General features: G+C 69.0%; 210 protein-coding genes, 2 tRNA genes, 1 other RNA gene, 1 pseudogene and 1 riboswitch (2 of these 215 only partly in view). Of the genes and pseudogenes, 121 read left to right on the top strand and 93 right to left on the bottom strand.

Annotated features, from left to right (window positions below):
* Positions 1-2,538 carry the 3' portion of a tetratricopeptide repeat protein gene (locus AC0L6G_RS09280; protein WP_473251985.1) on the top strand. 276 nt of this gene lie to the left of the window's left edge, so only the last 2,538 of its 2,814 coding nucleotides appear in the window; the start codon falls outside the window, past its left edge; it ends in the stop codon at positions 2,536-2,538.
* Positions 2,539-2,612: 74 nt separating this feature from the next.
* On the opposite strand, the gene AC0L6G_RS09275 is transcribed toward AC0L6G_RS09280, so the two are convergent.
* From AC0L6G_RS09275 to AC0L6G_RS09265, 3 genes are all read right to left on the bottom strand, one after another.
* Positions 2,613-2,891 carry an HU family DNA-binding protein gene (locus AC0L6G_RS09275; RefSeq protein ID WP_291536696.1) on the bottom strand — a complete coding sequence of 93 codons (279 nt, stop codon included), beginning with the start codon at positions 2,889-2,891 and terminating at the stop codon, positions 2,613-2,615.
* Between the two features lie 113 nt (positions 2,892-3,004).
* Positions 3,005-3,817 carry a flagellar type III secretion system pore protein FliP gene (gene fliP / locus AC0L6G_RS09270; RefSeq protein WP_473251984.1) on the bottom strand — a complete coding sequence of 271 codons (813 nt, stop codon included), beginning with the start codon at positions 3,815-3,817 and terminating at the stop codon, positions 3,005-3,007.
* On the bottom strand, positions 3,814-4,089 hold the full coding sequence (locus tag AC0L6G_RS09265) for a FliO/MopB family protein (protein WP_291536692.1): 276 nt from the start codon (positions 4,087-4,089) through the stop codon (positions 3,814-3,816). Before AC0L6G_RS09265 ends, fliP begins: the two co-directional genes overlap by 4 nt.
* Before the next feature lie 145 nt (positions 4,090-4,234).
* Here AC0L6G_RS09265 and flgB point away from each other — a divergent pair, with 145 nt between their 5' ends.
* From flgB to fliE, 3 genes are read left to right on the top strand one after another with little or no spacing between them, the layout of a single operon-like run.
* Complete coding sequence (gene flgB, locus AC0L6G_RS09260) at positions 4,235-4,642, top strand: flagellar basal body rod protein FlgB (RefSeq protein ID WP_473251983.1); 408 nt, start codon at positions 4,235-4,237, stop codon at positions 4,640-4,642.
* Between the two features lie 52 nt (positions 4,643-4,694).
* Positions 4,695-5,081 carry a flagellar basal body rod protein FlgC gene (flgC, locus tag AC0L6G_RS09255; RefSeq protein ID WP_473253229.1) on the top strand — a complete coding sequence of 129 codons (387 nt, stop codon included), beginning with the start codon at positions 4,695-4,697 and terminating at the stop codon, positions 5,079-5,081.
* A gap of 11 nt (positions 5,082-5,092) precedes the next feature.
* A complete protein-coding gene (fliE, locus tag AC0L6G_RS09250) occupies positions 5,093-5,407 on the top strand; it encodes a flagellar hook-basal body complex protein FliE (protein ID WP_291536686.1) in 315 nt (104 codons plus the stop codon).
* A 277-nt stretch (positions 5,408-5,684) separates the two neighbouring features.
* Here fliE and AC0L6G_RS09245 read toward each other — a convergent pair whose 3' ends face one another.
* From AC0L6G_RS09245 to AC0L6G_RS09235, 3 genes are all read right to left on the bottom strand, one after another.
* The gene (locus tag AC0L6G_RS09245) at positions 5,685-6,215 is read right to left on the bottom strand and encodes a polysaccharide biosynthesis/export family protein (RefSeq protein ID WP_473251982.1); all 531 of its coding nucleotides are present in this window, start codon (positions 6,213-6,215) and stop codon (positions 5,685-5,687) included.
* A 76-nt stretch (positions 6,216-6,291) separates the two neighbouring features.
* Positions 6,292-7,623 carry an FAD/NAD(P)-binding protein gene (locus AC0L6G_RS09240; protein WP_473251981.1) on the bottom strand — a complete coding sequence of 444 codons (1,332 nt, stop codon included), beginning with the start codon at positions 7,621-7,623 and terminating at the stop codon, positions 6,292-6,294.
* Positions 7,624-7,720: 97 nt separating this feature from the next.
* Positions 7,721-8,563, bottom strand: a complete 843-nt coding sequence (locus AC0L6G_RS09235; protein ID WP_473251980.1) for a WecB/TagA/CpsF family glycosyltransferase — start codon at positions 8,561-8,563, stop codon at positions 7,721-7,723.
* Between the two features lie 213 nt (positions 8,564-8,776).
* Here AC0L6G_RS09235 and AC0L6G_RS09230 point away from each other — a divergent pair.
* The 3 genes from AC0L6G_RS09230 to AC0L6G_RS09220 all read left to right on the top strand — a co-directional run bounded on the left by AC0L6G_RS09230 (position 8,777) and on the right by AC0L6G_RS09220 (position 13,054).
* Positions 8,777-8,863 (top strand) — tRNA-Leu (locus AC0L6G_RS09230).
* Between the two features lie 479 nt (positions 8,864-9,342).
* Positions 9,343-11,715 (top strand): heavy metal translocating P-type ATPase, encoded by a 2,373-nt coding sequence (locus AC0L6G_RS09225; protein WP_473251979.1) that lies wholly within the window; start codon positions 9,343-9,345, stop codon positions 11,713-11,715.
* Positions 11,716-12,007: 292 nt separating this feature from the next.
* Positions 12,008-13,054 (top strand): PAS domain-containing protein, encoded by a 1,047-nt coding sequence (locus AC0L6G_RS09220; RefSeq protein ID WP_293825678.1) that lies wholly within the window; start codon positions 12,008-12,010, stop codon positions 13,052-13,054.
* 132 nt (positions 13,055-13,186) lie between these two features.
* On the opposite strand, the gene AC0L6G_RS09215 is transcribed toward AC0L6G_RS09220, so the two are convergent.
* On the bottom strand, positions 13,187-13,957 hold the full coding sequence (locus AC0L6G_RS09215; RefSeq protein WP_473251978.1) for an SDR family oxidoreductase: 771 nt from the start codon (positions 13,955-13,957) through the stop codon (positions 13,187-13,189).
* Between the two features lie 106 nt (positions 13,958-14,063).
* On the opposite strand from AC0L6G_RS09215, the gene AC0L6G_RS09210 reads away from it, so the two are divergent.
* A complete protein-coding gene (locus AC0L6G_RS09210) occupies positions 14,064-14,984 on the top strand; it encodes a LysR family transcriptional regulator (protein ID WP_473253228.1) in 921 nt (306 codons plus the stop codon).
* A 52-nt stretch (positions 14,985-15,036) separates the two neighbouring features.
* Here the strand turns inward: AC0L6G_RS09210 and AC0L6G_RS09205 are convergent, their stop codons facing one another.
* Positions 15,037-16,008: a cation diffusion facilitator family transporter gene (locus AC0L6G_RS09205; protein ID WP_473251977.1), complete on the bottom strand. Its 972-nt coding sequence runs from the start codon at positions 16,006-16,008 to the stop codon at positions 15,037-15,039.
* Positions 16,009-16,216: 208 nt separating this feature from the next.
* Between AC0L6G_RS09205 and AC0L6G_RS09200 the strand changes: the two genes are divergently transcribed.
* From AC0L6G_RS09200 to ptsN, 7 genes are all read left to right on the top strand, one after another.
* The gene (locus AC0L6G_RS09200; protein WP_291536671.1) at positions 16,217-16,831 is read left to right on the top strand and encodes a ribonuclease D; all 615 of its coding nucleotides are present in this window, start codon (positions 16,217-16,219) and stop codon (positions 16,829-16,831) included.
* A gap of 7 nt (positions 16,832-16,838) precedes the next feature.
* Entirely contained in the window at positions 16,839-17,498 is a 660-nt protein-coding gene (gene lptC, locus AC0L6G_RS09195) for an LPS export ABC transporter periplasmic protein LptC (RefSeq protein WP_291536670.1), read from the top strand.
* 5 nt (positions 17,499-17,503) lie between these two features.
* Positions 17,504-17,989: an LptA/OstA family protein gene (locus tag AC0L6G_RS09190; RefSeq protein ID WP_473251976.1), complete on the top strand. Its 486-nt coding sequence runs from the start codon at positions 17,504-17,506 to the stop codon at positions 17,987-17,989.
* A gap of 27 nt (positions 17,990-18,016) precedes the next feature.
* Positions 18,017-18,811 carry an LPS export ABC transporter ATP-binding protein gene (gene lptB, locus AC0L6G_RS09185; protein WP_473251975.1) on the top strand — a complete coding sequence of 265 codons (795 nt, stop codon included), beginning with the start codon at positions 18,017-18,019 and terminating at the stop codon, positions 18,809-18,811.
* Positions 18,812-19,087: 276 nt separating this feature from the next.
* Positions 19,088-20,584: an RNA polymerase factor sigma-54 gene (gene rpoN, locus AC0L6G_RS09180; protein ID WP_473251974.1), complete on the top strand. Its 1,497-nt coding sequence runs from the start codon at positions 19,088-19,090 to the stop codon at positions 20,582-20,584.
* A 63-nt stretch (positions 20,585-20,647) separates the two neighbouring features.
* On the top strand, positions 20,648-21,334 hold the full coding sequence (hpf, locus tag AC0L6G_RS09175) for a ribosome hibernation-promoting factor, HPF/YfiA family (RefSeq protein ID WP_473251973.1): 687 nt from the start codon (positions 20,648-20,650) through the stop codon (positions 21,332-21,334).
* 78 nt (positions 21,335-21,412) lie between these two features.
* Entirely contained in the window at positions 21,413-21,877 is a 465-nt protein-coding gene (gene ptsN, locus AC0L6G_RS09170; RefSeq protein ID WP_291536662.1) for a PTS IIA-like nitrogen regulatory protein PtsN, read from the top strand.
* Positions 21,878-21,889: 12 nt separating this feature from the next.
* Here ptsN and AC0L6G_RS09165 read toward each other — a convergent pair whose 3' ends face one another.
* The 5 genes and pseudogenes from AC0L6G_RS09165 to AC0L6G_RS09145 form a co-directional block, all read right to left on the bottom strand.
* Positions 21,890-22,141: a DUF1150 family protein gene (locus tag AC0L6G_RS09165; protein ID WP_291536660.1), complete on the bottom strand. Its 252-nt coding sequence runs from the start codon at positions 22,139-22,141 to the stop codon at positions 21,890-21,892.
* Positions 22,142-22,205: 64 nt separating this feature from the next.
* Positions 22,206-22,644 (bottom strand): annotated as a pseudogene (locus AC0L6G_RS09160) (Hsp20 family protein).
* A gap of 149 nt (positions 22,645-22,793) precedes the next feature.
* Entirely contained in the window at positions 22,794-24,122 is a 1,329-nt protein-coding gene (locus AC0L6G_RS09155; RefSeq protein ID WP_473251972.1) for an ammonium transporter, read from the bottom strand.
* A gap of 35 nt (positions 24,123-24,157) precedes the next feature.
* Entirely contained in the window at positions 24,158-28,669 is a 4,512-nt protein-coding gene (gene gltB / locus AC0L6G_RS09150) for a glutamate synthase large subunit (protein ID WP_473253227.1), read from the bottom strand.
* A 162-nt stretch (positions 28,670-28,831) separates the two neighbouring features.
* A complete protein-coding gene (locus tag AC0L6G_RS09145) occupies positions 28,832-30,259 on the bottom strand; it encodes an NAD(P)-dependent oxidoreductase (RefSeq protein WP_473251971.1) in 1,428 nt (475 codons plus the stop codon).
* A gap of 228 nt (positions 30,260-30,487) precedes the next feature.
* Between AC0L6G_RS09145 and AC0L6G_RS09140 the strand changes: the two genes are divergently transcribed.
* Positions 30,488-32,920 carry a membrane-bound PQQ-dependent dehydrogenase, glucose/quinate/shikimate family gene (locus tag AC0L6G_RS09140; protein ID WP_291536653.1) on the top strand — a complete coding sequence of 811 codons (2,433 nt, stop codon included), beginning with the start codon at positions 30,488-30,490 and terminating at the stop codon, positions 32,918-32,920.
* A 62-nt stretch (positions 32,921-32,982) separates the two neighbouring features.
* Here AC0L6G_RS09140 and AC0L6G_RS09135 read toward each other — a convergent pair whose 3' ends face one another.
* From AC0L6G_RS09135 to proB, 4 genes are read right to left on the bottom strand one after another with little or no spacing between them, the layout of a single operon-like run.
* Positions 32,983-33,318 carry a type II toxin-antitoxin system PemK/MazF family toxin gene (locus AC0L6G_RS09135; protein ID WP_473251970.1) on the bottom strand — a complete coding sequence of 112 codons (336 nt, stop codon included), beginning with the start codon at positions 33,316-33,318 and terminating at the stop codon, positions 32,983-32,985.
* Positions 33,305-33,520 (bottom strand): AbrB/MazE/SpoVT family DNA-binding domain-containing protein, encoded by a 216-nt coding sequence (locus AC0L6G_RS09130; RefSeq protein ID WP_473251969.1) that lies wholly within the window; start codon positions 33,518-33,520, stop codon positions 33,305-33,307. Before AC0L6G_RS09130 ends, AC0L6G_RS09135 begins: the two co-directional genes overlap by 14 nt.
* Before the next feature lie 43 nt (positions 33,521-33,563).
* Positions 33,564-34,826, bottom strand: coding sequence for a glutamate-5-semialdehyde dehydrogenase (locus AC0L6G_RS09125; RefSeq protein WP_473251968.1), 1,263 nt, complete (start codon positions 34,824-34,826; stop codon positions 33,564-33,566).
* The gene (gene proB / locus AC0L6G_RS09120) at positions 34,823-35,956 is read right to left on the bottom strand and encodes a glutamate 5-kinase (RefSeq protein ID WP_473253226.1); all 1,134 of its coding nucleotides are present in this window, start codon (positions 35,954-35,956) and stop codon (positions 34,823-34,825) included. The genes AC0L6G_RS09125 and proB overlap by 4 nt, the downstream gene beginning before the upstream one ends.
* A gap of 91 nt (positions 35,957-36,047) precedes the next feature.
* Between proB and AC0L6G_RS09115 the strand changes: the two genes are divergently transcribed.
* The 4 genes from AC0L6G_RS09115 (at position 36,048) to AC0L6G_RS09100 (ending at position 41,525) form a co-directional block, all read left to right on the top strand.
* Entirely contained in the window at positions 36,048-36,848 is an 801-nt protein-coding gene (locus tag AC0L6G_RS09115; RefSeq protein ID WP_473251967.1) for a ZIP family metal transporter, read from the top strand.
* A gap of 235 nt (positions 36,849-37,083) precedes the next feature.
* Positions 37,084-39,321 carry a glycoside hydrolase family 3 N-terminal domain-containing protein gene (locus AC0L6G_RS09110; RefSeq protein WP_473251966.1) on the top strand — a complete coding sequence of 746 codons (2,238 nt, stop codon included), beginning with the start codon at positions 37,084-37,086 and terminating at the stop codon, positions 39,319-39,321.
* A 94-nt stretch (positions 39,322-39,415) separates the two neighbouring features.
* Positions 39,416-40,576, top strand: a complete 1,161-nt coding sequence (gene carA / locus AC0L6G_RS09105; RefSeq protein ID WP_473251965.1) for a glutamine-hydrolyzing carbamoyl-phosphate synthase small subunit — start codon at positions 39,416-39,418, stop codon at positions 40,574-40,576.
* A gap of 4 nt (positions 40,577-40,580) precedes the next feature.
* A complete protein-coding gene (locus tag AC0L6G_RS09100) occupies positions 40,581-41,525 on the top strand; it encodes a hypothetical protein (protein WP_473251964.1) in 945 nt (314 codons plus the stop codon).
* Between the two features lie 60 nt (positions 41,526-41,585).
* On the opposite strand, the gene AC0L6G_RS09095 is transcribed toward AC0L6G_RS09100, so the two are convergent.
* From AC0L6G_RS09095 to metX, 4 genes are all read right to left on the bottom strand, one after another.
* Positions 41,586-41,852 carry a hypothetical protein gene (locus AC0L6G_RS09095; RefSeq protein ID WP_291536643.1) on the bottom strand — a complete coding sequence of 89 codons (267 nt, stop codon included), beginning with the start codon at positions 41,850-41,852 and terminating at the stop codon, positions 41,586-41,588.
* A 217-nt stretch (positions 41,853-42,069) separates the two neighbouring features.
* Positions 42,070-42,144, bottom strand: a tRNA-Glu gene (locus tag AC0L6G_RS09090).
* A gap of 52 nt (positions 42,145-42,196) precedes the next feature.
* Positions 42,197-43,378, bottom strand: a complete 1,182-nt coding sequence (gene metB / locus AC0L6G_RS09085) for a cystathionine gamma-synthase (protein WP_473251963.1) — start codon at positions 43,376-43,378, stop codon at positions 42,197-42,199.
* Positions 43,375-44,442, bottom strand: a complete 1,068-nt coding sequence (gene metX / locus AC0L6G_RS09080; RefSeq protein WP_473251962.1) for a homoserine O-succinyltransferase MetX — start codon at positions 44,440-44,442, stop codon at positions 43,375-43,377. Before metX ends, metB begins: the two co-directional genes overlap by 4 nt.
* Before the next feature lie 77 nt (positions 44,443-44,519).
* Positions 44,520-44,632, bottom strand: a riboswitch (SAM riboswitch).
* 170 nt (positions 44,633-44,802) lie between these two features.
* On the opposite strand from metX, the gene AC0L6G_RS09075 reads away from it, so the two are divergent.
* From AC0L6G_RS09075 to thrB, 3 genes are all read left to right on the top strand, one after another.
* Positions 44,803-44,967, top strand: coding sequence for a hypothetical protein (locus tag AC0L6G_RS09075; protein WP_473251961.1), 165 nt, complete (start codon positions 44,803-44,805; stop codon positions 44,965-44,967).
* Between the two features lie 99 nt (positions 44,968-45,066).
* Positions 45,067-46,803 carry an amino acid kinase family protein gene (locus AC0L6G_RS09070; protein ID WP_473251960.1) on the top strand — a complete coding sequence of 579 codons (1,737 nt, stop codon included), beginning with the start codon at positions 45,067-45,069 and terminating at the stop codon, positions 46,801-46,803.
* 4 nt (positions 46,804-46,807) lie between these two features.
* Positions 46,808-47,788, top strand: coding sequence for a homoserine kinase (thrB, locus tag AC0L6G_RS09065; RefSeq protein WP_473251959.1), 981 nt, complete (start codon positions 46,808-46,810; stop codon positions 47,786-47,788).
* Between the two features lie 905 nt (positions 47,789-48,693).
* On the opposite strand, the gene AC0L6G_RS09060 is transcribed toward thrB, so the two are convergent.
* The gene (locus AC0L6G_RS09060) at positions 48,694-49,158 is read right to left on the bottom strand and encodes a hypothetical protein (RefSeq protein ID WP_473251958.1); all 465 of its coding nucleotides are present in this window, start codon (positions 49,156-49,158) and stop codon (positions 48,694-48,696) included.
* 213 nt (positions 49,159-49,371) lie between these two features.
* On the opposite strand from AC0L6G_RS09060, the gene AC0L6G_RS09055 reads away from it, so the two are divergent.
* A complete protein-coding gene (locus tag AC0L6G_RS09055; RefSeq protein WP_291536631.1) occupies positions 49,372-49,686 on the top strand; it encodes a CsbD family protein in 315 nt (104 codons plus the stop codon).
* 8 nt (positions 49,687-49,694) lie between these two features.
* Here AC0L6G_RS09055 and thrC read toward each other — a convergent pair whose 3' ends face one another.
* Positions 49,695-51,089: a threonine synthase gene (gene thrC / locus AC0L6G_RS09050; RefSeq protein ID WP_473251957.1), complete on the bottom strand. Its 1,395-nt coding sequence runs from the start codon at positions 51,087-51,089 to the stop codon at positions 49,695-49,697.
* Between the two features lie 210 nt (positions 51,090-51,299).
* Here thrC and AC0L6G_RS09045 point away from each other — a divergent pair, with 210 nt between their 5' ends.
* Complete coding sequence (locus AC0L6G_RS09045) at positions 51,300-52,256, top strand: retropepsin-like aspartic protease (RefSeq protein ID WP_473251956.1); 957 nt, start codon at positions 51,300-51,302, stop codon at positions 52,254-52,256.
* Positions 52,257-52,259: 3 nt separating this feature from the next.
* Here the strand turns inward: AC0L6G_RS09045 and ypfJ are convergent, their stop codons facing one another.
* Positions 52,260-53,129, bottom strand: a complete 870-nt coding sequence (ypfJ, locus tag AC0L6G_RS09040; RefSeq protein ID WP_473251955.1) for a KPN_02809 family neutral zinc metallopeptidase — start codon at positions 53,127-53,129, stop codon at positions 52,260-52,262.
* A gap of 64 nt (positions 53,130-53,193) precedes the next feature.
* Positions 53,194-53,574: a hypothetical protein gene (locus AC0L6G_RS09035; protein WP_473251954.1), complete on the bottom strand. Its 381-nt coding sequence runs from the start codon at positions 53,572-53,574 to the stop codon at positions 53,194-53,196.
* A 106-nt stretch (positions 53,575-53,680) separates the two neighbouring features.
* On the opposite strand from AC0L6G_RS09035, the gene AC0L6G_RS09030 reads away from it, so the two are divergent.
* Entirely contained in the window at positions 53,681-54,244 is a 564-nt protein-coding gene (locus tag AC0L6G_RS09030; protein WP_473251953.1) for a type 1 glutamine amidotransferase domain-containing protein, read from the top strand.
* Positions 54,245-54,275: 31 nt separating this feature from the next.
* Here AC0L6G_RS09030 and AC0L6G_RS09025 read toward each other — a convergent pair whose 3' ends face one another.
* Positions 54,276-54,926 carry a class I SAM-dependent methyltransferase gene (locus AC0L6G_RS09025; RefSeq protein WP_473251952.1) on the bottom strand — a complete coding sequence of 217 codons (651 nt, stop codon included), beginning with the start codon at positions 54,924-54,926 and terminating at the stop codon, positions 54,276-54,278.
* On the bottom strand, positions 54,923-55,870 hold the full coding sequence (locus tag AC0L6G_RS09020; protein ID WP_473251951.1) for a fatty acid desaturase family protein: 948 nt from the start codon (positions 55,868-55,870) through the stop codon (positions 54,923-54,925). The genes AC0L6G_RS09025 and AC0L6G_RS09020 overlap by 4 nt, the downstream gene beginning before the upstream one ends.
* Before the next feature lie 126 nt (positions 55,871-55,996).
* On the opposite strand from AC0L6G_RS09020, the gene AC0L6G_RS09015 reads away from it, so the two are divergent.
* From AC0L6G_RS09015 to AC0L6G_RS09005, 3 genes are read left to right on the top strand one after another with little or no spacing between them, the layout of a single operon-like run.
* A complete protein-coding gene (locus tag AC0L6G_RS09015; RefSeq protein ID WP_473251950.1) occupies positions 55,997-56,404 on the top strand; it encodes a hypothetical protein in 408 nt (135 codons plus the stop codon).
* Positions 56,401-56,601: a helix-turn-helix transcriptional regulator gene (locus AC0L6G_RS09010; RefSeq protein WP_473251949.1), complete on the top strand. Its 201-nt coding sequence runs from the start codon at positions 56,401-56,403 to the stop codon at positions 56,599-56,601. Before AC0L6G_RS09015 ends, AC0L6G_RS09010 begins: the two co-directional genes overlap by 4 nt.
* A gap of 37 nt (positions 56,602-56,638) precedes the next feature.
* Positions 56,639-57,583, top strand: a complete 945-nt coding sequence (locus AC0L6G_RS09005) for an alpha/beta fold hydrolase (RefSeq protein ID WP_473251948.1) — start codon at positions 56,639-56,641, stop codon at positions 57,581-57,583.
* A 150-nt stretch (positions 57,584-57,733) separates the two neighbouring features.
* On the opposite strand, the gene AC0L6G_RS09000 is transcribed toward AC0L6G_RS09005, so the two are convergent.
* The 5 genes from AC0L6G_RS09000 to AC0L6G_RS08980 form a co-directional block, all read right to left on the bottom strand.
* A complete protein-coding gene (locus tag AC0L6G_RS09000) occupies positions 57,734-58,567 on the bottom strand; it encodes a DUF3298 and DUF4163 domain-containing protein (protein ID WP_473251947.1) in 834 nt (277 codons plus the stop codon).
* Between the two features lie 11 nt (positions 58,568-58,578).
* Positions 58,579-59,610 carry a UbiA family prenyltransferase gene (locus AC0L6G_RS08995; RefSeq protein WP_473251946.1) on the bottom strand — a complete coding sequence of 344 codons (1,032 nt, stop codon included), beginning with the start codon at positions 59,608-59,610 and terminating at the stop codon, positions 58,579-58,581.
* Positions 59,611-59,758: 148 nt separating this feature from the next.
* On the bottom strand, positions 59,759-60,538 hold the full coding sequence (locus AC0L6G_RS08990) for a GIN domain-containing protein (protein ID WP_473251945.1): 780 nt from the start codon (positions 60,536-60,538) through the stop codon (positions 59,759-59,761).
* Positions 60,535-61,143, bottom strand: a complete 609-nt coding sequence (locus tag AC0L6G_RS08985) for a DUF1700 domain-containing protein (RefSeq protein WP_291536607.1) — start codon at positions 61,141-61,143, stop codon at positions 60,535-60,537. Before AC0L6G_RS08985 ends, AC0L6G_RS08990 begins: the two co-directional genes overlap by 4 nt.
* Entirely contained in the window at positions 61,140-61,484 is a 345-nt protein-coding gene (locus tag AC0L6G_RS08980) for a PadR family transcriptional regulator (protein ID WP_087120506.1), read from the bottom strand. Before AC0L6G_RS08980 ends, AC0L6G_RS08985 begins: the two co-directional genes overlap by 4 nt.
* Positions 61,485-61,750: 266 nt before the next feature.
* Between AC0L6G_RS08980 and coxB the strand changes: the two genes are divergently transcribed.
* The 11 genes from coxB (at position 61,751) to AC0L6G_RS08925 (ending at position 71,002) form a co-directional block, all read left to right on the top strand.
* Positions 61,751-62,734, top strand: a complete 984-nt coding sequence (coxB, locus tag AC0L6G_RS08975) for a cytochrome c oxidase subunit II (RefSeq protein WP_291536604.1) — start codon at positions 61,751-61,753, stop codon at positions 62,732-62,734.
* 12 nt (positions 62,735-62,746) lie between these two features.
* Positions 62,747-64,429 carry a cytochrome c oxidase subunit I gene (gene ctaD / locus AC0L6G_RS08970; RefSeq protein WP_293828562.1) on the top strand — a complete coding sequence of 561 codons (1,683 nt, stop codon included), beginning with the start codon at positions 62,747-62,749 and terminating at the stop codon, positions 64,427-64,429.
* Between the two features lie 92 nt (positions 64,430-64,521).
* Positions 64,522-65,487, top strand: a complete 966-nt coding sequence (gene cyoE / locus AC0L6G_RS08965) for a heme o synthase (protein WP_291536600.1) — start codon at positions 64,522-64,524, stop codon at positions 65,485-65,487.
* 2 nt (positions 65,488-65,489) lie between these two features.
* Positions 65,490-65,660: a hypothetical protein gene (locus tag AC0L6G_RS08960; RefSeq protein WP_293828563.1), complete on the top strand. Its 171-nt coding sequence runs from the start codon at positions 65,490-65,492 to the stop codon at positions 65,658-65,660.
* Positions 65,657-66,193 (top strand): cytochrome c oxidase assembly protein, encoded by a 537-nt coding sequence (locus AC0L6G_RS08955; RefSeq protein ID WP_473251944.1) that lies wholly within the window; start codon positions 65,657-65,659, stop codon positions 66,191-66,193. The genes AC0L6G_RS08960 and AC0L6G_RS08955 overlap by 4 nt, the downstream gene beginning before the upstream one ends.
* Positions 66,194-66,205: 12 nt before the next feature.
* The gene (locus AC0L6G_RS08950; protein WP_473251943.1) at positions 66,206-66,901 is read left to right on the top strand and encodes a hypothetical protein; all 696 of its coding nucleotides are present in this window, start codon (positions 66,206-66,208) and stop codon (positions 66,899-66,901) included.
* 108 nt (positions 66,902-67,009) lie between these two features.
* Positions 67,010-67,918, top strand: a complete 909-nt coding sequence (locus AC0L6G_RS08945; protein ID WP_291536594.1) for a cytochrome c oxidase subunit 3 — start codon at positions 67,010-67,012, stop codon at positions 67,916-67,918.
* The gene (locus tag AC0L6G_RS08940; RefSeq protein WP_473251942.1) at positions 67,915-68,358 is read left to right on the top strand and encodes a DUF983 domain-containing protein; all 444 of its coding nucleotides are present in this window, start codon (positions 67,915-67,917) and stop codon (positions 68,356-68,358) included. Before AC0L6G_RS08945 ends, AC0L6G_RS08940 begins: the two co-directional genes overlap by 4 nt.
* A complete protein-coding gene (locus AC0L6G_RS08935) occupies positions 68,355-69,104 on the top strand; it encodes an SURF1 family protein (RefSeq protein WP_473251941.1) in 750 nt (249 codons plus the stop codon). Before AC0L6G_RS08940 ends, AC0L6G_RS08935 begins: the two co-directional genes overlap by 4 nt.
* A 50-nt stretch (positions 69,105-69,154) precedes the next feature.
* Positions 69,155-70,369 carry a M16 family metallopeptidase gene (locus AC0L6G_RS08930; protein ID WP_293827636.1) on the top strand — a complete coding sequence of 405 codons (1,215 nt, stop codon included), beginning with the start codon at positions 69,155-69,157 and terminating at the stop codon, positions 70,367-70,369.
* Between the two features lie 78 nt (positions 70,370-70,447).
* Positions 70,448-71,002, top strand: coding sequence for an NADPH-dependent FMN reductase (locus tag AC0L6G_RS08925; protein ID WP_291536589.1), 555 nt, complete (start codon positions 70,448-70,450; stop codon positions 71,000-71,002).
* Positions 71,003-71,096: 94 nt separating this feature from the next.
* On the opposite strand, the gene AC0L6G_RS08920 is transcribed toward AC0L6G_RS08925, so the two are convergent.
* A complete protein-coding gene (locus tag AC0L6G_RS08920) occupies positions 71,097-71,306 on the bottom strand; it encodes a cold-shock protein (protein ID WP_087120496.1) in 210 nt (69 codons plus the stop codon).
* 236 nt (positions 71,307-71,542) lie between these two features.
* On the opposite strand from AC0L6G_RS08920, the gene AC0L6G_RS08915 reads away from it, so the two are divergent.
* On the top strand, positions 71,543-71,746 hold the full coding sequence (locus AC0L6G_RS08915) for a hypothetical protein (RefSeq protein ID WP_291536585.1): 204 nt from the start codon (positions 71,543-71,545) through the stop codon (positions 71,744-71,746).
* 27 nt (positions 71,747-71,773) lie between these two features.
* Here the strand turns inward: AC0L6G_RS08915 and AC0L6G_RS08910 are convergent, their stop codons facing one another.
* Complete coding sequence (locus tag AC0L6G_RS08910; protein WP_473251940.1) at positions 71,774-72,610, bottom strand: metal-dependent hydrolase; 837 nt, start codon at positions 72,608-72,610, stop codon at positions 71,774-71,776.
* Positions 72,611-72,696: 86 nt separating this feature from the next.
* On the opposite strand from AC0L6G_RS08910, the gene AC0L6G_RS08905 reads away from it, so the two are divergent.
* The 3 genes from AC0L6G_RS08905 to AC0L6G_RS08895 are packed head-to-tail and all read left to right on the top strand — an operon-like array spanning position 72,697 to position 75,568.
* Positions 72,697-73,251, top strand: a complete 555-nt coding sequence (locus AC0L6G_RS08905) for a TetR/AcrR family transcriptional regulator (RefSeq protein WP_473251939.1) — start codon at positions 72,697-72,699, stop codon at positions 73,249-73,251.
* A gap of 39 nt (positions 73,252-73,290) precedes the next feature.
* A complete protein-coding gene (locus AC0L6G_RS08900) occupies positions 73,291-73,869 on the top strand; it encodes a GNAT family N-acetyltransferase (protein ID WP_291536581.1) in 579 nt (192 codons plus the stop codon).
* A gap of 31 nt (positions 73,870-73,900) precedes the next feature.
* On the top strand, positions 73,901-75,568 hold the full coding sequence (locus AC0L6G_RS08895; protein ID WP_473251938.1) for a putative bifunctional diguanylate cyclase/phosphodiesterase: 1,668 nt from the start codon (positions 73,901-73,903) through the stop codon (positions 75,566-75,568).
* Positions 75,569-75,589: 21 nt separating this feature from the next.
* On the opposite strand, the gene AC0L6G_RS08890 is transcribed toward AC0L6G_RS08895, so the two are convergent.
* A complete protein-coding gene (locus AC0L6G_RS08890; protein ID WP_291536577.1) occupies positions 75,590-75,898 on the bottom strand; it encodes a hypothetical protein in 309 nt (102 codons plus the stop codon).
* Positions 75,899-76,027: 129 nt separating this feature from the next.
* Between AC0L6G_RS08890 and AC0L6G_RS08885 the strand changes: the two genes are divergently transcribed.
* Positions 76,028-77,728, top strand: coding sequence for a bifunctional protein-serine/threonine kinase/phosphatase (locus tag AC0L6G_RS08885; RefSeq protein WP_473251937.1), 1,701 nt, complete (start codon positions 76,028-76,030; stop codon positions 77,726-77,728).
* A 7-nt stretch (positions 77,729-77,735) separates the two neighbouring features.
* Here the strand turns inward: AC0L6G_RS08885 and AC0L6G_RS08880 are convergent, their stop codons facing one another.
* Complete coding sequence (locus AC0L6G_RS08880) at positions 77,736-78,305, bottom strand: YqgE/AlgH family protein (protein ID WP_291536575.1); 570 nt, start codon at positions 78,303-78,305, stop codon at positions 77,736-77,738.
* 150 nt (positions 78,306-78,455) lie between these two features.
* On the opposite strand from AC0L6G_RS08880, the gene AC0L6G_RS08875 reads away from it, so the two are divergent.
* Together AC0L6G_RS08875 and AC0L6G_RS08870 are read left to right on the top strand one after the other, a co-directional pair.
* On the top strand, positions 78,456-78,941 hold the full coding sequence (locus AC0L6G_RS08875; protein ID WP_291536574.1) for a peroxiredoxin: 486 nt from the start codon (positions 78,456-78,458) through the stop codon (positions 78,939-78,941).
* A 52-nt stretch (positions 78,942-78,993) separates the two neighbouring features.
* Positions 78,994-79,404, top strand: a complete 411-nt coding sequence (locus tag AC0L6G_RS08870; RefSeq protein ID WP_293827646.1) for a very short patch repair endonuclease — start codon at positions 78,994-78,996, stop codon at positions 79,402-79,404.
* Here the strand turns inward: AC0L6G_RS08870 and AC0L6G_RS08865 are convergent.
* From AC0L6G_RS08865 to AC0L6G_RS08845, 5 genes are all read right to left on the bottom strand, one after another.
* Positions 79,401-81,281, bottom strand: coding sequence for an ATP-binding protein (locus AC0L6G_RS08865; RefSeq protein WP_473251936.1), 1,881 nt, complete (start codon positions 81,279-81,281; stop codon positions 79,401-79,403). The genes AC0L6G_RS08870 and AC0L6G_RS08865 overlap by 4 nt on opposite strands.
* Before the next feature lie 67 nt (positions 81,282-81,348).
* Positions 81,349-82,407 carry a quinone-dependent dihydroorotate dehydrogenase gene (locus AC0L6G_RS08860; protein WP_473251935.1) on the bottom strand — a complete coding sequence of 353 codons (1,059 nt, stop codon included), beginning with the start codon at positions 82,405-82,407 and terminating at the stop codon, positions 81,349-81,351.
* Positions 82,404-82,748 (bottom strand): DUF952 domain-containing protein, encoded by a 345-nt coding sequence (locus AC0L6G_RS08855; protein ID WP_473251934.1) that lies wholly within the window; start codon positions 82,746-82,748, stop codon positions 82,404-82,406. Before AC0L6G_RS08855 ends, AC0L6G_RS08860 begins: the two co-directional genes overlap by 4 nt.
* Positions 82,745-83,257 (bottom strand): SixA phosphatase family protein, encoded by a 513-nt coding sequence (locus AC0L6G_RS08850; protein WP_291536569.1) that lies wholly within the window; start codon positions 83,255-83,257, stop codon positions 82,745-82,747. Before AC0L6G_RS08850 ends, AC0L6G_RS08855 begins: the two co-directional genes overlap by 4 nt.
* 60 nt (positions 83,258-83,317) lie before the next feature.
* Positions 83,318-84,091 carry a methyltransferase domain-containing protein gene (locus tag AC0L6G_RS08845; protein ID WP_473251933.1) on the bottom strand — a complete coding sequence of 258 codons (774 nt, stop codon included), beginning with the start codon at positions 84,089-84,091 and terminating at the stop codon, positions 83,318-83,320.
* Positions 84,092-84,137: 46 nt separating this feature from the next.
* On the opposite strand from AC0L6G_RS08845, the gene gloB reads away from it, so the two are divergent.
* A complete protein-coding gene (gene gloB, locus AC0L6G_RS08840; protein ID WP_473251932.1) occupies positions 84,138-84,860 on the top strand; it encodes a hydroxyacylglutathione hydrolase in 723 nt (240 codons plus the stop codon).
* Between the two features lie 65 nt (positions 84,861-84,925).
* Here gloB and AC0L6G_RS08835 read toward each other — a convergent pair whose 3' ends face one another.
* The 14 genes from AC0L6G_RS08835 to AC0L6G_RS08770 all read right to left on the bottom strand — a co-directional run bounded on the left by AC0L6G_RS08835 (position 84,926) and on the right by AC0L6G_RS08770 (position 97,726).
* Positions 84,926-85,642, bottom strand: coding sequence for a DUF4908 domain-containing protein (locus AC0L6G_RS08835; RefSeq protein WP_291536714.1), 717 nt, complete (start codon positions 85,640-85,642; stop codon positions 84,926-84,928).
* A gap of 100 nt (positions 85,643-85,742) precedes the next feature.
* Entirely contained in the window at positions 85,743-86,468 is a 726-nt protein-coding gene (phbB, locus tag AC0L6G_RS08830; RefSeq protein ID WP_293827658.1) for an acetoacetyl-CoA reductase, read from the bottom strand.
* Positions 86,469-86,594: 126 nt separating this feature from the next.
* Positions 86,595-87,656: an NAD(P)-dependent alcohol dehydrogenase gene (locus AC0L6G_RS08825; protein ID WP_293827659.1), complete on the bottom strand. Its 1,062-nt coding sequence runs from the start codon at positions 87,654-87,656 to the stop codon at positions 86,595-86,597.
* A 74-nt stretch (positions 87,657-87,730) separates the two neighbouring features.
* On the bottom strand, positions 87,731-88,480 hold the full coding sequence (locus AC0L6G_RS08820; RefSeq protein ID WP_293827660.1) for a DUF72 domain-containing protein: 750 nt from the start codon (positions 88,478-88,480) through the stop codon (positions 87,731-87,733).
* Positions 88,477-88,791 carry a type II toxin-antitoxin system RelE/ParE family toxin gene (locus AC0L6G_RS08815; protein WP_293827661.1) on the bottom strand — a complete coding sequence of 105 codons (315 nt, stop codon included), beginning with the start codon at positions 88,789-88,791 and terminating at the stop codon, positions 88,477-88,479. The genes AC0L6G_RS08820 and AC0L6G_RS08815 overlap by 4 nt, the downstream gene beginning before the upstream one ends.
* 10 nt (positions 88,792-88,801) lie before the next feature.
* On the bottom strand, positions 88,802-89,062 hold the full coding sequence (locus AC0L6G_RS08810) for a type II toxin-antitoxin system ParD family antitoxin (RefSeq protein ID WP_291539254.1): 261 nt from the start codon (positions 89,060-89,062) through the stop codon (positions 88,802-88,804).
* Between the two features lie 168 nt (positions 89,063-89,230).
* Positions 89,231-90,592 carry a glutamate--cysteine ligase gene (locus AC0L6G_RS08805; RefSeq protein ID WP_293827663.1) on the bottom strand — a complete coding sequence of 454 codons (1,362 nt, stop codon included), beginning with the start codon at positions 90,590-90,592 and terminating at the stop codon, positions 89,231-89,233.
* Positions 90,593-90,692: 100 nt separating this feature from the next.
* Positions 90,693-91,424: a 16S rRNA (uracil(1498)-N(3))-methyltransferase gene (locus tag AC0L6G_RS08800; protein ID WP_293827665.1), complete on the bottom strand. Its 732-nt coding sequence runs from the start codon at positions 91,422-91,424 to the stop codon at positions 90,693-90,695.
* Positions 91,425-91,505: 81 nt separating this feature from the next.
* The gene (locus AC0L6G_RS08795) at positions 91,506-91,838 is read right to left on the bottom strand and encodes a GIY-YIG nuclease family protein (protein WP_293827666.1); all 333 of its coding nucleotides are present in this window, start codon (positions 91,836-91,838) and stop codon (positions 91,506-91,508) included.
* A gap of 125 nt (positions 91,839-91,963) precedes the next feature.
* Positions 91,964-93,127 carry an acyl-CoA dehydrogenase family protein gene (locus AC0L6G_RS08790; protein ID WP_293827670.1) on the bottom strand — a complete coding sequence of 388 codons (1,164 nt, stop codon included), beginning with the start codon at positions 93,125-93,127 and terminating at the stop codon, positions 91,964-91,966.
* A gap of 165 nt (positions 93,128-93,292) precedes the next feature.
* On the bottom strand, positions 93,293-95,077 hold the full coding sequence (locus tag AC0L6G_RS08785) for an acyl-CoA dehydrogenase C-terminal domain-containing protein (protein ID WP_293827672.1): 1,785 nt from the start codon (positions 95,075-95,077) through the stop codon (positions 93,293-93,295).
* 2 nt (positions 95,078-95,079) lie between these two features.
* Positions 95,080-95,559 (bottom strand): MerR family transcriptional regulator, encoded by a 480-nt coding sequence (locus AC0L6G_RS08780; RefSeq protein ID WP_291539239.1) that lies wholly within the window; start codon positions 95,557-95,559, stop codon positions 95,080-95,082.
* Positions 95,560-95,728: 169 nt separating this feature from the next.
* Positions 95,729-96,055: a DoxX family protein gene (locus AC0L6G_RS08775; RefSeq protein WP_473251931.1), complete on the bottom strand. Its 327-nt coding sequence runs from the start codon at positions 96,053-96,055 to the stop codon at positions 95,729-95,731.
* Between the two features lie 258 nt (positions 96,056-96,313).
* Complete coding sequence (locus AC0L6G_RS08770) at positions 96,314-97,726, bottom strand: protein adenylyltransferase SelO family protein (RefSeq protein ID WP_473251930.1); 1,413 nt, start codon at positions 97,724-97,726, stop codon at positions 96,314-96,316.
* Positions 97,727-98,098: 372 nt separating this feature from the next.
* Here AC0L6G_RS08770 and nhaA point away from each other — a divergent pair, with 372 nt between their 5' ends.
* A complete protein-coding gene (gene nhaA / locus AC0L6G_RS08765) occupies positions 98,099-99,331 on the top strand; it encodes a Na+/H+ antiporter NhaA (RefSeq protein ID WP_473251929.1) in 1,233 nt (410 codons plus the stop codon).
* A gap of 221 nt (positions 99,332-99,552) precedes the next feature.
* On the top strand, positions 99,553-102,207 hold the full coding sequence (locus AC0L6G_RS08760) for a TonB-dependent receptor (protein WP_473251928.1): 2,655 nt from the start codon (positions 99,553-99,555) through the stop codon (positions 102,205-102,207).
* Positions 102,208-102,890: 683 nt separating this feature from the next.
* Here the strand turns inward: AC0L6G_RS08760 and AC0L6G_RS08755 are convergent.
* Positions 102,891-105,983: an efflux RND transporter permease subunit gene (locus AC0L6G_RS08755; RefSeq protein ID WP_293827680.1), complete on the bottom strand. Its 3,093-nt coding sequence runs from the start codon at positions 105,981-105,983 to the stop codon at positions 102,891-102,893.
* 10 nt (positions 105,984-105,993) lie between these two features.
* Complete coding sequence (locus AC0L6G_RS08750) at positions 105,994-107,157, bottom strand: efflux RND transporter periplasmic adaptor subunit (RefSeq protein ID WP_473251927.1); 1,164 nt, start codon at positions 107,155-107,157, stop codon at positions 105,994-105,996.
* 190 nt (positions 107,158-107,347) lie between these two features.
* On the opposite strand from AC0L6G_RS08750, the gene lepA reads away from it, so the two are divergent.
* On the top strand, positions 107,348-109,156 hold the full coding sequence (gene lepA / locus AC0L6G_RS08745; RefSeq protein WP_293827683.1) for a translation elongation factor 4: 1,809 nt from the start codon (positions 107,348-107,350) through the stop codon (positions 109,154-109,156).
* Between the two features lie 58 nt (positions 109,157-109,214).
* On the opposite strand, the gene AC0L6G_RS08740 is transcribed toward lepA, so the two are convergent.
* The gene (locus AC0L6G_RS08740) at positions 109,215-109,967 is read right to left on the bottom strand and encodes an SDR family oxidoreductase (protein ID WP_473251926.1); all 753 of its coding nucleotides are present in this window, start codon (positions 109,965-109,967) and stop codon (positions 109,215-109,217) included.
* Positions 109,968-110,080: 113 nt separating this feature from the next.
* Between AC0L6G_RS08740 and AC0L6G_RS08735 the strand changes: the two genes are divergently transcribed.
* The 5 genes from AC0L6G_RS08735 (at position 110,081) to AC0L6G_RS08715 (ending at position 112,283) form a co-directional block, all read left to right on the top strand.
* Positions 110,081-110,485: a winged helix-turn-helix transcriptional regulator gene (locus AC0L6G_RS08735; protein WP_291539221.1), complete on the top strand. Its 405-nt coding sequence runs from the start codon at positions 110,081-110,083 to the stop codon at positions 110,483-110,485.
* A 138-nt stretch (positions 110,486-110,623) separates the two neighbouring features.
* On the top strand, positions 110,624-110,929 hold the full coding sequence (locus AC0L6G_RS08730) for a plasmid stabilization protein (RefSeq protein ID WP_473251925.1): 306 nt from the start codon (positions 110,624-110,626) through the stop codon (positions 110,927-110,929).
* Positions 110,930-110,940: 11 nt separating this feature from the next.
* On the top strand, positions 110,941-111,183 hold the full coding sequence (locus tag AC0L6G_RS08725) for a hypothetical protein (RefSeq protein ID WP_473251924.1): 243 nt from the start codon (positions 110,941-110,943) through the stop codon (positions 111,181-111,183).
* Complete coding sequence (locus AC0L6G_RS08720) at positions 111,176-111,676, top strand: YciE/YciF ferroxidase family protein (RefSeq protein ID WP_291539217.1); 501 nt, start codon at positions 111,176-111,178, stop codon at positions 111,674-111,676. The genes AC0L6G_RS08725 and AC0L6G_RS08720 overlap by 8 nt, the downstream gene beginning before the upstream one ends.
* Position 111,677: 1 nt before the next feature.
* On the top strand, positions 111,678-112,283 hold the full coding sequence (locus AC0L6G_RS08715; protein WP_293827690.1) for a cysteine hydrolase family protein: 606 nt from the start codon (positions 111,678-111,680) through the stop codon (positions 112,281-112,283).
* Positions 112,284-112,368: 85 nt separating this feature from the next.
* Here AC0L6G_RS08715 and AC0L6G_RS08710 read toward each other — a convergent pair whose 3' ends face one another.
* Entirely contained in the window at positions 112,369-112,698 is a 330-nt protein-coding gene (locus tag AC0L6G_RS08710) for a DUF1491 family protein (protein ID WP_473251923.1), read from the bottom strand.
* Between the two features lie 94 nt (positions 112,699-112,792).
* Between AC0L6G_RS08710 and AC0L6G_RS08705 the strand changes: the two genes are divergently transcribed.
* Entirely contained in the window at positions 112,793-113,626 is an 834-nt protein-coding gene (locus AC0L6G_RS08705; protein ID WP_473251922.1) for a hypothetical protein, read from the top strand.
* A gap of 14 nt (positions 113,627-113,640) precedes the next feature.
* On the opposite strand, the gene AC0L6G_RS08700 is transcribed toward AC0L6G_RS08705, so the two are convergent.
* Together AC0L6G_RS08700 and AC0L6G_RS08695 are read right to left on the bottom strand one after the other, a co-directional pair.
* The gene (locus AC0L6G_RS08700; RefSeq protein ID WP_293827693.1) at positions 113,641-114,405 is read right to left on the bottom strand and encodes a hypothetical protein; all 765 of its coding nucleotides are present in this window, start codon (positions 114,403-114,405) and stop codon (positions 113,641-113,643) included.
* 51 nt (positions 114,406-114,456) lie between these two features.
* The gene (locus AC0L6G_RS08695; protein WP_293827695.1) at positions 114,457-116,184 is read right to left on the bottom strand and encodes a sensor histidine kinase; all 1,728 of its coding nucleotides are present in this window, start codon (positions 116,182-116,184) and stop codon (positions 114,457-114,459) included.
* A gap of 163 nt (positions 116,185-116,347) precedes the next feature.
* On the opposite strand from AC0L6G_RS08695, the gene AC0L6G_RS08690 reads away from it, so the two are divergent.
* Complete coding sequence (locus AC0L6G_RS08690; protein WP_293827696.1) at positions 116,348-116,794, top strand: SufE family protein; 447 nt, start codon at positions 116,348-116,350, stop codon at positions 116,792-116,794.
* Between the two features lie 42 nt (positions 116,795-116,836).
* On the opposite strand, the gene AC0L6G_RS08685 is transcribed toward AC0L6G_RS08690, so the two are convergent.
* Positions 116,837-117,562 (bottom strand): DUF6456 domain-containing protein, encoded by a 726-nt coding sequence (locus AC0L6G_RS08685; protein ID WP_293827698.1) that lies wholly within the window; start codon positions 117,560-117,562, stop codon positions 116,837-116,839.
* Positions 117,559-117,912, bottom strand: coding sequence for a chromosomal replication initiator DnaA (locus AC0L6G_RS08680; protein WP_291539203.1), 354 nt, complete (start codon positions 117,910-117,912; stop codon positions 117,559-117,561). Before AC0L6G_RS08680 ends, AC0L6G_RS08685 begins: the two co-directional genes overlap by 4 nt.
* A gap of 363 nt (positions 117,913-118,275) precedes the next feature.
* Here AC0L6G_RS08680 and ctrA point away from each other — a divergent pair, with 363 nt between their 5' ends.
* Positions 118,276-118,977 carry a response regulator transcription factor CtrA gene (ctrA, locus tag AC0L6G_RS08675; RefSeq protein WP_293827699.1) on the top strand — a complete coding sequence of 234 codons (702 nt, stop codon included), beginning with the start codon at positions 118,276-118,278 and terminating at the stop codon, positions 118,975-118,977.
* 57 nt (positions 118,978-119,034) lie between these two features.
* Here the strand turns inward: ctrA and AC0L6G_RS08670 are convergent, their stop codons facing one another.
* From AC0L6G_RS08670 to fliI, 3 genes are read right to left on the bottom strand one after another with little or no spacing between them, the layout of a single operon-like run.
* Complete coding sequence (locus AC0L6G_RS08670) at positions 119,035-120,291, bottom strand: endo-1,4-beta-xylanase (protein WP_473251921.1); 1,257 nt, start codon at positions 120,289-120,291, stop codon at positions 119,035-119,037.
* Positions 120,281-120,691: a flagellar export protein FliJ gene (locus AC0L6G_RS08665; protein ID WP_293828539.1), complete on the bottom strand. Its 411-nt coding sequence runs from the start codon at positions 120,689-120,691 to the stop codon at positions 120,281-120,283. The genes AC0L6G_RS08670 and AC0L6G_RS08665 overlap by 11 nt, the downstream gene beginning before the upstream one ends.
* Positions 120,692-120,698: 7 nt before the next feature.
* Complete coding sequence (gene fliI, locus AC0L6G_RS08660; RefSeq protein ID WP_473251920.1) at positions 120,699-122,042, bottom strand: flagellar protein export ATPase FliI; 1,344 nt, start codon at positions 122,040-122,042, stop codon at positions 120,699-120,701.
* 175 nt (positions 122,043-122,217) lie between these two features.
* Between fliI and AC0L6G_RS08655 the strand changes: the two genes are divergently transcribed.
* Positions 122,218-123,705, top strand: a complete 1,488-nt coding sequence (locus AC0L6G_RS08655) for a methyl-accepting chemotaxis protein (protein ID WP_473251919.1) — start codon at positions 122,218-122,220, stop codon at positions 123,703-123,705.
* 148 nt (positions 123,706-123,853) lie between these two features.
* On the opposite strand, the gene AC0L6G_RS08650 is transcribed toward AC0L6G_RS08655, so the two are convergent.
* The gene (locus AC0L6G_RS08650) at positions 123,854-124,714 is read right to left on the bottom strand and encodes an EamA family transporter (protein WP_473251918.1); all 861 of its coding nucleotides are present in this window, start codon (positions 124,712-124,714) and stop codon (positions 123,854-123,856) included.
* 111 nt (positions 124,715-124,825) lie between these two features.
* On the opposite strand from AC0L6G_RS08650, the gene AC0L6G_RS08645 reads away from it, so the two are divergent.
* The 4 genes from AC0L6G_RS08645 (at position 124,826) to AC0L6G_RS08630 (ending at position 128,380) form a co-directional block, all read left to right on the top strand.
* Positions 124,826-125,323, top strand: a complete 498-nt coding sequence (locus AC0L6G_RS08645; protein WP_293828531.1) for an Lrp/AsnC family transcriptional regulator — start codon at positions 124,826-124,828, stop codon at positions 125,321-125,323.
* A 144-nt stretch (positions 125,324-125,467) separates the two neighbouring features.
* Positions 125,468-126,460, top strand: coding sequence for a cysteine synthase A (gene cysK, locus AC0L6G_RS08640; RefSeq protein ID WP_473251917.1), 993 nt, complete (start codon positions 125,468-125,470; stop codon positions 126,458-126,460).
* A gap of 119 nt (positions 126,461-126,579) precedes the next feature.
* Positions 126,580-127,800 (top strand): DUF2336 domain-containing protein, encoded by a 1,221-nt coding sequence (locus AC0L6G_RS08635; RefSeq protein ID WP_293828529.1) that lies wholly within the window; start codon positions 126,580-126,582, stop codon positions 127,798-127,800.
* Positions 127,801-127,951: 151 nt separating this feature from the next.
* Positions 127,952-128,380, top strand: coding sequence for a Ros/MucR family transcriptional regulator (locus AC0L6G_RS08630; protein ID WP_291538695.1), 429 nt, complete (start codon positions 127,952-127,954; stop codon positions 128,378-128,380).
* Positions 128,381-128,501: 121 nt separating this feature from the next.
* On the opposite strand, the gene AC0L6G_RS08625 is transcribed toward AC0L6G_RS08630, so the two are convergent.
* The 4 genes from AC0L6G_RS08625 to AC0L6G_RS08610 form a co-directional block, all read right to left on the bottom strand.
* Entirely contained in the window at positions 128,502-129,617 is a 1,116-nt protein-coding gene (locus tag AC0L6G_RS08625; RefSeq protein ID WP_293828527.1) for a DUF2336 domain-containing protein, read from the bottom strand.
* The gene (locus tag AC0L6G_RS08620; protein ID WP_473251916.1) at positions 129,614-130,501 is read right to left on the bottom strand and encodes a hypothetical protein; all 888 of its coding nucleotides are present in this window, start codon (positions 130,499-130,501) and stop codon (positions 129,614-129,616) included. The genes AC0L6G_RS08625 and AC0L6G_RS08620 overlap by 4 nt, the downstream gene beginning before the upstream one ends.
* Positions 130,502-130,597: 96 nt before the next feature.
* Positions 130,598-131,638 (bottom strand): ABC transporter substrate-binding protein, encoded by a 1,041-nt coding sequence (locus AC0L6G_RS08615; protein ID WP_293828632.1) that lies wholly within the window; start codon positions 131,636-131,638, stop codon positions 130,598-130,600.
* 44 nt (positions 131,639-131,682) lie between these two features.
* A complete protein-coding gene (locus tag AC0L6G_RS08610; RefSeq protein ID WP_293828634.1) occupies positions 131,683-132,861 on the bottom strand; it encodes a TonB family protein in 1,179 nt (392 codons plus the stop codon).
* Between the two features lie 722 nt (positions 132,862-133,583).
* Here AC0L6G_RS08610 and AC0L6G_RS08605 point away from each other — a divergent pair.
* Entirely contained in the window at positions 133,584-136,481 is a 2,898-nt protein-coding gene (locus AC0L6G_RS08605; RefSeq protein ID WP_293828636.1) for a PAS domain S-box protein, read from the top strand.
* An 18-nt stretch (positions 136,482-136,499) separates the two neighbouring features.
* Here AC0L6G_RS08605 and AC0L6G_RS08600 read toward each other — a convergent pair whose 3' ends face one another.
* The 3 genes from AC0L6G_RS08600 to AC0L6G_RS08590 all read right to left on the bottom strand — a co-directional run bounded on the left by AC0L6G_RS08600 (position 136,500) and on the right by AC0L6G_RS08590 (position 139,831).
* Positions 136,500-137,474 (bottom strand): alpha/beta hydrolase fold domain-containing protein, encoded by a 975-nt coding sequence (locus tag AC0L6G_RS08600; protein WP_293828638.1) that lies wholly within the window; start codon positions 137,472-137,474, stop codon positions 136,500-136,502.
* A 99-nt stretch (positions 137,475-137,573) separates the two neighbouring features.
* On the bottom strand, positions 137,574-137,981 hold the full coding sequence (locus AC0L6G_RS08595) for an ester cyclase (RefSeq protein WP_293828640.1): 408 nt from the start codon (positions 137,979-137,981) through the stop codon (positions 137,574-137,576).
* Positions 137,978-139,831, bottom strand: coding sequence for an ABC-F family ATP-binding cassette domain-containing protein (locus AC0L6G_RS08590; protein WP_473251915.1), 1,854 nt, complete (start codon positions 139,829-139,831; stop codon positions 137,978-137,980). The genes AC0L6G_RS08595 and AC0L6G_RS08590 overlap by 4 nt, the downstream gene beginning before the upstream one ends.
* A 98-nt stretch (positions 139,832-139,929) precedes the next feature.
* Between AC0L6G_RS08590 and AC0L6G_RS08585 the strand changes: the two genes are divergently transcribed.
* From AC0L6G_RS08585 to AC0L6G_RS08540, 10 genes are all read left to right on the top strand, one after another.
* Positions 139,930-140,268, top strand: a complete 339-nt coding sequence (locus AC0L6G_RS08585) for a DMT family transporter (protein WP_293828771.1) — start codon at positions 139,930-139,932, stop codon at positions 140,266-140,268.
* A gap of 40 nt (positions 140,269-140,308) precedes the next feature.
* Complete coding sequence (locus tag AC0L6G_RS08580; RefSeq protein WP_293828773.1) at positions 140,309-140,770, top strand: YcgN family cysteine cluster protein; 462 nt, start codon at positions 140,309-140,311, stop codon at positions 140,768-140,770.
* Between the two features lie 22 nt (positions 140,771-140,792).
* On the top strand, positions 140,793-141,344 hold the full coding sequence (locus AC0L6G_RS08575; RefSeq protein ID WP_293828775.1) for a hypothetical protein: 552 nt from the start codon (positions 140,793-140,795) through the stop codon (positions 141,342-141,344).
* Positions 141,232-142,482 (top strand): DNA-packaging protein, encoded by a 1,251-nt coding sequence (locus AC0L6G_RS08570; protein ID WP_473251914.1) that lies wholly within the window; start codon positions 141,232-141,234, stop codon positions 142,480-142,482. The genes AC0L6G_RS08575 and AC0L6G_RS08570 overlap by 113 nt, the downstream gene beginning before the upstream one ends.
* 55 nt (positions 142,483-142,537) lie before the next feature.
* Entirely contained in the window at positions 142,538-142,825 is a 288-nt protein-coding gene (locus AC0L6G_RS08565) for a spike base protein, RCAP_Rcc01079 family (protein WP_293828779.1), read from the top strand.
* Complete coding sequence (locus AC0L6G_RS08560; protein ID WP_473251913.1) at positions 142,825-143,952, top strand: SGNH/GDSL hydrolase family protein; 1,128 nt, start codon at positions 142,825-142,827, stop codon at positions 143,950-143,952. The genes AC0L6G_RS08565 and AC0L6G_RS08560 overlap by 1 nt, the downstream gene beginning before the upstream one ends.
* A 38-nt stretch (positions 143,953-143,990) precedes the next feature.
* Entirely contained in the window at positions 143,991-145,061 is a 1,071-nt protein-coding gene (locus AC0L6G_RS08555; protein WP_473251912.1) for an acyltransferase family protein, read from the top strand.
* 105 nt (positions 145,062-145,166) lie between these two features.
* On the top strand, positions 145,167-146,339 hold the full coding sequence (locus AC0L6G_RS08550) for a phage portal protein (RefSeq protein WP_293828849.1): 1,173 nt from the start codon (positions 145,167-145,169) through the stop codon (positions 146,337-146,339).
* Between the two features lie 103 nt (positions 146,340-146,442).
* Entirely contained in the window at positions 146,443-146,673 is a 231-nt protein-coding gene (locus tag AC0L6G_RS08545) for a hypothetical protein (RefSeq protein ID WP_153926101.1), read from the top strand.
* Between the two features lie 83 nt (positions 146,674-146,756).
* Positions 146,757-147,170: an HK97 family phage prohead protease gene (locus AC0L6G_RS08540; RefSeq protein ID WP_291535861.1), complete on the top strand. Its 414-nt coding sequence runs from the start codon at positions 146,757-146,759 to the stop codon at positions 147,168-147,170.
* A 199-nt stretch (positions 147,171-147,369) separates the two neighbouring features.
* On the opposite strand, the gene AC0L6G_RS08535 is transcribed toward AC0L6G_RS08540, so the two are convergent.
* Both AC0L6G_RS08535 and AC0L6G_RS08530 read right to left on the bottom strand, forming a co-directional pair.
* Positions 147,370-148,140: a hypothetical protein gene (locus AC0L6G_RS08535; RefSeq protein ID WP_293828843.1), complete on the bottom strand. Its 771-nt coding sequence runs from the start codon at positions 148,138-148,140 to the stop codon at positions 147,370-147,372.
* A complete protein-coding gene (locus AC0L6G_RS08530; protein ID WP_293828842.1) occupies positions 148,140-148,481 on the bottom strand; it encodes a hypothetical protein in 342 nt (113 codons plus the stop codon). The genes AC0L6G_RS08535 and AC0L6G_RS08530 overlap by 1 nt, the downstream gene beginning before the upstream one ends.
* A gap of 113 nt (positions 148,482-148,594) precedes the next feature.
* On the opposite strand from AC0L6G_RS08530, the gene AC0L6G_RS08525 reads away from it, so the two are divergent.
* From AC0L6G_RS08525 to AC0L6G_RS08490, 8 genes are all read left to right on the top strand, one after another.
* On the top strand, positions 148,595-149,821 hold the full coding sequence (locus AC0L6G_RS08525; RefSeq protein WP_473251911.1) for a phage major capsid protein: 1,227 nt from the start codon (positions 148,595-148,597) through the stop codon (positions 149,819-149,821).
* A 144-nt stretch (positions 149,822-149,965) separates the two neighbouring features.
* Entirely contained in the window at positions 149,966-150,232 is a 267-nt protein-coding gene (locus tag AC0L6G_RS08520; RefSeq protein ID WP_473251910.1) for a head-tail connector protein, read from the top strand.
* Positions 150,229-150,525, top strand: coding sequence for a phage head-tail adapter protein (locus AC0L6G_RS08515; RefSeq protein ID WP_473251909.1), 297 nt, complete (start codon positions 150,229-150,231; stop codon positions 150,523-150,525). Before AC0L6G_RS08520 ends, AC0L6G_RS08515 begins: the two co-directional genes overlap by 4 nt.
* Positions 150,522-150,932, top strand: a complete 411-nt coding sequence (locus AC0L6G_RS08510) for a DUF3168 domain-containing protein (protein WP_473251908.1) — start codon at positions 150,522-150,524, stop codon at positions 150,930-150,932. Before AC0L6G_RS08515 ends, AC0L6G_RS08510 begins: the two co-directional genes overlap by 4 nt.
* Positions 150,933-151,066: 134 nt before the next feature.
* Positions 151,067-151,477 carry a phage major tail protein, TP901-1 family gene (locus tag AC0L6G_RS08505; protein ID WP_473251907.1) on the top strand — a complete coding sequence of 137 codons (411 nt, stop codon included), beginning with the start codon at positions 151,067-151,069 and terminating at the stop codon, positions 151,475-151,477.
* Positions 151,478-151,642: 165 nt separating this feature from the next.
* Complete coding sequence (locus AC0L6G_RS08500) at positions 151,643-151,933, top strand: GTA-gp10 family protein (protein ID WP_473251906.1); 291 nt, start codon at positions 151,643-151,645, stop codon at positions 151,931-151,933.
* Positions 151,930-152,115, top strand: a complete 186-nt coding sequence (locus AC0L6G_RS08495) for a phage tail assembly chaperone (protein ID WP_293828845.1) — start codon at positions 151,930-151,932, stop codon at positions 152,113-152,115. Before AC0L6G_RS08500 ends, AC0L6G_RS08495 begins: the two co-directional genes overlap by 4 nt.
* Positions 152,105-152,641: a phage tail tape measure protein gene (locus AC0L6G_RS08490; RefSeq protein WP_473251905.1), complete on the top strand. Its 537-nt coding sequence runs from the start codon at positions 152,105-152,107 to the stop codon at positions 152,639-152,641. Before AC0L6G_RS08495 ends, AC0L6G_RS08490 begins: the two co-directional genes overlap by 11 nt.
* A gap of 95 nt (positions 152,642-152,736) precedes the next feature.
* On the opposite strand, the gene AC0L6G_RS08485 is transcribed toward AC0L6G_RS08490, so the two are convergent.
* Positions 152,737-153,438, bottom strand: coding sequence for a DUF805 domain-containing protein (locus tag AC0L6G_RS08485; RefSeq protein ID WP_473251904.1), 702 nt, complete (start codon positions 153,436-153,438; stop codon positions 152,737-152,739).
* Positions 153,439-153,533: 95 nt separating this feature from the next.
* On the opposite strand from AC0L6G_RS08485, the gene AC0L6G_RS08480 reads away from it, so the two are divergent.
* From AC0L6G_RS08480 to AC0L6G_RS08445, 8 genes are all read left to right on the top strand, one after another.
* A complete protein-coding gene (locus AC0L6G_RS08480) occupies positions 153,534-154,145 on the top strand; it encodes a phage distal tail protein, Rcc01695 family (RefSeq protein WP_473251903.1) in 612 nt (203 codons plus the stop codon).
* Between the two features lie 145 nt (positions 154,146-154,290).
* A complete protein-coding gene (locus AC0L6G_RS08475) occupies positions 154,291-154,950 on the top strand; it encodes a baseplate hub domain-containing protein (RefSeq protein WP_473251902.1) in 660 nt (219 codons plus the stop codon).
* Positions 154,947-155,381 carry an NlpC/P60 family protein gene (locus AC0L6G_RS08470; protein ID WP_473251901.1) on the top strand — a complete coding sequence of 145 codons (435 nt, stop codon included), beginning with the start codon at positions 154,947-154,949 and terminating at the stop codon, positions 155,379-155,381. Before AC0L6G_RS08475 ends, AC0L6G_RS08470 begins: the two co-directional genes overlap by 4 nt.
* Positions 155,382-159,068: a baseplate multidomain protein megatron gene (locus tag AC0L6G_RS08465; RefSeq protein ID WP_473251900.1), complete on the top strand. Its 3,687-nt coding sequence runs from the start codon at positions 155,382-155,384 to the stop codon at positions 159,066-159,068. It abuts the gene before it with no gap.
* 87 nt (positions 159,069-159,155) lie between these two features.
* Positions 159,156-160,100 carry a DnaJ C-terminal domain-containing protein gene (locus tag AC0L6G_RS08460; protein ID WP_473251899.1) on the top strand — a complete coding sequence of 315 codons (945 nt, stop codon included), beginning with the start codon at positions 159,156-159,158 and terminating at the stop codon, positions 160,098-160,100.
* A 23-nt stretch (positions 160,101-160,123) separates the two neighbouring features.
* A complete protein-coding gene (locus AC0L6G_RS08455; protein ID WP_473251898.1) occupies positions 160,124-161,284 on the top strand; it encodes a phosphoserine transaminase in 1,161 nt (386 codons plus the stop codon).
* Between the two features lie 75 nt (positions 161,285-161,359).
* Positions 161,360-162,655 carry an adenylosuccinate synthase gene (locus AC0L6G_RS08450; RefSeq protein ID WP_473251897.1) on the top strand — a complete coding sequence of 432 codons (1,296 nt, stop codon included), beginning with the start codon at positions 161,360-161,362 and terminating at the stop codon, positions 162,653-162,655.
* A 77-nt stretch (positions 162,656-162,732) separates the two neighbouring features.
* Positions 162,733-163,554 carry a response regulator gene (locus AC0L6G_RS08445; RefSeq protein WP_473251896.1) on the top strand — a complete coding sequence of 274 codons (822 nt, stop codon included), beginning with the start codon at positions 162,733-162,735 and terminating at the stop codon, positions 163,552-163,554.
* An 18-nt stretch (positions 163,555-163,572) separates the two neighbouring features.
* Here the strand turns inward: AC0L6G_RS08445 and rpoH are convergent, their stop codons facing one another.
* The 3 genes from rpoH to AC0L6G_RS08430 all read right to left on the bottom strand — a co-directional run bounded on the left by rpoH (position 163,573) and on the right by AC0L6G_RS08430 (position 166,017).
* Positions 163,573-164,460 carry an RNA polymerase sigma factor RpoH gene (rpoH, locus tag AC0L6G_RS08440; protein ID WP_291535843.1) on the bottom strand — a complete coding sequence of 296 codons (888 nt, stop codon included), beginning with the start codon at positions 164,458-164,460 and terminating at the stop codon, positions 163,573-163,575.
* 225 nt (positions 164,461-164,685) lie between these two features.
* A complete protein-coding gene (locus AC0L6G_RS08435) occupies positions 164,686-164,991 on the bottom strand; it encodes a GNAT family N-acetyltransferase (RefSeq protein ID WP_291535842.1) in 306 nt (101 codons plus the stop codon).
* A gap of 9 nt (positions 164,992-165,000) precedes the next feature.
* Complete coding sequence (locus AC0L6G_RS08430) at positions 165,001-166,017, bottom strand: RluA family pseudouridine synthase (RefSeq protein WP_473251895.1); 1,017 nt, start codon at positions 166,015-166,017, stop codon at positions 165,001-165,003.
* An 80-nt stretch (positions 166,018-166,097) separates the two neighbouring features.
* Here AC0L6G_RS08430 and AC0L6G_RS08425 point away from each other — a divergent pair, with 80 nt between their 5' ends.
* A complete protein-coding gene (locus tag AC0L6G_RS08425) occupies positions 166,098-166,721 on the top strand; it encodes a DUF2799 domain-containing protein (protein WP_473251894.1) in 624 nt (207 codons plus the stop codon).
* A 10-nt stretch (positions 166,722-166,731) separates the two neighbouring features.
* Here the strand turns inward: AC0L6G_RS08425 and fba are convergent, their stop codons facing one another.
* From fba to gap, 3 genes are all read right to left on the bottom strand, one after another.
* The gene (gene fba, locus AC0L6G_RS08420; RefSeq protein ID WP_293828116.1) at positions 166,732-167,817 is read right to left on the bottom strand and encodes a class II fructose-bisphosphate aldolase; all 1,086 of its coding nucleotides are present in this window, start codon (positions 167,815-167,817) and stop codon (positions 166,732-166,734) included.
* Positions 167,818-167,956: 139 nt separating this feature from the next.
* Positions 167,957-169,153, bottom strand: coding sequence for a phosphoglycerate kinase (locus tag AC0L6G_RS08415; protein ID WP_473251893.1), 1,197 nt, complete (start codon positions 169,151-169,153; stop codon positions 167,957-167,959).
* Between the two features lie 345 nt (positions 169,154-169,498).
* Entirely contained in the window at positions 169,499-170,506 is a 1,008-nt protein-coding gene (gap, locus tag AC0L6G_RS08410; RefSeq protein ID WP_293828118.1) for a type I glyceraldehyde-3-phosphate dehydrogenase, read from the bottom strand.
* Positions 170,507-170,764: 258 nt separating this feature from the next.
* Between gap and AC0L6G_RS08405 the strand changes: the two genes are divergently transcribed.
* From AC0L6G_RS08405 to AC0L6G_RS08355, 11 genes are all read left to right on the top strand, one after another.
* On the top strand, positions 170,765-170,917 hold the full coding sequence (locus AC0L6G_RS08405) for a hypothetical protein (protein ID WP_293828120.1): 153 nt from the start codon (positions 170,765-170,767) through the stop codon (positions 170,915-170,917).
* A 90-nt stretch (positions 170,918-171,007) separates the two neighbouring features.
* The gene (ilvD, locus tag AC0L6G_RS08400; RefSeq protein WP_473251892.1) at positions 171,008-172,759 is read left to right on the top strand and encodes a dihydroxy-acid dehydratase; all 1,752 of its coding nucleotides are present in this window, start codon (positions 171,008-171,010) and stop codon (positions 172,757-172,759) included.
* A gap of 3 nt (positions 172,760-172,762) precedes the next feature.
* Entirely contained in the window at positions 172,763-173,776 is a 1,014-nt protein-coding gene (ilvC, locus tag AC0L6G_RS08395) for a ketol-acid reductoisomerase (RefSeq protein WP_293828123.1), read from the top strand.
* A gap of 19 nt (positions 173,777-173,795) precedes the next feature.
* Positions 173,796-175,508 carry an acetolactate synthase 2 catalytic subunit gene (gene ilvG, locus AC0L6G_RS08390; protein WP_293828125.1) on the top strand — a complete coding sequence of 571 codons (1,713 nt, stop codon included), beginning with the start codon at positions 173,796-173,798 and terminating at the stop codon, positions 175,506-175,508.
* Position 175,509: 1 nt separating this feature from the next.
* Positions 175,510-175,761, top strand: coding sequence for an ACT domain-containing protein (locus AC0L6G_RS08385; RefSeq protein WP_293828127.1), 252 nt, complete (start codon positions 175,510-175,512; stop codon positions 175,759-175,761).
* The gene (locus AC0L6G_RS08380; protein WP_293828131.1) at positions 175,761-177,005 is read left to right on the top strand and encodes a 2-isopropylmalate synthase; all 1,245 of its coding nucleotides are present in this window, start codon (positions 175,761-175,763) and stop codon (positions 177,003-177,005) included. Before AC0L6G_RS08385 ends, AC0L6G_RS08380 begins: the two co-directional genes overlap by 1 nt.
* Positions 177,006-177,152: 147 nt before the next feature.
* Positions 177,153-178,559, top strand: a complete 1,407-nt coding sequence (leuC, locus tag AC0L6G_RS08375; protein ID WP_473251891.1) for a 3-isopropylmalate dehydratase large subunit — start codon at positions 177,153-177,155, stop codon at positions 178,557-178,559.
* A 149-nt stretch (positions 178,560-178,708) separates the two neighbouring features.
* Positions 178,709-179,296 carry a 3-isopropylmalate dehydratase small subunit gene (leuD, locus tag AC0L6G_RS08370; protein ID WP_291535831.1) on the top strand — a complete coding sequence of 196 codons (588 nt, stop codon included), beginning with the start codon at positions 178,709-178,711 and terminating at the stop codon, positions 179,294-179,296.
* Positions 179,293-180,396 (top strand): 3-isopropylmalate dehydrogenase, encoded by a 1,104-nt coding sequence (leuB, locus tag AC0L6G_RS08365; protein ID WP_473251890.1) that lies wholly within the window; start codon positions 179,293-179,295, stop codon positions 180,394-180,396. Before leuD ends, leuB begins: the two co-directional genes overlap by 4 nt.
* Positions 180,397-180,677: 281 nt before the next feature.
* On the top strand, positions 180,678-181,958 hold the full coding sequence (locus tag AC0L6G_RS08360; RefSeq protein WP_291535829.1) for an ammonium transporter: 1,281 nt from the start codon (positions 180,678-180,680) through the stop codon (positions 181,956-181,958).
* 79 nt (positions 181,959-182,037) lie between these two features.
* Positions 182,038-182,733 (top strand): TorF family putative porin, encoded by a 696-nt coding sequence (locus tag AC0L6G_RS08355; RefSeq protein ID WP_473251889.1) that lies wholly within the window; start codon positions 182,038-182,040, stop codon positions 182,731-182,733.
* A gap of 59 nt (positions 182,734-182,792) precedes the next feature.
* Here AC0L6G_RS08355 and AC0L6G_RS08350 read toward each other — a convergent pair whose 3' ends face one another.
* From AC0L6G_RS08350 to AC0L6G_RS08340, 3 genes are all read right to left on the bottom strand, one after another.
* A complete protein-coding gene (locus AC0L6G_RS08350) occupies positions 182,793-185,165 on the bottom strand; it encodes a glucan 1,4-alpha-glucosidase (protein WP_473251888.1) in 2,373 nt (790 codons plus the stop codon).
* 9 nt (positions 185,166-185,174) lie between these two features.
* Positions 185,175-186,701: an MFS transporter gene (locus AC0L6G_RS08345; protein WP_473251887.1), complete on the bottom strand. Its 1,527-nt coding sequence runs from the start codon at positions 186,699-186,701 to the stop codon at positions 185,175-185,177.
* Positions 186,702-186,819: 118 nt separating this feature from the next.
* Positions 186,820-188,880: a glycoside hydrolase family 97 protein gene (locus AC0L6G_RS08340; protein ID WP_473251886.1), complete on the bottom strand. Its 2,061-nt coding sequence runs from the start codon at positions 188,878-188,880 to the stop codon at positions 186,820-186,822.
* 82 nt (positions 188,881-188,962) lie between these two features.
* Here AC0L6G_RS08340 and AC0L6G_RS08335 point away from each other — a divergent pair, with 82 nt between their 5' ends.
* The gene (locus AC0L6G_RS08335) at positions 188,963-190,012 is read left to right on the top strand and encodes a LacI family DNA-binding transcriptional regulator (protein ID WP_293827515.1); all 1,050 of its coding nucleotides are present in this window, start codon (positions 188,963-188,965) and stop codon (positions 190,010-190,012) included.
* Between the two features lie 5 nt (positions 190,013-190,017).
* Here the strand turns inward: AC0L6G_RS08335 and AC0L6G_RS08330 are convergent, their stop codons facing one another.
* Together AC0L6G_RS08330 and AC0L6G_RS08325 are read right to left on the bottom strand one after the other, a co-directional pair.
* Positions 190,018-191,673, bottom strand: coding sequence for an alpha-amylase family glycosyl hydrolase (locus AC0L6G_RS08330; protein WP_473253197.1), 1,656 nt, complete (start codon positions 191,671-191,673; stop codon positions 190,018-190,020).
* Positions 191,670-193,481, bottom strand: coding sequence for an alpha-amylase family glycosyl hydrolase (locus AC0L6G_RS08325; protein ID WP_473253196.1), 1,812 nt, complete (start codon positions 193,479-193,481; stop codon positions 191,670-191,672). Before AC0L6G_RS08325 ends, AC0L6G_RS08330 begins: the two co-directional genes overlap by 4 nt.
* 287 nt (positions 193,482-193,768) lie before the next feature.
* On the opposite strand from AC0L6G_RS08325, the gene AC0L6G_RS08320 reads away from it, so the two are divergent.
* Positions 193,769-196,618, top strand: coding sequence for a TonB-dependent receptor (locus AC0L6G_RS08320; RefSeq protein ID WP_473253195.1), 2,850 nt, complete (start codon positions 193,769-193,771; stop codon positions 196,616-196,618).
* A 204-nt stretch (positions 196,619-196,822) separates the two neighbouring features.
* Positions 196,823-198,097, top strand: a complete 1,275-nt coding sequence (locus tag AC0L6G_RS08315) for a sugar MFS transporter (protein WP_473253194.1) — start codon at positions 196,823-196,825, stop codon at positions 198,095-198,097.
* 75 nt (positions 198,098-198,172) lie between these two features.
* On the opposite strand, the gene AC0L6G_RS08310 is transcribed toward AC0L6G_RS08315, so the two are convergent.
* Positions 198,173-198,742, bottom strand: a complete 570-nt coding sequence (locus tag AC0L6G_RS08310; RefSeq protein ID WP_473253193.1) for a TetR/AcrR family transcriptional regulator — start codon at positions 198,740-198,742, stop codon at positions 198,173-198,175.
* Positions 198,743-198,836: 94 nt separating this feature from the next.
* Here AC0L6G_RS08310 and AC0L6G_RS08305 point away from each other — a divergent pair, with 94 nt between their 5' ends.
* From AC0L6G_RS08305 to AC0L6G_RS08290, 4 genes are all read left to right on the top strand, one after another.
* Entirely contained in the window at positions 198,837-200,039 is a 1,203-nt protein-coding gene (locus tag AC0L6G_RS08305; protein WP_473253192.1) for an efflux RND transporter periplasmic adaptor subunit, read from the top strand.
* Positions 200,040-200,042: 3 nt separating this feature from the next.
* The gene (locus AC0L6G_RS08300) at positions 200,043-203,321 is read left to right on the top strand and encodes an efflux RND transporter permease subunit (protein WP_473253190.1); all 3,279 of its coding nucleotides are present in this window, start codon (positions 200,043-200,045) and stop codon (positions 203,319-203,321) included.
* Positions 203,321-204,754, top strand: coding sequence for an efflux transporter outer membrane subunit (locus tag AC0L6G_RS08295; RefSeq protein ID WP_291535818.1), 1,434 nt, complete (start codon positions 203,321-203,323; stop codon positions 204,752-204,754). Before AC0L6G_RS08300 ends, AC0L6G_RS08295 begins: the two co-directional genes overlap by 1 nt.
* Before the next feature lie 149 nt (positions 204,755-204,903).
* Positions 204,904-205,113, top strand: a complete 210-nt coding sequence (locus AC0L6G_RS08290; protein ID WP_291535817.1) for a hypothetical protein — start codon at positions 204,904-204,906, stop codon at positions 205,111-205,113.
* Between the two features lie 16 nt (positions 205,114-205,129).
* Here the strand turns inward: AC0L6G_RS08290 and AC0L6G_RS08285 are convergent, their stop codons facing one another.
* The 4 genes from AC0L6G_RS08285 to AC0L6G_RS08270 form a co-directional block, all read right to left on the bottom strand.
* Positions 205,130-205,306, bottom strand: a complete 177-nt coding sequence (locus AC0L6G_RS08285) for a hypothetical protein (RefSeq protein WP_291535816.1) — start codon at positions 205,304-205,306, stop codon at positions 205,130-205,132.
* Positions 205,307-205,370: 64 nt separating this feature from the next.
* Positions 205,371-206,465, bottom strand: a complete 1,095-nt coding sequence (locus tag AC0L6G_RS08280; protein WP_473253189.1) for an HlyD family secretion protein — start codon at positions 206,463-206,465, stop codon at positions 205,371-205,373.
* A gap of 21 nt (positions 206,466-206,486) precedes the next feature.
* Positions 206,487-208,190, bottom strand: coding sequence for an MFS transporter (locus tag AC0L6G_RS08275; protein WP_291535814.1), 1,704 nt, complete (start codon positions 208,188-208,190; stop codon positions 206,487-206,489).
* A complete protein-coding gene (locus tag AC0L6G_RS08270) occupies positions 208,190-208,765 on the bottom strand; it encodes a TetR/AcrR family transcriptional regulator (RefSeq protein WP_473253187.1) in 576 nt (191 codons plus the stop codon). Before AC0L6G_RS08270 ends, AC0L6G_RS08275 begins: the two co-directional genes overlap by 1 nt.
* Positions 208,766-208,887: 122 nt before the next feature.
* Between AC0L6G_RS08270 and rnpB the strand changes: the two genes are divergently transcribed.
* From rnpB to AC0L6G_RS08215, 11 genes are all read left to right on the top strand, one after another.
* Positions 208,888-209,287, top strand: an RNA gene (gene rnpB, locus AC0L6G_RS08265) — RNase P RNA component class A.
* Positions 209,288-209,694: 407 nt separating this feature from the next.
* Positions 209,695-210,171 (top strand): division/cell wall cluster transcriptional repressor MraZ, encoded by a 477-nt coding sequence (locus AC0L6G_RS08260; protein WP_291535812.1) that lies wholly within the window; start codon positions 209,695-209,697, stop codon positions 210,169-210,171.
* Positions 210,168-211,139 carry a 16S rRNA (cytosine(1402)-N(4))-methyltransferase RsmH gene (gene rsmH / locus AC0L6G_RS08255; protein WP_473253186.1) on the top strand — a complete coding sequence of 324 codons (972 nt, stop codon included), beginning with the start codon at positions 210,168-210,170 and terminating at the stop codon, positions 211,137-211,139. Before AC0L6G_RS08260 ends, rsmH begins: the two co-directional genes overlap by 4 nt.
* The gene (gene ftsL, locus AC0L6G_RS08250) at positions 211,136-211,582 is read left to right on the top strand and encodes a cell division protein FtsL (RefSeq protein ID WP_293825397.1); all 447 of its coding nucleotides are present in this window, start codon (positions 211,136-211,138) and stop codon (positions 211,580-211,582) included. The genes rsmH and ftsL overlap by 4 nt, the downstream gene beginning before the upstream one ends.
* Positions 211,579-213,363 (top strand): peptidoglycan D,D-transpeptidase FtsI family protein, encoded by a 1,785-nt coding sequence (locus tag AC0L6G_RS08245; RefSeq protein ID WP_293825398.1) that lies wholly within the window; start codon positions 211,579-211,581, stop codon positions 213,361-213,363. Before ftsL ends, AC0L6G_RS08245 begins: the two co-directional genes overlap by 4 nt.
* Entirely contained in the window at positions 213,360-214,817 is a 1,458-nt protein-coding gene (locus AC0L6G_RS08240) for a UDP-N-acetylmuramoyl-L-alanyl-D-glutamate--2,6-diaminopimelate ligase (protein ID WP_473253185.1), read from the top strand. Before AC0L6G_RS08245 ends, AC0L6G_RS08240 begins: the two co-directional genes overlap by 4 nt.
* Positions 214,810-216,228 (top strand): UDP-N-acetylmuramoyl-tripeptide--D-alanyl-D-alanine ligase, encoded by a 1,419-nt coding sequence (locus tag AC0L6G_RS08235; protein ID WP_473253184.1) that lies wholly within the window; start codon positions 214,810-214,812, stop codon positions 216,226-216,228. Before AC0L6G_RS08240 ends, AC0L6G_RS08235 begins: the two co-directional genes overlap by 8 nt.
* A gap of 9 nt (positions 216,229-216,237) precedes the next feature.
* The gene (gene mraY / locus AC0L6G_RS08230; RefSeq protein WP_291535806.1) at positions 216,238-217,347 is read left to right on the top strand and encodes a phospho-N-acetylmuramoyl-pentapeptide-transferase; all 1,110 of its coding nucleotides are present in this window, start codon (positions 216,238-216,240) and stop codon (positions 217,345-217,347) included.
* Between the two features lie 133 nt (positions 217,348-217,480).
* On the top strand, positions 217,481-218,944 hold the full coding sequence (gene murD, locus AC0L6G_RS08225) for a UDP-N-acetylmuramoyl-L-alanine--D-glutamate ligase (protein ID WP_473253183.1): 1,464 nt from the start codon (positions 217,481-217,483) through the stop codon (positions 218,942-218,944).
* Entirely contained in the window at positions 218,941-220,116 is a 1,176-nt protein-coding gene (locus AC0L6G_RS08220) for a peptidoglycan glycosyltransferase FtsW (RefSeq protein WP_473253181.1), read from the top strand. Before murD ends, AC0L6G_RS08220 begins: the two co-directional genes overlap by 4 nt.
* A 168-nt stretch (positions 220,117-220,284) precedes the next feature.
* A protein-coding gene (locus AC0L6G_RS08215) for a S8 family serine peptidase (RefSeq protein ID WP_473253180.1) crosses the window boundary here: on the top strand, positions 220,285-221,550 show its 5' portion. 2,031 nt of this gene lie beyond the right edge of the window; the window shows 1,266 of its 3,297 coding nt (coding positions 1-1,266); it begins with the start codon at positions 220,285-220,287; its stop codon lies beyond the right edge, outside the window.

Raw genomic sequence — 221,550 nt, 5'->3', positions numbered from 1 at the left:
GGCGGCGCGCGCGCTGGCGGCACGGACCTGGTCATCACCCTGCAGGACGGGGCCGACGCGCGCTCGGGCGTGGCGGACGGGGCGGTCTGGCTGAACCTCTATGCGCCGGGCAAGGCGCCCGAGGGCGGGGACGCGGCCAAGCCCGCGACGACCAACGCCGTCGTGCCCGTCAAGGCCGAGGCCGGCCCCGACAAGGCCGTGCTGACCTTCCAGTGGGGCGCGCCGGTCGGGGCGGCCGTGTTCCGGCGCGGCGACGCGATCTGGATCGTGTTCGACACCGCCGCCCGGTTGGACATGAGCGGCGCCAAACAGCTGGGCCCGGCCAAGGACGCGCGCTGGGCGGCGGGGCCGGGCTATACCGCCATGCGGGTTTCCGCGCCGGACGGCGTGGCCGTGGCGGCCCAGGGGCAGGGCGGGACCTGGACCGTGACCCTGGGTGGAACCGCGCCGGCGCCCTCCGGCGTCGAGGTGGGCCGATCCGACGACGGTTCGGCGACCCTGGTGGCGCGGATGGCCGGGGCGACCAAGGCGATCTGGCTGACCGACCCCCTGATGGGCGACCGTTTCGCGGCGGTGACGGCCCTGGCGCCCGGCAAGGGCTACGCCGGGGGGCGGCGCACCGTCGATCTGACCCTGATCCCGACGGCGCAGGGGATGGCGGTGGAGACCAGCGCCGACGATCTGAAGATCGAGGCGGCGGGCGATCTGGTGACGCTGAGCCGGCCCAAGGGGCTGACGCTGTCGGCGCCGTCGGCGGGTCTGGAGAGCGGCGATCATGCGGCCGACGCGCCCAAGCGGGCGGCCTATCCGTCCATGATCGACGAGACCTGGGCCGCGACCGGCCAGGCGGGCTTTTCCGACCGCTACCGGCGGCTTCAGGACGCGGCGGGGCTGGAGACCATCGCGGCGGGCGACGATCCGCGCGCGCCGATCGAGGCGCGGCTGGCGCTGGCGCGGTTCCTGGTCGGGTCGGAACTGAACTACGAAGCCATCGGCGTCCTGAACGCCCTGATCGCAAAGGCCCCCAATCTGCAGGGCGAGCCGGAGGTGCGGGGCCTGCGCGGGATCGCCCGCGTCGGGGTCGGGCGGCTGGAGGAGGCCCAGGTCGATTTCGCTGGCGCGGCCTTGGCGGGCGACCCGGCGACCAGGGTGTGGCAGGGCTATGTCGCCGCCCAACAGGGGGACTGGGAGGGGGCCCGGCGCAACTTCGCCGCCGGGGCCGCGACCATCGACGACTTCCCGCCGGCCTGGCGCGCCCGCTTTGGCGCCGCCCATGCGCTGGCGGCCATAGAGACTGGCGATCTGAACGCCGCCCAGCAACTGCTGGCGTACAGCTTCAGCCAGAAGGCGCCGGCGATCGATCAACTGACCGCGCGCCTGGTCCAGGCGCGTCTGTTCGACCTGCAGGGCGACAAGGGCCGGGCGCTGGCGGTCTACAAGGCCGTGTCGCGCGCGCCGCTGGACGGGATCGCCACGCCCGCCAAACTGGGCGCCATCGGCCTGGAGATGGACCAGGGGACGCTGAGCCCCGATCAGGCGGCGCAGAAGCTGGAACAGCTGAAATGGCGCTGGCGCGGGGACGGGACCGAACTGGCGGTGATCCGCAAACTGTCGGACATCTATCTTAATCAGGGGCGCTATCGCGAAGCGCTGGACGCGCTGCGCGGGGCGGGCAAACGGCTGGCGGGCATTCCCGGCGCGACCGAGATCCAGGCCGATCAATCCAACGCCTTCCGCGCCCTTTTCCTGGACGGGGCGGCCGACGGCCTGCAGCCGGTCCAGGCGCTGGCCCTGTTCTACGACTTCCGCGAACTGACGCCGATCGGGGCGGACGGGGACGAGATGGTGCGCCGCCTGTCGCGCCGCCTGATCGACGTGGACCTGCTGGACCAGGCCGCCGAACTGTTGCAGCACCAGGTGGACGAGCGGCTAGACGGGGTGGCCAAGGCCCAGGTCGCCACCAATCTGGCCACCGTCTATCTGATGGACCGCCAGCCCGAAAAGGCGTTGCAGGCCATTTGGGGGTCGCGCACCACCCTGCTGCCCGCCGCGATGAACAGCGAGCGGCGCGCGCTGGAGGCCCGCGCCCTGATGGACCTGGGCCGGTTCGACCATGCGCTGGAGGTGCTGGACCGCGACCAGTCCAACCCCGCGCGCGAAGTGCGGGCCGACATCTTCTGGAAGCAGCAGAAATGGGCCAACGCGGCGCCGATGTACGAGGCGCGGCTGGGCGACCGTTACAAGATCGCCGGAACGGTGCTGACCCCGGCCGAGGAAAGCTGGCTGATCCGGGCGGGCGTCGGCTATTCGCTGGCGGGCGACCGGGCGGCGCTGCAACGGCTAAGCGGCCGCTACGGGCCGTTCGTGCAGGGCGCGCGGTCGGCGGCGGCGATCCGGGTGGCGCTGGACGACAATCTGTCGGGCGTGGCCGGCGTGGGCGATTTCGCCAATCTGTCCAGCCAGGCGGACACCTTCGTCGGCTGGGTCAACAGCGCCAAACAGGCGTTCAGGAAAGAAGCCGACGCCAAGGCGGCCTGAAATTCAAACGGGCGGAGGCCGCATCGCGATCCCCGCCCGTCGAAGCATTCATGATCCGCAAGGGATCAAAAGGCTTAGCTGTTGACGGCGTCCTTCAGCGGCTTGGAGACGCGGAAGCGCACGGCCTTGGAGGCGGCGATCTTGATGGTCGCGCCGGTGGCCGGGTTGCGGCCTTCGCGCTCGGCGCGCTCGGCGGTGTCGAACACGCCCAGGTTCGAGATGCGGACGTCGCCGCCCGACTTCAGGGTCGAGTGGATGTTTTCGACGATCGCGGTCAGCACCTTGCCGGCGTCGGCCTGCGAGACACCAGCGTCCTTGGCGACGGCGGCGATCAGTTCGGCTTGAGTGGTCATAAGAAGCGTTTCCAGTGTTATTCGCCCGATTCAGGGCGAGGACCGGGCGATCAACACGGATTTCGGCGGGCTTTGCAAGCGCCGATGACGCGGAAAGCCAATCAGGACGGGGATTATCCGGCGCCCGACGCCCGCTGGAAGCTCTCGACCAGGCTGCCGGCGACCAGCCGCCAGCCGTCCACCAGCACGAAGAAGATCAGTTTGAACGGCAGCGAGACGACCACCGGCGGCAGCATCATCATGCCCATCGACATCAGCACGCTGGCCACCACCAAATCGATCACAAGAAACGGAACGAAAAGAAGAAATCCAATTTCGAAGGCCTTCTTCAGCTCGCTGATCATGAAGGCCGGGGTGACGACGCGGAGGGGCAATTCCTGCGCGTTCTGAGGGGGCTGGATATTGGAGAGGCGGGTGAACAGGGCCAGGTCGCCGCGGTCCACCTGGGCCAGCATAAACGTCTTCACCGGCTCGGACGCCTGATCGAAGGCTTGGGGCAGTTCGATCTGCTGATCCATCAGCGGACGGATGCCCGAATCATAGGCGTCCTGCCAGGTCGGGGCCATGACGACGGCGCTGAGGAACAGCGACAGGGACACCAGGACGGCGTTCGGCGGCGACTGTTGCAGCCCCAGCGCCGTGCGCAGCAGCGACAGGACCACCACGATCCGCACGAAGCTGGTGGTCATGATGACGATGGACGGCGCCAGGGACAGCACGGTCATCAGACCGACCAGTTGCACCACCCGCTGGGTCAGGCCGGCCCCCGATCCCAGATCGATGTTGAGCGCCGATCCCCCTTGGGCCGCCTGCTGGGCCAGGGCCGCCACGGGCCAGGCCAGACAGACCAGAGTGGTGAACAGCGACAGCAGGGCCGCGCGCTTCAGCTCGGCGGCGGCGGGTTTGGCGAAGACCGCGCGTCTCACTGAACGCCTCCCGGCTGGCGCGGCTCGATCAGTTCGCGGCCTTCGCCCAGCAGGATCAGCCGTTCCTCGTCGTCGACGCGGACCAGAACCAGGCGGCGGGCGGGGTCCAGGACCAGGGTCTCGACCACCTGGAGCCGGCGCGCGCCGCGCTCGGCGCCGAGCCTGGCCAGCAGCTGGGGCGCATAGCGGCGCGCGGCCCAGGCCGCGATCCCGATCAGGCCGAGGGTGAAGGCCAGGCCGAAGACGGCCCGGACAAGATCGAGGAAGTTCATGACGCTGTCGGACCCCGCGCAGTCGGCGCTGTCATGCGAGTCTTAACCGTCAGGGTTAACGAGGCGTTGAGATAAGGGGTTATTAACCATGCGGGCGGCATTTTCCGCCTAGTGGGCGCATTCCCGCGTCGCACGGGAGATCGCCATGGGCGTGGCCGACATACCGCTGCTGGGACAGATCAAGGGCCGTCTGGGCTGGCTGGACGAACGCCAGCGGGTGATCGCCGAAAACGTCGCCAACGCCGACACGCCGGGCTACGTCGGGCGCGATCTGAAGCAGCCGACCGACTTCGCCGCCGCCATGCGCGCGGGCAGGGGATTGCAGATGGCGCGCACCAACCCCGCACACCTGGCCCCGGCCGGGACGCCGGTGCGGTTCGATCCGACCAAGGCCCCGGATTCGGAGACCACGCTGGACGGCAACGCCGTCGTGGTCGAGGAGCAGATGCTGAAGATGGCCGAGAGCCGGATGGCCTATGACGCCGCCATCGGCTTCTACCAGAAATCCATGTCCATGATCCGCCTGGCCGCCAAGAAGCCGGGCGCGGGCTGAAGCCGAGAAGGACTGACCCATGCCCGATCCCGTCGCCCCCTCAAACAGCGCCATGGCCGTGGCCGCCTCCGCGCTGAAGGCGCAGCAGTCGCGGATGCGCGTCATCGCCGAGAACATCGCCAACGCCCAATCGACCGCCCGCACGCCGGGCGGGGAGCCCTATCGCCGCCAGGTTCCCGTCTTCCAGGCCCGCGAGGTCGACGGGGCGACGGGGGTGACGCTGGCCGAGGTGCGGCCCGACCAGAGCGACTTCAAGATGGACTACGACCCGTCGCATCCGGCCGCGAACGCGCAAGGCTATGTGATGCGGCCCAACGTCGACACCCTGGTCGAGGCGATGGACATGCGCGAGGCGCAGCGCGCCTACGAGGCCAATCTGAACGTCATCGAGACGGCGCGGTCGATGGACAGCCGCACCCTCGACATCATCAAGCGCTGAGGGACTAGGTCATGAATCCGATGATGGCCGCCAAGGCCTACGCCGCCGTCCAGGGCGGGGCCATGCCGACGGGCCTGTCCGGCGCCGCTGCGGCGCCGGGCGTCGGCGACGGCGGCTTCGCCGATCTGGTCAAGAGCGCCATGACCGACATGGCCCAGCAGTCGCGCGCCGCCGAGACCCAGATGACCCGCTCGGTCCAGGGCCAGGGCAATCTGATCGACGTGGTCACGGCCCTGAGTTCGGCCGAGGCGTCCCTGGAGACGGTGATCTCGGTGCGCGACCAGGTGATTTCCGCCTACAAGGAAATCATGGCCATGCCGATCTGAGGCCGGCGTGGTCGGCCCTTAGAAATAGGCTGTTTTCGCGTTGAGTGTTGGCGGCCAAGCCGGATGTCCCGCGTTAGCGGGCTTGGCGAGGGCGAAGGGTTCGTCACGGCGAACACAGCGAGGGCTCGGCGATCACAACGGGGCTCATGTCGCCGCGCCCGCTGTGACCTCGCTGTGTTCGCCGTGATGAACTGCCCCCCCACTCCGCATCCGGTCGCTCAGGTGTCCTATTCCGCTGACGCGGGATTGAGCCACCAACACTCAAAGTCAATTCAGCCTAGAAATACCGTTCCGCGACCCGCACGGTGTCGCCGGGCAGGATGCGGGCGTCGGGCGACAGCGGCTGTTCGGCCGCGGCGCCGGCGCGGCGCACGAACAGGCGGCGGCTGTTGGCGCGATAGGTGAAGCCCTGCGCTGTGGCGACCGCCTGCATCGCCGTCAGCTCCGCCACATAGGGGTATTCGCCCGGCCGATTGACTTCGCCCAGCATGTAGAACGGCCGATAGGTCAGGACCTGGGCGGCGACGCGCGGCTGGTTCAGATAGCCCTGGCCCAGGGCCTCTGCGACGGCGGCCTGGAGCTGGGCGGCGCTGAGTCCCTGGGCCGCGATCTCGCCGACCAGCGGCAGGGCGATGCGGCCCCGGCCGTCCAGAGTGAAGTCCCCGCCCAGCGCCGGCTCTCCGAACACCGCGATCCGCACTCTGTCGGCCGGCGCAAGCCGATAGTCGTCCAGCCCGGGGTCCGAGAAACCGGCCAGGCCGAACGCCAGGGCCAGACCGCCGGCCGCGACAAGGAAGGGGCGCGGCATGGTCGTCTCCCGGATGCACTCGCAAGGCGTGAAATCTATCCGTTCGGATTGTGTCGGTCCAGACGGGAACCGAAGGTCAGCCCTGCTCCGCCAATATCCGTGCAGCCAGGTCCCGCGCCTGGCCGCGCAGGTCGGGGACGGCGGTCATCTCCCAGAAAGCGCCGCGCGTCAGGGGGCCGATGGCGTGAAGGCCGTGGGCCGGTCGGCCGGCCCCGTCCAGCAGCCGGCCGTCGTCGTCGACCTGAAGCCCCAGGCCCAGCGGATCGGGGCGGCCGTGGCCCTTGTTCAGGATGTCGCGGATCATCGGTTCGGCGCTGGAGCCGATGGAGCCGAGCGGGCCGGTGCAGTTGACCACCAGGTCGAAGCGGTCGCGGATGGCGCGGCGGCGGCCGCGCGGACGCCAGGCGACCTCGATCGCCTCGCCGGCCCTCACTTCGGTCAGTTTGCCAGCCAGGACCGTCAGTTCGCCGCCCGCAAGCATGGAATGGATGTCGCGCGCCGCGCCGGGCGACAGGCGGTGGCGATGCACGTCCCACAGCGGCCGAAGGTGGCGCAGAAACCGCCGCCGCTCCGCAGGCGACCAGCCGCGCCACAGGTCGCGGGCCGAAAGCCTGAGCCGGTCGAAGGCGGCGCGCCAGTCCGTCTCTTCGCTCGCGGCGCGCATCTGGCGCAGGACCTGGGCCGGGCCGCCGGAGAAATCGCCCTCGAACGGCGGCGGCGGCACCGTGGCGTGGGCGCGGGGAAACAGGCCGTGACGCGACAGGGCGGTGAAGCGCCGTCCCGGCCGTCGCAGCGTCAGGGCCGCATCCACCATGGTCAGGCCCGAACCGATCAGAAGGATGTTGCGCGCCGTCTCGGCCGAGGCCGCTTCCAGCCGCCAGGGGTTCTCCACATAAAGCGGCGAGGCGCGCACCGCCTCGTCGACGCCGGGCGGAGAGGCCGGCTCAAGATTGCCCAGGGCCAGAACCGCCTGGTCCACCACGATCCCTCCCTCGGTGGTGTCGATGCGCCAGCCGTCGCCCTGGCGGTCCAGGCCGCGCGCCTCGGCCCCGACCAGGGTCAGCCGCTCGGGCGCGTCCCTCAGCGCGGCCTCCAGCAGGGACCGCAGATAGTCGCCATAGACGCCGCGGGTGATGAAGCCGTCCTGCGCGCGCCACGACGGCTGTTCCGCCAGCCAGTCGGCCAGATGCCCCGGCCGGTCGGGAAAGGCGCTCATATTGTCCAGGCGCACGTTCAACAGGTGCTGGGGATTGCCGGTGTCATAGGCCGTGCCGGGACCGAAGACGCCGCGTCGCTCGATCAACGTCACCCGCGCCTGGGCCGAAGCTTCGAGCAGATTGACCGCGGTCAGCAGGCCGCTGAAGCCCGCCCCCACGATCGCGATATGCGGTCCCTCTCGCGCGGCCATGGGGCCCCCGTCCTGGTTTCGACGCCGCCTGGATAGCACGGCGTCCGGGGTCGATCATGGCGATAAATATCTATCTGACTAGTAGGAAATATATTCGTCAGCGGCTGCGACACGCCGCCCGAATGTCGGCCAGAACCAGCGGGATCAAGCTCCACGGCTCGATGCAATAGCGGACGAACAGCCGCCGGGGGTCGCGGAACAGGCGATAGGTCCATTCGATACCGGCCCTGCCCATCCATCGCGGCGCCGCGCTCTGGACCCCCGCCTCGTAGTCGAAGGCGGCGCCGACCGACAGGACGACGCACGGCGGCAGGCGGTCGTAGTTGTCGGCGATCCACAACTCCTGGCGCGGCATGCCCATGCCCACGAACAGGACGTCCGGTCGGAAATCCGCGATCCGGGCCAGGACGGCCGCGTTCTCGGCCGAATCGGGCCGCGCATCGAAGAAGCCGTGATGCACGGCGATCTCGGCGCAGGGATAGGCGGCCTTCAAGCGCAAGGCCGCCGCCTCGCCCACGCCGGGCGCGCCGCCGACCGAAAGGACGCGCCAGCCCTTGCGGTCCGCCACGCTCCAGAAATGGTCGCGCCAGTCCAGATAGGTGCAGCGGTGGAAACCCCGGCTGTTCAGGCCCATGAGGCGCGAAAAGGCGATCAGGGGCGTGGAATCGACCTCCACCATGTCGGCCCGATCGTAGAATGCGGCCAGGCCGGGGGTGCGGTCCAGCAGATAGAGGCTGTGCAGATTGTGGTTGGCGATCAGGCTCTTGCGGCCCTCGGCCACGGCCTGCTGGATGTGATGCTGGACCTCCTCGGGCCGGACCAGATCGACGGCCTGGCCCAGCAGCCGCACCCGTTCGCTGGAACGCCGCGCCGTGCGGAAGGGGGCGCGGGGCCGGGCGCGCCGCTCGGTCTCGGCCAGGGTCAGGGACGGCTCCGTCATGCGACATCCTTAGACGGCCGCGCCTCAAGACGCGGTTAGAAAACAGGCTTAGCGGGCGTTAAATCGCCGTCGCCGCGCTCTTGCGGCCACGCTTCAAACGTCGTTCGCGGAAGAAATCGCGCAAAGGCGGAAAATCCTTGTTGACCCCGCCCGGAGCCTCCCTTAGAGGTCCGCGCCTTCCCGATGGAAACGCCGCAAGGCGCTGCCGACGGGGCCCAGATGGCGGAATTGGTAGACGCGCTGGCTTCAGGTGCCAGTGGCTTAACGGCCGTGGAGGTTCGAGTCCTCTTCTGGGCACCAGTCAAGTGATTTATCGCGTCGTATTCGCACGATGAATCACTTGACTGGCCCTTCGGGGCCACCGGGCGCCTTCGCGACACCTCCAAAGAACGCTCAGCGCCGTATCGGGTGATGATCGACGGCGTCACAGGCTCGAGATCGTGGCCTGGGCCGCCCGTTGCGGATATGCGTCTTGGTCGCGCCGCTAGCGGCTCACAACGAACGGAAGGTGACGGCTCGCCAAGGCGCCGTCCGACCTCGGTTACAGACCGTGAAGTCCGCCCCCTGCGGTGGCAAGCGCCTGGACGATTGCCCGAACGCGCGTAGCTGGAGCCGCCGCCGTCAAGGTGTGGCGACGCGACGGTGACGGAATGATATGCAGAAGCCTGGACGCCAATGGATCGCTCACCTGACCCGGCTGCCGGTCTGTGCGTCGAAGAGGCGGACCCGGCCTGGCCTCGCAGCGGGAGGCCGATCATTCGCGGGAAAGGGCGTCGGCGATGACTTCGAATGACAGGGGCTCCGATCTGCATCATCAGGCCGGAAGCGCCGCGCCGGTCGCGACCGATCCGGTCTGCGGCATGACGGTCGATCCTCGGACGGCGCAACACCGCACCCAGCGCGCAGGAGCGGACTATTATTTCTGCTCGGAGGCCTGCCAGGCGAAGTTCGAGGCCGATCCGACGCGGTTCGCGCCAGATGCTCCGACCTCCAGCGCGGCGTCCCGCGCCGACCCGGCCCATACGCCGCGCCCCGGGGCCGTCGTCTGGACCTGCCCGATGCATCCGGAGATCCGGCGCGACGCCCCCGGCAGTTGCCCGATCTGCGGCATGGCGCTGGAGCCGCTGGAGCCGACGGTCGAAGCCGGCCCGAACCCCGAACTCGCCGACATGATCCGCCGCTTCTGGATCGCCCTGGCGCTGGCCCTGCCGGTGTTCATGCTGGAAATGGGGTCGCACCTCGTTCCAGGCCTGCACCATCTCGTTCCCCCGGCGGTTTCGGCCTGGATCCAGTTCGCGCTGGCGACGCCTGTGGTGTGGTGGGCGGGGTGGCCGTTCTTCGCCCGGGCCTGGACCTCGCTGGCCAACCGCAGCCTCAACATGTTCACCCTGATCGCCATGGGCACGGGGGTCGCCTGGACCTACAGCGTCGCGGCGACTTTCGCGCCCGGCGGCTTTCCCGCCGCCTTCCGCGCCATGGACGGGTCGGTCGCGGTCTACTTCGAGGCGGCGGCCGTCATCACCGTTCTGGTCCTTCTTGGCCAGGTGCTGGAGTTGCGCGCGCGCGAACGGACCTCGGGCGCGATCCGGGCGCTGCTCGATCTCGCGCCCCGCACCGCCCGGCGGATCAGCGCCACGGGCGTGGAAGAGGATGTGGCGGTCGACGATGTGGCGATCGGCGACCGGCTGCGCGTGCGGCCCGGCGAGACCGTGCCCGTCGACGGCCGAGTCGAGGACGGGCGCTCGTCGCTCGACGAATCCCTGATCACCGGCGAATCCATGCCCGTCATGCGCGCCGCCGGCGACCGGGTGGTCGGCGGCACGCTGAACCAGACCGGGGCCCTGGTCATCCGCGCCGAGAGGGTGGGGCGGGACACGACGCTGGCGCGTATCGTCCAGATGGTGGCGGAGGCCCAGCGGTCCCGCGCGCCCATCCAGCGCATGGCCGACCGGGTGTCGGGCTGGTTCGTGCCGATCGTGATCCTGATCGCGTTCGCCGCCTTCGCCGCCTGGGCCGTGTGGGGGCCTGAGCCGCGCCTGGCTCATGGGCTGGTCGCCGCCGTCTCGGTGCTGATCATCGCCTGCCCCTGCGCGCTGGGTTTGGCGACGCCGATGTCGATCATGGTCGGCGTCGGCAAGGGCGCGGGGCTGGGCGTGCTAATCAAGAACGCAGAGGCGCTGGAGCGGATGGAGAAGGTCGACACGCTGGTGATCGACAAGACCGGCACCTTGACCGAAGGCAGGCCGGCCCTGGTCCAGATCGTCGCCGGCGACGGCTTCGCCAAGGACGATCTCCTTCGATGGGCGGCCGGGGTCGAAAGGGCCTCCGAACATCCGCTCGCGCGCGCCATCGTGACGGCCGCCGACCAGCAGGGCGTCGCCGTTTCGTCCGTCTCGGATTTCGATTCCCCGACCGGCAAGGGCGTGATCGGCGTCGTCGAGAATCTGCTGATCGTGCTCGGCAACGCCGGCTTTCTCCGGGAGAACGGCATCGACGTCGCGTCGCTGTCGGACCAGGCGGACGCGCTGCGCCAGGACGGCGCGACCGCGATCTTCATCGGCGTCGCGGGCAAGTCGGCAGGCGTCTTCGCCATCGCCGATCCGGTCAAGGCGACGACCGCCGAGGCGCTGGCGGCGCTGCGGGCGGACGGGATTCGCATCGTCATGCTGACCGGCGACCATCGCACCACGGCCGAGGCCGTCGCCCGCCGGCTCGGCATCGACACGGTCGAGGCCGATGTGCCGCCCGACCGGAAGAGCGCCGTCGTCGCCAAGCTTCGGGCCGAGGGGCGCGTGGTGGCGATGGCCGGCGACGGCGTCAACGACGCGCCCGCGCTCGCGGCCGCAGACGTCGGCCTCGCCATGGGCACGGGAACCGACGTCGCCATCGAGAGCGCGGGCGTGACCCTGCTGAGAGGAGACCTGATGGGCATCGTCCGGGCGCGCCGCCTGTCCCAGGCGACGATGCGCAACATCCGCCAGAACCTGGCCTTCGCCTTCCTTTACAACGCCGCGGGCGTTCCGGTCGCCGCCGGCCTGCTCTATCCGGCGTTCGGCCTGCTGCTCTCGCCGATCTTCGCCGCGGCCGCCATGGCCCTGTCCTCGGTCAGCGTCATCGGCAACGCGCTCCGGCTCAGGGCCTTGAAGCTTTGAACCGGCGCGGCCGCCCTCGTGCGGCAAGGCGGCTATCGAACCCCAGTCAAGAACAGCGATTGCGCGCCATCGCCATGTCGGCCGACGGCGGCGAGTTGTGAAGCAAGGCCGTCAAGACGCCGACTATCTCTGGGCCAAGGCCGCCAATGCTTCTCAGAAAGCCGATCTGTCTCGATGAACCAAGACGGCGTCCGCTCCGAGCGTCCGCCGACCCCATGAGCCATAATCGTGTCATGAGGCCGGGTGTCTGTTAAGGTGAGCGATCCGCTGTGCCGACGAGGGAAGTAAAGCAATGGATGCCGCCGTCGGAATCTACACACGGATAATGTTTCCCGACATGGCCTCGCAAGCCGATCCGCATCTATCGGATTTGCAGAAGGCGATGCTCGATGCGACGCCCGACTGCATCAAGGTTGTTTCCGTCGATGGCGCGTTGCTGGCGATGAACAAGGCCGGGCGTCTCGCACTCGGCGTTCCCGAGGATTCCGAATTCGGAATGCCCTGGCTTCCGTTGCTTCCAGACGATGTCCACGCCGCCGGCGCCGACGCGCTTCGCAAGGCGGCCGCAGGTCACACAGCGCGCTTTCCGGGCAAGAGCATCTCCCCGGGCGGCACGATATATTGGGACAACCTGCTCACGCCGCTCATCGACGCCGACGGCCGGGTTCTGTCGATCCTTTGCGTATCGCGCGACGTCACGGAAAAGACCTTGCTCGAACGACGGCTCGAAGACGCTGTCAATGGCGAGAGGCTTCTCGCGCGTGAAATGCGGCACCGGATCAAAAATCTGTTCTCCGTCGTGAATGGATTGACCCTCATCGCGGAGAAGGAGGCGGCTTCAGGCAATGCCCCGGAAGCCGCTTCTAGGATTCTGCGAGAGAAACTCGGTGCATTGTCGCGGGCTTCGGATGCGGTTTTCGCCCAGGAAGATGGCGGTGGGTGCGATACCGGCCCCGTGGACGTGGCGAGCGTCGTCCGTTCGGTTCTGGAACCCTATGGCGACCGTTGCACGGTGATCGGGGACAAGGCGTTGGTCCACCGCGACGCCATGACGGCGTTCGCGCTCTTGCTTCATGAGTTGGCGACAAATTCCCTCAAATACGGCGCCCTCAGCAGCGACGGCGACGTCGCGGTGCGTTGGCGGGTTGACGACGGCGAGCTCAATCTGACGTGGATCGAAACAGGTGGCCCCCACATTCCGGCTGCTCCGAAACGTCGGGGTTTTGGAACCGAGATGGTGGATCGTGTCGTGCGATCGGCGCGGGGCGCAATCAGCCGGGATTGGCGCGCCGAAGGGCTCGTGGTCAATCTCCGTTTTCCGCGCTTGGCTCAGGACTAAGGCGGACATCCGGTCGTTGATTTCGTCAGCGGCGACGTTCGCAAAGCCAGAAGCGGCTTATGCCACAGCGTCACGGCCTCCAACGCCGCCGTATGCCCTCATGCGTGGCAGGCGTCCAGCGGACCCCCCGGCTCATTTGGTCGTATAGCCGCCGTTGACGAGGATGGTCTGGCCGGTCATCCACCAGCCGTCGGAGACGAGGAAGCGGATGAAGGGGACGATGTCCTCGATGTCGGTGAGGCCGGTCCTGGTGAAGGCCGACAGGGCGGCGGCGGTCTTGTGATAGGCGACCGCGTCCTCGCCTTCGGCCGGGTAGAAGAACGGCGTGTCCATCGGACCCGGCCCGATCGCCGTCACCGAGATGCCGCGCTCGCCGAACTCCTTGGAGGCCGCGCGCGTGAAATGCTCCACCGGCGCCTTGGTCCCGGCATAGGCGGCATAGAAGGGCGTGAAGGCGCCCAGCAGCGACGTCACCAGGGTGCAGACCTTGCCGTTGTCGTTGAGGTGCTTGCCGGCCTCCTTGAGGAAGAAGAAGGCGGTCTTCGAATTCACCGCCGTCATCTCGTCGTACTCGGCCTCGCTGATCTCGACGATCGGCTTCTTCAGCACCTTGCCTACGGTGTTGACGGCGATGTCCGGCCTGCCGAATGCGGCGATGACGTCGGCGAACAGGGCTTCGACCGCGCCGGCCGTGGTCAGGTCGCCCTGAAAGGCGATGGCCTCGGCGCCGGCCGCCTTGATCGCGGCGACGGTCTCGTCCGCGGCCGGCTTCGTGGCGCCGGTGTTGTAGTGGATCGCGACGGCCCTGGCGCCCTGCGCCGCGAGATCGCGGGCGAGGAGCCCGCCGAGGTTCTTCGCGCCGCCGGCGATAAGGACGGTCTTGCCCGTGATGCTGTGGGTCATGCCTGTCTCCTGCAATGGCCGGAGTCGCGATCGAACCGGCGACTACAGGAATAGCCGCTCGATTGTTGGCATAAAGCCGCTCAGTCTGACATGACATGTCAGCCAGATCGAACAGCGGAGCCGGCGCCTGGATCGTATCGACCTTTTCAGAACCTTCGTCCGCGTCGTCGAATGCGCCAGCTTCACCCGGGCGGCGGATCTGCTGGGCATGCCGCGATCGTCGGTGTCGGCCGCGATCCAGGACCTGGAGGTCCGGGTCGGCGCGCGCCTGCTGCATCGCACCACCCGCCGCGTCGCGCCCACCCCGGACGGCATCGCCTTCTACGAGCGCTGCCTGCGCGTGATCGCCGACGTCGAGGAGGCGGAAGGCCTGTTCCGCCAGGAGACGACCGGGCCCAGCGGCCTGTTGCGCATCGACGTGCCGGGACGGATCGGACGGCTGATCATCGCGCCGGCCTTGCCGGAATTCCTGGATCGCTATCCCGGAATCGAGATCAGCCTGGGCGTCACCGACCGCGCCGTGAACCTGATCGAGGACAGCATCGACTGCGTGCTGCGCGTCGGACCCTTGACCGATTCCAGGCTGATCGCCCGCACCGTCGGTGAACTTCCGCTGATCAACGTCGCCAGTCCGGCCTATCTGGCCCGTCAGGGCGTGCCGATGCGCCCTGACGATCTGCCATCCCATCTGGCGGTGCGCTACGCCTCGCCGTCGAGCGGGCGGGTGGAGGATTGGGAGTGGGTCGACAAGGGCGAAGTCCGCACCACGCCGATGCGCGGCCGGGTGATCGTCAACAGCGCGGAGGCCTATATCGCCGCCTGCCTGGCCGGTCTCGGCCTGATCCAGATCCCGGCCTATGACGTGAAAGCCCATCTGAAGGCGGGCGAACTGGTCGAGGTGATGCCGGAACACCGCGCGCAATCCCTGCCGATGGCGCTGCTCTATCCGCATCGCCAGCATCTTTCGCGGCGACTTCAGCTGTTCGCCGACTGGCTGGACGCCCTGCTCAGGCGCGAGATACTGTGAGGCTTTCGCCAGAAGCGCCCGCCGCCGCTTTCCTTCCGATCGCGCCTTGGGGTCATGCGCCCTTCAACCCCTTTCCGCCTTGGACGGCGTCTCGCGCCTTCTCCGGCCGGATGTAGATCGATGTGAGTTGCGGAAACTCCGCCTTCAGCGCGGCTTCCATATCCTCGATCAGCGCCTCCGCCTCGCCCATGAGGAGGCGGTCGTCGAAGTCGGCGCTGATGGCGACGAAGACGGCGTCCGGCGCGGTATGGACGGTCCGCACATGGTTGACGGCGGTGATTTCGACGCGCCCTTCGATCATCGACCGGATTTGGGCGATCAGCGCGGGATCGGCGCTTTCGCCGATCAGAAGGCCCTTGGCCTCGCGCGCGAGCAGGACGGCGACCAGCGCCAGGATCAGGCCGATGCCGATGGAGGCGACGCCGTCGATCCGGGGGTCTCCATAGGCGTGACTGGCCCAAACCCCGGCGGCGGCGACGCCTAGTCCAAGCAAGGCCGCGCTGTCCTCGAACAGGACGGTGAAGGCCGCGGGGTCCTTCGACCGGCGGATCGCTCTCCACCAGCCGACGCCGCGCCGCTTGCCGTTGAACTCCTTGACGGCGATGGTCCAGGAACCGCCCTCGAGCGCGAAGGCGATCGCCAGCACGATATAGTTGATCGCCGGGTCGTGGAGCGGCTCGGGCGCCTGGATGTGCGCCCAGCCCTCGTAGATCGAGACCCCCGCGCCGACCGCGAAGATCAGGATCGCGACCACGAACGCCCAAAAATACAGTTCGCGACCGTAACCGAAGGGATGCGCGGCGTCGGCAGGCGTCTTGGCGCGATGCTGCCCGTACAGGAGCAGAACCTGGTTACCGCTGTCGACCAGCGAGTGGACGCCCTCGGTCAGCATCGACGACGAACCGCTGATCGACGCCGCCACGAATTTGGCGACCGCAATGCCGAGATTGGCGGCCAGCGCCCCGTAGAGGACGATGTTCGCCTTGATGTGCGCTGCGCCGGAGGAAGCGGGCGGGCCAGACATGTAATCTCTCCTAGCCATGAACTGCCTTGGACATGTGTTCAATGGCGCACTTTCGGGGCGGCATGCCGGAAGTCCACCGATTTCAGCGACGCCGTTCGCCATGCGCGGCCCGGGGCGGCTTGAGGCCGTTCCGTGAAGGCGGGCGGAAGACGTTCGGCGTCGCTGTAGCTTGTTTCGTCCGCCGCGTTCGCCGTGTAAGAGCCTCAGCATGACCGTTTACCTGCACGAGGGCGACCTGCCCGACGATCTGGACCTGGGGGCCGAGGTCGCTGTCGATTCCGAGACGATGGGCCTGCGTTTCCGGCGCGATCCGCTGTGCGTGGTGCAGCTGTCGTCGGGCGACGGGAACGCCCATGTCGTGCGGCTGACCCGACCCGGCTACGACTGTCCGAACCTGAAACGGGTGCTGACGGACCCGGCCGTGACCAAGATCTTTCACTTCGGTCGTTTTGACATCGGCATGTTCCTGCTGCACCTGGGGGTGGAGACGCGGCCGGTCTATTGCACCAAGATCGCCTCCAAGCTGGCGCGCACCTACACCGACCGGCACGGGCTGAAGGACGTGGTGCGCGAGACGGTCGGGGTGGACCTGTCCAAGGCCCAGCAGTCGTCGGACTGGGGCGCCGACGTCCTGACCCCGGCGCAGCTGGATTATGCGGCCTCTGACGTTCTTTATCTGCATGCGGCCAAGGCCAGGCTGGACCAGATGCTGGCGCGCGAAGGGCGCGCCGATCTGGCCGCGAAATGTTTCGACTTCCTGCCGACCCGTTCGGCGCTCGACCTCGCCGGCTGGGACGAGGACGACATCTTCGCCCACAGCTGAGGCGCGCTTGACCGACCCCGTCGATCCGTCCCGCATCGAGGCCGACGAAGCCAGGGTCGCCCTGGCCGGCGCCCGCTGGCGCGCGCGCTCGCGCCGGGTCAGGCTGTATCGCCGGGTGCTGCCCATCGTCATCCTGGTGCTGGCGGGCGGCGTCCTGACCTGGACCGTGTTCCGCACCGTGATGTCGGGGGTGGAGCGCAAGGCCAGCCAGAGTCAGGAGGTGCGGCTGGACAGCCCCCTGTTCCACGGCCAGGATTCGCAAGGGCGCGCCTTCACCGTCGGCGCTCAAGGGGCGGTGCGCGACCCCGACACCGGCAAGTTCCGCCTGATCGGCCCGGCGCTGAAGCTGAACCTGGGCGGGCGCAAGGTGACGGAGCTGACCGCCGACGGCGGGACCTATGACGAACAGGCCAGGACCGTCGTCATCGGTCCGAACGTGCGGATTTCCGACGGCGGAACCGGCTTCGTCCTGACCACGCCCGAGGCGGTGGTCGACACCACGACCGGGGTGGTGACGGGTTCGAAGGGCGTTCAGGGGGCCGGCCCTCTTGGAACCATCAACGCATCGTCCTATGCCATCTACGATCAGGGCCAGCGCGTAGTGTTCAAGGGCGCGGGCGACAACAAGGTGAAGGGCGTTCTGACGCCCGCGGGTGCAGGCCGATGATGACGATGAAGATTTGCAGCGCTTTGGCGGCCGTCGCGGCCGTGGCGATCGTCGCCCTGCCCGCGGTCGGGGACGCCCAGTCGAACGCCAGCAGCCAGCCGGTGGCCTATGGCGCCGATGCGGTGGAATATGCGCCGAACCGGGTGATCCTGCGCGGCCGGGCCGAAGCGACCCAGGGCGGCAACCGCTTCCGGGCCGACACCCTGACCCTGGTCAGCGGCGACGGCGGCGCTCTGGAGCGGGCCGAAGCGGCGGGAACCGTCTATTTCGTCACCCCCGACCAGTCGATGCGCGGCGACCGCGCCGTCTATAATCTGGGCAGTGGCGAGATCGTGGTGACGGGCGATGTCACCCTGACCCAGGGGCGCAACGTCCTGACCGGATCGCGCCTGGTCTACAACATCAACACCGAGACCGCCCGGATGGACGGGGCGCCGCGCGGCGGCGCCGGCAGCCGCGTGCAGGGCGTCTTCTATCCCAGCGGGAACTGAGGCCGTCCGGCCTCGGGATTGAATAATTTGGCGCGCAAGGAACTCTCCGCCCTGAATCTGGACGACCGGCCCGCGCCCGCGCCCGCGCCCGTCGTCTCGCCTGTCGAAAAGGGGTTGCGGGTCGTGCATATCGCCCGCGCCTTCGGCGCGCGGCAGGTGGTCCGCGACGTGTCCCTGACCGTGCGGCGCGGCGAGGTGGCGGGGCTGCTGGGCCCGAACGGGGCGGGAAAGACCACCTGCTTCTACATGATCACCGGCCTGATCCCGCCGGACTCCGGCTCGATCTGGCTGGACGGCGAGGACATCACCGGCCAGCCCATGTATCAGCGGGCGCGGATGGGCCTGGGCTATCTGGCGCAGGAAGCCTCGATCTTTCGCGGCATGACGGTCGAGAAGAACGTGCGGGCGGTGGTCGAGCTGAACTACCCGCGCGATCGAATCCAGGCCGAGACCGACCGTCTGCTGAACGAGCTGCACATCGACCATCTGCGCCACGCCCAGGCCACCGCCCTGTCGGGCGGCGAGCGGCGGCGGGTGGAGATCGCCCGCGCCCTGGCGGGGCGGCCGTCCTTCATGCTGCTGGACGAACCTTTCGCCGGCATCGACCCCCTGGCCATCGCCGACATCCGCACCGTGATCCGCTATCTGGCCAGCCAGGGGATCGGCGTGCTGATCACCGACCACAATGTGCGCGAGACCCTGGACATCACCGACCGGGTCTCGATCATCTCCAACGGCGCGGTCCTGTTCGAAGGCACGTCGGACGAGGCGGTCAACGACGCCGAGGTGCGCCGGGTGTATCTGGGCGAGAATTACATCTGATGGCTGCTTTCGTCATTCTCCGGCGAGCGTAGCGACCCGGGAACCCAGCGGCGCGCGTGAGCGCGAACCTGTCGCGGACCAAATCTTCGAACATCTTGCGGCCTGAACATCGCCTTCGGCGCCGCTGGGTCCCCCGGTCCGCGCCGCGAAGGCGCGGCTTGCCGGAGGATGACGAAAGATAGGCGTGGCCGCGTTCGTCTCGCGTTAACCGATCAGGCGACATTCTGCTCAGCAAGTTCCGGGCCAGTTTGGCCCAGGAGGCGGGATTCTTCGGACGTGATCGGGCAGAGGTTAGAGGTCAGGCAGGGGCAGGGGCTGGTCATCACGCCCCAGCTGCAGCAGGCGATCAAGCTGCTGCAACTGTCGAACCTGGAGCTGGACGACTTCGTCGAACAGGAGCTGGAGCGCAATCCGCTGCTGCAACGCGATGAGCCGGAGGGCGAGACGCCCGCGCCGACCGAGCGGATCGAGGCCGGCGACGGCGAAATGGCGTTCGGCGACGGGGTGGGCGAAGGCTCCGCCGCCGCGATGGACGCTGGTTCCGACGACGTCTATGGCGACGCCGCGCCGGGCGAGCGAACCAGCGACCGGATGACCGACGAGGCCCAGCCAGGGCTGTCCGACTGGTCCAGCGCCGGCAAGGGCGGCCAGACGTTCGAGGGCGAGGGCGAAAGGCCCGACGCGCACGAGCCGACCCTGTGGGAGCATCTTCAGGCCCAGGCGTCTGCGGCCGGGTTCACGGCGGCGGACCACGCCATCGCCCTGACCCTGATCGACGCGACGGACGAGGGCGGCTATCTGCGCGGCGAACTGGCCGAGTTCGCCGACCGGCTGGGCGTCCCGCTGGCGCGGATCGAGGCGGTGCTGGCCGTCTGCCACGGGTTCGAGCCGACGGGGGTCATGGCCCGGTCGGCGCCGGAATGCCTGAAGCTGCAACTGATCGAGCGCAACCGTTTCGATCCGGCCATGGCGGCCCTGCTGGACAATCTGGAGCTGTTGGCGCGGCGCGATCTGGCGGGCCTGCGCCGGGTCTGCGACGTCGACGGCGAAGACCTGGCCGAGATGATCGCCGAGCTCAAGGCCCTGACGCCGCGCCCCGGCGCGGGCTTCGGCGGCGAGCCGGCCCAGACGGTCGTGCCCGACGTCCATGTCCGCCCCGACCCGGCCGGCGGCTGGCGGGTGGAGCTGAACGCCGACACCCTGCCGCGCTTGTTGGTGGACAAGCGCTATCACGGCCTGGTTCAGGCGGGGGCGCGGTCCGACACCGAAAAGACCTTCGTCGCGGAATGCGCCGCCCAGGCCAATTGGCTGGTCAAGTCGCTGGACCAGCGGGCCAAGACCATATTGAAGGTCTCGTCCGAGATCGTGCGCCAGCAGGACGCCTTCTTCGCTTTCGGGGTGGAGTTCCTGCGACCGCTGAACCTGAAGACGGTGGCGGACGCCATCGGCATGCACGAATCGACCGTCAGCCGCGTCACCTCCAACAAATATGTCGCCACGCCGCGCGGGGTGTTCGAGCTGAAATTCTTCTTCACCGCCGCCATCCAGTCGGTGGACGGCGTCGCCGCCCATTCGGCCGAAGCCGTCCGTCATCGGATCAAGACGATGATCGACGGCGAGGGGCTGGAGGGCGACGTTTTGTCCGATGACCGGATCGTCGAGATCCTGAAGGAGGCGGGCGTCGACATCGCCCGCCGGACCGTAGCCAAGTATCGGGAAGCGTTAAGAATTCCGTCGTCCGTTCAGCGTCGCCGGATGTTGAGGACCGCCTGACGGCGCGACCACAAAACGGTGATCCCGATTGACACCAAACCGGGTCGGGCGCGTTCTGTCGGCATGCAAGTCCAAGTCAGCGGCAAGCAAGTGGATGTCGGCGAAGCGTTAGGCTCGCGCATCTCCCAGGAACTCGAGGAAGGGGTTGGAAAATACTTCGCCCGCGGCGGCGACGACGCCGAGGTCGTGGTGTCCAAGGACGGCCACGGCTTCAAGGTGGACTGTTGGGTCCGCCTGGCGTCCGGTCAGACCCTGGTGACGACCGGATTCGGCGGCGACGCCCACTCCGCCTTCACCGAGGCGCTGGATCGGTTGGAAAAGCGGGTGCGTCGCTACAAGCGTCGGCTGAAGGACCACCACATCGGGCCCAAGGGCCTGTCGCCCGAGAAGACTGAGAACGCCGCCCGCGAAGTCGCCCGCAGCATCGTGCTGAGGGACCCCGACAGCGTCGACGACGAGGTCTTCGGCGATGCGACCGAAAACGACGGTCCGCCGCCCCTGGGCATGGTGATCGCCGAAACCGAGCACGAGATCCGCACCATCACGGTCGGCCGGGCGGTGTTGGAGCTGGACATGACCGGATACCCGGTCGTTCTGTTCCGCAATGCGGCCCACGGCGGCCTGGCGGTGGTCTATCGCCGTCCGGACGGCAATGTGGGCTGGATCGATCCCGAACGAACGGTGGCGGCCAACGGCAAGACCAACAACGTCCAGGCCGACGACGCCCTGGCGGGCGGCGCCGTGAATTGACCGGCCCAGTTTGACTTCGGCGCGGGAGTCTCTAAAGGGGCGCCCGCGCCGTCCGTTGTGCGTAATCGAGGGTTTCTGATGGACATCGGTGATCTGCTCGCGCCCAAGGGCGTGGTGCTGCGCGGCGGGGCGTCGTCCAAACGCCAGGCCCTGCACGCCCTGTCCGAAGCCGCATCGCACGCCCTGGGGGTTGACGAGGCCAAGGTGTTCGACGCCCTGATGGAGCGCGAGGCCCTGGGCTCGACCGGCCTGGGGTCGGGGGTGGCGGTGCCCCATGCGCGCCTGGCCGAGATTGACCGGGTGATGGCGGTCTTCGTGCGGCTGGACACGCCGGTCGCCTATGACGCCGTGGACGACCGGCCCGTCGATCTGATCTTCGGCCTGTTCGCGCCGCCCAAGGCGGGGGCCGAGCATTTGCGGGCGCTGGCAGCCGTGTCGCGGGCCCTGCGATCTCCCGAACTGCGCGAACAGCTGCGCCAGGCGCGCACGACGGATGCCGTCAAGGCTCTGTTCGTCAAGGACAAGGCGGCGACCGCCGCCTGACCGCGCCTTCGGTCAGTGGACCGAGACGGGCTCCAGCTCATGGGCGACGGCGGCGGCGAAGGCGGTGTCGCGGTCGATCATGACCGCCAGGCGTTCGCCGTCGGCGCTGTGGACGGCGTAGAGCGATTGGCCGGGGTCGATGTGCACGTCCTTCATCTGCACCGCTTCCTCCAGCAGGTCCGACGCCTTGATCTCGCGCACATAGACGAGATCGGGTGCGCCCAGGCCGGCGAAATCTTCCTTGGTCATGGTCATCGGCGTCATTAGGACCGCCTCCTTCGTGTTTTACAACGCCCGGATCGCCGGGCGGTTCGGATGGCCGCCTTTTTCAGCCGGCCGTGATGGGAATCCGCCGCACCTGACGCTCGGCCTCGGGCCGGACCAGGTCAACGTGCAGAAGGCCGTGCTCCAGCCGGGCGCCGGACACCTCCAGCCCGTCGGCCAGGACGAAGCTGCGCACGAAGCCGCGCGCGGCGATGGCCGCGCGCGGCGATGCCCCGGTGCAGGAAGGCCTGTTCGCCCCGACCGGCCTCGTCGCGCTTTCCGGCGATGGTCAGCTGGCGGCCCTCCAGGGTGATGGCCAGTTCGTCGGGCGAAAAGCCCGCGACGGCCAGGCTGATCCGCACGCCCGCATCGCCGATCTGTTCGACATTGTAGGGCGGATAGCTCTCGGCCGCCGCCTTGGCGGCGCGGTCGATAAGGGCGCGTGTATGGTCGAAACCCAGCAGGAAGGGGCTGTCGAACAGGATGGTGCGCGTCGTCGTCATCTGGGGTCCTTGGAAAAGCGACCGACGAAGGCGTCTCCCGCAATCGGCAAGACGCTCCGTCACAGATGAAGATGGGGACGGAGGGGGGCGGGATCAACCGTGATGCGGCGCCCTCTCCAGGTTCGAGACGGCCGGACGGCGTGACGCCCCTAGTGGATGGCTTCGCCGTGCTGGGTGTAGTCCAGGCCCTCGACCTCCTGGTCCTTGCTGACGCGCAGGCCGGTGGTGAACTTGCAGATCATCAGGACGACGAAGGTGCCGACCGCGCTCCAGGCGATGGCGCCCGCGAGGCCGACGGCCTGTTTCCAGACGGCGGCGCCCTCGGCCAGGGCGTTGACGCTGGTGGTGGCGAACAGGCCCGTCAGCAGGGCCCCGACGACGCCGCCCACCCCGTGCACGCCGAAGGCGTCCAGGCTGTCGTCGTATTTCAGCGCGTGCTTCAGCCAGACCGCGCCCGCATAGCAGGCCGGGCCGGCGATCAGGCCGATGAAGAAGGCGCCCTTGGGATCGACGAAGCCGGCGGCGGGGGTGACGGCGACCAGGCCCCCGACGACGCCGGACAGCAGGCCCAGCAGGGTCGGGCGGCGGCGGTCGAACCATTCGACGGTCATCCAACCCAGCGCCGCGGCGGCGGCGGCAAGGATGGTGTTGAAGGCGGCGACGGCGGCCAAGGCGTCGGCGGCGCCCGCCGATCCGGCGTTGAAGCCCAGCCAGCCGACCAGCAGCAGGCCTGTGCCGATGGCGCTATAGGCCAGGTTGGCGGGGGCCATGTTGTCGCGCCCGAAGCCGTGACGCGGCCCCAGCACCAGGGCGCAGACCAGGCCGGCGACCCCCGCATTGACATGCACCACCGCCCCGCCCGCGAAATCCAGCACGCCCAGGCTTCCCAGATAGCCGCCGCCCCATACCTGATGGCAGATCGGCGCATAGACGATCAGGTGCCACAGGCCGAAGAACAGCAGGCTGGCCGAGAACTTCATCCGCTCGGCGAAGGCGCCGGCGATCAAGGCCGGGGTGATGATGGCGAAGGTCATCTGGAAGCTGACGAACAGCAGTTCGGGCAGGCCGGGCAGCAGGCCGTTGGCCGTCTGCATCGTCACCCCGTTCAGGAAGGCCGCCTGGACCCCCCCGATCAGGCCGTCGACCGCCGCCGGTCCTTTTCCGAACGACAGGGAATAGCCGACCAGGAACCACAGCACCGAGACGATGGCGAAAGCGGCCGCCGACTGGGCGATGACGCTGATGATGTTCTTTTTTCTGACCATGCCGCCATAGAACAGCGCCAGGCCCGGCAGGGTCATCAACAGGACCAGGGCCGTCGACGTCAGGATCCAGGCCGTCGCCGCCGGGTCGAGGGCCAGCGGCGCCTGGTGGGCCAGGAGGGCGGGTGCGGCCAAGGCGGGCGCCGCCAGAGCGGGCGACGCCGCGGACGCCGCCCCCGCAGCGAGGAGAGCGGCGAGGACGGCGGGTCGGGTCATGGGTTCGTCTCGGGGAAGAGAGGAAGAAAACGGGCTCAGGCTGAAGTCTTAAGCCGTTCGGACCGGGTGACAATCTCCGTCAGCGGAACAATGCGGACGAAGCGTTGCAGGGCGGCGTCCCAGTCGCCCAGCAGGCGACGCGCCAGGGGCGATCCGGTCGCGGCCAGATGGGCCTCGACCAGGGTTTTCAGCCGGTCGGCCGCGTCCGCGTCGATGTCGGCGACGCCCGCCAGGTCGCCGTTCAGGGCGCGTTCGGCATGGCCCGGCCGATCCAGCACGAACAGCTCGCCGCCGCTCATGCCCGCCGCCAGGTTCCAGCCGACCGAACCCAGCACGACCACCCGGCCCCCGGTCATATATTCGCAGCCGTGCGCGCCCAAGCCCTCGACCACGGCCTCCGCGCCCGAGTTCCTGACCGCGAACCGCTCGCCTGCCGCCCCAGCGACGAACAGACGGCCGGATGTCGCGCCATAAAGCGTGGTGTTGCCGCAGATCAGCTGATCCTCGCGCCATTCGGGGGTGCGGATCGAGATTTCGCCGCCCGACAGGCCCTTGCCGACATAGTCGTTGGCCTCGCCGGTCAGATGGAGCTCCAGACCCTTGGCGGCGAAGGCGCCGAAGCTCTGGCCCGCTATGCCTTCCAGCCGCAGCTTCAGCCGACCGGCCGGGCCTTGCGCGCCGAAGCGCCGCACGATGGCGGAGGAGAGGGCGGCGCCCACCGTGCGCTGGGTGTTGTTCAGCGGATAGGACAGCTCCAGCGTCTGGCCGCGATCCAGGAATCGCACGGCGTCCTTCAGCACGGCGGCGTCCAGGCTGTCGGCGATGGGCTTGCGGGTCGTCTTGTCGGCCCATTTGCCGGCCGCGCCCTCGTCCACCTGAACCAGCAGGGGGTTCAGGTCGAGGTCGTCCAGGTGCGAACCGCCACGACGCACCTGACGCAGCAGGTCGGTGCGGCCGATGATCTCGTCCATCGTGCGCGCGCCGATGGAGGCCAGGATTTCGCGCGTCTCCTCGGCGATGAAGGTGAACAGGTTGACGACCTTGTCGGGCGTGCCGGTGAACTTCTCGCGCAGGCGCTCGTCCTGGGAACAGACGCCGACGGGGCAGGTGTTGGAATGGCACTGGCGCACCATCAGACAACCCATGGCGATCAGGGCGGCGGTGCCGACGCCGTATTCCTCGGCCCCCAGCATGGCGGCGATGACCACGTCGCGGCCGGTGCGGACCCCGCCGTCGGTCCTCAGCGTGACCGAGCCGCGCAGATTGTTCAGCGTCAGCACCTGATGGGCCTCGGCCAGGCCGATCTCCCACGGCAGGCCGGCGTGCTTGATCGAGGTCTGGGGCGAGGCACCGGTGCCGCCGTTGTGGCCGGCGATCAGGATGGCGTCGGCGTTGGCCTTGGCTACCCCCGACGCGATGGCCCCGATGCCCGAGGCGGACACCAGTTTCACCGTCACCCGCGCATCGGGGTTGATGGCCTTCAGGTCGTAGATGAGCTGGGCCAGATCCTCGATCGAATAGATGTCGTGGTGCGGCGGCGGCGAAATCAGGGTCGTGCCGGGCACGGCGTGGCGCATCCGGGCGATGAATTCCGTGACCTTGAAGCCGGGCAGCTGGCCGCCCTCGCCGGGCTTGGCGCCCTGGGCCACCTTGATCTCGATCTCGCGGCACTGGTTCAGATATTCGGCGGTGACGCCGAACCGGCCGGACGCCACCTGCTTCACCGCCGAGTTGGCGTCGTCGCCGTTGGGACGCGGGTGATAGCGTTCGGGGTCCTCGCCGCCTTCGCCGGACACGCTGCGCGCGCCGATGCGGTTCATGGCGATGTTCAGCGTCTCGTGCGCCTCTGGCCCCAGGGCGCCCAGGGACATGGCCTGGGTCAGGAAGCGGCGACGGATGTCCGACACGCTCTCGACCTGATCGATAGGGATGGGCGTCCCTTCGCGGAAGTCCAGCAGGTCGCGCAGGGACAGGTCGGCCTGGGCGCGGACGACCTCGGAGAACTGCTTGAACCGGCGATAGTCGCCCCGGTTGCAGGCGTCCTGCAGCAGGTGGATGGTCTTGGCCTCGTGGGCGTGGGCCTCGCCGCCCGAACGGATCTTGAAGAAGCCGCCGATGGCTGGAGAGGGGACGGCCTCGCCCCAGGCGATGCGGTGACGTTTCATCGCCGCCTGCTCCAGCCCGGCCAGGCCGATGCCGGAGATGCGCGACGGGGCGCCGGGGAAGAATTCGGCCGTAAGCGCCCGCGACAGACCCAGAACCTCGAACTCGCAGCCGCCGCGATAGGCCGAGATGACGCTGATCCCCTTGCGGGCCAGGGTCTTCAGCAGGCCCGCCTCGATCCCGGCCTTATAGTTCAGACAGGCGTCGCGCAGCGACAGGCCGGGATACAGGCCCCGGTCCAGACGCTCCTGGAACAGGTCCTGGGCCAGCCAGGCGTTGACGGTGGTGGCGCCCACCCCGACCAGAACGGCGAACCCGTGCGGGTCCAGCGTCTCGGCCGTGCGGACCACGATGGAGCAGTAGGACCGCAGGCCCGCCTTGGTCAGGCGGCCGTGGACCCCGGCGGTCGCCAGGATCATCGGCGCGGCCAGACGACCCGCCGAACCCGCTTGATCCGTCAGCACGATCAGGGCCGCTCCGTCGCGGGCGGCGGCCTCGGCCTCGTCCATGATCCGGTCCAGCGCCGCACGCAGACCGGCCCCTGCCCGGGCGTCATTCGAAGGCGCGGCGTAGGTGCAGTCGACGACCACGGTCGAACCGGCCCCGACCGTCTCGATCATCCGTTCGTACATGCCGTTGGTCAGGACGGGGCTGTCCAGCACGAAGACGTCGGTCTGGGCCTCTTCCTCGGCCAGGATGTTGCCCAGGTTCTTGAACCGGGTCTTCAGGCTCATGGCCCCGGCTTCGCGCAAGGGGTCGATGGGCGGGTTCGTCACCTGCGAGAAGTTCTGGCGGAAATAGTGCGATAGTGGGCGCGGCAGGGCCGACAGGACGGCGGGCGGGGCGTCGTCGCCCATCGAACCGACCGCCTCCTTGCCGTCGCGCACCAGGGCGTCCAGCAGCAGGTCCAGGTCCTCGCGGCTGTATCCGGCGGCGATCTGGCGACGGGTCAGGGCCTCGCCCGAGGCCGAGCGCGGTTCCGGTCCGGGGCCGATGATCGGCTCCAGATCGACCATGTTGTCCAGCCACGCCTCATAGGGGTGGGCGGCGGCCAGGGCGTCGACGGCCTCATGCTCGTCATAGACGCGGCCGTGCTTCATATCGACGGCGATCAGCTTGCCGGGGCCGATGTGCAGGCGGCGCTTCACCCGGCTCTCGGGGATCGGCACCAGGCCGGCCTCCGACCCGGCCATCAGCAGGCCGTCCACGGTCTCGACGGCGCGCAGGGGGCGCAGTCCGTTGCGGTCCTTGCCCGCCACGATCCAGCGGCCGTCGGCGGCGCAGATGGCGGCCGGGCCGTCCCACGGCTCCATCACCGCGTTGCAATAGGCGTAGAAGGCCCGGTGTTCGGCGGGCATGACCACATCGTCCTTGGCCCAGGCCTCGGGGATCAGCAGGGCCTTGGCCATGGGTGCGGGGCGACCGGCGTGGACCAGCACCTCCATGACGTTGTCCAGCGCCGCCGAGTCCGAGCCGCCCGGCTGGACCACCGGCTTGACCTCGCGGTCGCGGTCGCCGAAGGCGCCGGCCGCCATGCGGATCTCGTGCGACTTCATCCAGTTCAGATTGCCCTTCAGCGTGTTGATCTCGCCGTTGTGGGCCATCATGCGGAAGGGCTGGGCCAGCTTCCATTCGGGGAAGGTGTTGGTCGAATAGCGCTGGTGGAAGACCGCGTAGGCCGAGACGAAGCGCGGGTCCTCCAGGTCGGGATACAGGTCGCCCAGCAGTTCGGCGCGCACCATGCCCTTATAGGCGATGGAGCGCGCGGACAGGGTGCAGATATAGACCCCGGCCAGGTTCTCGGTCTTGACCGTCTTCTCGATGCGGCGGCGGCACAGATACAGTTCGCGCTCCAGCGCCTCGCCATCCAGCGGCTGTCCTGCGTCGTCCAACGGCGGGGCCAGCATGATCTGTTCGATCTCGGGCCGGGTCGCCCCGGCCTTCGTCCCGACGACCGACAGGTCGATGGGCGTCTGGCGCCATCCATAGATCCAGAAACCGCCACGCAGGGCCTCGGTCTCGACGATGGCGCGGGCGCGGTCCTGGGCGCCCAGGTCGGTGCGCGGCAGGAAGACCTGGCCGACGCAGATGGGCCCCGGTCGCAGGGACTGGCCGATGGAGGCCACCTGTTCGGCGAAGAAGCCCTGCGGCAGTTCGGCCATGATCCCGGCGCCGTCGCCCGACAGGCCGTCGGGATCGACCGCGCCCCGGTGGGCCACGGCCTTCAGGCTGCGGATCGCATATTCGACCACGTCGCGGCGCGGCGTGCCGTCGATGGAACAGACCAGGCCCACGCCGCAGGCGTCGCGCTCGGAGGCGCGGTCATAGGCGTTCCCGGCTTCCAGGCGATCGCGGGTGTCGTTGTAGGTGTCTAACCAGGTCATAAGCTTACCCACCCCATCCGCTCATCCCCGCGAAGGCGGGGAGCCAATGCTGTCGCGAGGCGCCGGCGTCAGGGATAAAAATCGTTGATCCGTCTGCTCCATCGGAGCGCCCAGAGATCTGGGTCCCCGCCTTCGCGGGGATGAGCGGAAGTTTGAGGAAGGTCATGCCGCGACCTCCTCGGTGCGGGTCTTGAAGTAGCGGTCGATCTCTGCGGCGGCGTCCTGGCCTTCGCGGACGGCCCAGACGACCAGGGAAGCGCCGCGCACCGCGTCGCCGGCGGCGAAGACGCCAGGCAGGCTGGTGGCGAAGCTGACGGACCCGACCTTGATCGTGCCGTCGTCGCGCAGGCGCAGATCGGGTTCGTGCGCCGCGAACGGCTCGGGCGAGAAGCCCAGGGCCTCGATGACGATGTCGGCCGGCACGTCGAAGTCGGCGCCGGGCACGGGCACGATGTCGCGACGCTCTCCCGGTGCGGCCTCGGTCAACTGCATGCGCGCGGCGCGCACGCCCGTGACCTGGTCGCCTTGCGACAGCAGGGCCTTGGGCGCGGCCAGCCATTCGAAGACGACGCCCTCCTCTTCCGCATTGACCACTTCGCGGGCCGAGCCGGGCATGTTCTCGCGGTCGCGACGATAAAGGCAGGTTACGGAGGCCGCGCCTTGGCGGATGGCGGTGCGGACGCAGTCCATGGCCGTGTCGCCGCCGCCGATGACCACCACCCGCTTGCCGCGCGCCTCGCGCCAGCCGTCCTGTTCGGCGTCGCCCAGGTCGCGGCGGTTCTGATGCGTCAGATAGGACAGCGCGGCCACGGTCGAATCCGGCCCGCGTCCCGGCGCCGACAGGGTGCGCGGCTGATAGACGCCCATGGCCAGAAGCACGGCGTCGTGGCGCTCGCGCAGTTCGGTCAGGGTCACGTCCTTGCCGACCTCGCAGCCCAGCACGAACCGGACGCCGCCCTCGGCCAGACGATCCACGCGGCGCTGGACCACGTGCTTCTCCAGCTTGAAGCCGGGGATGCCATAGATCAGCAGGCCGCCCGCGCGGTCGTGCCGGTCATAGACGGTGACCTGATAGCCCTCGGAGCGCAGACGGTCGGCGGCGGCCAGGCCGGCCGGTCCCGCGCCGACGACGCCGACGCTTTCGGCCCGTTCGGCGGCCGGACGGATCGGCTCGACCCAGCCCTTTTCCCACGCCTGATCGCCCAGCCAGGCCTCGACCGAACCGATGGTGACGGCGTCCCAGCCGGACTGGTTCAGGGTGCAGCCGCCTTCGCACAGCCGGTCCTGCGGGCAGATCCGACCGCAGATTTCGGGCATGGTCGAGGTCAGGGACGCGACGCGCCAAGCCTCGCGCGCCTCGTTCTCGGCAGAGAGGCGCAGCCAGTCGGGTATGTTGTTCTGAAGCGGGCAGGCGTTCTGGCAGAAGGGCACGCCGCAGTCGGTGCAACGCGACGCCTGTTTCTCGGCCGTCTCCGTCGAGGGCGGAATCGTGATCTCGCCGAAACCGCGCGCGCGCAGTTCGGCCGAGGCCTTGGACAGGCGGCGGGGTTCGACGACGAAAGTCCCGCCTGGCTTCAGGGTCTTGTGCATATCTCGCATATGCCGCAAAGCCCGCGCCATAGGCAAATATTATTGCCGCGAGGCGTTCTCAGTCGGGCAGAAAGAAAAAAACATCCAAGAACGGATATTCTGTCGTCAAATGATGCCGAAAAAGGGCCGTCGCGGCGCAACAGCGTTTGGTTCCGACGGTGCGGCGATAGGAACCACCCCGCCTCTCAAGCGTTGCCGCAACTTCACCTAAGCAGGAGAACCCCGATCATGCCTCGATGGACAACCCCGACCGGCCTGGGAGGGTGGCTGACGCTGCTTCTCGGGCTGCTATTGGCCGTGATCGGCCTGGTGCTGACCGTGGGCGGGGTTCAGCTCGCCGTCCTGGGCGGTTCCTGGTATTATCTGCTGGCGGGCCTGGCGCTGATCGTCTCCGGCTTTTTCCTTGTCTATCGCGACGTGCGCGGCGCCTGGATCTATGGCGCGACCTTCCTTGCGACCCTGATCTGGGCCTTGTGGGAAAAGGGAACGAACGGCTGGGCCATGATCCCGCGCCTGGTCGGGCCGCTGGTGCTGATGTTCCTGGTGCTGGCGACGCTGCCGGTGCTGCGTCCCGGTCGGGGCGGCGGCCGCACGGCAGGCGTCGGGGCTCTGGGCCTGGCGGTTCTGACGGTGGTTTTCGGCCTGGTGATCGGACAGATCAACAAGCCGGGCGTCGACAGCCCGGTGCCTGGCGTGCGCGGTCCCTTCGGCGATCCGGCGCTGATAAAGGCCGGAGCGGACTGGCCCGCCTATGGCGGATCGGACGCCGCCCAGCGGTTCTCGCCGCTGACGCAGATCAACAAGGACAATGTCGGCCAGTTGCAGCGCGCCTGGACCTTCCGCACCGGCGACCTGCCGGGCGAACGCTGGGGCGCAGAAACGACGCCGCTGAAGATCGCCGACACCCTTTATCTCTGCTCGGCGCGCAACAAGGTGTTCGCCCTGGACGCCAACACCGGCAAGCAGAAGTGGGTCTATGATCCCCGCGTGCCGGACGATCAGATCCCCTATACCGCCGCCTGCCGGGGCGTGACCTATTACGCGGCGCCGAACGTCGATCCGGCCCAGCCCTGCGCCACGCGCATCATTGAGGGCACGCTGGACGGCCGCATCATCGCCCTGGACGCCCGGACCGGCGCGCCCTGTCAGGCCTTCGGGTCCAATGGCGCGGTCAGCATCAAGACCGGCATGGGCGACCCCTATCCGGGCATGGTGTCGATCACCTCGGCGCCGGTCGTCGTGCGCGGGATCATCGTCACCGGCCACCAGGTGCTGGACGGCCAGAAGCGCTGGAACGCCTCGGGCGTGATCCAGGGCTATGACGTCAACACGGGCCAGCTGCGCTTCGCCTGGGACATGATGCGGCCCGACATCGCCACCACCCCGCCGGCGGGCCAGACCTATACGCCCGGCACGCCCAACATGTGGACGACGGCGACCGGCGACGAGGCCCTGGGCCTGGTTTATCTGCCGATGGGCAATTCGGCCGCCGACTACTATTCCAGCCTGCGCCGGCCGGCCGAGAACCAATATTCCAGCGCCCTGGTCGCGCTCGACGTCACGACCGGCAAGCCGCGCTGGAGCTATCAGACGGTGCGCCGCGACGTGTGGGACTACGATCTGGGATCCCAGGTCACTCTGGTCGATCTGCCGACAGGCGGCGGCGTGACCCCGGCGGTGATCCTGCCGTCGAAGCGCGGCGAGATCTTCGTGCTGGATCGTCGCACCGGCCAGCCGCTGCACGGCGTCGAGGATCGTCCGGCCCCCGGCGGCGGGGTCGAGCCGGCCCAACGCGCCCGCACCCAGCCCTATTCGCTGTTCAACACCCTGGCCAAGCCCGATCTGCAAGAGCGGGACATGTGGGGGATGTCGCCGATCGACCAGATGATCTGCCGCATCCAGTTCAAGAAGGCGTCCTATGAAGGGCAGTTCACCGCCCCGACCGCCGATCGTCATTGGATCGAATATCCCGGCTACAACGGCGGTTCGGACTGGGGCAGCGTGGCGCTGGACCCGCGGCGCGGCGTGATCGTCGCCAACTATAACGACATGCCCAACTACAACCGGCTGGTGCCGCGCGCCGAAGCCGACAAGCTGGGCTGGTTCCCGCGCGACGACCCCCGCTACATCCAGCGCGAAAAGGAGATGGCCAACCGGGGCGGCAACCTGTCCAAGGCCGAGGGCGCCGGCGATCCGCAGATGGGCGTGCCCTATGCGATCGACGTCAACGCCGGCTGGCGGATGCCCTTCACCGGCCTGCTGTGCAAGGAGCCTCCCTATGGCGGCATCCGCGCCATCGACGTGCAGAGCGGCAAAACCCTGTGGGATCGTCCCTTCGGCACGGCGCGCAAGAACGGGCCGTTCGGCATCCCCTCGATGCTGCCGCTGGAGATCGGCACGCCGAACAACGGCGGGTCGGTGGTCACGGCGGGGGGGCTGATCTTCATCGCCTCGGCGACCGACGACCTGATCCGCGCCATCGACATCGAGACCGGCAAGACCATCTGGTCCGACGTGCTGCCCGCGGGCGGCCAGGCCAACCCGATGATCTACGAGCAGAACGGCCGCCAGTATCTGGTGATCGTGGCCGCCGGCCACCACTTCATGGAGACGCCCGAGGGCGATTACGTCATCGCCTACGCCCTGCCGCAACGCGGCTGAGGTAATCGTATTGGCTTGGCCTGCCGCACTTGGCGCGGCTTAAGGCCGCGATGAAATGAATGTTAGAGGTTGGCGCGGACGATGCTCATCGTCCGCGCCAATCGCGCATCGTCGATGCGGCCCAAGCGCGTCGCCACAGCCGCGTCGATGGTGGCGATCTTCACAGGTCGCACCACCGAGGGCGCAGGCAGTCCGGCGTCGGCATAGCTGTCGCCTAAAGACACATCGCCTGCCCACGGCCGGTTGTCGGCGCTAGTGATCATCACCACCCACAACAGCCTGTCGCCGTCGCCTAGCGGCCCGTCGGAAACGACCAGCGCCGGGCGATGTTGGCGCATGCTGCGGTCGGTATAAGGGAAAGGGACGCGGACGACGTCGCCGCGCTCAAAGTCCGGCATAGGCTTTACGGTCCGCCTCGCCATCCCATTCGTCGAACGCCGCGAACGGATCTTCAGCCGGGGCTTTGCGAGCCTTGCGTAGGATCACACGGTCGCCGTCCAGATCATACTGCAGCTCGTCGCCGTCCTGCAGGCTGAGCGCGGCGCGCACGGCCTGGGGGATGGTGGTCTGGGCCTTGGATGTCAGACGGCTCTTGATCATGCGGCGATGGTAAGGAATTTCCTTACTGTCGGCAAGTCAGACCTCACGGCCGGATCTGACCCTGTCCGCGCACGACGTATTTGTAGGTGGTCAGTTGTTCGGCGCCCACCGGCCCGCGCGCGTGCAGGCGGTTGGTGGAGATGCCGATCTCGCCGCCGAAGCCGAACTCGCCGCCGTCGGCGAACTGGGTCGAAGCGTTGATCAGGACGATGGCGCTGTCGACCCGGGCGGCGAACCGTTCGGCGGCGGCCGCGTCCGTCGTGACGATGGCCTCGGTATGGCCCGAGCCGTAGCGGGCGATGTGACCGACGGCGGCTTCCAGGTCGTCCACGACGCGAACGGCCAGGATCGGCGCCAGATATTCGGTCAGCCAGTCGGCCTCCTGCGCCGGAACCATGCCGGGGACCAGGGCCAGCGCCTCGGCGTCGCCGCGCAGTTCGCAGCCGGCGGCGATCAGGTCGGCGGCGACGGGGGGCAACAGGCGCCGCGCCGCCGCCCGGTCCACCAGCAAAGTCTCGGTCGCGCCGCAGACCGAGACGCGCCGCATCTTGGCGTTCAGCACGATGGCGCGGGCGGTCTCCACATCGGCGGCGCGATGCAGATAGGTGTGGTTCAGCCCTTCCAGATGGCTGAGCACCGCCGTCTTCGCCTCGGCCTGGACGCGGGCGACCAGGCTCTTGCCGCCGCGCGGGACGATGACGTCGATGGCGCCGTCCAGGCCGGACAGCATCATCCCCACCGCCGCCCGGTCGGGGGTGTCGACCAACTGCACCGCATCGGCGGGCAGGCCGGCCTCGGCCAGGCTTTCCGCGATCAGGGCGGCGATGGCCAGGGACGATTGCAGACAGTCCGAGCCGCAGCGCAATATGGCCGCATTGCCCGAACGGATGCACAGGGCGGCGGCGTCGGCGGTGACGTTGGGCCGGCTCTCGTAGATCACCCCCAGCACGCCGATGGGGGTGCGGACGCGGGCGATGTCCAGGCCGTTGGCGGGGGTCCAGCGCTCGGTCTCGACGCCTAGGGGATCGGGTACGGCGGCGATGGTCGCCACGGCCTGGGCCATGCCCGCGACGCGCGCCGGGCTCAGCGACAGCCGGTCGACCAGGGCCGCGTTCATGCCGTTGTCGCCGGCGGCGGCGACGTCGCGGGCGTTGGCGGCCAGGATGTCGGCTTGGGCCGCCGCCAGGCGTTCGGACAGGGCGGACAGCGCGCGGGTGCGGGCGGCGGCGGGGGCCTCGCGCAAGGCGGCCGCAGCGGCGCGGGCGCGTCGGCCCATCTCCAGCATCCGGGTCGAAAGGTCGGTCATCGGTCGTCCAGCACCATGTCGTCGCGGTGGATCAGCACCGAGGGCCCGCGATAGCCCAGAACGGCCTCGATCTCGTCGGAGCGACGGCCCCGGATGCGCGCGGCCTCGTCCGCCGCATAGGCGGCCAGGCCCACGCCGACCGCGCGGCCGTCGGCGTCGATCAGGCGCACGCAATCGCCCTTCTCGAACCCGCCCGAGACCCCCGCGACCCCGGCGGGCAGCAGGCTCTTGCCCGCCCGCAGCGCCGCGACGGCGCCGGGGTCCAGCGTCAGGGTCCCGGCCGGCGACAGGCTGCCGGCGATCCATTGCTTGTAGGCGGCCAGGGGACCGTCGGGGGCGGCGATCAGGGTGGCGCGGGCGCCGTCGCGGATGGCGGCGAGCGGCGACAGGGTCTGGCCCGAGGCGATCAGGGTGGCGCAACCGGCCGAGCGCGCGATCTGAGCCGCGGCCAGTTTGGTCGCCATGCCGCCCGTGCCCACGCCCGCATCGGCGTTGGCGCCCCCGCCCATGGCCAGGATGTCCGGCGTCAGACTCTCGATCAGCGGCAGGTGGACGGCGGTCGGATCGCGGCGCGGATCGGCGGTGTAGAGGCCGTCCACGTCCGACAGCAGCACCAGCAGGTCCGCCCGCGCCAGCTGGGCCGTGCGCGCGGCCAGCCGGTCGTTGTCGCCATAGCGGATCTCTTCGGTGGCGACCGTGTCGTTCTCGTTGACGACGGGAACGACGCCGTGGGCCAGAAGCGCCTGGACAGTGGCGCGGGCGTTCAGCCAGCGGCGGCGCCGCTCGGTGTCGTCGCGCGTCAGCAGCACCTGGCCCGCGACCAGGCCATGCGGCTCCAGCGCGGCGGACCAGGCGGCCATCAGCAGGGATTGCCCGACCGAGGCGGCCGCCTGCTTGTCCTCCAGCCGCGCCCCCAGTTTCGGCAGAAGGCCTCGGCCCAGGGCGATGGAGCCGGAGGAGACCACGATCACCTCGCGTCCCTCGGCCCGCAGCGCGGCCAGGTCGGCGGCCGTCGCCGTCAGCCAGTCGCGCGTCGGCCGCCGCGTCGCGGGGTCGATCAGCAGGGACGAGCCGATCTTGACCACCACGCGCCGCGCGCCGCGCAGGGCTGAGGCGGCGTCGAGACGCAAGGGCAGGGCGGCGGCCTGGGACATGACGCTTTTTCTAACGCGCGCTTTCCGGCTTGTCTCTTGCCGCATCGCGCCGCAATGCAGACGAATGATGGAATCGCTTTTCCCAGCCTCCGGCGGCTTGTCGCCAATCCTGGCCGGAACGCTGGGCAGTCTGGCGGCGGGCATGATGACGGCGGTCGGCGCCGTCCCGCTGCTGTTCTTCCGCAAGGCGGGGGTGCAGACCCAGAGCGCGCTGCTGGGCTTCGCCGCCGGGGTGATGCTGGCGGCCTCGTTTTTCTCGCTGATCATTCCCGGCGTGGACGTTCTGCAGGCGGACGGCGCCGGGCAAGGGGCGGCGGCGGGGATCATGGCGGCGGCGGTGCTGATCGGGGCGACGGTGATCGGTCTGATGAACCGGTTCGCGCCGGTCGATATGCTGGCCATCGGCCCGGCCGGATCGCGCGACCTCTCGCGGCGCATCTGGCTGTTCATCATCGCCATCACCCTGCACAACTTCCCCGAGGGCGCGGCCGTGGGCGTCAGCTTCGGCGGCGGCGACATGCAGCAGGGGCTGTCCACAGCCGTCGGCATCGGCATCCAGAACATGCCCGAGGGGCTGGCCGTTTCGGCGGCGATGGCGACCCTGGGCTATGGGCGCTGGCCGGCCTTTCTGGCGGCCCTGGCGTCCGGCCTGGTCGAGCCCGTCGGCGGCCTGATCGGGGCCAGCGTGGTGGGCCTGGTCCCCGGCGCCCTGCCCTGGGGCCTGGGTCTGGCGGCCGGGGCGATGATCTATGTCGTCACCGCCGAAATCATCCCCGAGACGCGCGAGAAGTCCAAGGGCGAGGGTTCGATGATCGGGCTGATGATCGGCCTGGTGGGGATGATGTTCCTGGACATCGCCCTGGGATAGGCGAGGTCGGACGCTGAAACCGACCTTGATCGGGCGCAGCGGCGTTACATCCATTTACATGGCGGGCGGGGGTTGAAGCGGTCGGGCGCCAGGGGCTAGGCGTCTGAGCTTCGCTGCTCGATCCCGTCCCGAAGGAGCGCCGCTTTTGACGCGACCTCTCAAGCCTGCGGCTTCCCGTAGAAATTTCTTGTCTGGCCTGGGGCTTTTGGCCCTGATGGGCGCCGGAGTCTTCCCCATGTCTGTTTCCGCCCAAGCGTCCCGCACCGTCGCCCGTCATCGCCAGAGGATCGAGGATCTGATCGCGGCCATGACGGTCGAGGAAAAGGCCGGGCAGCTGAACCTGCTGGCCGATCCGTTCCGCTGGATGCCGACGGCGGTGAACCCGCTGGACGGCACGGGCGATCCCGCACGCGTCACCGCCCTGATCCGCGAGGGCAAGGTCGGCAGCCTGTTCAACGGCATCGGCGCCGAGGCGGGCCGCCGCATCCAGCGCGTGGCGATGGAGGAAAGCCGGCTGAAGATTCCGCTGCTGTTCGCGGCGGACGTGATCCACGGCCTGTCGACCATCTTCCCCGTGCCCCTGGCCGAGGCGGCGGCCTTCGACACCGACCTGGCCTATCGCACCGCGCGGGCGGCGGCGGTGGAGACGGCGGCCTCGGCCGTGCACCAGACCTATGCGCCGATGGTGGACGTGGCGCGCGACCAGCGCTGGGGCCGCAACGTCGAGGGCGCGGGCGAGGACGTGCTGCTGAACAACCTGCTGGCCGCCGCTCGGGTGCGCGGCTTCCAGGGCGACAAGGGGCTGGACGACCGCGACGCGGTCCTGGCCACCGCCAAACACATGGCCGCCTATTCCGCCGCCGTCGGCGGGGTCGAATACAATACGACCGACATGAGCGAGCAGACGCTGCGCGGGGTCTTCCTGCCCCCGTTCAAGGCCTCGGTGGACGCCGGCGCCCTGTCGATCATGAGCGCCTTCAACGACGTCAATGGCGTACCGGCGTCGGGCAGCCGCAAGCTGCTGACCGACATCCTGCGCGGCGAATGGGGCTTCGAGGGCTTTGTCGTCTCCGACTACACCTCCGAGCAGGAGCTGGTGGCCCACGGCTTCGCCGAGGACGGCCGCGACGCCGCGCGCCTGGCTTTCAACGCCGGCGTGGACGTGTCGATGGTGTCGGGCCTTTATCTGGAGCATCTGCCCGGCCTGGTGGCCTCGGGCGAGGTGTCGATGGCAAGGCTGGACGAGGCGGTGCGCCGCGTGTTGACCGCCAAGGCGGCGCTGGGCCTGTTCGACGACCCCTATCGCGGCACCGATCCGGCGCGCGAGAAGGCCGTGGTCGGGTCGCGCGAACATATCGAACTGTCGCGCGAGGCGGGGCGCAAGTCGGTGGTGCTGCTGAAGAACGACCAGGACCTGCTGCCGCTGGACAAGGGGCGCAGGATCGCCCTGATCGGGCCGTTCGCCGACGACGTGGACAATGTCTGGGGGCCGTGGACCATCTGGGGCGCGCCCGAGCGGCGGGTCTCGCTGGAGGCCGGGTTCCGCGCGGCGATGCGCGATCCGCAGAACCTGACGATGGCGCGCGGCTCGGGCGTGGAGACGCCGTTGGACGGCGGCATCGAACAGGCCGTCGCCGCCGCCCGCGACGCCGAGGTCATCGTCCTGGCCATCGGCGAGGCGATCAATATGTCGGGCGAGGCCCAGTCGCGCACCGAGATCGTCGTGCCGGCCCCGCAGATGGCCCTGGTCGACGCCATGGCCGCCCTGAACAAGCCGATGGTCGTGCTGTTGCGCAACGGCCGGGCCCTGGCGCTGGAGGGCAATGTCAGGAACGCCCACGCCATCGTCGTGACCTGGTTCCTGGGCGAACAGATGGGCCATGCGGTGGCGGATGTGATCTTCGGCGACCACGGCCCGTCGGGGCGTCTGCCCGTCAGCTTCCCGCACAGGTCGGGCCAGCAGCCCTATTCCTACGACCGCAAGACGACCGGCCGCCCGGCCAATCCCGACCTGGCGACCGAGGAATACAAGTCCCGCTATCGCGAGACGACCAACACCGCCCTCTATCCGTTCGGCTACGGCCTGACCTACGGCGCCGTCACCTATGGCCCGATCGAGATGGAGGCGAACCAGCTGCAATGGGCCGGAACGCTGGACGTGGCGGTGACAGTGACCAACACCGGCCGTCGCGAGGCCGAGGAACTGGTGCAGCTCTATATCCACGACCGGGTGGCCAGCCTGACCCAGCCGGGGCGGCTGCTGAAGGACTTCAAGCGCGTGGCCCTGCGTCCCGGCGAGAGCCGCAAAGTCGGCTTCACCCTGAACGCGCGCCAGCTGGGCTTCATCGGAGCGGACGAAACCTATCGGATCGAGCCGGGACTGTTCGACATCTGGCTGGCGCCCCACGCCCAGGGCGGGGTGACGGCGACCTTCCAACTGGTCGGGCCGCCGTCGATCAGCGACGGGCGTTGAGGGTTCGGTTGACGGGGGGAACGGCAGGGCTTAACGACCCCGCCGTTTGCCTGCGGCCTTCATCTGGGCCGGATTCGGTTCTAGGAGCGCGCCCATGACGACCAAGATTCTTCCGGGCGCGACGGGCGTCCTCGCGCTCGCGGACGGAACCATCCTGCAAGGCATCGGCGTCGGGGCCGTGGGTTCGGCCTTGGGCGAGGTGGTCTTCAACACCGCCATGACCGGCTATCAGGAAATCCTGACCGACCCCTCCTACATGAGCCAGATCCTGGCCTTCACCTTCCCGCACGTCGGCAATGTCGGGACCAATGTCGAAGATGTCGAACAGATGGGCGGCGGGTCCGACACATCCGCGCGCGGCGCCATCTTCCGCGATGTCCCGACCGATCCGGCCAACTATCGCTCGGACGCCGGTTTCGACGACTGGATGAAGCGGCGGGGCGTCGTGGGCCTGGCGGGCGTCGACACCCGCGCCCTGACCAAGATCATCCGCGACAAGGGCGCGCCCCACGCCGTGATCGCTCACGATCCGAACGGTCAGTTCGATCTGGACGCCCTGGTGCAGCAGGCCCGCGAGTGGACCGGCCTGGTCGGCCTGGACCTGGCCAAGCCGGCCTCGACCCTGCAGGCGTTCGAATGGGACGAGGGGCTGTGGCAATGGCCGGAGGGCCATCCGAAGACCGAAGGCCGTAGGAATGTGGTCGTCATCGACTATGGGGTGAAGCGCAACATCCTGCGCGCCCTGGCCTCGACCGGCGCCCGGATCACCGTGGTCCCGGCGACGACGACGGCCGAAGAGGTTCTGGCCCGCGATCCCGACGGCGTGGTCCTGTCGAATGGGCCGGGCGATCCGGCCGCGACCGGCGAATACGCCGTGCCGGAAATCCAGAAGCTGGTCGCCAGCGGCAAGCCCTTGATGGGCATCTGCCTGGGCCACCAGATGCTGGCCCTGGCCCTGGGCGCCCGGACCGTGAAGATGGAGCAGGGCCACCATGGCGCCAACCACCCGGTCAAGGACCTGACCACTGGCAAGGTCGAGATCGTGTCGATGAACCACGGCTTCACCGTGGATCGCGACAGCCTGCCCGCCGCCGTGACCGAAACCCACGTCAGCCTGTTCGACGGCACAAACTGCGGCATCGCGGTCAAGGACAGGCCGATCTTCAGCGTTCAGCACCACCCCGAGGCCTCGCCCGGGCCGACGGACAGCCTTTATCTGTTCGACCGTTTCGCCGAACTTATGGGCGACCGCTGAGGCCATGAGACAGGGCGCGGCGCGATCGGACTATCTGGAGTGGCTGGCCCAGGCGACGGCGGCGACGCAAGAGTTCGAGCCTCTGCCCGACGGCGATGTCGTGGTCGGCTACGCCACCGGATACGATGCAGCCGACATCGCCCCCTTCGTGACCTCGCTGCGAGCCGTGTTCGACGGGCCGGTCGCCCTGGTGGCGGACGCCGCCCCCGACCTGCGCGCCTTTCTGGCCCGCCATGCCGTGACGGCCGTCGATGCGCCGGTCTGGCGCGGATGGGCGCCCCATCCGGTGATGCAGCGGTTCGTCGCCTTCGCCGGCCTGCTGGGGGAGCGGCCGGGCGGGGCCCTCGCCTGCGACGTGCGCGACGTGATCTTTCAGGCCCCGCCCCTCGATCCGGCGCCGCAGGGGCTGGAGGTCTTCGTGGAGGCGGACGGGCCGTTGGCCGACCACGCCTTCAACATGAAGTATCTGCGCGCCCTGTTCGGCGAGACCCAGGCGCGGCGGCTGGCGGATAGGCAATGCCTGTGCGTCGGCACATTGGTCGGGTCGCGCGCGGAGGTGTCGCGGTTGTCGCGCCTGATCCTGGCGCTGGCGGCGACGCCGCGCTCCGAGATCGGCGGGGCGTTCGGGGCCGATCAGGCGGCCTTCAACCTGGCGATCCATCAGGGCCTGATCGGGGCGACGGTGCGCGCCAACTACGGTCGGGTCGCGACCCTGGGCCTGACGCCCGGCGACCGGCTGAGGTTCGAGGGCGGCCAGGTGATCAATCCCGACGCCAGCGTCAGTCCCATTGTCCATCAGCACGACCGCCATCCCCATCTGGACGCGCCGGTCCACGCTCGCTGGGGCGCGGGGCTGGAGCATCGCAAGCGGGTGCGGCCGAAATCCCTGGGCCAGAAGCTGGGGCGGCTTAAGGCCTCGCTGCGCCGCCGGACGCCCGAACTGCGCTGACCCGTCCCTGCCGGGGACCGACGGCCAGGCCGGGTCTCCGGGCCGGCGCGGATCGGGGCGTCAGGGCAGGGGGGCGAAGCTGCGGTCTTCGCGCAGGGCGCTGGCCTTCTTCACGGCGATGGGGGCGGCGTGCAGCCAGTAGTCGGCGTCGTCGAGCCGGTGTTCGCGGCGGCGTTCCAGCCCGCGCATCCGGCGCAGGGCGGCGTTTTCCAGAAGGCGCGCGTGCAGGGCGCGGGGCGACAGTTCGGCGATGGCGGGAGAGCCGGGGACGGCGACGGCGTCGGGGCCGTCGGGCTCCACCGCCGGGCGGGCGATGGCGATGAACATGGATGTCTCGGTGCAGGAGGGGGAGGGCGCTTCTGCGCCGCGTTCACAGGGGGTTAACCACAGCGGCTGTGGATAGTTCCTTGTTGCGTCCGAAAAAAGTCCATGAATCTAGAGGCTTAACGCCGCGATCCGAACACAGTGGTTACTAAAGGATTAATCCGAGGACGGAGCGATGCGCACGCGAGGGACCGGAGAAGGCGCAAATGCGCGGCGCCGGTGGCAGTCCCTAGGGGAGTCGAACCCCTCTTTTCAGGTTGAAAACCTGACGTCCTAACCGATAGACGAAGGGACCGCGGCCGGGGCGGCGCATTTGCCCCGGTTCGGCCCCCTCTGCAAGCGAAAAGTCAGGCGGCCTCGGCCTTGACCGCGACCAGGGCGTCCAGCGCCGGGAACAGGTCGGCGATCAGATCCTCGACGTGCTCCAGGCCGACGGACAGGCGCACCAGACCGTCGCCGATGCCGGCGGTCGCGCGCTGTTCCGGCGTCATGGCGGCGTGGGTCATGGTGGCGGGGTGGGCGATCAGGCTTTCGACCCCGCCCAGCGATTCCGCCAGGGTGAATATCTCCAGCGCCTCCACCAGATCGCGCACCGCCTCGACGCCGCCGTCCAGTTCGAAGCTGAGCATGGCGCCGGGGCCGGCCTGCTGGGCGGCGACCAGGGCGTGGCCGGGGTGCGATTTCAGGCCGGGATAGTGGACGGCCTTGACCGCCGGGTGAGCGTCCAGCCGCTCGGCGATCCTGCCCGCCGTCGCCTGCTGGCGCTCGATGCGGGCGAACAGGGTGCGCACGCCGCGCAGGGTCAGATAGGCGTCGAACGGCGAGCCGGTGACGCCGGTGCAGTTGGCCCACCAGGCCAGGGTCTGGTGATCCTCGACGTCGGCCGAGACGACCGCGCCGCCGACCACGTCCGAATGGCCGTTGATGAACTTCGTCGTCGAATGGACCACGAAGTCGGCGCCCAGCTTGATCGGGTTCTGCAAGGCCGGCGACAGGAAGGTGTTGTCGCACACCACCTTGGCCCCCGCCGCATGGGCGCGGGTGCAGATGTCGGCCACATCGACCAAGCGCAGCAGCGGATTGGACGGGGTCTCGACCAGCACCAGCTTGGGCTTCAGCGCCAGGGCCGCCTCCAGGGCGACGGGATCGCCCTGATCGACCAGCAGCAGCTCGAAATGACCCTTCCTCGCGCGGGCGTTCAGCAGGCGGCAGGTGCCGCCGTAACAGTCGTGCGGCGCGACCAGCAGGTCGCCGGGCTCCAGCAGGGCCAGGGGCAGGTCCACCGCCGCCATGCCGGTGGCGGTGATGACGGCTCCGGCGCCGCCTTCCAGCTCGGCCAGGGTTTCGGCCAGGACGTCGCGGGTCGGATTGCCCGAGCGGCTGTAGTCGTATTTCCGCTTCTGATCGAAGCCGGCGAAGGAATAGTTGGACGACAAATAAAGCGGCGGCATCACCGCCCCATGCGCCGTGTCCGAGTCCACGCCCGTCCGGGCGGCGATGGTGTGCGGGTTGGCGGGACGGGAAGTCATGCTTTGATGTCCTTGAAGGCGGCGCGGAGGATGTCGCCGACGAAGGCGTCCTCCTTCAGAAAGGCGTCGTGGCCATAGAGGGAGGGCGCCTCGACGAAGCGCCACAGGGTCGGCAGCCGCGCGGCCAGTTCGCGGATGTCGTCGATCGGCACCAGCCGGTCGGAGGTGAAGCCGACCAGGGTGACGGGGGTCTTGACGGCCTCGGGCGTCACGCTGTGGCGGTCCAGGGAATCCGACATCGACAGCCAGCGGGCCGGGGTGGTGTGGGTGCGGTAGGCCTGGCCGCGCGCGGTCAGATATTGGCACACCGGATAGGCGCCGCCGACGGCCGCCGGGGCGGCGGACTCGAAGCGGGCGTCGAACTCCTCGGCGGTGCGATAGGTGGTCATGGCCAGTTCGCGGGCCAGGGCGACGCCCTCCTCCGGGCGGCCGGCGGCGACGGCGAACTGCAGGATGCGGCGCTGGATGCCGCGCCAGGCGGTGGCCTGGGGATGGGCGCGATGGGCGGCGGAGACCACGATCAGCTGATCGGCCCAGTCGGGATACAGTTCGGCGAAGGCCAGGGCGATCATTCCGCCATAGGAACAGCCGACGAAGGCGGCGACCCGCTGGATCTCCAGATGGTTCAGCACCAGGGCCAGAAGACGCGCCTGGTCATGGGTGGTGATGGTGACGGGGGTTTCAGGGCGCTCGGCGCCCCATCTTTCGGCGTTTGGGGCGAAATCGACAGCCAGGACCTGGAACCGCGAAAGGTCGATGGGGCCGCGCACCGACACGGCGCCGGACCACCAGCCCAGGCCGTTGGTCTCGGTGCGATGCACGAAACGGCCGGCCGAAATGCCGCCGGCGACCACGACGAGGGGCGCTCCGGCGCGGCCATGCAGGCGGCCCACGATATCGGGCTGGCGCAGTTTTTCGCCCGAGGCCAGGCGGAAGTCGGCGGGAATGGGAACGACGATGTCGCGGGCGCCGCCGCGTTCGCGAACGGCGGGGCGAACAGGGGAAGGCGCCGTCGCGGGGCGACAGTCGGGGTCTTCGAGCAGGTCGGTTTCAGCCAGGGTCATCAATGTCGTCCGCATCGTTCTCGCCTCAGCAAGCCTCATGCGGTGACAGAGCGTGGAGCGTCGCCTCGTCGATGCTCCACTCATCTCTCGCGGCCCGAAGGACCCCGCAGGAGTTGGCACCGTTTCGGGCGGAACCCGATGGTTGCCCCGGCGTCAAAGGGCCTAATCCCTCAGCCGGTCTTGATGAGTGACTTTACGTTGATCAAACGGGCGGCGCCGGTCAAGCGGAAAATTCCACCTAAATGCGACCTACGCGTTAGTGAGGCGGGTGCGAAATAGGTTGAAATCGACCTGTCGCGAAAAAATCGTCCAAGCCCGCTTGACAGCATGGGGGCGATCCGACCACCCTAAGGCTCAGATTTGAACCGGACCCGACCCGTGCCGCAGCGCTCGCTCATCGCCGAACTTTCGACCGTCGCAGGCCTGGCCGCGACGGCCTTCGGCATGGGCGCGATCCTCGGCGGAACCATTATCGGCGGCACGACCGGCACCACCACCATGCCCATTCGGGCGGGACGAGTTTAGCGCGCCGAACTCTGGCGACCGCAGAACCCGAACCCCGCCCGGTCCGCCAGGCGGGGTTTTTCATTTCACCCCACGCCCTTCACCAGATCCGAGAAACAGATGTCCGCCAATCTCGCCGTCGTAGAGAAATCCGAAAATCCCGACCCCAGCAGTCAGCCGGCCCCGGAGGTGGTGGTGCTGAAGTTCGGCTCGTCCATCCTGCGCGGCCCGGCCGAGGCGCCGCTGGTCGCCTCGGCCGTCTATGGCCACGTCCGGGCGGGGCGCAAGGTGGTGGCGGTGGTCTCGGCCTTCGGCGGGGCGACCGACCGGCTGCTGGCCGAGGCGCGGGCGCTGGGCCTGGCCCATTCCAACGACCTGCTGCCCGGCTATGTGGCCCTGGGCGAGGAGAAGTCGGCGGCCCTGGTCGCCATCGCCTGCGACCGGATCGGCCTGGACGCCTGCGCCCTTTCGGTGCGCGAACTGGGCATCGTGGCGGAAGGCGAGCCCGAGCATTCGCGCCCCTGCGGCCTGCGCCCCGATCATCTGAAACAGGCGCTGGACCGGCACGAGGTGGTGGTGGTTCCCGGCTTCGGGGCGGTGCGGCCGGACGGGCGGGTGGCCCTGCTGGGCCGGGGCGGCTCGGACCTGACGGCGGTGTTCCTGGCGGCCGAACTGGGACTGAAGAAGGTGCGGCTGGTCAAGGATGTGGACGGGCTCTACGACCACGATCCCAACGACCGGACGGCCCCGGCCCTGCGCTATCGCCGCGCCTCCTGGGACCTGGCGCGCAAGCTGGGCGGCGCCCTGGTGCAGCACGACGCCATCGACCTGGGCGAAAGCCGGGGCGTGGAGATCGAGGTCGCGGCCCTGGACCGGGCGGACGGCACGGTGATCGGCGCCCGGTCCGCGCCCCCCGGCCCGGCTCCCGCCCTGCCGCCGCTGAAGGTGGCGGTCGCGGGATGCGGCGTGGTGGGCGGCGGGGTTCTGGGCCGGCTGCTGGCCGACCCCCGCTACGACGTGGTCGGCGTCCTGGTGCGCGATCCGAACAAGCCGCGCGACGTGGCCTGTCCGCCGTCGCTGTTCACCGCCAGCGCCGAGGACTTGCTGTCACGCAAGCCCGACATCGTGCTGGAAGCCCTGTCCGAGGGCGAGGCGGGCCATGCGGTGATCCGCGCGGCGCTGGAGGCGGGCTGCGACGTGGCCAGCGCCAACAAACAGGCGGTCAGCCGCGACCCCGGAGGCCTGCAGGATCTGGCCAAACGGCGCGGCCGGCGGGTCTTCTGGTCGGCCTCGGTCGGCGGCGGCGCGCCCATGGTCGAAACGGTGCGCGCGGCCCGCGCAGCCGGCGAGGTGGTCGGATTCGAGGCGGTCCTGAACGGCACGGTCAACTTCATGCTGGAGCGGCTGGGCGACGGCGCCGCCTTCGCCGAGGCCCTGGCCGATGCGCGCGCGGCGGGCTTCGCGGAAGAGGACCCGTCCTCGGACCTGGAAGGGCTGGATGCGGCGGCCAAGGTCCGGCTGCTGTGCCACGAGGCGTTCGGCCGCGCGCCCGAAGGCGAGGTGTCGCGCGACGCCCTGACCGAGACGACCGTGGCCGACGGCGGGGTGCGCCAGATCGGCGCGGCCCATCTGAAGGACGGGGTCGTCACCCCCTCGGTCAGCCTGACGGCCGACCACGGCGACCCGCTGTTCTCCAGCCTGCGCGGCGAGGGCAATGCGCTGAAGGTCTATGGCGCTGACGGCCGGGTGTGGCGTTGCCGGGGGCGCGGCGCCGGGCGCTGGGCCACGACGGAAAGCATCATGGCCGACCTGGCCGAAATCGTGCGCGCGCGCCGCGCCGACGCCGGCCTGAACTAGGGTCATGGCCGTCTTCACCCCCGTCTCCCTGGCCCAGGCCCGGGCCTTTCTGGCCGGCTACGACATCGGCGAGGCGGCGTCGCTGACCGCCATCGCCGAGGGGGTGGAGAACACCAACTACCGGCTGGATACGGTTCAGGCCGGGCGGGGGCGGCGCTTCGTCCTGACCCTGTTCGAGGGGCGCACCGATGCGGCGTCGCTGCCGTTCTGCCTGGGGCTGACGGCGCATCTGGCGGGGCGGGGCTTTCCCTGCCCCATGCCCGTCGAGGACCGGGCCGGGCGATGGCTGAGGCGGCTGAACGGTCGGGCGGCCGCCGTCATCGAATGGAAGACCGGCGCCTGGCTGCGTCGCCCGTCGCCGGCCGATCAGGCGGCGGCCGGGGCGGCGCTGGCGCGGCTACATCTGGGGGCGGCGGACTTTCCCCTGAGGCGCGCCAATCCGGTGGGGCCGGCGGCCTGGCGAAGGCTGGCGGATCGCTGCGCCGAAGGCGTCGCACGGGCGTCGGATACCGACCGCGCCCTGCTGAAACAGGTGGAGGGGGCGCTGGATCGGCTAGGCGATCCGTTCGGCGCCCCCGGCCTTGGAGCCGATCTGCCGGGCGGGGCGATCCATGCCGACTATTTCCCCGACAATGTGCTGTTCGAGTCCGGGGCGATCTCGGCCGTGATCGACTTCTATTTCGGCTGCGACGGGGCCTTCGCCTACGACCTGGCCATCGCCCTGTCGGCCTGGGGGTTCGACGCCGAGGGACGGGCCGACGCCCCGGCCCTGGCGGCCTTCCAGGGCGGCTACGAGGCGGTGCGGCCGTTGGGCGCGGCCGAGCGGGCGGCCCTGCCGCGCCTGGGCGAGGCGGCGGCGCTGCGGTTCACGGTGACGCGGCTGCACGACCGCATCTTCCACGATCCGGCCAATCTGGTGACGCCCAAGGACCCGGCCGTCTTCCTGCGCCGCCTGGACCATTGGCGGGCGGTCGAGCCGGTCTGAGGGGTAAGAAAAAACGGGGTGCAGTTCGTGCAGTTCGCACAGTTTCGCGAACGCGCATCTCTTCCGTCCGTCATCCCAGGGCTTGTCCCTGGGATCCAGACTCCCGGTGTGTGGCGGCGCGTCCTGCGGAGACACCGGGCGTCTGGATCCTCGCCACAAGGGCTAGGATGACGGGATCGGGGGAGCGAGGCGCCGAAAACAGAGTCTGAATGGTGTGAATAGTGCGAAATCGGCGCTCGAGGTTCGCCGATACGCGGTCGGCCGGCGCGAAAACGAGGAGTTCGTGTCGTCCGTGTCCTTTCGTGGAGGCGTATCTCTTCTGTCCGTCATCCCAGGGCTTGTCCCTGGGATCCAGACTCCCGCTGTCTGGCGGCGCCGCGCCCTGCGGAAACACCGGGAGTCTGGATCCTCGCCACAAGGGCGAGGATGACGGGTTTTGGGGGAGGCGAGGCGCCGAAAACAGAGTCTGAATAGTGCGAATAGTGCGAAATCGACGCTCGAGGTTCGCCGATACCGCGGTCAGCCGGCGCGAAACGGGGTGGAGTTCGTGCCGTTCGTGTCATTTCGTGGAGGCGCATCTCTTCCGTCCGTCATCCTAGGGCTTGTCCCTAGGATCCAGACTCCCGGTGTCTGGCGGCGCCGCGCCCTGCGAAAACACCGGGAGTCTGGATCCTCGCCACAAGGGCGAGGATGACGGAATCGGGGGAGGCGAAGCGCCGAAAACAGAGAGTGCAATTGCCGACCGCGTCGGGGGTTCACGTTTTCAAAGACCGCGCGGGATTATGGCACGGTTTCGGAGGGCGCCAGGTCGATTGCCGTTTACGCGGGCCAAGTCGCTGAAAACCTAGAGGTTCGCTTTCAGAACTAGGGGTGCAAGCGGTTCCATTCGGGCGGGTCGAGCCGACCTATTTGCTCTCGGGCGCTCGCGCATAAAGGGTTTCGAAAAAACTCATCCGCTCGATCAGCTGGGCGTCCCCTGATTTCAAACCTTCGGATGTCAGCGCTTCAGGCGCTTCCCAAGCCAGTTGACCACAACGAAGTGGATAGACCTCCTTCACATCACGAAGATGTTGCATGATCTGTGAGGGAAACGCATCTTCAGGCAGATTGCGAGGCGGAAGGTCGGTCTCGTGTCGCACTATGCTTTCGTTTATGCGCCGGCTTATTTCAGCCTCGGGCATACCTGCCTCGGACGCTCGGCTTTCGATCTGCCTCTGCATGTCGTGTAAGGGGTCGAAGTCAACCTCATAGCCCATTCGGGCGCATCCGCTGGACACAATGAAAATTCGACCGAAACGATCGATGTCCGATGAAAGCGCATCATGGTCGCCGAGTTGCATCGCCGCAATCGTCACCAAAACTGCTAGCATTTCCATTCTCCGCGAGCGCAGGGTCGCAGCAATGGCCGCAACCCACTAAGGGGCGATAAACGTCCGCTACGGGTCGGTTTGCGACAATGCCGCTCGTCGTCATGTCGGGCTCCCACACCCCCCGCGCTGTCTTGCCGCTGGAACTGAACGGCGGTCCGGGGTTTGATGGTTCATGCGGTTACAGCCGCGCTCCCCGAGAACGAGATTTCAATCATGACCGACGAACAGATCAACGGCGCCGCTTCGCAGGTGCAGGGCAAGACGCAAAAGGGCCTGGGCAAGCTGGTCGGCGACCAGAAGCTGCAGGTCGAAGGGGCCTATAACGACGCCAAGGGCAAGTCGCTGGAAACCTTCGGCAAGGCCATGGACGCCGTGGATCGCCTGGTCGAAAAGGCCCCGGCCGATTACCGCGACAAGGCCCGCACGGTCGCCGCCGAGGCGCGCAAGCGTCCGCTGGTCACGACCCTGTCGGTCGCGGGCGCGGGCCTGTTTCTGCTCAAGGTGCTGACCGGCGGCAAGCGCCGCTGAGGTTCGGTTCAGTGGCGGCCTGAAAAGGCCGCCACGGCTTCCAGCGCCGCCTCCATCGTTCCATCGACCACCCTCAACCGCTCGGGCCGATCGCCCAGGGCGGCGATGACGTTTGCGGGCTCGGGCGCGAAGCCCAGCACCTCGGAGACGAAGGCCCCGAACTTGGACGGATGGGCGGTGGACAGGGCCACGACCGGCCCCCCGGACCGATCCTGACGACGTGCGGCGGCCAGGGCGACGGCCGTGTGCGGACAGACGACGCGGCCCCAGGTTTCATAGGCGTGGGCGATCTCGGCGCGGGTCTCGTCCTCGTCGATGGAGACGGCCGAGACCGAGGCGCGCAGGGCGGCCAGCAGCTCGGGATCGAAGGCCACGGCGCCGTCGCGGGCGAAGGTTTCGAACACCGCGCGGGTGCGGTCGGCGTCGCGGCCGGTCGCCTCGAACACCAGCCGTTCGAAGTTGGACGGCGCCTGGACGTCCATCGAGACGCTGCCGCTCTCCACCGCCGCGCGACGCGAATAAAGGCCGTCGTTCAGGGCGCGGGCCAGGGCGTCGTTCTGGTTCACCGCCGCGACGAAGCCGTTGGACGGCAGGCCCATCCTGGTCGCCGCGATCCCTGCGAAGGCGTCGCCGAAATTGCCGGTCGGCACGACGAAGGTCGCGGCCCGGCCCAACTGGGCGGTGGCGGAGACATAGTAGGGAATCTGGCCCGCCAGCCGCGCCCAGTTGATCGAATTGACCGAGGACAGGCGGCCGGTCGCGCGCAGGGCGTCCTCGGCCAGCAGGCCCTTCACCAGACGCTGGCAGTCGTCGAAATCGCCGCGCACGGCCAGGTTCAGCACATTGTCGGCCTGGACCGTGGTCATCTGTCTGCGTTGCACCGGAGAGACGCGGTCCAGCGGATGCAGCACGACCAGATCGACGGACCGGGCGCCGGCGAAGGCGCGCACGGCGGCGGCGCCGGTGTCGCCCGAGGTGGCGGTCAGTATGGTCAGGCGCTCGCCCGACGCCGACAGGGCCTCGTCCGTCAGGGCCGCGACCAGCTGCATGGCCAGGTCCTTGAAGGCGGCGGTGGGGCCGTGGAACAGCTCCAGCACGAACAGGCCCGGCTCCAGCTCGACCAGGGGCGTGACCAGCGGATGGTCGAAGCCGGCGATCAGCCGATCCAGCGCCAGGTCCAGCGCCCCGGCGGGCAGGGCGTCGCCGACGAAGGGCCCCATGGCCGCCAGGGCGATGGCCTTGTAATCGGCCGGGCCGGTCCAGGTCTCTGGCGACAGGGCGGGCCAGGCCGTCGGCATATAGAGGCCGCCGTCCGGCGCGATGCCGCGCAGCAGGGCGTCGGCGAAGTCGGTCTGGGGCGAGCGGCCCCGGGTGGAGACGTAGCGGTCGGGCGAGGTGTTCATGGCCCTGTGGTCCTAGCCAGACGAGGATGCGGCGTCACCCGGTTTCTGGACGATCTTGTCGGGTTTCGGCGGCTTGTGGTCGCGGCGGCGCACGGCGAGGGCGTGCGGGGCGCGAGGGGCGCAACTTCATTGCTCGTCTCCGGGCCTGGCGGCGGGCGATGCGACATCGCCCCGCTGGCGTCGCGGGCCGGGACGGTCCATGTCTGACGGATGAGACGACGCGATCTTCTGATCCGGCTGGGGCTGATCGCCGGGGGCGTGGGCGGGGCCTGGTGGCTGCGCGACCATGTGCTGTGGAAGGGGCCGTCGGTGGGGTTTCCGGCGTCGGGGGCGACCGGCTGGCTGCCCTATGCCGAGCCGCGCGCCAGCACGCCGACGGTTCAGGTCTCGGTCGGCGGACGGCCGGTGCGGGCCCTGATCGATTCCGGCGCGCAATATTCGGTCATCGACCGATCCCTGGTCCAGACGCTGGGGCTGACGAAGGTCTTCGACATCCCGATGGTCGCCTATGGCGTCGGCGGCCAGGCGCAGGTCGGACGGGGCGCGACGCTGGACGTGCGCATCGGCGAACCCGAGGAGCTGCGGCTGGAGGGCCTGCGCGCCGCGATCCTGGACCTGGGGCCGCTGGCCGGCGAAAAGGGGCTGGGCGCGCCCTTGATCCTGGGCCAGGACGTGCTGCGCGAACTGGTGCTGGAGCTGGATACGCGCCGGCGGCGGCTGAAGCTGGTCGCGCGCGACGGCTGGGCCCCCCCGGCGTCCCTGGCGCCCATCTCGGTGACGCGCGCGGGCAGGGCTTTGCAGGCGGCGATCACGGTGGAGGGGGCGACCGTCGATGCGGTGATCGACACCGGCGCCTCGGCCGTCCTGGCCGTGACGCGCGAGACGGCGGAGGCGGCCGGGCTGCTGGACGGGCGGGCGCGCACGCCGGGCCAGAGCATCGTCCTGGGCGGCGTCGTCGGGGCCGAGACGGTGATCGTCCGCACCCTGACCATCGGCGACGAGCTTTACCGCCAGGCGGAGGTGGCCATCTATGACGACGTCGCCGCGCCCGGCTTCCCCAAGGCCCTGGTCGGCATGGCGGCCTTCGAGGATCGCCGCCTGGCGCTGGACCTGGGCGGGCCGCGCCTGTTCGTCGAACGGCCGATGCAGATCACCGTGGGGGAATAGGCTTCACGCCCCGCTGAAGGTGTCGCAGGACGCCGGGTCGCCGGACTGATAGCCGCGTTGCAGCCATTCGACCCGCTGGGCCGAGGAGCCGTGGGTGAAGCTTTCGGGCGAGACGCGACCGCCGCTGCGCCGTTGCAGCGTATCGTCGCCGATGGCCTGGGCGGTCTTCATCCCCTCTTCGATGTCGCCGGGCTCCAGCGCCACCTGGCCGCCCGAGACGGCCGAGGCGTTCCTGGCCCAGACGCCGGCGTAGCAGTCGGCCTGAAGCTCCAGCGCGACGGAATACTGGTTGGCCTCGGCCTGGCCCCCGCCCCCGCGAGCCATGGCGCGCTGCTGGGCGCGGCGGACCTGGTCGGAGGTGCCGGTCAGGGTCTGAACGTGATGGCCGAACTCGTGGGCGATGACATAGGCGCGGGCGAAGTCGGCCCCGGAGGCCCCGAGCTGGGTCTCCATCTCCTGCCAGAAGTTCAGGTCCAGATAGACGGTCTTGTCGGTCGGGCAATAGAAGGGGCCCATGGCCGACTGGCCGTAACCGCAGCCCGTGGGCGTGCCCTGTTCGTAGATCACGACCTTGGGCGGTTGATAGCCCTGAAGCTTTTGCGCCCAGACGTCGTTGATGTTGCCGCCGATGACATCGACGAACTTGCCGGCTTCGTCGCGCGGCGTGCCGGCCTGTCCCTGTTGTTCGGTCGCGCCGACGCCGCCGAACTGACTGGCCAGTTGGGTCGTGGTGGCGGGATCAATGCCGAAGACGAAATAGCCGATCAGCGCCAGGACGCCCACGCCGATGCCGCCGCCCGCGATCGCGCCCCCGCCCATGCCGCGCCGGTCCTCGATTCCGCCGCCGCCTGTCCGTCCGCCCTGCCAGCGCATGTCGTCTCCTCCGCCCGATCCTCGTTAAGCTAGGCAGGAACGCAGGTGCAAGGGAAGGGATGCGTCAATTTGGACGATCGAGCCAGGCGTCGATCTGGCTGACGCCCCGGGCGGTTTCCTGGCGGCGCTCGGCGGCGGACTGACGCAGCGCCTGCTCCTGCTCCGGGCTATGGAGCGGGCGGGGCTGGGTTGGGGTCGGTTCGCGCGCGGCCTCGATGGCGCGCAGGCGAAGCTGGGTCTCGATCTGCTGCTGGCGGGCCTGGTCGGCGTTGGACTGGGCCCGGTCGCGCAGGCGGTCGTTCTCGTAGCGGTGCTGGTCGGCGATGGCCGCAGGAACGCCGCCGGGATAGGCTCCGTAAGGCCGGCCCGGCGCGGGATCGGTCTGGGCCAGAACGGGCGTCGCGGTCGCCGCCAGCAGGGCGGCCAGGGTCAGGATGGTTCGCATGGGGAAGATGTGGGGCCGGCGGCCGTCCGCGCCAAGCGGAGCCGCAACCCTTTGACCGACCGCGGGTTCATCGGCCCGAACCCCTTTCCAATACGGAGCATATCCCATGGCGAACACCCTTTCCGGCAAGACCGTGGCCGTTCTGGCGACCGACGGCGTCGAACTGGTCGAACTGAAAGAACCGATGAAGGCGCTGAAGGATGCGGGCGCGGTGGTCGAGATCGTGTCGCTGAAGGCCGGCGAGTTCCAGGGCTTCGACCATCTGACGCCGGGCGACAAGGTCACGGCGGACAAGGCGGTGGCGGCGGTGGACGCCGCCTCCTATTCGGCCCTGCTGCTGCCCGGCGGGGTGGCCAACCCGGACCAGTTGCGCGCCGATGCGGACGCGGTGGCCTTCGTGCGGGCCTTTTTCGACTCGGGCAAGCCGGTGGCCGCCATCTGTCACGCCCCATGGCTGCTGATCGAGGCGGGGGTGGTCGAGGGACGCACCCTGACGGCCTTCGAAAGCATCCGCACCGACCTGAAGAACGCCGGGGCCAATGTGGTGAACGAGGAGGTCGTGGTCGATCAGGGGCTTGTCACCAGCCGCTGCCCGGACGACATCCCCGCCTTCAACGCCAAAATGATCGAGGAATTCGCCGAAGGGCGGCACGACGGCCAGTCTGTCTGAGAGGACGGCCTGGAGCCGGATTGGGCCTGGACTAGGGCATGGCCCAGACCGAGGATCGCTTGATCTCCTGGTCCTCCAGCTCGCGCGTGGTCGGGACGCGGTATTCGGCCAGGAAGTCCAGGCCGGAACGCGGGAAATAGGTGCGCCCCGGATCGCCGATCAGCACCCGCGTCCCGTTCGCCCGCGCCCTGGCCAGCCAGGCCAGCACCGCCTCGGTCATCGGCCGTTCGTAGCAGATGTCCCCGGCGCAGATGACATCGACGTCCGGCGGCGCGGCCTGGAGCAGATCGGCCGCGGTGAAGTCCAGCGTCACGCCGTTGGCGAGCGCATTGGCGGCGACGGCGGCCTGGCAGAAGGGGTCGATGTCGGCGCACAGGACCTGGGCCGCCCCGGCCTTCATCGCCGCGATCCCGACCAGGCCGGAACCGGCGGCGAAGTCCAGCACCCGCCTGCCCGCCGCCTCGTGCGGATGATCCAGCACATAGCGCGCCAGGGCCTGGCCGCCCGCCCAGGCGAAGGCCCAGAACGGCGGCGGCAGGCCCATCTGGCCCAGCTCCTCCTCGGTCAGGCGCCAGATCGGGGTGATCTCGTCGGCCAGCCACAGCGCGATCTCGGGCGCATGGGGCACGGTCTGCAGCCGCGTGTTTTCGCGGATGAAGGCGGCGGGGTCGGCGATCCTCATGCCCGGCGACGGGTCGCCGTTCGGATCACGTCCAGATAGCCGGGCGACACCTCCATGCCCTGGGCCTGGGGGCGGGCGCGGAGGGCGCGGTGCAGACGCGGCAGTTTCCAGCACGGCACATGCATGAGCAGATGATGTTCGGCATGGAAGTTGACCCAGTAGGGGGCGATGAAGGCGCGCTCCCACCAGGCGGCGCGGGTGGTGCGGGCGGCGCGGAAGGGATCGACGGCCGATCCTTCGACGCAGGCGTGTTCGGCGATGTTCCTGAGCCGCGTCACCATCGGGAACCAGGTCGCCATCGGCAGCAGCCACAGGACGAAGAAGGCCCATGCGACGCCGGCGGCGACGAAGCCGGCCAGCAGGACGGCGTTGAAGACCAGGAAGGGCAGGACGGATCGGCCCGTCACCACGGCCTCGTAATCGTGGGTCGCCCCGGCCTTCGGTTCGACCTGGCGTCGCTGGGCCAGCGGCAAGAGGATGCGCTGTTTGAAGAAGGTCTGGCCGGTCAGGTCGCGGATCAGCTTGCGCCGCAGCGAGGACGGGCTGACGGGGAAGGGGGCCGACAGCATCAGGTCGGGGTCCTCGGCCTGCTGGGCGAAACGATGATGCGTCAGATGATAGGGGCGATAGGTCTTCAGGCTGGCGCCGATCGGCGTGGCGCACAGCCAATGGCCGAGAAAGTCGTTCAGGCGCGGCGATTTCGACAGCCCCCCGTGCGCCGCCTCGTGCATCAATATGGCCAGGCCCAGCTGGCGCGTGCCGACGATCATGACGCACAGCGGGATGAGCCAGGGGACCAGAACCCCCGCGACCACGGCGAAGGCGATCACCGCCCAGCAATGCGCGACCAGCAACGGCCCCGCCCAGGCCGAGCGCGTCTGGAACGGCGCCCATTCCTGGGGCGTGAACAGGAGCGACGGAGCGATGCGCGGGGCGGCGGGCATGGCGCAGTCTACCGCGGTCGGCGCGTTCGGAAAAGCAACGGATAACCGTGAGGCAGGCCTGACAAAAAGTCAGGTTGACATGACATTCGAGTGGTGTCAGGTTCTCCTTACAAACGGAGACGATCCATGCTGTCCATCTGGAACAAGGGCACGTCGGCGCACCGGCGCTATACGATCAGGACGATGGCCTTCATGATCCCCTATGCGGCGATCTGCATCGCCATGATGACGACCGACGCCTTCGACGCGGTGATGAACAAGCCGGCGGGCTGGGTGCTGGCCGCCGCGGTGTCGGCGCCCGTGATCGGCCAGATCTGGGCCACCCTGTCGCTGATGCGCGAGAGCGACGAATTCGTGCGCGGGGTGACGGCCAAACAGTTCATCCTGGCGGCCGGCCTGGCCATGGCGGTCGCGGTCTTCTGGGGTTTCGGCGAGAGTTTCGCCGGGGCGCCGCATCTGCCGGCCTGGTTGATCTATCCCCTGTTCTGGGCCCTTTACGGCGCGACCTCGCCCTTCATTCGGAGCAGTCGATGAAGAACCGGCTGAAGCTGCTGCGCGTCGAGCGCGGCTGGACCCAGGAGCAGTTGGGCCAGGCGCTGGGGGTGTCGCGCCAGGCGGTGATCGCCCTGGAGACCGAGCGGCACGACCCGTCGCTGGACCTGGCGTACCGCATCGCCGCCACCTTCGAGCGGCCGGTCGAGGACATCTTCGAGAACCCGCACGCGGGCTGAGCGAAAAGTCAGAATAACCTTACAATTGGAGATTGCCATGTCGAAGCTCCCTCACGCTTGCAGGGGCGTGCGCCCGCCTGCGCGCCTCGCCGTTTTGATCGGCGTCGTGATCGCCTGTTGCGTCGCCAACGAACCGGCGCGCGCCCAATCCCGAACGCCAGCGGTCGCCGCCGCGCCCTTCGTCTCGGACCGATTGTCGGTCGAGGTGGTCGGGGCCGGGCCGGACGTGATCCTGATCCCCGGCCTGGCCTCCTCGCGCGAGGTGTGGCGGGCGACGGCGGATCGGCTGAAGGCGACGCGCCGGGTGCATCTGGTGCAATTGGCCGGGTTCGCGGGCGAGCCGTGGACGCAGGGCGACGGGGCCTTCGTCCAGCCCGAAGTCGATGAACTGGCGCGCTATATCCGCCAGGCCGGGCTGGACCGCCCGGCGGTGATCGGCCATTCGATGGGCGGTTTGAGCGGCCTGCTGCTGGCCCAGCAGCGGCCGGACCTGGTCGGGCGGCTGATGACGGTGGACAGCCTGCCCTTCTACAGCGCCCTGTTCGGCCCGACCGCGACGGCGGAAAGCGCGCGGCCGTTCGCGGACCGGGCGGCCGCCATGATCCTAGGCGCCGATGCGGCGACCTATCGGACGCAGCAGGCGGCGACGGCCAAGGCCCTGTCGCGGACGCCGGCCGAGCAGGCGCGGATCGTCGCCTGGTCGATGGCCAGCGACCGCCACGCTGTCGCCTCGGCCATGAAGGATGTGATGACCACCGACGCCCGGCCAGGGCTTGCGGCCATGACGACGCCGGTGACGGCCCTCTACGCCTCGGACGCGGACGGCGGGGCGCCGGCGGCCGGTGCGGATGCGATTTGGGGGCGGGAGTATGCGGCCCTGCCGGGCGCGACGCTGATCCGGGTCGACGGATCGCGGCATTTCATCATGGCCGACCAGCCCGAACGATTCGCCGAACTGGTCGATGCGTTTCTGGCGGACTGACGCCGATCCTCCCCCGAGCAGCGTAGCGGAACGGGGGAGGGGGACCGCGCGAAGCGGGGTGGAGGGGACGAAAGCCGTCTCTGCGGGTTGGGTGAAAGACCGTGCGGCGTCCGCCCCCTCCCCCGCAGGCGGGGGAGGATCTTTCGAGTGTCAGCCGTTCTTCGGCGTCACGTCCCCGGCCTTGACGGGCGCGCCGTCGAACTGGTCGGCGTAGGCGGGGTTCAGCAGGGCGCGGAAGGCGCTCTGCGGCAAGGCGATCCAGTAGTAGCCGTCCGAATAGGGGCCGATCTGATACGGCCCCATCAGGAAGGTCACGCCCCCCGCCTTGCCGGGCGTCGTGCCGGGGGTCAGGAAGAAGGGGGTGGAGACGGCCTTGGGGCAGGTCCACATCTTGCCGTCCAGGGTGGCGGCCTCGGACCCCGGCGAGCGGGCCTGTTTGGCGGCGTTGGCGGCGGCGCACAGGGCCTTGTCCAGCACGGCCAGGTCTGCGCCGGGGCGGAACAGGTCGCCGAAGCCCAGCCGCTTGTTGGTCGTCTTGTCCCAGATCACCGAGGCGAAGCTGGTGTTGGGGTGGGCGCCGCCGGTGTATTCGAAATCGGTGCGGGCCAGGCTGACCAGTCTGGCGGTCTCGGCGCCCGGGGTGAAGGCGATGGACTTCTCGTAGGGATTGGAGCCGCCGCCGGCTTCGGTGAGGTCGGCCTGGGCGCCTTCCTCGAACTGTTTCAGGTCGCGCACCATGTCGGCGTAGAGGGCGGCGTGCAGGACCGGCGTCGCCTTGACCGTCTGCGGCAGGGTCAGTTTGACGTCGGCGTAGGGGGTCTTGCTCTCGTAGCCGACCGGGGTGGCGTCCGCCGCGACAGCCGGGGCGGGGGCCGGCGCCGGGGCGGGGGCCTTCTCCTCGCGGCGCTGGCAGGCGGCCAACGAGGCCGAAAGGGTCGCGGCGACGGCGACGGACAGCAGCAGGATGCGGGGGGCGGAGGTCATGACAGGTTCCTTCACAGACCGATGGATCCGAGGGCGATGGCGGCCAGCAGGACAAGGCCGGCCTCGCGGTTTGACTTGAACAGTTTCAGCGCCAGGGCGCCGTCGTCGCGGTCGATGCGGCCGACCTGCCGCGCCAGGTGGGCGGCGTAGGCGGCCAGGCCGATCCAGAACGGAAGACCCAGCCCGGCGACCGCCCCGGCGAGGGCGGCGAACAGGACGGCCAGGCCGTAGAAGACCGCGACGCCGGGCCTGACGGCCGAGGCCAGGCGCCGCGCCGACGACTTCACCCCGATCATGGCGTCGTCCTCGATGTCTTGCAGGGCGTAGATCGTGTCGTAGCCCAGGGTCCAGAACACGCCGCCGATCCACAGCAGGACGGCGGGGACATAGGCCTGCCAGGCCAGGGCGACGGCATGGCCGCTGTCGCTGGCGGGCGACCACAGGAAGGGCCGGAACTCCCCGGCGATGTCGGCGGGCAGCAGCAGCGCGGCGGCCGCCAGGGGCAGGGCGGCGGCGAACCCCATCAGCGCCCCCCAGTTGAAGGTCAGGCCCAGCCACGCCTGCGGCCACCAGGTGATCCGCTTCATGAAGGGATAGGCCGCGACCAGGGCCAGCGACCCGACGCCCAGCAGGATGGCGACGGTCGGCAGGGTCAGAAGGATCGTCAGGCTGATCAGGCTGCACGCCACGACGAAGGCCCAGGCCTGTCTGACGCTGATCCGGCCCGACGGAATGGGGCGCTGGGCCGTGCGGGCGACCTGGGCGTCGAAGTCGCGGTCGACGATGTCGTTGAAGGCGCAGCCCGCCGCCCGCATCAGGCACGCCCCGATCCCGAAGCCGACGAACAGCCACAGGTCATAGAGGCCCGGCGCCTGACGATACTGAGCCAAAGCGAGCGCGATCCCTTGCCAGCCGGGCAGCAGCAGCAGCCAGATGCCGATGGGCCGGTCGAACCGCCCCAGCTTCAGCCACGGCTTCAGCGCCTCCGGCGCATGACGGTCCACCCAATTGGCGCCGGCGTCGGGAAGGGGGGCGGAGGTCATGGCGGTGACTTAGCGGTTATGGCGCGGGGGGTGAAGGGCGGCCCGCTCTTTCGTCATCCTCCGGGAAGCCCCTTTCGGCCCCTAAGGGTGACGAAAAAGGGGGGCTGGTTCGACCATCCCCCCCTTATGGTTTTCAACTGTCGGCCGATCAGTCCCGATAGATCTCGCCCGAGCCGGAGACGCGGCTGTTCAGATTGGCGGGGCGGGCGGACAGGGTGACGTCGCCCGAGCCGTCGATGTCGACGTCGACCTGGCCGGTGGCGGCGATGTCGGCGCCGCCCGAGCCGGCGATGTCCACCTTGGCGTCCCTGGCCGCCAGGCCGGCGAGATCGGCGTCGCCCGAACCGTTGATGGTCAGGTCCAGGGCCTCGACGCGGCCCGACGCCCTGACGTCCGCCGAGCCGGAAATGTCCAGCGTCAGCGACGGCTGGTCGAAGGCGCTGATGGACAGATCGCCCGATCCGTTGGAGACGAAGCGGCGCACGTTGGGGGCCGTGACGACCACCTTCAGTTCGTCGCGCTCGGTGCGGGCCGAGAAGTCGCCCCGGTTCCAGCCGAAGACGACCCGTTCGTCACCTTCCCCCAGACGGATATGGCCGTCCTCGATCCGCACCCGGTCGGCCAGGGCCTTGGGTCCGGTGACGACGACGGAGTTGGCGTCGCCCTGGACATATTCGACATCGACGCTGGAATCGACGGTCAGGGTTTCGCCTCCGGTCCAGGCCAGGGTGCGGGTGGTCAAGGGGCCGAGGTCGTCGGTCCCGCCCTTGACGCGCTCTATGCGGACGGTCTCGCCGTCGTCGTCCTTGAAGGTCCAGGCCCAGCCGTGGCGCTGGAGGTCCTGGCCGCCGATGGCGATGGCCCCGCCGACCGTGACCAGGCACAGCACCAGGGCGGCGCCGGCGATGATGAACAGGGTGCGGATCATGCCGAAACTCCCGAGGTTGAGTTGGTGGCGCCCGCGTCGGCCGGCGTCGGCTCCAGAGCGGGCTTGAGCAGCCGGTAGTGCAGGCGGGCGAACCAGACCACGCCGTTGACCAGCCAGATGGTGAAGATGGTGAGCAGGGCGCCGATGAAGACGGCGCCGGCCATCAGGCCCAGCCCCATCAGGATCGCCGCGAACGGTCCGCCGGGGAAGCCCGCGAAGGGTCCGGCGACCATGATCACCCCGCCGCAGACGAACAGGGCGATGGCGGCGATGAAGAAGCCGAACACGGTCCCCACCACCCCCATCAGCAGGGGCAGCAGGATCAATATGTCCAGCGCGCCCAAGCCCAGAACCGCGAAGATGGCGGCGGCGGCGGCGGAGGGGTTCTTCTCCTGGCGCCAGCGCTGGATGCCGGCCTCGGCCTTCAGCTCGCGGGCCAGCCGGACCGGATCGCCCAGCGCCGCCGCGACCTCGGCCTCGGTGCGGCCGGCGGCCAGGCCGTCGTCGAAATGGGTCTGATAGTCGGCCAGTATGTCGTTGGCCGCAGCGGTCGGCAGGCCGACCAGCCCGTCCTTCAGGCGATTGATGAACTCGGCGCGCGTCATTGGGCGGCTCCCTGATCGGCGTCGTTCGCCACGATGGCGTCGACGGCCTTGGTGAAGGCGGACCATTCGGCGGTCTGGGCGGCCAGGGCCGCGCGACCCGCCTCGGTCAGGCGATAGTATTTGCGCGAGGGACCGGCGGAGGATTCGACCAGATAGGTCTCGACCTGGCCCTCCGACTGCATCCGCCGCATCAGGGGGTAGATGGTGCCTTCCCCCATGTCGATCGCGTCCGACAGGCGGCTGGCGATCTCGTAGGCGTAGCTGTCCGCCCGGCTCAGAAGCGCCAGGACGCATAGGCCCAGCACCCCCTTCTTCAGCTGTATCTCGATGGTTTCAGGCACCGCGATGTCTCCTGTGTGCGAGAGATCGAATACGGCAAGGTATCTGTCGTTGCAAGGTAGCTGTCGAAACATGACAGCGATTTAATCGAGACCGTCCGACGGCCGATCCTGGGCGGCTTTGCGGCGAGGGCCCGTTGTTCGCTTGGCAAGCCGAGGGCGATCCGATAGGTCAAAAAGATCGCCGGGCGTGGAAATCGCGCCAGTGTGATTACTTGCGAACCATTCGCAAGTGTCTGCTGCAGAACGGTTTTATGGGGAAGACTCCGATGGGGAAGGGCAATCGCGCCCGGAGAACGCTGGGGGGGACCGCCGCCTCCATCGCTCTGGGGGGCGGGCTGACGGCCGGGCTGGCGATCTTCGCCGCCGCGCCGGCCTGGGCGCAGGATCTGATGGGACAGCCGACGCCGGGGGGCATCGGCCTGCAGCCGGCCGCCGCGCCGCTGAAGCACGACGCGCACTTCTTTCATGACGTGATCCTGCTGCCGATCATCACCGGCATCACCCTCCTGGTTCTGGGCCTGCTGGCGTGGATCGTGTTCCGCTACAACAAGAAGGCCAATCCGACGCCCGCGCGCTGGAGCCACAACACCACCGTCGAGATCGTCTGGACCGTGGCGCCGGTGCTGATCCTGGCCTTCATCGCCCTGTTCTCGTTCCGCCTGCTGTTCGCCTATCACGACATGCCCAAGCCGGACCTGACGGTGAAGGTCACGGGCAACCAGTGGAACTGGGCCTATGAATATCCCGATCAGGGCGTGGCCGAATACATCTCCAACATGCTGCCCGAGGACGAGGCCAGGGCGCGGGGCGTGCCCTATCGCCTGGCGGCGACCGAACCGATGGTCGTGCCGGTGGGCAAGACGGTGCAGCTGGTCATCACCGCCTCGGATGTGATCCACGCCGTGGCCCTGCCGGCCTTCGGCCTGAAGACCGACGCGGTGCCGGGACGGATCAACACCACCTGGTTCACGGCCGAGCGCACCGGCGTCTTCTACGGCCAGTGCTCGGAGCTGTGCGGGGTCGACCACGCCTTCATGCCGATCGAGATCCGGGTCGTGACCCAGGCCCAGTTCGAGCAGTGGATCGCCTCGAAGGGCGGCTCGATGACGCCCAGGGTCGAGACGCCCGCCACGCCCGTCGCCGCGCCCGCCGCCGCGCCCGCCGAAGGCGAGGCGGCGCCCGCGCAGGCCGCCGCCCCGACCGCCCAACCCGATCCCGCCGCGGCGCCCGCCGCGCCGGCCGCCCAGTAAGAGGCGCGCATCATGGCTGACGCTACCCTGACCCGCGACGCGACCCACATCGGTCACGCCCATGAAGACCATCGCCACGACCACAAGCCGGGCTTCTTCACCCGCTGGTTCCTGTCCACCAACCACAAGGACATCGGCACCCTGTACCTGTTGTTCGCCATCATGGCGGGCGTCGTCGGCGGCGCCCTGTCGGGCCTGATCCGCTGGGAACTGGCCGAGCCGGGCATCCAGATCTTCAAGGAAGGCTCGTCGATCCAGCTGCTGGGCCTCGTGGAGCAGTCCAAGCACGGCTACAACGCCGTGGTCACGGCCCACGCCCTGATCATGATCTTCTTCATGGTCATGCCCGCCATGATCGGCGGCTTCGGCAACTGGTTCGTGCCGATCATGATCGGGGCGCCGGACATGGCCTTCCCGCGCATGAACAACATCTCCTTCTGGCTGCTGGTCGCGGCCTGGTGCCTGCTGATTCTGTCGATGTTCACGGACGGCGGGCCGGGCAAGGGCTTCGGCGGCGGCTGGACGGCCTATCCGCCGCTGTCGACCACGGGCCACGTCGGTCCCGCCTTCGACCTGGCCATCTTCGCCCTGCACGTGGCGGGCGCCAGTTCGATCCTGGGCGCGATCAACTTCATCACCACCATCCTGAACATGCGCGCGCCGGGCATGACGCTGCACCGGATGCCGCTGTTCGCCTGGTCGGTGCTGATCACCGCCTTCCTGCTGCTGCTGAGCCTGCCCGTCCTGGCCGGCGCCATCACCATGCTGCTGACCGACCGCAACTTCCACACCCACTTCTTCGACCCGGCGGGCGGCGGCGACCCGATCATGTACCAGCACCTGTTCTGGTTCTTCGGCCACCCGGAAGTGTACATCCTGATCCTGCCGGGCTTCGGCATCATCAGCCACATCGTCTCGACCTTCAGCCGCAAACCGGTGTTCGGATACCTGGCCATGGCCTACGCCATGGTGGCCATCGGCTTCGTCGGCTTCATCGTCTGGGCCCACCACATGTACACGGTGGGCATGAGCATCAATCTGCGCGCCTATTTCATCGCCGCCACCATGATCATCGCGGTGCCGACGGGCGTGAAGATCTTCAGCTGGATCGCCACCATGTGGGGCGGGTCCATCAGCTTCAAGACGCCCATGCTGTGGGCGATCGGCTTCATCTTCCTGTTCACCGTCGGCGGCGTGACCGGCGTGGTCCTGTCGAACGCCGGCATCGACTACAGCCTGCACGACACCTATTACGTGGTGGCCCACTTCCACTACGTCCTGTCGCTGGGCGCCGTCTTCGCCATCTTCGCGGGCTTCTACTACTGGTTCGAGAAGATGTTCGGGGTGAAGTACAACGAGTTCCTGGGCGCGCTGCACTTCTGGATCATGTTCGTGGGCGTGAACCTGATCTTCTTCCCGCAGCATTTCCTGGGCCTGCAGGGGATGCCGCGCCGCTACATCGACTATCCCGACGCCTTCACCCTGTGGAACCACGTTTCGTCCTGGGGCTATGTCATCACCATCGTCGGCGTGGCCGTCTTCCTGATCATGCTGCTGGAAGCCGCCGTTCGTCGCCGCCCGGGCGTGGCCAATCCGTGGGGCGAGGGCGCCACGACCCTGGAGTGGACCCTGTCCTCGCCGCCGCCGACCCACCAGTTCAACGAACTGCCGGTGGTCAAGGGCGACGAACACTGATCGCCATCCGGCGAAGCCGAGACCAGCGGGCCGCGCTTTCCGTCGGAAGGGGCGGCCTTCCGCTTATCAGTGTGCTATTGCGGCCCGCACCGATGACCAAAGTCCAGACGCCCCCCGCCATCTCGACCGCCCAGCCGGAGGACTTCTTCCAGCTGTTGAAGCCCCGCGTGATGTCGCTGGTGGTGTTCACCGCCGCGACCGGCCTGGTCGTCGCCCCGGGATCGGTCAATCCGCTGGTCGCCGCCATCGCCATACTGTGCATCGCCGTGGGGGCGGGCGCGGCCGGCGCCCTGAACATGGCGCTGGAGGGCGAGACCGACGCCCTGATGCGGCGCACGCGCGGCCGGCCGGTCGCGGCGGGGCGGGTCAGGAAGAACGACGCCATGGCCTTCGGCGTGATCCTGAGCCTGTTCTCGGTCATGCTGCTGGGGATGAACGCCAACTGGCTGGCCGCGGGCCTGCTGGCGATGACCATCGTCTATTACGCCGGCTTCTACACCCTGCTGCTGAAACGCAGGACGCCGCAGAACATCGTCATCGGCGGGGCGGCGGGCGCCTTTCCCCCCGTGATCGGCTGGGCGGCGGCGACGGGCCAGGCGCCGTGGCAGGCCTGGCTGCTGTTCGCCATCATCTTCCTGTGGACCCCGCCGCACAGCTGGGCCCTGGCGCTGTATTCGGCCGGCGACTACGCCAAGGCCGGCATTCCGATGATGCCGGTGGCGCGCGGCGCGCGGTCCACCCGGCTGCAGATCCTGATCTACAGCCTGATCTTCGTGCCGACGGCTGTCGCCCCGGCCCTGGTCGGGGTGGGAGGTCTGATCTATCTGGTCGTGTCGGTCGCGGGCGGTCTGGGCTTTCTGGGGCTGGCGTGGCGGCTGTTCCGCTCGCGCGCGGGCGACGAGCCGGACAAGGCCGACGCCGTGGGACGCGAGGCCGCATTGTATGACGTCAAGGCCCAGGCCAAACCGGCGCGGGACCTGTTCGCCTTCTCCATCCTTTATCTGATGGCCCTGTTCTCGGCCCTGCTGGTCGAGGCCCTGGCCGGCCTGGGAGCGTAGCCATGCGTCTGACCCCCGAGGAGCTGCGCGCGCGCAAGCGTCGCAACGTCTGGATCGCCAGCGCCCTGGTCGCCTTCATCGTCCTGGTGTTCGCCACCACGGTGCTGCGCCTGCAACAGAACCAGGCGGCCGAGCGGGCGCTGGAGCGGTCGGTGGAGACCAGCCGGCCATGAAGGCGGACCGCAAGAACCTGATCGCCATCGTCTGCGTGCTGGGCGTCATGGGCATGACGGGCGCGGCCTTCGCGGCGGTGCCGCTTTATCGGATGTTCTGCCAGGTCACGGGCTTCGACGGCACGGTGCGCAAGGCCGAAAAGGCGCCCGACCAGGTGCTGGACCAGACGGTGCTGGTGCGGTTCGACACCAATGTCCGCGGTCTGCCCATGACCTTCAAGGCCGAACAGGCGACCCAGCGGGTCAGGATCGGCCAGACGGGCCTGGCCTATTTCGACGTGACCAACACCTCGGACCGGCCGATCCAGGTGCGGGCGGGCTACAATGTGGCGCCCGAATATACGGGGCCGTATTTCCAGAAGCTGCAATGCTTCTGCTTCACCGACCAGACCCTGGCGGCGGGCGAGACGCGCCAATTCCCGGTGCAGTATTTCATCGCCCCCGAATTGGCCACCGACCGCGAGGCGCGGGGCGCGCGCGAGATCACGCTCAGCTACACCTTCTATCCGTCCGTCGACGCGCCGACGGCCTGACGGAGACGGGATTTGCGCGGACTGGACTTCACTTCCTGGCACAGTCTGCTGATCACCCTGATCGGCCTGGCGCTGGTGACGCTGATCGGCATGGGCATCCGGCTGGTGATGATGTTCACCATCCAGCAGCGGCGCGAGCGGACGAACCGCCAGATCAACGAGCGGCTGAAGACCCTGATCGCGGCCTATAAGGTGCTGGGCGGCTCCTTCACCGGGGACCTGAGCGTCGATCCCGCCCACAAGCGCGACCTGGTCGCCCGCAGCGCGCCTGACGGGCGGGGGGCGCTGGATCCGAGCGCGGAGGCGGCGGGCGGATCGGACCGCGCCCGGCGCATCCGCGACGCGGTGGAGGGCTGTCTGGCCGACATCATCCTGCTGGGCACCGAGGACCAGGTGCGTCTGGCGCAGCAGGCGGCGCGAGACCTGGCGGCGGGCCGGCCCGTGCAGACGCATGAACTGGTGGTCTCGCTGCGCGACTTCATTCGCAAGGCCCTGGACCTGGCGCCCGTTCCGACCGGGCCGGACATTCCGCTCCAAGGCCCCGCCCGGCCCGCCTCGGGCGGCGCGCGCGGCGGCGGGGCGGGCGGGGCGGGCCGAGGCGCCGGGGGCGGCGGCGGCGGCATGGGCGGCGGCATGGGCGGCGCAATGACCGGCGGCGGCGTCGACCCGGCCGACGACGGGGCCGCTCCGCCTCCACGCCAGGGCTGACGACGGGGGTCGGAACAAGGCGGAAAAGCGGCGTGGCTCTGTTGTCGGCCCGCTGCGAAGTCTATAGCGTCGCGACAACCGACTGTGGCCCACGAAGAGACGCGATTCATGGCTGACGCCCACGCCGCTCCGCAGCACGACTATCACCTGGTTCCGCCCAGCCCCTGGCCGCTGGTCTCGTCCATCGCCGTCACCATCATGTTCATCGGCGCGGTGATCTGGATGAAGGGGCTGGCGCCGGCGGACGGCGGTCCGATCGCCGCCAATTTCCTGGCCCAGGGCAAGCCCGGCGTCTTCTTCGCCGGCCTGGCGGGGGTGCTGATCTCCATGTTCGGCTGGTGGTCGGACGTGATCAAGGAATCCAAGGCGGGCGACCATACGCCGGTCGTCTCCATCGGCCTGCGCTACGGCATGATCCTGTTCATCGCCTCGGAGGTGATGTTCTTCGTCGCCTTCTTCTGGATGTTCTTCGACATGGCCCTGTTCCACGAATCGCGGGCCCTGACGCCGGAAGTCGGCGCCTGGGCCGACACCGCCAAGGCCTGGTCGACCTGGCCGCCCAAGGGGGTCGAGGTGCTGTCGCCGTGGCAGTTGCCGCTTCTGAACACCGTGACCCTGCTGCTCAGCGGCTGCACCGTCACCTGGGCGCACCACGCCATCCAGGTCGGGGACCGCAAGGGCGCCAAGATCGCCCTGGCCATCACCGTGGCCCTGGGCGTGCTGTTCACCTGCGTCCAGGCCTATGAATATCATCACATCCTGCACGAGAAGCTGTTCTTCAACGAAGAGGCGGTGAACTCGGGCCTGTATGGCTCCATCTTCTTCATGGCTACGGGCTTTCACGGCTTCCACGTGCTGATCGGGACCATCTTCCTGACCGTCTGCCTGATCCGCCTCCTGGCCGGCGACTTCACGCCGCAGAAGCATTTCGGCTTCGAGGCGGCGGCCTGGTACTGGCATTTCGTGGACGTGGTCTGGCTGTTCCTGTTCGCCTTCGTCTATGTCGTCTTCGGTTGATCCAAGACGGGGCTGAGACTGTCGAAACGGCGCGGGACGAGGCGTCGTCCCGCGCCGTCGCCGTTTGCGACCGTCCCGTGCGCGCGGCGCTGAGGGGGCTTTGTCCGCGCTGCGGCCAGGGGCGGCTGTTCGACGGCTTTCTGAAGGTCCGGCCGGAATGCGAGGTCTGCGGCCTGGACTTCTCCACCATCCAGACCGGCGACGGGCCGGCCACCTTCATCATGCAGATCGCGGGCTTCGTGGCGGTCTTTTCCGCCCTGGTCGTGGAGATCAACTTCCACCCGCCGATGTGGCTTCATCTGATCGTCTGGCTGCCGATGACGGCGGGCCTGTCGCTGGCCCTGATGCGGCCGGGGCGGGGGCTGATGATCGGCCTGCAATACCGCAACCAAGTGGATAGATCCTCCTCGGTTCCGCCCCTCGCGGAGGATCGGCCATGAGACGTTTTCCCTGGATTCCGACCGTGCTGACGGCGGCGGCCATCGTGGTTCTGGTCGGCCTGGGCGTCTGGCAGGTCCAGCGGCTGAAGTGGAAGGAGAAGTTGATCGCGGCGGCCGACGCGGCGGCGGCCAGGCCGCCCGCGCCGCTGGATCAGGTGCTGCGTGAAGGCGACCTGGAATTCCGCAAGGCGCTGATCGTCTGCCCCGGCCTGGCCAGCGCGCCGTTCGTGGAGTTGCAGTCCATTCATGACGGCCAGGCGGGGGTGCGGCTGATCTCGGCCTGTCGGCCCGTGGGCCAGGACTTCGCCCTCCTGATCGACCGGGGCTTCGTCGGGGACGGCGTGACGGCGCGCCCGCGCGTGATCCAGACCACCCTGCCGCTGGTGTTGATCGGGGAGTTCCGCACCTTTCTAAAGCCCGGCGGTCTAACCCCGGCGCCGGCCAATAATCGCTTCTACGCCCGCGACGCCGCCGCGATGGCCCAGGCGCTGCGTGTCGCCGGACCCGTGCGGCCCGAGGCGGTGTTCGCCCTGACCGCGACCAATCCCGAGTTCCCCGCCCTGCGGCCTTCGGCGCCCCCGGCGGCCTTTTCCAACAACCATTTGGGATACGCCCTGACGTGGTTCGGACTGGCGATCGCCCTGGCGGGCTTCTATGTCGCCCTGCTTCGGCGTCGAACATCGAAAGACGCTCCTCAAGCAGCCCCGCACCGCGTGCGAGGCGATAGGAAAGAAGACACCCCCTGACCGCTGCGCTCCACACCCTGTCCAACGGCGTCCGCGTCGTCTGCGATCCCATGCCCGGCCTGAAGACCCTGGCCGTCGTCGTCGCCGTCAAGGGCGGGGCGCGGTGGGAGGCCGAGGACCGCTCGGGCTGGTCGCACCTCTTGGAGCATCTGGTGTTCAAGGGCGCGGGCGACATGGCCGCGCGCGAGATCGTCGAACGCATCGAGGCCGAGGGCGGCACGATCAACGCCTCCACCGGATACGAACGGACCAGTTTCGAGGTGCGCGGCCTGGACGGCTCGCTGCCGCTGGCGATGCAGGTGCTGTCGGACCTGGTGTTTAGGCCCACCCTCGATCCCGTCGAGATCGAGCGCGAGAAGGACGTGGTGGCCCAGGAGATCGCCGAGGCCTTCGACACCCCCGACGACCATGTGTTCGAAATGGTCCAGACCCGCGCCTTCGCCGGCCAGCCGCTGGGCCGGCCGATCCTGGGCTCGGTCGCCAGCCTGGAACCCGCCGACAAGGCCGGCGTCGAGGCTTGGCGCGCGCGGCTGTATTCGCCCGACCGGATGGTGGTGGCCGCGTCCGGCGCGGTGGAGGAGGGCGAACTGCTGGCCCTGGCCGAGCGGTGGTTCGGCGATGCGGTCGCGACGCCGGTTCAGCCGCCGCCGCCGGCCGTCTTCGTCGGCGGCCATGCGAAACTGACGCGCAAGATCGAACAGGCCAATCTGGTGTTCCAGCTGCCGGGCCTGGCGGCGACCGATCCGGCCCTGTCGGCCATGCGCCTGTTCGGCGAGATCCTGGGCGGGGGCATGGCCTCGCGCCTGTTCCAGAGCGCGCGCGAGGAACGCGGCCTGGCCTACGCCATCGACGCCTATCAGGAGCCATACGAGGACGCGGGCGTGCTGGGCGTCTACGCCGGCGCGGCGGCGGATCGCGCGCGTGAACTGGCCGAGGTGGCGGCCGCGGAGGTGCGCGCCCTGGCCGAGGCCGGACCGACGCCGGCCGAACTGTCGCGCGCCAAGGCGGTGATGAAGGCGGGCCTGTGGATGTCGGACGAAAACCCGATGAGCCGGGCGGGCCGCAACGCCGCCCAGACCCTGATCTTCGGCGCGCCGCGAGCCAGCGCCCTGATGACCGAACAGCTGGAGGCCCAGGGCGCAGCCGAGGTCCGTGCGGTCGGCGCGCGGCTGCTGGCGTCGGGCCAGGCGGCCAGCGCGGTCCTGGGACCCAAGGCGGCCGGCGCGGCGGGCGAAGCCTTCGCCGAGGCCCTGTTCGGCGGCTGACGCCGCCCTTTCGGGGAACATCGACCGGGCGGATCGGTTATGCTGACGCTTGATCCTTTTCAGCCCCGGAGAACCCCCATGTCCGTCCGCGTCGCCCTGATCGTCGGCAGCCTGCGCGAAGGATCCTATTCGCGCGCCGTCGCCCTTGAACTGAAGGCCCTGGCCGCGCCCGCGCTGGAGATGGAGGTGGTCGAGATCGGCGATCTGCCGCTGTACAATCCCGACCTGGAGACCGATGCGCCGCCAGCGGCCTGGACCCGGTTCCGCGACGCGGTGGCCGCCGTTCAGGCGGTGCTGTTCGTGACGCCGGAATACAATCGCTCGATCCCCGGCGCGCTGAAGAACGCCCTGGACGTGGGGTCGCGCCCCTATGGCCGCAGCATCTGGTCGGGCAAGCCCGCCGCCATCGTCAGCGTCTCGCCCGGCGCGCTTGGAGCCTTCGGCGCCAACCACCACCTGCGCCAGCCCCTGGTCTTCCTGGGGATGCCGACGCTGCAACAGCCCGAGGCCTATGTCGGCCACGTCGCCGATCTGCTGGACGAGAACGGCAAGCTGAAAAAGGACGACACGCGCGCTTTCCTCAAGAGCTTCACCGACGCCTTTGCGGTCTGGATCGACAAGACGAAGGAATAACGGGATTTCCGCCGACGCGAGCGGCGACCGACGCCCCAATTGAAAACGGCGGCCCCTTGCGGAGCCGCCGTTTCCGTATCGGATGCAACCGAACTCAGGCGGTCTGGAGCTGGCCAGCCGATTCCTTGCCCGAACGCTTGTCGCGTTCCAGCTCGTAGGAAACCTTCTGGTTTTCGTCCAGGCCGCGCAGGCCGGCGGCTTCGACGGCCGAGATGTGGACGAAGACGTCCTTGCCGCCGTCGTCGGGTTGGATGAAGCCGTAGCCCTTGGTCGCGTTGAACCACTTAACAGTGCCGGTAGCCATTTTTAGACCTCCGTTAGAAATTGACCGAGGGAACGTCCCTGCGGCCTGTCGGGTCTGAATGGGAGCGGCCTGGACTCGTGCGTTCGCAGAGAGAGTGGGCGTTACGCAGAGAGATCGACGAGGCTTATGTGCGCAGGTCTTGGTGACGAATGCAAGCGTGGCGGCGGGACATGAAATCGAACCGCTGGAACGGTTTAGCTTGCACGGCGTTGATATGACGCACGAAAGGCATTCCCATGAACCGCACCCACGTCGTGGAGCGCGCCTACCAGCTCGCCCGCTCGCCCGCCTGTCTGAACACGGGCGATGTCGTCAAGGCCTTGTCGGGCGAAGGTTATTCCGGCGCCGAAATCTCGCATTTCCAGGGCAGCTCCATCCGCGCCGACCTGAACCGCATCTGCAAGCAACCCAAGCTGGAGGCGACGCCCGACGCCGCCTGAGATCGCCCCGCTGGAGGGGGGCAGGCGTCAGGCCGGCTGGGCCAGGCCCGCCTCGGCCTCGGCGATCAGACGCCGGTCGTCGACCTGCCACGGATGGAAGTCGGGTCGGTAGAAGGCGAAATAGTCGCCGATCATCCGGCGATACAGGCCCGGTTTCAGCCACAGCCAACGGAACAGGCCCAAGCGCGCCCGCAAGCCGACGACGCCGTCCTGTTCAAGCAGCATCAGGCTGGTCTCGCGCACCGTCTTGGTGAACAGCAGCGTCGTCAGCAACATGGCCCAGCGCCTCAGCCGCCAGCGTTTCAGCGGCGACATGTCGCGGGTCGCGTGCAGGAAGACGTCATAGGCTACCCCCTTGTGCTCGATCTCCTCGATGGCGTGCCAGCGCCACAGCCGCGCCAGGTCGGGGGGCGAGCCCTTCAACAGGTCCGGGTCGGCCAGAAGCCTGTGGGCGAAGGCGGCGGTGAAATGCTCCAGCGCCATGGTCGCGGCCAGCTGGGCCAGGGGCGGACGCGCGCGGGCGACGCCCAGTCGCTCCGTGACATAGGCCTCGATCGCGGCGGTCTCGTAGCCGGCGCGGGCGGTGATGGCGTTGAAGGCCATGTGTTCGCGCGTGTGGGCGCCTTCCTGCACGGTGAAGGCGCGGATGTCGGCGGCCAGATGGGGCGGGGCGTCCTTGGCGAACCGCTTGACCGACTGGATGAAGAAGCGCTCGCCGTCGGGAAAGGTCAGGCTGAGCGCGTTCATGACGGCCGTGCCGAACGGATCGCCGCTGAACCACCAGCGTGGCGTGGCCGCCTCCCGGTTGATATGCAGGTCGCGCGGCTTGATCTGGAGGTCGGCGGGGGTGGCGGATTTCGCCATGGGTCTGCTCCTCGATTTCGAACAAAGAATAGGTTTAACTGACATCAATGTCAACTAACGGTCCGAATCGGCGGCGGCGTGGGGCTGTGGCCCGCGAAGAGGCGCTGGCCGCGGCGCGCGACCTGCTGCTGTCCGGCGGCCCGGCGGCGGTGACGCTGAAGGCGGTGGGCGAACGGATGGGGGTGGGCCACGCCAATCTGATCCACCATTTCGGCTCGGCCGCAGGGCTTCAGGGGGCCTTGATGGACCGGATGGTGCGCGACCTGGCCGAACGGATCGCGGCGGGGCTCAAGGACGGCGCCGTGGCGCTGGAGCCGGGCCTTTTGATGACGGCGGTGTTCGACGCCTTCGGCCGGGGCGGGGCGTCGCAGATGGCGGCCTGGCTGATCCTGGCGCGCGAGCAGGACCGGGCTGAAAGTTTCGCCGGCGTGGTGCGCGACCTGGCCGACCGGCTGGCCGCCCTGGCCCCGGACGACGCGCGGGCGACCGAGCGCGCGCGGGCTCTGGTGACGACGGCCGCCTATATGGCCTTCGCCGACGGCCTGATCGGGCCGGTGCTGCGGCCCATGCTGGACGCGCCCGAGGATCAGGGCCGCGATCTGGCGCTGAAGCTGACCGCCGCCCTTCTTGCCGAACCGTGAGGTTCAGGCGGCGACGATGATGCTGTAGAGTGGGGCGCAATGGCCCTTCTGGACTGGATCAGCGATGTCGGCGGCCCCGTGGTGCGGGGCGACGGCGTGCTGCTGCGCCCGCCGCGCGCGTCCGACTATCCGGCCTGGTCCGCCCTGCGCGACGGCTCGCGCGACTATCTTCAGCCGTGGGAGCCGGCCTGGCCCGAGGACGACCTGACCAAGGCGGCGTTCCGCCGACGGCTGTCCATCTATGCGCGCGAGATGGAGCTGGGCCACGCCTGGCCCTTCTTCGTCCTGGTGGACGGCGGAAAGACCCTGGCCGGGGCCGTGACCCTGTCGAACGTGCGGCGCGGCGTCGCCGAGACGGGAACGCTGGGCTACTGGATCGGCCAGCCCTATTCCGGCCGCGGCGTGGCGACGGCGGCGGTCAGAGCGGTGGTCGGCTACGCCTTCGACGCGCTGAAGCTGCACCGGCTGGAGGCGGCCTGCCTGCCGACCAATCACGGCTCGCGCCGGGTGCTGGAGAAGTCCGGCTTTCGCCACGAGGGCCAGGCGCGGGCTTATTTGAAAATTAACGGCGCGTGGGCAGACCATCTGCTGTTCGGCCTGGTCGAGGACGAGCGTTGACGGTCGCGGGCCGTCTGGAGGGGCGGATAGCGTGACGACACGAGCCCGATCGTTGGCCTGGGACGCCACGACCGCCATCGAGGCGTTGGCCGCCGCCGATACGGCCCTGTGGGTATGGACCCCGGCCGAGAACGAACTGCGCTTCACCGGGGCGACGCGGGTGCTGGGCCTGGGGCCGCTGGCGCCGGAATGCACGGCCGCCGGCTTCGTCGCCCTGACCATGCCCCAGGACCGCAGCCTGGCCGAACGGATGCTGAAACCCCAGGGAGAGGGGACCGAGGTCGCCGTGCGCCTGCGGATGCGCGATTCCAACACCTGCCTGTGGCGGGGGGTCTGGCTGGAGGACGGCCTGCGCGCCGCCGGCGTGGTGGCGCTGGAGACCAAGTTCGCCGGTTCGGACAGGGATGCGCTGACCGGCCTTCTGGACCGCCGCGCCTTCCTGGCCCGCGTCGGGGAGGTCCTGACCCAGGCCGGCGAATACGAGATGGTGGTCGGCGACGTCGATCGGCTGCGGCGGCTGAACGAGGCCCTGGGTCACGAACGCACGGACCTGGTGCTGTCGGCCCTGGGGTCGCGCCTGGCCGCCGCCTTCCCCAAGGACGCCTCGCCCGCCCGGATCGGCGAGGACGAGTTCGCCATCATCGTGCCGCGCAGCGCCTCGCACACCAGCTACCGCGTGCGCGACGCCCTGGAGCAGCCGCTGCGCGTCGCCGGCTTCGACATCTATCCGACCGTCTCCATCGGGGCGGTGATGGTGGAGGGCGGGCCGGACGCGCCGGACGCCGCCGAACTGCTTCGCCGGGTCGAACTGGCGGTGGAATCGGCCAAGAGCGCCGGGCGCGGCGGGTCGGCCGCCTATGGCCGCGCGCTGGAAACCGACAGCCTCAGCCGACTGGCGCTGGAGGCGGACCTGCGCAACGCCTTCGTGCGCGGCGAGATCGTGCCCTTCTTCCAGCCGATCGTGAACTTGAACAGCGGGGCCGTCGCCGGCTTCGAGGCCCTGGCGCGCTGGCGTCACCCGCGGCGCGGCCTGGTGCCACCGGACGAATTCCTGGGCCTGACCGCCGATCTGGGCATGATGAACGAACTGGGTCTGCTGATGATGACCCAGTCGGCGCGGCAACTGGCCGAATGGATCGAGCGCCATCCGCTGGCCGGCAAGTTGTTCTGCAGCGTCAACCTGTCGGTGGGCGAGATTGAACGCCCGCACCTGTGCGAGGACGTGGCGCGCGTCATCAAGGAAAGCGGCCTGCCCAGGGGCGCGCTGAAGCTGGAAGTGACCGAGGGCGACATCATGCGCGACACCGCGCGCGCCGCCGAAATCCTGCAGTCGCTGAAGGACGTGGGCGCGTCGCTGGCGCTGGACGACTTCGGCACCGGGTTTTCGTCCCTGTCCTATCTGGCGCGCCTGCCGTTCGATACGCTGAAGATCGACCGCTATTTCGTTCTGACGATGAACAAGGACGAAGGCTCGGCCAAGATCGTCAAATCGGTGGTCAATCTGGGCCGCGACCTGTCGCTGGAGGTCGTGGCCGAGGGGGTCGAGAACGCCGAGCTGGCCCGGCTGCTGCTGGAGGCCCAGTGCCACTACGGCCAGGGGTTCGGCTACGCCCCCGCCCTGCCGGCCCAGGAGGCCGAGGTCTATCTCGCAGAAAGTCTGGCCGACGGCGCGGCGCCGATCAAGCAGCGGTCGGCCTGATCGAGGCCCGCCCGTCGCCGGTCAGCGGGCGGCGGCCTTGGGCACGGAAACCAGCACCACCCCTTCATAGCGGCCGACGATCCGGCCCACCGAGGCGATGCGGGGATCGTCCATGACGTTCGACGGGCAGCCCAGCAGGTCGGCGCTGTCGTCCAGCAGTTCGGACGTGGCGAAGGTCTCGCCCAGCAGCCGGCACGGTCCGCCGGCATAGGGATAGCCGCCTTCCATGATCCTCAGGCCTTCGGGGAAGACGAAAGGCGTCTCGCGCGCGGGGTCGGTCGCGCAGGCCGTCATCATGCCCATGCCGAAAAGCGCCAGAACTCGCCGCATCGAAATCATCCCTTAGGTGAGGCCTTACCTTGGCCGACGCGGGCGGGCGCGTCGAGCGAAATGGCGCCGTCCGCGACCATCGGCCGGGGACCGCTGGTCATACGGCTCCGTTTGTCTGACAGTGCGGCCATGACCGACGCCAGACTGGAGATCGCCGCCGGCTTCGCGACCGCGCAGGGCCCGAAGGCCGACAATCAGGACTTCGGCGGCGTTCACATCGGCACGACGGCCGAACAGCGCGAGCATGGGGTGGTGGCGGTCATCGCCGACGGGGTGTCGGGATCCAAGGCCGGGCGGATGGCGGCCGAACTGACGACCCGCAGCTTCATCGACGGCTATCTGGACCAGAACCCGCTGAACGGCATCGCCGCCAACGGCGTCAAGGCGCTGCGGGGCTTCAACCGCTGGCTTCACGCGCGGGGCAAGATCGACCCGGCGATGGAGGGGGCGGCGACCACCTTCACCGCCCTGATCCTGCGCGGCCGCGAGGCGACGGCGCTTCATGTGGGCGACAGCCGCGCCTGGCATTTCCGCGACGGGGTTCTGACGCGGCTGACCGAGGATCATACGCGCGCGCAGCAGGGGCTCAGCCATGTGCTGTATCGCGCCGTGGGCATAGAGGCGGACGTCAAGCTGGACGTGCGCCAGGTTCGGCTGGCGCCGCACGACCGGCTGCTGTTGACCACCGACGGGGTGCACGGGGTGCTGGACGATGCGGCCCTGTCGGCCCTGCTGGCGCGGCGGGGGTCGCCGGACGCGGATGCGCGCGCCATCCTGGCCGAGGTCGAGGCGGCGGGGGCGCGCGACAATGCGACGGCCATCGTCATCGACGTGGTCCGCACCGGCGCGCCCGACTGGGAGGCGATCACGGCCGAGGCGGAAGGGTTGGCCATCCTGCCCCCGCCCGAGACGGGCGAGACGGTCGACGGCTTCGTGCTGCAGCGGCTGGTGGCGGACGGCCGCTACACCCGCCTGTTCCTGGCCCGCGACGTCCTTGGCGACGAGGGCGTCGTGGCGCTGAAATTCCCCAAGCCCGCCGCCGTGTCCGAACGCGGCGCCCGCACCGCCTTCCTGCGCGAGGCCTTCATCGGCCGGCGCATCGACAGCCCCCATGTCGGCAAGGTGCTGACCCTGGACGCGGGCCGTCAGAGCCGCCTCTACATCGCCCAGCCCTTCTATGCCGGCCGGACCCTTCACGCCCATCTGGCCGAGGAGGGGCCTTATCCGATCGCCGAGGGGATCGCGGTCGCCCTGCCTCTGGCGCGCGCGGTCTCGGCCCTGCACCGGGCCGGGGTGACGCATCGCGACATCAAGCCGGACAATGTGATCCTGGAGACGAACGGCGGGCTGAAACTGGTCGACCTGGGCGTTGCGCGGCTCAGGCTGGCCGAGGAGTTCGCTGAGGCCGAGGCCCCCGGCACGGCCGGCTACAAGGCGCCCGAGATGTATGCGGGCGAGGCGGGAAACGCCCTGACCGACCAGTTCGCCCTGGGCGTGACCCTGTATCGGCTGTTCACCCGGACCTATCCGTGGGGGGCGGTCGATCCGGCCGACGCGCCGCGCTTCGACCGCGCGCCCGCGCCCCCGACCCGCCATCGGCCCGACATGCCCGCCTGGCTGGAGGCGGCGATAATGCGCGCTTCGGCGGTCGATCCGAACGAGCGGTTCCAGGATGTGGAGGAGCTGATCCATGTGCTGGAGACCGGCAGCGCCGTCGCCGCCCCGCCGCCGCGCCAGCTGTCCCTGATCGAGCGCGACCCGGTGCGGTTCTGGCAGGGCGTCAGCCTGATCCTGCTGCTGGCCTTCCTGATTTCGATGGCCACGCGATAGGGGTGCGTCAGGCCCGGCCGCCCTGGCTGGACAGCATGGCGGCGTCCACGCCCATGCGGGCCAGGGCGCGGGTCCATTTGGAGGTGTGTTCGCCGTCGAAGATCAGGTCCAGGTCGGCCTCGGCCGTCAGCCAGACATTGTCGGCCAGCTCTTCCTCCAACTGCCCCTCGCCCCAGCCGGCGTAGCCCAGCAGCAGGGCCGAACGGCGCGGGCCGGCGACGGCGTCGGTCATCGCCGTCAGGGCCTCGCGCGTGCCGGTCATGGCCAGGCCGTCGCCGAACGGCAGGCTGTCCTCGCCGATCATCCAGTCGTCGGTGTGCAGGACGAAGCCGCGCTCGCGCTCCACCGGCCCGCCCATCAGCACGGCCCGGCCGATCGACTGATCCGGCGCCGGGGCGTCCAGCTTGTCCAGCACGGTCTTCAGATCCACCCCTGGCGCGGGGCGATCCAGCCTGAGCCCCATCGCATGGTCCGGCCCGTGGGCGCAGATCAGGATGACGGCGTGTTCGAACCGGGGATCGCCGATGCCGGGCATGGCCACCAGGAGGCGGCCGGTCAGGGAGGAGGCTTCGCTCATGATCCGACCATCATCGGTCGCGAAAGCGGCGCGCGCAAGTCGCCGGCCGCTTGCGGTTGGCCCGGCGGCCTCTATGTGTCGCAGGCGGTGTTCCACAGCCGTGGGACGCCAGCGCCCTTGCCCCCTTGTTCCCTGTCAGCGGAGACCCTCATGACCATCCAGATCGGCGATCGCATCCCCAAGGCGACCCTGGCCCAGGCCACCGCCGAGGGGCCCAAGCCCGTCAGCACGGCCGACATCTTCGCCGGCAAGACCGTAGCCCTGTTCGCCGTGCCCGGCGCCTTCACCCCCACCTGTTCGGCGCGCCACCTGCCGGGCTTCAAGGAGCATCTGGCCGACCTCAAGGCCAAGGGCGTGGATGCGGTCGCCTGCATCTCGGTCAACGACGCCTTCGTGATGAAGGCCTGGGCCGAAAGCCAGGGGATCGAGGACGACAGCATCCTGATGCTGGCCGACGGCAACGGCGAACTGACCAAGGCGCTGGGCCTGGTGCTGGACGGCTCGGGCTTCGGCCTGGGCGAGCGGTCGCAGCGCTATTCCATGCTGGTCAAGGACGGGACCGTGACCCAGTTGAACATCGAGCAGGGCGGCGAGTTCAAGGTGTCCTCGGCCGAACACCTGCTGGCCCAGCTTTGACGGTCTGCGGTCCAGGCTGTCGCTTCGCGGCGTGAGCCTGGATCGACTTGAGATGACCGTCGACGTCTTCAGCCCCGAGAAGCGCAGCGCCGTCATGCGGCGCGTGAAGGGGCGGGACACGTCGCCGGAACTGGCCGTGCGCAGGATCCTGCGCGCGGCCGGGATCGGCTATCGGCTGGGCGGCTGCGGCCTGCCCGGCCGGCCCGACGTGACGATGAAGGGCCGCCGCGTCGCCCTGTTCGTCCACGGCTGTTTCTGGCACGGCCACGACTGTCCGCGCGGGGCGCGCCAGCCCAAGACCAACGCCGACTACTGGATCGCCAAGATCGCGCGCAACCGCGCCCGCGACGCCGCCGCCGTCCAGGCGCTTGCCGCGTCGGGCTGGCGCGTGGTCACGGTGTGGGAGTGCGAGATGCGTCGCCCCGGCTTCGCCCAGGCCTTGATCGCGGAGATCGAGATCTAGGCGGCTTCGGACCGGGCCTGGGCGGCGTCTTCCAGCACGTGTTGCAGGGCGCCGATCAGGGCCGGGGGCGTCAGGGGCTTGGAAACGAAATAGGCCATGCCCGCCGCCTGGCAGGCCGCCACGTCCTCGGGCGCGGTGTCGGCGGTGACGGCGACCACGGGCGTCAGGGCGTTGGGGCCGCCGCCCGCGCGCAGCCGCCGCGTCGTCTCGCGCCCGTCCAGCTCGGGCATCCGCACATCCATGAAGATGACGTCGAACACCGTCTCCTCGCAGCGTTGCAGCGCGATCAGGCCGTCGGCGGCGGTGGTGATCTCGCAGCCCAGCGGTTGGAGGATCAGCTGCACGGCGCGGCGGTTGATGTCGTGGTCGTCCACCACCAGCAGGCGCAGGGGCTGGATGTCCTGGTCGTCGTCCGACGGGGTCTCGGGCCGAGGCGTTTCGGCGACCGGCGCGGGCGGGGTGTCGGGCGCGGGCGCGGGCGCCGGCGCGGCGGGCTTCAGGGCGCGGGCGATCTCCCGGCGGCTGTCGGCGGCGACCTCGACGGCAGGCTCCTCCGTCTCGCCCTGGGGCAGGACCAGGGACACGGTGAAGGTGGACCCCTGTCCGGGCGTGCTGCGCACCGTCAGTCGTCCGCCCATCAGATCGACCAGATTGCGGCTGATCGCCAGGCCCAGACCCGAGCCGCCGTAACGGGCGGTGACGCCCTCCGCCGTCTGGTCGAACGGCGTGAACAGGCGCGCCAGCTGTTCGGGCGTCATGCCGGGACCGGTGTCGGCGATCTCGAACAACAGGGCGTAGGCCGACGGCTCCTCGGCCCAGGCCCTCACCCGCACGGTGATCGCCCCGGCCTCGGTGAACTTCATCGCATTGGACAACAGGTTGTTCAGCACCTGGCGGATGCGGATAGGATCGCCTTTGACGAACCGGGGAACGCCGACGACGCCCTCGATCCGCAGCCTCAGTCCCTGAGCGTCGGCCTGGGCGCGCCAAAGCTGCAGCGTCTGGGCCAGGATCTGGCGCAGGTCGAAGGTCTTAACCTCGATGGCCATCCGGCCCGCCTCGATGCGGGAATGGTCCAGCAGATCGTCCAGCAGCGATTTCATCATCAGGCCGGCGTCGGTGATCAGTTCGGCGTTCTGACGCACGCCGACCTCGCCGCCGCGCAGGTCCGCCGCGCCGCTCAGGATGGCGCCGATGGGGGTACGAAGGTCATGACCGATGGCGGCTAGGAAGGCCCCCTGCTCGTTCAGCGCCTGGCTCATGCGCGCGGCGTGGGCCTCGGCCGCCAGCCGGTCGGCCTGTTCGCGCCGCAGCCGCTCGGCCAGGCCGCGCCAGACGTTCAGGCAGTAGATGGTGAACGACGTCACCGCCCCCGCCACCGTGATCGCGGCCTCCAGGGGCGCGCCCAGGCTCATCAGCAGGAAGGGGATGGCGGCCATGTACAGCATCTGCGGCGCGGTGGTCAGGGCCAGGACGGCCAGGGACCGCGGGGCGTTGACCATCGAATAGACCATGGCCGCCGGCAGCATGATCGCCGCCGACACGCCGCCCGCCAATCCGCCATAAGCCCAAAGGATCAGGGAAAGCGCGCCGTAGCAGGCCGCGCCCGCGAACATCGTCGCCCCGCCCAGCACATTGCGCGCCCTGGACATGGGGCGCGGCGTCGCGGCGTTGAGTGGGCCGAAGACCAAGGCCTCCAGCACCTGGATGGCGACATAGGCCAGGCACCACGAGATGGCGATGCGCCAGCCGACCATGGGCGTGACGGACAGGCTGCTGGCCAGGCTCACGGCGATGCGCTGCATCATCGCGCCCCGGCGTTGCCGGATCGCGAAGGTCCAGCCGCTGACCGTATCGGCGCCTGTGGTGTCCGGCATGCGTTTCCCCGTCGGCGCCCTGACGCGCGCTTTGGGGCATTCTGCCCTGGCCGAGCCTAACGCTCCGTCAACGAGCGGCGCCGACGGCCTGGGACAGGGTTGAAAAACCGTCGGCGCGCAGACGCGCGGCCAGGTCGCGCTTGATGCGGGCGACGAGACCCGGCCCTTCGTAGATCAACGCCGAATAGAGCTGCACCGCCGAGGCGCCCAGGCGGATGCGGGCGTAGGCCTCGGCCCCGCTGTCGATCCCGCCCACGGCGATCAGCGGCAGGCGGCCGTCCGCCGCCTCGGCCGCCGCGCGCAGGGCCTTTTCGGCGAAGGGACGCAAGGGCGCGCCGGACAGGCCGCCCGTCTCCGCGGCCTGGGGCGAGCGCAGGGTCCGGGGCCGCTCCAGCGTGGTGTTGGACACGATCAGCCCGTCGATCCGGTGCGCCAGCGACGCCTCCACGATCATGCCGATCTCCTCGGCGGCCAGGTCGGGCGCGATCTTCAGGAAGACGGGCGCGCGCGGGGCGTCGCGCGGGGGGCGGGCCGCCTCGATCCGCCCCAGCAGGTCGTCCAGCTGCTCGCGCCCCTGCAACGCCCGCAGGCCCGGCGTATTGGGCGAGGAGATGTTGACGGTGAAATAGGACGCCCGGCCCGCCAGCCGGGTCAAACCCGCCACATAGTCGGCCGCCTTGTCCTCGGCGTCCTTGTTGGCCCCCAGATTGGCGCCGACGATCACGTCCCGGGGACGGCGGTCCAGACGGGCGGCGAAGGCGTCCAGCCCGGCGTTGTTGAACCCCATCCGGTTGACGATCGCCCGGTCCTCGCTCAGGCGGAACAGGCGTGGGCGGGGGTTGCCGTCCTGCGGGCGCGGCGTGACCGAGCCGCATTCGACGAAGCCGAAGCCCAGGCGCGACAGGCCCGACAGGGCCTCGCCGTCCTTGTCCAGACCGGCGGCCAGGCCGACCGGATTGGGCAGGTCCAGACCGGCCAGCGTGGTCCGCAGGATCGGGTTGTCGGCGGCGGGACGGGGCAGGGGGGCGAAGGCCAGCCCCTTGATGGCCAGCCGGTGCGCCTGTTCGGGGTCCAGGCGGCGCAGGGCGGCGGCGCCCGCCTCGCCGATGCGGTCGACCAGGCTCATGCCGCCTCCCCGATGGTCATCCGCCCCTCGGCGTCGACCTTGAAGGCGCGCGTGGCGACGACCGCAGCGACGGGCAGGGCGGCGTACAGATGCGGGAACAGGGCGCCGCCCCGCGAAGGCTCCCACACCACGTCCCCGTCCAGCCGGCCCATGTCCACGTCCAGCAGCAACAGACCGTCGCGCCCGGCGAAATGGCGGCGCGCCGTCTCGGCCAACTGGGCCTCGGTCGACATATGGATATAGCCGTCGGCCAGGTCGACGGGCGCGCCGTCATAGCGGCCCTCGGCGACGGCCGCGCGCCATTCGGCGGCGTCCACGATCTTGTAGGCGATGTCCGTCACAGCGACGGCGCGCCCAGAGACCGGGGCGTCAGAAAGCCCTCGTAGGCGCAGCGGCCCGCGACATCGACGGCGAACAGGGCGGCCGCCCCCGTCGGGAACCCGCCCGCCAGCCGGTCCGTCACGGCCGGCGAGGCGGCGCTTTCGATCAGATATTCGGCCGCCAGCACATGGACGCCCGGATTGTGCGCCAGGATCAGCAGACAGCCGGCCTCGTCCTCGCTGGCCTCGACGAAGCGGCGGATGACGTCGGCCGAGGCGTTGTAGAGTCCGGCCTCGTCGCGCACCTCGACGTCGCCCAGGGCGTCGTGCATCTGCTCCCAGGTCTGACGGGTGCGCGCGGCGGTCGACACCAGGGCCAGGTCGGGCTTCAGCCCCCGTTCGGCCAGGGCGCGCCCCATCAGCATCGCCTCGGCGCGGCCGGCGGCGGACAGGGGCCTGGCCTCGTCGCCGCCGCCCGACGGAGCGGACGTCTCGGCCTGGGCGTGCCGCATCAGGATCAGTCGGTGCATGATCTTCGCCATAAGACGCTTCGTCCCGTCCGACCAGACGCCCGCATGGTCAACTCCGCGTCAGGCTCTTTCAGCGTCGGTGTCGCGGTCGTCGCGACGCGCGGCGACCGAGGCGCCGGCCAGGGTCGAGGGCTGGGGCGTCAGGACGGGTGCGGCGACCCGCTGGGCCTGGCCGCTGGGCCGGATGCGGGCGTAATTCTGGCGCGCCGCCTCCAGCAGGATCAGGCCGGCGGTTCCGGGAAAGACGCGGCGGCCCACCTGTTCGAACCCGTCGGCCAGGGGCAGCATCGGGGCCCAGGGCGGGACGTAAAGGGTCTGGGACCAGGCCGCCGGCTCCAGTCCCACGTCGCGCACCAGCCGTTCCAGCTGGCGGCGGGTGAAGGGCCGTCCATGGCCGAAGGGGGTGTTGTCCGCCCGCGCCCACAGGCCGCCGCGCGCCGCCGCCGCCAGGATGATGCGCCCGGTCGGCGCCAGGGCCCGCACCGCCTCCAGCAGCAGGGCGGCCGGATCGTCCGCCTCCTCCAGCGCATGGACCAGCAGGATGCGGTCGAAAGCCCCGGCGGCGAAGGGCAGGCGGCGGTCGTCCACCAGAAGGGTGCGGTTGCGCCCGACCGTGGGCCAGTGCTCGACCCCCTGGCCGCCGGGCATGGCCGCGACCACGCGCCGCGCGCCGACGAAGGCGTCCAGCCACGGCGTGGCGTAGCCCAGGCCCAGGACGTCGCAATTGGCCGCTTCGCCCCAGGCGTCGTCCAGCCGCCGCGCCACCAGCCGTCGCGCCAGGGCGCCGGTCGGCTCGCCGTAGAAGGTTCGAAGCTCGTCGATGCTGCGCCGCATGGAGCCACTATAGGCCCGAGACCGCCCGGCCTGCTAGGATGACCGCATGACCCTGGACGTTCACCTGTTTCCCTGCCGCAGCGACAACTACGGCTTTCTGATCCGCGACGGCGCGACCGGCGTGGTCGCGGCGGTCGACACGCCCGACGCGGCGCGGATTCTGGAAGAGTTGGAGCGCCTGGGCTGGGGGCGGCTGGACCTTGTCCTGAACACCCACTGGCACCTGGACCACACCGAGGGGAACGAACGGCTGAAGGCCGAGGCGGCCTGCGAGATCGTCGGGCCGCAGGAGGTGCGCCGCGTCGCCCCGCTGGACCGCGTGGTCGCGGACGGCGACACGGTCATGGTGGGCCAGACCCGGTTCCAGGTCGTCGCCACGCCCGGCCATACCCTGGGCCATGTGGTGTTCCACGCCCCCGACGACGGCCTGGCCTTCGTCGGCGACACCCTGTTCGCCCTGGGCTGCGGCCGGCTGTTCGAGGGAACGCCTGAGCAGATGTTCGACAGCCTGCAACGGATCAAGGCCTGGCCCGATGCGACGGTCATCTGGTGCGCCCATGAATATTCAGCCGCCAACGCCCGATTCGCCCTGAGCCTGGACGACCGGCCCGAGACCGCCGCCCACGCCCAGTCGATCTTCGCGGCGCGCGAACGGGGCGAACCGACCGTGCCGACCGTGCTGGGGACGGAGAAGCGGTTCAATCCCTTCCTGACCGCCGGGAACGTCGCCGCCTTCGCCGCCCGCCGCGCGGCCAAGGATGCTTTTTAGGGCCTTCCAGGTCCGTCGTTCCAGGTTCCTCGCTGCGCTCGGCCCCGGAATGACGAAAGATGGGATCAGCGGTTCAGGGCCTCGCCGCCGACCACGCGCACGATCCGCGCCGAGGAGGGGCGCCCCGCCACGCCGGCGTCGGCGTCGATGACGATCCGCAGCGTGCCTTGGATCAGGCTGACGCCCGGCCGGCCCTGATCCGACACCACGACGCGGCGCACCCGCTCGACCTGGCCGCGCAGGTTGGAGGACCGGGCCATGCGGACGATGGCGTCGCTGGCCGCCGAGACGGTGTCGGCCGCAACCTGTTCGGAGCCCGGCTGGATGTCCACGTCGATCACGATCAGCCGGCCCATGGCCTGGCTGGCGCGATAGCTCTGGCGCATGAAATAGTCGACCAACTGGGCGCCGGTCAGGGTGGCCCCGGCCAGGCCCTGCGCCTCGCCGACGCGCGAGGCCGGCGACCCCTGCGGCGTCGCGGTGGTGTAGAGCGTCACGCCGCCGTTCGGCGTCACCCGAAGCACCTGGTCGCCGTTGTCGTTGCGATAGATGATGTCGCCGCGCGGCGCGGGCGTGGGGCGCAGCACCCAGACCTCGGTCGACCGTTCGAACCGCATCAGCGCGCGCGAGCCGGAGGTGTCCAGGATGAAGCCCTGGCCGTTTCCGGCGACATAGCGGGCGGTGGGCGGCACGGCCCGGCGCGTCTGGGCCTGGCAGTCGGCGGGCAGGACGGCCGGGGCGGCGACGGACACGCCCACGGCCGCGAGGGCGGCCACCGCCATCGCGGCCACGCGCGGCGATTTTTTCGCCCTGACCGATCCCAACAACTTCATGACAGGTTTGATGAAAGCGACGCGCGGCGGATTTTGGGCGAAGCGCGCCTCAACCGACCAGGTATTGACCGCCGTTCAGCGACAGGGTGCAGCCTGTGACATATCCGGCACGCTCGCCCACCAGCCAGGACACCATGTCGGCGATCTCCTCGCCCTTGCCCAACCGGCCGACGGGGATATGGCTGATGACGGCTTCCAGCACCTTGGGGTCCATGGCGCCGACCATTTCCGTGTCGATATAGCCCGGCGCGATGCAGTTGACGGTCACGCCCTTCCTCGCATTCTCCAGGGCCAGGGCCTTGGTGAAGCCGATCATCCCGGCCTTGGCGGCGGAATAGTTGGTCTGGCCGATCTGGCCCTTCTGGCCGTTGATCGAGGAGATGTTGACGATGCGGCCGTGGCCCCGGTCACGCATGCCGTTGATGACCTGGCGCGTCATGTTGAAGACGCTGTCCATGTTGACGCGGATCACGTCGGACCACTGGTCGTGGCTCATCTTGTGGAAGAAGCCGTCGCGGGTGATGCCGGCGTTGTTGACCAAGATGTCGATGGGGCCCAGTTCGGCCTCGACCTCCCTAACCGCGCGGGCGCAGTCGTCGAAACTGGCGACATTGCCCTTGACCACCATCACGCCCAGGGCCGCGGCCGTGGCCTGGGCCGCCTCGTCATTGCCGGAATAGCCGGCGGCGACCCTGACGCCGTCTTCCGACAGCCGCTGCACGATGGCCTTGCCGATGCCCCGGGTGCCGCCCGTTACGAACGCTACGCGCGCCATGTCGTTTCCTGTCCCTTCGCCAGCCCTTGGAGGGCCGTGTCCGATCTCAGGATCAACGAGCGGCGGGGCGCGCGCAAGGCGTGAATCCGGCGCGGCGGAAGTTCGCCGGCCGCCCCGCCGATGCGATCAGGCGGCCAGCCTGTCCATGTCGATGACGAAGCGATAGCGCACGTCCGACCTCAGCATCCGCTCATAGGCGGTGTTGATCTGGTCCGGGGCGATGGTTTCGATGTCGCAGGCGATGCCGTGGCGGGCGCAGAAGTCCAGCATCTCCTGCGTCTCGCGCACCCCGCCGATCAGCGACCCGGCGATGCGGCGGCGACGCCACAGCAGGGGCACGGCGTGGACCGGCAGGCCCTCGGTCGTCAGGCCCAGCATGATCATGGTTCCGTCGCGGGCCAGCAACTGGATGTGGCTGGCGATCTCGTGCGTAGCCGAGACGGTGTTGATGATCAGGTCGAATCGCTCGGCGGCCGCCTTCATCGCATCCTTGTCGGAATTGATCAGGAAATGCCGGGCTCCCATCCGTTCGGCGTCCGCCTTCTTGCGGTCCGAGGTCGACAGGACCGTGACCTCCGCCCCCATGGCGGCCGCCAGCTTGACCGCCATATGGCCCAGGCCCCCCAGGCCGATCACCGCCACCTTGGACCCCGGCCCGACGCCCCATTCCTTCAGCGGCGAATAGGTGGTGATGCCGGCGCACAGCAGGGGGGCGGCGACATCCAGCGCCAGGCTGTCGGGGATGGACAGGACGAAATGCTGGTCCACCGTGATGTGGTCGGAATAGCCGCCCTGGGTGATCGTCTCGGACGTGCCGCCCTTCCTGTCCTTGCCGCCGTAGGTGCCGGTGAAGCCGGGAATGCAGTATTGCTCCAGCCCTTCCCGGCAGGCGGCGCATTCGCGGCAGCTGTCGACCATGCAGCCGACGCCGACCCGGTCGCCTGCCTTGAAGCGGACGACGTTGGCTCCGACCGCCTTGACCACGCCCGCGATCTCGTGGCCCGGCACCAGGGGATAGGTCGACCGGCCGGTCTCGCCGCGCGCGGCGTGCAGGTCCGAGTGGCAGACGCCGCAGTATTTGATGTCGATCACCACATCGTCCGGGCCGGGATCGCGCCGTTCGAATCGATAAGGCGTCAGCGGCTGGTCGGCGGCGGTCGCCGCGAAGGCGCGGGTGGCGATCGGCATGGAGGATCCTTCAGGCTTTGCGGCGGGTGGAGCCTAGATGTGGCCCTGGCCGGGCGGTCGCAAGACGGCGCGGCCTATTTCAGCTTGGCGATCAGCGCCTGGGCCGCCGCTGGGTTGCGCACCTTGGCGCCCGAGATGAAATAGGCGAACACCTCGCCGTCCCTGGCCCAGCCTTGCGTCTGTTCGGCGATGGCGTCCAGTTCGGCGCCCGTCATGCCGGTCGGTTCGTCCTCCCGGCTGGACATCAGCCGGGCGTATCGAAAGTCGGCGGTCGCCTCGTCGATCCGGGGCCACTTCGGCTCCTCGTCGTCCACGGCGTAGACGATGGCGGCGCCGTATGCGCGGGCCAGGTCACGGAACTGTTCGGTCGCGAAGGTGGGATTTCGCACTTCCAGCGCATGACGCAGCCGCACGCCGTCCTTCTCCTGGGGCAGCAGCTTCAGGAAGCCCTCGAAATCCTCGGGATCGAACGTCTTGGTCCCCATGAACTGCCAGTTGATCGGCCCCAGCTTGTCGCCCAGCTCGGTCAGGCCCTGGGACAGGAAGCGGTCGAAGCTTTCCGCGCCTTCCGACAGGACTTTCCGATTGGTGCAGTAGCGGCTGGCCTTGACCGAAAAGACGAAGCCGTCCGGCGTCTCGTCGCGCCACTTGCGCCAGCTGTCCGGCTTGAAGGTCGAATAATAGGTGCCGTTGATCTCGATGCTGGTCAGCTTCGACGCGGCGTATTCCAGCTCGCGCTTCTGCACCAGACCCTCGGGATAGAAGGTTCCGCGCCACGGCTCATAGGTCCAGCCGCCGACGCCGACATGGATGGGGTGGGTCATGGTTCGCCTCCGGTATCGGCGGTGTGGCCGAGTGGATCATTCAGCCAGTCTTCTCTGGCGTGGCGGACGCGCAGGATCAGTACGTCCTGATCATCCAAGGCATAGAGAATGATGTGCGCCTTGCGAGGCAGGATTCGAACGGGCGGCTCGGTTTTCCGGCTCTCCCTGCCGGATTGGGGAAAGGTCGCGATCAGGTCGAACGCCGAGTGAAGATCGGCGACATAGGCGTCCGCCTGCGAGAGGCCGAACATCTCGGCGCTCTGACGGAAGATGGCCCGCATGTCGGCCCGCGCGGCCTTGGAAATCCGCAAGCGAGCCAAGTCAACTGGCCCGGCGGATCTTCTCGGCCAAGAACTCGGCGCGAACCTCGGCGAAGATTTCAGCGGGGGTCTGCTCGCTGATGCCCGAGGCGTAGGCCTCGTCGATCAGCCGCTGCATGTGCGCGATCTTCTCGGTCTTGATCTGTTCCTGCCGGATCAGGTCGCGGACAACGTCGGATGCGTTGGCGTAGCGGCCGGACTTGGCCTGCTCTTCGACCCAGGCCTTCATCGGGTCGGGCAGGGAGATGTTCATCGTCGCCATGATCAGTCTCCTTTTCGGAAAGAAGAGGGGTGTTTTGGCAAGTATTGTCAATCCTTGCCATCTTTCACACGGGCGGCGAAAACACCGTGTGAAAGGCATGAATCGTGTGAAATCGTCGTCGCCCATCGCCGGTCATAGCCGGCGTCCGCGTCGAAACCGGTCGCAGGCTCAGTAGGCGAAGTCGGCGTAGATCCGCTTCACGTCGCCCTGCCAGGGGCCGTGATAGAGGTCCAGCAGGCGTTCGGCCGGGGTGATCCCGCTGTCGGCGATGTCCTCCAGTTCCGACAGATAGCCGCGCTCGTCCACCATGCCGCCCGAGAATCTGGCCCGGTTCTTCAGCCCCTGTCTGGCGATGGCGACCAGGTCGACGGCGATGTCGCGCACGCTGCGGCCCGCGACCTCGGCCTTCAGGCCCAGACGCGTCACGTCGCGGCGCAGGCGCTCGTGGTCGGCGATATCCCAGTCCTTGACCAGGTCCCAGACGGCGGCCAGCGAGGGGGCGTCGTACAGCACCCCGGCCCACAGGGCGGGCAGGGCGCAGATGCGGCTCCACGGCCCGCCGTCGGCGCCGCGCATCTCCAGATAGGCCTTCAGCCGCACCTCGGGAAACAGGGTGGTCAGATGGTCGTTCCAGTCCTTGATCGTCGGATATTCGCCGGGCAGGGCGGGCAGTTTCCCGGCCTGGAAATCGCGGAACGACTGGCCCGAGGCATCGACGTAGCGGCCGTCGCGCTTGGCGAAATACATCGGCGTGTCCAGAGCATAGTCGGCGTAGCGCTCGAAGCCGAAGCCCTCTTCGAAGACGAAATCCAGCATCCCCGTGCGGTCGGCGTCGGTGTCGGTCCAGACGTTGGCGCGGGCCGATAGGAAGCCGTTGGGTCGACCCTCGGTGAAGGGCGAACAGGCGAACAGGGCGGTGGCGATCGGCTGCAGCGCCAGGGACGCGCGGAACTTGGCGACCATGTCGGCTTCGGAATCGAAGTCCAGGTTGGCCTGGATGGTGCAGGTGCGCAGCATCATGTCCAGGCCCAGGGTCCCGACCTTGGGCATATAGGCGCGCATGATGTCGTAGCGGCCCTTGGGCATGACCGGCACCTCCTCGCGCCGCCACAGCGGGTCGAAACCGACGCCCAGGAAACCCAGGCCGATCTGGTCGGCGACCTGTTTGACCTCCATCAGGTGCTGGCCGGTCTCGTTGCAGATGTCGTGGATGGTCGAAAGCGGCGCGCCCGACAGTTCGAACTGGCCGCCCGGCTCCAGGCTGACCGAGGCGACGAAGCCCTCGGCGTTCCTGCGTTCCAGACCGATCAGGACGCCGTTCTCCTCGACCCGCGACCAGCCGAACCGCTCCAGCCCCTCCAGCATGGCCTTGATGCCGTTGGGGCCTTCATAGGCGGGCCGGGCCAGGGTGATCTTGTCGAAGCCGAACTTCTCGTGCTCGGCGCCGATGCGCCACTGGTCCTTGGGCTTGATCCCCTTGGACATGGCCTCGATCAGAGCGTCTCTGGAAAGCGGCGCGTTCTCGGCCATCTGCAACCCCTGCTGTCGCGGCTAGATGGCGGCTAAAGCCGCGTTCCTCAAGGGGTTGAATAAAATCCGCTCATCCCTGCGGGGATGAGCGGGATGAGAATCAGCGTTCCCAATCCCCCACCGCCGCCTGCCACAGGGTCATGGCGGCGATGGCGGCGGTGTCGGCGCGCAGGATGCGCGGCCCCAGGGAGACGGCTGTGGTGAAGGGCAGGGACCGGAGCCGCTCGCCTTCCTCGGGCGAAAAGCCGCCCTCGGGGCCGATCAATATGGCCCATGGACCTTCGCCCGCGCCCCGCAGGGCTGTGACGGCCGGCGCGCCGCCGGTCTCGTCGCAGAACATCAGCCGACGTCCAGGATTGGGGCCGGCCTCCCAGCTGTCCAGCAGGGCGTCCAGCCTGACCGGATCGTCGATGACCGGCACGTCCAGCCGTCCGGTCTGTTCGGCGGCCTCTTCGGCGATGGCGTCCAGCCGGTCCAGGCGGATGCGGTCGGCGTTGGTGCGCTGGGTCACGACCAGCCGCACCCGGCGCGCGCCCAGTTCGGCGGCCTTCTCCACGATGGTCTCGACCCGCGGCTTCTTCACCACGGCCACGATCAGCTCCAGGTCGGGGCCGCGGGTCTGGGGGCGAACCTGTTCCTCGGCGCGCAGGATCACGCCCTTCTTCAGCACCTCGGCGACGGTGCATCGCCATTCTCCGTCGCGGCCGTTAAAGACCAGCAAGTCGTCGCCGGTTTTCAGCCGCATCACCTGGGTCAGATAGCGGGACTGATCCAGCGTGGGCGCGACGAGAGAGGCGGGGGCTAGGGAGGCGGAGACGTGAAGTCGGATCATTAGCCTACATGACCTGAGGGCGGGCGCTTGTCATCCCGGTCGCAGCGAAGCGGAGAGCCGGGACGGGACGCAGCCGACAATCTAGGCAAGCCCGGTCGGCGTCGCCGAACCGGGCTCAGCTTTCGCCCGCACCTCGCCGTAAAGATCCAGCCAACGTGGGTTGTCCTTTTCGATCAGCGCGAACTTCCATTCCCGCAACCAGCGCTTGATGCGCTTTTCCCGCAGGATCGCCTGGTCGATGTATTGATGGGTTTCGTACCAGGCCAGTTGGTCGATGCCGCGTTCCGCAGTGTAGCCCGGGATCACACCCGACTTATGCTCGGCCACCCGGCGCACGATGTCACTGGTCACGCCGACATAGAGATAGCCGCACGGGCCGCTGGCGAGCAGATAGACGTAGAAGCATTGGGTCATCACACCGTCTCCCGGCGCAACCCTTGCGGGTTGTCCGGGAGTGGTCAAGTCGATGGTTTAGCTGGTCCCCGTCCCCGATCTTCGCTGCGCTTCGTCGGGGATGACAATTGGACAAGGTGCGAGCTTTAAAGCGTCCGCGCGATCAGCAGCTTCATGATCTCGTTGGTGCCGCCGTAGATGCGCTGGACCCGCGCGTCCTTGTACAGCTGGGCGATGGCGTATTCGTTCATGTAGCCATAGCCGCCGTGCAGCTGCAGCATCTCGTCGATGGTCTCGCCCTGGATGTCCGTCACCCAGTATTTGGCCATGGAGGCGGTGGCGGCGTCCAGCTGGCCCTTCAAGTGCAGGGAAATGCAGTGGTCGACGAAGACCTTGGCGACGGTCAGCTTGGTCTTGACCTCGGCCAGCTTGAACTGGGTGTTCTGGAAGTCGAGGATGCGCTTGCCGAAGGCCTTGCGCTCCTTGACGTAGGCCAGGGTCGCCTCAAGCCCGCGCTCGGCGGCGGCGACGCCCTGGACGGCGATGTTCAGCCGTTCCTGCGGCAGTTGCTGCATCAGCTGGACGAAGCCCTGGCCCTCGGTCCCGCCGATGACGTTGTCGCCGGGGACCTTCACCTCGTTGAAGAACAGTTCGGAGGTGTCGTTGGCCTCCATGCCGATCTTGTGCAGGTTGCGGCCGCGCTCGAAGCCTTCGGCCCCGTCCGTCTCGACCACGATCAGGCTGGTGCCCTTGGCGCCCTCGGCCGGGTCGGTCTTGGCCACCACGATGATGAAGTTGGCCAGTTGGCCGTTGGTGATGAAGGTCTTGGAGCCGTTGACGACATAGCCGTTGCCGGACTTGATGGCGGTGGTCTTGACGCCCTGCAGGTCGGAGCCCGCGCCCGGCTCGGTCATGGCGATGGCGCCGACCAGTTCGCCCGATTGCAGGCGCGGCAGCCAGCGCGCCTTCTGTTCCTCGGTGCCGTAATGCCAGATGTAGGGCATGACGATCGCATTGTGCAGCGAGATGCCGAAGTGGTCCGCGCCCTTCCAGCCCAGCTGGCGCATCAGGACGACCTCGTGGCGATAGTCGCCGCCGAAACCGCCGTCCTCTTCCGGCATGGACAGGCCCAGCAGCCCCGCTTCGCCCGCATCGTTCCAAAGCCGGCGCGGCACCGAGGAGTCGGCGATCCAAGTCTGCACCTTGTCCAGGGGCGCGTGCTCGTCGATCCACTTGCCGACACTGTCGGAGAAGAGGGTGATCTCTTCTTCTTTCATAAAGTCGGGCTCTGGGCTGTTGAGCACGTTCATCATCATGTCTCCTCCCCACTCCGTGGGGAGGGGGACCGCGAAGCGGTGGAGGGGCTCTAGCCACCGCTGGGTGTCAGCAATGAGCGACGGAAAGAGCCCCTCCGTCACGGCGCCGAAGAGGCGCCGCGCCACCTCCCCGCAGAGCGGGGAGGAGACGGGTTAGCGTCAGAACGCCTCGGCCGGCATGGCCATCAGCACGTCGGCGCCGGTCTTCATCTTCTTCAGGTGGGCGTCCGCGTCGGGCAGGATGCGCTCGACGAAGTAGCGGCCGGTCTGCAGCTTGGTGGCGTAATAGGGATCGGTCGAACCGGCCTCGATCTGGGCCTGCGCCGACTTGGCCATCAGCGCCCACATATAGGCGAGCGCCGTCAGGCCGAAGACGTTCAGATAGTCGGTCGAGGCGGCGGCGGCGTTGTCCGGGTTGGCCATGCCGTTCTGCATCAGCCACAGGGCGCCGTCCTGCAGCTTGGCCTTGGCGTCGGCCAGGCCGTCGACGAAGGGCTTGATGGCTTCGTTCGATTCGTTCTCGGCGACGAAGGCGTCGATCTCGCCGAACCAGCTCATGATGGCGCGGCCGCCGTTGGCCGGCAGCTTGCGGCCCACCAGGTCCAGAGCCTGGATGCCGTTGGCGCCCTCGTAGATCATGGTGATGCGGGCGTCGCGCAGATACTGCGACGCCGGGAAGTGTTCGGTATAGCCCGAACCGCCGTGGACCTGCATCGCCAGCGAGGCGACGTGGAAGCCCTTGTCGGTCAGATAGGCTTTCAGAACCGGGGTCAGCAGACCCATGTAGTCCTTGGCCTTGGTCGCCACGGCCTCGTCTTCCGACTTCTCCAGGTCGGCGTGCAGCGCGGTCCACAGGATGAAGGCCTGGCCGCCTTCGACGAAGGCGCGGGCCTCCAGAAGCATGCGGCGCACGTCGGGGTGGACGATGATCGGATCGGCGGGGCCTTCCGGGTTCTTCGGTCCGGTCAGGCTGCGGCCCTGCAGGCGGTCCTTGGCGAACTCGACGGCGGCCTGATAGGCGGCCGTGCCGATGGCCAGCCCCTGCAGGCCGGTGCCGATGCGCGCCTCGTTCATGACCACGAACATATTGTTCATGCCGCGGCCTTCCTCGCCCAGCAGCCAGCCCTTGGCGCCGTCGTACTGCATGACGCAGGTGGCGTTGCCGTGGATGCCCATCTTCTCTTCCAGGCCCACGCATTGCAGGGCGTTGCGCTCGCCCAGAGAGCCGTCCTCGTCGACCAGATATTTCGGCACGACGAACAGGCTCAGGCCCTTGATGCCGGGAACCGCGCCCTCGATGCGGGCCAGGACGGTGTGGATGATGTTGTCCGAGAAGTCGTGTTCGCCCGCCGAGATCCAGATCTTCTGGCCGGTGATGGAGAAGCTGCCGTCGTCGTTGCGCACGGCCTTGGTGCGGACCATGCCCAGGTCGGTGCCGCATTGGGGCTCGGTCAGGTTCATCGTGCCGGACCATTCGCCCGACGCCATCTTGGGCAGGTATTTCTGCTTGATCTCGTCCGAGGCGCTGGCGCGGATGCCGGCGTAGGCCGAGGCCGTCAGGCCCGGATACATCGAAAACGCCGCCGAGGCGCCGGCCGTCATCTGGCCGAAGGCCGAGGCCACCACGCTGGGCATCCCCTGGCCGCCATAGGCGGGGTCGGCGGCCAGCGCCATCCAGCCGCCGTCGGACATGGCCTTGTAGGCTTCCTTCCAGCCCTTGGGTCCGGTCACGACGCCGCCTTCGGCCCAGTGGCAGCCTTCCTTGTCGCCGGGGTTGTTGATCGGGGCGATGACCTCGTCGGCGAACTTGGCGCCTTCTTCCAGAATCTGGTCGACCAGGTCCGAAGAGACGTCCTCGAAGCCCGGCTGGTTGGTGTAGCGGTCGATCTCCAGCACTTCGTTCAGGATGAAGGTGAAGTCGCGGACGGGCGCCTTGTAGGCCATGGTTACGCTCTTGCTTTGAAGGGGTGGTGGTCGTGGTTCAGGCGCGACTTCAGCAGCCGCTCGTAGTCTTCCGCGCCCGGCAGCAGGTCGGGGCGGTGTTCGGACAGTTTGGATTCCATCCAGGCGCAGGCCTCCTCGGCCGTCTCGATGGCGCCTTCTATGTCTTCCAGCTGTTGCTTCAGCGCCGTGATCTGGGCGCGGTGCCGCACCAGGGCCACGGCCATCTGATGGACGTTGTGATCCTTGCGGTCGTACAGATCCATCATGTCCTGGATCTCCTGAAGGGTGAAGCCGATGCGGCGGCCCCTCAGGATCAGCTTCAGCCGGGCGCGGTCGCGCGCGTCATAGACCCGCGTCTGGCCCTTGCGCGCAGGGGTCAGAAGGCCCTTGTCCTCGTAGAAGCGCAGGGCCCGCGCCGTGGCGCCGAACTCGCGGCACAGCTGGCGAATGGAATAGGTTCTGTGGTCGTCGGCTGTGGCCATGCGCCGACCATAACTTTACCCGCGCGTAAAGGAAAGAGTTTACGCGCACGTAAGGGTAAGCTTTTTCGACGGGGCGACAGGCAAAGAAAAAGCCCGGAACCGGGGGAACGGCTCCGGGCGCGAGACGCCGGATGGAGGGGGGGAGAACGTCCGGCGCTCGAACTCGACCTCAGGCCCGGCGGCGGCCCAGCAGGACCGGGATCGTGAAGGCCAGAAGGATGGCGTTGACCGCGGCCAGGCCGATGTCGCGATTGACGGCGTGGACGGCCAGCATGGTCGCCTCCATGACGATCAGGCCGGTCGCGGCCGTCAGCAGCAGCGGGCGGCCGACGCGCCACGAGATCAGCGGGCTCAGCACGCCCAGCGCCAGGACCATCTCGACCACGCCCAGGCCGCGCACCATGTTCTCGGGCGCGACGGCGGGCCAGCCCATCAGATTGATCAGATTCGTCATCGGCTCGGTCAGCTTGGCGTAGCCGGCGGCGATGAAGAACATCGCGATCCATCCCTGCAGGGTCCACAGGGCGATGTTGCGATAGGCGGCGCGGCTGCGGGCCCGGGGGGCGGGGAAGGTGTGGTGGTCATTGGGGACGGCCTAAATTCGTAACAGCGGCGATATCGGATCGGTCGGCTCCGTTCGCAAGGGGTCTATAGCCGCGCCGTTCGTTTTTGTCATCCGTCGATGACATCAGCTGATGACATCGGTCGATGACTTATTGTTACAGGTGGAACCCGTCGGCCGGATTCGCCGGCGTCAGCCCGCGAACCCCCAGGCCGCTCGGGCCGCTTCCAGCCGTTCCAGCTTGGCGAGGAACGCGGACCAGTCGTCGTCGGCCGCGATTGCGGCCCATATCGCCTCCACCTCGTGGATCAGCATCTCCTCGGGCTCGCGCGCGGCGAACATCGGATGCTCCAGCCGTTCGATCCGGTCCGGCTCGTGCTCCATCAGGGCGAATCGGAAGGCGTCGAACGCCTCGCCCTGATACAGTTTGGCGCGCGGTCCCGACAGGGCGCGGGCCGACGAGGCGAAGCCGCCGAACCAGTCGAAGAACAGCGGCTCCCAGCGCAGGGCCTCGCCCCCTTCGCGCAGCAGGGCCAGGGTCGTGTCGACCAGACGCTGGTCCGCCGCCTCGCCCAGGCTCTTCACCCCCAGCCGCATCGTGAAGGCCGCGCGCAGTTCGCGGATATAGGCCGGGCCGAACCCGTTCAGCGCATCGGCCAGGGTCTTGGCGTCGGAAACCACAGCCAGGCAACTGGCCAGCTGCGTCAGGTTCCAGAACACAGCCTCCGGCTGGCGGGCGAAGGCGTAGAGGCCGCCGTGGTCGAAATAGGCGGCCGTGAACCCCGGCTGATAGGCGGGCAGGAACCGCCACGGCCCATAGTCGAAGCTTTCGCCCGTGACGTTCAGATTGTCGGTGTTCAGCACCCCGTGCACAAAGCCCGCCGCCACCCAGCGCGCCGTCAGCCGGGCCGAGGCGGCCGTGATCGCCTGCATCAGGCCGGGAACGTCGCCGGCCGCGACGGTCGGATGATACAACGCCCTGACATGCTCGGTCAGGGCCTCGATCTGATCGGAACGGTTCAGATAGGCGGCGCGCTGGAAGGTTCCGAACCGCACATGGCTGTGCGACAGCCGCACCAGCACGGCCGAGCGCGTCGGCGACGGCTCGTCCCCCCGCTCCAGCGCCTCGCCGGTCTCGATCAGGGACAGGGCGCGGCTGGTGGGAACGCCCAGCGCCTCCAGCATGGACGCGGCCAGCACCTCGCGCACCCCGCCCTTCAGCGTCAGCCGCCCGTCGCCGCCGCGCGACCAGGGCGTGCTCCCGGACCCCTTCGTGCCGAGATCCATCAGCCGGCCCGATGCATCGCGCATCTGCGCCGCCAAAAACCCCCGGCCGTCGCCCAGGTCGGGATTGTACTGGCGGAACTGATGGCCGTGATAGCGCATGGCCAGCGGGCCGGGCTGGCCGGGCAGGGGGTCGAACCGGCCGAAGGCGGCGATCCATTCCGCCTCGCTCAGCGTCTCCAGCCCGACCTCGGCGGCGGCGCGGTCGTTGCGATACCGCAGGATGGTCTCGGGAAAGGCGGCGGCCCGCACCGCATCGGCATAGTCCGGCCCCAGGGCGAAGAAGCGCGGTTCGGGGCGGTATTCGGCGGAGACGGGCATGGCGGGCTAGGTGCGTCCGCTGCCACGAAAGCGCAACCGCGAACCCTCTTCTTTCGTCATCCTCCGGCGAGCGTAGCGAGACCGGGGGACCCAGCGGCGCCGAAGGCGAAAGGGTTCGGCGGCGTTGCGCGTTGGCGTTGCGCGACAGATTCGCGCTCTCGCGCGCCGCTGGGTCCCCGGTCTGCGCCGCAAGCGGCTTGCCGGGGGATGACGAAAGAAAAGGGGCGGTCTATAAAGTCCGCAGCCATCAGGTCGCGCCGGTCTTCGTGGACCGGGCGGCCAGGCCGGCGCGCCGAGAGGCGACGAATCCGGTCCGACGCCCGTCGATAACCTGGCGTCACGACAGCTTCAGTTGTTCGATCGGAGGCCGCCGTGGCGCGCAAACTCACGCTCGATTTCCTCAAGACCGAGACCGCATCCGGCTCGGCCCTGGCCCTGGCGGCCCTGGCGGCCGTGCTGATCGCCAACTCGCCCTGGTCGGCCGACTATTTCGCCTGGCTGAAGGGCTATCACCTGCTTCAGATCGGCCCGATCCGGCTGGAGGAGACGATCTCCGACTGGATCAAGGAAGGTCTGATGGCGATCTTCTTCCTCGTCGTGGGGCTGGAGATCAAATACGAGATCGTGCGCGGCGAGCTGAGCGACCCCCGAAAGCTGGCCACCCCCGTCCTGGCGGCCCTGGGCGGCATGGCGGGGCCGGCGGCGATCTATCTGTTGCTGACGAACCTGATCGGCGCGCCGCATCAGGGCTGGCCCATTCCGCTGGCCACCGACATCGCCTTCGCCCTGGCCGTCTTCGGCTTCGTGGGCAAGGGGCTGCCGTCGTCGCTGCGGGTGTTCCTGCTGACCCTGGCCATCGTCGACGACCTGGGGGCCATCGCCCTGATCGCCGTGCTGTTCAGCGAAGGGGCCGAATGGCTGCCGCTGCTTTGGGCGGCCGCCGCCCTGATCGCGGGGGCCGTCGCCGCTCACAGCGTCCGCATTCCGGCGCCCTTCTGGGTGCTGGGCTTCGCCCTGGTCTGGTATCTGACGGTCCTGTCGGGTCTCAGCACCTCGCTGACCGCCGTGGCCTTCGCCATGATCGTGCCGATCAAGGGGCGCGCCGAAGACGGCCAGAGCCCGCTGAAGGAGGCGATGCACGACCTGCATCCCTGGAACGCCTTTCTGGTCCTGCCCCTGTTCGCCTTCGCCAAGGCGGGCGTGTCCTTCGCCGGCCTGTCGATGGACCAGGCGTTCGCGCCCCTGGTCGTCGCCATCGCCCTGGGCCTGTTCTTCGGCAAGCAGATCGGCGTCATGGGCGCCGCCTGGCTGGCGTCGGCGCTCAAGATCGGCGCGCGGCCCACGGGCGCCAGCTGGCTGCAGGTCTATGGCGTCTCGCTGCTGTGCGGCGTGGGCTTCACCATGAGCCTGTTCATCGGCGTGCTGGCCTTCCCCGGCGCGGTGGACAGTCCCGAACAGGTCCAGGTCAAGCTGGGCGTCATCGGCGGGTCTATCCTGTCGGCTGTGGCGGCGGCCGTGGTTCTGGGGCTGGCCGTGCGTCGGCGCCGGATCGACCCGACGGCGCTCAAGCCCGAAGTCGAGCCGATCGGCCCGAAAGCCGGGTAAAAACTGACCTAGCGTCAGGGTTTTCTGTCGCTTCCTCGACACACAAAGGCGAATCTGCGGCGAAAAATCGTCGCGGACGACAACGCTCGCTTGTGGCTCATGCCGAAGCGCGGTTAGCCTTCGCCTTACTGAACGTCCCTCCACGTAGAGGGGCGTCGATGGGAACAGGAAACGCCGTGACCCCCTAACGGGATCACAGCTTCAGAGCCGGGAGGACGCCTATGCGCCGCAATCTTCACCTCAGGACCACCGTGTCCGCCCCCGCAGTACTTGGCGCCGTCGTCGGCGCCGCCGTCATGGGCTTCGCGGGCGCCGCCGCCGCCCAGGAGGCGCCGGCGAGCGTCGACGACATCATCGTCACCGCCCAGAAGCGCGAACAGAGCCTGCAGGACGTGCCGATCGTGGTCACGACCCTGTCGCAGGAGGTGCTGGACGGCGCGGGCGTGCAGGACATCAAGGATCTGCAGATCCTGACGCCCGGCATGACCGTCACCTCGACCCAGTCGGAAGCCTCCACCACCGTGCGCATCCGCGGCGCCGGCACCGTGGGCGACAATCCGGGCCTGGAAAGCTCGGTCGGCGTCGTCATCGACGGCGTCTATCGCTCGCGCAACTCGGTCGGCTTCGGCGACCTGGGCGAACTGAGCCGCATCGAGGTGCTGAAGGGGCCGCAGGGCACCCTGTTCGGCAAGAACACCTCGGCCGGCGTCATCAACATCATCACCGAACGCCCGTCGTTCGATCCCTCGATCTCGGGCGAGATCACCGGCGGCAACTACGGCGCCATCGGCGGGTCGGTCTCTGTGACCGGCGGCCTGACCGACCAGATCGCCGGCCGTCTATTCGTCGCCCACCGCGAGCGTGACGGCTTCTACGACGTCAACAACGGCGACGGCCCCAACACCAAGACCGACGACCAGACCCAGGACTATTGGACCGGGCGCGGCCAACTGCTGATCCTGCCCAACGACAACGCCTCGATCCGCCTGATCGCCGACTACACCAAGCGCGAGGAATACTGCTGCGCCGCGGTGCAGACCCGCGTCGGCCCGTCCCAGGCCTTCATCGCCGCCCTGACGGTCCCCAACGGTCCCGGCCAGACCCCGCCGACGGCCGGCTATGGCGCCGTGCCCTTCTCGCGACTGGCCTATTCGAACCGCGAGACCCCGCAGGAAATCGAGGACATGGGCCTGTCGGCGGAAGCGACCATCGACTTCCCCAGCCTCAACGCCACCCTGACGTCCCAGACCTCGTGGCGCGACTGGTCGTTCCAGCAGGGGATGGACCTGGACTACACCGGCGCCGACATTCTCCATCGCGAAAACGACGGCTCCAACGGCTATGGCGTCGACAACCTGACGCAGGAATTCCGCCTGGCGGGTTCGACGGACAAGCTGGACTGGCTGGTCGGCCTGTTCGCCACCAAGGAGGGCGTCTATCGCGACGACAGCTATACCTATGGCTCGGACTACAACGCCTTCGCCTCCCTGCTGCTGACGGCCTCGGTGCCGGCGGCCTTCGGCGGCCCCAGCCCGTCGCGTACGGGCTGTTTCACCAATCCGCAGGGCTTCGTGGTGGGGACCTCGGGCGCCTTGGCCGGCCAGCCCCTGTGCGTGCTCGGCCTGGCTCCCCCCAGCGCGGCGGCCCCGGTCTTCTCGGCCGGCAAGGCCTATGAGGATCACTACAGCCAGAAGTCGGAATCGGTCGCCGTCTTCACCAACAACACCTGGAGGGTCAGCGAGGCCTTCGACATCAACCTAGGCCTGCGCTACACCTACGACAGCAAGCGCCTGTTCGGCCTTCAGGACAATCTGGGGACCAATGGCGCGGCCTGCGGCGGCGCCCTGGCCAACAACCTTGCACCCACTCTGCCGACGTCGCCGATTCCCGGCACCGCCAACGTCCGTACGCCGGCGGCGGCCCTGGGCCTGCTGTGCCTGCCCTGGTCCAACCCGCTCTACGACGGCCGCCGCATCCAGGAGAAGTTCAGCGACACCGACCTGTCGGGCACCATCAAGGCCTCCTACCGCTTCAACCCCTCGATCATGGTCTATGGCTCCTATGCGCGCGGCTACAAGGGCGCGGGCTACAACATGGACCGGGTGCAGACGGGGGTGACGCCGGACGCCTCGCTGTTCTTCGCCGCCGAAACGGTCGACAGCTACGAGGCGGGGATCAAGACGACCCTGTTCGACCGCACCATGCTGCTGAACGTCACCTATTTCGACCAGAAGTTCGAGAACTTCCAGCTCAACACCTTCCTGGGCACCGCCTTCGTGGTGGAATCGATCCCCGAACTGACCTCGCGCGGCGTCGACGCCGACATGGTCTGGTTCACCCCGGTCGAGGGTCTGAGCTTCCAGGGCGGCGTGACCTATACCGACGCCAAATACGGCCAGTTTGGCGCCGGCGACCTGTCCAGCCCCGGCCGCTTCCCGCAACTGTCGCTGCTGCCGGGCGCGCGCGCCTCGTTCGCCCCGGAATGGTCGCTGACCGGCGCCCTGGCCTTCGACCGCGAACTGGGCGGCGGCCTGCGCGGCGGGTTCAACCTGTCGGCCAAATATTCGACCGAATACAACACCGGCTCGGACCTGTTGCCGTACAAGCATCAGGACGCCTTCACCGTGGTCAACGGCCGCGTCTCGATCGGTTCGGCCGACGAACGCTGGACGCTGGAGGTCTGGGGCCAGAACCTGCTGGAAGAGGAATACACCCAGGTCGGCTTCGCCGCCCCGCTGCAGGGCACGGCCTTCGCCAACACCACCACGCCCCAGGCCGACGGCACCTTCTACAATATCGCCACCGACACGGCGACCTACAACGCCTATCTCGGCGCCCCGCGCACCTGGGGCGTGACGCTGAAGGTCAAATACTGATCGTCAGACCGCACGACTGAACGACAAAGGGCCGACCGGGCGACCGGCCGGCCCTTTTTGTTGTGCGTGTGTTCAGGCGAGTGTGGGAATGTCCGCTCTCAGAAGCGATCCCAAATTCGACTTCCGACCCGTTGCGGACCTCTCCGTGCCACATCATGGTCTGACCGATTGAGGAATGCTCAGGAGACCTCAAAGTGCTACTCGCTCTGATTGCCGCCATCACGAACCTTCACGCGCCACCCCCGCAAAAAGCGCTCAGCAACGAGTGGATTGAGGCGGCCACAGTGAATGTGGCCTACCAGATGGCTCTATGCCAGCCACACCTCAGTGACTGGCTCGGCACAGAAGACGTTGAAATATCTATACGTGATGACTTGGCTTCCACAGAGGATGAAGCCTCGAGAGCTATACTGCTAGCCGCGATTTCAGCATCCCAGCAGGGGAAAAAGGACCGACTCACAACTAATGTTGATGCTGAGCGGTGCGCTCAACGCGTGGGGTCGGCATTTTCGTATCTACTGCTTCCCAATCACGCACCCGAGCCCACCAATATGTTTCGACCAAACGAAAACCGCGAAAGCCCGATTGCTCCGTAAGGTCTGAAGAACGACCGTCGTCTATCATGATCGACCGCTTTCCACCCATTGCGGACCTGCCGCAGGTCCGCAATGGGCTGATCGGCCTCACTCCACCAACGGCCCCTGTCTCGGCTTGGCCAGTTCGCGCTGTCCGGCCGTCTTGCGGTGCAGGATGCGGCGGCCCCAGCCGGCGAAGTCGTCGACGATGGTGAAGATGGCGGGGATGTAGAGCAGCGACAGGAAGGTCGAGGAGATCAGGCCGCCCAGCACGGCGATGGCCATGGGCGAGCGGAACTGGACGTCGGCCCCGACGCCCAGGGCGATGGGCACCATGCCCGCGCCCATGGCGAAGGTGGTCATCAGGATGGGGCGGGCGCGCTTGTGCGCCGCATCCAGAATGGCCTCGCGACGGGGCATCCCGTCCCGCTCGGCCATGATGACGTAGTCGACCAGCAGGATGGAGTTCTTGGCCGCGATCCCCATCAGCATCAGCACCCCGATCAGGGCCGACATGGAGAAGTTGGCGCCGCCGATGGCCAAAGCGATGAAGGCGCCGCCGATGGCCAGGGGCAGGGCCGCCATGATGGTGATCGGATAGGCGAAGCTTTTGAACAGCAGGGTCAGCACCGCATACATCAGCAGTATGCCCGAGGCGAAGGCGATGGCGAAACCGGTCAGCATCTCCTGGATGAACTCGGCGTCGCCGGCCGGCACCTGGCGCACGCCGGCGGGCAGGTTCTGGACCGAGGGCAGGCGGTTGACCGCCGCCCCCGCCGCGCCGGTGGTGGTCCCGTCCAGTTCGGCGCTGATCGAGGCGATGCGCGAACGGTCCTGGCGGGCGACGGTGGCGGGGCCGGCGCCGAAGCGGATGTCGGCGACGGCGCTCAGCGGCACCGAGGCGCCGTTGTTGGCCGGCACCCGCAGGTTCTCCAGCACCGTCAGGTCCTCGCGCGCGGCCTCGGTCAGCTGCAGGCGGATCGGGACCTGGCGGTCGCCCAGATTGTATTTGGGCAGGTTCTGATCCACGTCGCCAATGGTGGCGACCCGCACGGCCTGGGAGATGGCGCCGGCCGAGACGCCGGCCAGGGCGGCCTCGTCGGGGCGCGGCGTGACCAGGATTTCGGGCCGGGCGATGGCGGCCGAGTTGACGATGTTGGCAAGGCCCGGAACGGAACGCATCTCGGCCTCGACCTTGCGCGCCGCCGCGTTCAACGTGTCGGGATTGTCGCCCAGAAGCGAGAAGGTGTAGGTCGTGCCGTCGCCGGGGCCGCCGCCCTGCTGGGCGATGCCGGCGCGGATGCGGGCGCCGGGGATTTTCTTCAACTGATCCACCATGGTCCGGGCGAAGGCCTGCTGGCTCAGTTCGCGGTCGCCCTTGGGCACCAGGTCGGCGTAGACATTGGCCTGGGTCACGTCCTGGCCGCCGATGGCGGCGTAGACGGACGTCACCTCGGGCCGGGCCTCCAGCGTCCTCGTGACCTGCTGAACCACGGCGTCGGTCTGACGCAGGGTCGCGCCGGGCGGCAGCTCGACCTGGAAGGCGGCGCGCGCGGTGTCGCCCGGCGACATGAACTCGAACGACATCCGGGCCACGACGGCCGTGCCGATCGAGGCGACCAGGAACAGGATGCCGATGACGAACACCTTCCACCGATTGGCCAGCGACCAGCGCAGGGCCTTCAGATAGCCGCTCATCCAGAACGGATCGCGGTCCTCGTGGTGGGTGTGCTTCAGGATATAGGCCGCCATCAGCGGCGTCAGGGTGCGCGCCACCAGCAGGGAGAAGACCACCGACACGCAGGCCGCCAGGGCGAAGGCCTTGAAGAACTGGCCGATGATGCCCGGCATGAAGCCCACGGGGGCGAAGACGGCGACGATGGTGGCGGTGGTGGCCACGACCGCCAGGCCGATCTCGTCGGCCGCCTCCAGGGAGGCGTCGTAGGGCGGCTTCCCATCGCGCATGTGGCGCACGATGTTCTCGATCTCCACGATGGCGTCGTCGACCAGGATGCCGATGGTCAAGGACAGGGCCAGCAGCGTCACCACGTTCAGCGACTGGTCCATCGGCCCCAGAATGGCGAAGGTCGGGATCAGCGACATCGGCATGGCCGTCGCCGCGATGAAGGTGGCCCGCCAGTCGCGCAGGAAGATGAAGACGATCACCACCGCCAGGGCCGCGCCCAGCAGCAGGGCTTCCAGCGAGGCCAGATAGGATTCCTCGATCTGTTCGACGCTGGCCGTGACCTGGCTGATGGTCAGTTCCGGGTGGGCGTCGTCCAGCTTCTTGACCTCGGCGCGGACCCGGTCGGCCACCTTGACCTCGGACGCCGTGCGCGAGCGCAGGAAGTTGAAGGTCACGGCCTCCTGGCCGTTGTAGCGGGCCAGACGGCGCGGCTCGCTCCACTTGTCCTCGACCGTGCCCAGATCGTCGAGGCGGACGGTCTTGCCGTCGCCCAGCGGCACCAGGGTGTCGCGCAACTGCTGGACCGAGGTGGCGGCGCCCAGGGTGCGCACGGCCCGTTCGGACCCGGCGATGGTGACGCGGCCGCCCGGCAGGTTGTTGTTGACGTTGTTCAGGGCCTGGCTGACCTGGGCGGCCGTGACGCCGTAGGCGGCCAGCCGCTGGGGGTCCAGCTCGACCCGCATCTCGCGGTCCACCCCGCCCGAGCGGTTGACCTCGCCCACCCCGCCCAGGGCCAGCAGGGCGCGGCTGACGTCGTTGTCGATGAACCAGCTGATCTCCTCGGGCGTCATGGTCGGAGAGCGCACGACATAGGTGATCAGGGCGTCGCCGGTGATGTCGATGCGCTGGACCGCCGGCTCCTGCATGTCCTGGGGCAGGCTGGCGCGCAGGCCGCTCATGGCGTTGCGCACGTCGTTGGTGGCGCGTTCGGTGTCGGTGCCCAGTTCGAACTCGATGGTCGTGGTCGAGACGCCGTCGCTGACGTTGGAATAGATGTGGCGCACGCCCGACAGGCCGGCGATGGAATCCTCGATCAGGCGCGTGACCTGCACCTCCATCTCCGCCGGGGCCGAGCCGGGGCGGGCGGCGGTGACGGCGACCAGGGGGAAGTCGATGTCGGGGTTCTGATTGATCCGCATCCCCGAGAAGCCGACCACGCCGCCGAGCGTCAGCAGCAGGAACAGCAGGATGATCGGAATGGGATTCTTGATCGCCCAGGACGACATCTGATTCATGGCGTCGGTCCTAGTTGGCGGCGGCGGGCTGAGCGGCGGCAGGCTGGCCGGCGGCGGGCTGGGCGGCGACGGCCGGGGCCACGTTGACGCGGTCGCCCTCGTTCAGGAAGCCCGCGCCGTCCACCACGACGCGCGCGCCGGCGTTGACGCCCGAGACCGCCGTCAGGGCGTCGGTGCGCGACAGCACCGTGATCGGCTGGAAATGCACCGTGCCGTCGCCGTTCAGGACGAAGACGCCGGGCTTGTTCTCGCGGTACAGCACCGCGCCGGTCGGCACGGTGGTCGCCGGCTGGTCGCCCACGGCGATGTCGGCGCGCGCGAACATCCCCGGCCGCAGCTGCGATCCGGGCGACAGGGAGATGCGGGCCAGGCCCAGCCGGGTCGAGGCGTCCACCTGGGGCGTGACGATGCGGACCGAGCCGGTGGTCTGACCGGCCTCGCTGGAGGTCACGGTCGCGGACTGGCCGGCGCGGACCAGGCCCAGTTCGGTCTCGGGCACCTGGGCGTCCAGCTCCAGCCGGCCGTCGCGGACCATGCGGAACAGTTCGGTCCCGGCGGCGATGATCTGGCCCTTGGTCACGCTGCGGCTGACGATCAGGCCGCCGACGGGCGCGCGGACGGTGGCCTGGGACAGCTGGGTCTGGGTCTGGGCCAGGGCGGCGCGGGCGGCCGACAGATTGGCCGTGGAGGACCGCTGGTTGGCCAGGGCCGTGTCCAGCGACGCCTGGCTGAGGAAGCCGCGTTCCTTCAACTGCTGGGCGCGGTCCAGGGCGGCGTCGTCGCGCGCCACGTTCGCCTCGGCCAACTGCACCTGGGCCTGCTGCTGGCGCAGCTGGGCGCGCAGCAGGACGTCGTTCATCTGCACCAGGGGCTGGCCCTGACGGACGTAGGACCCTTCGTCCACATAGACGGCGACGGCGGTCAGGCCGCCGGTCTCGGCCGCGACCGGCACTTCCTCCCAGGCGGAGACGGTGCCCGACGCGGTCACGGTGCGGTTCAGGCTGGTCTGGGCCACGGCGGCGACGCTGACGGTCTGGCGCGAGCCGCCGGCGGTCTTCTCCGCCGTCTTGTCCTCGCCATGGCCGCCGCAGCCGGCCAGCAGCAGGGCCGACAGCACGAGGACCGAGGGGGCGACGGCGCCGAAGGCGGGCCGGGTGCGGGTCGTCTTGGACAAGGCGGCGTTCCTCACGGTTCAGGCGAAGCGACCGCGTGGGCAGGCGCGGCCGAGCCGGGCTTCATACAATGTCCCGCGTCGCCCCGAAACGGCGAAAGCGATTGTTGCAAAGCCTTAATCTGGAACTGCGGGAGGCTCGGATCGCGCCCTGCGCTGGCCCCCGGCCCCTGCGCGTGATAGGGGCGCGCGGATGACGACTCCCCCTATCTCGAACATTCGGAACTTCAGCGTGGTCGCGCACATCGACCACGGCAAGTCGACCCTGTCGGACCGGCTGATCCAGCACACCGGCGGCCTGACCGCGCGCGAGATGTCCGAGCAGGTGCTCGACAACATGGAGATCGAGAAGGAACGGGGCATCACCATCAAGGCCCAGACCGTGCGCCTGACCTACAGGGCGCGCGACGGCCAGGACTATATCCTGAACCTGATGGACACGCCCGGCCACGTGGACTTCGCCTATGAGGTGTCGCGCTCGCTGGCCGCCTGCGAAGGCTCCCTGCTGGTCGTGGACGCCTCGCAAGGGGTCGAGGCCCAGACCCTGGCCAATGTCTATCAGGCCATCGACAACAACCACGAGATCGTCCCCGTCCTGAACAAGGTCGATCTGCCCGCCGCCGAGCCGGATCGCGTCCGCGCCCAGATCGAGGACGTGATCGGCATCGACGCCTCCGAGGCCGTCCTGGCCAGCGCCAAGTCGGGCATCGGCATCGAGGAGGTGCTGGAGGCCATCGTCACCAAGCTCCCGGCGCCCAAGGGCGATGCCAACGCGCCCTTGAAGGCCATGCTGGTCGACGCCTGGTACGACCCCTACCTCGGCGTCGTCGTGCTGGTGCGGGTGTTCGACGGGGTGCTGAAGACCGGGATGCGGGTCAAGATGATGCGCAACGGCTCGACCCACCTGATCGACCGGGTCGGCGTCTTCCTGCCCAAGAACACGCCCGTGGACCAGCTCGGCCCCGGCGAGGTCGGCTTCATCACAGCCCAGATCAAGGAAGTGGCCCACGCCGCCGTCGGCGACACCATCACCGACGAGAAGAGGCCGACCGCCGAACCGCTGAAGGGCTTCAAGGAGGTCCAGTCGGTGGTCTTCTGCGGCCTGTTCCCGGTGGACGCCGCCGATTTCGAGGACCTGCGCGCCGCCATCGGCAAGCTGCGCCTGAACGACGCCAGTTTCACCTACGAGATGGAAAGCTCGGCGGCGCTGGGCTTCGGCTTCCGCTGCGGCTTCCTCGGTTTGCTGCACCTGGAGATCATCCAGGAGCGCCTGAGCCGCGAGTTCAACCTCGATCTGATCGCCACGGCGCCGTCGGTCGTCTACAAGATCGGCCTGCGCGACGGGACCGAGATGGACCTGCACAACCCGGCCGACCTGCCCGACGTGATGCAGATCGAGACCATCGCCGAACCCTGGATCAAGGCCACCATCCTGACGCCCGACGAATACCTCGGCGGCGTGATCAAGCTGTGCCAGGACCGTCGCGGCCAGCAGATCGAACTGTCCTACGTCGGCAATCGGGCGATGGTGGTCTATGAGCTGCCGCTGAACGAGGTGGTGTTCGACTTCTACGACCGGCTGAAGTCGATCTCGAAGGGCTATGCCTCGTTCGATTACGAGATCACCGAATACAAGGTCGGCGACCTGGTGAAGATGTCCATCCTGGTCAACGCCGAGCCCGTCGACGCCCTGTCCATGCTGGTCCACCGCGCCCGCGCCGAGACGCGCGGCCGGGGCATGGTCGAGAAGATGAAGGAGCTGATCCCGCCGCATCTGTTCCAGATCCCGATCCAGGCCGCCATCGGCGGCAAGATCATCGCCCGCGAGACGGTGCGGGCGCTGCGCAAGGACGTGACCTCGAAATGCTATGGCGGCGACGCCACCCGTAAGAAGAAGCTGCTGGAGAAGCAGAAGGCCGGCAAGAAGCGGATGCGCCAGTTCGGCAAGGTCGAAATCCCGCAGGAAGCCTTCATCGCCGCCCTGAAGATGGACGAGGATTGATCACTTAAGCCTTTCCCTCCCCCGCAGGGGGAGGGAGAACGTCGAGCTTGCGCCCGCCTCAGTGCGCCCCGTTCAGACGCTCGAACACCGCCTCGTAGCCATTCGCCTCGGCGAACCGCAGCGGCTTGACCCGTTCGACCAGGATTTCGCCGCGCGGCGTCTCGCCCCGTTCGATCAGGCCGATGACCTCGGCCGTATAGTCGGCCAGCGGCATGGAGTTGGGGTTCTCCGCATGGCCCGGCATCAGGTCGGTGGCCACAGCGGGCGGGGCCAGCTCCAGCACCTCGACCGAGGTGTCGGCCAGCTGATGCCGCAGCGACTGGGTCCAGGAATGGATCGCCGCCTTGGTGGCGTTGTATGTCGGCGTGGCCACCAGCGGAACGAAGGCCAGGCCCGAGCTCACGGTGATCACCGTGGACGCCGCCTGTGCCCGCAGATGCGGCAGCAGCGCCGTCGTCAGGCGGATCGGCCCCAGCAGGTTGGTCGTGATGGTCGCCTCCACAACGTCCAGGTCGAACGGCTCGGCCTTCAGGTCTTCGGCCAGCATGATGCCGGCGTTGTTGATGACCACGTTCAGGGCGGGGTGATCGCGAACGACCTGGGCGGCGAAGGCGCGGATCGCGGCCGGATCAGCGACGTCCAGCGCGGCCCAGGCCATGCCCGGATTGGCCTCGACCACCGCCTTCAGCGCGCTCTCGCGGCGGCCGGTGATGACGACCTGGTTTCCGCGTGCGTGCAGGGCCTCGGCCAGGGCGCGGCCGATGCCGGAGCCGCCGCCGGTGATCAGGATGGTGTTGCCGGTGATGTTCATGGGTGTCTCTCCTGACGGGGTGCGTCGTTGCGACAGACGAGGTATGGCTGACGCTCTCCATTGGAAAGCAGGCACCAAAAGTCGCCATACTTACCCGAGTGAAAGATTTGGATATGACGGCCGTTCCGCCTGCAAGAATTTCGCATCCCGAGACCGGAGAATACGCCGATCCCCGCGTCGAGGCCCTGGTCAATGACGTGATCGGCCGTGTGGCGGACAAATGGACGATGCTGATCCTGGAGGTCCTGGCCGAACACGGCGAGCAGCGCTTCACCCGCCTCGGCGGCCTGGTCGGCGGGATCAGCCAGAAGATGCTGACCCAGACCCTGCGCCAGATGGAGCGCGACGGCCTGGTGATCCGCACCGTCCACCCCGTCATCCCGCCCAAGGTCGAATACCGGCTGACCGACCTGGGCCTCACTCTGGCCGAAGCCTTCTGCGGCGTCTGGACCTGGGCCGAACGGAACATCGACCGCATCGAGGCCGCGCGCGCGGCCTTCGACGGGCGAAAGGGATAGCGCCCGGCGCCCCCTCACGGCGCCTCGCCGGCCCGGTTCGCCTTCGCACGCAAGCGGCGGTCGACCGATCCTTGCGCTCAAGCTGAAACCGCGACCGGGGTTGCGTGTTGTTCTGGCGGAAACGCCAGGAGGAAGACCATGCCCCGGGGAGACAAGTCCGCCTATACCGACAAGCAGGAGCGCAAGGCCGATCATATCGCCGAGGGCTACGAGAAGCGCGGCGTGTCCGAAAAGGAGGCCGAGCGACGCGCCTGGGCCACCGTGAACAAGGACGACGGGGGCGGCAAGAAAAGCGGCTTGGGACGCGGCAAGTCCACCGGCCATCCCGCCGCCCGCAAGGGCGGTCGCAAGGGCGGCGCGGCCGCTGCGGCGCGCCCCGAGGCCGACCGCTCCGCCGCCGCCCGCAAGGGCTGGGAGACCCGTCGCCGCAAGGCCGCGCATTGACGAACCCCGAAATGGACCGCGCGCCGATCCCGCCCCGCCCGGACAGCCGCCCAGACAGCAGATCGGGCCTGGCCCAGGGCGGCCTGGGCGGACCCGAGGACCAGCTTCTGCAGGACGGGCAGGAAGAGGTCTTCGCCCGCGCCGAGGTCGAAAGCGGCCGCATCGAACACCACGCCGACGCCGATTCCCCTCCGTCCCCGTCGGAGGCGAAACCTTCATCACCCACCGCAAAACCAGGAGACCAAGATGGCTGAGAAAACCCTAGACAACCTGTTCTACGACACCCTCAAGGACATCTATTACGCTGAGCGCAAAATCCTGAAGGGCCTCAAGAAGATGTCCAAGGGCGCCCAGGCGCCCGAGCTGAAAGCCGCCTTCGACAAACACTATGAAGAGACCGAGGGCCAGATCGAGCGCCTGCAGCAGGTGTTCGAGATCATCGGCAAGCGCGCCCAGGGCAAGACCTGCGACGCCATCGAGGGCATTCTGGCCGAAGGCGACGAGATCCTGGAGGAATACGAAGGGACCGACGCCTTGGACGCCGGCCTGATCTCGGCGGCGCAGGCCGTGGAGCATTACGAGATCACCCGCTACGGCACCCTGAAACGCTGGGCCACGCTGCTGGGCTACGACGACGCCGCCCGCCTGCTGGACGAGACCCTGACCGAAGAGTCCAAGACCGACGAAAGCCTGACGGCCCTGGCCGACGCCAAGGCCAATGCGAAGGCGCAAGGCGCCGCCGCCTGACATGGGCCACGGGCTGCGAGACGCCATTCCGGCCACCGCCGTTCATCTGTGCATCGACATGCAGCGGATGTTCGTGGAGGACACGGAATGGCGCGCGCCCTGGGCGGAGCGGGTGCTGCCGGTCATCGTCGGCCTGTGCGAACGGCATGCCGAACGCACCTGCTTCACCCGCTTCATCCCGGCGGATCGGCCGGGCGATGGGCGGGGCCGGTGGAAGGACTACTGGACGCGCTGGCCGCAGATGACGCGAGAGCGGCTGGCCCCCGGCCTGATCGACCTGGCCGTGCCGCTCCAGCGGTTCGTCCCGCCGGCCTGGGTGCTGGACAAATGGGTCTATTCGCCCTGGATCGCCACCGACCTGGACGCAGTGCTGCGCCGCAGCGGGGTCGACACCCTGGTCGTCACCGGGGCGGAAACCGATGTCTGCGTGCTGGCGGCGGTGCTGGGCGGGGTCGACCTGGGCTATCGGGTGGTGGTGGTCTCCGACGCCGTATGCAGTTCCGCCGACGAACCGCACGACGCCCTGATGGCCCTGTATCACGATCGGTTCGCCGTCCAGGTCGAGACGGCCGAAAGCGAAGAGGTTCTGGCCGCCTGGTCGGCCTGACATCTGGTCCGCCTGACGTCTGGTCGCATGCATCGCGACGAGGCGGGGACCGTGGAGCGCGTTCGAGAGCGCAGGCTGGGCGGCCCTATTCCCGCACCGTCTCGGTGATGAAATGCCGGCCCTGCCTGTCCTCGATCTCCACCACCCATAGGTCGGGGTCGTAGCCGCGCTGGCGGGCGATATAGGCGTCCAGCTCGCTTTCGCTGTCCGAGGTGACGGGCTGGATCCACAGCCGGTCGCCGTCGGGGCCGAAGGCCTCGGTGAACAGGCGGGCGGTGCGGGTGGAGGCGTCATAGGCCTTGACGATGACCGAGCCGGCGCGGTCGTCGCCCTTATTGACCACGGTGGCGTAGGCGCCCTCGATCTGGGCGCGGCGGATCAGGGCGCTGACCCACAGGTCGCTGGAAAGAAGCAATTCGCTAACCCTGCTCGCACACGGAACCCCAACGCTGAGCCGCTAGGGTCGGGACATGAGGATAGGCTCTTCTCCCCGGCGAACCCAAGCCCTGATGTCGGCCCCGATCACGGCCCTGCTGATCGCCGCGACCCCCGTCGCCGCCTTCGCCGCGCCGCAGGACCGCTATTACGAGCGCGCCTTCGTGCTGGCCGCCAACGACCGCTGCGGCCTGTTCGAGCCGCAGTTGACCGCCGCCCTGACCGCCGCCGCCTACCAGGCGCGGGGCGCGGCCCTGCGCGCGGGCGCAAACGACCGGCAACTGGCCGAGACGGCCCAGCGGGCGCGGGCGCGGGCGGGCGTCACCCCGTGCGGCTCGGCCGACCTGAAGACGGTTCAGGGCCGGGTGCAGACGGCCTTTTCCGGCTGGTCGCGCACGACGCGGATGCAGTTTCCCGGCGACCGCGCCGGCTGGAGCGCCGACCGCGCCGCCTATTCCCGCCCGACCTGGCGGCTGATGCAGGCGACCACGACCGGCGCCTCGCCGGTGCGGTTCGGCGTGGTGGGCGGCATGGACCGGCCCGACCAGCTGGCGGCCGTGGTGTCGTGGCGCGGGCGATCGCGCCCGACGGGGGTCAGGATCGTGATGCGCGACGCGGGCGTGGCGCCCCGTCCGTGGCTGTCGCGGGGCCTGCCGCCGGCGGTGCAGCGCCGCGCCTTCTGGGCCGCCGGGGTCCAGGCGGCGGACCGCGCCCTGCTGGCCGAGGGCCGCGCCGAGGGCCAGGTCTGGGTCTTCCCCGCCGCCGCCGCCGACGCCCTGTCGCGGCTGGACCCGCGCGAGGTCTTCACGGTCGAGTTCGTCTTCCGCGACGGCAGCATCGCCCGCTCCACCTTCGAGGCCGGCGACTTCCCGGCGGGCCGCGCGTTCCTGGCGATGGGGCAGGTGTAGGGGGCGCTTTCGAGCTACCCCTGCACGACCATCAGCAAGGGAATGTAAATGTAGGCGACACGGCCCTCGTTGGCCGCCGCATCAGCGGGATTGACGCGCTTGCCGTTCCATCGTGTCGCTTCTCTACGGGCTCCGGCTTCTCGCTGGCCCGGCATCATGTGATCGACGCGGCAGTCTCGATAGGCGCCGCTGCGGACAATACAGCTTACTTCCATCGCGCGGCCCGGCGCGCCGACGCTGGAGCCGCTGTCGGAGGTCGTGATCGCCAGCATGGCGTCCGCCCTGGCGAGGGCGTCTCGATCATCGGTCAAGGCGTAACCGCAGGCCGCCAGTACCCGGTCCAGATTGGCGTGCTCGGTCGGCAGGTCGAAGGTCGCGCTGATGGGCGAGGACTGTCCCGCGTCGGACTGGAGCTTCAGAACGCCTCCGACGCGCAGGAAGCGCGCGTCGCGAGCCGGTGCGCCGCTGAGCCACGTGCGGCCAACGCCCACTCGCCATGTCTGGAGATCGGTCCTTCCGTCGGCGCGTTCGGCCTGCAGACGGTGTAATGGACCGGCTCGCTCAGGCAGACCCTGCAAGGCGATCTTCAGTTCGCCCGCGCTGCATTGAGCGATGATCGCCTGTCCCGCGTCGAAGCGGATGGCGGCGATGGTCAGGTTCCGCGATGCATCCTCGGCGAACTCCCAGTCGTCTCCGGTCTGCGCTACCGCCGATGCGGCGCCGGTTAAGCAGGCGGTGTTCAGCGCGGCCGTAAGCAACATTGACAATAGACGCCGCATGGTCGGTCCCCTTGATCAAGGCGAGAGGCTGAAAGCAGACGCCCGGAGACGTCAAGCCTCGACTGAGCCGGACACCGCTCCGTCGACGGCTGCATCCGCGCCTAACGCCGCCATCACCGGCAGGCGCACCACCACCGCCGCGCCTTCGCCCAGGGTGCTGTCGATGGTCATGCGGCCGCCGTGCAGTTCGGTCAGGCTGCGGACCAGGGACAGGCCCAGGCCCGTGCCTTGCGCCTTCTGGTCGGCGCCGCCGGCCTGTTCGAAGGGGCGGCCCAGCCGTTTCAGGTCTTCGGGGGCGATGCCGACGCCGGTGTCCGACACCGCCAGCTCCAGGTCCGGGCCGTCCGCGTCCAGCGTCAGGGTGACGGCGCCGCCGGCCGGGGTGAATTTGACCGCATTGGACAACAGGTTCAGCGCCATCTGCTTCAGGGCGCGGGCGTCGGCGCGCACCCTCAGCGGCTCGGCCGACAGGACGGCGGCCAGATCGACCCCCTTGTCGTCGGCCTGCAGCCGGACCAGGGCCACGGCGGCCGAGACGGCGTCGCGCGCGTCGAACTCGGCCATGGCCAGCTGATAGCGTTCGGCCTCGATCTTGGACAGGTCCAGCACGTCGTTGATCAGGTCCAGCAGATGGCCGCCCGCCTGGTGGATGGCGTCGGCGTATCCGGCGTAACGCTCGGGCAGGGGGCCGAACAGGCGCTGGCGCATGATGTCTGCGAAGCCCAGGACGGCGTTCAGGGGGGTGCGCAGCTCGTGGCTCATATTGGCCAGGAAGCGGGTCTTGCCGGCGGACTGGGCCTCGGCCTCGACGCGGGCGGTCTCCAGGCCCAGCTCCCGCGCGAACTGGGCCGTGCCGTCGAACGCCTGGGCGATCAGGCGGGGCGGGTCGCCCGCGTGAACGAACGGCGCCGCGATCAGGATCACGCGCCGGTCCAGGGCGCTGCGGGGGCTGAACTGCACCTCGGCCGTCTGGCCCGACAGGGCGCGCGACAGGGCGGCCGAGACGACGGGCCGGTCCGGGGCGTGGACGCCGGCGATCAGCCCTTGGTCCAAAAGGACGGGCACGGACAGGGCGGGCGGGGCGGCGCCCCAGGTCGCGACCGCCCGGCCCGACGGCTCCAGCAACAGGGTCAGGGCGGGCTGGTCCGCCAGCAGGGCGGCGATCCGTTCGGCCTGGCTTTCGGCCAGGGCCAGGCGGCGCCGGCGCTGGCCCCAGGTCAGGCGCAGGGCCGAGCCGACGGCCCCGAGCGCCAGAAAGGCCGAGGCCGCGGCCAGCAGGGGGGCTTGCGCCTCCGGCCCGTTCAGCCAGCTGGAGGTCAGGCCGCTGAAGATCGGCAGGAGGACGCCGAACACGCCCAGCCAGGTCAGGCCGTCGCGGCCCGTCCGGTCGTGATCCAGGGCGATCCCCGCCGCCAGGGGCAGGGCGACCAGGCCGGGCAGGGCGCCGGTCACGCCCCCCGTCAGACCCGCCGCCGCCGTCGCCGCGACCAGCCAGCCGACCATGATCCCCAGCCGCAGGCCCAGGGTGTCGCGCACCATCAGCGCCACCCCCAGCACGCCGGGCAGGGCCATGATCAGCAGGGCCGCCAACGGCCCGTCGCGCAACCCGTCCAGCATCTGGGCCGACAGGGCCGTCAGGCTGACCGCAACGGCCCAGACGGCGTGCCACAGGGCGAGCAGGGGCGCCGCCGGCGGCGCGCCGTCCCGAACCCCGTCGTCGCCGCCATGCGGAGCCGGGCGTCGGTCGTCGTGCGGGAAGGGGCGGGCGGGTGAGGTCAAGCAGCGGGGCCGGTGTTCATGTCCGCCTCAAGACTAGTCGCGCCCTTGAGTCGGCGCGAGGCCGCTCCCCCCTCAGGCGAACCCGGTCGCGACGTTCACCATGAATACCGGGGGACAAAACGGCCGGTTGTCGTTAACGGCGGGTCGGCCTATCTCGCGCATCATGACCGCAGCGCCCGACCGCACGCCTCCGACCGACAGTCTGGACCAGACCCTGGCCGAACTGATCGACGACTTCGACCTGCTGGGCGACTGGGAGCAGCGGATCGAATATGTGATCGAACTGGGCAGGGGGCTGGCCCCGCTGGAGGATGCGGATCGGACCGAGGCCAACAAGGTGCCGGGCTGCGCCGCCCAGGTCTGGCTGGCCGTGACCCCGGCGGACGGCCGTCTGTGGTTCGCCGCCGACAGCGACAGCGCCCTGTCCAAGGGCAATATCGCCCTGCTGCTGAAACTGTACTCGGGCCGCTCGCCGTCCGAGATCCTGGCCTTCGACGCCAAGGCGGCGCTGGACCGTCTGGGTCTGCCCTCGGCGCTGACCCGCCAGCGCGCCAACGGCTTGAACAGCATGGTGGGGCGGATCAGAGAGGCGGCGCTGGCGGCCGGCTGACCTTCGCCGAAAAGGGGTGCAATGTGTGCGCTTCGTCTGACATCACCCGACGCCATAGTGTTCGGCCAGCGCCTGCAGCGCCTGTTTCAGCACCGTCTTGCCCTGGCGGCGGCGCAGGCCCAGGCCCGTTTCGGCCAGTTGCAGGCTGTCGCCGTGGATGCAGATGCGGCTCAGCATAGGTCGCAGGCGTGGGCCGACAGCGGCCAGCGCCGCCTCCACCCGGCGCGCGGCCGACAGGGCGCGGTCGGTCGGCTCCAGCCGCGCTGCGGTCCCCGCGCTTCCCGATCCGTGTTGCGGCAGGGCGTCCCAGCGCATGGTCACGGACGGGCCGCGCAGGGCGAACTCGGCCTCGCGCCGCAGCCGTTCGCCCGCCGCCGCCTCGGCCGGGGTCAGCCACGGCCGGCCCGACACGTCCTTGCGCCGCGCCAGCCAGGCGATGGGGCTTTCGCCCAGATTCGCCGCGCGCCGGGCCAGCCGCCCGTCGGGCTGGATCAGGTCGCGTTCGCCCAGGACCATGCCCGGCCGTCCGGGCGGGGCGGATGCGACGGTCTCGGCGACCGGGCGCGCCTGCCAGCCGCCGCCGGGCCGGGCGCGCAGGCCCGGCCGCTCGACCAGGTCGCGGAACTCGGCCTCGGTCAGCGTCAGGCTGATCCGGCTGCGCCGATCCGCCGACAGCCGCAGCGCATAGCCGCCGCCCTTGTCCTGGGGCGCCAGCCAGGCGCCGGGCCGGGTCATCAGGTCCCGCGCGCGCTCCACGATCCGGCTCATCGCGCCAGGTCCAGCACGGGCGGCTGATACAGGCCCTGGATGCAGGTCTCCAGTTCGTTCAGCAGGTCGTCGACGGTGCGCCGGTCGCGCTCGTCCTCGACCCAGCGGCAGGCCGCACCGACGCTGGCCCGATTGACGCCGAAGACATGGCTGACCCGCTCCAGCGTCCAGCCGAAGGCGATGTGCGACAGATACATGGCCAGCCAGCGCGGGCGCGCGGCGCGCGGATGCATCCGACCCTTGCCGATCATCTGCGACGGGCGCGCTCCTGTGCGGGCGGCGACCAGATGGATGGCCAGCCCGGCCTTGATCCGGTCCTCCTCGCTGACCGGCACGATATAGTCCTCCACGGCGAACGCCTCCCTGCTTGCTCGAAATCCAACGCCGACACGATAGGCGCTCCCGACCTAGAGATAGGAATAAAAACCTACACGACGTCAAAATCGGTCGTTTCGCCTTGGCCGCCCTGAGGTTGCGGGCGGGGCGTTATGATGGACGGCCGCCCCGCGCGGCCGCCCGTCGCGACGGACAGGGTTAATAAATTCCGAATCCTTGACTCGGCCCACTCGACGCCGATTCGCAAATCAGCCTAGATTCGCCTCAATCGGATGGCGTTAACCCTTCTTAAGGTTTTCACGTCTTAACCTGCGAACAAGGTTACTCGGGCGTAAGCCAGGGTCGTTACCGCAAAGCCATGGCCTGGAGGGGCACGAATGCGCGTCCTGTTGATTGAAGACGATCACGCAACTGCCCAAAGCATCGAACTGATGCTGAAGTCGGAAGGCTTCAACGTCTACACGACCGACCTGGGCGAAGAAGGCATCGATCTGGGCAAGATCTATGACTACGATCTCATTCTTCTTGACCTGAACCTGCCGGACATGAGCGGCCTGGAAGTCCTGCGCCAGCTGCGCGTGGGCAAGGTCAACACCCCGGTCATGATCCTGTCGGGCAGCCACGAGATCGAAACCAAGGTCAAGACCTTCGGCGGCGGCGCCGACGACTACATGACCAAGCCTTTCCACAAGGACGAGCTGATCGCGCGCACCCACGCCGTGGTCCGCCGTTCCAAGGGTCACGCCCAGGCCATCATCCACACCGGCGAGATCGCCGTGAACCTGGACGCCAAGACGGTCGAGGTGAACGGCCACCGGGTGCATCTGACCGGCAAGGAATACCAGATGCTGGAGCTGCTCAGCCTGCGCAAGGGCACGACCCTGACCAAGGAAATGTTCCTGAACCACCTGTACGGCGGCATGGACGAGCCCGAGCTGAAGATCATCGACGTCTTCATCTGCAAGCTGCGCAAGAAGCTGGCCACCGCCGCCGACGGCAAACACTATATCGAAACCGTCTGGGGCCGCGGCTACGTCCTGCGCGACCCGGCCGAGGGCGCCGCCAGCGTCGCCGCCTGATCGGTCTTCTAACCCCGATTTCGAAACGCCCGCCGGAAACGGCGGGCGTTTTCAGTTTCAGGCGGTTGTCTTGAACCCCGTCGCGATCGCCGCCGCCATCGGGTTGGGGCGGCCGAAGCTGTCGAAGGGCAGGGGCTTGTCCTCGCCGTCGTCCTTGTCGCCCTGGCGATACCAGCTGTCGGTGTCGCGCAGGCCCCAGACGGTGAAGGCGAAACGCTGGCGTTCCGGCAGGGCGGCGAAGGCCTGGGCCAGTTCGGTCACGCGCGCGGTTTGGGCGGCGATGCGGTCGGCCTGGCTGCGGAAATCCAGCCGGTCCTCGCTGCGCAGGGTGCAGTCCAGTTCCGACACATGGATGGGCAGGCCGAACTGGGCGACCTCGCGCATATAGGCGGCGATGACGCCTTCGGGGACGTCGATCCACAGGTGGGATTGCAAGCCCAGCCCTTGCAGCGGACAGCCCGCCTTCAGCAGCCGCTCGACCAGCTTCAGGAACTGGGCGCCCTTGGCCGGGACGCTCTCCTGATTGTATTCGTTCAGGAACAGGACCGCCTCGGGATCGGCCGCCCGCGCCTGTTCGAAGGCGCGCAGGATGTAGCCGTCCTGGCCGTATCGCGCGCTCCAGCGGCAGTCGCGCATCCCCGAGCCGTCGTCCAGGATCGGTTCGTTGACCACGTCCCAGCTGCGGACCTTGCCGCGATACCGGCCCGCGACCGCGGCGATATAGCCGTCGAAGGCCCGGTCGAAGGCGGCGCCCGACAGGCCCTGGAAAGCCGCCTCGCCCTGCGCATACCAGATCAGGACGTGGCCATGCAGGGCCATGCCCTGCTGCTGCGCGAAGGCGGCGATGCGGTCGGAACGGTCGAACCGGGGCCGGTCAAGGCCGTCGGCCAGGATGTATTCCATCTTCATCTCCCACTCGGGCGTGAGCTGGGAGACGTTGGCGCGGGCAAGCGAGACCCAGTCGGGATCGTCGATCTGGCCGGCCTTGATACAGGTCCCGAACGGGGCCGGGGCGATGGATTTCAGCGGCGGAACGCTGGGCGGCGACGGCTCGGCCGAGGCGAACCGGTCGCAGGCGGCGAGGGCCAGGGGGGCGGCGAGGATCGCGCGGCGGGAAAAATCCTCCCCCGAGGAGCGCAGCGGAACGGGGGAGGGGGACCGCGAAGCGGTGGAGGGGGCGACCCCAAACGGAGTGTCGACGTGTTGAGCACGATCTGACGTCGAGGGTCCGTGCGGCGTCCTCCCCCTCCACCACGCTGCGCGCGGTCCCCCTCCCCCGCGATGCGGGGGAGGATCTTTTGAATCAGACCGCACGTTTCCGCAGGCCCAGTTCGTCGAAGGCGGCGGTTTCGCGCCTGGCCTGGGCGACCAGCCGGTTCAGGCGGGTGGTCTCGGCGACGTGCTCGAACTTCTTCAGCTCCTCGAAGGCGCCGGTCAGGGCGTCGCGCGCCCCGGCCTCTTCGGCGTCCAGCACGGTCAGGTCGCCCTCGGCCTTGGCCTTCCTGGCCTTCCACCCGTTCAGATAGGCGCCCAGCATCATGCCCGCCTCGGCGTCCAGGCGGGCGCGGTCGCGTTCGGCCTCGGCCTCGGCGTCCAGAACGGCCAGGCGGACCTCGGCGCCGGCGCGGCGCTCGGCGATCTCGGCCAGGCGCTTCTGCAGCGTCTCGACCTCGTAGTTGGAGATGCGGATCAGGGATTGAGCCCAAGCGGTCATTTCGTCGTCACTCTCTGATCATGCCTTGGTTCAGGATTGCTTCCAGCCGGGTAAAGGAATCGGAAAGACGCGTCGCATCGTCCTTGTCCTGACCCAGGAAATCCTCCAGCGCGGGGTTCAGGGCGATGGCCCGGTCCACGATGGGGTCGGCGCCGGCGCGATAGGCGCCGATCTTGATCAGCTCCTCCATGTTGGCGTAGGCCGACAGGCACTGGCGGGCGCGCTTGTTCAGCTCGCGCTCGGGCAGGGTCTGGCAGGCGGGCAGGGTGCGGCTGACGGACTTCAGCACGTCGATGGCCGGGAAGCGGCCGCGCTCGGCGATCTTGCGGTCCATGACGATGTGGCCGTCCAGGATGCCGCGCACGGCGTCGGCGATCGGCTCGTCATGGTCGCCGCCGTCCACCAGCACGGTGAACAGGGCGGTGATCGGGGCCGCCGTCGTTCCGTCCGGCCGGATCGGGCCGGGACCGGCGCGCTCCAAGAGCTTGGGCAGTTCGGTGAAGACGGTGGGGGTGTAGCCCTTGGTGGTCGGCGGTTCGCCCGCCGCCAGGCCGATCTCGCGCTGGGCCATCGCGAAACGGGTGACGCTGTCCATCAGGCACAGCACCTCCAGATCCTGGTCGCGCAAATATTCGGCGACGGCCATGGTCATATAGGCCGACTGACGCCGCTTCAGGGCCGGCTCGTCGCTGGTGGCGACCACCACGACGGCGCGTTTCAGCCCCTCTTCGCCCAGGGTCTCCTCCACGAACTCGCGCACCTCGCGGCCCCGTTCGCCGATCAGGCCGACCACGACGGCGTCGCAGGTCGCCTGTTTGGCCAGCATCGACAGCAGCACCGACTTGCCCACGCCCGATCCGGCGAAGATGCCCAGGCGCTGGCCCCGGCAGGTGGTGGTGAAGACGTCCATGGCCCGCACGCCCAGGTCCAGCCGCTCGCCCACCCGGCCGCGCGAATGGGCCGGCGGCGGCGGGGCGCGCAAGGGGTAGGGCGCCGGACCCTGGGGCAGCGGCCCCTTGCCGTCGATGGGCTGGCCGAAGGCGTCGATGATGCGGCCCAGCCAGGCGGTGGAGGGGCGCACGCTGGCGGCCTGATCGATGATGCGGATGTCGGCGCCGGGGGCCACGCCCTCTACGGGTCCGAACGGCATCAACAGGGCCTTGGAATCGCGGAAGCCGACCACCTCGGCGGGCAAGGGATCGTGGCCGCGCCGCCCGATCTCGGCCCGGGCGCCGACCGCCAGGCGCGACAGGCCGCCGCGCGATTCGATCAGCAGGCCCGACACGCCCGCGACCTTGCCGGTGACGACCAGCGGATCGATCGCTTCGACGGCGGCGACGAGATTGCGCAAGCTTCACCCCAGGGACAGTCCCCGATCAGATGCGCCATCGTGGTTAACGACGGATGAAGCGGGCCGAAGTCACGCCTGCGTTACAACCTGAACAAGAAAGGGTTTGGCAACCAATTGGCGGGCTAATCTTGCAACCGAGGCGAGCGGACGCCTCGGAGCGAGAAGGGCGGGGGCTGTGTTCTCCAAACGACGCGACGCGCAGGTCCAGGCGCAAAATCGGTTGGCCGACCTGGACGGCAAGATGGCCGCCATCGGCCGATCCCAGGCGGTGATCGAATTCGATCTGGACGGCGTGATCGTCGACGCCAATCCGAACCTTCTGACGACGATGGGCTATACGCTGGAAGAGATCCGGGGCGCCCACCATCGGTTGTTCATGGACCCGGTCGAGGCCGCCTCGCCCGACTACGCCGCCTTCTGGCGCGACCTGAACGCCGGTCGGTTCCTGGCGGCCAAGTTCCGGCGGCTGGCCAAGGGCGGGCGCGAGGTCTGGCTCCAGGCCTCCTACAACCCGGTGTTCGGCCCCGACGGCCGGCCGGCGAAGGTCGTGAAGCTGGCCATCGACATCACCGCCCACGAGCAGGAGGCGGCGCGGCGCGAGGCGCTGCGGATCGAGGCGGAAAAGGCCCAGACGGTGCTGGTCGAGGCCCTGGCCGGGGCGCTGGGGCGTCTGTCGGCGGGCGACCTGACCGCGCGGATCGACGCCGCCGTCCAGGGCGACCATGTGCGGGTGCGCGACGACTACAATGCGGCGGTCGAAAGCCTGCGCCAGACCCTGGGCCAGGCGTTGGGGGCCATCGCGGCCCTGCGCGGCGGGGCGGGCGAAATCTCCAGCGCCTCGGACGACCTGTCGCGGCGCACCGAACAGCAGGCCGCCAGCCTGGAGGAGACGGCGGCGGCGCTGGACCAGATCACCGCCACGGTGAAGCGCAGCGCGGACGGCGCGCGCCAGGCCTCGACGGCGGCGGCCGGGGCTCGGACCGAGGCGGATCGCTCGGCCGAGGTGGTGCGCCAGGCCGTAGCCGCGATGGACGGCATCAAGCGCAGTTCGGCGCAGATCGGCGACATCATCGGCGTGATCGACGAGATCGCCTTCCAGACCAATCTTCTGGCCCTGAACGCCGGGGTAGAGGCGGCCCGCGCGGGCGAGGCGGGGCGCGGCTTCGCGGTCGTGGCGTCCGAGGTTCGCGCCCTGGCCCAGCGGTCGGCCGAGGCCGCCAAGGAGATCAAGACCCTGATCACCACCTCGGGCCAGGAGGTGGCGCAAGGGGTGCGGCTGGTCAACGAGACCGGCGCGGCGCTGGCGGCCATCGCGGTCAAGGTGGCCGAGATGGACGCCCTGGTCTCCGAGATCGCCGCCTCGGCCCAGGAGCAGGCGACCGGCCTCGGCCAGGTCAACAGCGCCGTCAACCAGATGGACCAGGTCACGCAGCAGAACGCGGCGATGGTCGAACAGACGACGGCGGCGGCCCTCAGCCTGAAGACCGAGACGGACCAATTGGCGCGACTGGTCGAACGGTTCGAGACCGGCGAGGCCCAGCCGCGCGTCCACGACCTGTCGGCGTCCGCCCCCATCCCTCTGGCCCGCGAACGCGCCCGCATCCGCGCCTTCGCCGGCGGGGGCGCCGCGACGGCGGCGAGCCAGGATTGGGAGGCGTTCTGACCGCCTTGCATCCGCTCATCCCCGCGAAAGCGGGGACCCAGTCCTTTTGCGGGGCAGGGCGATGGGAAGGGCGCCTTGAGACCCAAGCCCGGCGTTTAACGCCGAAAGCGCTAGGTCCCCGCTTTCGCGGGGACGAGCGGAATAAGGTTCAGGCGGGTTCGATCCGAACCCGATCAGACCGCGTCGTGGCGATGGCGCCGACCGAGGCGGCGACGATGGCGGCGATGGCCAGCCACTGCTGGCCGGTCAGGCGCTCGTGCAGGATGACCAATCCGGCCAGGGCGCCGACCGCCGGCTCGGCGCTGAGCACCACGCCGAAGGTGCGTTTGGGAATGGCGCGCAGGGCGACCATCTCCAGCGAATAGGGCAGGGCGCTGGAAAAGACCGCCACCCCGACCCCCGCCGCGATGATCGCCGGGTTCAGCAGGGCCGCCCCCGCATGGGCGACGCCGAAGGGCACGACCGCCATCGCCGCCACGCTCATGCCCAGGGCCACGGACTGGCCCGCGTGCAGGTGCGACAGCCGCTTGCCGAACACGATGTACAGCGCCCAGCACAGGCCGGCGAAGGCCGCCAGCCCCATGCCGACCGGGTCCAGCGACCCGGCGCCGCTCTTCAACGGCAACAGCAGACCCAGGCCCAGCACGGCGAAGCCGATGCACAGGAAATGGACGGGCCTTCTGGAATGGATCAGCGCCAGGGTCAGAGGCCCCATGAACTCGATGGCGATGGCCAGGCCCAGCGGAATGGTGCGCAGCGACATGTAGAAGCTGAGGTTCATCGCCCCCAGCACCACGCCGTAAAGGGCCACGGCGCCCAGGTCGGCGCGCGTCAGCCGAAACCGCCAGGGCCGGAAGACCGCGACCAGCAGCACGGCCGAAATCCCGACGCGATAGGCGCTGGTCCCCTCGGCGCCGATCAGGGGGAACAGGGTCTTGGCGAAGGAGGTGCCGCCGGCCAGGGTCAGCATGCCCGCGAACAGCGCCAGATAGGGGATCAGGCGCGCCATCAGGGGCGATCGCAAATGGGTTTTCAGGGCCACGGAAGTCATGGCCGATGGCTAACCCAATACCGCTTGCGTTTCCCGGCGTTTTTCCGCTTGAATGCGACGGAAATCGTCATGAAAGGCCATCGTATGACGAATTTCGTCACCCTGGATGATTTCGACCATCGGCTGCTGGCGCGGGTGCGGCGCAACAACTTGGAACCGGCGCGGGTCACGGCCGAGGCGGTGGGCCTGTCGGAATCCGCCGTGCTGCGTCGACTGCGTCGCCTGAGGTCCGAGGGGGTGATCGCCGCCGACGTCGCCGTGATCGATCCCGCCCGCGTCGAACCGCGCATCGTCCTGCATGTCCAGGTCGAGATGAACACCCAGGACCGCAAGGTCATGGAGGCCTTCCAGCGCGCCATGAAGGCCAGTCCCGAGGTGCAGGGTTGCTGGGACGTGACTGGCGAGACCGACTATCTGCTGACCGTCGCCGTACGCTCCATGCAGGCCTACGAGGCCTTCGGCATCCGCGAACTGGTCCCCGAAAAGGGGGTGCGCGGCTTCAAGAGCATGATCGTGATCCGCGAGGTGGTGGGGTTCGACCCTGCCCGCGCCGTGCTGGAGCGGTGAATCCTCACCCTGTTCCCGCCCCGCTTTCGGGGGGGATGAGCGGGAATAGGCGGCGTTGTCAGAAATCCTCGCGCACGGCCCCTTGCGGATCGAAGCCTCGGCCTATCTGTTAGCGCAACTGCAAGATCCACTGGAGACCGCCCCATGTCCGACTTCAGCTACGACGCCTCCCGCCACCTGAAGAAGGGTCGGGGCAAGGTCTATGACTCGATCGTCGACACCATAGGCGACACCCCGATCGTGCGCCTGCCGCGCCTGTCGGCGGAATACGCCGCCCAGACGGCGCCGGGGGCCGCGGTGCTGGCCAAGCTGGAGTTCTTCAATCCCATCGCCTCGGTCAAGGACCGGATCGGCGTGGCCATGGTCGAGGCGCTGGAAGAGGCCGGCCGGATCGACAAGGATACGGTGCTGATCGAGCCGACCAGCGGCAACACCGGCATCGCCCTGGCCTTCGTCGCCGCCGCCAAGGGGCTGAAGCTGATCTTGTGCATGCCCGAGAGCATGTCGATCGAACGGCGAAAGATGCTGGCCCTGCTGGGCGCCCAGCTGGAGCTGACCCCGGCCGAGAAGGGGATGAAGGGCGCCATCGCCCGCGCCCAGGAACTGCTGGACAGCACCCCGGGCGCCGTCAGCCCCTCGCAGTTCGAGAACCTGGCCAATCCCGCCATCCACCGCGCCACCACGGCCGAGGAGATCTGGAACGACACCGAGAGGGCGGTCGACATCGTCGTGGCCGGCGTCGGCACCGGCGGCACCATCTCGGGCGTCGGCCAGGCGCTGAAGGCCAGGAAGCCCTCCATCCAGATGATCGCGGTCGAGCCGGAAGCGTCTCCGGTCCTGTCCGGCGGCGCGCCCGGCCCGCACAAGATCCAGGGCATCGGCGCGGGCTTCGTGCCCGCCATCTACGATCCGTCGGTGGTGGACGGGGTCGAGCAGGTCTCCAACGACGACAGTTTCGACATGGCGCGAAGAGCCGCCCGCGTCGAAGGCATCCCCGTCGGCATCAGCTCGGGCGCGGCCCTGACGGCGGCCTTCCGCATCGCGGCGCGCCAGGAGAATGCGGGCAAGACCATCGTGGCCATCATCCCCTCCTTCGCCGAACGCTATCTGTCGACCGCCCTGTTCGAGGGGCTTTAGAGCATGATCGTTTTAGACGGAGCCGCTGCGCGGGTCCGTCTAAAACGTGAATCATGCGCTCGCTTGGATCAGGCTCTGGCCCTCACGCCCGGTTAACCGCTCGCGTCTAGATTGGGCCCATGGGCGAACGACCTGCCATGATCGCCGACGAACCGGCGTCGCAAACGCCGCTGAAGGCGCGCCGCGCGCTGCTGAAGCGGCTGGCCGATGTCGTGTCGCTGCCCGCCAGCCGGATCAACGCCTTCGAGCGCGCCGTGACGGGCGATCTGCTGGTCGAGATGCTGCGCCTGGCCTCGCGCGAGGAGCGGCGCCGCGTCGCCGCCCGACTAGCGCCCCTGGCCGAACTGCCCAACAGCGTGGCCCGCATCCTGCTGCGCGACGAGGTGGAGATCGCGGGCCCGCTGATCGAACAATGCGCCTCCCTGAGCGACGCCGACATCGTCGGCTGCGCGCGCGATGCGGGGCCGGAGCATCGGCTGCTGATCGCCCAGCGGCGCGGCCTGTCGGAGATCGTGACCGAGACCCTGTTCGCCTTCGGCGAGATGGCGGTGATGGAGGCGGTGCTGCGCAACGCCTCGGCCCGGCTGTCGCAGGCGGGGATCGAAACGGTGGTGGGCCTGAGCCGACGGTCGCCGGGCCTGTGCGGGCTTCTGCTGAAACGCCCCGAACTGAGGCCGTCGGGGGCCTATGTGATGTTCTGGTGGTGCGGGCCGGAGGACCGGCGCACAATACTGCAACGGTTCGCCGTGTCGCGCGAGGTGATGCAGGAGGCGTCGGAGGACGTGTTCGGCATGGCGGCGGCCGAGGGCTGGTCCGACCCCGTGGCGCGCAAGGCCCTGCAGTTCATCGAGCGGCGCCAGCGCAACCGCGGCGCCGTCGCCAAGAGCCCGTTTGACAGTCTGGAACAGGCCGTCATGGTCGCCGGGCGCGATGGGCTGACGCGCGAGACGGCCTCGGAGATCGCCTTCCTGTCGGGGATCAAGCCGCTGACGGGGGCCAAGCTGCTGGGCGATCCGGGGGGCGAGCCGCTGGCCATACTGTGCAAGGCCACGGGGATGTCGCGCGCCGACCTGGCCAATCTGTGGCGCTCGATGCGCCGGCCCGAGACCACGGTCGACGGTCATGTCCATCCCGACTGGGAACGGGTGCAGATCACCTATGAAATGCTGGCCGTGGACCGGGCGCAGACGGTGCTGCGTTACTGGAACTGGTCTCTATCCTCGGCCCTGACGCCCGCTCTGCTTCGCGCCATACGCGACGGCGAGGACGAGGCGGTCGACGAATATTCGGCGCCCGAACGCGCGGCGATGATGGTGTTGGCCGAAGACTTCGGGCGGTGAGTTTCACCACTACAGATATGCGCAACGACGTGCATAGAGCGGTCATCACCGGCCGATTTGCTTTCGCGGTCGAATAACTCTATTAGCCGATCAGGGATGTTCCGGCCGGGGAATCGGTCGAACGCAATAAATCAGGAAAGCGACGACGCGAATGGAAGATAAGCCCGAACTGCTCGAGATGACCGCAGACATCGTGTCCGCCTATGTGGGCAACAATACAGTCTCGGCCGAGACCCTGCCGTCGCTTATCGCCAGTATCCACGCCGCCTTGTCGGGTGTTTCCAGCGGCCCGGTCGAGGCCGAACCGGAACCCAAGGAACCGGCGGTGCCGATCAGGAAGTCGATCGCGCCCGATTTCCTGATCTGTCTGGAGGACGGCCGCAAGTTCAAGTCGTTGAAGCGTCACCTGCGCACCAAATACGACATGAGCCCCGAAGAATACCGCGCCAAATGGGGTCTGCCCAAAGACTATCCGATGGTCGCCCCCAACTACGCCAAGGCCCGTTCCGAACTGGCCAAGTCGATGGGCCTGGGCCAGGGCGGCCGCAAGCCGGCCCGCACGCCGCGCGTCAAGAAATAAGCCGACGCTCTTCGGTATAGCGACGCCCGCTTCCGCAAGGAGGCGGGCGTTTTGCTTTGGGGCCCGATGTCTCCTCCCGATTTCATGAGTTCCCCACGGGGGGGGGCGGAGACGACGGGGGCTACGCCGCCTGGGCGGTCCGGCGCATCCGCCAGAAGCGCAGGGTCCGCATGGCCGCGTCGCGGGTCAGTTCGCCGTACATCCGACCATAGGCGGCGGCCTTGCCCATCGGATTGTCCTCGGACCCCAGGACGGCGACGGCGTAGGTCAGATAGACGGCGCGGTCCATGTCGGCGGCCTTGCAGACCACCGACAGGGCGTCCAGGTCCTTGCGCTCCACGATGCCGCGCGCGGTGTGGAAGTCGATGTCGGCCAGTTTGGACAGGGCGATCAGGAAGGGCGTGCGGCCGTTCGAGCGCAGGAAGCGGATCAGCACCTGGGGCGTCAGTTGGCCGGCCGCGTGCAGCTCGTTCACATAGGCCAGGTTCTCGGCGTAGTCGGCCGGCAGGGCGCCGTCGTCGGTGGCGACCCGGGTGCGGCCGGCGGCCAGGGCGGCCTCCAGCAGATCGGGATCGAGGCGCGCGTTCTGCTCCAGGATCTGGTGGCGCAGCCGGGCCTCGACGACGAAATACATCTCGTTCAGCAGGTCGACCGGCAGGTTCTGGCGCTCGACGGCGGCGGCGTGCAGCGCCGGATTGACCTTGGCCCGTTCGACGGCCGTCTCGGACGCCGCGCGCGACAGCCGGGCGCCGTCGTTGCGCAGAAGGGCGCCCAGGGTGTCGTCGTCGCCGCGTTCGACGATGATGTCGGACACCGCCTCGGGCACCACGGCGCGGCCGGAGACGGCGCGGAGATGGCCTTGGCCGCGCTGTCGCACGACCCGGATCAGATCGTCGTCGGTCAGGACGGTGGAGCCGCGCAGCACCGGCTCGGCCACCTCCAGCGCGTCGTCGGCCAGGCGGCGGATCAGGCTGTGGGGCGCATTGGGGGCCGTGGCGAACCGGGCGGCCAGTTCGGCGCGGACGGCCTCTTCCATCTCGTCGGACAGCTTGGCCAGGACCGCGCCGTAAAGGGCGGTCTCGCTGGGGCTGTGCTCGGGCGCGCCGAAGAAATGGTTGGTCAGCTCGCGCAGCAGCAGGCGGCGCTTGTCGCTGGATTCCTCGCCGGCCAGGGCGATCAGCTGAGGCAGGCGGGAACCGGAGACGACGGCGGTCTCGACGACGGATCGGTCGTTCATGGCAGGTCGTCGGCCTGGGTCTGGGGCGCGGCGCGCAGGGAACCGTTGGCGTTGCGGATCAGGGCGGGCGGGCCGTCGGGCTGGGCCAGGTCGTTCGACTGGGGCGTCTGGGTCATCTGCACCGGCAGGGCGTCCAGATAGGTCGGCTGGGGCGCGGAGATGGCGTCGGGGTGGCGGCCGGCCTGGCGGTGGACCGAATAGTAGCGGGCGGTCTGTTCGCCGGGCGCCAGCTGGGCCGCCTGCTGCGGCGCGGCCGCAGGCGCCGCCCCGTTCGCCGCGCCGTCCGCCGCGACCCCGGCCTGGGGCCGCATCAGCCGAAAGATGGGGGCGTCGCGGCGCGGGGCCATGGGGTCGGCGGCGGGGGGCGGGGTCTCGGCCCGGGTCTGGGTCTGGTTCTGGACCTGGAGCTGAGCCGGTTCGGCCGCGCTCGGTTGGACGTCGACCGTCTGGACGGGCGCGGGTCGGGGCGCGACCTGTTCTGGGCCCGGCTGGGGGACGGGGGCCTGAATTCGGGCCTGGACCGGAGGCTGGGCGTAGGTCTGGACGGGCGCGGCCGTCGGATAGGCCTGTACCGTCGGATAGGCCTGGGGCGTGGGGGCGGTCCAGGCCGTGGCGGGCGTCAGGCCCCGGCGCGGCGTCTCGACCGAGGCGGCGGGCGGCGGGGACAGCCGGGCCAGGGGCAGGGTGCGGCTGGCGGGCGTGACCACGGGGGCGGTTTCGGCCGGGGCCGGCGCGGGCGACGGGCGCGCCCCCGCCGGCGGCTTGCCCGGCCAGGACAGATAGCGCAGCCCCGCCCCGTTGACGGGCGCCGACTGGGCGGCGGCCGCGCCGGCAAGCGCGCTTGCGGCGGTCAGGACGGCGGCGGGAACGAGGGCGCGGCGCAAAGGCGGCTCTCCGGCTGAGGCTTGTTCAACCGTCAGGATAGGCGTCACCGCTTAATCCCGCGCTAACGCCGCGTCGGGGGGCGCCGCCCGCGTGCGTCAGCCCCGGCCGGGCAGGTAGTTGTCGGTGAAGGCGTCGCGCCAGTTCAACCCGGCGTCATAGACCCCCGCCTTGGACATCGCCTCGAAGAAGGCCTGCCACCGCTCGGCCGTCAGGGCGCCCAGGCCGTAGAGGGCCGCGTCGCCGCCGTCGACCACGCCCCCGTCGCGCAGCCGCTCGCGCGCCTGGTCCAGCCGGGCCTGCGTCATGTCGGGATTGTCCCGGCGGATCAGGGCGTCGCCGGCCGAGGCGTCGCCCCGGATGTAGTCGCGCCAGCCTTCGGCCGAGGCGGCGATGAAGCTGCGCAGGGCCGCGGCGTTGTCGCGCGCGAAGGCGTTGGGCGCCAGGACGACGGCGCCGTAGGACGGATAGCCCTCGTCGGCCAGCAGGAAGACCTTGGGGTCGAAGTCCGCCGCCTGCTCGATCGCATAGGGATCGCTGGTCAAAAAGCCCTGCTGCACCGCGCGCGCATTGGCGATGAAGGGGGCCGGGTCGTAGGCGTAGGGACGCAGTTGGGCGTCGGTGAAGCCATAGGTCGCCTTCAGCCAGACCCAGAAGGTCTCGATCCCCGCCTGGGCCACCAGGAACGGCCGGTCGGCCAGATCGGCGATTGTGCGCAGCGCCGGATCGGGATGGGCCATCAGGATCTGGGGGTCCTTCTGGAAGAAGGCGGCGACCGCCTTCACCGGCGCGCCCGACGCGACCAGGTTCATCGGGGTGAAACTGTTGGAGCCCATGCCCAGTTCGACCGCGCCGGCGGCCAGCAGCTGCGGCACGTTCGCCGCGGGGCCGCCCTGGACGATCTGGACGTTCAGGCCCCGCTTCTCATAGGCCCCGCTCGCCAGGGCCTGGTAGAAGCCGCCATGGTCGGCCTGGGCGCGCCAGTCCAGGGCGAAGCGCAGCCGCACCCGCCCCTGGTCGTCCACCGGCGCCTCGGACCGGCCGCAGGCGCGCAGACCCATCGCCCCGGCCCCGATGGCCGCGGCCCCCGCGACCAGGGCGCGGCGACGGGTCAGGAACCGATTCCCCGATAAGCTCATGCCCCTGATTTACGAGGCGATGGGGGCGTTGGAAAGGCGGGGCGTCAGTCCGCGCTCGCGGTTCCCGTCGAGGCGTCTCCGCCGGGCAGGCTTTCGGGCATAAGGTAGCGCACCGGCACGACGCAACGGACGCCGGCGTTGAAGGCGGGGGTCGCGGTGCTGTTCTGGACCATCCGGCGCGCATCGTCGCCGAATGCGGCGGCGGGTTGCGACTCGACCACCTCGACATTGCCCAAGGCGCCCCAGGGCGCGATGTCGAAGCGGATCAAGGCCCAGCCCTCGATGCTGCGCTGGCTGAAGGCGGCGGGATAGATCGGCTCGCGCCGCGCCTTGAACCGCTGGCCGATCTCGGCCGGGCAGTTCTGCAGCGGGTCTTCGCGTTGATGGGCGGGCGTGATCGGCGGCGCGGCCAGGGGCTGGCCCCAGCGATAATAGTTGGCGACGCAGCCCTTGCGCGCAGGCCCCGGGCGGGCGGCGCTGTCGGAAATGGCGCGTCGCGTCTCGGCGTCGAGATCGGCGTCGCCCGAAGAGCCCAGGGTCTCGACCTCGGTGGTCTTGCCCTCGGCGTCTATGTTCCAGCGCACCACGGTCCAGGCGCGCGAGCCCGGCGCGGGGCGGCGTCCCGTCATGAAGTCGGGATATGAGACGAACTTCGGCAGCCGTCCGCCCCAGCGATCGCCGCAGTCCGCGCCTTCGCCGCCCAGGCGCAAGGCCACAGCTTCGCGGATCGGGCGGGCCGTCTGGCCCATGGCGAACAGTTTCATCAGGTCCGCGGTCTCGGCTTCAGCGAGGGCATGGGTGCGCCAGCTCAGGGTCAGGCGGCATCCGTCGCGTTTCCCGGCGGGAAAGCGCCAGCCGGCCAGCACGGCCTGAAGCCCGGCGCTATCGGCGGCGCCCACGGGCGCGGTGGACGGCTGGACGGGGCGGATGTTCAGGGGGCGACCGTCCGCGTCGATGTCGAAATCCATCAGACCGTCGCCGATCCGGCCCATTCTCGGAGATGGCGAGAAGGCGGTGGGCGCGAATTGCTCGGCCTGGACCGGCTGAACCGCCACGCCGTCGCAGCGCGCCTCGGCAGACGGCGTATTGACCACCATCGCCTCCGGCCGATCCGTGTCTCTCGCCGCCGGCATGATCACGGGCGGACCCAGATATTCGACGCGGTCCTGCGCCGCGGCGGGCGAGGCGATCAGGACGAGGGCGGGCAGGAGGGCGGCGCGCATGGGTGTCTCCATCTGCACCTGATGGATGCAGGGCGGACGGGGTCTGTCTAGCCCGATTGTGTGACAAAGGCGGCGTGGCGCGGCCCCAATTGAGCGAGGGGACGAAGCGTTCGGGCGGACCCGTCTGCTTCGTCCCCTCGCCAAGTCCGGGTTGGACTTGGCCGTTCGGGTCAGGACCTCGGCCTGGGCGTCGTCGCGGGCGAACCCGAAAGGACGGTCGGCTGTATCCTGTCGCGCTCCTGGTCTTGGGTCCGATGCGGCATTGCGACTGCATCGTCCGTCGATCCCGATCCGGTTCCTCTTTCCCTCGTCGATCCGAAGACCGTCGAAAGATCGAAGCCTTGATCCCGCCTGTCGCCCGTTACGATCCGAAGACCGCCCGAAGCTCCGGGTCGGAGAGCCGGGCCGGTTCGCTCGACGTCCGGGGTCTCCCCCGGATTTCCGCGCCGCCGTGTCCCTTGGCCTGTTGACGTTCCGACGAAACCGGCTATGAGGCAAGCGCCCGATTTCGCCCCGATGTGCACCAACGGCCCGGCGGCGGTGGACAAGCCTGTTAATATCGGTGGACGGATCGAATTCGCGGTTGCGGATCAGCGGTTTGAATTGTCCACAAGAAGCCTGCGGCCCTGGCCGTGTCGAGATGATCCGCGGGTCCGCCGCTGCAACGACTTCGGGGGATGCGGGTTCTGTTTGATCGGCGATGCGGGTCCAAGGGGAGCTCCATGTCCGCCACTGTGTCTGGAGGCGCCTTGTCCATCGGCTTTGATCGCGATCAGCTGACGCAGATGTTCGCCCATGCGCCCGGTTTCATGGCGCTGCTGGTCGGACCCGACCATCGGTTCGAACTGACCAATCCCAACTATCAGAAGCTGATCGGCCATCGCGACGTGCTGGGACGACCTCTGGTCGAGGTGCTGGCCGATGCGGTGGACCAGGGCTATCTGGACCTGCTGGACCAGGTCTATCGCACGGGCGAGGCGCATCGGGCCGAAAGCGCCTTCTACGCCGTCCAGGCCGCGCCGGGCGGCGAGGTCAGGGACTGCTACGTCGACTTCGTGTTCCAGCCGCTGAAGGACGCGACGGGGCGGGTATGGGGCGTTTTCGTCCAGGGCGTCGACGTCACGGCGCGGTTCCAGGCCGACCAGGCCCTGGCGCTGAGCGAGGCCCGTTACAGCGCCCTGTTCGCCGCCATGGCGACCGGCTTCTGCCTGATCGAGATGAGGTTCGACGCGGACGACCGCCCCGTCGACTACAAGATCCTGGAAGGCAATGCGGCTTTCGAGGAGATGACCGGCCTGGTCGATCCCTACGGCAAATGGGTCAGCGAAATCGCGCCGGGCCTGGAGCGGCACTGGTTCGAGCTGTACGGGCGGGTGGCGCGCACCGGCGAGCCCGCCCGGTTCGAGAACCCGGCCGACATCTTCGGGCGGTGGTACGACGTTCAGGCGCTGCGGATCGGCCCGCCCGACGCCGGCCAGGTCGCGATCCTGTTCAACAACATCACCGAGCGCAAACAGAGCGAGGCGCGCCAGAACGCCCTGCTGGAGCTGAGCGACGCCATTCGCGACCTGACCGACGCCGGCGACATCGCCCAGGCCTCGGCCGAGGTCCTGGCCCGGACCATGGGGGTCAGCCGCGCCGGATACGGCACGGTCGACACGGTCGGCGAGACCATCACCATCGAGCGCGACTTCAACCAGCCGGGCGTGGCCAGCATCGCCGGAACCCTGGCCTTCCGCGAGCATGGATCGTACATCGACGACATCAAGCGCGGCGAGACGGTCGTGATCGCCGACGTCGCCCAGGACCCGCGCACGGCCGCCACGGCCGAGGTGCTGAAACGCATCAGCGCCGGCTCCTTCGTCAACATGCCGCTGATGGAGCAGGGCCGGGTCGTGGCTATGGTGTTCGTCAACAACGCCACCCCGCGCGCCTATGGCGACAGCGACCTGCGGCTGATGCGCGAGGTGGCGGAACGGGTGCGGCTGGCCACCGAGCGCGCCCGCAGCGAGGCCGCCCTGCGCGACAGCGAGGCCCAGTTCCGGGTCTTCGCCCAGGCCACGCCGAACCAGATCTGGGCCAGCTGGGCGGACGGGTCGCTGTACTGGTTCAACCCGCAGGTCTACGCCTATAGCGGCCTGGGCCAGGGCGAACTGAACGGGATCGACGCCTGGGCCCGGATCGTGCATCCCGACGACCTGGCGCGCGTGGCCGAGAGCTGGTCCCGATCGCTGGCCAGCGGCCAGGTCTATGAGGCCGAATTCCGCATCCGCCGCCACGACGGGGCCTACCGCACCTTCATGTCGCGCGCCGAGCCGGTCCATGACGAGGAGGGCCGGATCACCCGCTGGGTCGGCTCCAACATCGACATCGAGGACCTGCGGCGCCAGGCGGCCGAACTGGCGCGCTTCAACGAGACGCTGGAAGACCAGGTCGCCGAGCGCACCAGCGCCCTGATGCAGGCCGAGGAGGCGCTGCGCCAGAGCCAGAAGATGGAGGCGGTCGGCCAGCTGACCGGCGGCATCGCCCACGACTTCAACAATCTGCTGGCCGGCATCACCGGCAGCCTGGAGATCATCGGCAACCGCATCGCCCAGGGGCGGTTCAACGACGTGGAGCGGTTCGCGGCGGCGGCGCAAGGGGCGGCCAAGCGGGCGGCGGCCCTGACGCACCGGCTGCTGGCCTTTTCGCGCCGCCAGACGCTGGACCCCAAGCCGACCGACCCCAACCGCCTGATCCGCGGCATGGAGGAGCTGATCCGGCGAACCACCGGGCCGGGCGTCCATCTGGAGGTCGTGGCCGGGGCCGGTCTGTGGCCCGTGCTGGTCGACGCCCATCAGCTGGAGAACGCCGTCCTGAACCTGTGCATCAATGCGCGCGACGCCATGCCCGACGGCGGGCGGCTGACCATCGAGACCGGCAACCGCTGGATCGACGCGCGCGCGGCCAAGGTCCAGGACCTGGAGCCGGGGCAGTATGTCTCCATCTGCGTCAGCGACACGGGCGGCGGCATGGCCCCCGAGGTCGCGGCGCGGGCGTTCGAACCCTTCTTCACCACCAAGCCGCTGGGCGAGGGGACGGGGCTGGGGCTGTCGATGATCTATGGCTTCGTGCGCCAGTCCGGCGGGCAGGTGCGCATCTATTCCGAGCCGGGGCAGGGGGCGATGATCTGCCTTTATCTGCCCCGCCACCTGGGCGAGGTCGAGGAGGGCGAGCCGGTTCCCGAGATCGCGGAGGCGCCGCGCGCCCTGGCCGGCGAGACGGTCATGGTCGTGGACGACGAGCCGACGGTGCGGATGCTGGTCGCCGAAATCCTGCACGAACTGGGCTATCAGTGCATCGAGGCGTCGGACGGGGTGACGGGGCTGAAGCTGTTGCAGTCCGGGGCGCGGATCGACCTGCTGGTGACGGACGTGGGCCTGCCGGGCGGGATGAACGGGCGCCAGATGGCGGATGCGGCGCGGCTGGACCGGCCGGACCTGAAGGTGCTGTTCATCACCGGCTACGCCGAGAACGCCGTGGTCGGCAACGGCCACCTGGACCCCGGCATGCACGTCATGACCAAGCCCTTCGCCATGGAGGCCCTGGGCGGGCGCATACGCGAACTGATCGAAAGCTAGGGGGCCGCGCGCCCTTCGTCAGTCCCCGAGCCGGGCGTCCAGCCAGGTGCGGATGGCGCGGCGGGCGCCCCGGGCGGCGGGGCCGCCGAAATGCAGGAATCCGTGCGGGACCTGGGGCGCGCGGATCAGATCGGCCTCGGACGCCTCGCCCCAGCGGGTCGCCATCAGAAGACTGTCCTCGAACAGGGGGTCGTATTCGCCGGCCAGGAACAGGGCGGGCGGCAGGCCGGTCAGGTCGGCATACAGAGGCGAGACGTCGGGCTGGCGCAGGCCCGCCTCGTCGCGGTCGGGGGCCAGGCGGGCCAGGTCGGCCCGCATGGTCGGGCCGTCGAACAGCAGGGTCTCCGGGCCCGCCGACCGCACGCTCTCGGTCCCCGACAGGTCGAAGACGCCGTAGACGAAGACGCAGCCCTTCACCAGGTCGATCAGCCCCCGGTCGCGCAGGGCGACGGCGGTCAGGGCGGCCAGATGCCCGCCGGCGGATTCGCCCGCGATGAACAGGGTCGCGGCGCCCAGCCGGTCGACGTTGGTCACGGTCCAGTAGGCGGCGGCCAGGCAGTCGGCGATGGCGGCGTCGATATAGACCTGGCGACGTTCGGACAGCAGGCGGTAGTCGACCGAGACGACGCAGAAGCCGTGATGCGCCAGATGGGCGTTCAGCCGGTCGTTCAGACCCGCGCTGCCCAGCACCCAGCCCCCGCCGTGAATGTCCAGGATGACGGCGCGGGGGGTTCCGCTGGGGTGCAGGATGCGCAAGGGGACGGGATGATCGCCATCGGTCTGGACGATCTCGACCGTGACGCCGCGCTTCTTCAGGCGGGGGGTGGTGACGCGCCCGGCCGCCGCATCCAGCCACAGCGACAGCCGCTGGCCCGCATCGATGCGCCAGCCGTCGGTGCGCAGGCGGGGCGCGCGGGCCAGGGCGGCGTTGATGCGCCGCACGGCCGCCTCTTGAGGCGGGGCGAAGTCGACGATGTGGGTGCGCAGGGTCATGAAGCGTGAGTGTGCGTCGGCGGGTTTAGTTTCAAGGGGCCGAAGCCCGCTTTCATAGACCGTCACCCTCGGGCTGTCCCCGCGGCCGGACGCAGGCCATCAGGCGCGCAACTGGTCCAGCAGGCTTTCGCCGTCCCATTCGCCCCAGCGCGCGGCGATCCGGCCGTCGCGGCAGTGCAGCATCTCCAGGCCGCGAAAGTCCAGGGTCAGGCCGGTCGCCGCAACGCCCATGAAGGGTGCGGCATGGCGGCCCGTGGCGGACCAGCGCACGACGACCTTGGCGGCGGCCTCGTCTATGACCAGATCCTCGATGCGGGCATGGAAATCGGGAAAGGCGCGGTAGAGGGCGGCGACGCCGTCGCGGAAGCCTTCGCGGGTGGACGGGCGCCCGGCGGCGGCGTGATCGACGAAGTCCGGCGTGTGCAGGGCGGTGAAATCGACCAGGTCGGCGCCCTGCCAGAAGGTCATCCAGCGACCGGCCAGAGCGTCGAGTTCGCTGCGGCTCATGTCGCCAGCGCAGCCTTCTTCTCTTCCAGCTCCAGCCATTCCATTTCGGCGGATTCCAGGTCGGCGCGGGCCTTTTCGGCGGCCTTCATGGCGGCGTCGAAGGCCTTGGGGTCGCGGGCGTAGAGGGTGGGGTCGGCCAGGGTCGCGTCGTGTTTGGCGATGACCGCGGGCAGCGCATCGATCAGGGATTCCAGCTCCTTCAGGCGGTGGGCGTCCTTGAAGGAGAGTTTGGCGGTCTTCTTGGGGGCGACGGCGGGCGGGGCCGCCTCGGCGGCGCGCTGGGCGGCGGCCTTGTCCTGGGGGCGGGGGTTGGCGCCGGGCTGGAGGAAGCCGGGGTTCTGGCGGATGAAGTCGGTCCAGCCGCCGGGGGTCTCGACGATGTCGCCGCGCCCGTTCAGGGCCAGGGTCGAGGTTGACAGGCGGTCGATGAAGTCGCGGTCGTGGGACACCAGGATCAGGGTGCCGTCATAACCCTCCAACAGCTCCTCCAGCTTGTCCAGCGTGTCCATGTCCAGGTCGTTGGTCGGTTCGTCCAGCACCAGCAGATTGGCCGGCTTGGCCAGGGCGCGGGCCAGCAACAGCCGGTTGCGCTCGCCCCCCGACAGGGTCGAGATCGGCTGGCGCAGCTGGGCCTCGGAGAAGAGGAAGTCCTTGGCGTAGGCGGCGACGTGCTTGGACACGCCGCGCACGAGAATGCTGTCGCCGCCGCCCGGCGTCAGGGCGTCCCACAGGGTCATGTCGGACTTCAGCCCCTCGCGCGACTGGTCCAGATAGACGGGCTCCAGATTGGCGCCCATGCGCACCGTGCCCTCGTCCGGGGCCAGTTCGCCCAGCAGGGTCTTGACCAGGGTGGTCTTGCCCGCCCCGTTGGGACCGACGATGCCCAGGCGGTCGCCGCGGATGATGCGGGTGGTCAGGTTCTTGAACAGGGTGCGGCCGCCAAAGCCCTTCGAGACGTGCTTGATCTCGGCGACCAGCTTGCCCGAGGTCGCGCCGGAATCGACGCCCAGGGACAGTTCGCGCGGGACGTCCTTCATCTTCTCGGCGCGCTCGGCGCGGAGCGCCTGGAGCGAGCGGGCGCGGCCTTCGTTACGGCTGCGGCGGGCGGTGATGGAGGAGTAGAAGGTGGCGGTCTCGCGCTCGATGGTCTTGGTCAGGCGGCGCAGGGATTCGGCCTCTTCCTCCAGCACCTTGGTCGACCATTCGTCGAACTGGACGAAGCCCTTGTTCAGGGTGCGGACGCGGCGGCCTTCCAGCCAGTGGACGGTGTCGGTGACGCGGTTCAGGAAGGCGCGGTCGTGGCTGACGACCAGCAAGGCGAACCGGGCCGAGATCAACTCGTTCTCCAGCAGCTCGATGGCCAGGATGTCGAGGTGGTTGGTCGGCTCGTCCAGCAGCAGCAGGTCGGGCTCTTCGGCGAAGGCCTTGGCCAGGGCGGCGCGGCGGGTCTCGCCGCCCGACAGCCCCTGGGTGGACTTGGCCGGGTCCAGGCCGAAGGTGGCCAGCCAGGCCTCGGCGGTCCAGCTTTCGGCCTCGCCGGCCGAGGCGTAGTCGAGCAGGGTCCACTCCTTCGTCGCCCTATCGCTTGCGCTACTTGAGGGCGGGCTGAGATCCGGCTCTTGCGGCACATAGGCGAAGCGGACAGCGGATTGGACCGAGCGGTCGCCGCTGTCCGGCTCGACCAGGCCCATGACGACCTTCATCAGGGTGGACTTGCCCGCGCCGTTGCGCCCCACCAGGGCGGCGCGGCTGCGCGGTTCGACCGCCAGGTCGACGCCGTCGAAAAGGGGGCGCTGGCCGTCCTGGAGGCGGACGTCCTTGAGCGCGACGAGAGGGGGTCTGGCTGCCATGGGCGGGCATATAGCGATAGACCGGCGCTTCGGCCATCGGCGTTGACGCTTTGGGCCGGACCGGCTGTAGGTGGGGCGATGGGCGAACGAGGCGCGGCATGAGCATGATCACCTGGGCGGCGCTGCTGGGCGCCATCGCGCTGGAGGTGGCGGGGACCAGCCTGCTGCAGGCCTCGCAGCAGTTCACGCGGGCCTGGCCGACGGCGGGGATGGCGGCCTGCTACGGCCTGGCCTTCTATCTGCTGTCGATCGCCCTGCGGCAGATGCCGGTGGGGATCGCCTATGCGATCTGGAGCGGGCTGGGGGTGGTGCTGATCTCGGTCGTCGGGGCGGCGGTCTTCCGCCAGAGACTGGACCTGCCGGCGATGGCGGGGCTGGCCATGATCGTGGGCGGGGTGGTGGTCATCAACCTGTTCTCCAAGACCGTGGGGCATTGAGGCCGCGACAGCGCCCGAATGGGCGCGTAAGAGGCGCGCCATGCAAGCCTATTGGGAAACCAAGACCCTGGACGAGATGACGCCGGCCGAGTGGGAGGGGCTGTGCGACGGGTGCGGGCTGTGCTGCGTGATCCGCTTCGAGGACGAGGATACGGGCGAGGTCGTTCCGACGCGGGTGCACTGCAAGCTGTTCGATTCCAAGGCCTGTTCCTGCTCGGACTACGCCAACCGCAAGGCGCAGGTGCCGGACTGCATCAAGCTGACGCCGCAGAACATCGAGGCCCTGGAATGGATGCCGAAATCCTGCGCCTATCGCCGGCTGCACGAGGGGCGGACGCTGGCGAAATGGCATCACCTGATCTCGGGCAGCCGCGAGACGGTGCATACGGCCGGGGTGTCGGTGCGGGGGCAGACGATTTCGGAACTGGACCTGGCCGAACCGGAGGACGCGCTGGACTTCGAGGCGCCGGAATGGGCGGTCGAACGGGGCCGCGAACGATAGGTTCACGCCCGCAACCCGCGCGATGTCGCTGGTTGAAATTCCGATAAAACAACCGGTTGTCAAATTATCTGGGCCTTCTTCCGGCCTGAGGACGCTGGTGCGCTATGGTTCGGACATGGCGGGAAATCGGGACGACGAAGAGGGCGGGCGCGGCGGTGCGGCGAACCGCGACGCGGGCGGGGCCGCGGCCTGCGCCGGGTGGCTGGAGCCGCTGTTTCTGAAGATGAAGGCCAAGATCGAAGCGGCGGTCGAGACGGTGTGCGACACGGACATGTCCGAGCCCGCCGCCGCCGAGAAGACCGCGCGCCAGATCGGCGTGATCGCGCGATCGGCCAGGGCGGTCGAGGCGCTGCGCCTGCTGTGCCTGAGCGAGGATGAAGAGGACGAGATGGGTGGACGAACCTACGACCCCGCAGAAGACGAGCGAATCCGACAGGAACTGGTCGTCGAGCACGCGAGGCTTGATCGGATTCTGGAAGAAAAGAACGCCGAAGCTGCTGAAAGAGCACGGGCTAAGGCTGCATCGCAGCCACTGCCGGATAGCCAAGCATCAGTTTACGCCGACCGACGATGATCTGCGCACCTGGCTGCTTCTGGGCGGCCGGGGCTCGGGCAAGACCTTCGCCGGGTCGGTCTGGATCGACATCATGGCGCGCGAACTGCCCGGCGTCACCCTGGCCCTGGTCGGTCCCGCCCTGCACGACGTGCGCGAGGTGATGGTGGAGGGAGCGTCGGGGATCAAGGCCCTGGCGGAGCCGGGCGACCGGCCGCGCTGGGAGGCGGGGCGGCGTCGGCTGGTGTGGCGCAATCAGTCGGCCGCCTATGCGTTTTCGGCCGAGGACCCGGACAGTCTGAGAGGACCGCAGTTTCATGCGGCCTGGGCCGACGAGTTCTGCGCCTGGCGCCGGCCGGACCTGGTGCTGTCGAACCTGAGGTTCGGCCTGCGTCTGGGGACCGAGCCGCTGCTGGCGGTGACGACGACGCCCCGGCCGATCCCGGCGCTGCGCAGGCTGATGGCCGAGGCCGGGACGGTGACGGAGCGGGCGGCGACGGCGCTGAACGCGGAAAACCTGTCGCCCGGATTTCTGGCGCATCTGACCGACGTCTATGGCGGGACGCGGCTGGCGGCGCAGGAGCTGGAGGGGCTGGTGGTCGAGGGCGAGGGCGCCCTGTTCTCCATCGAGGAACTGAGGCGGGCCAGGGGCGCGCGGCCCCCCGAACTGGACCGGGTGGTCGTGGCGGTCGATCCGCCTGCGACGGCGCGGGGCGACGCCTGCGGCATAGTGGTGGTCGGGCGAAAGGACGGACGGGCCTTCGTCCTGGCCGACCGGACGGTCCGGGGACGTTCGCCCAGCGGCTGGGCGGCGGCGGTCTGTCAGGCGGCGCGCGATTTCGAGGCGCAGGAGGTGATCGCCGAGGGCAACCAGGGCGGCGACATGGTGCGCGCGGTCCTGGGGGCAAGCGACTGCCCGGCCAGGATCGAAATGGTCCACGCCTCGCGCTCCAAGGCCGCGCGGGCCGAGCCGGTGGCGCTGCTCTACGAACAGGGGCGGGTGATCCACTGCGAGGCCTTTTCGGCCCTGGAGGAGGAGATGCTGGCCCTGGGGTCCGAGGGCGGACCCAGCCCGGACCGGGCCGACGCCCTGGTCTGGGGGATCACGCGACTGATGCTGGAGCCGCGCGCGGCGGGGCCGTGGGTGCGCGGTTTCTAGAGGTCGTTTCCCTCTCCGCAGGGAGGGAGAATTTGTTGGAACAGGAGAAGACGATATGCCGGCTATTCCAGAGCGGGACGGATTGCTGACGCATGGGCGCGAGGCCGGGGGACCGGCCAGGCGGGCGGTCGCGGCGGCGCCCAGCGATACGGCGGATCTGAACGCCTACGCCAAGGCGCTGTATGTCGGGGCGGCGGGCAATGTCCGTGTACTGACGGTTGGGGCCGAGGACGGGGAGGCCGTGACCTTCGCCAATCATCCGGTCGGCTGGCTGCCGGTGCAGGTCCGGCGCGTGCTGGCGACCGGCACGACGGCGACCCAGATCGTGGCGGTCTTCGACTGATGCCGGGGGTGGAGGTCGGGCCGGCGTCGGCGGCGCCGGGCGGGGTGCTGGGCCGTGCAGGGTTCGCCGTCGCCGACCTGCCCGCCTGGTCGGCGGCGGTGCGGACCATGCAGGCGGGCGGGCGCGAGGCGCGGCTGCTGTGCATCGGCGACAGCGTGACCCAGGGGTTCGGCGCCGTGTCGGGCGGCTGGACGCCCAACGGGCGGGCCGGGGCCTGGCCCGAGCGGCTGGCGGTGCTGATGAGTGGGCGGGGCCTGCCGGCCTGGGCGGCGTCGGTCGCCGGGGCGGGGACGGCGGATGCGGCCGCCGGGGGCTATCCGGCCTATGATCCGCGCGTGACCCTGGGCGCCGGATGGAGCGTCAACGCCCTGACGGGGATGGGCGGCAAACTGTTTTCCGGCGCGGCGGGGTCGGGCGGGGGCTGGAGCTTTCAGCCCGATACGACGGCGGACCGGTTCGACCTGTGGGCCGTGACCAATACGGCGCTGGGGGTCTTGACGGTCGAGACCGACGGCGTCGTGCGCGCCACGATCGCTACGACCAAGGCGGCGGGAATGGAGATCGCGACCGTCGCCTTCCCCGAGACCGGCGGGCCGGTGACGGTGCGCTGGGCCTCGGGCGGGGCGGTGTTCGTAGCGGGCGGGGTCGCCTGGCGCGCGGACGTCAGGCGGGCGCGGGTGATCAACGCCGGGTGGGGCGGGTCGAAGGCGGCGGACTGGACCACGACGGACCAGCCGTACAGGGCCTATGGCGCGCTGCCGGTCGTCGCGCCGGATCTGACGGTGGTCTGTCTGACGATCAACGACTGGAACGCGGGGACGGCGGTCGCGACCTACAAGACCCAGCTGGGGCTGTTGATCGACCGGGCGTTGGCGAGCGGCGACGTGCTGCTGATGACCGGCTGTCCGTCCGATCCGGCCCAGGGCAAGGCCGGCTACGCCGCGCAGGGGGCGATACGCGACGCGGCGTTCGAGGTGGCGGCGGCCAAGGGGCTGGCGACGCCCATCGACGGGGCGGCCCTGTTCGGCGGGATCTTCGACGGAGGGCTGATGTTCGATGCGGTCCATCCCAATGCAGCGGGCCAGGCCCTGATCGCCGAGGCCGTGCGGGCGCGCGTGATGATCTGAGGTTGTCGGTCCCTCGCGCCCGGTGTTAACCGTGGCGGATGGGGGAGCGGTTCCATGGGGTGCAGGCGCTGCGGTTCGCGGCGGCGACGGCGGTGGTCGCGGCCCACGCCGTGGACCTGGCGGGGACGCGGCTGGGGCTGGCGACCGCGTTCGGCGCCGGGCCGCTGGCGGATTTCGGCGCTGTGGGCGTGGACGTGTTCTTCGTCGTCAGCGGCTTCGTCATCGCCACGACGACGCGGGGACAGGCGGGCGTCGGGGCGGCGGGTGCGTTTCTGTGGCGACGGTTTCGTCGGTTGGCGCCGATCTATTGGCTGCTGTCCCTGCCGATCCTGATCGGCATGGCGCGGGGCGGGACGCTGGCCCCGGACGTGGCGGCGGCGACCTTTCTGTTCTGGCCGTTCAGCGGTCTGGAGATGACGTTTCCGGCGCTGGGGCCGGGGTGGACCCTGTGTTTCGAGATGCTGTTCTACGGCGCGTTCGGCCTGGCGATGGCGGGCGGACGGCGGGTCGGATGGGGATTGGCCGGGGTCTATGGGCTGTTGCTGATCGCGGGATTTTTCGCGGCGGCGCCGGTGCTGAGGTTCTGGGGCGCGCCGATCATTCTGGAGTTCCTGCTGGGCGTCGCGATCGCCGGGGCGTGGCGACGGGCGCCGCGTTGGTCGGGTGTGTGGGCGGTCGGGCTGGCGCTGGCCGGGTTCGGGCTGGGCCTGGTTTTCGGCTATGGCCGGATCGACGGGGTCGAGGCGCTGAACGATCCGGCGACGGGGATGGCGCGGGTGCTGATCTGGGGCCTGCCGGCCGCCCTGCTGGTGTTCGGCGTCGTGCGGATGGAGCGGACGGACGTTGCGCCCGGACCTTTGGCGCGGGCGGCGGCCTTCATGGGGGATGCGTCCTATTCGATCTATCTGACCCATGTGCTGGTGATCCGGGCGCTGGGTCGGCTGTTCGAGAGCGGGATGGTCGCCTTGCCGGGGGATGGGGTGGTGGCGCTGACCGTGCTGGCCAGTCTGGCGGCGGGGGTTGCGGCGCATCTGTGGGTCGAGAGGCCGCTGTTGCGGTTGATGGCGTCGCCAAGACCCCGCGCCTTGCTTCATTCGCCGTCATCCTAGGCCTTGTGCCTAGGATCCATAAACGCCGGCGTTGAGCGGCGAGCACCGTGAGTATGGATCCTCGGGACAGGCCCGAGGATGACGAAGTAAAGGGAAATCCACACGATGGTTTCGATCCGGTGGCCGTTCGGCCAGGCGGGGCGCGGGCGCGCGCCCGAGGCGAAGGAGAGCCGGACGGGCGGGGTGATCGCCCTGTCGGGCGTGGGGCGGCCGCGCTGGACGCCCAACGACTACGCCAGCCTGGCGCGCGAGGGCTATCAGAAGAATGCGGTGGCCTATCGCTGCATCCGCATGATCGCGGAAGCGGCGGCGTCCGCGCCGTTCGCGGTGTTCGTGGACGGGGCGCGAGACGACGGCCATCCGCTGGCCAGACTGATCCGCCGGCCCAATCCCGAACAGTCGGGGGCGGAGCTGATGGAGGCGGTCTATGGGGCGCTGCAGGTGTCGGGCAACGCCTATGTCGAGGCGACCGGCGATGCGGACGGGGACGGGGCGCCGGACGAGCTGTGGGCGCTGCGATCGGACCGGGTGAAGGTGGTTCCCGGCCGGTCGGGCTGGCCCGAGGCGTGGGATTATTCCGTGGACGGACGCTCGGTGCGGATCGGGCGGGCGGCGGACGGCTGGGCGCCGGTGATGCACCTGAAGCTGTGGCACCCGCTGGACGACTGGTACGGGCTGTCGCCGCTGGAGGCGGCGGCGCAAGGGGTGGATGCGCACAATGCGGCCGGCGCCTGGAACAAGGCGCTGCTCGACAATGCGGCGCGGCCGTCGGGCGCGCTGGTCTGCGGCGCGAGGAACGGCGAGCGGCTGACGGACGGGCAGTTCGAGGCGCTGAAGGACCAGCTGTCGAACGTCTACGCCGGGGCGACGAACGCGGGGCGGCCGATCCTGCTGGAGGGCGGGATGGACTGGAAACCGCTGAGCCTGACGCCGGCGGAGATGGATTTCACGGCCGGCAAACATGCGGCGGCGCGCGAGATCGCCCTGGCCTTCGGGGTTCCGCCGCAGCTGCTGGGGATACCGGGGGATGCGACCTACGCCAACTATCGCGAGGCCAATGCGGCCTTCTGGCGGCAGACGGTGATCCCGCTGGTCCGAAAGGCGGCGGGGGCGATGACGGGCTGGCTGGGCGGACGGTTCGCGGGGTGCGAGGTGCGCGCCGACCTGGACGCGGTCTCGGCCCTGCAGCCCGAGCGCGACGCCCTGTGGGCGCGGCTGGAAGCGGCGAGCTTCCTGACGGACGAAGAGCGTCGGCGGATGGCGGGGCTGGGAAGTTGAGTGGCGAGCGGCGAGTGGTCAGTGGCGAGAAAGCGGTGCGTAAGGGCGGCCTGGACGCCTCGTCACTCGCCACTCCTCACTCGACACTTCAAGGAGAGCGACGATGACAGAACATCACATCCGGCGCGTGCCGACGGCCCTGCTGATCGCGGTGGTCGTGCAGACCGTGGGCGGACTGGTCTGGGCGGGCGGGGCGGCGGCGCGGATCGCCACGCTGGAGCAGCGGGTCGGCGAGCAGCGGCTGGTCGCCGAACGGCTGGCGCGACTGGAGGTCCAAGGCGAGGCGACGGCGGCGGCCGTGGAGCGGATCGAGCGGCGGTTGGAGGGGAAATGAGTGGCGAGTGGCGAGTGGCGAGTGACGAGAAGGAAGGGACAGGGCGGCGCGGTTCGCCACAGACCACTCGCCACTCGCCACTCCTGATCGAAGGCTACGCCTCGCTGTGGGGCGTGGCGGACCTGAACGGGGACGTGGTGCAGGCGGGGGCGTTCGCCGACAGTCTGGCCCGGACGGGGGCGGACGGGGTGCGGATGCTGAACCAGCACGACGCGCGGGCGCCGGTCGGGGTGTGGGACGAGCTCCGGGAGGACGCGCGCGGCCTGTTCGTGCGCGGCCGGATCGAGGACTGGTCGGCCGAGGCGCGGTTCGCCGGCGCCCTGAGCCGGGCCGGGGCGCTGGACGGGCTGTCGATCGGATACCGCACGGCGCGGGCGCGGCGTCAGGGACGGCTGCGGGTGTTGAGCGCGGTCGAACTGTGGGAGGTTTCGCTGGTGACGTTTCCCATGCTGCCGGGCGCGCGGTTCAGCGTGGTTTTAGGGCGGGAAGGGTCATGAGCGACAACCACGGGGGGTGCATCCGTGCTTTCTCCTCGACGCTGGCCGGCGACGACACGCACCGCAACTGGCCGGCCGGGGTCGGAGCTTCTGGGATGAAAAAACATTCCGAACACGGCAGCCTCCCGGAGTCATCTTGATTTGGGAAGCGAAATCGGACCCGGCAAGTACCGATTGGCACGTTTCGACAACTACCGGTTCAGCGTGGTCTGAAGGACTGGAAGACGCCCTGGCGGTCCAGGCGGGCGGCGAAATCGGCCAGCTGCGCGCGGCCTTTCTTGCCGTGGGCGGCGCGCAGGACCCAGACGACGCCGACCAGGACCATGACGATCGGCAGGCGCAGGGCGAAGACCAGGATCAGGCCGACCAAGGCCGTCGCCAGATAGAGGCCGACGAAGGTCAGGCCGACGGGAGAGATCGGCTCCAGCGTCGGCGCCGCAGCAGGTTGCGAGCCAAGCGGGACGCCGAAGGTTTTGGCGTGGGATTCGGGGGGCGGTTCCTGTTGCAGGCGTTGGAGGACGCCCGTCGGAACGCCGGGTTTCGCGCGCGGGACGGCCGGGGCGGCTTCGGTCTGGCGCGCGGGGCGATAGGGCACGGACCGCCCATGCTCGTCCACCGTGAAGACCTCTTCGACGGGGACGCTGGAGAAGTCGATGGCGCGGGTGTCGCGGCCATAGCTCCAGCCATGCAGGGCCGTCAGCCGGCCCTGGCGCAGTTCGATCTGAAAACCGACGGGGTCGGCCAGGCCCCGGACCACGGCGTGGACCGTGCCGAACAGGCCGGTGGCGTCGGGATTGGTCGCGCGCCGATTGGCGTCGACCAGGAACTGGGAATAGAGGCCCGCGCCGGTGTTGCGCCGCAGGCCCGGCGAACTGGCGGCGACCTGGCCGGCCAGATCGGGCACGCTGTCGCCCATCTGCCAGACCATCGCCTCCATGACGGCGGCTTCGAGCGGCGCGAGGTGGGCCATCAGAATTCGCCGGTCTTGCGTCCAGCAGGACGAGACAGCCATAGCCGCAGGCAGACGACGGCCATGAGTATCGGCGTCAGGCCGCCGAGGACACCCCAGGCGAAGGCGTAATTGCCGCCGGCGGCCTGGGCCCCCTGGTGCAAGGCGCCTCCGGCCAATTTCGCCAGGCCCGTCACGAAGGCGAAGGCGGCGACTATGCCGAAGAAGCGCCAACGCGACACAGTCTTGAGACCATTTGAGAATGCGCCTGTCGGGAACAGCAAGCTCATCAAGCAGAGCGCGACAAACCACAGACTGGCTTCGTAGACATCGCCGCGTTCGAAGATCGGAGTTGGGAGCATGACAGCCCTCCTTTCGATCCAGGTTAGCGACGGATCGGGCGGCGAACAATCACAGGTTTCGGGCGCGGGCCCGGATCACCGCGTCTTCCGAGGACGCATTCACCGGAGAGATCATGAAAGAGACCAAACAGGCTTCGGGCCATCCCGAGGCGCGCGATGTCGTGCGTGAGATGATGGCGGCGTTCGAGGCGTTCAAGGGGGCCAACGACGTCCGGCTGGACGAGATCGAGAAGAAGGCGGCGGCAGACGTGCTGCTGGAGGAGAAGGTGGCGCGCATCGACCAGGCGATGGCGGCGGCCCAGGCGCGGCTGGATCGGGTGACGAGCCTGGAGCGGCGTCGGGCCATCGGCGGCGAACCGGCCGAGCCCGTATCGGCGCCCGAGGCCAAGGCGGCCTGGGACGGCTATCTGAAGACGGGGCAGTCTGGCGGGCTGGAGGTCAAGGCGGGCCTGTCGGGCGGGGCGACCTCGGGCGGCTATGTCGCGCCCTACGAGACCGAGCGGGCCATCGAACGGCGCCTGATGGCGGCGTCGCCGATGCGCGAGATCGCCACGGTCAGGACGGTCGCGGCGGGCGTGTTCAGAAAGCCGGTCTCGACGGCGGGCGTGGCCTGCGGCTGGGTGGCGGAAACCGCCGCGCGGCCCGAGACGGACCCGGCGACCCTGGCCCTGCTGGAGTTCCCTTCGGCCGATCTCTACGCCAGTCCGGCCGCGACCCAGGCCCTGCTGGACGACGCCATGGTCGACCTGGACGAATGGCTGGCGGCCGAGGTCGAGGACGCCTTCGCCGCCCAGGAGACGCAAGCCTTCGTGGGTGGCGACGGGACCAACAAGCCGAAGGGCTTCCTGGCCTATCCGACCACGGCGGACGCGGGCCAGACCTGGGGCCAGATCGGCTATGTCGCCTCGGGCGCCGCGGGCGGGTTCGCGGCCGCCAATCCGGCGGATCGGCTGATCGACCTGATCTATGCGCCCAAGGCCCAGTATCGGCCGAACGGGCGGTTCGTGATGAACAGGAAGACGGTCTCGGCGGTGCGCAAGTTCAAGGACGCGGACGGCAATTACATCTGGCAGCCGGCGACGCGGCTGGGCGAGACGGCGTCGCTGCTGGGCTATCCGATCACCGAGATCGAGACCATGCCGGACGTGGCGGCCAACAGCCTGTCCATCGCCTTCGGCGACTTCCAGCGGGGGTATCTGATCGTGGACCGGGCGGGGGTCAGGGTGCTGCGCGATCCGTTCACGGCCAAGCCCTATGTGCTGTTCTACACGACGAAACGGGTCGGCGGCGGGGTGCAGAACTTCGACGCGATCAAGGTGATGAAGTTCGCCGCGACGTAGTCGCGGAGTGACGAATGGTCAGCGGCGGGTGGTCGCTGACCAGGTGAAGAGTGCAAGTGAGCAAGGGGTGAGCGCGTCCGTTCGCGCAGATCGCTCACCCCTACGCTCACTCGCACTTTCACTTTCCAAAAATGGAGGTGACACATGGCGCAACCGGTGACGGCGGCGGAGGCGAAGCTGTTTCTGCGGGTCGAGCACGAGGCCGAGGACGGGCTGATCCAGACCTTGACCGCGGCGGCCCAGGCGCGGGTGGAGGCGGATGTGGGGTTGAGCCTGACCTCTACCTCTCCGGCGCCGCTGAGGCTGGCGATCCTGATGCTGGTGCTGCGGGCCTATGAGCGGGGCGATCCCGAGATGACGATGGAGCCGGTCGAGGGCTGGGTCGCGCCCTATCGCGCGGTGCGGCTGTGAGACTGCTGGCGGGGCTGTTTCAGCCGGTGGAGGCCGAGACGCCGTACGGCGGGCGGGCGGTCAGTTTCGAGGCGGTCGGATCGGCCTGGCTGAAGTGCGGGACGCGGCGACGGGTCGAGCGCGGCGAGGGCGATCAGCGGCGAACGGTCGAGACGATGCAGGCCGAGGCGCGGGCCGATCCGCGCCTGGCGGTCGGCCGGACGCTGCGCTTCGGCGGGGCGGACTGGACGATCCGGGTGATCGAGGATCGGCGGCCGGGACGGGTCGAACTGGCGCTGGAGCGGATGCGATGAAGGACCACGAGGGCGCGCTGCAGAAGGCGATGCTGGCGGCGCTGAAGGCCGATCCGGCCCTGTCGGCCCTGGTGCAGGGCCGGGTGTTCGATCAGCCGGGGCCGGATGCGACCTGCCCCCATCTGGCGCTGGGCCGGTGCGAAAGCCGGCCCGTCGCGGCGGACGGCGGCGGGGTGGAGCAGCGGCTGACGCTGACGGGCGTGTCGCGTTTCGCCGGGTCCGAGGAGGCCAAGGCGATGGCGGCGGCCGTGCGCGCGTGTCTGCACGAGACGACGCTGGAGGCCGACGGGGTGCGGACGACGACCCTGCGGGCGACCTTCGCCGATGTCTTCCCGGCCGGCGACGGGCGGCGGACCTATGCGGTGGTGCGGCTGAGGGCGGTGACGGAAGAAGTGACGAGCGGTTAGCGGCGAGTGGGGAGTGGAACAGTGAAGAGTGCTAGTGAGCAAGCGGTGAGCCAAAGAGCGTGGCGGAAACGCTCACCCCTTGCTCACTCGCCCTTTTCACCAAGCCGTTTCACGTCTTGAGAGAGGACTGAGAAATGACCGCACAGGCGGGCAAGGACATGCTGCTGAAGATCGAGGGCGCGCCCGGGGTCTTCGTCACGGTGGCGGGATTGAGGGCGCGGACCATCTCGCTGAACGCCCGGACGGTGGACGCGACCGACGGCGACAGCGCCGGGCGGTGGCGCGAACTGCTGGCGGGCGCGGGCGTCAGGTCGGCGGCCGTCTCGGGGCAGGGGATATTCCGCGACGCGGCGTCGGACGCCCTGGTGCGGGAGGCCTTCTTCGACCAGGCGGCGAAGCGGTGGCGGCTGATCGTGCCGGACTTCGGCGTGCTGGAAGGGCCGTTCCTGGTCGCGGCGCTGGAATACGCCGGCGAGCATGAAGGGGAGGCGACCTTCGCCCTGAGCCTGGCCAGCGCGGGGGCGATCGGGTTCAGCGCAGTCTGATCCTCCACCGCGATAGCGGGGGAGGGGGACCATGCGCAGCATGGTGGAGGGGGCGGACGCGGACCCGCACGTGGATGTCAGGCGACGGAATTGGGTTTCGCCCCCTCCACCGCTTCGCGGTCCCCCTCCCCCGTTTTGCTGCGCTTCACGGGGGAGGACTATAAGATGAACGCAGCGAGGGGCGAGGCGGTCGTGACGCTGGGCGGCGAAGGGCGGCGGGTCTGTCTGACGCTGGGGGCGCTGGCGGAGATCGAGACGGGGTTGGGCGTCGACGGGCTGGAAGACGTGGCGGCGCGGATGAAGACGCTGTCGGCCAGGGACCTGATGGTGGTGCTGGCGGCGGTGCTGCGCGGAGGCGGCGAGGCGGCCGTGGATGTCGCGGGCGTCGATCCGCGCGAGGCGGCCGAGGCCGTGGCGCGGGCCTTTGCGGCCGCCGCCGGTCGGGCCGGAGGATGACGGGCGCGACGCCGTGGGGCGAGATGCTGAGGCGGGCGGCCGGGCTGGGCGTGGCGCCGGAGGGCTTCTGGCGGCTGTCTCTGAAGGAATGGCGGATGCTGACCGAGGCGCCGCGCGGGGCCGCGCCGATGGGCCGACAGGGACTGACGCGATTGATGGAGGCTTGGCCGGATGGCGGATGAGTTCGGGCGCGACCGGATCGACGATGTGGCGATGCGGGCCGCCGAGGCGGGGGCGGCGCTGGAGGCGCTGAAAGGCCCGGCGGAGGCGGCGGCCGACGCCATTCAGGACGCCTTCGGCCGGGCGGGCGACAGCCTGACGCGGTCGCTGGCGCGGGCGGCGGCGGACGGGGAGGTGTCGCTGGCCGAACTGGCGCGGGCGGTGCTGAACGCGGTCAATGCGGCGGCCGGGCCGAACGGCGGCGGGCTGAGCGCCGCGATCCAGGCGGCGATGTCCGGTTTCGGCTCCGGCTTCGGGGGCGCGCGGGCGGACGGCGGGCCGGTGCTGGCGGGCGGCGCCTATCTGGTCGGGGAACGCGGGCCGGAGGTGTTCCGACCCGCGACGGGCGGCGAGATCGGGCCGGTCTCGGGCGGCGGGGTGACGGTCAATGTGGCGGTGGACGGCGGGGCGCCGGCGCTGCTGCGGTCGGAAGCGCAGATCGCCCAGATGCTGGCGCGGGCCGTCAGCCTGGGCGCGCGGCGGATGTGAGGGGCGAACGGGGCGAACAGTAAGCGAGGGGCGAGGGGTGGGCGAGGCGCGCCCAGGTCAGATCACCCCTTGCTCACTGGCGCGCCTCGCTGAAATCACTCGCCCTTGGGGTTGGGGCCGAAACGGTTGTCGCCCTTCTGGCTGTCGGTCACGCCGATCCAGATCAGGAAGGCCAGCGGCAGCAGGCCGGCCAGGACGAAGGCGCCGACGCCGGGGCCCATTAGGGCGAAGACGGCCGCCGGATTGTTTTCGTAATAGTTCTCCGAATAGCCGCTGGCGACGGCGGCCCCGACCGTCATGGCGAAGCCGACGATCATGAAGACGATGGAGCCGACCCAGGGAATGGCGATCAGCCAGCCGGTCCTGCCCATGTCGTGCAGCCGCTTCACCGAAATGGCCAGGTTGGGCCAGAGGAGGACGAAGCCGAGCAGGTTGACGATCGGAATCCAGCCGATGACGACATTGACGCCCAGCAGGATCAGCCAGCCGATCCAGAAATGGGTCCGGCGGGTGCGCCCTTCGAACGACAGGAACAGCTTCTGCCAATCGAAGCCGGCGACGTCGGTCGCGGTGGAGCTGACGTAGCCGCCGGCGACGCCGGTCGTGGTCGCAGTCCCCGCCAGGATCAGGATCTGGGTGGCGGTCGCGCCTTCGGGCACGAAGTCGACGCGGACGCCGGCGGCGGGGACGGCGGCCGATTGCAGGGCGGCCGAAGCGAAGTCGTAGCGCACGCCGTCGTCGCCGCTGATCAAACCTGTTCCCGTGATGGTGTCGTAGCTGAGAATCTCGCCGCGCAAACCCGTCGCTCCCTTTGGGCATTCGGCCGAGGCTGGCCGTGGGGCGAGCATGGACGACCGGCGATCCCTGAACAAGTGAAAGAGAGGAAAGGTGCATGGCCTTTCATGAGGTGCGCCTGCCCGCGCGGCTGGCGTTCGGTTCGACCGGCGGGGTCGAGCGCCGGACCGAGATCGCGACGCTGGCGTCCGGGCACGAGCGGCGTTCGACGCCCTGGGCGCTGGGGCGCAGGCGCTATCTGATCGGGGCGAACCTGAGGTCGCTGGACGACATGGCCGAACTGACCGCCTTCTTCGAAGCGCGGCGCGGACGGCTGTACGGGTTCCGGTTCAAGGACTTTGCCGATTTCAAGTCGTGCGCGCCGGGCGGGACGATCGCGGCGACGGATCAGGCGCTGGGCGTCGGGGACGGGACGCGCACGACGTTCGGCCTGATCAAGCGATACGGCGACGTGGAGCGGCCCATCGCCAAGCCGGTCGAAGGCTCTGTGCGGCTGGCGGTCGGCGGGGTGGAGACGACGTATTTCACGCTCGATGCGACGACCGGGGCGGCGACGCTGGCGGTCGCGCCGGGGGCGGGGGTCCCGGTGACGGCGGGCTTCCTGTTCGACACGCCGGTCCGGTTCGATTCGGACCGGATCGAGACGACGCTGGAAAGCTTCGACGCCGGGCGGATGGCGGCGGTTCCGCTGATCGAGGTGAGGGGGTGAGCGGCGTGGCGAGTGGCGAGGGGCGAGTGGCGAGTGACGAGTGAGCGAGGGGTGAGCGAAGGCTTTGGTCCTGCTGCGCGCCTGATCGAGGGCGACCTCAATCACTCCTCGCCACTCGCCCCTCGTCACAGAGCGAAAGCGACACATGAGACAGATACCCGATGAAATGGCCGCCCGCATCGAAAGCGGGGCGGCGAGGCTTTGCCATGTCTGGCGGCTGGCGCGGGCCGACGGCGTGGTGCTGGGCTTCACCGACCATGACCGCGATCTGACCGTGGACGGCGCGACCTGTCGCGCGGCCAGCGGCTGGACGGCGGGGGCGGGCGAGAGCGCGGTCGGGCTGGCGGCCGGGTCGGCGTCGGCGGCGGGGGCGCTGGACGGGACGCTGGACGGGGCGGCCATCACCGAGGCGGACGTGACGGCGGGGCTTTACGATGCGGCGACGGTCGAGCTGTGGCGCGTGGACTGGTCGCGGCCGGACCTGAAGGTGCGGCTGTGGGTCGGGACGCTGGCGCGGATCCGGCGCGAAGGGGGCGGCTTCGTCGCCGAGCTGGAAGGGCCGCTGGCCCAGCTGGAGCGGGTGGTCGGGCGGACCTATGGCCGGATGTGCGATGCGCGGCTGGGCGACGCGCGGTGCGGGGTCGCGGAGCCGGCGGGGCGCGCCTGCGACAAGCGATGGGAGACCTGCGTCGGGACGTTCGGCAACGGCGTCAATTTTCGCGGCTTTCCGGACGTGCCCGGCGACGACTTCCTGACGGCCTGGCCGGCGGGAAGCGGGCGCAATGACGGCGGGAGCCGGCGGTGAGTGCGGCCGTCATCGTCGCGCGGGGCTGGCTGGGGACGCCGTATCGGCATCAGGCCAGCGTGAGGGGCGCAGGCGCGGACTGTCTGGGGCTGGTGCGCGGGGTGTGGCGCGAGGTCGTGGGCGAGGAGCCGGAGGCCGTGGCGCCCTATTCGGCGGACTGGGCCGAGACAGGCGGGCGCGAGACCTTGCTGGAGGCGGCGGGGCGGTGGATGCGGCCCGTCGCCATTGAAGCGATGCGGCCGGGGGACGTGCTGCTGTTTCGGATGTCGCCGGGGGCGGCGGTGAAACACTGCAGCATCCTGAGCGCGGACGACGGGCCGGAGCCCAGGATGATCCACGCCTATTGGGGGCGGGCCGTGGTCGAAAGCTGGATGGGCGTCTGGTGGCGGCGGCGGCTGGTCGCCGTGTTTCGCTTTCCCGAGGAGGGGTGAATGGCGCAGGTGGTGCTGAGCGCGGTCGGGCAGTCGCTCGGCGGATCGGTCGGACGGGTGATCGGTTCGACCCTCGGGCGGGCGATCGACAACCGGGTGGTCGCCTCGCTGGGACCGGCGCGCCAGATCGGGCCGCGCATCGAGACGTTGAAGGTCCAGGGGACGGCGGAAGGGGCGCCGATGGCCTGCGTGTTCGGCCGGGCCAGGGCGACGGGCCAGGTGATCTGGGCCGCGCGGTTTCTGGAGGGCAAGAACAAGGGCCGGGCGGGCAAGGGCGGGCCCAAGACGGTCGACTATGTCTATTCGCTGAGTTTCGCCGTGGCCCTATGCGAAGGCGAGATCGACGGGGTCGGGCGTGTCTGGGCCGACGGGCGGCCGATGAACATGACCGGGGTGGTCATGCGGGTGCATCGCGGGGGCGAGGACCAGACGCCGGATCCGTTGATAGAGGCGGTCGAGCGGGATGCTCCGGCGTATCGCGGGACGGCCTATGTGGTTTTCGAGGACCTGCCGCTGGGGCCGTTCGGGGATCGCGTTCCGCAACTGAGCTTCGAGGTGTTCCGGCGGCCGCGCGGGGCGACGCCGCGTCTGGAGGATCGGCTGGAAGGGGTGTGCCTGATCCCCGGCGCGGGGGAGTTCGCCCTGGCGACCGAGGCCGTGCTGAGACGCGAGGGGCTGACGCGGACGGCGGCCGAGAATGTGCATAACGGCGAGGGGCGGGCGGACCTGCTGGCGTCGCTGGACCAGCTTCAGGCGCAACTGCCGAATCTGAAACGGGTCAGCCTGGTGGTCGGCTGGTTCGGGAGCGATCCGAGGGCCGGCGAATGCCGCGTGCGGCCGGGGGTGGAGCGGCGCGACAAGCCGACGGAGCCGATGGAATGGTCCGCAGCGGGGGTCGGGCGCGCAGAAGCCTATGAGATCAGCCGGGTGGACGGTGCGCCGGCCTATGGCGGCACGCCGTCGGACGAGAGCGTGCGCCAGGCGATCCGTGAACTGAAGGCGCGCGGGCTAGAGGTCACGCTGTATCCGTTCGTCTTCATGGATTGCCCCGGCTATCCGTGGCGGGGGCGCGTGGCGGGCGTGGACGGGGCGGGGGCGGGCGATCAGATCGCGGCCCTGTTCGGGACGGCGGACGGTTGGGGCCTGCGTCGGATGGCGCTGCACTACGCCCGGATCGCCGCCGAGGAAGGGGCGGACGGCCTGCTGATCGGGTCGGAGATGCGGGGCGCGACCTGGACGCGGGACGCCGACGGCGGTTTTCCGGCGGTCGATCAGTTCCGGGCGCTGGCGGCGGAATGCCGGGCGGTGGTCGGGGCGGGGGTGAAACTGTCCTATGCGGCCGACTGGAGCGAGTATTTCGGACGGCAGGCGGGCGGGGAGGTGCTGTTCCACCTCGATCCGCTGTGGGCCGATGCGAACATCGACCATGTGTCCATCGACTGGTATCCGCCGCTGACCGACTGGCGCGAAGCCGACGGCGGCGTGGACGCCGCCGCCTTCGACGGGGCGGCGGACCCGGCCTATCTGGCGGCGGGGGTCGCGGGCGGAGACGGCTTCGACTGGTTCTACGCCAGCGAGGCGGACCGGTCCGTCCAGACGCGGACGCCCATCGTCGACGCGGCGCACGGCGAGGACTGGCTGTTCCGACCCAAGGACCTGAAGGGGTGGTGGTCGAACCTTCATCACGACCGGCCGGGCGGGGCGCGTTCGGCGACGCCGACGCCCTGGGTTCCGGGGATGAAGCCGGTCAGGCTGTCGGAGTTCGGCTGCGCGGCGGTGGACCGGGGCGGCAATGCGCCCAACCTGTTCCAGGACCCCAAGAGCACCGAAAGCCATCTGCCGCCGGCCTCGACCGGGGCGCGCGACGATGCGGTGCAGCGGGCGGCGCTGGAGGCGGTGCTGGCGCATTTCGACAAGGCCGGGAACAATCCGCTGTCGGCGGTCTATGGCGGGCCGATGCTGGAGGCGGCGGACGCCTGGTGCTGGGACGCCAGGCCCTATCCGGCCTTTCCGGCGCGGGCGGACGTCTGGGCCGATGCGGGAGCGTGGCGGGCCGGGCACTGGCTGAACGGACGGCTGGCGGGCGACGGGTCCGACCTGATCGCGGCGGTGCTGGCGCGCGGCGGCCTGGGGCCGGAGGAGATGTCGGTGGAGGGCGTCGAAGGGGCGGCGGCCGGCTATGTCATCGACCGGCCGATGCGGACGCGCGACACGCTGGAGCCGCTGCTGGCCGCCTTCGACGCGGTGGCGGCCGAACGCGACGGACGGGTCGCGGTCAGGGGGCGGGTCGCGGTCGAGGGCGCCTTGGCGGCGCAGGCCCTGGCCCTGCCCGAGCGGGGCGCATCGATCAGCGCGACACGGACGCTGGAGGCGCGGCCTGCCGTGGCGCGGGTGCGCTTCATCGATGAGACGGCGGACTATCAGACCGGAGCGGTGGTCGTGCGGTCCGACGATCTGGCGGCGATGGGCGGCGGGGTCGATCTGGACCTGCCGGTGGTCTGCGGCGGCGGGCTGGCCAAGGCGGCGGCGCTGGAGGCGCTGGCGGGCGAAGGCGTGGAGGCGGTGACGGCGGCCCTGGGGCCGCTGGAGGCGATGCGTCTGGAGCCGGGCGACGTGGTGGAGTTGGAAGGGCATGCGGGCGACTGGCGCGTGATGCGTCTGACGGCGGACGAGACCCCCTCGGCCGTGCTGGAGCCGGCGACGACGCGCGGGCGGATCGAGGACGGCGGCGGCTGGCGCGGGGGCGAGGCGCCGGCGGTGGTCGGGGCGCCGTTCCTGAAGATTCTGGACCTGCCGCCGCTGATGGGGGCGGAGGACGACGGGCGGCCGGTGGTCGCGGCGGCGGCGGACCCGTGGCGGACGATGCGGCTGCACGCCGGGGCCGATGCGGGCGTGCTGACGCCGCGCGCGGACGTGGAGACGGCGGCGATGGTCGGGGCCCTGGTCCAGCCGCTGGCGCCGGGGGTGCGTCATCGCTGGGACACGGCGAACGCCGTCGTCTTGCGCATCGAGGGCGGAGAGCCGGAAAGCGCGGTCGAGACGGCGGTGCTGGGCGGCGCCAACGCCCTGGCGGTCGAGACGGCGGCGGGCTGGGAGGTGATCCAGTACCGGTCGGCGGCGCTGGCGGGACCGGGCGAATGGCGGTTGACGGGCCTGTTGCGCGGTCAGCAGGGGACCGAGGTCGAGATGCGCGCCGGGGCGCCTGTCGGAGCGGCGGCGGTGGTCCTGGACGGCCGTCTGGCGCGGGCCGAGATCGGGCGGGGCGAGCGGGGCCTGCCGCTGATCTGCCGCGCGGGTCCGGCGGGCGCGGCGCCGGGGGGCGTCGGGTTCACGGAGATCGGCTTCACCCCGGCGGGGGTTCATGCGCGGCCGTGGTCTCCGTGCGGCCTGAGCGTCGAGCCGACCGCGGCGGGACGGAGGGTGCGGTGGACGCCGCGCGTTCGGCTGTATGGCGACGGCTGGGACGGCGAGCCGGCGGCGGTCGATCCCTTGCGGTTCCGCGTCCGGGTGCTGGACGAGCGTGGCCCCCTGCGGACCTTCGAGACGCAGGGGACCAGCCTGCTCTATCCGGCCGAGGCGTTCGCGGCGGATTTTCCGTTGGGGGCGACGGGCGGCGCCCGGATCGCCGCCGCCCAGTGGGGCGAAGGCTTCGGCTGGGGCGCCGAGGCGGAAATCGGCCTGGTCTGACGAAATATGACGGGCCCGGCCCTTTGCGGGGGCGGGGGCATGGCTTAACTGACGGCCCATCGGTTTTCAGTTGGAGCGACAACGGACGTGGCAGGCGATCCCTACAAGGAACTGGGCGTTTCGAAGGGTGCGAGCGCGGACGAGGTCAAGAAGGCGTACCGGAAGCTCGCCAAGGAGCTGCACCCGGACAAGAACCCCGGCGACAAGATTACCGAGGACAAGTTCAAGCGCGTGACCGCCGCCTTCGACATCCTGGGCGACAAGGAGAAGCGCGCCAAATACGACGCCGGTCAGATCGACGGCGACGGCAATGAACAGTATCGCGGCTTCGGCGGCGGCGGCCGCGCCGGCGGAAATCCGTTCGGCCAGGGGGGCAATCCCTTCGGCCAGGGCGGCGGATTCGCGGGCGGCGGCGGGCCGGGGGGTCGGGCCAGCTTCGACGGCGTCGACCTGGACGACCTGTTCGGCATGTTCGGCGGGGCGGGGCGTCAGCGCGGCGCGCGGGACTTCGCCGCGCGCGGCCAGGACGTGAAGGCGACGCTGGACGTCAGCCTGGAAGACGCCATCGCCGGCGCCACGCGGCGCATCCAGTTCTCGGACGGACGCACCCTGGACGTGACCATCCCCAAGGGGGCGTCCGACGGCCAGACCATCCGTCTGCGCGGCCAGGGCGCGCCGGGGCGGGGCGCCGAGAACGGCGACGCCCTGATCGAACTGCGGATCGAGCCGCATCCGATCTATCGCCGCGAGGGGGCGGACCTGACGATGGACCTGGCCGTGTCGGTGCCCGACGCCGTACTGGGGGCCAAGGTGCGGGTGCCGACGCCGGAAGGGGCGGTGCAGATGACCATTCCCGCGGGCTCGAACTCGGGCAAGGTGCTGCGGCTGAAGGGACGTGGGGCGTTCGACAAGGGACGGCGCGGCGACCTGCTGGCCCGGCTGGTGGTGACATTGCCGGACGAGCCGGACGAGGCGCTGACCCGGTTCGCCGAGGACTGGCGGGCCAAGCGGCCCTATACGCCCGGGCGCTGAGCAGGCCGCCGCAGGAGACGATCATGACAGCGAAGCCTGATGCGAAGCCGGCGCGGCCGTGGTTTTCGGCCGGTCCGACGGCGAAACGGCCGGGCTATGCGCTGGGCGGCCTGCCGTCCGATCTGCTGGGGCGAGGCATTCGCGCGCCCGAGGTGGTGGAGCGGTTCGCCCATGGCCTGCGGCTGACGCGCGAAGTGCTGGAGGCGCCCGAAAGCCATGTGATGCTCTATACGCCGGGGTCCGACACGGGTGCGGTCGAGGCGGCGCTGTGGGGGATGCTGGGCGCGCGGCCGGTGCAGGTGATCGCGTTCGAGAACTTCGGCCTGACCTGGCTGGCGGACGTGAAGGATCACCTGGGGCTGGAGCCCGAGGCCCTGACGGCGCCCTGGGGCGAACTGCCCGACCTGTCGCAGGCCGACTGGTCCAAGGACGTGGTGTTCCCGTGGAACGGCACGACCTCGGGCGTGCGCGTGCCCGACGCCGACTGGATTCCCGACGACCGCGAGGGGCTGGCCATCTGCGACGCCACCTCGGCCGCCTTCGCCATGCCCCTGCCGTTCGACAAGCTGGATGTCGTGACCTTCAGCTTCCAGAAGGCGCTGGGCGGCGAGGCGGGCATAGGCGTGATGGCGCTGTCGCCGCGCGCGGTCGAGCGGCTGGATACATACCGGCCCGAACGGCCGATCCCCAAGCTGCTGCGCCTGACCGACGGCAAGGGCCGGTTCGACCGGGCGCTGGCGGACGGGGTGGCGATCAACACTTTCTCGATCCTGACCATTGAGGATTGGATCGACGCCCTGGACTGGGCGAAGGGGGCGGGCGGCCTGACGGAACTGATCCGACGGACGGACGCCAATTATGCTGCCCTGGCGCAATGGGTGGAGCGGACCGACTGGATCGACTTCCTGCCCAAGCGGCCGGAGATCCGCTCGACGACCTCTGTCTGTCTGAAGTTCGTCGATCCGCGCGTGACCGGGCTGGACGACAAGGGGCAGAAGGCCTTCGTCACACGCTTCAAGGCCCTACTGGAGGGCGAAGCGGCGGTGTTCGACATGGAGCCGCATCGCAACGCGCCGCCTGGGTTGAGACTGTGGTGCGGTTGCACCGTCGAGACGGCGGATGTGACCACCGCGACGCCCTGGCTGGAATGGGCGTTCGAGACGGCGGTCGCCGAAGTCGGATAAATCCGCCTGACAGGACGACACCGGACGATTCCCCCGCTATAGGCTGCGCCCGCATTCAAGTGCGGAGAGCGAGCTTTGGCGAACGTGGCGGTGGTCGGCGCCCAGTGGGGCGACGAGGGCAAGGGCAAGATCGTGGACTGGCTGTCCAACCGCGCCGACATGGTGGTGCGGTTCCAGGGCGGGCACAATGCGGGCCATACGCTGGTCGTGGACGGCAAGGTCTATAAGCTGGCGCTGCTGCCCAGCGGCGTCGTTCAGGGCAAGCCGTCGATCATCGGCAACGGCGTGGTGGTCGATCCCTGGCATCTGGTGGGCGAGATCGAGAAGATCGAGGCCCAGGGCGTGGCGATCAGCCCCGACATCCTGACCATCGCCGACAACGCCTGTCTGATCCTGCCCATCCATCCGGCGCTGGACGTGGCGCGCGAGACGGCAGCCAGCGCGCCGGGCGCCAAGATCGGCACGACCGGTCGGGGCATCGGTCCGGCCTATGAGGACAAGGTGGGGCGTCGCGCCATCCGCGTCTGCGACCTGGCCAATGAAGACGACCTGAAGGTCAAGATCGACCGGCTGCGCTCGCACCACGATCCGCTGCGGGCCGGGCTGGGGCTGGAGCCGATCGATCCCGATGCGCTGTTGGCCCAGTTGCTGGAGATCGCGCCCAAGATCCTGCCCTATGTGAAGCCGGCATGGCGCGTGCTGGACCAGGCGCAGAAGGCGGGCAAACGTGTGCTGTTCGAGGGCGCGCAGGGCGCGTTTCTGGACGTGGACCACGGCACCTACCCCTATGTGACCAGTTCCAACACCGTGGCGGGGCAGGCGGCGGCCGGATCGGGCGTCGGACCGCGCGGCGTCGGCTATGTGTTGGGCATCGTCAAGGCCTATACGACGCGGGTGGGCGAGGGGCCGTTCGCCTGCGAACTGAACGATGCGGTGGGCGAGCATCTGGCGACCGTGGGGCGGGAGGTCGGGGTGAACACCGGTCGGGCGCGACGCTGCGGCTGGTTCGACGCCGTGCTGGTGCGCCAGTCGGTGGCCATCAACGGCATCGACGGCATCGCCCTGACCAAGCTGGACGTGCTGGACGGGTTGGAGACGCTGAAAATCTGCGTCGGCTATCGGGTCGATGGCGAGGTTCTGGATTATCTGCCGAGCAGCCTGAAGGCGCAGGGCGCCGCCGAGCCGGTGTTCGAGGAACTGGAAGGCTGGAGCGAAAGCACGGCCGGCGTCCGCAGCTTCAAGGATATCAACGCCAATGCGATCAAATATGTGCGGCGCATCGAGGAGCTGATCGGCGCGCCCGTCGCGCTGCTGTCGACCAGCCCGGAGCGGGACGACACGATCCTGATGCGCGACCCCTTCCAAGGGTAAGGCGACGCAATTGTGCTTATTCAACAGGCCTTAACCAGGGCCAGGTAAGGATAACGGCTCCAGGAAGGGAGCCGACCGTGTTCGCCGCCAACGCCAGAACCCTGAGCCGCATCGAACCCGCCGTCCGACGGGTCGTCATCATCGACCCCAATCTGTCCGCCACGCGCCTGTTGACCGACATCATGAAGGGGATGGGCGCCCGCGAAGTCTATTGCGAGACGGACGAGGAGCGGGCGCTGGAACTGTTGCGCGACGTCGAGCCGGGCGTGATCTTCACCGAACGGTCGGGCGAGACGCTGAACGGCGAGACCCTGGCCCGGCGGGTGCGCCGCTCCAGCATGTCATGCCGGATGTCGCCGATCATCATGGTGACGGCCGAGGCCACCGCCGCCGCCATCAAGGGCGCGCGCGACGCCGGGGTGCACGAGTTCCTGCGAAAGCCCTTCACGACCGGCGACCTGTTCAAGCGGGTCGAGAACGTGGCCCTGAAGCCGCGTCCGTGGATCGAGGCGGTCGGCTATGTCGGGCCGGACCGCAGACGATTCAACTCGGGCGAATACACCGGCGCCAAGAAGCGTCGCAGCGACGGCGCGGGCGGCGGGGCGGCGGAGATGCGCGACCAGGCGACGCGCATCCTGATCTCGGCCATGAACCAGTTCGAGCAAGACCCCTCGCAGGCCACGCGCGCCATTCGCCAGCAGGCCGAGACGCTGAACGGCCTTGCGGTCAAGGCGGCGGACGCCAGGCTGGCGATGGTTGTGGCGACGCTGCAGGCCTATCTGGCGACAGGACAGGTCACGAAGGCCGGCCTGATCCAGCCGGTGAACGCCGTGGTGGCGGCCGCCCGCGCCGCCGACGCCGCATCGACGCAGACGGCGCCCTTGGCCCAAGCCTGCTGACGCAGAGCCGGAGCGCGGTCAGGCGTCGACCAGATTGCGTTCTTCGGCCGCGGCGCGCATGGCTTTCTGCAGCTTCTCGAAGGCGCGGACCTCGATCTGACGCACGCGCTCGCGCGACACGCCGTACTGGCCGGCCAGTTCTTCGAGGGTGACGGGATCGTCCTTGAGGCGGCGTTCCGTCAGGATGTGCTTCTCGCGGTCGGTCAACTCTTCCATCGCTTCCTGCAGCAGGCTCATGCGGATGCCCTTTTCCTCGTCGTCGGCGAGTTGGGTTTCCTGAGAAACGGCCGTGTCGTCGGCCAGCCAGTCCTGCCATTCGCTTTCGCCATCGACGCGCAGGGGCGCGTTCAGCGAAGCGTCGCCGCCGAGCCGGCGGTTCATGTTCGTGACCTCTTCCTCGCTGACGCCCAGTTTGGTGGCGATGGCGGCGAGGTGTTCGGGATGCAGGTCGCCGTCCTCGAAGGCGGAAATCTGGCTCTTGGCCTTGCGCAGGTTGAAGAAAAGCTTCTTCTGGGCGGCGGTGGTGCCCATTTTCACCAGGGACCAGCTGCGCAGGATGTATTCCTGGATCGAAGCCCTGATCCACCACATGGCGTAGGTCGCCAGGCGGAAGCCCTTGTCCGGGTCGAATTTCTTGACGGCCTGCATCAGGCCGACATTGCCCTCGGAAATCACTTCGCCGATCGGCAGACCATAGCCGCGATAGCCCATGGCGATCTTGGCCACGAGGCGAAGGTGGGAGGTGACGAGACGGTGGGCGGCCTCGGGGTCCTGGTGCTCGGACCAACGCTTGGCGAGCATGAACTCCTCGTCCTTGGTCAGCATCGGAAACTTGCGGATTTCCGTCAGATAGCGCGACAGGCCCTGTTCGGGCGACATCACCGCGAGCGTGTTGTTGGCAGCCATAGTAAAGGTCCCTCCGACCGTCTTGAACGAGCGGGCACTTCGTCATCGGCCACGTTCGTGCGCCGACGCCTCACCCCTCAACCGGTCAAATGGCGATGGGTTGCGGCCATTGTTAGAGGCGTATGGTCACACGAAGGCGTGACCGCAACCCCGGCGCCACTCGCGCCAGCTGACGTCGAATGTAGGGACTGGTCCGTTTCCATTCAAGACGCGCGTTCTCGGTGATCAAAGCCCCAGTATGCCGCGATAGGTCGGGTGAACGACATCGGCGTGCTCGGGGTGTTTCTGCAGATAGGCCGAGAAGAAGGGGCAGACCGGCAGGATCAGCAGGTCGCGCGCCTTGGCGTCGGCCAGGACGTGTTTGGCCAGGCGGCTGGCGATGCCCCGGCCCTCCAGCCGCTCGGGCGTCAGGGTCTCGGTGATCATCAGATTGGGCGGCGATAGATTGTAGGTGACGACGGCCACGTCGCCGTCGACGGGCAGTTCGTAACGCTTCAGTTCGGCGTTGTCGCGGATGTCGGGATCGAGCATGGCGTTCCTTCAGAGTTCGCGGAGCAGGGCTTCGAGCGCCAGCATATCGGCGGGCGGCGCGGTTTCGAAGCGCAGGCTTTCGCCGGTCACGGGATGAACGAAGCCCAGGACGGCGGCGTGCAGCGCCTGGCGGGTCAGGCCCGCCTGGGCGATGGCGGCGCGGACGGGCAGGGACGGGCTGCCCGAGCCATAGGTCGCGTCGCCCAGGATGGGCGCGCCCCTGGACGACAGATGCACGCGGATCTGGTGGGTGCGGCCGGTATGCAGGGTGCAGGCGACGCGCGCGGCCAGGGGCGGTCCGCCGACGCGGGCGGGTTGGCCGAAGGCGGCCTGAACGACATAGTCGGTGATCGCCTCGCGGCCCCCGGCCTTCAGCACCGCCATCTTCTTGCGATCGCCGGTCGAGCGGCCGATGCGGGTCTGGATGCGGTCGGTGGCGGGCGAGGGGGCGCCCCGGGTCAGGGCGATATAGGTCCGTTCGATGTCGTGGCTCGAAAACAGAGCCGACAGACCGGCGTGGGCGCGGTCGCTCTTGGCGGCGACCATGACGCCGGAGGTGTCCTTGTCCAGCCGATGCACGATGCCGGGACGGGCCACGCCGCCGATGCCCGACAGGCCAGCGCCGCAATGGGCCAGAAGGGCGTTGACCAGGGTGCCGTCTGGCGTGCCGGGTGCCGGATGGGCGGCCATGCCGGCCGGCTTGTCGATGACGATCAGGTCCGCGTCCTCGAAAAGGACGGTCAAGGGGATGGCCTGCGGCCGGGGCGCCGCCGGGGCGACGGGGGGCAGGGTCACGGCGTAGAGGCCGGGCCGGGCCTTGGCCGATCCATCGGTCACGACCACGCCGTCGCGCCTGACTGCGCCCTCGGCCAACAGGGCCTGGAGGCGAGCACGCGACAGGGCGGGGAAGGCGTCGGCCAGGGCCTTGTCCAGCCGGACGCCGGACGCGTCGATGCGCGCCTCCGGCGTCTCGGTCGAGGCCGCGGCGGGGGACAGGTCGTCGTCGATCGGATCGGGGTCGGGCACAGTTCTCCCTAGCACGACGGACGGCTTGCGCGAGGGCGCGCAGCCGGTCGATAGTGACGCCAGGGACGCGGGGACATGCGATGACGCGACTGAGGATCGCCGGAAGCGTGCTGGCCGTGGCGGCGCAGCTGGGCAGTTGCACGACCATGAGCAAGGACCAGTGCCTGGCCGGCGCCTGGGGCGAGAAGGGATATGCCGACGGGGCGGCGGGCTATCCGACCAGCCGGCTGGACGACCACGCCAAGGCCTGCGCCAAATACCAGGTCGCCCCGAACCCGGCCGCCTATGAATCGGCGCGAGAGGACGGCCTGAGGTCCTACTGCACCTTCGAGCGGGGCTGGGCCGAGGGACGGGCGGGAAACGCCTATTACGGCGTCTGCCGGCCCGAGGAGGAGACGGTCTTCATGCCGGCCTATCGCGACGGCCTGCGGCTGTACGCGGTGGAGGACGCGCTGCGGACGGCGCAGGGCGCGCTGAGCAGCGCCGAGGCCCGGATCGACAACCGCCAAGACAAGCTGGAGGCGAAGGAACGCGAACTGGCCGGTGAGGGGCTGACCGAGGAGGAACGCGGGCGAATCCAGCAGGTGCGCGGCGAGATCAGGGAGGCGCGCCGCAGCGCCCGCGAGGCGCGCGACGCGCTGGACCGCGCCGAATGGGACGTTCGCCGGGTGCGGCGGGAACTGGCCGACCGCTACCCGGTCTAGCGCCGGCGGATCAGGCCGCCTTGACGGACGCGCCGCGGAAGGACGGGTCCAGGTCGCCCGAGGCGTAGCGTCTGGCCATCTGGGCGGTGGAGAGCGGGCGGATCTTGGACGCCTGACCTTCGCAGCCGAACTGTTGGTAGCGCTCCATGCACAGCTTCTTCATCGCTTCCTTGGCGGGCTTCAGATAGGCGCGGGGATCGAACTCGCCCGGCTTTTCGGCGAGCACCTTGCGGATGGCGCCGGTGATGGCCATGCGGTTGTCGGTGTCGATATTGACCTTGCGCACGCCGTGCTTGATGCCGCGCTGGATCTCCTCGACCGGCACGCCCCAGGTCTGGGGCATCTGGCCGCCATAGGCGTTGATGATGTCCTGCAGGTCCTGCGGCACCGACGAGGAGCCGTGCATCACCAGGTGGGTGTTGGGCAGGCGGCGGTGGATTTCCTCGATCACGTTCATGGCCAGGACTTCGCCGTCCGGCTTGCGCGTGAACTTGTAGGCGCCGTGCGAGGTGCCCATGGCGATGGCCAGGGCGTCGACCTTGGTGGCGGCGACGAAATCGACGGCCTGGTCCGGGTCGGTCAGCAGTTGCGAGTGGTCCAGCTTGCCTTCGAAGCCATGGCCGTCCTCGGCCTCGCCCATGCCGGTCTCCAGCGAGCCCAGCACGCCCAGTTCGCCCTCGACCGAGACGCCGCAGGCGTGGGCCATTTCGGTGACGCGGCGGGTGACATCGACGTTGTATTCGTAACTGGCGGGGGTCTTGGCGTCCTCTTCCAGCGAGCCGTCCATCATGACGCTGGTGAAGCCGTACTGGATGGCGGTGGCGCAGGTGGCGGGGCCGTTGCCGTGGTCCTGGTGCATGCAGACCGGGATGTGCGGATAAAGCTCGGCCAGGGCGTCGATCAGCTTGGCCAGGACGATGTCGTTGGCGTAGCTGCGGGCGCCGCGGCTGGCTTGAATGATCACGGGAGCATTGACCTCGTGGGCCGCCTCCATGATCGCCAGACCCTGCTCCATGTTGTTGATGTTGTAGGCCGGCAGGCCGTAGTCGTTTTCCGCCGCATGATCGAGCAGCTGTCGCAGCGTGATGCGCGCCATGATGATAGTCTCCTGAGCCGAATAGTTTTTTTGATTGGGCGAAAGACTAGCCGCGAGACGCGCCGAAGTCACGCCGCGTTACAGCCGTCTTTCGCCGGTCGACGGATCAGGCCCCGATCAGGCCCCGATCAGGCCCCGATCAGGCCCTGAGCGCCTCGACGCCCGGCAAGGCCTTGCCCTCCATCCACTCCAAAAAGGCGCCGCCGGCGGTGGAGACGAAGGTCATGTCGTCCGAGACGCCTGCGTGGTTCAGGGCCGCCACCGTGTCGCCGCCGCCGGCGACAGCGATCAGCTTGCCGGCCTTGGCCAGTTCGGCCGCGTGTTTGGCGGCGGCGACCGTGGCGGCGTCGAAGGGCGGAACCTCGAACACGCCCAGCGGGCCGTTCCAGATCAGAGTCTTGGAGGCGTCCATGGCCGCGTTCAGGCGGACGACGGTCTCGGGACCGGCGTCGAAAATCTTGTCGGCGGCGGACAAGGCAGCGCCAGTCTTGACCGTGCGGGCCTCGGCGCCGGGCTTGACTTCGGTCGCCACGACGACATCGACCGGCAGCAGCAGTTCGCAGCCCAGGGCCTCGGCCTCGGCCATGATCGCGCGCGCCGTGTCGGCCATGTCCTTTTCGGCCAGCGAGCCGCCGATGTCGACGCCTTGGGCATAGAGGAAGGTGTTGGCCATGCCGCCGCCGATGGCCAGTTTGTCCAGCTTGCCGACCAGGTTCTTCAGCAGGTCCAGCTTGGTCGAGACCTTGGAGCCGCCGACGATGCCGACGACCGGTTTCTGCGGCTGGCCCAGGGCGGCGTCCAGGGCGTCCAGCTCGCGGCGCATGGATTCGCCGGCATAGGCGGGAATGTGGTGGGCGATCCCTTCGGTGGAGGCGTGGGCGCGGTGGGCGGCCGAGAAGGCGTCGTCGACATAGAGGTCGCCGAGATCCGCCAGCTTCTGGGCGAAGACCGGATCATTGGCCTCTTCCGCCGCATGGAAGCGCACGTTTTCAAGCAGCAGCACGTCGCCGGCGTCCAGATCGCGGATGGCCTCGACGGCGGGGGCGCCGATGCAGTCGTCGGCGAAGCGGACGGGCGCGCCCAGCACGTTTTCTAGCGGTTCGACCACGGGCCTCAGGCTCATGGACGGCACGCGCTGGCCCTTGGGGCGGTCGAAGTGGGCCAGCAGCACCACCTTGGCGCCCGCGTCGCGCAGGCGCTGGATGGTCGGCGTGGCGACCCGCAGCCGTGTATCGTCCGTGACCTTGCCGTCCTCCATCGGGACATTGAAGTCCACGCGGACCAGAGCCGTCTTGCCGGCGAGATCCTTGGCGTCGTCGAGGGTGCGGAAGGTCATCAAGGTATCCGTTCTACATCTGGCTCCACGCCCAAAAGACGTAGACAAAGAAAGCTGTGATGGCGGTAAGCGTCAGGAGTAGGCTGCCGACGAATATGTTGAGTAGGCGGTGTTTATGAATGTCAGGCGTTCGTTGTCGCCAAACCGCAAGAACCCAAGCTCCGCATAAAAGCCATATGGCCGGGACGAGGCGAAGGAAAAGATTCCATAGTCCACCGCTACTCAGGAGCCCCCCTTGGGACCAAACCTCGCTGACGTATCCAGGAAGGTCCAGCGCAGTCCGCCCTACGTAAAGGGCTATGGGCGCTGACAGAACCAGAAGGATAGTCAGCGCCCATTTGGTCATCAGAGGAACTTCGCCATCTGCAGCGCCGTGTCGCTCATGCGGGTCGCGAAGCCCCATTCGTTGTCGTACCAGCTCAGCACGCGGGCCAGCTTGCCGTCGACGACCTGGGTCTGGGGCAAGGCGGCGGTGGAGGAGGCGGCGATGTGGTTCAGATCGTGCGACACCAGCGGGTCGGTCGTGGTGAACAGGACGCCTTGCATCGGACCGTCGGCGGCGGCCTGAAGCGCGGCGTTGATCTCTTCGACCGTCACCTCGCGACCGGCGACGACCTTCAGGTCCACGACCGAGACGTTCGGGGTCGGGACGCGGATCGACGAGCCGTCCAGCTTGCCCTTCAGTTCCGGCAGGACCAGGCCCAGGGCCTTGGCGGCGCCGGTCGAGGTCGGGATCATCGACAGACCGGCGGCGCGGGCGCGGTACAGGTCCTTGTGCATCGTATCCAGCGTCGGCTGGTCGCCGGTGTAGGAGTGGATGGTGGTCATGTAGCCGCGCTCGATGCCGAACAGGTCGTTCAGCACCTTGGCGACGGGCGCCAGGGCGTTGGTGGTGCACGAGCCGTTCGAGACGACGATGTCGTCGGCGGTCAGGGTCTCGTGGTTGACCTTATAGACGATGGTCTTGTCGGCGCCGTCGGCGGGCGCCGAGACCAGAACGCGCTTGGCGCCGGCCTTAAGGTGGGCGCTGGCCTTGTCCTTGGAGGTGAAGATGCCGGTGCATTCCAGGGCGATGTCCACCTTCAGCTCGGCGTGGGGCAGGTTGGCCGGGTCGCGCTCGGCCGTCACCTTGATCTTGCCCGCGCCGACGTCGATCCAGTCCTCGCCCGACGTCACCGTGCCGGGGAAGCGGCCATGGACCGAATCGTAGCGGAACAGGTGGGCGTTGGTCTCCACCGGACCCAGGTCGTTGATCGCCACCACCTCGATGTCCTTGCGGCCATGCTCGACGATCGAGCGAAGGACGAGACGGCCGATGCGGCCGAAGCCGTTGATGGCGACGCGAACGGTCATGATGGAAGGCTCCTCTGAACGGTAGGTATGGCGCTTATATAGGTTTGGCGTCTCAATGGAGCGGTCGGGCGCGGCTTGCAACCCTGGGCCTGTAACGTGATGTGATGAACCGTTTCAGGCGGTCACATGGGTGCGTCGTGCGAAGGCAAGAAACACCCCTTGCCGCGCGCAATGGAGCGCATTCGGCAAAATTTTTGCGACAGGGGTTGTGCCGGTTCGGGCGGTATGGTTTCTTGCCGTCAGAACAGGGAGCCCCCCGTGGCCACGACGACGCGCGACATGATGAAGGGACGCACCGCCAAGGCGGTCGCAGCCGTTCGCGCGCCGATCGGCCTGGAAGCCCCGATTTTCCTCATTAACCTCGTACTCCTCGGCCTGCTTACGCAAGCGGCGTGGATGCACGCGACCTGACCTAAACGCACTCAGGATCGCCTCGCACCACCCCGCTCCCGAAAGGAAGCGGGGTTTTTCGTGCTTGGCGGTTCGAAAAGAACCGGACCGATGACGCAAGATTCTACCTCAGAACCCAAAAAGCCCAATGCGCGCAGCGCGGCGGTGACGGCCGGCCCGAACCGGGCCGCCGCCCGTTCGTATCTGCGCGCCGCCGGCATGCAGGACGCCGATTTCGACAAGCCGATGATCGGCATCGTCAACACCTGGTCGACCGTCACCCCGTGCAACATGCATCTGGACCGGCTGGCCAAGGACGTGCGGGCGGGCGTCGTCGCGGCGGGCGGCTATCCGGTCGATTTCAACACCATCGTCGTCACCGACGGCATCTCCATGGGCACGGCGGGCATGAAGGCCTCGCTGATTTCCAGAGAGGTCGTCGCCGACTCGATCGAACTGGCCATCGAGGGCCATCAGCTGGACGGGGTGGTCTGCATCGTCGGCTGCGACAAGACGATCCCGGCGGCGGCCATGGCCTTGGCGCGGATGGATATCCCCGGCCTGGTCTATTACGGCGGCACCATCATGCCGGGCGTCTTGCCCGCTCCCGGGGGGACCAGGGAGGTCTCGGTCCAGGAAGTGTTCGAGGCCATCGGCGCCCATGCGGCCGGGGCTCTGGACGATGCGGGCCTGAAGGCGGTCGAGAGCGCGGTCTGCCCCGGCGCCGGCGCCTGCGGCGGCCAGTTCACCGCCAATACGATGGCCATGGCCCTGTCGGTCATGGGCATTTCGCCCATGGGCGCCAACGACGTGCCGGCTGTCGATCCGAACAAGGGCGCCGAAGGCGAACGCTGCGGCCGGATCATCGTCGAGCGCGTCTTCTCCGGCGACACGGCCCGCAAATACATCACCCGCGCCAGCCTGAAGAACGCCGCCGTCGCGGTCTCGGCCTCGGGCGGATCGACCAATGCGGTCATGCACCTGACGGCCATCGCCGCCGAGGCCGGCGTCGATTTCGGCGTCGAGGACTGCCACCAGGCCTGCGTCGAGGCGCCGGTCATCTGCGACCTGAAGCCGGGCGGGCGCTTCCTGGCCTCGCACCTGTTCGCGGCGGGCGGAACGCGCCTGGTCACACAGCGGATGGCCGAGGCCGGCAAGATCGTGAACACCCCGACCGTCAGCGGCCGCAGCCTGTTCGCCGAGGCGGCCGAGGCGGAAGAGGCGCCGGGCCAGGTCGTGGTCGCAAGCTTCGATGCGCCGGTCATGGAACGCGGCAGCTACGCCGTCATCTATGGCGACGTCGCGCCCGAAGGCGCGGTCATCAAGCTGACGGGCCACAAGGTCGATGTGTTCGAAGGTCCGGCCTGCGTCTTCGACTCGGAAGAAGACGCCTTCCACGCCGTCCAGGACGGTTCGGTCGGCGAGGGCGATGTCATCATCATCCGATACGAAGGCCCCAAGGGCGGCCCCGGCATGCGCGAGATGCTGCAGGTCACGGCCGCCCTGAAGGGGCGCAAGATCGACAACGTCGCCCTGATCACCGACGGCCGTTTCTCGGGCGCCAGCTATGGCTTCGTCGCCGGCCACGTCTCGCCGGAAGCCGCCGTCGGCGGCCCGATCGCTCTCATTCGCGATGGTGATCGCATCACCATCGACGTCACCAACCGCCGGATCGACGTCGATGTCGATCTGGCGACGCGCCGGGCGGGCTTTACGCCCCACGTGGTCCGCCCGGCGCGAGGGGTCTTCGCCAAATACCGCGCCTCGGTCGCCTCGGCCGCCCAGGGCGCCGTCACCATTCCCAACCCGCCGCCGGCGCAAGTTCCGGCATCTCACAAATCCGCCGCCGCCCAGGACGCCTGACCCATGGCCATCACCATCTACACCAACGAAGACATCCGCCCCGGCGCCATCGCCGGCCAGCGCATCGCCATCATCGGCTATGGCTCGCAAGGCCGCGCCCACGCCCAGAACCTGAAGGACAGCGGCCATGACGTGGTCGCCGGCGTCCGCCACGGGGGCACGGGCTGGAAACACGCCACCGAGGACGGCGTCCCGACCGCCGAGCCCGCCGAGGCGGTCAAGGGCGCCGACATCATCGCCATCCTGACGCCCGACATGGTCCAGGATCAGGTCTATCGCGACATCATCGAGCCGAACGCCAAGGAGGGCTCGGCCCTGCTGTTCGCCCACGGCTTCTCGATCATCTACGAGCGCATCACCCCGCGCGCCGACATGGACGTGATCCTGGTGGCGCCCAAGGGACCGGGCGATCTGGTCCGTCGCGAGTTCCAGCGCGGCCGCGGCGTGCCCAGCCTGTTCGCCGTCGAGAAGGACGTCACCGGCAAGGCGCGCGACCGGGCCATGGGTTACGCCAAGGGCAACGGCGGCGCGACCGGCGGCCTACTGGAAACCACCTTCCGCGAAGAGACCGAGACCGATCTGTTCGGCGAACAGGCGGTCCTGTGCGGCGGCGCCAAGGAACTGGTCATCCAGGGCTTCAACACCTTGGTCGAGGCCGGATACCAGCCGGAGATCGCCTATTTCGAATGCCTGCACGAGCTGAAGCTGATCGTGGACCTGTTCTACGAAGGCGGCATCTCCAAGATGCACCACTTCATCTCGGAAACGGCCAAATACGGCGCCGTGGCCAGCGGTCCGCGCGTCGTCAACGCCGAGACCAAGGCCCGGATGAAGACCATCCTGGACGAGATCCAGGACGGAACCTTCGCCCGCAACTGGATCGCCGAGAACGAGGCCGGCAAGCCGCAGTACGAAGCCTGGCTGAAGGCGGACCGCGAAAGCCAGATCGAACAGGTCGGCGCCCGTCTGCGCGAGCGGATGGCCTGGCTGAACGCGCCGAAAGCCGAAGCGGCCTGATCGCCGCCTGAACGACCGGATGACCCTGATGACCGCCGCCGCCTTCAAACCCTCAGCCGAGGCCGTCCCCCAGTCGGGGGCGCGCCTGCTGGTCTCCACCCTGGAGCGGCTGGGGGTGGAGGTGGTGTTCGGCTATCCGGGCGGCGCCATCATGCCGGTCTATGACGCCCTGGCCGGATCCAAGCTGAAGCATATCCTGGTCCGCCACGAACAGGGCGCCGCCTTCTCGGCCGACGCCTATGCGAGAAAGAGCGGCAAGGTCGGGGTGTGCATGGCCACATCGGGACCCGGCGCCACCAACCTGGTCACGGGCATCGCCAATGCGATGATGGATTCCGTGCCGATGGTCTGCATCACCGGCAATGTCGCCCAGGGCTTGATGGGCACCGACGCCTTCCAGGAAATCGACATCCTGGGCGTCACCCTGCCGATCGTGAAACATTCGATCCTGGTCCGTTCGGCCGCCGAGGTCCCGGCCGCGATCGAGGAAGCCTTTCACATCGCCAGGTCGGGACGGCCGGGTCCGGTCCTGGTCGACCTGCCCAAGGACGTCCAGTTCGAGACGACGGGCGAGGACTATGGCTTTTCCATTCCCAACGAGACGCCGCGCGTCGATCACGACGCCGTCGCCGCCGCCGAGGCCGCGATCCGTTCGGCGAAGAAGCCGCTGGTCTATATCGGCGGCGGGGTGAAGATCGGCGGGGCGACCGAGACCCTGCGCGCCTTCGTCGAGACGACCGGCATCCCCCAGGTCTCGACACTGAACGCCCTGGGCACGATCCCGACCGACGCCTCCGGAATGCTGGGAATGCTGGGCATGCATGGCACGCGCGCCGCCAACCATGCGGTTCAGGACTCGGACCTGCTGATCGTCGTCGGCGCCCGGTTCGACGACCGCGCCACCGGCAAGCTGGCCGAGTTCGCGCCGAACGCCCGCATCGTCCATTTCGACATCGACGCCTCGGAAGTCGGCAAGCTGCGCAGCGCCAATGTCGCCGTCGTCGGCGAATTGCGCGAAGGGGTCGAGGCCCTGACGCAGCGGATGCGGGCGGGCGCGGCGCTGGACATCCAGGCGTGGGTCGAGGATTGCGTCCGCGCCGCCGAGGCCGGCGCCCACCGCTATGATGCGCCGGGGCAGGGGGTCTATGCGCCCGCCCTGCTGAAGGAAATCTCGGAAGCCGCGGGCGACGATTTCGTGGCCGCCTGCGACGTCGGTCAGCATCAGATGTGGGCGGCCATGCACTGCCGCTTCGCCCGGCCGGAGGCGCACATCACCTCGGGCGGCCTGGGGGCCATGGGCTTCGGCCTGCCCGCCGGCATCGGGGCCAAGCTGGCCGATCCGTCCGCGACGGTCGTGACCATCGCCGGCGACGGCGGCTTCATGATGAACATCCAGGAACTGGCGACGCTGAAGCGTTACGGTATCCCGCTGAAGATCGTGCTGATCGACAACTCCTCACTGGGCCTGGTGCGCCAGTGGCAGGAGCTGTTCTTCGCCGAGAACTATTCCGAGATCGACCTGTCCGACAACCCGGATTTCGTGAAGGTCGCCGAGGCCTTCGGCGTCGAGGCCTTCCGCATCGATCGCCGCGATCAGGTGTCGGACGGCGTCCGGCGCCTGCTGGCCGCCGACGGCCCCTGCCTGGCCCATGTGGTCATCGATCCCCGAGACAATGTCTGGCCGCTGGTTCCGCCGGGCAAGAACAACGCCGAAATGATGGAGGGCTCCTGAGATGAGCGACACGATCCACATCCAGATCGACCGTGCGGACGGTTCGCTTCAGCGTCTCATCGGCCTGGTGGAGCGCCGGGGCTTCCATATCGACGGCATCGACATGGCTGATGAAGGCGCCTTCCGCCGCGTCGCCCTGACCGTGCGCGGCCGCGACGCCGGACGCTGCGTGGACAATCTGGGTCGCCAGATCGACCGGCTGTTCGGCATGCGCCGCATCTCAAACGACATTATTCAATCCGAGGCCGCGTGATGGGCTCCGACGTACGAGTATCCGGCGGGTCGCGAACCGAACAGATCGCGGCCGATCCGAACCGCGTCATCGTCTTCGACACGACGATGCGGGATGGAGAGCAGGCGCCGGGCTTTTCCATGTCCGCCCAGGCCAAGGTCAAGATGGCCCAGGTCCTGCGGGATCTGGGCGTCGACGTCATCGAGGCGGGCTTCGCCGCCGCCTCGCCCGGCGACGAGGACTGCATCCGTCGCGTGACCAGCGAAGTCGAGGGACCGATCTTCTGCTCTCTGTCGCGCGCCAATGAAAAGGACATCGACGCCAGCTTCCGCGCCCTGCAACCCGCACCCAGGGCCAATCGCCGTTGCCATGTCTTTCTGGCCACCAGCCCGATCCACCGGGCGGCCAAGTTGAAGATGTCGACCAACGCGGTGCTGTCGACCGCCGTGCGGTCAGTCGAATATGCGCGCACCCTGTTCGACGACGTCGAATTCTCGGCCGAGGACGCCTTCCGCACCGAGCCCGAGTTCCTGGCCGATGTGCTGGAGGCCGCCGCCGACGCCGGGGCGCGGACCCTGAACGTACCCGACACCGTCGGCTATGCGACGCCGCAAGAGGTGCGCGAGCGGTTCGCCTATCTGGCCGCCCGCATCAAGGCGCGGCATCCGCAGGTGATCTTCTCGGCTCATTGCCATGACGACCTGGGCATGGCGGTCGCCAACTCCCTGGCCGCCGTAGAAGGTGGTGCGCGCCAGGTCGAGGGCGCGATCAACGGCATCGGCGAACGGGCCGGCAACGCCTCGATCGAGGAGGTGATCATGGCCCTGAAGGTGCGCGAGGACCGCTATGGCGTCACGACCGGCGCCGACAGCCGTCATCTGGTGCGGGCCTCCAAGATCCTGTGCGAGATCACCGAGACGGTCATCGCCCGCAACAAGTCGGTGGTCGGCGTCAACGCCTTCGCCCACGAGGCGGGCATCCACCAGCACGGCATGCTGGCCGACAGCCGGACCTACGAGATCATGCGGCCTCAGGACGTGGGTTTCGAGGGCAGCTGGTTCGTCCTGGGCAAGCATTCGGGCCGTCACGCCATCGCCAAGCGCGCCGAGACCCTCGGCCGTCCCATCGAGGGCGAGCGTCTAGCCGCCGTGGTCGCGGGCTTCAAACAGCGCGCCGACCAGATCGGCGAGATCAACGACGCCGAACTGATCGCGATCATCGACCGTGTCGACGGCGTGGCGGAGACGGTGGCCCAATATGCGTAAACGATCCTCCACCGTGGAGCGCAGCGTAACGGGGGAGGGGGACCGCGAAGCGGTGGAGGGGGCGACCCCATGCACCGAGTCTGCGGTTGCCCCCTCCACCATGCTGCGCATGGTCCCCCTCCCCCGCTTCGCAGGGGAGGATTGCTGATGGCCCGCACCCTGTTCGACAAGGTCTGGGACGCGCACGTCGTCAGGGCCGAAACGGCCGAGACGCCGGGGGTGCTGTATGTCGACCTGCATCTGGTGCACGAAGTCACCAGCCCCCAGGCCTTCAGCGAGATAGAGGCGCGGGGCCTGAAGGTCCGCCGCCCCGACCGGACCTATGCGGCCCTGGACCATTCGACCCCGACCCTGCCGGCGGGGCTGAACGGGCTGAAACCCTATGTCACCGCCCAGGCCGAGGCCCAGGTGCATACCTTGGAACGGAACTGCGCCGCCCACGGCGTGCCGCTGGCGGGATGGGGGTCCGAGGATCGCGGCGTCGTCCATGTCATGGGGCCGGAACTGGGCCTGACCCAGCCGGGCATGACCGTGGTCTGCGGCGACAGCCACACCGCGACCCACGGCGCGTTCGGCGCGCTGGCTTTCGGCATCGGCACCTCGGAAGTCGGCCATGTGCTGGCGACCCAGTGCCTGTTGCAACGCAGGGCCAAGGCCATGCGGGTGACGGTGACGGGCGAACTACAGCCGGGCGTGTCGGGCAAGGACGTCGCCCTGGCCGTCATCGCCGCCATCGGTTTCGGCGGCGGCACCGGCTATGTCATCGAATATGCCGGCGAGGCCGTGCGCTCGCTGGACATGGAAGGGCGGATGACCCTGTGCAACATGTCCATCGAGGCCGGCGCCCGCGCGGGCATGATCGCGCCAGACCAGACGACCATCGACTGGCTGCGCGGCCGCAAGCACGTCCCCGCCGACTATGAGGTGGCGGCGGCCGAATGGCTGAAACTGGCCACCGATCCGGGCGCGGTCTTCGACAAGGAAGTGGTGATCGACGGCGCCGCCATCCGGCCGATGGCGACCTGGGGCACGACCCCGGACGCCGGGGCGCCCATCGGCTCGCCGGTCCCACAGCCGCAGTCGGACAGCGACCGCAAGGCCATCGCCTATATGGGCTTCACGGCGGGCGAGGCGACGACCAGCCAGGCGGTGGACGTGGTCTTCATCGGCTCCTGCACCAATGGCCGTCTGCCCGATCTGCGCGCCGCCGCCGAGGTTCTGCGCGGCCGCAAGGTCAAGCCGGGTCTGCGGATGCTGGTGGTGCCGGGCTCCGAAGCCGTGCGTCGCGACGCCGAGGCGGAAGGCCTGGACCAGGTCTTCATCGCCGCCGGCGCCGAATGGCGCATCCCCGGCTGTTCGATGTGCATCGCCATGAACGGCGATGTCGTCGCGCCGGGGCAGTTGGCCGTCTCGACCTCCAACCGCAATTTCGAAGGCCGTCAGGGCAAGGACGCCCGCACCATTCTGGCCAGTCCGGCGACGGCGGCGGCGACGGCTGTGGCCGGGGTGCTGACCGACCCGCGCGTCTATCTGCAGGAGGCGGCGAATGCGTGACTTCACCCCCTTCCGCTCATCCCCGCGAAAGCGGGGACCCAGTGCTTTCTTAAGGCACGCTGTGAGGAATGACCGTCGCAATGTGAGTGGCAAGAGCTATCGCCCACAGAACTGGGTCCCCGCTTTCGCGGGGATGAGCGGAGTTTCTCATGCCTGAGCCGTTCACCACCCTGACCTCGAAGACGGTCACGCTGAGCCAGGCCAATATCGACACCGACCAGATCATCCCCGCGCGGTTCCTGACGACGACGACGCGCGAAGGTCTGGGCAAGGCCGCCTTCTATGACTGGCGTTACGAGGACGATGGATCGGAGAAGCCCGAGGCCGTCCTGAATCGGATCGACCCGGCGGAGCACCGCATCCTGCTGGCCGGCAGGAATTTCGCCTGCGGTTCGTCGCGCGAACACGCGCCCTGGGCCCTGCTGGACTATGGCTTCCGGGCGGTGATCTCCACCGAGATCGCTGACATTTTTACATCGAACGCGCTGAAAAACGGCCTTCTGCCCATCGTCGTCAGCCAGGCCGTGTGGGACGATCTGGCGTCGCAGCCGGATCAGCCGGTCACGATCGACCTTCAAGCCAATCAGATCCAGCGAGGCAATGCCGAACCCGTGCCGTTCGGGGTCGAATCCTTCGCCCGCCAATGCCTTCTGGACGGGGTGGACACCCTGGGCTGGCTGCAATCAAACATGCCCGAGATCGAAGCCTACGAGCGATCGAGAGAGACCGTAAGATGACCACCGCCGCCGAGACCTACACCATCGTCCTGCTGCCCGGGGACGGCGTCGGGCCCGAGGTGACGCGCGCCGCACGCGACGTCCTGTCCGTGATCGGCGACTTCTACGGCCATCATTTCGCCGTCAGCGAGCATCTGATCGGCGGCGCCGCCATCGACGCCACGGGCGAGGCCCTGCCGCAGGAAACGCAGGACGCCTGCGTCGCCGCCGATGCGGTTCTGCTGGGCGCGGTCGGCGGACCCAAGTGGGACGGCGGCAAGGTTCGGCCCGAACAGGGGCTGCTGGCCATCCGCAAGCTGATGGGCCTGTTCGCCAATCTGCGTCCTCTGCAGGTCTCGCCGGTCCTGGCCCACCGCTCGCCTCTGAAGAAGGAGATCGTCGAGGGGGTCGACCTGATCGTCTTCCGCGAACTGACCGGCGGGGTCTATTTCGGCAAGAAGACGCGCGACGAGAAGGGCGCGACCGACCTGTGCGAATATACGGTCGTCGAGATCGAGCGCGTCGCCCGCGCCGCCTTCCAGACCGCGCGCCAGCGTCGCGGCAAGGTGACGTCGGTGGACAAGGCCAACGTCATGGAGACCAGCCGTCTGTGGCGCGAGGTCGTCAGCCGCATCCACGCCGAGGAGTTCCCCGACATCGAGCTGGAACACGCCCTGGTCGATTCCATGGCCATGCACCTGATCAGAAAGCCCCGCGAATACGACGTCATCCTGACCGAGAACATGTTCGGCGACATCCTGTCGGACGAGATTTCGGTGCTGGGCGGCTCCATCGGCCTATTGCCGTCGGCCTCGCTGGGCGCGGAAGGTCCGGGCCTGTTCGAGCCGATCCACGGCTCGGCGCCCGACATCGCCGGGCAGGATCTGGCCAATCCGGTCGGCGCCATCCTGTCGGCGGCCCTGCTGTTGCGTCACAGCCTGAAGCTGGAAGACGAAGCCGACTCCGTCGAGGCCGCCGTCGCCGCCGTTCTGGCCGCCGGAGCCGTGACCGCCGATCTGGGCGGCGAACTGGGCACGCGCGCCGCCACCGAGGCCGTGATCGACGCCATTCGGGCCATCCACTGGGCGGCGGCGCACCGGGTGCAGATGCACTGGGCGTAATCGGCGACGGCAGAGCGCGAAAATCCTTTCGTCAACCTTGGCTGTAACGGCATAGCGACTGCTTGCTAAGGGCGCATAATCGAAAGATTTTGCGGCCTTAACTTTTTATGACCGTACCGTTGCAAGAAAGTTGCGCTGTTCGCCGCCAATCCCCTTGCGCGCGACGCAAATGCGGTAAAACCTTCGCAACTGCGAGATTGCATAGGGGGTACTATTTCATGTCGCAGATCGAAAAACGACTTATCGGGGCCGCCGGCCTCGTCCTTCCCACGCTTTGTCTGATGGCCGCCGGATCTGCCCACGCACAGGCCGCCGCGCCGGCCCTTCTGGGCCACCAGGCGGCCCTGGAACTGGATAGCGCAGGCGCATCCTGGCTTGGCACCTCCACCGCCCTGGTCCTGCTGATGACCCTTCCCGGTCTGGCGCTGTTCTACGGCGGCATGGTGCGCAAGAAGAACGTCATCGCCACCATCACCCAGTCGGTCGGCGTCTTCGCCGTGGTGTCGCTGGTGTGGTTCATCGCCGGCTACAGCCTGGCGTTCGGCGCCAATGGCAACGCAGGGCTCCAGCCCTTCATCGGCAGCCTGGACATGCTGTTCCTGAACGGCGTGTCGCTACAGACCGCCAACGCGCTGCTGCCGGGGATCCCCGAGTTCCTGTTCATCTCGTTCCAGATGACCTTCGCCATCATCACCCCGGCGCTGGTGACGGGCGCCTTCGCCGAGCGGATGAAATATTCCGCGCTTCTGCTGTTCACCGCCCTGTGGTCGCTGCTGGTCTATGCGCCGATCTGCCATTGGGTCTGGGGCGGCGGCTTCCTGGGCTCGGCAGGCGTGCTGGACTTCGCCGGCGGCGCGGTCGTTCACGTCAACTCGGGCGTCGCGGGTCTGGTCTGCGCCATCGTTCTCGGCCGTCGCAAGGGGTATGGCGTCGAGCCGATCCTGGCGCACAATCCGGTCCTGACCATGATCGGCGCCAGCCTGCTGCTGGTCGGCTGGATCGGCTTCAACGCCGGTTCGGCGGGCGCGGCCAACGACCTGATGGGCGTGGCCTTGCTGAACACCCTGCTGGCCGCCGCCGCCGCCGCCCTGACCTGGAAGATCGTCGAATATATCGAGAAGAAGAAGGTCTCGCTGATCGGCATGCTGTCGGGCGTGGTCGCCGGTCTGGTCGCCATCACCCCGGCGGCCGGTTTCGTCGATCCGAAGGGCGCTGTGATCATCGGCCTGATCGCCGGTCCGGTCTGCTACGCCTCGTCGGTGTGGATCAAGAAGCTGCTGCGCTATGACGACAGCCTGGACGCCTTCGGCATCCACGGCGCGGGCGGCCTGATCGGCGCCCTGCTGACCGGCGTGTTCGCCTCCACCGCGATCAACAGCCTGTCGGAAGGCGCCAACATCGGCGCCCAAGCCCTGGGGCTGCTCTGGACCATCGTCTACAGCGCCATCGGCACCCTGATCATCCTGTTCGTCTGCAAGTTCACCACGGGCTTGCGCGTGAGCGAGGCGGAGGAAACGGCCGGCCTGGACACCTCGCTGCACGGCGAAGCGCTGGAGCCCTGATCCGGCGGCCGGGCGCGGCTTCTACCCCGCGCCCGGTCTTAACTGCGGTTCGAAAAATCAAAAACAAGGGGATACAGATATGACCAAGAGCCTGTTTCGTGCGGCCGCCGCCGCAACCGTCGCCGCCGCCCTGATCGGTCTGTCGACGCCCGCCTCCGCCCAAAGCGACGTGCAGGTCGCCTGGAACGTGGGCGTCGTCAGCGACTATGTCTTCCGCGGCTTCAGCCAGACGGGCGAGGATCCGGCGATCCAGGGCGGAGTCGACCTGACTTCGGGCGCCTTCTACGCCGGCGCCTGGGCCTCGAACGTCGATTTCGGCGACGACACCGACGCGGAGATCGACGTCTATGGCGGCTATCGCACCGAGGCGGGCGGCTTCGCGCTCGACTTCGGCGTGATCGGCTACCTGTACGCCGGAGAGCCGGACGGAGCCGACTACAACTACGCCGAGTTCAAGGCTGCGGCGTCGCGCGCCGTAGGTCCCGCCACATTCGGCGCGGCCGTCTATTACTCGCCCGACTTCTTCGGCGTCGATGACGAAGCGACCTATGCCGAGGTCAACGCCGCCTTTAGCCCGGCTGACAAGTGGACCATCTCGGGCGCCGTCGGCAAGCAGTGGCTGAATGTGACCGACGACTACACCACCTGGAACGCCGGCGTGGGCTATGCCCTCACCGACAAGATCGGGGTGGATGTCCGCTATTACGACACCGACGTCGATGGCGTGCCCGGCGCGGAAGACCGGGTCGTTGGCGCGATCAAGCTCGCCTTCTGATCCCGCGACAAACGCAAAAGAGAAAGGCCCCGGAGAGCGATCTCCGGGGCCTTTTTCATTCAGCGAGCGTAACGGTCGTGGACCGGATCATAGCTGTCCCAGACCTTGCCGTCGGCCAGCGATCGCAGCAGCTTCAGATATTCCGCATGGGTCCAGGCCAGGGGCGTGGCCGAATCCGTGTTCTGGCCCAGGGCATAGTCCTTGGCCGTCGGATTTCCGACCCCGTCCCAGACCTGTTCGGCCAGCATCAGTCCGCCGTTTGCGAACCGCTCCATGCCGCGCACATAGGTCTGGCGGATGGCGGCGATGTCGGCGGCCGAGGGCGCGCCGTTCACGCTGGCGCGGGCCAGTTCGTAGTGGCCGCGTTCGCCGGTGAAGAAGGGCCAAACCCGGCCGCGCTGACCGGGGCTCATCTCGCCGCCGACGCCGTAGTTGGCGCCCGTCAGATGATCCTCGCCATAGCCGTCGACGCCGTAGCGGCGCCAGCCCGGCGTCCTGTCGCCCTCGGGACCGAAGTCGTAACGGACGCGGTACAGCGGCTCCAGCGACTGATCGTCATAGACGGGCAGGGTGGACAGGATGTGCGGATCGTCGGCCTTGCGCACCCCATAACGCACCAGCTCCAGGAAGCCGCCGTCCACGACCCGGTCTTCGGCTGGAGCGATCTGGCCGTTGGCGGCGCCGATCGGGGCCTTGTCGTTCGGGTTCTCGTTCTGGGTGATGCGGATGTAGTAGCGCCCGTCGCCGAATTCGCCGTTGGTCGTGAACATCCGGTCTTCGATCTTGGACGCATAGCTGTCGGCAGCAGCCTGATAACGGCTCGCTCCGGCTTCGTCGCCTGAGGCGCGGGCCATCTCTGCGGCGACGGTCAGGCCCGCGACCACGGCTGCGGTCGATGACGGCGAATAGCCCTGCTGCTCCTCCCAGCGCTCCTGCTGGGTGAAGGGCGGCTTGATCTCGGCGTCGTTCCACAACAGACCGATCTTGCCGCCGTCGACCAGGAAGTCGGCTGCCGGCTTCAGCATGGCGTTGTAGCGTTCGGTCATCTGGGCGTCGGACAGCCAGCCCATCTTCCACAGACGATAGCCCAGCATGATCGGCATGGCCGTCTGGTCCAACTGGACCGCGACCCATTCCAGTTCGCCGTCCACATGGGTCTTCTGCAGGAACCAGCCGCCGACGCCGGTGTTGCCGGGCGTGTTCGGCCCCACCTGGACCTGGGGCAGATAGTTGAAGGCCGCCAGCGGCGTTTCCTTGTCGCCCAGCGCCGCCAGGGCCATGGCCACCTGATAAAAGTCGCGCGGCCAGACGGCCTTGTAGCCGGTCGAGGATTTGGAGGCGTCCACCGTGTCGCCCCACGGGTTGGACAGGGACGCGATCAGGGCGCCCGCGTGGGTGCGGTCTTCCTGCACCTTCAGCATCAGGGCCGAGGCGTAGGCCAGCTTGCCGCCGTCGGTCGCCTGTTCGGCGATGCGCGGCAGTTCGGTCAGCGAGGCCAGATAGTCGCGCCAGCCGATCCGGTCGCCCTCGCCGACGAACCGCGCCAGGACCTCGTCCAGGCCGGTGGAGAACGACCCGTCCGCCGCCGTGCGCGCCTCGGCCTCGCTGCGACCGAAGCCGATGACATAGTCGCGCTGCACGCTCTCGCCCTGCCGCAGGGTCGGCAGGGCGCCGGTCATCAGGGTGTTGCCCGCCGTGTCGCCGGTCGAGGCGTAGGTCCAGTCCAGCCTGCCGTCCTTCAGGTCGGTCAGGCCGTCCGAAGCGCCGACGAAGCCGACGCTGGCCTTTTCGAACGGCTGACTGGGCTTCAGGACCAGATGGGCGGCGCCCTCCCAGGCGTGGAAGCCGTCGCGCGCGACTTCGCCCCGGTCGTCGACGCCGGTGTTGGCGATGTGCGGCTCCAGCAGCAGGAAGGGCGTCACCCGGCCGCTCAGGGCCGTGATGCGTACGCGCAGGACCAGCGCGTCGCGGTCCGGGTCGCTGTAGATGCGCTTGACGATCTCGTAGCGGCCGGACGTGTCGCGGGTGGTGATCTGATAGGCCGGCGCCATCGGCCGGCCCTGGTCGTCCACGTCGATGTATTCCGTCTTGGCGGTGGTGTCGTCGCCTTCCAGCGACAGGCCGTCGGACGTGACCAGGCCGAAGCGCAGGGCCTTGATCTGGGCCTCGTGGATCAGGCCGTACATGGTCTCGGTCAGGACGCCGTCGGCGATGGAATACCAGACCTTGGACACCGCGCCCGTGGGGCCGCCGTCGCGATACTGGCCGTCCACATAGGCTTCGTAGGATGAGCCGGCGCCGGTCTTGGCCGCGCTGGACCAGACGGGCGGCGCGCCGGGCGCGCCGGGGGCGACGCCCGACTGGGCCGAGGCGGCGGAGGCGAGGGCCAGGCCTGCGGCGCCGGCCAGGCAGAAGGTCTTAAGTTTACGCATCGAGAAACCTCACGGGTTGCGCGTGGGGGAGGGGATAGGTTCGCGCACCAGAAGCGCGCTGACGGCGGCCAGCACGAAGGAGACGGCGCCCAGGACCAGGGCCCAGACGGCCTGGCCGTCGAACAGGGTCTTCAGGATCAGGCCCAGGACGGTGGCGGCCAGCAACTGGGGCACGACGATGAAAATGTTGAAGACGCCCATATAGACGCCCATCTTCCGGTCCGGCACCGCCGCCGACAGGATGGCGTAGGGCATGGAGACGATGGACGCCCAGGCGAAGCCGACGCCGATCATCGGCAGCCACAAGAAGCCCGGCTCGCGAATGGCGAAGACGCCGAACAGGCCCGCCGCGCCCAGCGAGAGCATCAGGGCATGGGTCGCCTTTCGCCCGATCCGCCTGGCGATCACGGGCAGGGTGAAGGCGGCCAGGGCGGCGACGCCGTTATAGACGCCGAACAGAACCCCCACCCAGTCCGCGCCCGCCGCATAGGCGGCCGAGGTGGTGTCGGTCGCCCCGTAATGGACGCGGGTCACGGCGGCGGTGGTGTAGATCCACATGGCGAACAGGGCGAACCAGCTGAAGAACTGCACCACCGCCAGGCCGCGCATGGTGGCGGGCATGCGGAAGATGTCGTTCAGGATCTCGGTCGCGGCGTTGACCATGCCGCGCCGCTGCATCATGCCGACGGCGATCTGCAACAGGCCGAAACCGGCCAGGAAACCGCCCAGGATCAGCAACTCCTTCTCAAGGTTCAGAAGCGTGATCAGGCCCAGGGCCAGCAGGCCGACGACGCCGCAGGCAAGGCCCGAGCCCAGCCAGCCCTGAACCGATCGGGCGGGCGGTTCGGGCGTGTCGTCGGCTGCGGCCGGGCTGCGGGCGCGTTCGAAGGCGGCGATCTGTTCGGGGCTGTATTCCTTGGTGCTCAGCACGGTCCACAGCACGGCCGAGAACAGGCCGGCGGCGCCGACATAGAAGGCGATCTTGACCGACAGGGGCACCACCCCCGCCTCGGCCGTCGAGACCACGCCGAAGACGTTGGACAGCAGCCAGGGCAGGACCGAGGCGAAGACCGCCCCCGCCCCGATGAAGAAGCTCTGCATCGCATAGCCGGCGGTGCGCTGTTCCTCCGGCAGATTGTCGCCGACGAAGGCGCGGAACGGCTCCATGGTGATGTTGATCGAGGCGTCCATGATCCACAGCATGGCCGCGGCGAACCACAGGCTGGGGCTGTTCGGCATGGCGATCAGCGCCAGGGTGGTCAGGATCGCCCCGACCAGGAAATAGGGGCGGCGGCGGCCGAAGCGGGTCCAGGTCCGGTCGCTGAAATGGCCGATGATCGGCTGGACCAACAGGCCGGTCAGCGGCGCGGCGATCCACAGGATGGCCAGCGCATCGACCTCGGCGCCCAGGGTCTGGAAGATGCGGCTGGTGTTGGCGTTCTGCAGGCCGAAGCCGATCTGGATGCCGAAGAAGCCGACGCACATGTTCCAGATCGCCAGGCCGGACAGGCGCGGGCGGCGGGCGAGGAGCGTCATGCGATCCTCCCTCGGGACAAGCCTGAGGATGACGAAAGGGGGGTGTTGCTCGAGAGAGAATTCGACGACGGATTCAGGTGTGATTTCGACGACGGGGAATACGGCTGAGTAGTCGTCGTCACCGCCGCGCCCTTCCGACCGGCACGAAGCGGATGGCCTGGCCGCCGCCGGGCGCCAGCGCCAGGGTCAGGGTGTCGGCCGCAGTGACTTCGCGCTGTTCGATGACGATGTCCTCGCGCCTGCCCTTGTAGTCGGCGTCCGGGCCGTCACGGTAGATTTCTGCGCGGTAACGGCGGCCGGCGTCCAGGAAGTCCAGGTCGGCGGTCAGGACGCGCGGGTTCTCGTCGGTGACGGCGCCCAGGGCCCAGATGTCCGACCCGCGTTCCTTGCGGGCGATCACGACGTAGTCGCCCAGTTCGGCGGCGAGGGTGCGGCTCTCTTCCCAGTCGACCGGCACGTCCTTGATGAACTGGAACGGGCCGGGATTGGCTTCGTAGTTGACCAGAAGATCGGCGGCCATCTGGATCGGCGAATAGATGACGACGTAATAGGCCAGTTGCTTGGCCCAGGTCGTCTGAACGCCCTGCGGGCTGCGCGTCTCCATGCCGAAGATGCCCGGCGTATAGTCCATCGGCCCGGCCAGCAGACGGGTGAAGACCAGGTTCGGCACGTGCTCGGGCGGGTTCGACGGATTGCCCCAGGCCGAATACTCCATGCCGCGCTGGCCCTCGCGGCTGATGATGTTCGGATAGGTGCGGCGCAGGCCCGTGTCCTTGAACGGCTCGTGGGCGTTGATCGCCACCTTGTGGCGGGCGCCGGTCTCGACGACCTTCATGTGATGCCGGGCCATCGCCTGGCTCTCGTGCCAGGCCATGACCATCCGCCCGTCCGGCCCGGCGACGCGCGCGCCTTGGGCGTCGGCGACATAGCCGGTCTTCACCGAATGGACGCCCAGCCGCTCATAAAGGGCCATGGCCGGTTCGAGCTGCTGTTCGTAGTGGAAGGCGTTTCCGCCGGTCTCGTGGTGGCCGATCAACTGCACCCCCTTCGACCGGGCATGGGCGCAGACCGCCTCGATGTCGAAGTCGGGATAGGCCTCGGTGAAGCTGAAGTCGGAGCCATTGGCGAACCACTGGCCGTCCCAGCCCTTGTTCCAGCCCTCGACCAGCACGCCGCCAAAGCCGTGCTTGGCGGCGAAGTCGATGTGCTTGATCGTGTTTTCGGTGGTGGCGCCGTGCTTGGGGCCCGAGCCCCAGGTCTTCAGCTCCAGGTGCATCTCCCACCAGACGCCGACGTATTTCATCGGCTTGAACCAGCTGACGTCGCCCAGCCTGTTAGGCTCGTTCAGGTTCAGGATCAGGCTGGAATCGATCAGACCCGCGCCGGTGTCGGCGATCTGCAGGGTGCGCCACGGCGTGTTGAACGGGGCCTGACGCACCACCGCGGCATTGGTCAGGCCGGGCGTCAGCTGGGCGCGGAAGTTCGTGCCCTCCGACCGGCGCAGGTTCATGCCGGCGTAGTCGATGCAGGCCGCCTCGTGGATCGAGACGTGCAGGCCGGATCGGCCCTTGACCGTCATCGGCGTCTGGGCGCTGCCGACCGCGTCGATGGGGGTGCGGTGGTAGAGATATTCCTCGCGGTTCCATTCCCAGGCGGGGCACCACAGGGCCTCGCCGTTTTCGGCCAGGTTGAACTCGGTCAGTTCCGAGCCGATGCGGACCGTCTTCAACGCCGGTTGGTCCGGGAATTCGTAGCGGAAGCCCAGGCCGTCGTCATAGAGACGGAACACCACGTCCACGCGGCGTTGCAGGCCGCCGGCCTCGGCATAGCTGACGCGCCATTCGTTATAGTGGTTGCGGATGAAGCGGCGCTCGCCCCACGGCTGCTCCCAGGTGTCGTCGAATGTCACCGGTTGGCTGGCGACGATCGCCAGGCCGCGCTCGATGGCGGGGGCGTCGGTCAACAGGAAACCCAGCTTGGACGGGGCCACCACGACCCGGCCCTGACGCAGCACCGAATACATCGGCCGCCCGTCGTTGTCGGCGAAGGCCTCGACCGTCAGCACCCCGCCCGGCGACGATGCGCGGGCATGGGCGGGCGTGGTCTGGGCGCGAACGCCCGTGGCGCCGAAGGCCAGGATCGAAACGCCGCCGAGGGCCAGGAAGGATCTGCGCTGCATCATGGGAACTCCGTCACGCCGCCTCTTGCCAACCGCCGCGAACGGTGGCTGAAATATTTGCAGAAAATTTTGCAGCGCCGCCATGCTGCCCCGAGGACCCGCGACCTTGAGCCGCAAGACCACCCGTCTGGAAGACATCGCCCGGCTGGCCGGGGTGTCCATCGCCACCGCCTCGCGCGCGCTGAACGACAGCCCCGCCGTCAACGACCGCACCAAACAGACGATCTGGAAGCTGGCCAAGGAGCACGACTATCCGTTCCGGCGCCATATGCCGGCCGGACCCATCGGCGCCCAGGGCACCATCGCCCTGGTCGTGCCGCGCCCCCAAGGGCGGGAAGGACGCCTCAGCGACCCCTTCTTCCTGGAGCTTCTGGCCGGGGTGGGCGAGGCGGCGCGCGAGCGCGGCTGCGACTTGCTGATGAGCCACATCTCGCCCGCCAACTACGACGAACTGTCGGCGGCGCTGAACACCAGCCGGGCGGACGGGGTGATCTTCCTGGGCCAGTCCAGCCTGCATTCGGCCTTCAACCGGCTGGTGGACGCCGATCACCGCTTCGTCGTCTGGGGCGCCGAACTGCCGGACCAGGACTATTGCTCCATCGGCTCGGACAATATTTCGGGCGGGCGCCGGGCGACCCTGCATCTGGCGCGGCTGGGGCGGAAACGCATCGTCTTCCTGGGCGACCTGGACCCGCCCGAGGCGATGCAGCGGCATCGCGGCTATCTGGACGCCCTGAACCAGAGCGGGCTGGAGGCGGACGCCGAACGGATCGTGCCCGCCCATTTCGAGGTCGAATCGGCCGAGGCCGCCGTGGACGCCCTGATCCGGCGCGGCGTCGCCTTCGACGGGGTGGTGGCGGCGTCCGACCAGATCGCGCTTGGGGCCGTGCGAGCGTTGCTGCACGCCGGGATCGAGGTGCCGGGCCAGGTGTCGGTCATCGGCTTCGACAATGTGCCGTTCAGCCGCTATTCGCGCCCGGCGCTGAGCACCATCTCCCAGGACACGATGAAGGCGGGCCGGTTGATGGTCTCCAAACTGCTGGATCACGGCGGCGCATCCGCAGGCACGGGCGTCGGCCGATCCGAGCGCGTTCCGACCGAACTGATCGTCCGCGAGACCTGCGGCGGCTGACCCCTTCATCCGGCTTCGGCGAAGATCAGGCCGGCCAGCGGCTTCAGCGTCGCGCCGTCCGCCTCGGTCCAGTTGACGGCCTCGATCCGACGCGCGTCGACGGGCGGAGACCAGTCGATCGGCGCGTGGCTGAGGTTGAAGACGCACAGCAGGCGTTCGCCGCCGGGGCGCTCGAAGCGATGGAAGACCAGCAGGTCGCGCGGTCCCTCGACCAGCTCAAGCCCGCCCGTCCGCAGGGCCGGATGGGCGCGGCGCAGGGCGATGACCCGGCGCGCGACGTGCAGGGTGGAGGCGGGGTCCGCTTCCTGTGCGTCCACGGCCAGGGCGAGGTGGCGCCGATCGACCGGCAGCCACGGCTCCACGGTGGAAAAGCCGGCGTTGGGCGCCCCGGCCGTCCAAGGCATCGGCGTGCGGGCGCCGTCGCGGCCCAGGGTCTGGGGCCAGTTGGCGATGGCCTCGGGATCGACCAGCCGCTCGAACGGCACCTGGGCCTGGGGCAGGCCCAGTTCCTCGCCCTGATAGACGAAGACATTGCCGCGCAGGCTGATCAGCAGCAGCAGCGCCATCTCGGAAAAGGCTTTTTCGTCGCGCCCCTGGGCCCAGCGCGACACGGCGCGCGGGGCGTCGTGGTTGGAGAAGGTCCACGACGGCCAGCCCTCGCCCTGCTGGTCCGGCCACATGGAATCGCCGATCCCGATCAGCTCGCTGCGCAGCGTATCGGCGTAAAGGTAGAGGAAGCCGTAGGCGGAATGCAGCCGGTCGCTCCCGGCGGTGAATTCCTTCATCTCGCGGTCGGCGTGGTCGCCCCCGACCTCGGCTACGGTGAAGCGGCCGTCGTAGCTGTCGGTCAGGGCGCGGATCCGGTTCAGGAAGCCGATGATGTCGGGGTGGGACTGGTTGTAGATCTTGTCCTGGAAGTCGAACGGCCGGGTGCGTTTCCTGCCGTCGGCGATCGGCGGATTGTCGCGCAGGGCCGGGTCGTGAATGGCGAAGTTGATGGCGTCCAGGCGGAAGCCGTCGACGCCGCGGTCCAGCCAGAACCGGGCGGCGGCGAGCAGCGCCTCCTGGACCTCGGGGTTCCTGACGTTCAGCTGTGGCTGGGAGGCCAGGAAGTTGTGCATGTAATACTGGCCGCGCCGGGCGTCCCAGGTCCAGGCCGGGCCGCCGAACACCGACTGCCAGTTCGACGGCGGGGAACCGTCCGGCTTGGCGTCGGCCCAGACATACCAGTCGGCGTGTTCGCCTGTGCGGCTGGCGCGGCTGTCGACGAACCAGGGATGCTCGTCGGAGGTGTGTGAGAAGACCTGGTCGATGACGACCTTCAGTCCCAGCGCATGGGCGCGCGCGACAAGGGCGTCGAAGTCGGACAGGTCGCCGAAGATCGGATCGACGTCGCAATAATCCGAGACGTCGTAGCCGAAGTCCTTCATCGGCGACTTGAAGAAGGGCGATAGCCAGACGCCGTCCACGCCCAGGCTGGCGACATGGTCCAGGTGCGCGGCGATCCCCTTCAGGTCGCCCACGCCGTCGTCGTTCGCATCGGCGAAGCTGCGCGGATAGATTTGGTACAGGACCGCGCCGCGCCACCATTCGCGCGCAGGCCCGGAAGCGGGCGCGGGGGCGGCGTCGGCCGTGGCGAGGTCGAGAGGTTGGACGGTCACGGAACCCTCTTGCAAACGAGGTAATCGAGGGGAGGCACGCTGACGCGGACGCTGGCCGGCGCGGAAGACCCGACCGCGCAGTCGCCGCGCAGAGCCTGCCATCGAAGCGAGCCCGGCTCCACCTCCACCTGGGCCGTGACGGGCGCGGCGGCGCTGTTGAACAGAACCAGCACCTCGGCGCCGTCGTCCATGAGGCGCGACAGGGCGAACAGGCCGGGCTTGTCGCCATAGGCGCGCACGACCTGGCGGCCGCGACGCAGAGCGGGTTCGGCGGCGCGGATACGGGCCATTTCGGCGATGGCGCGATAAAGCGGCGCCTGGGTCGAATAGGCCGGCTGGCGGCCCCCGACGGGCGTCTCGTCCGCATAGGCGGGCGTCCGGCTGGGCCACATGTCCTGGCGCGCGTTTCCATAGCCGCCCGCGCCGGCGAACCCCTGTTCGTCGCCGTAGTAGAGGGTGGGCACGCCCCGGCTGAACATCATCAGCGCATGGGCCAGCTTGATTCGCGCCAGAAGTTCGGCGTCGTCGGCGTCCGGGTTGGCCTGTTTCACGAAGAAGCCGATCCGGCCCATGTCGTGATTGCCCAGGAAGGTCGGCAGAATGGCGGCGGTGTCGGCGCCCTTGTCATAGACGGCGTCGGCGTCGAACAGCCGGGCCAGGGCGTCGGTCCCGATCTTGCCCGCCGCGACGTCGGCCGCCTGTTTCTGGAACGGGAAGTCCAGCACGGCCGGATAGGCGTCGGTCCGGGTGAAGCGCGCCGTCACCGCCGGATCGGGATCGTAGACCTCGCCGAAGATGTGGAAGTTCGGGATGCCCTTGGCCTGCGCCCGCTCCAGCATGGCGGGGATGAAGGCCTGCCAGAATTCCGGGTTCACATGACGGGCCGTGTCGATGCGGAAGCCGTCGACGCCGTATTTGTCGATCCAGCCGCCGAAGATGTCGATCATGCCCTGAACCACCACCGGGTCCTCGGTCATCAGGTCGTCGAGACCCGCAAAGTCGCCGTCCAGCGAACTTTCGCCCGAAAATGTGCTTTCGCCGCGGTTATGATAGCGGATGGGGTCGTTCAGCCAGGCCGGAACCTTGGCGTTCTCCTCGTCCGCCGGAACGTAAGGGGTGTAGGCGTAGTCGGGCCGGGTCAGGCGCGAGAAGTCGCGGCCGTCGAAACCGTCGTTGATCGGCGCCCCGTCGATCCCGCCCTTGCGGACATAGGGATAGTCGGCGCGGCTGCGGTAGGCGCAGGGTCGGTCGGGACATTCGCGATAGCGGATCACGTCGGCCGTGTGATTGGCCACGATGTCCAGATAGACCTTCATGCCCCGGGCATGGGCGGCGTCGACCAGGGCGCGCATGGTCGCCTCGTCGCCGAAATGAGGATCGACCGAAGTGAAGTCGGTGATCCAGTAGCCGTGGTGGGCCGCGCCGGTATAGTCGCCGTGCGTCTGGACCGGCTTGTTCTTGAAGATCGGCGCCAGCCAGACGGCTGTGGCGCCCAGGCCCTGAATATAGTCCAGCCGCTGGATCACCCCGGCCAGGTCGCCGCCGTGATAGAAGTCGGCGTCTGTCGGGTCGAAACCGCTGACCAGCCGCTGGGGCGCATAGCCGCCGTGGTCGTTGGCGGGGTCGCCGTTGGCGAACCGATCCGGCAGCAGGAAATAGATCACCTCGTCCTGCGGCGGGCGCTGGCGCAGGGCCTCCAGCACGGCGGGCGTCGGGGCGGCGACGGCCGGGCCCCCGGCGGTCGACAGCAAGGCCGCCGCAGCCGCGACCGAGCGCCAACCGTTCCGCCTCCTGCCTCTCTCGCCCATGGCTTCCTCCCTCAACGTCTGGCCGATGCAAAGCCTTCCAGATCAGTTTGCAAGATTTTGCAGCAATGTTCCGACGTGTCAACGCGGCTCGTTTTTGCTGCGATGCAAACATGACGCGGGGTTTCTGCCGCATTGCAGCTTGAAGAAACGAAAATATCCCGCCCGTTTGGCGACCGCGATGGGGGCGCAACATTAACTGCTTGCAAGGTTCGCGAAGATTTGCATATTTTTGCGACGGCTTAGGGTCGCGACGTTCAGAAACGCGATCAGCCCCAGGGAGGATGATCATGTTCCAACGTCTCAACCGTCGCGCACGTCTGCTGTCGGGCGCCGCCTTCGGCGCCGCCGCCGTCATGGCCGTCGGCTCGGCCCACGCCCAGACCGCCGCGACCACGGGCCAGGCCGCGAGCCAGGCCGGCGACCAACCGACCGAGGTCGGCGAAATCGTCGTCACCGGCATCCGCCGCTCGATCGAGGCGTCGATCTCGGCCAAGGCCAACAACACCTCGATCGTGGAAGTCATTTCCTCGGAAGACATCGGCAAGCTGCCCGATGTCTCGATCGCCGAATCGCTGGCGCGCCTGCCGGGCGTGACGATGCAGCGGCTGGACGGCCGCAGCCAGGCGATCTCGATCCGCGGCCTGGGGCCGGACTTCACCACCGCCCTGCTGAACGGGCGCGAACTGGTCACGACCGGCGACAACCGCGGCGTCGAGTTCGACCAGTTCCCCGCCGAGCTGCTCTCGAGCGTCGTCGTCTACAAGACCCCGGATTCGGCCCTGATCGGTCAAGGTCTGGGCGGCACCGTCGATCTGCGCACCGTGCGTCCGCTGGCCTATGGCCGCCAGGCCATCGCCCTGAATTATCGCCACGAGTGGAACGACATCGGCGCCCTGAACTCGGGCACCACCGACAAGGGCGACCGCTACACCGTCTCCTACGTCGACCAATTCCTGGACGGCACCCTGGGCGTGGCCCTGGGTTACGCCCACATGAGCTCGCCCTATCAGTCCGAGCGGTTCAACAGCTGGGGCTATCCGAACCATACCGACGGCAATCTGCTGACGGGCGGCGTCAAACCCTACGTCATGTCGTCGGAGCTGGAGCGCGACGGCTATATGGGCGTGCTGGAATGGCGCCCGAACGACCGCATCCACTCCACCATCGACGCCTTCTATTCCGAGTTCAAGAACACCCAGGTCCTGCGCGGCATCGAATTCCCGCTGGCCTGGGGCGGTCTGGCCGAGAACCCGAACCGCAGCACCAATCCCGTCGTTTTGGGCGGTTGCCAGATCACCAACAATGTCGCGACGCCCAACGTCTGCCGTCCGGCGCCGTCGCTGCGTCCCGGCTATACGGTGGAGGACGGCCTGATCGTCGCCGGCGTCTGGGACAACATCAAGGGCGTGGTCCGCAACGACCTGAACAAGCGCGACAGCAACATCACGGCCCTGGGCTGGAACACCGAGTTCACCCTCAGCGACGACTGGTCGGCGAATCTGGACCTCAGCTATTCGAAGGTCGAGCGCAACGACATCATCCTGGAAACCAACGCCGGCACGGGCCGCAACATCAACGGCGCGCTGGACACGCTGGGCTTCCAACTGACCGGCGACGGGGTCACGCGCTTCACCAGCAACCTGAACTACGCCGACCCGACCCTGATCAAGATCACCAGCCCGCAGGGGTGGGGCGGGGACGTCATCCCGGAAGGGCAGGCGGGCTATATGAATACGCCGTCCATCGAGGACGAATTGAAGGCCGCGCGCTTCTCCGTCACGCGCCAACTGCACCAGAGCCCGTTCAAGTCGATCGACGTCGGCTTCAACTACACCGAACGTCAGAAGACCTTCGTCAACGACCAATACTATCTCGGCGTGCCCGGCGGCGGCGACCTGACCGTGCCGACGGCCTTCCTGCTGGATCCGACCGATCTGGGCTATCTGGGCATCTCGCAGGTGCTCAGCTACGACGCCCTGGGCCTGGTCGACAGCGGCGCCCTGAACCGCATCCGCAACCCGAACGCCGATGTCATCTCGGGCAACTGGGAAGTGACGGAAAAGGTCTCGACCGCCTATGTCCGCGCCAACCTCGACCACAATCTGTTCGGCCTGCCGCTGACCGGCAACGTCGGGATGCAGTTCGTCTACACCGATCAGAGCTCCAATGGCTTCTCGGCCCGCCAGGCCGGCCCCGGCGTGTCGGAGACGGTCGCCGTGTCGGGCGGCAAGGACTATCTGGAAATCCTGCCCAGCTCGAACTTCATCCTGCAGGTGGCGGACGACACCTTCGTGCGTTTCGCCGCGGCGCGCACCCTGGCCCGCGCCCGCATGGACGACATGCGCGCCTCGCGGAACTATTCGTTCGACAGCGGCAAGAACAACGCCAACGCCTCCGCCGACCAGAATTCTCCCTGGAGCGCATCGGGCGGCAATCCGACTCTGATGCCCTACATCGCCGATGTGGCGGACATTTCGGTCGAGAAGTATTTCGCCAATCGCAAGGGCTATGTCTCTCTGGCGGCCTTCTACAAGAATCTGGAAAGCTACGTTTACAACCACGACCAGATCTTCGACTTCACCGGCTATCCGACCGGCGGCGTGACGCCGGTGATCGACTTCGGCAAGTCGTCGGCGCCCGACAATGGCGAAGGCGGCTGGATCAAGGGGATCGAGTTCTCGATCTCGGCCCCGTTCGAAATCTTCCACCCGGCGCTGGAAGGCTTCGGCGCGCAGTTCAGCGCCTCGATGACCGACAGCGAGGTCCAGCCCGATCCCGCCCAGGCGCCGACCACCCTGCCGGGCCTGTCGGAGGACGTGATCAACGGCTCTCTCTATTATGAGCGCTACGGCTTCCAATCTCGGATTTCGGCCCGCTATCGCTCGGATTACCTGGGCGAGGTCGCCGGCTTCGGCAACGGCCGCACCCTGCGTTCGGTGGCGGCGGAAACCGTGGTCGACGCCCAGATCGGCTACGAGTTCCAGTCCGGCCCGCTGGAGGGTCTGTCCATCCTGGCCCAGGTCAACAATCTGACCGACGAACCGTTCAAGACGTTCGAGAACGGCGATAAGCGTCGCACCATCGACTACCAGAGCTACGGCCGCACCTTCGCGGTGGGCATGAACTACCGCTTCTGATCCTCCCTCTCTTCTGAGCAGACTTGGGCCGCCCCGTTCGCGAGGCGGCCCTTTTTTTTCAAACCGGACGCGGCGGATCGGAAAAGTTTCGTTACAGGGCGTGCTTTTCGGCTGGACGCATGGCGCGCGATGTCGGAACCACGTCAGCCTGAGAACCGCGCGACCACAGCGCGGCCGCTTCTACATTCATTGGGGGATCGATCCATGACCACGCCGGATACCGGAAAACGCCAGGGCGCGGGGCTGGCCTTCGCCTATGTCACCACCCTGTTCTTCGCCTGGGGCTTCGCCACTTCGCTGATCGATCCGCTGATCGCGGCGGTGAAGCGCGTGTTCGACCTGAACAACGCCGAAGCCTTCCTGACCACCTTCGCCTGGTTCATCGCCTATGGGCTGATGTCGCTGCCGGCCGCCTCGGTGCTGGGCAGGCTGGGCTACAGCCGATCCATCATCGGCGCCCTGATCGTCATGGTGGCGGGCTGCCTAATCGTGCCGGCCGCGACGGCCGCCGACTGGTATCCGGGCGTGCTGGTCGCCCTGTTCGTGATCGCCTCGGGCGTGACCCTGCTGCAGGTCGCCGCCAATCCGCTGGTCGCCGAACTGGGCAGCCGCAAGGGCGCGTCCAGCCGTCTCAATCTATCGCAGGCGTTCAATTCGCTGGGCACGACGGTCGGGCCCTGGCTGGGATCGCATGTGCTGCTGACCGGCGGGGTGTTCGCCGCCGGCGCCGTCGTCACCGCCGCCACCCGCACCCAGTCGCTGCGCAGCATCGACATGGCCTTTTTGGGCATGGGCGCCTTCTTCGCCCTGGTCGCCGTCTTCATCTTCACGGCGCGCAAGAAAATCAATGCGGCGGCCCCCGCCGCGACCGAGGCGGTTTCGCCGCTGAAAGCCCTGTCCTCGCCCTGGGCCGTGTTCGGCGCCCTGGCGATCTTCCTCTATGTCGGATCCGAGGTGGCCATCGGCGGAATGCTGACCAACTTCCTGGAAAGCCCCGAAATCCTGAACGCCCCCATCGAGACGGCGGGCAAGATGGTCGCCCTGTACTGGGGCGGGGCCATGGTCGGCCGCTTCATCGGCTCGGCGGTGCTGACGCGCGTGCGTCCGGGAATCGTGCTGGCCTTCTGCACCGTAGCCGCCGCCGTCCTGTGCCTGGTCGTCAGCCAGCTGGGCGGCCCGACGGCGGCCTATGCGGTCCTGTCCATCGGCCTGTTCAACTCGATCATGTTCCCGACCATCTTCACCCTGACGCTGGAGCGGTCGACGGCGCCGACCTCGGCGACCTCGGGGCTTCTGGTGTTCGGCATCATCGGCGGCGCCCTGCTGCCCCAGGTCGCCGCCCGCATCGCCGATGCGGCGGGCAGCCTGCAGCCGGCCTTCGTCGTGCCGATGTTGGGCTATGTGGGACTGACGATCTTCGCCATCGCCTGCGTCCGCACCCGGGCGCGGGCCGAGGCGACCACGACCGCATCGCACTAAAGGCGGTCGCCGCACGAACCAAAGGGCGCGGAAGGCCAGCCTTCCGCGCCCTTTGTCGTTTCCGAAACGGAGGCCTCAGCCGTCGATCAGGGACTGCAGGATCACCGCCAGCCGGTCGCGCATCTGCTCGCACTGGGCCGGTTCGATGTCGAACGTGCCGCCGCCCAGCTCGCGGCTGATCGACATGCCCATGATGAAGCCGGCCAGCAGGCGCGCGCGCACCGTCGCATCCGTTCCGCTCAGCCAGTCCTCCAGCGGCCCGAAGAATTGGGTCGTGCAGGTGGTCTGCACCATTTCGGACGCCTTGGCGGAGCCGATCGAGCGCAGCATGATCGACATCCCCTTCAGCTTGTCGGCCTTCTTGGGTTCGAAAACGATCTCATGCGCCACCCGGCGTCCGAAGTCCGCCTTGTCGCCCGACATCAGTTCGCTGCCGTCGCCGCAGCTGTCCAAGGCGGCCAGGAACAGGTCGTCCTTGGACCCGAAATAGCGGCTTATCAGGGCCGCATCGACGCCGACGTCACGGGCGATGTCGCGCATGCCGACATCGTCATAGCTCTCGGCCGCGAACCGCTCACGCGCGGCCTCGAGAATGGCCGTGCGCGTGGCGGCGGCGTTTCTCGGGCGGGGGCCGGGGCATAACAAGGCAATGACACTCCACAGGAAGCGCTTGTCAACAGGCGTTGACAAAGCCATATGGGGTTTGCGGTTATTGTCCTCCGACAGGGAGATTGCGCAGATGCGCGGGCTGAAGATTGCGGCCGTGTCCGTCATGGTGACGGGTGCGCTTTATGGTTGTTCGCCTAAGGCGGAGGCTCCGGCGCAAGGCGCCCCGCCGGTGACGGTGGCCACGCCGCTGCAGCAGAAGGTGCGCGACTGGGACGAGTTCACGGGCCGCTTCGAGGCGATCGAAAGCGTGGACGTGCGCGCGCGCGTCGGCGGCTATATCCAGGCGGTTCATTTCCGCGACGGCCAGATGGTGCAGCGCGGACAGCTCCTGTTCACCCTGGACCCGCGTCCGGCCCAGGCCGCCCTGGCCCAGGCCCAGGCCCAGGTCGCCCAGATGCAGTCGCAACTGACCCTGGCCCGCGCCAACCTGGCCCGCAGCGAGACCCTGCTGGCCTCCCAGGCGGTGTCCAGGGCCGAGTATGACGCCAACAAGGCGGCCGTAGAGGCGGCCCAGGCCAATCTGACCGCCGCCAACGCCGCGGTCCGCACCGCGCGCCTGAACCTGGACTACACCCGCGTCACGGCGCCGACCTCGGGTCGGGTGTCGGACCGGCGCGTCGATCCCGGCAACGTCATCGCCGGCGGATCGTCGGCCGGCGACGTGCTGACCACCATCATCTCGGGCGGCCCGATCCACTTCGTCTTCGACGGGTCCGAGGCGGTCCTGTTGAAATATCTGCGCGAGGGCGGCGCCAACCAGGGCGCCGTGGTCAATGTGCGCCTGCAGGACGAAAGCACCTACAAGCACACCGGCCGTCTGGACTTCTCGGACAACGCGGTGGACACGGCGTCCGGCGTCATCCGCCTGCGCGCCATCCTGCCCAACGCCGACGGTTTCCTGCGCCCCGGCATGTTCGGCAGCGCCCAGGTCGCCGGCGCCGGCGCCTACGACGCGCTGCTGGTGCCGGATTCTGCCATCGGCACCGACCAGACCCGCCGCACCGTGGCCGTCGTCAACGCCGACGGGACCGTCACCAACAAGGCGGTTCAGCTGGGTCCGATCGTCCAGGGCCTGCGCGTCGTCCGTTCGGGCCTGGCGCCGACCGACCGCGTCATCATCGCCGGCCTGCAACGCGCCGCCCAGCCGGGCTCCAAGGTCACGCCCAAGACCGGCAGGATCACGCCGGTCGCCGCCGCTTCTCCCGCGCCCGTCACCCAGGCGGCCCCGGCCTCCAGCGCCTCGTTCGCCAACGCCCTCCCCACTGGCGGTTAAGCCATGAACATTTCCCGTTTCTTCATCGATCGGCCGATCTTCGCGGCCGTGATCGCGGTGGTGATCTCCATCATCGGCGTGGCCGCCTATCCGCTGCTGCCCCTATCGCAGTACCCGGAGATCGCCCCGCCGACGATCACCATCAACGCCTCCTACCCCGGCGCCTCGGCCGAGACACTGGCCGAGACCGTCGCCGCCCCCATCGAGCAGGAGGTGAACGGCGTCGAGGACATGCTCTACATCTCCTCTTCCTCGACCTCCGAAGGGGCGGTGGCCATCACCGTGACCTTCCAGCCCGGCACCGATCTGGACGCCGCCCAGGTGCTGGTCCAGAACCGGGTCGCCCTGGCCGAGCCGCGCCTGCCCGACGCCGTGCGACAGACCGGCGTGGTGGTCAACAAGGCCGAGAGCGGCTTCCTGATGATCCTGGGCCTGACCTCGCCCGACGGCTCGCTGGATAACGACTATGTCGGCAACTACGCCAACTCGACGCTGCGGGACCGCCTGCTGCGGATCGAGGGCGTGGGGGCGGTCAACGTCTTCGGCGGCGGCAACTATTCGATGCGCGTCTGGATCGACCCGGCCAAGGCGGCCGAGCGCGGCCTGACGGGACCCGACGTCGTCGCCGCCCTGCGCGCGCAGAACGTCCAGGCCGCCGCCGGCTCCATCGGCCAGCCGCCTTTCCCCACCAACGCCGCCGCCTTCCAGTTGCCGGTCCAGGTCCAAGGCCGCCTGAGCGATCCCGACCAGTTCGCCGATGTCGTCCTGAAGACCGACGCCGAAGGGCGTGTGACCCGTCTGCGCGACGTGGCCCGCATCGAACTGGGCGCGCAGGACTACGGCATTCGCGGCTTCTTCGACGGCCAACGCGGCATCGGCGTCGCCATCGTTCAGCAGCCGGGCGCCAATGCGCTGGGCACCGCCCAGCGGGTCCTGCAGGAAGTCGAGGCGATCAAAGCCGAGCTTCCCGCCGGCATGAACATCGCGGTGCCCTACAATCCGACCGAATTCGTCGCGGCCTCGGTGGAATCGGTCGAGCATACGCTGGTCGAGGCTGTCATCCTGGTCGTCATCGTGATCATGGTCTTCCTGCAGACCTGGCGCGCGGCCATCATTCCGATCATCGCCATTCCGGTCGCCCTGGTCGGCACCTTCGCGGTGCAGCTGGCGCTGGGCTATTCGATCAACTCCCTGTCGCTGTTCGCCCTGGTTCTGGCGGTCGGCATCGTGGTCGACGACGCCATCGTCGTGGTCGAGAACGTGGAGCGGGCCATCAGCGAGGGACTCAGTCCCAAGGAGGCCGCCTATCGCTCGATGCAGGAGGTGTCCGGCGCCCTGATCGCCATCGGCCTGGTGCTGATCTCGGTGTTCATCCCGACCATGTTCCTGCCCGGCATCCCCGGCATCTTCTACCGCCAGTTCGCAGTGGTGATCGCTTCGGCCTCGGTCATTTCGCTGTTCGTCTCCCTGACCCTGTCGCCCGCCATGGCCGCCCTCTTGCTGAAGCCGCACAAGGATCACCATGAGCATGCCCGCAAGCCGGGCGTCTGGGGCATGATCGTCTATTACGGCGGCTGGGCCGGACGTAAGTTCAACGAGGGCTTCGACTGGCTGTCGGACCGCTACGGCCGCCTGACCGCGCGTCTGGTTCGCACGGTGGGCCTGGTGCTGATCGTCTACGTCGGCCTGCTGGGCCTGACGGCCTGGCGTCTGATCGACACGCCCTCGGGCTTCATCCCCGAGCAGGATCAGGGCTTCCTGATCGGCGTGATCCAGCTTCCGGCCGGTTCTTCGCTGGACCGCACCGAGGATGTGATGCAGCGCGCCCGCCAGATCATTCAGGACACCGACGGCGTCAACGGCACCGTGGCCTTCGCCGGCCTGGACGGGTCCAGCTTCTCGTTCGGCTCCAACGCCGCCACCATCTTCGTGCGTCTGAATCCGTTCGAGGATCGCACCAAGGAGGAGGCCGCCACCGCCCTGGCCGGCGCCATCACCCAGGCGACCGGGCAGATCGAGGACGCGCAGATCTTCGTCATCGCCCCGCCGGCGGTCCAGGGTCTGGGCACCGGCAACGGCTTCTCGATGATGATCCAGGACCGCGACGGGGCCGGTTATCGCGCGCTGGAAGGGGCGACCTTCGCCATGATGGGGGCGGCCGCCCAGGCGCCGACCGAGGTGAGCCAGGTCTTCTCGACCTATAACACCGCCTCTCCGCGCGTGACCGCCGACGTCGACCGCAGCAAGGCGCTGATGCTGGGCGTCCAGCCCAGCGCGGTGTTCGATACGCTGGGGGTCTATCTGGGGTCGTCCTACGTCAACGACTTCAACATGCTGGGCCGCACCTTCCGCGTGACGGCCCAGGCCGAGCCGCAGTACCGCGACGACATCGCCGACATCGCCAACCTGAAGACCCGCTCGTCCTCGGGAGCCATGGTGCCGATCGGTTCCGTCGCCAACCTGGTCGACGACTCCGGCCCGTCGCGGATCGTCCGCTACAACCTGTTCCCGGCGGCCGAGCTTCAGGGCAACGCCGCGCCTGGGGTGTCGTCAGGCCAGGCGCTGCAGATCATGGAGAACATGGCCGCCCAGACCCTGCCCCAGGGCTTCTCCTACGAATGGACGGGTCTGGCCTATCAGCAGAAGGCGGCCGGTTCGGGCGCGACGCTCATCTTCGTGATGGCGGTGGTGTTCGTCTTCCTGGTGCTGGCGGCGCAGTATGAGGCGTTCACCCTTCCGCTGGCGGTCATCCTGATCGTGCCCATGTGTCTGCTGGCGGCCATTCTGGGGGTCAATCTGCGCGGCCTGGACAACAACATCCTGGTCCAGATCGGGCTGGTGGTGCTGATCGCGCTCGCGGCCAAGAACGCCATCCTGATCGTGGAGTTCGCCAAACAGGCCGAGGAAGAGCATGGCATGAACCGGTTCGATGCGGCGGTCGCCGCCGCCCGGACCCGCCTGCGCCCGATCCTGATGACGTCGTTCGCCTTCATCCTGGGCGTCGTGCCCCTGATGCTGGCGACGGGGCCGGGGGCCGAGATGCGCCAATCGCTGGGCACCTCCGTCTTCTCGGGGATGCTGGGCGTGACCTTCTTCGGCCTGATCTTCACCCCGGTCTTCTATGTGGTCTGCCGCTGGCTTTCCTCCAAGCTGCCGCAGGGCCACAATCCCGGACCCAAGCCGACCTCGAACCCTGATCGGATCGAGCGTTACGACGAAACCAGCGACCTGACCGATCCGAACGCGCCTGCGCCCGCGACCGGCCGGGGAGGGGATATCTGATGAGCCGCAATCGAACCCTCAGCCTTCTGGGCGCCGCGGCGTCCAGCGCCCTCGTGGCCGCCTGCGCGGTCGGACCGAAGGCGCCGCCGGCGGACCTGCCGACGGCCGGGACCGGCGCCTTCGTCGGCTCGACCAGCCCCGTCGTCTCGACCGCTGCGGCGCGCGACGACTGGTGGCGGCTTTACGACGATCCGCAGCTGGACGCCCTGATCCAGCAGGCCTTCGCCGAGAACAACCAGCTGGAGGCGGCCTTCGCCAATCTGCGCGCGGTGCGGGCGTCGCTGTCGGAGGCGCGCGTCGGCCGCTTCCCCACCACGACCACCAGCGCCCAGGCCCAGCGCAGCCGCGCCTCGGCCGCCACGGTCCAGGGGTTGCCGGCCGGCGAAGAGGCCCCCGAGATCGACACCTATGACGTGGGCGTGCAGGCGGCCTACGAGGTCGATCTGTTCGGCCGGGTGGAATCGACTATCCGCGCCGCCCGCGCCGACGCCCGCGCCGCCGAGGCCGCCCTGGCCACGGTCCAGGTGACGGTCGCGGCCGAAACGGCCCGCGCCTATGCCGACGCCTGCTCGGCCAACGCCCAGATCGCGGTGGCCGAGCGGACGCTTGAGCTGCAACGCAACACCGCCAATCTGACCCAGACCCTGCTGGACGGCGGTGCAGGAACGGGGCTGGACGTGGCCGGCGCCCGCGCGGCCGTGGCCCAGACGGCGGCGACGCTGCCGACCCTGCGCGCGGCCCGCAACGAGGCGCTGTTCCGCCTGTCCACCCTGATCGGCCGCACCCCGGCCGAGGCCAGCCAGGCCGCCGCCGCCTGCGTCCGGCCGCCCCAGCTCAGCCAGCCCATCCCGGTCGGCGACGGCGCGGCCCTGTTGGCGCGTCGCCCCGACGTGCGCCAGGCCGAGGCCGAACTGGCCGCCGCCGCCGCCCGCGTGAACGTGGCCACCGCCAATCTGTTTCCGCAGATCAGCCTGGGCGGGTCCTACGGCTCGACCGCGCTGGACTCGGGCGAGTTGGGCGACGACCAGAACTTCCGCTTCAGCTTCGGCCCGCTGATCAGCTGGTCCTTCCCCAACGTCTTCGCCGCCCGCGCCCAGATCAGGGCCGCCGGCGCCCGTTCCGACGCGGCGCTGGCGACCTTCGACCAGACGGTTCTGACGGCGCTTCAGGAAACCGAGACGGCGCTTTCCAACTACGCCAACGAGCTGGACCGCCGCGCGGCCCTGACCGAGGCGCGCGACCAGGCGGCCCGCGCCGCCGAATTGTCGCGGCAGCGCTTCAACGCCGGGGCCGACAGCTTTCTGCTGGTGCTGGACGCCGAGCGCACCCAGGCGGCGGCCGAGGCGGCGTTGGCCCAGTCGGACGCTCTTGTCACCACCTACCAGATCGCCCTGTTCCGCGCTCTGGCCGGCGGCTGGCAGGCCGACGGCTGACGCTGGCGCGATCTGCCGATCAAAGGGGCCGGGCGATGCGTCGCCCGGCCCTTTTTCGTTCGTCCACAGTCGGCGCCGCCTCTGGTGTTCCGCTTTTGTTCCGTTCGTGCTCTAAACGCCTCTGCGGTCGTGGCGCGATGGAGGATCAGATGAACGATGCGATACTGGCCGATATGATGGCCGAACTGGACGCCGAACTGGCGCGGGCCGAGCCGTCGCTGCCGGCCTGCCCCGAGCAGATCCGTCAGGCCGAGATTCTGCGCGCCCTGGCTTTGGGCCTGGGCAACTTCGAGCGGATGCGCGCCCATGACGCCCATCTGCTGGCGGCGCGCCTGTCGATGCGGCGCAGGGCCGCCTAGCTGCTGACCGTCGCCTCTAGGGTTTGCGCTTGAAGGTTTCGCCGACGGCCGATGCATCCGGGCCGTCCGGGCCGGCGCTCTGTTGTTCGGCCTCGCCGACGGCCTTTACGGCCTTGTCCGACGTGGCGGGGTCTGGCTTGCCGGCGGGATCGGCTCCGTTCTTTTCGCGGCCTTCGGTCTGTTGGCGGTCCATGATGCGCTCCTGATTTTCGAAAGAGGAGCGCGGCGCGGCCGATCCCGTTCCGTCGGGCCGCCGTTCAGCCCGCCGTGTTCACCCTGGCCACCACCGACATTCCCGGCGCCAGGCGCTGGGCGGCGGCCTGACCGGGGTCGATACGGATGCGCACGGGGATGCGCTGGGCGACCTTGGTGAAGTTGCCGGTGGCGTTGTCGGGACGGATGACGCTGAATTCGGACCCGGCGGCCGGGGCGATGCGCTCGACCCGGCCGGTCAGGCGCTGGCCGCCCAGGGCGTCGACGGTGAGGATCACGGGCTGGCTGACGCGGATGTCGCGCATCTGCGTCTCCTTCATATTGGCCGTGACCCAGACCACGTCGGGCACCAGGCCCATCAACTGGGTCCCGGCGGTGACATACTGGCCCTGGAGCACGCCGACCTCGCTCAGACGACCGGGGCGGGGGGCGACGATGCGGGTGTTGGCCAGGTCGATCTGGGCCAGGCGCACGGCGGCGCGGGCGTTCTCCACGGCGGCGGCCAGGCTGTCGCGACCGACGACGGCGGAGGTCACGCCGGTCTGGGCGATGCCTTCGGCGGCGCGGGCCTGGGCGAGTTGGGCCTGGGCGCTGCGCAGGGCGGCCTCGGCGATGTCCACATTGGCTTGCGCCACCCAGCCGCCGGCCTTCAGGGTGCGGGCGCGATCGGCGTCGGCCTGGGCGCGGGTCAGGGTCGCCTCGGCGGCGGCGATGGAGGCGCGCTGCTGGGCCACCGATCCGCGCGCCGACGCCTGGGTCTGGGTCGAGTTGGACAGGGCCGCCTCGGCCGAATGCAGGTTGGCCTCGGCCTGCTCCAGCCGCTGGCGATAGATGCGGTCGTCGACCTGGGCCAGCAACTGGCCCTGTCGCACCATCTGAAAGTCCTGGACCGGAACGTCGGTGACATAGCCGCTGACCTGCGGGCTGATCAGCGTCACCTGGCCGCGCACATAGGCGTTGTCGGTCCGCTGGATATGGCCGGTGAAGGGCGGCAACTGCCAGGCGTAGAGCACCAGGCCGACGGCCGCCAACGCCACGCAGGCCGCGATCACCGACCACAGCACGCGCTTCTTCGGTTCTGGCGCGGGCGCGGCCTGGGGGGCGGCGGGAGCGGGTGCGGGGGCGGCGGTGTCGGTCATGGCGGGGTCAGCTTTCGAAATTCAATCGACGGCGGCGGCGGCTGCGGCCTGCCGCTCAGCCAGCCGGGCGTCGCGGCGCGCCTGTTTGCGGGCCTTGAAACGGGGGCGAAGATGGATGGCCGTCACCCAGGCGCAGCCCAGGGCGGCGATGACGGAAACGATCAGAAAGACGTCGTTGTAGGCCAGGATGTTGGCCTGCTGCGTCACCTGGCGGCTCAGCATGGCCACGCCCTCGGCCTTCAGAAGGGCGGGATCGGCGATGACGTGGGCGTAGGCGCCGGACAGCTGGGCCAGGCGCTGGCTGACCAACGGGTCGACGGCGCTGATCCCGGCCGCCAGTTCGTTGGAATGGAACTTCTCGCGCAGGACCTGGATCGTGCCGACCAGGGCCGAGCCGGCCAGGCCGCCCACGTTCTGCAGCACGCTGAACATGACGATGAAGCTGATCAGGTTGCGCGGATTGGTCTGCAGCACCCGGCCCACGCCGATCAGCAGGGCCGGGCCGACGAACATGGCCGAGGCGAAGGCGACCAGGGCCTGGCTGAAATAAAGCTGGGCCGGGCGGGTCAGTATGGTCGCGTGGCTGTCGATGAAGGCGCCGATGGCGATCAGCCCCAGGGCGATGGCGATGGGCTTGTGCAGCTTGGTCATGTTCAGCGTCAGGGCGCTGACCGCCGTGCCCGCGATCATCGACAGCAGGATCAGCAGGAACAGGCCATGAAGCTGGTCCTGCCCCAGCCCCACGACGCTCAGGAACCCCACGGCCCCCGAGGTCTGTTCCGACAGGGTGACGCGGATCAGGATGATCGCCCCGAACAGGCGCAGCACGTCCCGGCCCGTCAGCCAGCGGGTGTTGATCAGCGGATTGGCGCGGTTGTGCTCGATCACCAGGGCGACCGTCAGCAGCACGATGGAGCCGACCAGCGCCCAGCCGATCCAGGCCGCCTCCGTCCACCAGACGATCCGGCCTAGCCCCAGCACCGCCGCCAGCAGGGCGACGCCCGGCGCGAACAGGGCGAAGGTGACGAAATCCAGCGGCTCGAACAGCTTCAGCCGCTCGGATGGCGGCAGGTGCAGCACCTGCACGGCCGCCAAGGCCAGGAGCGCCATGCCCAGTTCGAAGGTGTAGAAGGCCTTCCAGTCGTTCAACTGCAGCAGGGTCGGCATGACCAGGCGCGCCAGCGGCACGGCGAAACTGGCCAGGCCGATCCCGATCACCAGCCCCTTCAGGCGGTGTTTGGCCGGGAAGGCCTGGATCATATAGAGGAAGCCCAGGCTGCTCAGGCCCGCCGCCGCCATGCCGGCCGCCGCGCGCACGACCAGGGTGGATTCGTAATTGTCGACCAGCAGGTGCGCTGCGCAGGTGGCCACGAACGCCCCCAGGCAAATCTGGGTGAACAGGCGAAGCCCGTACTGCTGGCGGAACTTGACCAGGATCAGGTTCATGCAGGCGTTGGTCATCACGAAGACGACCGGCAGCCACGCCGCCTCGGTCAGGGTGATCCCCAGCGAGCCCTGCAGATTGGCGATGTTGGCGGTGACGGCCGCATTGCCCAGGGCGCCGACCATGGCCACCAGGACGCCGGTCAGGGCGTATTGCACCCTCAGCCAGGCCGGATGGTCCGGCGTGGCGGGCGAGCCGGGCAGGGCGGGCAGTTCGTGCGGCTTCAACGTGGCGACATACTGGTCCCACGGCAGGTGCCAATGGCGGTCGACGCGGGCCATCAGCAGGCCCCCGCGCGGGGCCTCAGCCCGTCCAGGATGATGGCGCGGGTGCGTCGCGACACCGCCTGGCGCTCGGCTGCGTCCGCGCCCTGGAAACCAGCGCCTAGCAGCGTGGCGATCAGACGAATGTCCATCGGCCGCAAATCCCCTCTGACCAGGCCGGCCGCCTGGGCCCGCTTCAACGGCGCGGCGCCCGCCTGCATCAAGCTCTGCCGCAGGGGGGTAAGCGCGTCGGGCGAGCGCACGTTCCGCACCACCCCCGCCAGGCCGGCGTTGCGCACCATGTGCTCGGCCAGCCGGTCCAAGAACCAGAAGAAGACGGCCGGATCGTCGCCCTGTTCCTCGGTGCGGCGGCCCAGATCCGCGACATCGGCTTCCAGAACGGCCAGGGCCAGTTCGCTGCGGTCGGCGAAATGCCGATACAGGGTCCCGCGTCCGACCCCGGCCTTTTCCGCGATCAGGTCCAGCGGCGCGTCCAGCCCTTGTTCGGACAGCACCTCGCGCGCGGCCTCCAGCAGGGCTGCGTGATTGTGGGCGGCGTCCTTGCGGACGGATTTGGAGGCGGGGCGCGACATGATGCCGCGCTTAAATGGACAACGGTGTCCGTTTTGCAAGAGGCGTTTGCGATTTCGTCATTCGCCCACCGAGGGCCGGCGCGAGGTTGACCTCGGCGCCGCGAACGCGCATCTAGCGCGCGCCAGACGGCCGGGCGGTCGCGGCGGACTTCGCGTCCGTCGAGGAAAGTCCGGGCTCCACGGTGAAAAGGCGGCGGATAACTTCCGCCCGGGGCGACCCGAGGGATAGCGCCACAGAAAGCAAACCGCCTCCCGTTCGCGGGCGGCAAGGGTGAAAGGGTGGGGTAAGAGCCCACCGCGGACCTGGCGACAGGGACGGCATGGCAAGCCCCGCCTGGAGCAAGACCAAATAGGGACATCGCGCGGGACAGGATTCGTCCTGTTTCGCAGGGCTCACCGCCCCAGATGTCCGGGTAGGTCGCGAGAACCGATCAGCAATGGTCGGTCCAGAGGAATGATCGTCGCCGTCTCGTGCTTCGGCAAGGGGCGGAACAAAACCCGGCTTACAGGCCGTCTGGCATTTTTATCGCCGTTCGGCTTTCCGCCTGCTCGGGCCTGCGGACGGGGCGTCTCGCCCCGCCGACCAGCGATGGTTTTGCACGTCGCCGGGTCGGCTGCCGGATTATCCCCGCATTTCAGCGTTCTGACGGGACGTGCACAGGCGGTCGCCCGTTAACTTCTTGTCTGTTCTGGAAAGGTTAGAACCGCTCACAGCCTGTGAATACTTCGTTTGTTCCATGTATGTTCTGGCTTGGCGGGCGTGCTCAAGTCGTCACACGTCAAAACATGGTTAAATCTAGGCTTCGATCCCATTGAGGCCCATTTCATCCCATGCTATCCCAGCTTCATGATTTGGGGCTGAGAGGCGGGCGCGGCGGGCGTTCGCCAAGGCATCTAGGGACGGGCCGAAGGGCTCGATTGGGCAGGGCGTGTTTCTCTCCACCTACGAGAAGCAGCTGGACGGCAAGCGCCGTCTCCTGATCCCCAACGATTTCCGCACGACCGAGAACGGCGCCGCAGGCGGCGTCTTCATCTTCCCCTCCATCGAGGCGGACTGCCTGGAAGCGGGCGGGGACCGGCTGTTCGCCGTCTATGCCGAGATGATCGAGGCCCTGCCGTTCGGCTCCGAGGAACGGTCCGCGCTGGAGTGGCAGGTGATGGGCGAGCAGGTGCGTCTGTCCTACGACGCGGGCGGTCGGATCACCTTGCCGGAAGCCCTGTGCGCCGAAGCCGGATTGGGCGACACCGTCGTCATCGTCGGCCTGAACGACCGGTTCCAGATCTGGTCGCGCGAGAAATGGGCGGCCCGGCGCGCCGAGCAGCGTGCGCTGGCCAAGGCCGGCATGGCCCAGATCGGCGCCCTGAAACTGGCGGCTCAGATGAAGCTGGCGGGGGGCGGGTCGTGACCGACGCTTCTCCCCACGCCCCCGTCCTGCTGGCCGAGGTGATCGAGGCCCTGGCGCCCGCGCCCGGCGATGTCGTGATCGACGCCACCTTCGGCGCCGGCGGCTATAGCCGCGCCATCCTGAAGACCGGCGCCGAGGTCGTCGCTCTGGATCGCGACCCGACGGTCCAGCCGCACGCCGATGCGCTCGCCAACGACTACCCCGGCAAGTTCCAGCTGGTGCGGACCCCTTTCTCGGGCCTGGCGGACGCCTTCGCCGAAACGGGCAAGGCGAGGCTGGACGGCGCCGTGTTCGACATCGGCGTCTCTTCGATGCAGCTGGACCAGGCCGAGCGCGGCTTCTCCTTCATGCGCGACGGGCCGCTGGACATGCGGATGTCGGATGAGGGGGCGACCGCCGCCGACATCGTCAACGGCTGGGACCACGGCCCCCTGGCCCACATCTTCAAACTGTATGGCGAAGAGCGTCAGTCGGGCCGCGTGGCGACCGCAATCCTGCGTCGCCGCGTCGAACAGCCCTTCGCCCGCACCCTGGATCTGGCCGAGGTGGTCGAAAAGGCCCTGGGCGGTCGTCGCGGCGCGCCGATCCACCCGGCGACGCGGGTGTTTCAGGCCCTGCGCATCGCGGTCAACGACGAACTGGGCGAGCTGGAGCGCGGGCTGGTGGCGGCAGAGGCGACCCTGGCGCCCGGCGGCCGTCTGGCCGTCGTGACCTTCCACTCGTTGGAAGACCGCATCGTCAAGGCCTTCCTGACCGAACGCACCGGCAATGCGCCCGCCGGCTCGCGCCACGCCCCGATGGCGGTCGATCCGCGCCGGCCCAGCTTCACCCTGCAGTTCAAGGGCGCGCGCGAGGCGGGCGACGAAGAGCGTTCGACCAACCCCCGCGCCCGCTCGGCCAAGCTGCGTGCGGCGGTCCGCACCGACGCCCCGGCCTGGGGTCGGATCGACGGGAGAGCGGCGGCATGACCACGGCGCCGTTCTTCACCTATTCCCGCACCGCCCTTCAGCGCCTGTTCGACTGGAAGGTGCGCGGCGTGCGCTGGGTCGAGATCATCGGCGTGGCCCTGGTCGCGATCATGATCGTGTCCGTCTATGCGGCCAAGGCGGCCGCCGCGCGCGAAAGCAGCCGCATCGCCCAGCTGGAACAGGACATCCGCGAGAACGGCCAGCGGGTCCGCCTGCTGCGCGCCGAAGTCGCCCGGCTGGAGCAGCCCGCGCGTCTGGAAGCCCTGTCGCGCCAGATCGGCATGGCGCCGGTCGACATCCATCGCCAGGCGGGGGAGGATCAACTGACCGCCCTGAAACCGGCCGCCGACGCCAAACCGGCCGCCGCGCCCGCTGCGCCGCCCGCCGCTTCCGCCATTTCCGACGACGCCGCGCCCGCGCCCGCTCATGAGACGCCGCAATGAGCGTCCAGGATCATCGCTATCATCGCCCCGCGCCGGGCGCCGACTTCCAGGAACGGCTGCAGGGGCGGCTGTCGCCGTTCTGGCGCTGGCTGTCGGAACTGGTCTGGCGGCTGGAGCACGGGTTCGAACGCGCCCGCGCCGACGCCCGGCCGGAAGAGGACACGCGCGTCCGCATCTTCCTGATCCTGATCGTCTTTTCCTGCGTCTTCGCCGGGCTGGCGCTGGGCGCCTCCTACAAGGCCCTGCTGGCTCCGGCGGGCGGGCGCGGCGCCGGCCTCAACCCCGACGCCCTGGTGCGCGGCGACCTGACGGACCGCAACGGCGAACTGCTGGCCACCAACATCGTCCACTACGGCCTCTACATAGACCCGGCCGAGGTGTGGGATCGCGACCTGGCCTATCGCCAGATTCGCCGCGCCCTGCCGCGTATCTCCGGCGACCGTCTGAAGCGGGTGCTGGCCGGCGACCGCCGCCTGATCGCCCTGACCGGCCTGACGCCGCAGGAGAAGGCCGCCGTCCATGACCTGGCGCTGGGCGGGGTGACGTTCGAACCGGAGGATCGCCGCGCCTATCCGCTGGGAACCTCAGCCGTGCACCTGATCGGCGACGCCGACACGGGCGGGCAGGGGGTGTCGGGCGCCGAACTGGCCTTCAACGACGAAATCCGCGCGGCGGGCCAGCGGGGCGAGGCCTTTCCCCTGTCCATCGACCTGCGCGTCCAGGGCGTGCTGGAGAACGAACTGGCCGCCGCCGCGATCAAGAACCAGGCCAAGGGCGCCGTAGGCATCGTCACCGACGTCCAGACCGGCGAGGTGCTGGGCATGGCGTCATGGCCGACCTTCAACTCGGCCAATCGCAACGCCGCGCCCGATGGCGCGACCCTGAACCGCGCCGTCTCGGGCCACTACGAAATGGGGTCGGTGTTCAAGACCTTCACCGTCGCCGCCGGCCTGGACACCGGCCGGGCCGACATGAACACCCTGTTCGACGCCTCCCAGGCCTTCCAGATCGGCGACCGCAAGATCAAGGACTTCCACGCCCAGAACCGGGTCATGACCCTGGAGGAGGTCTATCTGCACTCCTCCAACATCGGCACGTCGCAACTTGCGGTGCAGATGGGGCCGGACGTGATGCGCAGCTATTTCCAGCGGCTGGGCCTGCTGGACGCCGCGCGGATCGAGCTGAAGGAATCGGCCAAGCCCGTCGCGCCGCGCCGCTGGGACAACTCGACCCTGGCTTCGCTGTCGTTCGGCTACGGCATCATGATCACCCCGGCCCAGATGATCCAGGCCATGGGCGCCCTGACCAACGGCGGGCGGATGATCCCCTTGAGCCTGCGCAAGGGCGGCGCGCGCGGCGTCCAGCCCCAGCAGGTCGTCACCGAGGAGACCTCCCGCACCATACTGGACCTGCTGCGCCGCAACGTGGTCAAGGGCTCGGGCGGTTTCGCCGATGCGCCGGGCCTGCGCGTGGGCGGCAAGACCGGATCGGCCAACAAGCTGGTCGGCGGCCGCTACGACCCCAGCCACGCCCTGGGTTCCTTCGCGGCGGTCTTCCCCGTCGACGGCCCGCTGAACGGCAAGCGTTACGCCATACTGATCGTCATGGACGAGCCGGGGACCTATCCCAAGACCGGCGCCTATGTCGCCGCGCCCGCCGTCAGGAACGTCGCCGACCGCATCGCCGGCTTCCTGGGCGTCGAGCGCCGGGAGGACCGTTGGCGCACGGCCCTGGGCGAAAAGGTCCCGGAATATCAGGATGTCGCGGGGGACGGGCTGTGAGCGCGCTGCGCCTGTCCGACCTGCTGCGCCGCGACGTGGCCACCGATCCGGTCATCACCGGCGTCACCGCCGACAGCCGCAAGGTCGCGCCCGGCGCCCTGTTCGTGGCGCTGCCCGGCACGGCCGCCGACGGCCGCGCCTTCATCCCCCAGGCCCTGGCCCAGGGCGCGGCCGCCGTGCTGGCCCCGTCCGACACGCCCGATGAGGCGGCGCCGGTCCTGGTCACGTCGGGGGACGTGCGCCGGGCCTACGCCATCGCCGCGCGGGGCTTCTACGGCGCCCAGCCCAAGACCTGCGTCGCCGTCACCGGCACCAACGGCAAGACCTCGGTCGCCGCCTTCTGCCGCCAGATCTGGGCCGGGGTGGGCCACAAGTCGGCCAGCATGGGCACCCTGGGCGTCGTCGGCCAGAAGGGCGGCAAGACCTACGCCCTGACCGGCCCCGGCCTGACCAGCCCCGACGCCGCCGAGGCCGCGCGCCTGATGGCGGAACTGGCCAGGAAGGACGTGACCCATGTCGCGCTTGAGGCCTCGTCGCACGGCATCGACCAGCGCCGGCTGGACGGGGTGGCGCTGAAGGCCGCCGCCTTCACCAACCTGACCCAGGATCACCTCGATTATCACGGCACGATGCAGGACTATCGCGCCGCCAAGATGCGCCTGTTCGAGACGCTGCTTCCGCGGGGGCGCACCGCTGTGCTGAACGCCGATTCGGACGCCTATTCGGCCTTCGCCGCCGCCTCGATCATGGCCGGGCTGGGCGTCATGGGCGTGGGCGAGCGGGGCCGCGACCTGGCGCTGATCGGCCGTCGCGCGACGCCGGAAGGCCAGCGCCTGACCCTGGACGTGCGCGGCCAAGTCCGAGACATCCTGCTGCCTCTGGCCGGCGCCTTCCAGGCCTCGAACGCCCTGGTGGCGGCGGGCCTGTGCATCGCGGCGGGCGATGCGGCCGACGCCGTGATCGGCGCGCTGGAAGGCCTGACCGGCGCCCAGGGGCGGTTGCAACGCATCGGTGCGGAGAGCGGGCGTGGCGAGGTCTATGTCGACTACGCCCACACGCCCGACGGGCTGGAGACGGTGCTGAACGCCCTGCGCCCCCATGCGACCGGGCGGCTGATCGTGGTCTTCGGCGCCGGCGGCGACCGGGATCGCGGCAAGCGGCCGCTGATGGGCGCCGTCGCCGGACGGCTGGCCGACGTGGCCATCGTCACCGACGACAATCCCCGCTCGGAAGACCCCGCCGCCATCCGCGCCGAGGTTCGCGCCGGCTGCCCGGAGGCGATGGAGATCGGCGACCGCCGCGCGGCCATCGAGACGGCGGTGGAAATGATGCGCGACGGAGATGTGGTGGTCATCGCCGGAAAAGGGCATGAACAGGGTCAGATCGTCGCGGGCGTGACCCACCCCTTCGACGACGCCGCCGTCGCGTCCGAGGCCCTGTCGCTGAATGCCTGAATCCTCCGCCCGCCCGCTCTGGACGGCCGCCGAAGTCGCCGCCGCCGCGGGCGGTATGCTGCACGGCGGAGACCGCCCGATCGCCGGCGTCACCTACGACAGCCGCGAGATCGCGCCCGGCGACCTGTTCCTGGCGCTGAAGGGCGCGCGCGACGGGCATGCGTTCGCGGCCGCCGCCTTCGCCGCCGGGGCCGCCGCCGCCCTGGTCGAACACCCGGTCGGGGACGGTCCCTGCGTCGTCGTGCCCGACACGCTGCACGGGCTGGAGGCCCTGGGCGTCGCCGCCCGCGAGCGCGCACCCCATGTGAAGCGCGGCGCCGTCACCGGCAGCGTCGGCAAGACCAGCGTGACCCAGGCCATCAAGGCCGGGCTCGACCTCGCCGGTCCCGCGCACGGCTCGATCAAGAGCTACAACAACCACATCGGCGTGCCCCTGACCCTGGCGCGCATGCCGGTCGAGACCCAGCGCGCCGTGTTCGAGATCGGCATGAATGCGCCGGGCGAGATTGCGCCCCTGTCGCGCCTCGTCGCCCCCCACGCGGCCTGCGTCACCACGGTCGGCCCCGTGCATATCGAGGCCTTCGCCGACGGCGAGGCCGGCGTGGCGCGCGAGAAGGCGGCCATTTTCCAGGGACTGGCTCCCGGCGGAACCGCCGTGGCCAATGGCGATGTCGCCTTCGCCGGCGTGCTGGCCGAGGCCGCCCGGGCGGCGAACGCGCGCCTCGTCGTCTTTGGAACCCTGGCCGGTCATGACGCGCGGTTGGTCGACTTCCGTCCCGATGCCGAAGGGGCGACCGTCACCGCCGAACTGTTCGGCAAGCCGCTGCAATACCGTCTGGCTCAATCGGGCGCCCACTGGGGGCTGAACAGCCTGTGCGTCCTGGCCATGCTGGATGCGCTGGATGTGCCGCTTGAAATGGGTCTTCAGGCCCTGGCCGAATTCCAGCCCCTGGCCGGGCGGGGCCAGACGCGCCAGGTCGCCCTGGCCGACGGCGCCTTCACCCTGATCGACGAAAGCTACAACGCCAATCCGCTGTCGATGGCGACGGGGTTCAAGAGCCTGGGCGCCCGTCCCGCGACCGGCCGTCGCGTCGTGGTCCTGACCGACATGCTGGAACTGGGCGACCAGAGCCGCAGCCTGCACGAGGGTCTGACCGGCCCCATCGACGCCGCCAGCCTCGATCTGGTTCACGCCGCCGGGCCGCAGATGCGCTGGCTCTACGACGCCCTGCCGGCGTCGCGTCGCGGCCTGTGGCGCCAGACCGCCGCCGAACTGGCCGCAGAGGCCGATCTGCTGGTCGCGCCCGGCGATGTCGTCATGGTCAAGGGCTCCAACGGCTCCAAGGCCTCGCTGGTCGCCCAGGCTCTGGCGGATTTGCAAGGCCGCGACACGGCGCCCGCGACGCGATAGGGGACACCCATGTTCTATCTTCTGTACCTCTATTACGCCGACATCGCGCACCAGTATCCGCTGCTGAACCTGGTCCAGTATCAGACGGTGCGGATGGCCCTGGCCCTGGCCACCGCCATGATCGTCGCCGTCGCCATGGGCAGCCGCTTCATCAACTGGATCCGCGCCAAACAGGGCCGGGGCCAGCCGATCCGCGACGACGGCCCGGTGTCCCACCTGTCCAAGGTCGGCACCCCGACCATGGGCGGTCTGATGATCCTGGCCGGCATCGGCGTGGCGGTGCTGCTGTGGGGCGACCTGACCAATCCCTATATCTGGATCGTCTCCGGCGTGACGGCGGCCTTCGGCGTGCTGGGCTTCATCGACGACTACGCCAAGGTGACGAAACAGACCTCGGCCGGGCTGACGTCCAAGCAGAAGCTGCTGGCCCAGACGGTCGTCGCCGTGATCGCGGGCGTCCTGACCGTGCTGTGGATGACGGTGTCGCCGACCTCGCCGGGGCTGGAGACCTCGATCGCCTTTCCCTTCTTCAAGGCCGTGCTGCTGAACATCGGCTGGTTCTATGTGGCCTTCGCCGCCTTCACCATCGTCGGCTTCTCCAATGCGGTGAACCTGACCGACGGGCTGGACGGCCTGGCCACGGTGCCGGTGATGATGGCGGCGGGCGCCTTCGGGGTGATCTCCTATCTCGCCGGCAACTTCGTCTTCGCCCAGTATCTGCAAATCCACCACGTCCCCGGCGCGGGCGAACTGGCCATCTTCTGCGCCGCCATGATCGGCGGGGGCGCAGGCTTCCTGTGGTACAACGCTCCCCCGGCCAAGATCTTCATGGGCGACACCGGTTCCTTGGCTCTGGGCGGGGCGCTGGGCGCCATCGCCGTCATGACCAAGCACGAACTGGTGCTGGGCATCGTCGGCGGCCTGTTCGTGATGGAGGCCGCCTCCGTGATGATCCAGGTCGGCTATTACAAGCTGACCAAGAAGCGCATCTTCCTGATGGCGCCGATCCACCACCATTTCGAAAAGATGGGCTGGCCGGAATCGACCGTGGTCATCCGCTTCTGGATCATCGCCGGGGCGCTGGCGCTGATCGGCCTGTCCACGTTGAAGCTGCGGTGAGCACCCTCTCTCATTCGTCATCCGCGCCCTTGTGGCGAGGATCCAGGCTCCCGGTGTCGGGCATCGGGGCAGGGCGTCTGACGACTGAGTTTCTGGATCCTCGGCACAAGGCCGAGGATGACGGAGCCATGGCATGATCCCCGTTCCCGGTTTCGAGGGCAGGCGGGTCGCGGTCTTCGGCCTGGGACGGTCGGGGATCACGGCCGCGCGCGCGCTCCAGGCCGGCGGCGCCATCCCGATCCTGTGGGACGACGGGGCCTCGGGTCGGATGCAGGCCGAGGCGGAAGGGTTTCAGGTCCAGGACCTGACCGCCGCCGACTGGTCCGGTTTCGCCGCCCTGGTGCTGTCGCCTGGCGCGCCCCTGACCCACCCCAAACCGCACTGGACCGTCGACCGCGCGAGAGGGGCCGGCGTGCCCGTGATCGGCGACATCGAACTGTTCGCCCGCGCCCTGGCCGCCCTGCCGGAAGGGCGGCGTCCGAAGGTGGTCGCCGTCACCGGCACCAACGGCAAGTCCACCACCACCGCCTTGATCGGCTGGGTGTTGAGGTCCGCCGGCTTGACGGTCCACGTCGGCGGCAATATCGGCATCGGCGTCCTGGCCCTGCCCGAGCCGACGCCGGAGGCCGTCTATGTGATCGAGGTCTCCAGCTACCAGCTGGACCTGACCACGACCTTCGCCCCCGACGTGGCGATCTTGACCAACGTCAGCCCCGACCATCTGGACCGTCACGGCGGCATGGAAGGTTATGTGGCGGCCAAGGCGCGCATCTTCGCGGCCCAGGGGGCCGATGCGGTGGCGCTGATCGGTGTGGACGAGGACTGGGGCAGGCGGATCGCAACCCGACTGTCCCAACGTGTGATCGCCATTTCTTCCTCCGCTCATCCCCGCGAAAGCGGGGACCCAGTGCTTTCGTCAGCACATGATGCGTGGGATCAGCGTCCTGACTGGGTCCCCGCTTTCGCGGGGATGAGCGGTGTGGAGGCTGCGCCCGGAGCGATCTGGTCGCAAGGCGCGGTCCTTGCCGACCTCACGCCCGCCCGCTCTCTGCCGGGCCGTCACAACGCCCAGAACGCCGCCTTCGCCTACGCCGCCGCCCGGGCGCTGGGCGTCTCCCACGCCGCCGCCGTCAAGGGGCTGCTGACCTTCCCCGGTCTGGCCCATAGGATGGAGACGGTTGGCCAGGTCGGCTCGGTCCGCTTCGTCAACGACTCCAAGGCCACCAACGCCGACGCGGCGCGACAGGCCCTGGCGTCCTACCCTTCCGTCTTCTGGATCGCGGGCGGCGTGCCCAAGGCCGGCGGCATAGACGCTCTGGCCGATCTGTTCCCGCGCGTGGCCAAGGCCTATCTGATCGGCCAGGCGGCCGAGGCTTTCGCCGAGACCTTGGGCGAGATGCCCCACGTCGTCTCCCGGACCCTGGACGCCGCCGTCGCCGCAGCGGCGGCCGACGCCGCCGCTGCTGGCGGGGAGCAGATCGTCCTGTTGTCGCCCGCCTGCGCCAGTTTCGATCAGTTTCCGGACTTCGAGGCGCGGGGCGAGGCGTTTCGCGCGGCCGTGCTGAACTTGCCCGCCGCCCCGGAGATCGTGGCATGAGCGCCCACTACACCCCCGCCTTCTCCCGCAACGACCAGAGCCTGATCGCGCGCTGGTTCTGGACCGTGGATCGCGGCTTGCTGGGCGCGGCCCTGGCGCTGATGGCGCTGGGGGTGTCGCTCAGCTTCGCCTCCAGCCCGGCGGCCATCCTGGCCGACGAATCGATCACCGATCCCTTCCATTATTCCTGGCGGATGATGGTCTTCGCCGGCGTCGGCCTGATGGTCATGCTGACGACCTCCCTGATGTCGCCGCGGGGGGTGCGGCGCATCGCCGTCCTGGCCCTGTTCGGCGCCATCGTCGTCATGGCGGCCCTGCCGTTCATCGGCGACACGGTCAAGGGCGCCGCGCGCTGGGTGAATCTGGGGCCGTTCAGCCTGCAACCCAGCGAGTTCGCCAAGCCCGGCCTGATCGTCTTCGCCGCCTGGATGTTCGCCGAGGCGCAGAAGGGCCAGGGCGTGCCCGGCGTCACCATCGCCTTCGGGTTCTACGCCCTGACGGTCTGTCTGCTGCTGATCCAGCCGGACATCGGCCAGACGCTGCTGATCACCACCACCTTCATGGCCGTCTTCTTCATGGCCGGGGTGCCGTTCAAATGGATGGCGGTCCTGGCCAGCCTGGGCATGGCGGGTCTGGTGTCGCTGTATTTCGTCTTCGGCCATATGCGCGACCGTCTCAGCCGCTTCTTCTCGCCCGAGACCACCGACACCCACCAGATCGACAGCGCGTCGGAGGCCATTCGCGCGGGCGGCCTGCTGGGCCGGGGCATCGGCGAAGGCGTGATGAAGCGCCGCGTGCCGGACCTGCATACCGACTTCATCTATTCCGTCGGCGCCGAGGAGTTCGGCCTGGTCCTCAGCCTGATCATGATCGGCCTGTACGCCTTCATCGTCATCAGGGGGATGCGTCGGGCCATGAAGCTGACCGACCCGTTCGAACAGACGGCGTCGGCGGGCCTGTTCATGCTGATCGGCCTTCAGGCCTGCATCAATGTGGCGGTGAACCTGAACCTGATCCCGACCAAGGGCATGACCCTGCCCTTCATCAGCTACGGCGGCTCCTCCATGCTGGCCATGGGCCTGACCATGGGCTTCGCCCTGGCCCTGACCCGCCGCCGCCCCGGCGCCTACGAACCCGGCGCCAGTCTGGCGATGGGCCGACGCCTGATCTGAACCGCGCTACCCAGCTTTGGGATTCGTCCCCGTAAAGATGATGCGACGGAATGGCTTGTGGCTGAAATGTGGTTGACGAATGGCGGTCGGACGTGCCGACTACGCGTCTGAATTGCGCCGTGGGGTTGCAAGCTTAAGCGTTCGGCGAATGCCGTAGGGGGACTTATAGTGGCTTTCAGTTTCAAACTCGGCCTTCTGGCCGCGACGGCCGGCGTGGCCATGCTTGCGGGAACGGCGGCGAGCGCCCAGACGTCGACCGCGCCCACGCCGCCTGCGGGCGGATTCTACATGGCTAACGGGACGCGCACGACCAACTACCAGACGGCGCTGGCGTCGTGGCGAACCGACGCGCAATTCTCGGTCGATTATTCCAAAGCCTTCCTGGGGCTGGAGCACGCCTACGCCATGGGGCTGACCGGGCGGGGACAGACGGTCGGGGTCAATGACGCCGGGGTCTACATGGCCCACCCGCTGTTCGGATCGCCGGGCAAGGTCACGGGCCTGCACACCCAGGTGGTCGCCGGTTACGGCAATGACGGCATGATTAATCCGCGTCGCCAGTGGGAAGGCCACGGCACCCACGTCTCCGGCACCATCGCGGGCGATCGGGTGGCGGGCCAGCCGATGTTCGGCAACGCCTTTAACGCCAAGCTGTACGCCGCCACCGCCAACTTCTCGGCCGGCGACTTCCTCTGGTACAAGGACGCCATCATCGACGGCAAGATCGTCGCCACCCAGAACCAGAACATCGTCGACCTGGCCAACACGGGCGAGGTGCGGATCATCAACAACAGCTGGGGCAGCTCGACCACCCTGCCGTTCAACGCCTCGCTGCCGACGGTGCTGGCGTCCTTCAACCGCAACTACGGCGATTACTACAAGCCGGTGCTGGACAACGACGTGCTGGTCGTCTTCTCGGCCGGCAACGGCTATGGCGTGCACGCCAGCATCGACGCGGCGGCGCCGCTGTCGGACCCGCGCCTGCGCTCCAACTGGCTGTCGGTCGCCAACTATTCCAGCTTCACCGCCGCCGACCCCTCGACTAGCTTCTGCGGCCAGACAGCGACCTGGTGCGTCGCCGGGCCGGGTTCGGCCGTCGTCTCGTCCGTGCCGGCCTATGAAATGGACTGGCGGGGCATCCTCGCGCTGTATCCCCGGGCCAACTATGCGGGTTTGTATTCGGCCACTACGGTTTCCGCCCTGCAGAACGCCTCGATCAACCAATTCCTGGGCGTCCTAAACAACTATCTGGCCGCCCGTCAGGCCGGCGGGGCGAACTTCAACGAGGAGGCGGCGCGGCGCGAGGTCGGCCGGCAGGCGGCGGCCATCACCCTGATCTCGGGCGCGCGGCTGGGCGACCCGGACGGCTTCACCTCGATCCTTGGCCAACTGCTGACCTCGACCAACAACATGGCGATCCTGACGCCGGCCTTC

The sequence above is a fragment of the Brevundimonas sp. D3-1P genome (assembly GCF_055809335.1).
Note: the sequence above shows the minus strand (reverse complement) of the source record. Positions and strands in the feature narration are given on the sequence as shown.

Bases quoted from the DNA above. Each gene is read 5' to 3' on its own strand.
- AC0L6G_RS09070 (WP_473251960.1), top strand. From the start codon at position 45,067: ATGTCCGCCAATCTCGCCGTCGTAGAGAAATCCGAAAATCCCGACCCC.
- AC0L6G_RS08275 (WP_291535814.1), bottom strand. From the start codon at position 208,190: ATGGCCCGCGTCGACCGCCATTGGCACCTGCCGTGGGACCAGTATGTC.
- mraY (WP_291535806.1), top strand. From the start codon at position 216,238: ATGTTCTATCTTCTGTACCTCTATTACGCCGACATCGCGCACCAGTAT.
- AC0L6G_RS08350 (WP_473251888.1), bottom strand. From the start codon at position 185,165: ATGCGTAAACTTAAGACCTTCTGCCTGGCCGGCGCCGCAGGCCTGGCC.
- AC0L6G_RS08560 (WP_473251913.1), top strand. From the start codon at position 142,825: ATGCCGGGGGTGGAGGTCGGGCCGGCGTCGGCGGCGCCGGGCGGGGTG.
- leuB (WP_473251890.1), top strand. From the start codon at position 179,293: ATGACCACCGCCGCCGAGACCTACACCATCGTCCTGCTGCCCGGGGAC.
- AC0L6G_RS09030 (WP_473251953.1), top strand. From the start codon at position 53,681: ATGGCGAACACCCTTTCCGGCAAGACCGTGGCCGTTCTGGCGACCGAC.
- AC0L6G_RS09155 (WP_473251972.1), bottom strand. From the start codon at position 24,122: ATGACCCGACCCGCCGTCCTCGCCGCTCTCCTCGCTGCGGGGGCGGCG.
- AC0L6G_RS09020 (WP_473251951.1), bottom strand. From the start codon at position 55,870: ATGCCCGCCGCCCCGCGCATCGCTCCGTCGCTCCTGTTCACGCCCCAG.
- AC0L6G_RS09000 (WP_473251947.1), bottom strand. From the start codon at position 58,567: ATGACCTCCGCCCCCCGCATCCTGCTGCTGTCCGTCGCCGTCGCCGCG.
- AC0L6G_RS08730 (WP_473251925.1), top strand. From the start codon at position 110,624: ATGCCCCGGGGAGACAAGTCCGCCTATACCGACAAGCAGGAGCGCAAG.
- AC0L6G_RS08725 (WP_473251924.1), top strand. From the start codon at position 110,941: ATGGACCGCGCGCCGATCCCGCCCCGCCCGGACAGCCGCCCAGACAGC.
- AC0L6G_RS08935 (WP_473251941.1), top strand. From the start codon at position 68,355: ATGAGACGTTTTCCCTGGATTCCGACCGTGCTGACGGCGGCGGCCATC.
- ptsN (WP_291536662.1), top strand. From the start codon at position 21,413: ATGGACATCGGTGATCTGCTCGCGCCCAAGGGCGTGGTGCTGCGCGGC.
- AC0L6G_RS08465 (WP_473251900.1), top strand. From the start codon at position 155,382: ATGGCGCAGGTGGTGCTGAGCGCGGTCGGGCAGTCGCTCGGCGGATCG.
- AC0L6G_RS08545 (WP_153926101.1), top strand. From the start codon at position 146,443: ATGACAGAACATCACATCCGGCGCGTGCCGACGGCCCTGCTGATCGCG.
- ftsL (WP_293825397.1), top strand. From the start codon at position 211,136: ATGACCACGGCGCCGTTCTTCACCTATTCCCGCACCGCCCTTCAGCGC.
- AC0L6G_RS08805 (WP_293827663.1), bottom strand. From the start codon at position 90,592: ATGGCCGAGAACGCGCCGCTTTCCAGAGACGCTCTGATCGAGGCCATG.
- AC0L6G_RS08315 (WP_473253194.1), top strand. From the start codon at position 196,823: ATGACCACGCCGGATACCGGAAAACGCCAGGGCGCGGGGCTGGCCTTC.
- AC0L6G_RS08290 (WP_291535817.1), top strand. From the start codon at position 204,904: ATGAACGATGCGATACTGGCCGATATGATGGCCGAACTGGACGCCGAA.
- AC0L6G_RS08865 (WP_473251936.1), bottom strand. From the start codon at position 81,281: ATGCCGGACACCACAGGCGCCGATACGGTCAGCGGCTGGACCTTCGCG.
- AC0L6G_RS08715 (WP_293827690.1), top strand. From the start codon at position 111,678: ATGGGCCACGGGCTGCGAGACGCCATTCCGGCCACCGCCGTTCATCTG.
- thrB (WP_473251959.1), top strand. From the start codon at position 46,808: ATGGCCGTCTTCACCCCCGTCTCCCTGGCCCAGGCCCGGGCCTTTCTG.
- AC0L6G_RS09215 (WP_473251978.1), bottom strand. From the start codon at position 13,957: ATGACCCACAGCATCACGGGCAAGACCGTCCTTATCGCCGGCGGCGCG.
- AC0L6G_RS09055 (WP_291536631.1), top strand. From the start codon at position 49,372: ATGACCGACGAACAGATCAACGGCGCCGCTTCGCAGGTGCAGGGCAAG.
- AC0L6G_RS09220 (WP_293825678.1), top strand. From the start codon at position 12,008: ATGGATGCCGCCGTCGGAATCTACACACGGATAATGTTTCCCGACATG.
- ctaD (WP_293828562.1), top strand. From the start codon at position 62,747: ATGGCTGACGCTACCCTGACCCGCGACGCGACCCACATCGGTCACGCC.
- fliE (WP_291536686.1), top strand. From the start codon at position 5,093: ATGAATCCGATGATGGCCGCCAAGGCCTACGCCGCCGTCCAGGGCGGG.
- AC0L6G_RS09125 (WP_473251968.1), bottom strand. From the start codon at position 34,826: ATGACCGACCTTTCGACCCGGATGCTGGAGATGGGCCGACGCGCCCGC.
- gap (WP_293828118.1), bottom strand. From the start codon at position 170,506: ATGACCGTTCGCGTCGCCATCAACGGCTTCGGCCGCATCGGCCGTCTC.
- AC0L6G_RS09275 (WP_291536696.1), bottom strand. From the start codon at position 2,891: ATGACCACTCAAGCCGAACTGATCGCCGCCGTCGCCAAGGACGCTGGT.
- carA (WP_473251965.1), top strand. From the start codon at position 39,416: ATGACGACCAAGATTCTTCCGGGCGCGACGGGCGTCCTCGCGCTCGCG.
- cysK (WP_473251917.1), top strand. From the start codon at position 125,468: ATGTCCGACTTCAGCTACGACGCCTCCCGCCACCTGAAGAAGGGTCGG.
- lepA (WP_293827683.1), top strand. From the start codon at position 107,348: ATGACGACTCCCCCTATCTCGAACATTCGGAACTTCAGCGTGGTCGCG.
- AC0L6G_RS08575 (WP_293828775.1), top strand. From the start codon at position 140,793: ATGTCGCTGGTTGAAATTCCGATAAAACAACCGGTTGTCAAATTATCT.
- metB (WP_473251963.1), bottom strand. From the start codon at position 43,378: ATGACTTCCCGTCCCGCCAACCCGCACACCATCGCCGCCCGGACGGGC.
- AC0L6G_RS09045 (WP_473251956.1), top strand. From the start codon at position 51,300: ATGAGACGACGCGATCTTCTGATCCGGCTGGGGCTGATCGCCGGGGGC.
- AC0L6G_RS08875 (WP_291536574.1), top strand. From the start codon at position 78,456: ATGACCATCCAGATCGGCGATCGCATCCCCAAGGCGACCCTGGCCCAG.
- AC0L6G_RS08510 (WP_473251908.1), top strand. From the start codon at position 150,522: ATGAAGGACCACGAGGGCGCGCTGCAGAAGGCGATGCTGGCGGCGCTG.
- AC0L6G_RS08890 (WP_291536577.1), bottom strand. From the start codon at position 75,898: ATGCGGCGAGTTCTGGCGCTTTTCGGCATGGGCATGATGACGGCCTGC.
- AC0L6G_RS08500 (WP_473251906.1), top strand. From the start codon at position 151,643: ATGAACGCAGCGAGGGGCGAGGCGGTCGTGACGCTGGGCGGCGAAGGG.
- AC0L6G_RS08555 (WP_473251912.1), top strand. From the start codon at position 143,991: ATGGGGGAGCGGTTCCATGGGGTGCAGGCGCTGCGGTTCGCGGCGGCG.
- AC0L6G_RS08995 (WP_473251946.1), bottom strand. From the start codon at position 59,610: ATGACCTCCGCCCCCCTTCCCGACGCCGGCGCCAATTGGGTGGACCGT.
- AC0L6G_RS08915 (WP_291536585.1), top strand. From the start codon at position 71,543: ATGAACCGCACCCACGTCGTGGAGCGCGCCTACCAGCTCGCCCGCTCG.
- AC0L6G_RS08475 (WP_473251902.1), top strand. From the start codon at position 154,291: ATGAGACAGATACCCGATGAAATGGCCGCCCGCATCGAAAGCGGGGCG.
- AC0L6G_RS08960 (WP_293828563.1), top strand. From the start codon at position 65,490: ATGCGTCTGACCCCCGAGGAGCTGCGCGCGCGCAAGCGTCGCAACGTC.
- AC0L6G_RS08520 (WP_473251910.1), top strand. From the start codon at position 149,966: ATGGCGCAACCGGTGACGGCGGCGGAGGCGAAGCTGTTTCTGCGGGTC.
- AC0L6G_RS08925 (WP_291536589.1), top strand. From the start codon at position 70,448: ATGTCCGTCCGCGTCGCCCTGATCGTCGGCAGCCTGCGCGAAGGATCC.
- AC0L6G_RS08360 (WP_291535829.1), top strand. From the start codon at position 180,678: ATGGCCGCCGGATCTGCCCACGCACAGGCCGCCGCGCCGGCCCTTCTG.
- ilvC (WP_293828123.1), top strand. From the start codon at position 172,763: ATGGCCATCACCATCTACACCAACGAAGACATCCGCCCCGGCGCCATC.
- AC0L6G_RS08780 (WP_291539239.1), bottom strand. From the start codon at position 95,559: ATGGCCACAGCCGACGACCACAGAACCTATTCCATTCGCCAGCTGTGC.
- AC0L6G_RS09265 (WP_291536692.1), bottom strand. From the start codon at position 4,089: ATGAACTTCCTCGATCTTGTCCGGGCCGTCTTCGGCCTGGCCTTCACC.
- AC0L6G_RS09200 (WP_291536671.1), top strand. From the start codon at position 16,217: ATGACCGTTTACCTGCACGAGGGCGACCTGCCCGACGATCTGGACCTG.
- AC0L6G_RS08325 (WP_473253196.1), bottom strand. From the start codon at position 193,481: ATGGGCGAGAGAGGCAGGAGGCGGAACGGTTGGCGCTCGGTCGCGGCT.
- ilvG (WP_293828125.1), top strand. From the start codon at position 173,796: ATGACCCTGATGACCGCCGCCGCCTTCAAACCCTCAGCCGAGGCCGTC.
- AC0L6G_RS09240 (WP_473251981.1), bottom strand. From the start codon at position 7,623: ATGGCCGCGCGAGAGGGACCGCATATCGCGATCGTGGGGGCGGGCTTC.
- AC0L6G_RS08585 (WP_293828771.1), top strand. From the start codon at position 139,930: ATGAGCATGATCACCTGGGCGGCGCTGCTGGGCGCCATCGCGCTGGAG.
- AC0L6G_RS08930 (WP_293827636.1), top strand. From the start codon at position 69,155: ATGCCCGGCCTGAAGACCCTGGCCGTCGTCGTCGCCGTCAAGGGCGGG.
- AC0L6G_RS08495 (WP_293828845.1), top strand. From the start codon at position 151,930: ATGACGGGCGCGACGCCGTGGGGCGAGATGCTGAGGCGGGCGGCCGGG.
- metX (WP_473251962.1), bottom strand. From the start codon at position 44,442: ATGACCCTGGCTGAAACCGACCTGCTCGAAGACCCCGACTGTCGCCCC.
- AC0L6G_RS08770 (WP_473251930.1), bottom strand. From the start codon at position 97,726: ATGCCCGTCTCCGCCGAATACCGCCCCGAACCGCGCTTCTTCGCCCTG.
- AC0L6G_RS08795 (WP_293827666.1), bottom strand. From the start codon at position 91,838: ATGACCCAATGCTTCTACGTCTATCTGCTCGCCAGCGGCCCGTGCGGC.
- AC0L6G_RS08490 (WP_473251905.1), top strand. From the start codon at position 152,105: ATGGCGGATGAGTTCGGGCGCGACCGGATCGACGATGTGGCGATGCGG.
- AC0L6G_RS08700 (WP_293827693.1), bottom strand. From the start codon at position 114,405: ATGCGGCGTCTATTGTCAATGTTGCTTACGGCCGCGCTGAACACCGCC.
- AC0L6G_RS08945 (WP_291536594.1), top strand. From the start codon at position 67,010: ATGGCTGACGCCCACGCCGCTCCGCAGCACGACTATCACCTGGTTCCG.
- AC0L6G_RS08850 (WP_291536569.1), bottom strand. From the start codon at position 83,257: ATGCACCGACTGATCCTGATGCGGCACGCCCAGGCCGAGACGTCCGCT.
- AC0L6G_RS09015 (WP_473251950.1), top strand. From the start codon at position 55,997: ATGCTGTCCATCTGGAACAAGGGCACGTCGGCGCACCGGCGCTATACG.
- AC0L6G_RS08535 (WP_293828843.1), bottom strand. From the start codon at position 148,140: ATGGCCCACCTCGCGCCGCTCGAAGCCGCCGTCATGGAGGCGATGGTC.
- AC0L6G_RS08785 (WP_293827672.1), bottom strand. From the start codon at position 95,077: ATGGCCTACAAGGCGCCCGTCCGCGACTTCACCTTCATCCTGAACGAA.
- AC0L6G_RS08595 (WP_293828640.1), bottom strand. From the start codon at position 137,981: ATGAGCCGCAGCGAACTCGACGCTCTGGCCGGTCGCTGGATGACCTTC.
- AC0L6G_RS09190 (WP_473251976.1), top strand. From the start codon at position 17,504: ATGAAGATTTGCAGCGCTTTGGCGGCCGTCGCGGCCGTGGCGATCGTC.
- flgC (WP_473253229.1), top strand. From the start codon at position 4,695: ATGGCCGTGGCCGCCTCCGCGCTGAAGGCGCAGCAGTCGCGGATGCGC.
- leuC (WP_473251891.1), top strand. From the start codon at position 177,153: ATGGCCCGCACCCTGTTCGACAAGGTCTGGGACGCGCACGTCGTCAGG.
- AC0L6G_RS09205 (WP_473251977.1), bottom strand. From the start codon at position 16,008: ATGTCTGGCCCGCCCGCTTCCTCCGGCGCAGCGCACATCAAGGCGAAC.
- AC0L6G_RS08625 (WP_293828527.1), bottom strand. From the start codon at position 129,617: ATGAACGACCGATCCGTCGTCGAGACCGCCGTCGTCTCCGGTTCCCGC.
- AC0L6G_RS09010 (WP_473251949.1), top strand. From the start codon at position 56,401: ATGAAGAACCGGCTGAAGCTGCTGCGCGTCGAGCGCGGCTGGACCCAG.
- AC0L6G_RS08650 (WP_473251918.1), bottom strand. From the start codon at position 124,714: ATGGCGCGCCTGATCCCCTATCTGGCGCTGTTCGCGGGCATGCTGACC.
- AC0L6G_RS09100 (WP_473251964.1), top strand. From the start codon at position 40,581: ATGAGACAGGGCGCGGCGCGATCGGACTATCTGGAGTGGCTGGCCCAG.
- AC0L6G_RS08380 (WP_293828131.1), top strand. From the start codon at position 175,761: ATGGGCTCCGACGTACGAGTATCCGGCGGGTCGCGAACCGAACAGATC.
- AC0L6G_RS08550 (WP_293828849.1), top strand. From the start codon at position 145,167: ATGGTTTCGATCCGGTGGCCGTTCGGCCAGGCGGGGCGCGGGCGCGCG.
- AC0L6G_RS08385 (WP_293828127.1), top strand. From the start codon at position 175,510: ATGAGCGACACGATCCACATCCAGATCGACCGTGCGGACGGTTCGCTT.
- AC0L6G_RS08295 (WP_291535818.1), top strand. From the start codon at position 203,321: ATGAGCCGCAATCGAACCCTCAGCCTTCTGGGCGCCGCGGCGTCCAGC.
- AC0L6G_RS08480 (WP_473251903.1), top strand. From the start codon at position 153,534: ATGGCCTTTCATGAGGTGCGCCTGCCCGCGCGGCTGGCGTTCGGTTCG.
- AC0L6G_RS08505 (WP_473251907.1), top strand. From the start codon at position 151,067: ATGACCGCACAGGCGGGCAAGGACATGCTGCTGAAGATCGAGGGCGCG.
- AC0L6G_RS08270 (WP_473253187.1), bottom strand. From the start codon at position 208,765: ATGTCGCGCCCCGCCTCCAAATCCGTCCGCAAGGACGCCGCCCACAAT.
- AC0L6G_RS09115 (WP_473251967.1), top strand. From the start codon at position 36,048: ATGGAATCGCTTTTCCCAGCCTCCGGCGGCTTGTCGCCAATCCTGGCC.
- AC0L6G_RS09110 (WP_473251966.1), top strand. From the start codon at position 37,084: ATGTCTGTTTCCGCCCAAGCGTCCCGCACCGTCGCCCGTCATCGCCAG.
- AC0L6G_RS08885 (WP_473251937.1), top strand. From the start codon at position 76,028: ATGACCGACGCCAGACTGGAGATCGCCGCCGGCTTCGCGACCGCGCAG.
- AC0L6G_RS08835 (WP_291536714.1), bottom strand. From the start codon at position 85,642: ATGGCGGTGGCCGCCCTCGCGGCCGTGGGCGTGTCCGTCGCCGCCCCG.
- AC0L6G_RS08955 (WP_473251944.1), top strand. From the start codon at position 65,657: ATGAAGGCGGACCGCAAGAACCTGATCGCCATCGTCTGCGTGCTGGGC.
- AC0L6G_RS08740 (WP_473251926.1), bottom strand. From the start codon at position 109,967: ATGAACATCACCGGCAACACCATCCTGATCACCGGCGGCGGCTCCGGC.
- thrC (WP_473251957.1), bottom strand. From the start codon at position 51,089: ATGAACACCTCGCCCGACCGCTACGTCTCCACCCGGGGCCGCTCGCCC.
- AC0L6G_RS08425 (WP_473251894.1), top strand. From the start codon at position 166,098: ATGACGCGACTGAGGATCGCCGGAAGCGTGCTGGCCGTGGCGGCGCAG.
- AC0L6G_RS08340 (WP_473251886.1), bottom strand. From the start codon at position 188,880: ATGCAGCGCAGATCCTTCCTGGCCCTCGGCGGCGTTTCGATCCTGGCC.
- murD (WP_473253183.1), top strand. From the start codon at position 217,481: ATGATCCCCGTTCCCGGTTTCGAGGGCAGGCGGGTCGCGGTCTTCGGC.
- AC0L6G_RS08590 (WP_473251915.1), bottom strand. From the start codon at position 139,831: ATGGCAGCCAGACCCCCTCTCGTCGCGCTCAAGGACGTCCGCCTCCAG.
- AC0L6G_RS08810 (WP_291539254.1), bottom strand. From the start codon at position 89,062: ATGGCGACGATGAACATCTCCCTGCCCGACCCGATGAAGGCCTGGGTC.
- flgB (WP_473251983.1), top strand. From the start codon at position 4,235: ATGGGCGTGGCCGACATACCGCTGCTGGGACAGATCAAGGGCCGTCTG.
- AC0L6G_RS09145 (WP_473251971.1), bottom strand. From the start codon at position 30,259: ATGCACAAGACCCTGAAGCCAGGCGGGACTTTCGTCGTCGAACCCCGC.
- AC0L6G_RS08235 (WP_473253184.1), top strand. From the start codon at position 214,810: ATGCCTGAATCCTCCGCCCGCCCGCTCTGGACGGCCGCCGAAGTCGCC.
- gloB (WP_473251932.1), top strand. From the start codon at position 84,138: ATGACCCTGGACGTTCACCTGTTTCCCTGCCGCAGCGACAACTACGGC.
- AC0L6G_RS08920 (WP_087120496.1), bottom strand. From the start codon at position 71,306: ATGGCTACCGGCACTGTTAAGTGGTTCAACGCGACCAAGGGCTACGGC.
- AC0L6G_RS09235 (WP_473251980.1), bottom strand. From the start codon at position 8,563: ATGACGGAGCCGTCCCTGACCCTGGCCGAGACCGAGCGGCGCGCCCGG.
- AC0L6G_RS09245 (WP_473251982.1), bottom strand. From the start codon at position 6,215: ATGCCGCGCCCCTTCCTTGTCGCGGCCGGCGGTCTGGCCCTGGCGTTC.
- AC0L6G_RS08565 (WP_293828779.1), top strand. From the start codon at position 142,538: ATGCCGGCTATTCCAGAGCGGGACGGATTGCTGACGCATGGGCGCGAG.
- AC0L6G_RS08760 (WP_473251928.1), top strand. From the start codon at position 99,553: ATGCGCCGCAATCTTCACCTCAGGACCACCGTGTCCGCCCCCGCAGTA.
- AC0L6G_RS08335 (WP_293827515.1), top strand. From the start codon at position 188,963: ATGCTGCCCCGAGGACCCGCGACCTTGAGCCGCAAGACCACCCGTCTG.
- AC0L6G_RS09095 (WP_291536643.1), bottom strand. From the start codon at position 41,852: ATGTTCATCGCCATCGCCCGCCCGGCGGTGGAGCCCGACGGCCCCGAC.
- AC0L6G_RS08415 (WP_473251893.1), bottom strand. From the start codon at position 169,153: ATGACCTTCCGCACCCTCGACGACGCCAAGGATCTCGCCGGCAAGACG.
- cyoE (WP_291536600.1), top strand. From the start codon at position 64,522: ATGACCAAAGTCCAGACGCCCCCCGCCATCTCGACCGCCCAGCCGGAG.
- AC0L6G_RS08610 (WP_293828634.1), bottom strand. From the start codon at position 132,861: ATGCGCGCCGCCCTCCTGCCCGCCCTCGTCCTGATCGCCTCGCCCGCC.
- AC0L6G_RS08775 (WP_473251931.1), bottom strand. From the start codon at position 96,055: ATGTTCTTCATCGCCGCCGGCTACGCCAAGCTGACCGAGCCGATGACG.
- AC0L6G_RS08435 (WP_291535842.1), bottom strand. From the start codon at position 164,991: ATGCTCGATCCCGACATCCGCGACAACGCCGAACTGAAGCGTTACGAA.
- AC0L6G_RS09035 (WP_473251954.1), bottom strand. From the start codon at position 53,574: ATGCGAACCATCCTGACCCTGGCCGCCCTGCTGGCGGCGACCGCGACG.
- fba (WP_293828116.1), bottom strand. From the start codon at position 167,817: ATGGCGCGCATCACGCTGCGACAGCTGCTCGATCATGCGGCGGAAAAC.
- AC0L6G_RS09135 (WP_473251970.1), bottom strand. From the start codon at position 33,318: ATGCCGGACTTTGAGCGCGGCGACGTCGTCCGCGTCCCTTTCCCTTAT.
- AC0L6G_RS09005 (WP_473251948.1), top strand. From the start codon at position 56,639: ATGTCGAAGCTCCCTCACGCTTGCAGGGGCGTGCGCCCGCCTGCGCGC.
- AC0L6G_RS08525 (WP_473251911.1), top strand. From the start codon at position 148,595: ATGAAAGAGACCAAACAGGCTTCGGGCCATCCCGAGGCGCGCGATGTC.
- AC0L6G_RS08615 (WP_293828632.1), bottom strand. From the start codon at position 131,638: ATGAGCTTATCGGGGAATCGGTTCCTGACCCGTCGCCGCGCCCTGGTC.
- AC0L6G_RS08300 (WP_473253190.1), top strand. From the start codon at position 200,043: ATGAACATTTCCCGTTTCTTCATCGATCGGCCGATCTTCGCGGCCGTG.
- AC0L6G_RS08870 (WP_293827646.1), top strand. From the start codon at position 78,994: ATGACCGTCGACGTCTTCAGCCCCGAGAAGCGCAGCGCCGTCATGCGG.
- AC0L6G_RS09140 (WP_291536653.1), top strand. From the start codon at position 30,488: ATGCCTCGATGGACAACCCCGACCGGCCTGGGAGGGTGGCTGACGCTG.
- AC0L6G_RS08345 (WP_473251887.1), bottom strand. From the start codon at position 186,701: ATGACGCTCCTCGCCCGCCGCCCGCGCCTGTCCGGCCTGGCGATCTGG.
- AC0L6G_RS08845 (WP_473251933.1), bottom strand. From the start codon at position 84,091: ATGCGGCGCAGCATCGACGAGCTTCGAACCTTCTACGGCGAGCCGACC.
- leuD (WP_291535831.1), top strand. From the start codon at position 178,709: ATGCCTGAGCCGTTCACCACCCTGACCTCGAAGACGGTCACGCTGAGC.
- ctrA (WP_293827699.1), top strand. From the start codon at position 118,276: ATGCGCGTCCTGTTGATTGAAGACGATCACGCAACTGCCCAAAGCATC.
- AC0L6G_RS08285 (WP_291535816.1), bottom strand. From the start codon at position 205,306: ATGGACCGCCAACAGACCGAAGGCCGCGAAAAGAACGGAGCCGATCCC.
- AC0L6G_RS08605 (WP_293828636.1), top strand. From the start codon at position 133,584: ATGTCCGCCACTGTGTCTGGAGGCGCCTTGTCCATCGGCTTTGATCGC.
- ypfJ (WP_473251955.1), bottom strand. From the start codon at position 53,129: ATGCGCTGGCAGGGCGGACGGACAGGCGGCGGCGGAATCGAGGACCGG.
- AC0L6G_RS08630 (WP_291538695.1), top strand. From the start codon at position 127,952: ATGGAAGATAAGCCCGAACTGCTCGAGATGACCGCAGACATCGTGTCC.
- AC0L6G_RS08600 (WP_293828638.1), bottom strand. From the start codon at position 137,474: ATGACCCTGCGCACCCACATCGTCGACTTCGCCCCGCCTCAAGAGGCG.
- gltB (WP_473253227.1), bottom strand. From the start codon at position 28,669: ATGACCTGGTTAGACACCTACAACGACACCCGCGATCGCCTGGAAGCC.
- AC0L6G_RS08825 (WP_293827659.1), bottom strand. From the start codon at position 87,656: ATGCCGATCGCCACCCGCGCCTTCGCGGCGACCGCCGCCGACCAGCCG.
- hpf (WP_473251973.1), top strand. From the start codon at position 20,648: ATGCAAGTCCAAGTCAGCGGCAAGCAAGTGGATGTCGGCGAAGCGTTA.
- AC0L6G_RS09025 (WP_473251952.1), bottom strand. From the start codon at position 54,926: ATGAGGATCGCCGACCCCGCCGCCTTCATCCGCGAAAACACGCGGCTG.
- AC0L6G_RS09225 (WP_473251979.1), top strand. From the start codon at position 9,343: ATGACTTCGAATGACAGGGGCTCCGATCTGCATCATCAGGCCGGAAGC.
- AC0L6G_RS08820 (WP_293827660.1), bottom strand. From the start codon at position 88,480: ATGACCCACCCCATCCATGTCGGCGTCGGCGGCTGGACCTATGAGCCG.
- AC0L6G_RS08720 (WP_291539217.1), top strand. From the start codon at position 111,176: ATGGCTGAGAAAACCCTAGACAACCTGTTCTACGACACCCTCAAGGAC.
- AC0L6G_RS08645 (WP_293828531.1), top strand. From the start codon at position 124,826: ATGAAAGGCCATCGTATGACGAATTTCGTCACCCTGGATGATTTCGAC.
- rpoH (WP_291535843.1), bottom strand. From the start codon at position 164,460: ATGGCTGCCAACAACACGCTCGCGGTGATGTCGCCCGAACAGGGCCTG.
- AC0L6G_RS08665 (WP_293828539.1), bottom strand. From the start codon at position 120,691: ATGACCGCTTGGGCTCAATCCCTGATCCGCATCTCCAACTACGAGGTC.
- AC0L6G_RS08245 (WP_293825398.1), top strand. From the start codon at position 211,579: ATGAGCGTCCAGGATCATCGCTATCATCGCCCCGCGCCGGGCGCCGAC.
- AC0L6G_RS08320 (WP_473253195.1), top strand. From the start codon at position 193,769: ATGTTCCAACGTCTCAACCGTCGCGCACGTCTGCTGTCGGGCGCCGCC.
- AC0L6G_RS08685 (WP_293827698.1), bottom strand. From the start codon at position 117,562: ATGAGCCGGATCGTGGAGCGCGCGCGGGACCTGATGACCCGGCCCGGC.
- AC0L6G_RS08530 (WP_293828842.1), bottom strand. From the start codon at position 148,481: ATGCTCCCAACTCCGATCTTCGAACGCGGCGATGTCTACGAAGCCAGT.
- AC0L6G_RS08735 (WP_291539221.1), top strand. From the start codon at position 110,081: ATGACGGCCGTTCCGCCTGCAAGAATTTCGCATCCCGAGACCGGAGAA.
- AC0L6G_RS09165 (WP_291536660.1), bottom strand. From the start codon at position 22,141: ATGACGCCGATGACCATGACCAAGGAAGATTTCGCCGGCCTGGGCGCA.
- AC0L6G_RS08900 (WP_291536581.1), top strand. From the start codon at position 73,291: ATGGCCCTTCTGGACTGGATCAGCGATGTCGGCGGCCCCGTGGTGCGG.
- AC0L6G_RS08910 (WP_473251940.1), bottom strand. From the start codon at position 72,610: ATGGCGAAATCCGCCACCCCCGCCGACCTCCAGATCAAGCCGCGCGAC.
- AC0L6G_RS08705 (WP_473251922.1), top strand. From the start codon at position 112,793: ATGTCGGCCCCGATCACGGCCCTGCTGATCGCCGCGACCCCCGTCGCC.
- coxB (WP_291536604.1), top strand. From the start codon at position 61,751: ATGGGGAAGGGCAATCGCGCCCGGAGAACGCTGGGGGGGACCGCCGCC.
- AC0L6G_RS09130 (WP_473251969.1), bottom strand. From the start codon at position 33,520: ATGATCAAGAGCCGTCTGACATCCAAGGCCCAGACCACCATCCCCCAG.
- AC0L6G_RS08990 (WP_473251945.1), bottom strand. From the start codon at position 60,538: ATGATCCGCACCCTGTTCATCATCGCCGGCGCCGCCCTGGTGCTGTGC.
- AC0L6G_RS08755 (WP_293827680.1), bottom strand. From the start codon at position 105,983: ATGAATCAGATGTCGTCCTGGGCGATCAAGAATCCCATTCCGATCATC.
- phbB (WP_293827658.1), bottom strand. From the start codon at position 86,468: ATGGCGCGCGTAGCGTTCGTAACGGGCGGCACCCGGGGCATCGGCAAG.
- AC0L6G_RS08455 (WP_473251898.1), top strand. From the start codon at position 160,124: ATGACAGCGAAGCCTGATGCGAAGCCGGCGCGGCCGTGGTTTTCGGCC.
- AC0L6G_RS08355 (WP_473251889.1), top strand. From the start codon at position 182,038: ATGACCAAGAGCCTGTTTCGTGCGGCCGCCGCCGCAACCGTCGCCGCC.
- AC0L6G_RS08635 (WP_293828529.1), top strand. From the start codon at position 126,580: ATGGGCGAACGACCTGCCATGATCGCCGACGAACCGGCGTCGCAAACG.
- AC0L6G_RS08985 (WP_291536607.1), bottom strand. From the start codon at position 61,143: ATGACGCGCGCCGAGTTCATCAATCGCCTGAAGGACGGGCTGGTCGGC.
- AC0L6G_RS08860 (WP_473251935.1), bottom strand. From the start codon at position 82,407: ATGAGCCTGGTCGACCGCATCGGCGAGGCGGGCGCCGCCGCCCTGCGC.
- AC0L6G_RS08220 (WP_473253181.1), top strand. From the start codon at position 218,941: ATGAGCGCCCACTACACCCCCGCCTTCTCCCGCAACGACCAGAGCCTG.
- AC0L6G_RS08790 (WP_293827670.1), bottom strand. From the start codon at position 93,127: ATGAACGTGCTCAACAGCCCAGAGCCCGACTTTATGAAAGAAGAAGAG.
- AC0L6G_RS08305 (WP_473253192.1), top strand. From the start codon at position 198,837: ATGCGCGGGCTGAAGATTGCGGCCGTGTCCGTCATGGTGACGGGTGCG.
- AC0L6G_RS08690 (WP_293827696.1), top strand. From the start codon at position 116,348: ATGACCGCAGCGCCCGACCGCACGCCTCCGACCGACAGTCTGGACCAG.
- AC0L6G_RS09060 (WP_473251958.1), bottom strand. From the start codon at position 49,158: ATGCTAGCAGTTTTGGTGACGATTGCGGCGATGCAACTCGGCGACCAT.
- ilvD (WP_473251892.1), top strand. From the start codon at position 171,008: ATGACGCAAGATTCTACCTCAGAACCCAAAAAGCCCAATGCGCGCAGC.
- AC0L6G_RS08280 (WP_473253189.1), bottom strand. From the start codon at position 206,465: ATGACCGACACCGCCGCCCCCGCACCCGCTCCCGCCGCCCCCCAGGCC.
- AC0L6G_RS08580 (WP_293828773.1), top strand. From the start codon at position 140,309: ATGCAAGCCTATTGGGAAACCAAGACCCTGGACGAGATGACGCCGGCC.
- AC0L6G_RS08880 (WP_291536575.1), bottom strand. From the start codon at position 78,305: ATGAGCGAAGCCTCCTCCCTGACCGGCCGCCTCCTGGTGGCCATGCCC.
- AC0L6G_RS08800 (WP_293827665.1), bottom strand. From the start codon at position 91,424: ATGATCCGACTTCACGTCTCCGCCTCCCTAGCCCCCGCCTCTCTCGTC.